Raw genomic sequence first — 226,247 nt, 5'->3', positions numbered from 1 at the left:
TTACCGTGGGGGGCGTCAGCGTGGCGCAGAACCTGCAGCCCACTTCGGTGGAGCAGGAAGTTCTGCGGGCACAGGACCTCCAGTCGACTACCTTCACCATCCCGGCGGGGGGCACCGCCGAGTTGAGCCTGTCGCGTGACGAGGACGCCGCAGTGATCACGCTCAATGAGGTGCCGGCGCCGCCAGCGGGGAAGGTCTACCAGATGTGGCAGGTACCCACCGACGGTTCCAACCCGGTATCCATCAGCACCATGACCGGCGACGACGTCGAGGACTCCCTGGTCACCACGGTTGAAGGACTCGGCTCGTCGATGGGATTCGCCATCACCGTTGAGCCGGACGGTGGATCCGAACGGCCCACCCTTCCGCTCGTCGCCGAAATTCCTTTCGAAGCCTGATCTTTCTTCCCGGGAATCAGAACCCGGCAATGGTCTGGTCGGAATTGACCGGCACCACCTGGAACACTTCAGCGCTGCGTCCGGCCGGAAGACCGCCGCGTGCAGCATTTTCCTGAAGCAGCTGACGGACCATCTGGTCCATCCGGCCGGCGTCGGGGTGCTGGCTCGTGTGAAAGTGCAGGGCACGCAGCTTGTCGTCGACCGTATCGGTGACGTCAACGAAGTGGTTCTCCAGCTGGGTGGGACCGGCGTAGAGCCACAGCCACGCCACCTTGTGGCTGGCCAGCCCTGCGGCCTCCAGTTCGGGAAAAGCAAACGGGTTCTCCGCCGCGGGATACACCGCGCGGGTCACCAGTTCCCCGCAGGCAAGGTGGTCCGGGTGGCTCTTCTGGATCCTGTCCCAGTTGCGCTCGGGATGCATTGACATGACGACGTCGGGGCGGACCCGGCGAATCACTTCCACCACCCGCCTGATCAGGTCGGAGGACACGGCAAGGAACCCGTCGCGCTCCCCGAGATAGTGGAGGTCATGAACCCCCACTATCTCGGCGGCGGCCCGCTGCTCACTGCGGCGCAGGTCCACCATCGCGTCACGCTGCGCAGCGTCAAAACCGCCCGCGTCGCCGTCGGTCATGATGCAGTAGTCCACCTGGATGCCTGCTGCAGTCCACTGCGCCACCGTCCCGGCGGCACCAAAATCGATGTCGTCGGGGTGGGCCGCGAAACACAGAACACGGGTGATCCGGTGCCTGGCGGGGTCGAAGATGCCCGGCACCGCAGTCAGGACCTCCGCTTGATGATCTCGGCGGTGGCCTGGGGCAGGACCTTGAACAGATCCCCCACGATACCGAAATCAGCGATCTCGAACACCGGCGAGTCGGCGTCCTTGTTGACGGCGATAATGACCTTCGCGGTCTGCATACCAGCCTTCTGCTGGATGGCCCCCGAGATTCCCGCCGAGATGTAAAGCTGCGGGGAGACGGTCTTGCCGGTCTGCCCCACCTGCGCGGAATGCTCGATCCAGCCAGCATCGGTCGCTGCACGGGATGCTCCGACAGCACCACCCAGAGCGTCGGCCAGGTCCTCGACGGGACCGAAATCGCCGTCGACGCCCCGCCCGCCCGCAACGATGACCCGGGCCTCGGTCAGCTCGGGCCGTCCACTGGCCGGTTTCGCCGTCCGCCCGGTGATCCGGGCGGCGTGGGCCGGGGTTACCGACTCCACGGTGACGACGGCGGGGAGGTCTCCTTCGCCCACTGGGGGAACCTCGACTGGTGTGACCTCAACGATGTTGGCTTTCACGGTGATGAGCGGCGTACCGGTGGTCACTTGTGCCTCGACGGCGTAGGAACCGGCCAGCACCGATTTGGTGACAGTCAAATCTGCACTGATGGCGACGGCGTCGGTGATGACCCCCGACGACAGCCGGATGCCGGCTCGGGCCGCGATCTCCTTGGCCTCGACACTGTTCACCAGCAGCACGGCCGCTGGCCCTGCAGCCTGCACGGCTGCGGCAAGGAAGGCGGCCTTGCCGGCAACGAGGGACTCGTCGAGATCCGGTGCCGTCGGCCGATAGACGGTGTGGACTCCGCGGGCACCAAGCTCCTGCGCAACCGCCTCCGGAAGGTCACCGATAAACGCCACGGCGGGCTCGCCGATGGTGCCGGCGATGGACAGCAGTTCCCGGTGGCTCTTATGCAGGGCTTCACCCGGGTGATCGATCAGTACAAGAACTGTAGCCATGACGCTGGCTCCTTCGCGGTAGTCGAGGACGACATGATGGTGCTTGCCTAGAGCAGCTTCTGTGCGGCGAGGAAATCAACCAGCCGGACTCCGGCGTCGCCGTCGTCGCTGATGATGGTTCCCTGGCTGCGGGGCGGGCGCGGGTCCGCGGCGTGCACGGTGGTCCAGGCCCCGGCCGATCCGACCTCGTCCGGATCCACCCCGAGGTCCTGCAGGGACAGGGTGGTCAGGGGCTTCTTCTTGGCGGCCATGATTCCCTTGAAGTTGGGGTACCGCGGCTCGTTGATTTGGTCAGTCACCGACACGACGGCGGGCAGGGTGGCCTCAACCGTTTCGGAGTACACGTCCCCGTCCCGGCGCGCGGTCAGGGTCCAGGTGCCCTCCTCCTGGAGCAGATCAAGCGAGGACGCGAACGTGACCTGGGGCAAGTCGAGGCGTTCCGCCAGTTGCGCGGGCACCAGCGAGGTCTCACCGTCGGTGGAGGCCATCCCGGTGATCACCAGGTCAACGGTGCCGAGATGGGCGACGACGGCGGCGAGCGCCCGGGACGTTCCTGCGGCGTCGGATCCGGCAAGGGCGTCGTCGCAGAGGTGCACCCCCGCATGGGCGCCGATCTGGAGTGCTTTCTTAACCGCGTTGACCGCACCGGACGGGCCCATCGTCACCGCGGTAATCCGGTGGCCCGCGGGATCGCCGCCGTGCGCCTCAACCAGTTGCAGAGCTGCCTCGAGAGCGTACTCGTCCAGTTCGGAGAGGATGCTCTCCTTTCGGTCGGTGGTCCGGTCCTGACCATTGATGTGCCGGTCGAACTGCGCGTCTGGCACATGCTTCACCAGGACCACTATGTCCAAGCCTGCGTGCGATGCGTCTTCCATTACTGCCTTCCTCGTCTTCGGATCTGCCCTAGCCCTAGCTAACCATATCGGCGGGCCCCGAGGGGCGCCCCGATCCGCAGCAGGGCGGCCTTCCCAAGGGAAAGACCGCCCTGCTCCACGTCACTGGTCCGTGGGGTTAGCCTTCGGCCTGCGCCACAGTGACATCAACTGTCTGCGCTTCGCCGTTGCGCTGGAATTCGACCGGGACAGTATCCCCCTCGGCCTGCATCCGCACCGCAGCGGTCAGACCGCGCGGGTCGCTGATCGGCCGACCGGCAACACTGGTGATGATGTCACCCGGCTGCAGCCCGGCAGCCGCGGCGGGTGATCCTTCAGTCACCTCGCCCACTTCAGCCCCGACGGAGAAGGAAGTTTCCCCGTCGCTGTTCTCGGAGGCCGACGGTGACACCGCAACACCGAGGAAACCGTGCGATGCGCTGCCGTCGGCGATGATTTCCTGCGCGACCCGCTCCGCGTAGTTGATCGGGATGGAGAACCCAACACCGATGTTTCCGGTGCTTTCGGCCGATCCGGCCGAGGCGATCGCTACGTTGACGCCGATGATGCTGCCGTCGGCGTCAACCAGCGCACCACCTGAATTGCCCTGGTTGATGGCGGCGTCGGTCTGGATCACGTTGAGGTAAATGGAACCCTGCGGCTGGGCCTGCGGGGTTTCGGTGCCCTCCGGGGGCAGGAAGTTGAACCCATCGCCCTCCTCCTCGGCCGGGGCGTCGGAGAGTTCCTCGGGCACTGCCGACGACGCAACGCTGATCGTGCGGTTCAGGGTGGAGATGATGCCGTCCGTGACGGTGCCGCTGAGGCCCAGGGGTGCACCGATGGCGATCGCGACGTCGCCGACGTTCAACGCATCGGAGTCGGCGAGGGTGGCTGGCTGCAGATCGGGGGCGTCAACCTTGATCACGGCGAGGTCGGACAGCGGGTCGGTCCCGACGATCTCTGCGGGGAACACCCTGCCATCGCTGGTCCGGATCTCCACCGCTGCGTCACTCACCTGACCGCCGAGGGTCACCACGTGGGTATTGGTGAGGATGTGGCCTTCGTCATCGAGGACGATTCCCGAACCTGAGCCGCCCGACCCGGCTCCACTCACAGCGATCGTGACGACGCTGGGAGAAGCCTTCACTGCTGCGCCGGTGACTTCGTTGACACTCTCGGTGTCGTTGACCACCACGGACTGCGGTTGGCTCGTTGAGGCCGGTGTAACGCCCTGTTCCCCGACAAAATGGTCCACTCCAGCTACGACTCCGCCGCCCAACAGACCGGCCACCAGCATCCCGCTGACCAGGGTGGCTGTTCCCACGCGCTTCTTGTCCCGTTTCTCCGGGAGGGCCGCCGGCGGCAGTGCCGACCCGTAGAAACCGCCGCTTGAGTAGGAGCCGTCGTCGTAGGCTGGAGTGCCGCTGTGCACATCATCCGGACGAGAGGAATCCTGCCAACTGTGGGATGGGGGCGTCTGGGGGCGGGGTGGGATGTTCCGCTCGAACCCGTGCGTGTTGTCTTCAGTCATCGGAAAGCCTTTCGTCTCGATGCATCGAACTATGCCAAACCATTCTGAACCTTTAACGGATGTTCGCTGAATGAATACTGTGAGCCAACCGGACGTCGTGCTCTTCAGACATTCTCCCCGGGTGTGCCGCGCCCCGCAAAACATCAGTGGCCTGATCGAGGCGTTTCGCTAGGGGCAGATGCAAGTAGGTGGACTGCCCCACTAGTGCGCCCTAGACTTCAAAATGGGCGTGTGAACGTGTTGGCCGCATTGGCTGTCGACCGTTAATCCACGTCAACGGGAATTCCGGGGAAACTTCTGAAGGGTATTGAATGCGATCGAGCACCAGGCGCCTTGCAGCAGCAGTAGGCGTCAGCGCCACACTGCTGCTGCCCGTAACCACACTTCCTGGAGCGTATGCCGCACCTCCGGTGGATTTCGGTGCCGAGAACGTGATTGACGACGCCGGTGTCCTCGACGCGGCGGGCCTGGCCGAGGTTGAGGACGCCATAGCCCAACTTGAGGAGGACGAAGGTTACCGACTCCGCGTCGCCTACGTCGATACGTTCACCGATCCGACCGACCCGGATGAGTGGACCGCCGAAACCGCGACAGTGAGCGAACTCAACGATGCCGATGTTCTCCTGACGGTCGCGGTCGAGGATGGGCAGGCCCGGTTCTTTGCCAGCGAGTCCAGCCCCGTGCGTCCCGAGACAGAACCCCGTTTCAACTCGGATATCCTGCCCGAACTCAGAGACGGCGACTGGGCGGGAGCAGGTGTTGCCGCAGCGGGAGCCGTCAGCGATATTCTCTCCGGCGAGTCGGGTGGATCCGGGGGCGGCAGTGAGAACGAATCCGCCGGCGGCGGCAGTGGCTTCGGCGCGGTCATTCTGGTGGGTGCCCTCGTTGCGCTGGCCGGGATCGGCGGTTTCTTCTTCCTGCGGTCCCGCGGAAAGAAGTCACTCACCTCTGGACCAGCCGAGTCCAAGGACTTCGGTCCCGGCCGCGGGCCGGACGGCGAGGTCCTCGACCCGCTGGCAGCCTTCAGCGTGGAGGAGCTGCGCAAGAAGGCCGGCAGCCTCCTGATCGCCGCCGACGACGCCATCAAGTCCAGCGAGCAGGAAGTCGGTTTCGCCCAGGCCCAGTACGGCGACGCAGCCGTCCAGCCCTTCGTCGACGACATCGCTGCAGCGAAACGGCACATGAGCGAATCCTTCAAGCTCCAGCAGCAGCTCGATGACCACATCCCCGATACGGAGGAACAACAGCGCACCTGGCTGGGCGACATCATTCGCCGGTGCGAGTCAGTCAACGGGTCCCTGCAGGAGCACAAGGCAGATTTTGATGCCCTCCGCGAGCTGGAACGCAACGCGCCCGCCGCCTTGGCGGCGGCTCAGGCTTCAGCCAACGGGGTTAAGACCAGCGTGGCCGACGCGGAGCGGACGTTGGTGCAGCTGCAGCAAAAGTACGCCGATTCTGCTACCTCGCAGGTGCGGGACAACGTCGAGCAAGCCAACGAGCGGCTGAAATTCGTAGACAGCGCCGCCGAGTCGGCCCAACAGCACCTGAGCGCCGGGGATACCGGATCAGCGGTGATCGCTGTCCGCGCGGCGGAGGAAAGCGTCCACCAGACCACAGTCCTCCTCGATGCAATCAGCAAGCGGGCCGCTGAACTGGATGCGGCCAAGGAGGAACTGGACCGTTCAGTAGCCGACACCAGCCAGGATCTCGCCCAGGCCCAGGCGATGCTCGCCACTGGTCAGCACCAGGACCTCGCCGGCCCGGTCGCGTCGGCTGAAGCGGCTCTCACCACCGTCAGGACTGAATCGTCCGGTGGCAGGGTTGACCCTGTGGCGCTGCTGCAACGCACCGAAGCGGCACACGCCCAGCTCGATGCCGCCCTTGGCGGCGTCAGGAACCAGACTGAGCAGACGCAGCGCGCCCGCGAGGCCCTGCAGCACGCCATCATGGCTGCCCAGTCAAGGATTTCCGGCACGTCCGACTACATCCGCGCACGTCGCGGCGGTGTGGGCAGCGAAGCACGCACCCGCCTCGCCGAAGCAGAGCGAAACCTTGAGTACGCAGTGCAGATCCAGTCTGATGACCCGGTGGCGGCGTTGTCCCACGCCCAGCAGGCAACTGCTCTTGCCGAGCAGGCGGCACAGATTGCCCAGCAGGATGTTGACGGCTTCGGTGGCGGCATGGGCGGCTTTGGCGGCGGCGGCATGTTTGGTGGCCGGGGCAACCAGGGCGGCGGTATGGGCGGCGCACTGCTCGGCGGCATCCTCCTCGGCGGCATCCTCAATGGTGGCGGCGGTGGCGGCGGTCTCTTCGGAGGTGGCGGCGACGGCGGCGGCTTCGGCGGCGGCGGGGGCGACACGTTCGGCGGCGGCGGTTTCGGCGGCTTCGGCGGCGGGGGTGGCGGTTTCGGCGACTTCGGGGGCGGCGGCGGCGACTTCTAGACCACAGCACCACAGCACCACAGCACCACCAGCACCACCAGCACCACCAGCAACTTTCTCACCCGCCACGGGTGAGAGCAGACCAAGAGCATACGCGAATCGAAAGGCAACCCCATGGTAAAACAGTCAATTTTCGGACGTATCACCCAGCTGGCCAAGGCCAACATCAACTCCCTGCTGGATCAGGCAGAGGATCCACAGAAGATGCTGGACCAGATGGTCCGTGACTACACCAACAGCATCGCTGAGGCTGAGAGCGCTGTCGCACAGACCATCGGCAACCTGCGGATGCTGCAGGAGGACTACAAGGAAGATCAGGACAACGCCCGCAACTGGGGCAACAAGGCACTCGCCGCGTCCAAGAAGGCTGATGAGTACCGCAATGCCGGGGACACCGTCGACGCCGAGAAGTTCGACAACCTGGCCAAGGTCGCGATCCAGCGGCAGATGACTTCCGAGAACGAGGCCCGCGGCGCTGAGCCCACCATCGGCTCGCAGGAAGAAATCGTTGAGAAGCTGAAGACCGGTCTTAACCAGATGAAGGGCAAGCTGAACGAGCTCACCAGCAAGCGTGATGAGCTGATTGCGCGGTCCCGGACTGCCCAGGCCCAGCAGCAGGTCCACGACGCTGTGAAGAGCATCGACTTCATGGACCCGACCAGCGAGGTCGGTCGGTTTGAGGAAAAGATCCGCCGCGAGGAAGCACGGGTGCTGGGTCAGGCCGAACTGGCCAATTCCAGCCTCGACTCGCAGTTCGAAAGCCTTGAGGACCTGGGCGAACAGACCGAGGTCGAGGCACGACTGGCAGCCTTGAAGTCCGGTGGCTCCAGCGGCCGGACCCCGTCAGCTATCGGGCAGGGAAACGACACAGACGAGTACCAGCCGGGCCAGTAACAAACCCGCATCACAGGACCGCACGCCGGCGTCACCCCCTTCGGGTGGCGCCGGTTTTGTGTAGATTGGCCTCCATGGCACCCACACTTGTATGGCTCCGCGATGACCTACGGCTCAGCGATAACCCGGCACTTTCAGCAGCGCTCGACGCCGATACCAAAGACCTCATCATCTGCTTCGTTTTCGATGAGGCAAGCGACGGCATTCGCCCGCTGGGTGGCGCAACCCGGTGGTGGCTCCATCATTCACTGACCGCCCTGTCCGGCGCCGTCGAGAAGCTCGGCGGGCAACTCGTCCTGCGCTCTGGCCCAGCTGAGGATGTCATCCGGGGTCTTGTTGCGGAAACCGGGGCGGAGCGGGTGGTGTGGAACCGTAGGTACGCGCTCCCCGAACGGACCATCGACGCCTCGGTGAAATCCTGGTGCTCCGACACCGGGGTGGAGGCGACCAGCTATCAGGCCAACCTCCTGTTCGAACCCTGGCAGGTCACGACGGGTGCTGGCGGCCCCTACAAGGTGTTCACTCCCTTCTGGCGGGCTTGCCGGGACCAGCCGGAGCCGCGGGCACCCCTGCCCGCCCCTGAACGCCTGACGGGGCCCACACTGCCGTCGGAGGACCTCAGCTCGTGGAAGCTACTGCCGACCGCCCCCGACTGGTCCGGCGGGCTACAGGACCAGTGGACTCCCGGCGAGGCGGGTGCCTGGGAACGCCTTGACGGGTTCCTCGACGGATCAGTTACCGGGTACGCCGGAAACCGTGACCTGCCGGGGGTGGAGGGCACCAGCCGGCTGTCACCCCATCTGCGGTTCGGTGAAATCAGCCCGTTCCAGATCTGGCATGCATCGAAGTCGGCAACCAACGGGTCGGTCGCCAAGGACATTCAGGTCTTTGGTTCGGAGGTCGGCTGGCGGGAGTTCTGCTGGCAGCTGCTCTATCACAACCCCGATCTGGCCACAGAGAACTACCGCCGGGACTTTGATGGGTTCGCCTGGCAGACACCGACACCGGGCGAGCTGGGAGCCTGGCAGCACGGCCGCACCGGCTATCCCCTCGTCGATGCGGGGATGCGGCAGCTGTGGGACACCGGGTGGATGCACAACCGGGTGCGGATGGCGGCCGCCTCTTTCCTCATCAAGAATCTGATGGTGGACTGGCGCGTCGGGGAACAATGGTTCTGGGACACCCTGGTGGACGCTGACTCAGCCAGCAACCCAGCCAACTGGCAGTGGGTCGCCGGTTCGGGGGCCGACGCTTCACCCTATTTCAGAATCTTCAACCCGGTCACCCAAAGCAAAAAGTTCGACAAGGAGGGTAACTACCTCAAACGCTTCGTTCCCGAGCTGAGGGGCGCCGGTAACGTCCACGAACCGTGGAAGGACGCTGAGGCCCCGGACGGGTACCCCTCCCCAGTGGTCGACCTGGCAGAAACCCGTGAACGTGCGCTCTCCGCCTATCAGGATCTGCGCGACACCTCGGCCTAACACCCCCGGGGTGAGTCAACACTTATGACACGTTTCCGGTGCAAAACCCGTCATAAGTGTTGACTCACCCCATAGGTGTGGGCGGGTGCTGCACCGGGCACAAAAAAAGATCCTGACCAGTGAATCACTGATCAGGATCTTTCTCTCGTTGCGGGGACAGGATTTGAACCTGTGACCTCTGGGTTATGAGCCCAGCGAGCTACCGAACTGCTCCACCCCGCGGCGTAGACTCAACGTTACGGCCCCGGGGTGGATAGTGCAAATCGGCGGGAATCGGGCGGCTATTCGCTGCCCTATTCTCCGGCTGGCGCGGCCCCTGACTGCCGTTCCTCGGCGTCAAGAGCACGTGCCAGCGCATCGCCCAAGCGGTCCTGAGCCTCACCGTAGGCTGCGAAGTCGCCGTCGGCGAGGGCCTCCTGGCCATCAAGGATTGCCGTGTTAGCGTCCTCAAGGGCTGCCCTGAGGTCCGCTGCCGGATCGTCGGTGCCGCCGGTCGCTGGCTCGGTGGGCGCCTCAGTCGGCGCCTCGGTGGGCTCGCCCTCGGTGGGCTCCCCCTCGACGGGCGGCGCAGCGGGATCGACGGGGGTTTCCCCGACGTTGTCACTGTCACCGGTGACCGCTCCCGAGTCGCCTCCAAAGACCTGGTCAAGCGCCTCGGCCAGGGTCGGCGCGAAACCGACCTCCTCACCAAAGCTCACCAGCACGCGCCGGAGGACCGGGAAGGAAGAGTCGCCGGACGACTGCACGTAGACCGGCTGCACATAGGCGACGCCGCCGCCAATCGGCAGGGTCAGCAGGTTACCGCTGATCACCTCGGAGGCACCCTGCCGCAGGAGGTTAAGTTCCTGCGAAACGGTGGTGTCCGAGTTGAACAGGTTGGCTGCCTGGCCCGGTCCGACCGCCGAGTCCTGACCGGACGAGTCCAGCAGCCTCAGCGTGCCGTAGGTATCAGCCTTGACGCCAGCCTCGCCGGTACCGGCGTCGCCGTCGGCGGCAAGGAAGCCATAGAGAACGTTTCGCGCTTCCTGGCCCGCAGGGACGAACGGGATGAACGGAGTGGTCAGCGAGAAGCTGGCACCCTCCTGGTCGGGCATCTGCAGTGACAGGTAGTACGGAGGCTGCGGAACGCTGATGTCGTCGCCCTCGAGCGTCGGATCGTTGGGAACGCTCCAGGCCTCGTTGTTGCTGTAGAACGGCTCGGTCTCGGTGACGTGGTACCGGGCGAGCAGTTCACGCTGCACCTTGAAGAGATCTTCCGGGTAACGGACATGCGACATCAGGTCAGCTGACATCTCACTGAATGGCTGCAGCGACGTCGGGTAGATGTTCTGCCAGGCCTTGAGGATCGGGTCTTCCTCATCCCAGGCGTACAGGTCGACCGAACCGTCATAGGCGTCAACGGTTGCCTTGACGGCATTGCGGATGTAGTTGACCTGCTCCGCGGGAAGCGGTGTGGCAAGACCCTCGGCGGTCAGGGAATCCTGGGTTGCTGACGCCAGTTCCTGCTGCGTCGAGTAGGGGTAGTCGGAGGTGGTCGTGTAGCCGTCGATGATCCACTTGACCCGCCCGTCGACAATCGCCGGGTAGCTGTTCCCATCAAGGGTCAGGTACGGGGCAACCTTCTCCACCCGATCCACCGGATCCCGGTCATAGAAGATCTGGGATTCGCTGTTGACCTGATCCGACAGCAGGAGGTCAGTGGACTGGAACTTCAGCGCGTACACCAACCGGTTGAAGATGTTCCCGACGTCGGGGCCACCGCTGCCCTGGAACGTGCTGCGCGACTGCTGATCGGATTCTTCGCTCTGCGGACGGTCGATCTCGATGGAGTTGGCTCCCTCGGGGGCTCCCACCACCGAGTACAACGGTGACGATTCGCCGAAGTAGATCCGGGGTTCGTAGGTGCTCTCGTCACCGAGGGCGCCCGTGGACGGGATCCCTGACTGGATGAAGGACGGACGACCATCGGGTTCGGTCGAGGAGCCGGCGGCGGCGACGATGCCGTAACCGTGCGTGTACAGGACGTGCTCGTTGATCCAGCCTTCCGGCACACCGGCGGTGTTCAGCTCACGGACAGCGATCACCGTGTCCTCGATTTCCCCGTCGATCTCATACCGGTCGACGTTGAGGGTCTCAGGGAACTGGTAGTACTGACGGAACTGCTGCAACTGGCTAAACGCGTCGCTCACCAGGTTCGGGTCAAGCAACCTGATGTTGGCGGTGGTCTCGCCGTCCTCGTTGAGTGCGCCGGTCTCGGGAATGTCGGTGGGGTTGTAGGGGCTCACCTCAACCTCGTCCAGCCCGTAGGCAGCACGGGTTTGATCGATGTTCCGTTCAATGAACGGCTCCTCCCTGCTGAACTCGGAGGGTACCACCTGGAAACGCTGGATCACCCAGGGGTACACGCCGCCGGCGAGGATCGCCGTGATGATGAGCATGGCGGTGCCGATGATGGGGAGCCGCCAGCGCCCGATGACCGCTGAGACGATGAACAGAACAGCGACGATGATCGCTGCGGCGGCGAGGATCGCCTTGGTGGGGATGACCGCGTTGACATCGGTGTACAGTGCTCCATCCCAGCGTCCGCCAGTGCCGGTCAGGGTGGCATACCGGTCCAACCAGTAGTTCACACCCTGGAGCAGCAGGAACAGCGCCGCGAGGACAGCGATGTGGATGCGTGCTGCCTTGGAGGTGAAGAGTCCCTTTTCCTCCAGGCGGATGCCGCCGTAGAGGTAGTGGGTCAGTACTCCGGCGATTGCGCTGATGATGACCACGCTGATCAGGAATCCGATCAGGAAGGTCAGGAACGGCATCGTGAAGACGTAGAAGGCGATGTCGAGGCCAAATTCAGGGTCGGTCTCGCCGAATGGTTCCTGGTTGAAGAACAGCAGCACGGGCTGCCACTGGGAGGCCGCGGCGGTTCCGGCGAACGCTGCCAGCACCACGGGAATCCCCAGCATCAGCAGACGGCGGATCGGCTCCAGTTGGGCCTGGTAGCGGTTCAGGTTGTCCTGGACTGCACTGTCCGGCGCGTAGATAGGGCGGGAACGGTAGGCCAGCCGCAGGCTGAAGTACACGCTGATTCCCATGATGAGGAATGCTGCGGCGAACAAGCCGATGCGTGACACGTTTTCGGTGACGAAAACTTCGAGGAACCCGAGCTGGTTGTACCAGAGGACATCCGCGTAAACCTGTGAGACGTAAACGAAAGCGATGACCAGGACGGCCAGCACCACCAACGTCGGGATCAGCGGGCTACGTCTTTTGGCGCTGGTGGAATTGGTTTGGTTCGGCCTGCTGCCGAACGGCCGGTCTGGTCCGGAAGTCACATTTACCTCATCGTTGGATCCGTTGGATCACGGAAACCGTGGCACGCACCGCCCAAATCGGCAGCACGGCACGGCAATTCCATGCATTTCCATTCTGCCCTGAACACGTCTGGGCAGCCCAATTTCGTTCCAGTCCGAGCCCTCAGACGCCAGATCGACACCAAACTGTGTCCAAAATCGACCCAGCGGTCCGCCGGGGTGCACGCGGTGTGGCTGGCTTAGCCGGCGTCGCAGGTGGGGAGGGCGGAAGCATCGTCGCCCGCACCGATCGTCTGGACAGCTTTAACCGCATCGTCGAGAGTTTCTACCCGCACTACCTGGAGGCCGTCCGGGACGTGTCCCACTACTTCGCCGCAATTGGCTGCTGGGGCGAGGAACACTTCGGCCCCCGACTCCCGGGCGCCGGCTAGTTTCTGCCGGATCCCGCCGATGGGTCCCACCTGGCCCGCCGAGTCGATGGTTCCGGTCCCGGCGAAATGTTTTCCACCGGTCAGCTCGCCCTCAGTGAGCAGATCGATGATCCCGAGGGCAAACATGGACCCCGCCGATGGCCCTCCCACGTTGTTCAGGGCGATGGTGATGTCGAAGGGGAAGGTGAAGTTGGCGACCAGCCCCACCCCGAGCTGGAAATCCCCGCCCGGCGATTCCTTGGGGGTCACCGCTTCGGTCACCTCGCCGCCGTCGCGCACCAGCCCAATATCAACCGGGTCACCGTTTGCGGCATTCAGGGAACTCCTGAGGACGCCGATGTTGGTGACGTCGGTCCCGTCGACCGAGGTGATGACGTCCCCCTCTTCGAGAATTCCCGCCGCGGCGGCGTCGTCGACCAGCCCTGCGACCGAGAGTTCCTCCTCGAAGTCGATATCCAGGTGTGCCAGCGCGGCAGCAATCGCCGATTCCTGCGAGGAGGTCATGGCAACGGCATTTTGTTCCTGGATGTCTTCCTGCGTGACATCGGGCGGATACCGCAGCTCGCGTGGCACCACCGATTCGGTTGGATTGAGCCAGGCCCTGAACACCTCGAAAATGCCGAGCTGGGTCCCCGGCCCACCCGTGACGTACACCGTGGTGAGGTCAAGGTCGCCAGACGTGGGGAAGGTTTCCCTCCCCTCCACCTCGATGAGCGGCTGGGAGTCGATCTCGCCGATCGTATTGAAAGTGGGCCCCGGGGACTCGACCACGTAGGGAGCGGGCAGCAGGACCGCCGCGGCGCCCAGCAGCAGCGCCAGGAAACCGGACACCACCATCACAGTGAAGCGGGGATCCCGTTTCGTCTTGGTGGGCGGCGTCGAAAAGTCGGCGGGCGTGGGCTGGGTCAACTGGAAACCTTCTGTTGGTCAAACACTGCGCAGGTGCTGCTGGTGCGTGGCGATGCCATGTCGTCCGCCCGGCCACGCGCCCTTGAGCTTTTCCAGCGTACTTCCTGAGGGCCCCGGAGGCACCCATCCGGGCCGCCTTTGTCGCTTTGCCCTCAGCGAACGGTTCAGCGGGTCAAGGACATCCTCACTGGACGGCGGGTACCGTGGGAGAGCCAACATAAGTTGTGTGACGGCTGTCGGCGCAGCCCACGTAGTGCGACGACAGCAGCCCATCCCAGCAGCCAATTCCAGGACCGGTGGTAGCAGTGACCTCCAACCCGTCAGATCCGTCGAACGACGACGACACCCCCAAGGACCCCCTGTCCGAGATGCTGGCGCGCCTGATGGGTGGTGGCGCGCAGGGAATGGATCCCCAGGAGCTGGCCAAAGCTGCCGGCCTCCCGTCCGACCCGCAGGCGATGGCAATGATGATGCAGCAGGTCCAGGCGATGTTCGCTTCCCAGAGCGAGGGTCCGGTGAACTGGAAACTCGCGCATGAGCACGCCCGCCGGGTGGCCGCCGCCGACGGCGACCCCTCGGTGACCCCGCAGCAGCGACGAGACGTTGATGAGGCGTTGAGGCTTGCTGAACTGTGGCTCGACCCGGTCACTGACTTTCCGTCCAGCAATACACTGGGCCGCGCCTGGTCCCGTGCTGAGTGGGTCGAGGCGACGATGGACACCTGGAAACTGCTCACCGAACCTGTGGCGGTGAGCATTGCGAAGGCGCTCTCCGATGCCATCACCGAGCAGTTGCCCGAGGAAATGAAGACCATGATGGGCGGCGCGTCGTCGATGCTGCAGAATCTCGGTGGCGCCATGTTCGGCATGCAGCTGGGGCAGGCGGTGGGTGCCCTGTCGAAGGATGTGGTGAACTCCACCGACATCGGCCTGCCGCTGGCCGAAGGACAGATGGCACTGCTCCCCGCCAACGTGACGGCGTTCGGGGAAGGCCTGGACATCCCGGAGCAGGAGGTCAGGCTGTTCCTCGCCGTGCGGGAAGCAGCCCACACGCGGCTGTTCACTCAGGTGCCCTGGCTTGCGGGTCATCTGCTGGCTGCCGTCGACAGCTACGCGCGGGGCATCCACATCGATATGTCCAAGATTGAGGAGGTGGCGCGCGACATCGACCCCTCCAACCCTGAGTCCCTGCAGGCAGCGCTCTCCGAAGGCGTGTTCATGCCCGGCCGCACCCCCCAGCAGGACGCCGCGCTGATCCGGCTGGAAACAGCACTCGCCCTCGTCGAGGGATGGGTCGACGAACTGACCGCTGCTGCCACCGCCAACCTGCCGTCGTCGGCGGCGCTGAGGGAAATGGTCCGGCGGCGGCGGGCCACCGGCGGCCCCGCCGAACACGCGTTCGCGTCCCTGGTGGGACTGGAGCTGCGGCCGCGGCGCCTCCGCGACGCCGCCGCACTGTGGTCCCATCTGGAGGCCGAACGGGGCGTCGCGGGCCGCGACGCCGTGTGGGAACACCCCGATCTGCTGCCCACCGCCGAGGACCTCGACGATCCCCAGGGGTTCAGCAAGCGTCGCCAGCTCGCCGAGTCCTCGGAGTCCGAAGTTGATGAGGCGCTGCAGCGGTTGCTCGACGGTGGGTTCGATGAGGTTCCCGACGCCGATAAGCCACCCGCTCCCCCACTGCCGGAGGACGACCAGTCCGACGGCGACACCCCCACTGACGACACCGATCCAGGAAGCAGCAAACCCCATGGCTGAACCGAGCACGTCCCAGCCCACCACCCAGCTCGGCCGGACCGGGGTTGAAGTCAGCCGTCTCTGCCTGGGCACCATGATGTTCGGCGACTGGGGCAACAAGGATCACCAGGATTCCGTCAGGATCATCCGCCGCGCCATCGACGCGGGTATCAACTTCATCGACAGCGCCGACATCTACGCGTACGGCGAGTCGGAGGAGATCCTGGGCAAGGCGATCGCCGAACACGGCCGGCGTGAGGACCTGGTGATAGCGACCAAGTTCTTCAACGGGATGAAGCAGCAACCCAACTACCGTGGTGGATCCCGCCAGTGGATCATGCGGGCCGTTGAGGACTCGCTGCGTCGTCTGGGCACTGACTACCTCGACCTGTACCAGATGCACCGCCCGGATGAGCACACTGACATCGACGAAACACTCGGAGCCCTCGATGACCTGGTCCGCCAGGGCAAGGTGCGCTACATCGGGTCATCAACCTTCCAGCCCTCGCAGGTGGTGGAGGCGCAGTGGGCTGCCCGGCAGCACCATACGGCCCGCTTCGTCACCGAGCAGCCGCCGTACTCGCTGCTCGCGCGCGGAGTCGAGGCGGATCTGCTGCCCACCACCCACCGACATGCGATGGGCACACTGGTCTGGAGTCCGCTCGCCGGCGGATGGCTGAGCGGCAAATACCGGAAGGGTCAGGATCTCCCTCGTACACGGCGCGGGTCGGACAAGGAGCCTTTTGATCTGACTGACCCGGCAACCGCAGCCAAACTTGAGGCGGCTGACCAGCTGGGTGCGCTGGCCGACGACCTGGGGGTTCCCCTGGTCCACCTGGCACTGGCTTTCGTGCTCCGTCATCCAGGGGTCACCAGCGCCATCATCGGGCCGCGCACCATGGAGCAGCTTGAATCACAGCTCGACGCTGCTTCACTGGAGTTGGACACGGCAACCCTGGACCGGATCGACGAAATTGTTCCTCCCGGCACCAACGTTGACCCCAACGACGCTGGTTTCAGCAACTACTGGCTCAGCGCGGAGCGCCGCCGCCGCTAGCTGTCCTGTCTCAGTACAGCTAGCCGGCCCTCGTCCAGCTCAGCGGCCAGCCAGACCATGGTTGGCCGCAAAGGCCACCCCGGAGAGGAACGCTTTGGCCGTCCCGGTGTGCGGGTACGACTCCAACAGCTGCCAGAAGGCCCGGTTGTGTGATGGCTCGATCAGGTGCGCCATCTCGTGCAGGATGACGTAGTCCACCACCCAGTCGGGCATGCCCTGAAGCTTGTGCGACAGCCGGATGGTCTTGCGCGATGGTGTGGCCGACGCCCAGCGGGAGTTCTGGTTGGTGACCCAGCCGATGCGCATCGGCTGGCCGCGTCCACCCAGATACTCCCGGGACAGGACGGCAGCCCGCTGCAGGAGCCCGTTTTCCGGTGCGGCGTCTCCCGGACCGTTCCCGGAGCGGGCGGGCTGCTGGTATTTCGATTGGAGTTTGGTCACCATCCGGTGGACCCAGTCCCGCTCCTGGGCTGCGGTGAAGTGGGCCGGAATGGAAACGACGACGACGCCGTCGCGCAGGTCAGCGCTAACGGTCCGACGACGTCTTGCGGAACGCCTGACCTCAACTGGCGGGTTGGCGCCGAGCAGCGTGGGGGTATTGGGTGCCTGGTCCCTCCCGGTGGGCTCGATCATTGCGGGGTTCCCTTCAGCTATTCACTGTCAGCGATGATCGCCAGGACTGATTCGCCGTACTTCTCAAGCTTCGACGGACCGATGCCCGCCAGACCGCCCAGTTTCTCGATGCTGGTGGGACGCGCCTCGGCGATCGCAACCAGGGTGGCGTCGGTGAACACGACGAACGCCGGGACGTCATTCTCGCGGGCCTGCTCCAACCGCCACGCCCGTAACGCCTCGAAGGTAGCTTCCTGATACGTCGCCGGGCAGTCGGTGCAGCGCCCGATCTTGCGTTCAGACCCGGAACCCAATACCTTCCCGCAGACCCGGCAGGTAGACGGCGCCGACACTTTACGGCTTGGCCTGGCCCTCGGGGTTCTGAACGCCTGGTCGCCGTCGGCCGCCGGGCGCAGACCGTCGAGGAAGCGGGTCGGCTTGCGGCTGGCCCGTCCCCCGGGGGTGCGCGCCGTGGACCACGACAGCGCCAGATGCTCCCGCGCCCGGGTGATGCCGACATAGAGGAGCCGGCGTTCCTCATCCACTGCCTCAGGGGTATCGGCGAACGAGATGGGCATCAGGCCTTCGCTGAGCCCCACGAGGAATACTGCATCCCACTCGAGCCCCTTGGCTGCGTGGAGTGAGGCAAGAGTGACGCCCTGCACCGTCGGCGCGTGCTGGGCTGTGGCCCGTTCCTCCAGTTCTGCCACGAAGTCCTGCAGGGTGAACCCGTCGGCTGCGCGGGAAGCGCTCAACTCATCGGCCAGCGCCACCAAAGCGGCGAGGGACTCCCACTTTTCCCGCACGGCACCTGAACTGGCGGGTGCTACCGACGTGTACCCGAGACTTGCCAGAATGTCCCGCACCAGCTGGGGGACATCGTCGGATCCGGCGGTCCGCGCCCCGGCGCGCAGTTGGAGCAGGGCATCCCTCACCTCTCGCCGGGTGAAGAACCGTTCACCGCCGCGGAGCTGGTACCCGATTCCCGCAGTGGCCAGGGCCTGCTCATAGGCCGCCGACTGCCCGTTGGTGCGGTAGAGGATGGCGATCTCGCTGGCCAGTACCCCGTTGTCCAGTAACTGGGTGATCCGTCGTGCCGCCTCAGCCGCCTCGGCTTCATCATCGCTGCACTCAGTGAATGACGGTTCCGGGCCGGTGGGGCGCTGCGCAATCAGTTCCAGCGGGGTGGACCAGCTGGTCGAGCCAGGGTGACGGCCGGTCTCCGCGGTCCGGGCGGCGAGCAGGTTATTGGCGAGCCGGACCACCTGCGGCGTTGACCGGTAGTCCCGGACCAGGCGGACCACCTGGGCGCCCTCGTAGCGCCCGGTGAAGTCCAGCAGATGCCGGGACGTGGCCCCGGTAAACGAATAGATGGTCTGGCTGGCATCACCCACGACGCACAGCTCGTTCCGATCCCCCAGCCACAGGTCCAGCAACCGCTGCTGCAGCGGTGACACATCCTGATACTCATCGACCACGAAGTGGCGGTACTGGGCCCGCACCGTCGCAGCGACTTTTTCGTCTTCCTGCAGGATCCCCACGGTGATCAGCAGGACGTCCTCGAAGTCGATGACGTTGCGGTCAAGCTTCAAATCCTCGTAGCCGGCGAAGATGCGGGCCACTGTGGTGAGATCCATTCCGGCTGGTTCGACCCGGCCCGCCGCGGCAGCCGTGTACCCCTCGGGGGTCAGCATCGACACCTTGGCCCATTCAATCTCGGCGGCGACATCCCTGATGGCCGCCCGGTCAGTCGACAGGCGCAGCCGCCGGGAAGCCTCAGCGATGAGCTGGGCTTTGTGATCCACAAGAGCCGGCAGTGGCCCGCCCACGGCTTGCGGCCAGAAGTACTGCAACTGGCGTAGCGCTGCCGCGTGGAAGGTGCGCGCCTGCACACCCTGCGCCGACAGGTCACGAAGCCGGGTGCGCATCTCGGCGGCGGCGCGGGCAGTGAACGTCACGGCAAGCACCTGCTGTGGTTTGTACACACCCGTATGCACACCGTAGGCGATCCGATGAGTGATGGCCCTGGTTTTGCCGGTTCCGGCGCCGGCCAGCACGCACAAAGGCCCGGACAGGGTTGAGGCGACGGTGCGCTGTTCATCGTCGAGGCCTGCCAGGATCCTCTCTTCGAGAGTAGTTTCCATGCCTAGGCCCGGCCCTCCGCGGGAGCCTTATCGAGTGGTCCGCCGTACCAGTGCTCAATCAGGGCCCTGGACACCGAAGCCCCCGTAGGGACCGTTATGTCGCCGTCCCGCACCGCGACCGCGAGCTCAGCCCGGGTGAACCACCTGACGTCCATGATTTCCACGCCGTCGGGCACCTGGTTGGTGTTCACCGCTGTGGCGATGAACCCGAGCATCAGGGACGCCGGGAAAGGCCACGGCTGCGATCCGAGGTACTGCGGTGAGTGGACGACGATTCCCGATTCCTCGGCGACCTCACGGATGACCGCTGCTTCCAGCGACTCGCCGGGTTCAACGAAACCGGCGAGGGTGGAGAACCGGCCCTCGGGCCACGCGGCAGCGGATCCCAGAAGGAGCCGGTCGTCGTCGTCGACCACAGCGACGATGATGGCGGGGTCGGTCCTGGGGTAGTGGTCGGATCCGTCGGCCGGGCATCTGCGCACCCAACCCCCCTCCACCACCTCGGTCAGTGTGCCGCAGCGGGGGCAATGCGTGTGCTTGTCGTGCCAGTTGGCGACGGCCGCGGCCTGGACGAAAATGCCGGCGTCCCGGCCCGACAGAGCTGTCGCCGCGTCGCGGAGCCCCAGCCAGACCCCCTCCGGGTAGCTGGCCGTGTCGACCGTCTCCAGGATGGCAAGGAAAATGTGACTCCCGGCGGGAACGCCGCCATGGTCAGGATCGTCGGCGAGCGTCTGCCCCAGGTAGATGGGTGCTGCAGGGCGATCGACCGTAGCCGCCTCCACCAGCAGCAGGGACCCGTCGATGACCGGTGACCGCCCGTGGGCGATGAACATCACATGGGTGGCGGGTGCCTCCCACAGCTCATCCAGAAGCTCTGGGTTGGAGCGCAGGGCTCCTCCCCGGTCCAGCGCCACCCGCGCCATGGGCAGCGATCCGAACGACTGAAGGGCGGGGATCCGGAGGGTTTCACTCATGGTTCTACGGTACGTTCTCCCTCCCCCAAAACACATTTCAGTACCCGGCGTTCGAGGGGCATGCGGGCAGCTTCTGACGACTCGCCGACCGGCAACAGCCCATTCCGGGAAGGACAGCCCTACCGTTGAGGATGTGAAACGGACTCCCATGGAACTCGCCGCGATTGCCAGCGCCGCCGTACCCGGGCTTACCCCTACGGGGGTGGCGGGCGTCCCTGATGATGCCGCTGACTTTGAATCGGCGCTCCTGGTCGATGATTCGGGGAAGCAGTGGCGCGTGCGGTCCCCCCGGCACCCCGACGCGTCGATGAGGCTTGAGACCGAGCTGCAGGCCCTGAAGGCGTTCACTCCGGCGATCAGGGCGGAATTGCCCTTCCTCGTGCCCCACATCGCCGGGACGCTCCGACAGGGCGAACTGTGTACTTTTGTGTACGCCCACCTTGAAGGTTCCCCCCGTGAACTGGATGACCTCGCCTCCGGCGGCGGCCGGCTGGCAACAGAACTGGGCAGGATGCTTGCCGCCATCCATGAATTACCACCACTTTTGGTCCACAACGCCGACCTGCCGAGCTATGAAGCAAACGAGTTCAGGCAGCGCAAACTGAACGAACTGGACCAGGCGGCCATTACAGGCCGGATCCCTGCGCACCTCCTGCGGCGATGGGAGCATGCGCTCGAGGATGTCACCCTCTGGCGGTTCCATCCGACGGTGGTCCACGGAGACCTCCACGAAGACAACCTGCTGGTTGCGGCTGGACGGGTCACCGCCGTGACTGGCTGGACCGACCTGCGCGTGGGTGACCCTGCCGACGACTTCGCCTGGCTGCTGGCCGCCTCCAGCCCGCGGTTTGCCGAGGACGTGCACCAGGCCTATGTTCAGGCGCGCACGGACGCCGCAGACCCGCACCTCATGCGCCGCGCAGCCCTGGCCGCCGAATTCGCCCTGGCACAGTGGCTGGTGCGGGGGGTGGCACTGGGCAACGCCGAAATGATCGCCGAAGCCGAGGACATGATGACGTCCCTGGACCGGGATCTCCAGACCGAGGAAGCAGCCCTGGCCGAGTACCGGGCCGCCCACGCCGATGCTGACGACGACGCGCACCACGCCGACCGGGGCCCAGCACCCGCGGAATCCGAAGAGTCGGCCGTCGAATCCGAAGAGTCTGCGGAATCCGCTGAGTTCGTCACTCACAGCGTCGACGAAAGCGCCGACGACGGTGATGTGAGCACAGACGACCACGGTGATGTAAGCGTTGACGACGGCGCTCCTGCTGACAACGCCGTCGATCAACCAGCGGATCAGGGGACGAAGGCCGGGGACGGCAGGACGTCCGGAGCTTCGTCGCAGCGGTTCTCGGTGTCACCGGTTCCCGACGACGATACCGAGACCTCCTCGCTGCCCATCATCAAGTCCAGCTGACCATTGGCTGGCCAGTTGGTTCGATCAGCTGTCCCGATCAGTCCCTCGCTGAAGCGGTCGCCCTTCTGATGATCTCCTCCAGTCCGGCTTCGGTAGCCAGATTGTGCGGCCGGATCACTGTGTCGGTGCTGGCGTAGTAGAACGCGGCCTGTACTGAGTCCAGTGGAACGTCCTTCAGCCGGGCCCAGGCCAGCCGGTAGACGGCCAGCTGAACAGACCGCACAGCGAGCTTGTCGCGCGACGGCGGGGTACCGGTTTTCCAGTCGACCAGTTCCCACCTGCCGTCGCCATCTGTGAAGACGGCATCGATGCGCCCGCGGACCACCAGTGGGCCCACCCTCGTTTCGATGGGTACCTCCAACTCCACTGGAACACGGTGAGCCCAGACCGACCCCTTGAACGTCTCAATCATGCTCTCGAGATCAAGGGCTTCGTCGATATGGGAGTCTGCCCCCGGGCTTTCGCCCAGATCAAGCATCCCGCTGGTGCCGTAGTATTCCTCGATCCACGAGTGGAAGGCGGTGCCACGACGTGCCGCCATGCCGGGGCGCCGCGGCACCGGCCGGCGGAGCTGGCGGGCCACGCCGTCGGGATCGTCGGAGAGCTCAACGAGGAGGGATGCCGAGATGTGGGCAGGAAGCTCCACCTCCGGGTTCCCAGCGCGCCGGGCATGCCGTGCCAGCGCGAGCCGGGTTTCCTCATCCCACCGTCCGCCCTGGGCGGCTGCCGCATCGGGTTGCGGGGCGTCGGGCCCGGTGTCGACATTCGCCGCTGCGGTGAGGACTGCTGCCGCGGCCGCCTCGATACCCGGACGGCGGGCGTGCAACGGGTCAACCGGCCAGGCAGCGCGGGCCTCGACGGCGTTGGCCGGGTTGGTGTCCCCCTCGTGCTCCTCCGGTAGCCACTGCAGGACGGTGTAGCCCGGTTGGTGCTGCTCAGCGAGCGTCCTCAGCTCGGTCAGGTAGGTTGACGCCCGTGTCGGCTTTGTTCGCCCACCGCCCCAGGCCGATGATGTGCACACCAGTACATGTTTGGCCCGGGTGAACGCGACGTAGGCAAGACGGCGCTCCTCCCGCTCAGCGTGATAGCGGGCCTCCGAGGTAAAGGTCTTCTCGCTGGCAATCCAGGAAACCTGATCCGGCTGCTCCCAGTCCCATTGGGGAAGCTCGCCGGCATCTCCGCGCAGGTTCCAGGGGATCGCCGAGTCGCCGCTGCTCCACCGGGAGTCGGACCCGCTGGGGAAGGCTCCTTCGTTGAGTCCGGGGACCGCGACAATGTCCCACTCCAGCCCTTTCGCCGCATGCACGGTCAGGAGCTGGACAGCGTCGCGGTTGGTTTCCAGCGCGGTCACCGGGAGCCCGTCCTCTTCGGCGTCAGCTGCCTCGAGCCACGCCAGGAACGCTGCAAGGTCCACCCGCTCGGCTGTGGAACTGAACCCGGCTACGGCATCCACAAACGCGTCAAGGTTCCGCCTCGCCTCATGGATGCCCACCTTTGGTTTGGCCGCCACCTCAATGTCAAGCAGGATCCTGCGCTCCACCTCGTTGATCAGCGTGGTGAGGTCATCGCCGACGAAATCCCTGAGCACCCGCAGCTCATCCCGGAGCCTCGTCAACCGGGTCCGCCCTTCATCGCTCAGGCCACGGCCGCTCCTGGACACCCAGTCCCCCGGCGGCAGCTGGTCGACTGCCTCGACCAGGCTGCCCGACTCTACCGTGTCAGGCAGGATCGCAGCCGGCGCCGCCGGTGCGGCCGGATCGGTCTCCGACGCGTGGCCTGGGGATGACGCTGACCCGGAATCCGGCCACGCTTCCCGCCCCGGTCCGGTCCCGCCGCCGGATGCCAGCCACGCCCTGCGTTGGGCCAGGTGCCGCGACCAGTCACCCAGCGCCATGATGTCCGCCGGGCCGATCCGCCACCGGGCGCCCGCGAGCAGCCGCAACAGGGAATCGGACCGGTCAGGGTCGCCGAGCACTCTCAGGACAGCAAGCAGTTCGACAATTTCGGGGGTTCTGAGCAGGCCGCCGAGACCCACGATCTGCACTGGGATGCCCCGCTGCTCAAGTTCCCTGCGGATGGGTTCAAACTGTCGCCTCCCGCGGCACAGCACTGCCACAGTCGGTTTGAGCCGCCTGCCGTCCGCGCCACGCTCGAAACCCCGCCGCCGATGCTGCTCCACCTGATCCGCCAGGATCGCTGCCTCACCCGGAACGGTGACGCCGTCTCTACTGACAGTCGATTCACTGAGGAAACGTCCAAGGTAGACCTCGCCGACCCCGGCCCGGGGTTTGGGTTCGAGCGGTGGAACGATCAGTTCGGTGGTCCGGAGCCAGCCCGGCGGCCGATTGAGCTCCCCTGCAACGATGTTGGCTGCGGCGAGGATGCTGGTGCCGTTCCGCCAGGCAATCGACAGGTTGGCGACCGGCGAGGGTCGCAGGCCTTCCGCGAGGGTGAGAGGGAACGTGGTGCGGAAAGTGCCAAGCTGCCCGGCTGATGCTCCCCGGAACCCGTAAATCGATTGGTGCGGGTCCCCCACCGCGGTGACTGCCCGGCCATCGCCGAAGAGTTTGGAGAACAGCACCATCTGGGCGAAAGAGGTGTCCTGGAATTCGTCGAGGAGGACCACCCTGTACTTCCTTCGCTCCAGTTCCACCGCTTCGGGGACATCGCTGACAATTCGTGCTGCGAGCGCAACAAGATCACCGAAGTCGAGCTGCCGGCGCGCGTGTTTGGCGTCGGCATAGTGTTCCACCAGTTCCGTGACGGTGACGCGGGTCCGTAGTTTGTCCAACAGCTTGGCCACGGCCTGCGTTGGGCGACGCGATGTCCCGGCAGCGTACTCCAGGTCGCTGACCGCTGACAGGTGCTCCCTGAGGACCGCCCGAACTTCTGCCGGGGTCACCAGGTGTTCAGCACACTCCCCCGCCATCGTCAGGACGGCCTTCACCAGGGTGGACTTCGCCGCACTGAAATGCTCCCACTCGCCTTCGTAGGCCTCAACGACCGTGCTGGAAAGCTGCCACGCCTGTGCGGCCCCCAGCAGCACCGAATCCCGTTCGACGCCGATCCGCAGCCCGTAGTCCTGCACAATGGCGTTCGCGTAGGAGTGATAGGTGGATATGCTCGGGTCCAGCCGGTCCCCGGCCTCCGCCCCGTGTCCAGCGGCCGCCAGGGCCGGGTACAGGCCGGCGAGCTGCTGCCGGATCCGGCTGGAGAGTTCCCCGGCGGCCTTCCTGGTGAAGGTCACCCCCAGAATCTGCTCCGGCCGGACCAACGCGTTGGCCACCAGCCAGACCACCCGGTCGGCCATGGTTTTGGTCTTTCCCGACCCCGCACCCGCAATCACGAGAAGCGGCTCCAGCGGAGCCTCAATGATGGTGATCTGGTCCGCGGTGGGGTATTGGACCGGGGTCGACGGGTCGCTGTGCAGAAGTTCGGCGAGTTCGCGCGCGGAGAACCGCGGAGCCGGCGAGCCATCTATCGGTAGGGCCTCTGCGGTACCGGATGCTGACGTGGTGGTCATTCGGTCACCTGCCGGCCCTCTGGGCATAACGGACAAATCTCTGGAAGCCGACACCCCGACCCGCCATGCCCGGAGCGCTTCGGATCATGGACTGTGTCGAACTGTGCTGCTGACATCAGACGGGCCGCCTCCTCAATCATGTCCCGCGCCCACCGGTCGTCGGTGGCCAGGGGTGGTTGCTGCTGGACTCCTGCTTCCTTCCGGGTGGTTCCGAGCTGCACCAGCGCTGCTCCACCCGATCCCGCGGGCTGCCCATCGGTCAGCGCCCCCTCGGCCACCGCCACCTGGTAGGACGCCAGTTGCGGATGCTGATCAAGGTCTGCCAGGGATGGCGAGGATCTTCCGGTTTTGAGGTCGACAATGACCAGCCGGCCTTCGCCGTCAATTTCCAGTCGATCGATTTGCCCGCGGAGCCGTGCCACCCGCGGGCCGTCAGACGTCGACACGTCAAGGTCCACCTCGAAATCAACCTCGGTGCCGACCAGCGACCGTCCCTCCTGCCGCATGGAAATCACGTACCCTGCCAGTTTTCGGACCATCAGCTCGGCACGCTGGAAATCAATCAGACCTTCCCAATTCTCCTTCATCCCCAACGAGGGCCAGCGCCGTTGCAGCTCCTCCACATACTGGCTTCCCGTGGCGTCGGGAAAGTCCTGGGCAATGCCATGCACGAGCGTCCCCAGGGAGCGGGCAAAGTCCGTCGTGGGTTCACCACCCACCGCTGACACAAACCAGTTCAGCGGTGACTTCAGGACCGCATCAACCTTCGACGGTGATACCGGAATGGGCTCCTCCAGAGGCACCACTGCCTCGCTGGAGGAGAGCTCCTGAAGGCCCCACCAGCCCTGTGGGTGAGCGCCCGGCACCTCGGGCGTGTGATTGGCCATGGTGCCGAGGTGCCGGGTCGCCTCGCGGGACAGTTCGGGGAACGTGGCTGCCTGCTGGGCGTATTTCCTGAGCTCAGCCACCAACGCCCGGAGTGTCAGGGGCCGCTGCACCTCGGTCCGGACGCGTTCCAGCTGACCCGGCGGCAAGGGGTCCACCAGATCGAGGAAGGGTGATGGCTGAGCCTCATCCGATGCGACGGCGCAGCAAATGAGTTCCTCGCCCGCCCGTGACACTGCGACCGAGAAACTCCTCAGTTCATCGAAGCGGATGTCCTGCATCAGGATCAGCGGGTCACGATGGCGACGGAAGTCTGCACCGTGGTCCATGAGGGCGGTGAGCTCGCTTGACCCCAGGAGCTCCCCACGGAGACGCAGGTTGGGCCAGATCCCTTCCTGGATCCCCGCCACAATGACCACCGGCCATTGGCGGCCGGAGGCACTGGCCGGGGTCATCAGGGCCACCGACTCCTGGTGCTGGGCCCGAGGCGCCAGGGTATCCATGGGCAGTTCCTGACTGGTCAGGTATTCCAGGAACCGGGCGGGCGGTGCCCCCGGGACCTGGTCGACAAACCTCTCCGCAGTCTGGAACAGGGCGACCACCGCATCAAGATCCCGGTCGGCCCGCACCGACGAAGCGCCCCCGGCGACGGCCGAGTCGGCCCATTTGGCCGACCACCCAGACGCCTCCCAAAGCGCCCACAACACCGTCTCGGGGTTGGCCCCTGGTGCGGTCACTGCCACTGCTCCTGCCGAGATCATCCGGGCTATCCGGCGTGCCGCGCTGCCGCCCTGCATTCCCGTCCCGGTCAGGGACGGGTCGGTGAGAGCCTCCACCAACAGTTCGTCGCTGGTGCGCCCGCGCCCGGCGGCCAGTTCAGTCTGCCGGAGGCTCTGCCGCAGACGGCGGAGCTCCAGCGTTCCCGCGCCCCCCATCCTCGACGACAGCAGCGACACGGCCAGCCCGGCGTCCAGGGTGACCTGGCCCAGGACGACGCCGAACAGGTCGAGCAGCGGCTTCACGGCCGGTTCATCACGGATGGCACGTTCGGCCACCGGAACATTGACGGCGATGCCCTGTCCCGTCAGGTAGCGCTGCAACTCAGCCACCTGGGCGCCGGTCCGAACGATCACCGCGACATCGGCAAGGCTGCGCCCGCCGAAAAGCTGCGCTTCGAGGATCCGCTGGGCCACGTAGCGCAACTCGTGGAATGACGAGTCCACCAGGTGCGCTGTGACGACGCCCGCCGGCGGGGCGGGATCCGGGTTGTGCTCCGGCGGCTCAAGGGCCCGGTAGACGGGGGCTAGCCCCACCACAGAAATCCGCGCTGCCACGTTCTGCCAGGCATCGGCCAGGGGACCGGATAGGCGGTAGGACGTGGTGAGGGCGACGGTCAGCAACTCCGTGGTGACCGCGAGCTCCCGCTCCAGCCTGCCCGTGAGCTCCGGCCGGGCGCCCCGGAACCCGTGAACCACGGTGTCCGGGCAGGACGCCACCAGGACGTCCCGGTCCCTGCCCAACAGGGTCAGTAGCGCGTGGACTGCCGCATTGGATTCCTGATAGTCATCCACCAGGATCAGCTGCAGACGGGACCGCTCCTGAGCCAGAAACTCTTCATCGAACTCCAGGAGGTGCCGCGCGGCGGTCAGGACCCCGGCAGGGTCGAAGGCCTCGGGCATCCGCAGATCCAGCACATCGCGGTACTCCTGGTATAGCTGTGCTCCAGCGGTCCAGTCAGGACGGTCGAAGCGCCTCCCCAGCTCAGCCAGCTCGGTGGGGTGCATTCCGTACTCGCTGACCCGGTCGAAAAGCTCCCGCACTTCCTGACGGAAACCGCGGGTTCCCAGGGCAAGCCCCAACCCCTCGGGCCAACCAAGCGGCGTAGCGCCGGGCCGGTGATGCCCGTCCAGGAGTTCCTTGATGATCAGGTCCTGTTCCGCGCCGGAGAGCAGACGGGGACTGCGGACCAGCTCGGGCATCCGCCCCTCGATCCGTGCCCTGCGGATCAGGTCGAACGCATAGGACGCCCAGGTCCGTGCCGGCGCTGCGCTGAGGCTTCGGTTCAGCCGGGTGGTCAGGGCGTCGCGGAGCCGGGCCGCGCCAAGCCGTGATGGCGCCAGTACCAGGACATTTGACGGGTCGAGGCCTTCGTGGTTGATGCGCCGCACCGCCGCCTCAATCAACACAGTGGACTTCCCGGTTCCGGGGCCGCCCAGGATCAGGACCGGTCCGCTGCCCGCCCCCAGCTCCACCACGGTCCGCTGCCCAGGGCTGAGCTTCGGTGCGGAGGGAACGGGCCGCCCGCCCTCAGGTTCAGCTGCAGTGACCAAGCGTGGTTTCAGACTCATGCCTCAAGACCATCATGGGGCTCTGACATTGTGCCCGGGAGCCACGAAACCCCGGCCAGCCGCGAACGAATCCCGTCGAGGGCCACCCGTTGCGCCGCCGTAGGATTCCAGCGCGCCGCACCCATATCGATCGTGTACCCGTCTTCCGGAAAGGTGCCATTCGGGGTGTGACCGGTGGTCCGCCGGGGTGTTTCCTCAGCATCGTAGAAGGGGGCTGCCCGGACGCTGAGACCCGCCGGTGGCAGTCCGCTGGCGCGCACCACCCGCCACCAGGGTGTTCTGTCGCCGGCGAGGGACATGGCCGCCCCAACCTGGCGCGGCCCCGACCATTCGAGGATTTCGGCAATGTCCCCGTAGGACAGGACCAGACCGCTGGGGATCAGCCCCGCCACCTCATAAACCGCCTCGGCGAAATCTTCCCGCATGAATTCCAGCCTAGCCGGACCGACCTCCCGCGAAATGTCGGAGCCACCGGATAGCGTCGATGTCATGGACAGTTGGCATCATCACCCCCGTGCAGCCTTCGACCTTGAGACCACCGGCCGGGACCCGTTGGAGGCCCGGATCGTGACCGCATCAGTCCTCCTTGTCGACGCCGATGGCACTGTCCTCGAGCAGCACGAGTGGATTGCCGACCCGGGAATCGACATCCCCGCCGAGGCCGCAGCAATCCACGGTGTCAGTACTGAACAGGCCCGCCGTGAGGGACAGCCCGTGGACCGAGTGGTGCGCGAGCTGGCCGCCGTCCTCGGCCGGCTGTTCGCAGCGGGGATTCCTGTCCTCGCGTTCAACGCGCGCTACGACTTCACCGTGCTGGCCAGCGAAGGTGCACGGCACTCGGTGCCGGTGCCTCACCCGTTCCCCGTCCTTGATCCGTACATTATGGACAAACAGGCAGACCGCTTTCGGCGCGGCAAACGGACCCTGACTGCCATGTGCGAGCACTACGACGTCGTGTTCAACAACGCCCACACCTCAGCCGCCGATGTGCTGGCCACCCTGCAGGTTGCTGCAGTTCTCGCCGAACGGTTTCCGCACCTGCAGCATCCGGCGGGGGTGCTGCACGCATCGCAGGTGGTGTGGGCGGCACGGCAAGCGGAAAGTTTCCAGGAATACCTGCGCCGTGAGGACCCGGCGGCAGTCGTGGAAGGGCGCTGGCCCGCCATCGCGTCCTGATAAGCCCTCCAGGCGGGGCAGGTCGCAGATTCTTCGATTTACTGGCCGAGAACGTCCCCGTGACACCCACGGCGTGATGCTCAGCACTAAAGTTCAGTCACTTCTTTCATGCGTGTGAAGATGGCTTGGGCGTAGGCCAGTGCGCCCGAGCCGTGATGCGTTGAACCATCCGGCCGGCTCCAGCAACCGTGAGGGACCATGATCACCGTTTCCGACCTGCGCAAAACCTATCGACAGGGCGCCCGCACCATCACTGCACTGGATGGCGTGAGCCTGACGGTCCCCCGCGGGTCGATCCATGGCATCATCGGCCACTCCGGAGCGGGAAAGTCCACGCTTGTCCGCTGCCTGACGCTGCTCGATCGCCCCAGTTCGGGATCAGTCACCATCGATGGTCGGGAGCTCACGGCTGTCAAGGATTCGGAGATTCGGACGGCACGCCGACGGATCGGCATGGTGTTCCAGCACGCCAACCTGATGGATTCCCGGACGGCCGCGCAGAATGTCGCCCACCCGCTGGAGCTGGTGAAGACAGCCAAGGCGGACATCACGACGACTGTGGCACGGCTCCTCGACCTGGTGGGCCTGGCCGGGTTCGCTGATGCGTATCCCTCCCAGCTCTCGGGCGGCCAGAAGCAGCGGGTCGGTATTGCCCGCGCCCTGGCCTCGGATCCCGATGTGCTGCTCTGTGATGAACCGACGTCGGCACTGGATCCCACCACCACCGACGACATTCTGGACCTGATCCACAATCTCACCGACACGCTGGGGCTGACCGTGCTGATCATCACCCACGAGATGAACGTGGTGAAGCGGATCTGCGATTCGGTGTCACTACTGGAGGACGGCAGGGTGGTCGAACACGGCCGGCTGGAGGACGTCGCCGCCAGGTTGGACGGCAAGCTGTCCCAGGCGTTGCTGCCGCTGCCCGCCCACATCCCCGGGCCACTGCCGGCCCTCGAGCTGCTGCTCGCGGGGGACGTCGCCTCCGGCCCGGTCCTCTCCGATCTGGGACGCCGCTTCGATCTGAGCATCAACGTCCTCGCCGGCAGCGTCGAGCACCTTGCGGATAGCCGGTTTGGACGGCTGCGCATCGAGGTCGGGGAACTGGCACCGGTTGATGACATGCTGCAGTACCTGCAGTCCCGCGGCGTAGCGGCGAAGGTGGCGTGATGGATTTCCTGGACCAGCTGTTCACCAACCCCGGCATCACCCGCGCGTTACCCGAAGAGTTTGCCGCGACCCTGCAGATGGTTGGCATCTCGGGCCTCTTCACCCTGCTGATCGGTTTGCCGCTGGGAGTGTTCCTCTCCACCAGCGCCCCGGACGGGCTGCGCCCGATGCCGGTGACCAACAAGGTGATCAGCGGCGTCGTCGTCAACATCACCCGATCCATCCCGTTCGCCATCCTGATGGTGTCCCTGATTCCCCTGGCCCGGCTCCTGACCGGCACCTCGATCGGGCCGGTTGCCGCCTCGGTATCCCTGAGCATCGGTGCGATCCCGTTCTTCGCCCGACTGGTGGAAACCTCCCTCCGCGACGTCAGCTCGGGCAAGGTTGATGCCGCCCTGGTGATGGGTTCCACCCGGTTACAGGTGGTCACCAAGGTGCTGCTCCGTGAAGCACTCCCCGGCCTGATCGCTGCCTTCACGACGACGCTGGTCACCCTGGTGGGCTACTCCGCCATGGCTGGCATCATCGGGGGCGGCGGGCTGGGCCGGCTCGCCTACAACTACGGTCTCCAGCGGTTCGACACGACGGTCATGGTGGTGGTCATCATCATCATCGTGCTCATCGTGCAGGCGATCCAGCTCGCTGGCGACTGGGCCGCCCGCCGGGTGGACCACCGGTCGGCTGCTACCGCCGGGCGGGGCCGTGGGCTCCGCCGCCGCACCACTCCCCAGGTGGTTGGCAGCTAGCCGCCCCCGCACGGCGGCCACCAGCCGGATCACATTTTTGCACCCTCCCGAAAGGAAACCTGTTCTGTTGCGCAAGCTACTTACCCTCGCCGCGACCGGTGTCGCTGCTTCCCTGGCCCTGAGCGCCTGCGGCGGTTCCACCGCCCCCGCCGTCGTCTCCTCACTGGATCCGGCAAACCCGGAGACCATCACTGTCGGAGCGAGCCCCCAGCCGCACGCGAGGATCCTCGAGTTCATCGATGAGAACCTTGCCGAACAGGCCGGGCTCGACCTGGAAATTACCGAGTTCGATGACTACACCACCCCCAACATTGCCCTCAGCGACGGTGACCTGGACGCCAACTACTTCCAGCACCTTCCGTACTTCGAGAGCCAGGTCGAAGGCCAGGGCTACGAGTTCACCCACGGCGAGGGCGTCCACATTGAACCCTATGCAGCCTTCTCCGAGCAGCACCAGGACGTCTCCGACATCCCTGAGGGCGGCCGCATCGCGATCACCAATGACCCCTCCAACCAGGCCCGCGCGCTGACCCTGCTGCAGGATTCCGGGCTTCTTGAGGACATTGCCGACGACGCATCAGTGCTAGCCCTGTCCCCGGAGCAGAACCCGATGGGACTTGAATTCATCGAGAACCAGCCAGAGCTGCTCCTCAACGACCTGCAGGATCCGAGCGTTGACCTGGCCATCATCAACGGCAACTACATCCTCGACGCGGGCCTCAGCACCACTGATGCCCTGGTCGTGGAGACCCTGGACGGCAACCCGTACGCGAATTTCCTGGCCTGGAACACCGCCTCCGACGGCGACGCCCGGATCGACAAGCTCGAGGAGCTGCTGCACTCCCCCGAGGTGGCCGCCTACATTGAGGACCAGTGGCCCAGCGGAGATGTAGCCCCCGCCTCCTAGCGCAGCCGCGTCGCACGCTGCACCACGAAAGAACCCCGCACCGGAACGGACATCGTTTCGGTGCGGGGTTCTTGTGCGTCGGGCCTCAGGTGGACGGCGTGGTGGTGGTGGTGGTGGCGGTGGCGGCGGCCGCAGCAGCTGCCGGCAGGGCGTCGTAGATCCGGTTCATGGCCGTGTCGTCGTGGGCAGAGGACAGGAACCACGCCTCAAAGACCGACGGCGGCAGGTACACCCCGGAATCCAGCATGGAGTGGAAGAACGGCGCGTAGCGGTAGGACTCCTGTGCCAGCGCGTCAGCGTAATTGCTGACCCCTGTCAACGACGTCCCAAACGCCACGCTGAACAGGTTCCCTGCCCGCTGGATCGAATGGTCGACGCCGGCGCGGTCCAGTTCGGTGGACAACGCACCTGACAGTGCCAGTGAGGTGGCGTCGATGTGCCGGTAGACGTCTGCCGTTGCGTGGGTCAGCTGCGCCACTCCCGCGGCCATCGCCAACGGGTTACCGGACAAAGTCCCTGCCTGGTAGACGGGGCCCAACGGAGCGAGATGGTTCATGACATCCTCGCGTCCGCCGAGAGCCGCAGCGGGCAGTCCGCCGCCGATCACCTTCCCAAACGTCAGCAGGTCCGGCGTCCAGGCCTCCTCGGCGCCTGCCGCTCCGCCGGTGAGGCCCCAGTACCCCCCGGGGCCCACCCGGAAGCCGGTGAGGACCTCGTCGACAATGAGCAGCGCTCCGTGGGCGGCGGTAATCCTGGCCAGTCCGGCGTTGAACCCGGGGCCGGGCGCAACCACCCCCATGTTGGCAGGTGCCGCCTCGGTGATGACCGCGGCAATGGCATCGCCGTGATCGGAGAACGCCGCTTCCACGGCGGCGAGGTCGTTGTAGGGCAGAACCAGTGTTTCAGCGGCTGTTGCAGCGGTGACCCCGGCGGAGCCTGGGAGGGCCAGCGTGGCCACCCCCGAGCCTGCGGCGGCCAGCAGGGAATCAAGGTGCCCGTGGTAGCACCCGGCGAACTTCACGATCAGGTTGCGGCCAGTGAAACCCCGGGCCAGCCGGACGGCGGTCATGGTCGCTTCGGTCCCGGTGGATACCATCCGGAGCCGTTCAACGGCGGGCACCCTGTCCTGGACCAGCTGGGCCAGATCGGCTTCGGCGGGGGTCGACGCCCCGAAGGACAGCCCCTTGTCGGCCGCGCTGTGCACAGCATCGAGCACCGCCGGGTGGCCGTGGCCCAGCAGGGCCGGCCCCCAGGAGCAGACCAGGTCAACATACTCCCGGCCGTCGGCGTCCGTGACATGGGGGCCATTGGCCGATACGAGGAAGCGGGGGGTGCCGCCCACCGAGCCAAACGCCCGGACCGGTGAGTTCACACCGCCCGGCATCAGCGTCTGTGCGCGGGCGAAAAGGTCTTCTGAAACGGTCATCGGTGTTACTCCTTCAGCCAGCCGGCAAGTTCGGCGGCCCAATAGGTCAGGATGATGTTCGCCCCGGCTCGTTTGATGCCGAGAACTGATTCTTCGATGGCCCGACGCCGGTCGATCCAACCGTTGGCTGCGGCGGCTTCGATCATGGCGTACTCCCCCGAGATCTGGTACGCACCAACCGGTACGGGTGACAGCGCTGCGACGTCGGCAAGGATGTCGAGGTAGCTCATGGCCGGTTTGACCATCACCATGTCGGCGCCTTCCTCCAGGTCCAGTTCCACCTCGAGGAGGGCTTCCCTGCGGTTCGCCGCATCCATTTGGTAGGTGCGGCGGTCGCCGGTCAGCTGGGAGTCAACGGCCTCGCGGAACGGGCCGTAGAACGCCGAAGCGTACTTCGCTGCGTAGGCGAGGACCGCTGTCTCCTGGTGTCCTGCCTCCTCCAGCGCCTGCCGGATCACCGCCACCTGGCCGTCCATCATGCCCGAGGGGCCGAGGACATGGGCTCCAGCGTTGGCCTGGGCCACCGCCATCTCGGCGTACACCGTCAGTGTCGCGTCATTGTCGACGGTGCCGTCGGCCGCCAGCACACCGCAGTGCCCGTGGTCGGTGAACTCGTCAAGACACACATCGCTCATGATCACCAGGTCGTCGCCCACCTCGGCCCTGACATCGGCGATCGCCCGGTTCAGGACACCGTCCGGGTCCAGTCCTGCGCTACCTGTGGCATCGCGGTGCGCAGGAATGCCGAACAGCATGATCCCGCCAACGCCCAACTCCACCGCCTCAGCGGCGGCGCGTTTCAGCGACCCGGTGGTGTGCTGCACCACGCCGGGCATCGAGGAAATCGGGTGCGGGCTGGTGAGGCCTTCCCTGATGAACGCTGGCAGGACCAGTTCGGCAGGACTGAGCCGGTGCTCGGCGGTCAGGCGTCGCAGTGCGGGAGTGGTCCGCAGCCGGCGGGGCCGGTGGTGGGGGAAACTCATGGATGCTCCTTTTCTCTTGCGTTTAGCCTGTCACGATCGTGGGTGGTCCCGCACCGCCGCGGCGATGGCGTCGGCGATACCCACCGGGGTGGGCTCGACCGCGACCGTCCCGCCGCGGATCCCGTACTTCGCCGCCTCATCTGCGGTGGCGGCCCCGATCATGACCGCAGCCAATCCTCCGGGCAGGGTTCCCTGCCAGGGTGCGGGTGAGCCGTCCGACAGCTGGCGCACTGTGCTCGGCGAGGTGAAAACCACCGCGTCGACGGCGCCGGCGCCGGCTGCCGCCCAGAAGCCCTCCCGATCCAGTTCGGTGCCGGTCGTGGCCCCGGCGTGGCCGGACCCCAGGGGGCCTACCCCCGACCGATCGGGTGCACTCCCGGCGGTGATCCGCCGGGCCGGATCCGCCGGGTGGGTGACGGTCTGGTACGCGGTGACCCGCAGCACATCCCAGCCCTGCCCGACCAGCGTTCGTTCGAGGGTACCGGCCGCCAGATCTGTCTGCGGTAGCAGGATCCGACCGTCTGGGGTGAGCCTGGCGAACGCAGCGGCCAACCCGGCCGCCGACCGTCCCTCGCCCGCCCTTTCGGGCACCAGATCGACGCGAATACCTTCGGCGGCCAGGGCGCCGGCCGTGGCGTCGCCGACCGCAGCGATCCGGGTGCCGGGGTGAAGAGCTCCTGCGAGGGCTCCGCCGCGTGCCTCCGAGCGCTGTTTCAGTGCGCTGACGGTGGTCGAGCTCGTCACCAGGAGCCAGGCGAATCCGCCGTCGCTCAGTAGGTCCAGGGCCGTGTCAAGGGGCCCGCCGTCCTCGGGGGTGACGAAATCGATCAGGGGCAGCAGCAGGACGTCAGCTCCCCGGGACCGCAGCTCCCTGACCATTGGTCCCGATCGGTCAACGCTGCGGAGCAGCACCACCCGGACACCTGCCAACGGCAGCGGGCGTGGGATCGGGTCTGGGGTCATCCGACGGCGAGCGGCGCAATGGCCGCAGCCCCGGCGTCGAGCAGATCCTCTGCCAGTCCCACGCCCAGGGCATCGGCGCCGTCGGCTGTCAGGTCCCGGCCGGAGCGCGCCAGCCGGAGCAGTTTCGTTCCGTCGAGGCTACAGACCACTGCCTGCAGCCCGAGGACCCCGTCGATGACTGTAGCGAGGGCGCCGATCGGGGCGCTGCAACCTGCTTCGAGCCGGCGGAGCACCGCCCGTTCAGCGGTGACCGCCAGCCGGGTGTCGGCGTCGTCGTAGTCCTGCAGGGCGGCGGCGAAGGGTGAGCCGGCGGTGTCGCCTGTCCTGCACTCGACGGCAAGCGCCCCCTGTCCGGGGGCGGGCAGCATGACGGCCGGGTCGATGAATTCGGTGATGACGTGTTCCCGGCCCAGCCGGATCAGGCCGGCCGCGGCGAGCACCACGGCGTCAAGGTCGCCCGGACCAGTATCCGTCAGGCCGGCGACCCGACCCAGCCGGGTGTCCACATTGCCCCTGATGTCGATGACCTCGAGGCCCGGCCTTGCGGCCCGGAGCTGGGCGGCACGGCGGGGGGATCCTGTACCGACGGTGGCACCGTCAGGCAGGGTGGCCAGGGTCAGACCGTCCCGGGCGCACAGTGCATCCCGCGTGTCGGCCCGCGCCGGGATGGCAGCCACCGTCAGTCCCTCGGAACGAGTGGTGGGAAGGTCCTTCAGTGAGTGGACGGCGAGGTCGCACCGGTCCTCGAGCAGGGCATCGCGGAGCGCCGCCACAAAAACGCCCGTCCCGCCGATCTGGGTCAGCGACCCCTTGTGGACGTCTCCCTCGGTGCGGATCCGGACCAGCTCGTGGGCGGCTCCACTGAGCTCACTGACCCGCTCGGCGACGGTGGTGGTCTGGGTCAGCGCCAGCACGCTGGCCCGGGTGCCTACCCGCAGCGGTGGGGTCACGACGCCGGGACCGTCCCCGGCAGACCGACGGTCGAGTCGGCTGCGGCCACAGTGGGTTTGGGGCCGCGGCGGTTGGCACAGCAGTTGGGCCGGCACACATCGAACCAGGGTCCCAACTGGGTCGCTGAGGGACGGTCGGCAATATTGTTGTCCACCGTGCGTTCGCAGACCAGGTCGATCAAACCGGAGACGAACTTTTCGTGCGTGCCCGGGGTGGGCACCCGCTCGGCAAGAATACCCAGCTCGGCGCAGGTCTCGAGGGCCTCAGTGTCTAGATCCCACTTCACTTCCATGTGGTCACTGACGAACCCCAGGGGAACGATGACGACGCCCTTGGTTCCGGCGCCCGCCAGGTCCTTGATGGCATCGTTGATGTCCGGCTCCAACCACGGCACATGCGGGGCGCCGGACCGTGACTGGTAGACCAGGGACCAGTCGACGCCCGCCGATTCCGGCACCCGGTCCAGGACGGCCTGCGCCGTGGCGAGGTGCTGCGCCACGTAGGCGCCCTCGGCGTAGGCGGGGCCGCCGTCGACCGCGCCGTCGACGCGGGGGCCCGCTGCCTCGGCGTCGCCCGTGGGAATCGAGTGGGTGGCGAACAGGATGTGGATGGGGGCATCGGCGTCGCCGCTGTCGTTCAGCTTCTGGCGCAGGGCGGACAACCCGTCGGTCACTCCCTCGACGAAGGGCTCAACGAAACCGGGGTGGTCGAAGTACTGCCTGACCTTGTCCACTTCGAGTTTTCCGTCGAGGCCGGTCTCGACAAGGGCCATGCCCAGGTCTTCCCGGTACTGGCGGCAGCTCGAGTAGCAGGAGTAGGCGCTGGTGGTGACGGTCAGGACGCGGCGGTGCCCGGCGTCGTACGCCTCCTGCAGGGTGTCGGCAATGAAAGGCGCCCAGTTACGGTTGCCCCAGTACACCGGCAGGTCGATGCCGCGGCTGGCCAGTTCAGCTTCCATGGCCGCCTTGAGCGCGCGGTTCTGAGCGTTGATGGGGCTGATCCCGCCGTTGGCGCGGTAGTGATGGGAGACCTCCTCAAGCCGCTCATCGGGGATTCCCCGGCCACGGGTGACGTTCCGCAGGAACGGAAGGACGTCTTCCTGGCCTTCGGGTCCGCCGAAGGACGCGAGCACGATGGCGTCGTAGTTCTTGGGCGCCATCCGCCCGTTGTCGTCCACACCGTCGAGCGGGTGAAATGCCTGAGCTGTCATCGGAGCACCTCTGCAATCTCGGCGGTATCAATCCGCCGTCCGGTGTAAAAGGGAATTTCGTCACGGACATGCCGCCGGGCCTCGGTCTCCCGCAGGTGGCGCATCAGGTCGACCAGGTCGACCAGCTCTGGAGCCTCCAGCGCGAGGATCCATTCCCAGTCGCCAAGGGCGAACGAGGAGACGGTGTTGGAGAGGACCTGCGGGTAGTCGCGGCCCTTCATGCCGTGGTCGTAGAGCATCTCACGGCGCTCTTCCGACGGGAGGATGTACCAGTCGTAGGAGCGCACGAACGGGTAGACGCAGACCCATTCAGCCGGCGCCACGCCGCGGGAAAAGGCGGGGCTGTGGCTCTTCGAGAACTCGGCGTCGCGGTGGACGCCCATGGCCGACCAGACGATCTCGGCGTTGGCGAACTCGGCCGTCCGCCGGATTTTCCTGACCGAGGCCTGCAGGACCTCCGGCCGGGAGCCGTGGAGCCAGACCATCACATCGGCGTCTTCGCGCATCGCTGATACGTCGTAGAAGCCGCGCAGCGTTGCGCCGTCAGTATCGAGGGAGGCCAGGACGGAGTCGAGGGATCCGGTGGCCGAGGCCTGGGCGGCAGCGCTCCGTTTGAACACTGTCCAGAGGGTGAAGAACTGCTCAGCCGCGGCGTCGCCTGCGGTGGCTGTTGAAGGATTCTGCGTGTGCTCCGTGCGGGTTTGCTCACTCATGGTACTAGTCTGCCCCTCAGGAAGGAGCAAACCGAAATTTGAGCTTCTACTGCGCGTAGAAAGTTGCGAAGATCACAAACCTGTCGGGTCGCTGGGCCGCGGAACGAGCCGGTCGGCGAGTGCCGCGGCACGCACCCGGGCGTCGTCGATCACGGCTACCAGCCCGGTTCCCGCCAGCCAGGCACCGGTGATCTCCAGGTTGCGTTCGGCCGCTGCTGCGGCCCGCACCCGTGCCACCAGGTCGCGGTGTCCCACCGAGGCATGAGGGAGGGACCCGTTCCAGCGGACCACTGTCCAACCCACCACATCGGCGTCGTCGATGGTGGTCTCCAGCAGCGTCGAGGCGTCGGCGAGCGCCGCGCTGTAGAGTCCGGCGTCGTCGGCCACCTCGTCGCCCAACTGTCCGGCGCGGCCGTAGGACAGCCGCAGTACGTGGCTGCCCGGTCCGGCCTGATCCGCCAGCCAGGCCCACTTCGCTGTGGCGTGGGTGAGCGCTTTGGCGCTGACCCCTTCAGCTCCGGCCGCGACCAGGACCCCGGTCCCCCGGGGGTGGGCGTCAAGTTCCGGGACGTCGACGACGAGCGTCACCAAGGCCACTCCCGGCACTGCCTGCGGGCGGTCGGCGACCAGACGTGGCAGGGCAGGGCCAAGGAGGTCAACCGCGCCGGGCCCGTCGACTGCCATGACCAGTGCATCGGCGGTGAGGGACCCGTTCGCTGTGGTGACGGTCCAGCCGGTTCCCGCCCTGGCGACGGAGAGCACCTCGCTGCCCTGCCTGAGGTCCGCTCCGCCGGCGCGCAGTTCGGCGGTCAGGACGCGGGTGAGTTGGGCCATGCCCCCGCTCAATCCTCCGACGGCGGAGCCGGCTGGGGCCGACGCCCGCATGGCACCCACCGCGGCGCCAAGGGATCCGTGCTTTTTCATCATGGTGCGAAGACCCGGCGCCACCGAGTCGACGTCGAGGTCGTCGGGGTCTGCTGAGAACACTCCGCCGACCACCGGCGCGACCAGGCGGGTCAGCACGTCGATGCCCATCCGGGCGCGCACCACCTCACCGAGGCTGATTCCCTCGTCCTTGTACAGGCTGCCCAGCGGGAGGACCTTGTCCAGTGATGCCCTCAGCGCCCCTGCCCTGCCAATCGCGCGCACAATGTCGGGGTCCAGGACGTCGGCGGGGATCCCGAGGATGCCGCTGCGGGGCAGCGGCATGGCACTGTGCTGGGGGTCCTTGCCGGGGAAACGGATCCAGGCGCCCACCGGGTTGGGGGTGACGAGCAGCTCACCGAGACCGAGTTCACGGGCGAGGGCCGGAACCGTATCGGAGCGGGTCGAATACGACTCTGCACCGCTGTCCAACCGGAGCCCTGCCACCTCATGGTCGGCCACGCAGCCGCCGAACGCCGTCGACCTCTCAAGGATGGTCACGGCCAGGCCGCGTTTGACCAGTTCGCGGGCTGTCATCAGCCCGGCCATGCCACCGCCGATCACGACCACCGAGGGAGCCGGCGTCGTCTTCCTGGGCGTTGGGCTGCTGCTGCGGTGCGGCATGGTTACGGTTCCACCGAGTGGATGAGGTCAACGATGCGGGTCAGCACTGCGGGGTCAGTTTCCGGCGGCACGCCGTGCCCCAGGTTGACGACGTGTCCGGGGGCGCCCGCACCAGCCTTGAGGACCTCAAGCACGTGGGCCTCGAGCACCTCCCACGGTGCGGAAAGCAGTGCCGGGTCGATGTTGCCCTGCAGCGGTACGGTGCCGCCCAGGCGGCGGTTGGCTTCGTCGAGGGGAAGCCGGTAGTCGACTCCCACCACGTCGACGCCGACGTCGTGCATCGCCACCAGCAACTCCGAGGTCCCGGTACCGAAGTGGATCAGCGGGGCTCCGAGGCCGCGTACGAAATCGAGGGCGCGGCCGGACGCCGGGGCGACATGGGCAACGTAGTCGGCCAGGCCGAGGGACCCGGCCCAGGAATCGAACAGCTGGGCGGCGCTGGCGCCGGCCTCCAGTTGGGCCCTGAGGAACTTGCCCGACGCGTCGGCGGCCCAGCGGGTCAGAGCCCCCCAGGTTTCGGGATCCGAATGCATCATGGTGCGCGGCCCGAGGTGGTCACGGGAGGGCTTGCCTTCCACCATGTAGGCGGCAAGGGTGAACGGTGCACCGGCGAAGCCGATGAGCGGGGTGCTCCCCAATTCCGCCACCGTCAGGGCTACTGCCTGCCGGATCGGTTCGAGAGCTTCGTCGGTGAGCTCGGGCAGGGCGGCGACGTCGGCGGCGGTCCGGATCGGAGAGCCCAATACGGGCCCGGTCCCGGGAACAATATCGACGTCGACCCCGGCGAGCTTGAGCGGGATGACGATGTCGGAAAAGAAGATGGCGGCGTCGACGTCGTGCCTGCGGACCGGCTGGAGGGTGATTTCGGAGGCCATCGCAGGGTCAAGGCAGGAATCCAGCATGGCCGTGCCCTGCCGCAGCTGCCGGTATTCGGGAAGGGATCGGCCGGCCTGGCGCATGAACCACACCGGGCGACGGCTGGGCCGCTCACCGCGGTAGGCCGAGATCAGCGGCGAGGAGGATGTCCGGCCGTCTACTAGGGGGTGTGTTGCACTCAAAGTCATATCTCGATTGTGCCCAAGTTCGGCCGGTTTGGGTTAACCAGCCCGGTGGCGGGCGCCACCCCGCCACCGGCTAACCGGCGGCGGGGTGGCGAATCTCACCCCTGAGCGGGAGCAGGGATCGGCCGAAAACCGGTGAACTTAGGCATACCTATTCGGGGTCAATCACCGGGTTTCGCTATGCTGATGGGGCTGTGGTTTTACTATCTCTGGTTGCAACCCATTCCGATGTGGATCTGGAAACCGTCGCCCGACTCAGCGTCGGCGCCGACCAGGTCGCATCCGCAGTGCTCGCTGACGGACCAGCCGTCTCGGGGGCCGTCACCCTCGCCACCTGCAACCGTCTCGAAATCTACTGCGACGCCGCCACCACCGACGATGTGGAGGCTGCACGCTCAGCAGTGATCACCCGGATCAGCGGGCTCTCAGGACTTCCCGAAAGCTGGGTCTCCTCAGCCTTCACCACCCGCACCGGAGAGGACGTGGCCCGTCACCTCTTCGCTGTCGGCGCCGGCCTCGATTCGGCCGTGGTCGGAGAACGCGAGATTGCCGGCCAGGTGCGGCGCGCCCTGATCGAATCCCAGGCGAATGGCACCACCAGCGGCCCCCTCGTCCGGCTGTTCCAGGAAGCCTCCCGCACCGCCAAGGATGTTGGCGCTCAGACGGCGCTGGGCAGCCAGGGCCGGTCCATCGTATCGGTGGCCCTCGAACTCGCCGCGGACCTGTCACTGACCCGCGATTTCACCGACAAGTCGGTGGTGGTGTTCGGCACGGGAGCCTACGCCGGTGCCACCATGGCGTTGCTCAAGGAAAAAGGGTGCACCGGGATTTCGGTTTTCTCCTCGTCCGGGCGGGCCGAAGCGTTCGTGTCGACCCGTGGCGGCGTCGCCCTCACCCCCGAGGACCTTCCCGCGGCGCTGGCCACCGCCGACATTGTGGTGGGCTGCAGCGGCAGCGATAACCGGGTGGAGGCCGACGACGTCGAGCGGGTCCGCGCTGGCGTGGACAAGCCGCTGATCATCGTCGACCTGGCGTTGAGCCACGACTTCGACCCGGCCGTCGGATCCCTGGCCGACGTGGAACTGATTACCCTTGAATCGGTCAGGCTCGCCGCGCCCAGCGAGCAGGCCGCGGCCCTGAGCCAGGCGAGCACCCTGGTGGCCGACGCCGCACGCACCTTCCAGGAACGGCAGGACTCGCGGGCCATGGACACGGCGATTGTTGCGCTGCGGAAGCACACCCAGCAGGTACTCGAATCGGAGATGCAGAAGGTCAGGGCCCAGCACGGCTGCACGGCCGCCGCTGAAGAGGTCGAGTTCGCGCTCCGCCGGATGGTGCGCCAGCTCCTCCACGTTCCCACGGTGCGCGCCCGCGAACTGGCCGCTGAGGGCAGGCAGCAGGACTACGCCGCGGCCCTTGAGGCGCTGTACGGCATCGACCTTGAGACGCCGGGTGAGCGCCGGGATGAGGCGACCTGCCCGGTGCGGCAGGACCCGCCGGCAACCGGCACCGCCTGAACCCCGCTGACTCATTCCGCGGCGGTCCTGGCGCGAGACCATCGTCGCGCGGTCCCTCCACCTACCGCAGCTAGGCCCGGTCCTTGCAATCAGCACTGGCTTGGGGCGCTGAAAGTAATGTGCAGCACTGGCGGGTGGCCAGGAACAATTGTGCAGCACTGGCGGGTGCGAGCCCCGCTCACTCACCACAGCTGCACACAAGATCCCGACGCCGCCGCCCGCGCCAACCCACCACAGCTGCACACAAAATCCCGACGACGCCGCGACGCTGTGGCTCAGTGGCCTAATAGACCGGCTTGTCGGGCTCGATCTGCCTGACCCACTCGAGGATTCCGCCGTCCACGTTGTACACCCGTGGATGGCCCGCCGCGCGGAGGTGTTCCACCACATCGGCTGATCTGGTCCCGGCTTTGCAGTGCACATAGACGTCACGGTCAGTGGTGACGCGTACGCCCCCGGACAGAATCGAATTCTTGGGCATCAGGGTTGCTCCCTCAATGCTGACGATCTCGTACTCGCCCGGCTCCCTGACATCGATCAGCTCAAAGTCCACGTCACCGTTCTCCCGCTGGCGCAGCAGATCCTCCAGCTCGGTCACGCTGACCGAGGGGACAGGTGGCGCAGGGCTGGCGGGCACACCGCAGAACGCCTGATAGTCGATCAGCCCGGTCACGGGTGCCGCCTCAGGATCCCGGCGGACCCTGACCTCCCGCCACGTCATCTCCAGCGCATCAAAGATCAGCACCCGTCCCAGCAGGGACACCCCCGTCCCGGTGATCAGTTTGATTGCCTCATTGACCATCACCGAGCCGATCTGCGCGCACAATACGCCCAGGACTCCTCCCTCGGCGCAGGACGGGACCGTCCCGGGAGGAGGCGCATCGGGGTAGAGGTCCCGGTAACTGGGTCCGTGCTTCGCCCAGAAGACGCTCACCTGGCCGTCGAACCTGAGGATTGAGCCCCACACGTACGGTTTCCCCAGAATTTCCGCTGCGTCGCTGACCAGATAGCGGGTGGCGAAGTTGTCGGTGCCGTCCAGGATCAGGTCGTAGTCGGCGAAAATCTCCAGCGCATTGCTGTTGTCCAGCCGCACCTCATGCCGGCGAACAGTCACCAGCGGATTCAGTTCGGCGATGCGCTGCGCCGCCGACTCGGCCTTGGACTGGCCCACGTTGGATACGCCGTGGATGATCTGCCGCTGCAGGTTGGAGAGGTCGACGACGTCGTCGTCGACAATCCCGAGGGTCCCCACCCCCGCGGCCGCCAGGTACAGCAGGGCAGGTGAGCCCAGCCCCCCGGCGCCGATCACGAGGACCCGCGCGTTTTTCAACCGCTGCTGGGCGGTGAGGCCGAACCCGGGGATGATCAGGTGGCGGGAATACCGCTCAGTCTCCTCCCGGGACAGGTCAGCATCGGGAGCAACCAGGGGGGCGAGCGGCGCTAAAGGTGAGCTCATGCATCCAATGTATGCCCGTTGAAGTCGTCGATACCAGCCGTACACCCCGCCAGGTTACCCGTGGGTAAACTGGAGGCTAACCGCCAGGGATCTCCTCCTCACCGGAGGCGGTCCATCCTGCAACCGAAGGTCAGAAGAAGCGTGAGCTCAGAAGCACCGACAGGCGGCAAAGCTACGCGCCTCCCGCGGGATGAGCGACGGCGCCAGCTGATGAGCGCCGCACACGAGGTCTTCGTCGCCAACGGGTATCACGGCGCGGCGATGGACGAGATCGCCGAAGTAGCGAAGGTCAGCAAACCGGTCCTGTACCAGCACTTTCCCGGCAAACGCGAGCTCTACCTGGCACTGCTCGAGAATCACCTGGCCGAACTGACCGCCCTCCTGGTCGACGCACTGCAATCCACCACTGATAACAAGCTTCGGGTGCACGCCACCATGCGGGCCTACTTCCAGTTCATTGCCCAGGACAGTCAGGCGTACCGGCTCGTCTTCGAATCGGACCTGTTCAACGATCCCGATGTGAGCGGCCGGCTCGAGGAATTCAACGCCCGGTTCGCCAGCGCCATCGCCGGGGTGATCGCCGAAGACACCCACCTGTCCCATCTGGAGGCCACCCTCCTGGGACACGGTCTGGCCGGCATGGCGCAGGTCAGCGCACGGTACTGGCTGGAGACAGACGGCACCATGGACATCGATGCCGCCAGCGAACTGATTTACCGTTTAGCTTGGCGCGGAATCAGTCGCTTCCCCAAGGAAATCTAGAGTAGGTTCCAATGAGGACTTCACCCACTGACCGCAACACCAGGAGGAACCGCCGTGGAAATTAAGATTGGTATCCAGAACGTCAACCGCGAGATCGTGCTCGAGTCCGAGCAGACCGCCGACGAGGTAGCTGACATTGTGGCAAAGGCCATGAATGGCGGCTCCGAGCTTCGGCTCGCCGACAGCAAGGGACGCCACGTGATCGTCCCTTCGAACGTCCTGGGTTACGTCGAGATAGGTGCCGAAGAATCACGCCGGGTAGGGTTCGGGGCGCTCTAACCCGCACGCCCGGGTAGGGGGAAGCATGCTCACGCTGCTGGCCGTCACCGTGGTGGCCCTGGTGATCGGCTGCGCTGTACAGCTCATCGACCGGACACACCAGCGGCACAGTGTGTTCCTCCTCCCCGGTGTTGCCCTTCTCACCGGCCTTCTCGGCTGGGTGGTCATGCAGTTCACGGGGTTGGGGTACCACCCTGAGTTGTTCTGGCTCAGCTGGTCCCTCCCCCTGGTGGCTACCGTCCTGGTCACCGTCGGCACCGCCTGGTGGTTGGGACGGCACCGGGAAACCGAGGATGCTGAGGCACTCCGGCGGGTGACGGACACCTGACGCCAATTGTCCTACGCGTCAGGAGCCCGCCCGCTGTACGCTCGATAGATGAGTGTGACACCCCAGCTAGCCCTCACCCTTGACAACCGTTTCGCCCGGGAGCTCAGCGAGATGGCAGTCCCGTGGCAGGCCGACGACGCTCCCCGGCCGCGCCTGCTCGTCCTCAATGAGGTCCTCGCCACGACGCTAGGCCTGGATCCTGCAATGCTGCGCAGCCCTGACGGGTTGCGGCTGTTGACCGGCACATCCCTTCCCGACGGCGCCGCCCCCGTGGCGCAAGCGTACTCAGGGCACCAGTTCGGTGGATTCTCTCCCCGGCTTGGCGACGGCCGCGCGCTGCTGCTCGGCGAGCTGACTGATCCCACCGGCCGGCTCCACGATCTTCATCTCAAGGGCTCGGGGCGCACCCCCTTCGCCCGGGGCGGCGACGGGCTGGCAGCCGTAGGCCCGATGCTCCGCGAATACCTCATCAGTGAGGCAATGCACGCCCTCGGCGTGCCCACCACCCGCGCCCTGGCGGTCGTGGCGACCGGCCGGTCGGTGCGCCGCGACACCGAGTTGCCGGGAGCCGTGCTCGCCCGGGTGGCGGACAGCCACCTGCGGGTGGGGAGCTTCCAGTACGCCCAGGCTACCGGCGACGTCGGCCTCCTCCGCCGCCTCGCCGACCACGCGGTGGCCCGCCACTACCCCGCCGCTGCCCAGTCCGAACAGCCCTATCTGGCCCTGTTCAAGGCGGTCCTGACCGCCCAGGCGTCACTGGTGGCACAGTGGATGCTCGTCGGTTTCGTTCATGGCGTGATGAATACCGACAATATGACCATCTCTGGTGAGACCATCGACTACGGGCCGTGCGCCTTCCTGGAGGGGTTCGATCCGGCGACCGTCTACAGCTCGATCGATGAAAGCGGCAGATACGCGTACGCCAACCAACCGGTGGTGGCCGAATGGAACCTGGCGCGCCTGGCCGAGGCGCTCCTCCCCCTGCTGCACGACGAGCAGGATCAGGCCGTGGCCCTGGCCACCGAGGCGCTCAGCGGGTTCCGCCAGCAGTACGGAGACGCGTGGTCGGCCGGTATGAAGACCAAGCTCGGTCTGTCCGGCCCTCAGGATGAGGCAGTGATCCTGAAGTTGATCGATGATCTCCTCACCCTCCTTGAAACGGACCGGGTCGACTACACGTCCTTCTTCCGCCTGCTGGGTGCAGCAGCAGGGGGCGACGCCGGCCCCATGCGTTCCCTCTTCGCCGACCAGCAGGGCGTGGGCGACTGGGTCGAACGGTGGCGTGCCCTCAAGCCTGACGCCGCGCTCATGGCCGGCACCAACCCTGCCTATATTCCCCGCAACCATCTGGTGGAGGAGGCGCTGAACGCCGCCACCGCCGGGAACCTCGCACCCTTCGAGCGGCTCCTGGAGGCCATCGTTTCCCCGTACCAGGAGCGGACCGGCCTGGAGCGCTACGCCGCTGCAGCGCCAGCGGACTTCGGCGTGTACCGGACGTACTGCGGCACCTGAGCAGTCAGCGGCAGCACAACGAGGGCCGCATCCGATCAGGCGGTGAGGCCAAGGAGGCTCATCCGCCGGGAATGGTTGCGGGTCAACTGCGAAAACAGCAGCAGTGTCTCCTTCTCCTGGTCTTCCTCAGCCCCGGCGAAGAGCAATGAGCCCAGGAAGGCCCGTTCAATGCCGATGCGCTGCGCCTGGGTGAGCGCTTCGCCGACCAGGCGGCGTCCCCACAAGGCCAGCCGGGACGCCAGCCGCGGATCGTCGGACAGGGCGGCCCGCAGGCGTTCCTGCAACAGGGGACCCCGTGCATCGTCGGCCTGGATCCTGCCGATCAGCTCGCGGGTGGGTTCGTCCAGCCGGCCGGCCAGGGCGGTGTAGAAATCGCCGGAAATTGCGTCGATGACGTAGGCCTTCATCAGTGACTCGTACCAGTCAGCGGGCCGCGTCCGCTCATGGAACGAATCGATGGAGGGCTGGAACGGGGTCATCGCCGTTTCCACGTCCACGCCCAGGGCGTTCAGGTGGGCACTGACCATTTCAAAGTGTTCAAACTCGATCACGGCAAGCCGTCCGAGCGCCGCCCGGTCATGCAGCGTCGGCGAGAAGCGTGCGTCGGAGGACAACCGCTCGAACCCCGACAGTTCACCGTAGGCCATTACCCCGAACAGGTCGACGATGAACCGTGCGTACCGCGGGTCAGCAGGCAGTCGGGGCTGCTCACCCACCGGGTGCTCGTCGGAGGCCTGCTCGGGGAGGGAGGACTGCATTGAACTCATGGGGTTAAGGGTACCGGTGCAGGCCGGTCGGGAACCCGGCCCCGCTCCCGGCCGATCCGGCAACCGCCCGGCCCGGTGTATTACGGTGGGTGATGTGCCGTACTCGCATCTTGATTTGTCGAACCGCAACTCGCAGCTGCAGCTGACCCGTTCCCTTCAGTCGCTGCGCGAAGAACTGGGTCTTGAGGCGACTTTCCCGCCCGAGGTGCTGGCCGAAGCCAGCCAGGCCATCAGGAACCAGCCCCGCCCGGCGACTGACCTCAGCGACCTGGGTTTCATCACCATCGACCCACCCGGGTCCACGGATCTTGACCAGGCAGTCCACCTCGAACGGAAGGGGTCCGGTTACCGGATCTGGTATGCGATCGCCGATGTGCCCGCGTTCGTGACCCCGGGCGGAGCGATCGATCGGGAGGCCCGCCGCCGCGGCCAAACCGTTTATGCGCCGGACGGCAGGATTTCCCTTCATCCTGAAACGATTTCCGAGGACGCTGCCAGCCTGCTCCCCGGCAAGATACGCCCTGCCTACGTGTGGCAGTTTGATCTTGACGCTGCCGGGGAGGTCCAGAGCACCGACCTGCGGCGCGCCCTGATCCGCAGCCGCGCCCAGCTGACCTACGACCAGGTGCAACGGGATATCGATTCGGGTGGGGCACCCGAGAACCTGATCCTGCTCCGCGAAGTGGGGTTGCTGCGCATCGAACTGGAACGGCTCCGCGGTGGGGCCAGCCTGAACCTCCCGGAACAGGAAATTGCCAACGACGGCGACAGGTACTTCATCCTCACCTCGCCACCACTACCGGCCGAGGACTGGAACGCCCAGATTTCCCTGATGACGGGGATGGCGGCCGCCCAGCTGATGATTGACGGAAAAATCGGCGTCCTGCGCACCATGCCTCCGCCGGCTCAGGAGTCAATGGACCGGTTCCGCCACCAGGCGAGGGTGCTCGGCACACCCTGGCCGGAGGGGATGGCCTATGGGGAGTTCCTGCGCAGCCTCGACACCACCGAGCCACGGCAGCTATCTCTGATGCATGCGGCAGCGTCACTGTTCCGGGGCGCCGGCTACACAGCGTTCGACGGCGACCTGCCCACCGCCATGACCCAGGCGGCGATCGCCGCACCCTATGCCCACACCACGGCGCCGCTGCGGCGGCTGGTGGACCGGTTCGTCCTGGTCATCTGCGCTGCCCTGTGCTCCAACACTGATGTCCCGGGGTGGGCACGCGACGCCCTGCCCGAACTTAACTCGCTGATGAACTCGTCCAACCAGCTCTCCTCACGGCTGGAGCGGGGGGCGCTCGACGCCGTCGAGGCTGCACTGCTCAGTAATCTGGTGGGCCAGGAGTTCGACGCCGTCGTCATCTCGGGTGCAAAACCTCCCAATGGCAACAACGGTGCCGGCCACACCCCGGTCGGCACCATCCAGCTCGCCAACCCGGCCGTCGAAGCGCGGTGCGAGGGGGAGCTGGTGGCGGGCGAGGAGGTCCGGGTCCGGCTGGTCCGGGCCGATATTGATGCGCGTGTCACCCGCTTCGAACTGGTCACCGGTCAGGCCAGTCCCGGCGTGTCGGGCACCCCCGCCGGGGCAGGGTAGAGTTTACTGCGTAGTAATGGATGCCCGGTCGTACTCATCATTTCCTGATTAGTTACCCCTGACCCGCAAGTACCTACGCGATCTTGAGTTCTTCTTAGCCGGCAGGATTCGCTCGAATCCCCGGCCTGCAGTTGTAAGCCCGCGATCGGCTTCCACTGGACGCCATGCGCCTGTTCCTCCGGGCTGACCACACGTCAGCCACCCGTCGAGATCCAGCAGCCGTACGGCCTAAATGAACGGTATTTAATTGAACACTGAAGACACCCAGGTGACCGACACCCACCATCTCCACGCTGACAACAGCGACGACGAAATCTTCGTCGAGGAGACGCTGGTAACCACCGAGGAGCCTCACAAAGAGGCGGTAGAGACCTTCGCGGATTTCAACGTCCGCCCCGACATTGTCGAGTCCCTCGCCGACGCCGGGATCATCCACCCCTTCCCCATTCAGGCCATGACCCTGTCGATCGCCCTCGGCGGCCACGACATCATCGGCCAGGCCAAGACCGGCACCGGCAAGACCCTCGGGTTCGGCATCCCCGCCCTCCAGCGCGTCGTCGCGCCCAAGGATGACGGCTACGACCGTCTTCCCGTCCCCGGCGCACCGCAGGCCCTCATCGTGGTCCCCACCCGCGAACTCGCCGTCCAGGTGGCCGGCGACCTGACCACCGCCGCCAAGAAGCGTCACGCCCGTATTGTCACCATCTACGGTGGCCGCGCCTACGAACCGCAGATTGAGGCGCTGAAGAACGGCACCGAAATCGTGGTGGGCACCCCCGGCCGGCTCATCGACCTGTACCGGCAGAAACTGCTCTCCCTGGCCAACGTCAAACTGGTGGTGCTGGACGAGGCCGACGAAATGCTCGACCTCGGGTTCCTTCCTGACGTTGAGACGCTGATCGCCGGAACCCCAGCGGTCCGCCAGACCATGCTGTTCTCTGCGACCATGCCCGGCCCGGTGGTTGCCATGGCACGCCGCTACATGACGCAGCCCACACACATCAGGGCAGCTGATCCCGAGGACGAGGGGATCACCAAAAAGGACATCCGCCAGGTCATCTACCGCGCACACAACCTCGACAAGGCAGAGGTGGTTTCCCGGATCCTGCAGTCCCGCGGCCGCGGCCGGACCATCATCTTCACCAAGACCAAGCGCACCGCCGCCAAACTGTCCGAGGAACTGATTGACCGTGGCTTTGCTGCCGGGGCCATCCACGGCGACCTGGGCCAGGGCGCCCGGGAGCAGGCGTTGCGGGCCTTCCGCGGCGACAAGATTGACGTCCTGGTGGCCACCGAGGTGGCAGCCCGGGGCATCGACGTCGAAGACATCACCCATGTGATCAACTACCAGTGCCCCGAAGATGAGAAGGCGTACCTGCACCGCGTCGGCAGGACCGGACGCGCAGGCAAGAAAGGCACCGCCGTCACGTTCGTCGACTGGGATGACATGCCACGCTGGGGGCTGATCAACAAGGCCCTGGGCCTGGATTCCGCCGAACCGGTGGAAACCTATTCCTCCTCACCGCACCTCTATGAGGAGCTCGACATTCCCGAGGGCACCAAGGGCAGGTTGCCCCGCAACAAGCGCACCCTGGCCGGCATCAATGCAGAGACCCTTGAGGATCTCGGCGAGACCGGCAAGAAGCACCGGGGCGCCTCCGAGGCGCAGGGTTCGGGGCGTTCGCGCGGCGGGGACCGCTCAGGCGGCGGCGACCGCTCGGGTGACCGCGCACGCGGCGACCGCTCAGGTGACCGGTCACGTTCCAGCGATCAGCGTGGCGGCCAGCCAGCCGGGGACGGCTCGGGCAACCGTCGTCGCCGGTCGGGCGGATCATCCGAGGGGTCGAGCCAACCACGCGAGGCAGTAGCCACCGCTCCGGCGTCGAGCTCCGACGGTGCACCAGCCGCCGACCGTCCACGCCGGAGCCGTTCACGGACCCGCAGCCGCAACGGCGAGGTAGTCAACAAGCCCGCCGCCGGCACCGAGGGCTAAGCCCGGCATGCCGGTTCCCGGTCCGGTGCCGCTGTGGCGCCCGGACGGCAGCAACCTGGTGGTGCACGCGGACAACGCCGAGTACCTCCCCACGCTGCCGGACAAGTCCTTCACCATGATCTACGTTGACCCGCCCTTCAACACGGGGCGGGCTCAGCGTCGTCAGCAAACCTCCATGGTGCGCAACCTTGATGGCACCGGCGACCGGGTCGGGTTCAAGGGGCACAGCTATTCGACGGTCAAGGGGATGCTGGCGAGCTACGACGACGCCTTCGAGGACTACTGGGACTTCCTTGCCCCACGACTCGCCGAGGCGTGGCGGCTACTGACCGACGACGGCACCCTGTACGTCCATCTGGACTACCGGGAGGTGCACTATGTCAAGGTCATGCTTGACGCCCTGTTCGGCAGGGACAGTTTCCTCAACGAAATCATTTGGGCCTATGACTATGGCGCACGGGCGAAGAGCCGGTGGCCCGCCAAACACGACAACATCCTGGTGTATGTGAAGGATCCGTCGAACTACTATTTCGACAGTGCCGGCGTGGACCGGGAACCCTACATGGCGCCGGGGCTGGTCACACCCGAGAAGGCCGCCCTGGGCAAGCTGCCCACCGACGTCTGGTGGCACACCATCGTCTCCCCCACAGGCCGGGAAAAGACAGGGTACCCCACCCAGAAACCCGAGGGTCTGCTCCGTCGGGCGGTGACCGCGAGCAGCCGTGAAGGCGACTGGGTGCTGGACTTCTTCGCGGGGTCCGGGACCATCGGTGCCGTGGCAGCGAAGCTGGGCCGGCGCTTTGTCTGCGTCGACCAGAACCCCCAGGCGATCGATGTGATGACCGCCCGGTTGGGTGCCTACTGCTGAGCCGTCCGGCTGCTGCTCAGCGTACCGAGAGCGTGCCGCTGGCCAATGCTTCGATCTGGTCCAGGACGGAGGGATCCGTGAGGTTCTCCCCCAGCCGGTTCGGTTTTCCTTCTCCGTGATAATCGCTTGACCCGGTCATCAGCAAGCCGTGCCGTGCCGCGATCCGCCGCAGTTCCTGCCGCCCCGGCTCAGGGTTGTCGCGGTGATCCACCTCAAGGCCCTGCAGACCGGCGTCGATCATCTGCCCGATGACGTCGTCGCCCACGATCCGCCCGCGCGCCGAGGCGACGGGGTGCGCGAAAACGGCCACGCCCCCGGCCGCGCGGATCAGCTCCACGGCCTGGGCAGGGTGCGGTGCGTAGTGGCCCACCCAGTAGGGCGATGCCGCTGTCAGAATGTGAGTGAACGCCTCGCTGCGGTTGGCAACAATACCCAGCGTCACCAGGGAATCGGCGATATGGGGACGTCCGACCGTCGCACCCTCGGCAATGTGCTCCTGCACGTCCGCCCAGGTGATCGGATAGTCGGCACCCAGGCGCTCCACCATCCGCTCGGCGCGTGAGAGCCGGGCATCCCGCGACCGCTGGATCTGGGCCACCAGGCCGGGATGCGACGGGTCGTGCAGGTAGGAGAGCACGTGGACGCTGATACCTGTGTCGGTCCGGCAGGAGACCTCCATGCCGGGGATCAGTGCCACCCCGTGCTTGCGGGCTGCCTCGGCTGCGTCAGCCCAGCCGGCCGTCGAGTCGTGGTCCGTCAGGGCGATCACATCCAACGCAGCGTCCCGAGCCGCTTTGATCAGGACGGCAGGACTTTCGGTGCCATCGGAGACGGTCGAATGGGTGTGCAGGTCGATTCTCACCCACCCAATCTACGCCCGCCCCACCGTTCCGGCTGACAACTGTTTGGTTGCCTCCGGTACCGGTGAGACCATGGAGGCGTGAGTACTGCAGAGAACAAGACCCTGTCCCAGACCGCCGGCGCGCCCTCCACTCCTGAGGAGCAGCCCCTCGCTGCCCGCAACGAGAACCGTTCGCAGCGCCCCGATTCGGAAGCCTTCAAGGCCTTCATGGCCCAGCAGTGGGCGCCCAGGCACACCGAACTCCCCGCTGAGACCGAGGTAGCGCCACACGCAGCGAAGCGTCGCCGGACCATCTCGGACCAGTTCCCGGGCGAACGCCTCGTCATCCCGGCCGGGCCGTTCAAGGTCCGCTCCAATGACACCGATTACCGCTTCCGGCCGCACTCCGGCTTCGCCCACCTCACCGGTCTCGGGCTGGACCACGAACCGGATGCCGTGCTGATCATGGAACCGGTTGAGGCTGGCCAGGGCGACGACGGCGGCCAGCACCACGCCACCCTGTACTTCAGGGAACTCGCCGGACATGACAACCCCGAGTTCTACGCCAACGCCCGCTACGGCGAGTTCTGGATCGGCTCCCGGTTGTCCCACGCCCAGGTCAGGGCTCTCCTCTCCATCGAGACGGCCGATCTTGCCGAGCTCGAGACGGCGGTCACCAAGGACGCTGGAGTCCCCGAGGTCGGCGGCATGCGGATCCGGCTCCTGCGTGAGGTCGACATGAACGCTGATGCGCTGGTCGACACTTCCCGGATCAACACGGGCGTGGATCTGGAGAAATCCGATGAACTGGACGGCAAACTCGCCGAGGCCCTGTCCGAGCTGCGCCTGATCAAGGATGCCTGGGAAGTGGAGCAGATGAAGATCGCCGTCGCTGCGACGGTCAACGGGTTCCACGAAGTGGTCAAGGAACTCCCCCGTGCCATCACCCACCCGCGCGGCGAGCGCGTGGTCGAAGGAGCATTCTTCGCCCGCGCCCGTGAAGAAGGCAACGACCTGGGCTACGACACGATCGCCGCCTCCGGCAACAACGCCACGGTGCTGCACTGGATCCGCAACAACGGGCAGGTGCACGCCGGGGAGCTCCTGCTCCTCGATGCCGGCGTTGAGGCCGACAGCCTCTACACCGCTGATATCACCCGCACCCTCCCGGTCAACGGCAAATACACTGACGTCCAACGGAAGATCTACCAGGCAGTCCTCGACGCCGCAGACGCCGGGTTCGCTGCCGCACAGCCGGGACGCAAGTTCAGGGACGTGCACCAGGCAGCGATCACCGTCCTCGCCGAACGCCTCGATGCGTGGGGCCTGCTCCCCGTCTCCCTCGAGGAGGCACTGTCCCCGGACGGGCAGCACCACCGCCGCTGGATGCCGCACGGCACCAGCCACCACCTCGGCATGGACGTGCACGACTGTGCCCAGGCCAAGCGTGAACTCTACCTCGATGGCATCCTCACCGAGGGCATGGTCTTCACCATCGAACCGGGCCTGTACTTCAAGGACGAAGACCTGGCCGTACCCGAGGAATTCCGTGGCATTGGGGTCCGGATCGAAGATGACATCCTGATGACCGCTGACGGCCCGGTGAATCTGAGCGCCGCGCTCCCCCGCGAGGCCGACGACGTCGAGGCGTGGATGGCAGGCATCTACAGCCCCACCGGCGAGTAGCCGATGACCGCTGCTACGCCCGCGCCGACCCCTGACCAGGTGGTGGCCCTGGCGTCGCGGCATGGTCTTGACCTCACGGTAGGAAGCCTCAGCTTCAACGAGGCCGGCCTCGACTATCGGGTGGTGTTCGCGAGCGGTCCGGACGGCTCGCGGTGGGTGCTCCGCCTACCGCGCCGGCCCGACGTCGCAGCGACGCTCGGTGAGGAAGCCAAGATCCTCGACTTCCTCAAGCCACGGCTTGACGTGGCGGTCCCGGACTGGAAAATCCAGTCCCCCGAGCTGATCGCCTACCCGTTGCTGCCCGGCAGCCCGGGGCTCACCCTGGACCGGGCCGGGCTACCGGTCTGGCATTTCGATCAGACATCGGAGCACTACGCCACGTCCCTGGGACGACTCATTGCCGCCTTGCAGACCCAGGATGCAGCGGCGGCTGCAGCCGCCGGGATTCCGGCCCGCAGCCCGGATCAGGTGCGGGAAAAGTGGCGCGCAGACATCGCTGCGGCGCACGCGAACTTCACCGTCGCCAGCACCCTTTCAACGCGCTGGGCGCAGTGGATTGACGACGACGCCCTCTGGCCCACCCGCACGGTCCTCACCCACGGTGAGCTGTACCCGGCGCATCTGCTCCTCACCCCGGATGCCGGGATCGAGGGGGTCCTGGACTGGACCACTGCGGCAGTTGCCGACCCGGCGGTCGACTTCATGTTTCAGCAGCTAAGCGCCCCGCCCGGCGCGTTCGCCCGGACCGTTGCCGCCTACCGTGAGGTCACAGGCTGGGATGAGCCGCGACTCGCCGACCGGTGTGCCGCGCTGATGGCGGCGGGACCCGTGGGCTATGCCACGTATGCAATGCAGACCGGGGAGCCGGACCACCTCACGGCGGCGGCCGCCCTGCTGGCTGGCGGCCCGCCGGGCGAGGGTGGCTAGGACTGTTTGTCGGTGGGCCGGCCCGGCTCTCCGGAGCCGTCTGCGGGGGTTCCCTCAGTGGCGGCATTAGTGTCCGGCTGGGTCACCCGGACACCGTACTGGGGACGACCATCCGGCAGGTCGGGGAACTGGCCGCGCCGTGGTCCGGACTGTTGGCCCTGGGCCGAGGCGTTGGCACCCTCTTCGGTTGCGCTGCCAGGGGCTGGGGCGGGTTCGCCGGTGCCGGGCTGTTGGGTGTCCCGGATCGGCTGGGCGAGGGGGTCCTGCCAGACCGGTGGCCGGTCGGGCTGCTGGCCTGGGTTCTGGGCCCCAGCCGGCCCTTGGGTGCCGCCGGCGGGTGGCCCGGCCGACGGTGCTGCCGGTGGCTGCCAACCCTGTGCGGGTCCGCCCGGATGCTGGGCCTGACCGTTCATCGGCAGTTGCTGGAGCATGCGCCGCGCCTCATTGACCGATTCCGGTTCGACGATGACGTCGTAGCTGGTCGCGATGACCTGGCTGGTGGACGTGAAATCCCGCTTGCCCCGCTGGAACGCGTAGGTGATGACGCCGAACAGCATCCAGAACACTGCACCCAGCGCCATGGCCGTGAAGATGGGGAGGTACGCGCCGCCGTCGCCGAACAGGGTCAGGATCAGGCCCACAAAGAATCCGAACCAGGCGCCGGTGGCAGCGCTGGCCAGAGCCACCCGTGGGTAGCTGAGCCGTCCGGTGACCCGCTCCACGGTCTTCAGGTCGCTGCCGATGATCGAGACCTTCTGCACCGGAAACTTGCTGTCGGCAAGGTAATCCACTGCCTTCTGCGCATCCAGGTAGGCACTGTACCGTCCAACCGTTTCGCCTTTGGGCAGGATGCGGCCTTCATCCCGGGACGCCGTTCGACCAAGCACGTTTGACATGGTCCTATTCTTGCCCACTTTGACCTGCCCGTGGGGCCGTATCGCTCGCAGTGAACGAGACACCGGACTCAACAGCCCGTCCGATAACACAGAACCAGCCGTTCCAAAGTAGCCTAGGCAGGTGAGCACTAACCCCACCCGCGTCTTTGTGGCGCGCCTGCTTGGCCTCGACGTCTTCGACCCCCTGGGGGACCGTCTGGGCCGGCTCCGTGATGCGGTGGTCCTCGACCTCGGGCCCACCACGGCACCCCAAGCGGTAGGCCTGGTGGTTGAGGTACCAGGCAAACGGCGGGTCTTCGTTCCGATGACCCGGGTCACCTCCATCGACTCCACCCAGATCATCTGCACCGGCCTGGTGAACCTTCGCCGCTTCGAGCGGCGCGGCGCTGAAATGCTGGTGGTCGGCGGACTGTTTGACCGCAAGGTGACCCTCCGCGACAGCAGCGGCGAAGCAGTGATTGAGGACATCGCCATCGAAATGGATCGCGCCGGTGACTGGCACGTGTCGCAGGTCTTCATCCGCCGCGGTTCGTCGTCGTCGGCCCTGCGGGGTCTCCGCCGCGGCGAACGCCTGATCGTGAACTGGCTCGACGCGTACCACGGCGATGCCGCTGAACCGCAGGGCGCGTCCCAGTTCGTCGCGCAGCATGAGGACCTCAAACCGGCCGACTTCGCCGACGCCCTGCACGAGATGAGCGACAAACGCCGAACCGAGATTGCCGGGGCGCTGCAGGACGACCGGCTCGCCGACATTCTGCAGGAACTCCCCGACGACGACCAGGTGCAGATCCTCTCCTCGCTGCACCGCGAGCGGGCCGCGGACGTGCTGGAGGAAATGGACCCGGACGATGCCGCCGACCTGCTCAATGAACTCCCCGAAGCCCAGAAGGAAGACCTGCTGGCCCTGATGGAGCCCGAAGACGCCGAGGACGTCCGCCGGCTCCTGCAATATGACGAGGATACTGCCGGCTCCATGATGACCACTGTCCCCGTCATCCTGCCGCCCGAGGCGACGGTGGCCGAGGCCCTCGCCCACGTGCGGCGCGAGGAGCTCACCCCGGCACTGGCCTCGTCGATTTTCGTGTGCCGCCCGCCGCTTGAGACACCGACCGGACGGTACCTCGGCGTCGTCCACATCCAGCAGTTGCTGCGGTTCCCACCGCCGGAGCAGCTCGGCAACATCGTGGACAAGGATCTGGAACCGGTGGGAGACCAGGCGAACATCAGCGAGGTGGCACGCATTCTCGCCACCTACAACCTCAATTCCCTCCCGGTGGTCAACGCCGAGGGACGGCTGGTCGGTGCGGTGACCGTTGACGACGTCCTCGATCATCTCCTGCCCGATGACTGGCGGGCTGCCAACGACTACCCGGGGCTGACGAAGGGAGCAACCAATGGCTGAGCGAATCAAGACCACTGCGACAGGGCTCGACACGCCCCGCGAGAGCCGCAAGCGGTGGCTGCCGCGGCTCCGGCCGAACCCCGACCGGTTTGGCAGTGCCACCGAAAACTTCGCCCGGTTTATGGGGACCCCGCAGTTCCTCTTCTACATGACCGTGTTCGTTGCCGTCTGGCTCGCGTGGAATTCGTGGGCGCCGGGCGGGCTACGTTTTGACAGCGCCGCGATAGGCTTCACCCTGCTGACCCTGATGCTGTCCCTTCAGGCCTCCTATGCGGCGCCGCTGCTGCTCCTGGCCCAGAACCGGCAGGACGACCGCGACCGGGTGTCGTTGAGGGAAGACCGGCACCGCGCCGAACGGAACCTTTCGGACACCGAGTACCTGACCCGCGAGATCGCCGAGTTACGCATCGCCATCCGCGAGGTTGCCACCCGCGACTACGTCAGGTCGGAGTTGCGCTCAGTCCTTGAGGAAATCCTTGACACCGCCGAGGAAAAGGATTCGATCCCCAGCCGGAAAGCACGCCGCAAGGGTGGCGAACCGACCGCTTCCCTTCCGAAACTCCAGCCCAACCGCCCCGACCGCCTGTGACGGTACTGGAGGACATCGACCGGGCCCTGGCCACAGTGATCGACCCCGAACTGCGGAAACCGATCACCGAGCTGGGCATGGTCGCCGGTCGGAGGATTGACGGGGGTGCCGTGACGGTCGAGGTGCTGCTGACCATCTCCGGGTGCCCACTGCGCGACACCATCACCCGTGATGTTGACGCCGCGGTGGCGGGCCTCCCCGGGGTCACCTCCGTGGCGGTGCAGCTCGGCGTGATGACCCAGGAACAGCGGGACCGGCTCAAGGAGCAGCTGAGGGGCCCTGCCGGTGCCAAAGGTATCCCCTTCAACGACGAAGGCTCACTCACTCGTGTCTACGCGGTCGCCAGCGGAAAAGGCGGCGTCGGCAAATCAAGTGTGACAGTGAATCTTGCCGTGGCCATGGCCGCCCAGGGGCTTAGGGTGGGAATCGTCGACGCTGACGTCTACGGCTTCTCGGTCCCCTCCCTGCTGGGGATCAGCCAGCCGCCCACCCGGGTCGATGAGATGATCCTCCCGCCCGTCGCCTACGACGTCAAAGTGATCTCGATCGGCATGTTCATCAGCGGCAACCAACCCGTCGCCTGGCGCGGCCCGATGCTCCACCGCGCGCTCGAGCAGTTCCTCAGCGACGTCCACTTCGGTGACCTGGACGTCCTGTTCCTTGACCTCCCACCGGGGACCGGGGACATTGCGATCTCCGTTGCCCAGCTGTTGCCCTCCTCGGAACTGCTGGTGGTGACCACCCCCCAAACGGCGGCGGCCGACGTCGCCGAACGGGCCGGTACCATCGCCAGCCAGACGGGGCAGAAGGTGTCGGGGGTCATCGAGAACATGTCCTGGCTCGAGCTGCCCGGAGGGGAGCGGATGGAACTGTTCGGCACGGGTGGCGGACCGGCCCTCGCTGGCCGTCTGACGGAGGCCATGGGCTACCCGGTTCCATTGCTGGGCAGCATTCCTCTCGAAATCGCGCTCAGGGAGGGCGGGGACAGCGGGTCGCCGATTGTGGCTGGGGCCAGCGAATCGGCTGCGGCACGGGAGCTCAGGACCATTGCACTGACCCTGGCCCGCCGTCCGCGGGGCCTGGACAACCTCCGGCTGAAGGTGACTCCGAGCTAACACTCCGGCCGTCCCGTAGGTGGGGGACTGAGTGGTCAGGTGGCTTCCAGGTCGAACGGCGCCAGTTGTCCCGCACCCAAATGCGGCGACGTGGCTACCGAGGGCAGCGGTCGGGCACGGGCTGAGGGGTCGGGCGCTGAGGCGGCAGGAGCACCCCCGCTGACCGGTTTGAACGCCTCCTGCACGTCGTCGATCAGGGCTTCCTTGATGATCCGCCGGGGGTCGTACTGGCGGGGATCGAGCTTGCGCCAATCCACATCGTCGAGTTCCGGGCCAACTTCCTCGCGCAGCTGTTCGCGGGCGCCGGTGGCCATCCGGCGGAGGTCCTTGACCAGCCTGCCCAGCTGCGCGGCATACTCGGGTAGCCGCTCAGGTCCGAGAACCATGACGGCGATCACCGCCAGCATCACGAACTCGAGCCCATTGATTCCCAACACGGAAAAAGACTACCGTTCCCCGACGGCAGGAGCTATTTGGCTCACTGGCCGGCGGCCGGCTGTGCCAGCTTGTTGAGCCCGCGGAGGATCCTGCTCACGGGGTCGTGGGCGGTTGGTTCGGTGGGGGCCAGCCGCGAATGCTCGGCGAGGACCAGCTGGCTCACAGCCTGCGGCATCTCGGCTGCCGGCAGGCTGGAGATGACCGTATAGGTCACTGACTGCGAGTCAAGGACCACCTGCCACGAGTGGCCGGGGTGTACCCAGATCTGGCGCTGCATTCCCCCGATGCGTTCAAAGCCGTCGGCGATCACGGTGTTTCCTGTGACCGCGTTGATGGGGGGCGACGCGACGGGTTCCCGGCCGTCGCCCAGTTTTCGCTGCTCGTAGATGGTGACCGAATCGGCACCGTCGTCGAGGACCATCATCAGCGCCGGCCGTCCGGCCACAGTGATGGCTTCGGCGCTCGCCACGGTGAAGCCCATCATCTCCAGATCGGGGCAGTACCACCCGTCGACCCTGAGCTCCTCCAGCTGGCTGTCGTCGAGGAGCGACGGGGTGTTGGGGGCGACCGACTGCCACCCGGCCATCAGGGCGCCGTTCTGTCCACTGCCGGCCAGGACCTCGTTTTCCGATTCAGCACCCAGAGCATACGCACCGGTCAGCGTGGCCAGGGCTACCACAGCAAGGCCGCCGGTAACGGCCATCGGCGCCCGGTGCCGTGAGGCGAACCCGGTCAGCCGGCGCTCCCGGCGATGCTGATGGTCGACGGCGTCGCTCAGGTCTGCAGGACGGGCGGGGGTCCGCCCGGAGGTAGCCATAATCCGGTTAAACAGGTCAGCGTCGGGGCGGGGAACCGCAGAATTTTGCAGCTGGCTTCGAACACGACGATGCGCCTGCACGGTATCCCGGCAGGCGGAACAACGGGCCAGGTGTCTCTCCACTGCCCGGCGGCGACCGGGGAGTAGTTCCCCGTCGACGAAATCAGCTAGCTGCCGCTTCGGATGTCGCATGGCCGCTAACGGGCACCCGCGATCCGGGGCAGTTTCATGCGGGGGCTCTTGGCCGCAGTGAGCGTGGGGTCCCGATGTGCCAGCTTCTCCCTCAGCATGGTGCGCCCGCGATGGATACGGGACCGTACCGTGCCGAGCTTGACGCCGAGCGCTTCTGCCACCTCGTTGTAGGCGAGGCCTTCCAGGTCGCACAGCACCACTGCCGCACGAAAATCGGGCGGAAGTTCTTCAAGTGCTGCCTGGACGTCGATATCAAGGTTGTTGAATTCGAAGCTGCGTTCCGGCCCAGGGTGGTTGCTGGGGAGGCGACTTTCGGCTTCGTCGGTCAGCCCGTCGAATCTGATCCGGCTCTTGCGGCGCGCCTGGTCCAGGAACAGGTTCGTGGTGATGCGGTGCAGCCAGCCGTCGAGGGTGCCCGGCTTGAAGTTGGCGAGCGAGCGGAACACCCTGACAAAGACTTCCTGGGTGAGGTCCTCGGCGTCGAACTTGTTGCCGGTCAGCCGGTAGGCGAGGCGATACACCTTCGGCGAGTGGACAACCACCACTTCTTCCCAGGACGGTGCAACCCAGGGTGCGTCAGCATCTGCTGAACCGTCAGTCACTGGTGAAGCGGCCACCGTTGTATGCGAAGTGGTCATCTTCCTCTCCTCCCACTGTGAGCCGGCTTGTGCCGTCTCCCAAGGTATTCGCGGCCGCTGACGCACCGGATGCCTGGAGCTGAAATACTGCCCTACCAAGCTGGGAGATCGCTGGAAAATCAAGGCGCCGCGGTCGGGCACGGCGGGAGGGACGGCCGCTCCGTTTCCCGGTCTGCGGCCAGTAGGGTACGGGGCCCACACCCAGTAGGCTGGGTAGGGAAACTGACGGTACGCAAGGATGCGGCAGTGCCGGCGCCAGCTTCCCGGTAGCCACACCCACCATGAACGAAAAGACTGAGCGGTATATACATGAGCGCGGACAAACAGAGCAGCTGGTCATACGCCGAGGGACTCCCCGATGAGGACGAAGTCCTCCTGCGTGCACGCGACCGGTCCTACGAGCTGGGCGTGACCCCGGTGAGCACCGGGGTGGCGGCGACGCTGACCGTCCTGGCGGCTTCGTCGAAGGCCCAGACCGTCGTCGAGATTGGTTCAGGCGCGGGCGTGTCAGGCGTGTGCATTCTGCGCGGTCTGGGTCCGCAGTCGGTTCTCACGACCATCGATTCCGACGTCGACCACCTACGTGCGGCCAGGGAAGCCTACGCGGAAGCCGGAGTGCCGGGGAACCGGACCCGGACCATTTCCGGCCGGGCCGCTGACGTGTTGCCGCGCCTGACGGACGCCGCCTATGACCTGGTCTTCATCGACGCGGACAAGGCTGGACTCCCCCTGTATGCGAATCAGGCTATTCGGTTGCTGAAGCCGGGTGGCATGCTGATGCTCAACGATGCCCTGGATCAGGACCGGGTTGCCGACCCGGCCATCCGTGAAGAGTCAACGAATATCCTGCGCCAGGTGGGCAGGATTGTCCGCGATCATGACCAGCTGGTGTCAGCGCTGCTTCCTACCGGCCAGGGCCTGCTGCTCGCCGTCAAGATGCCGCTCGCCCGCTGACATCCAGTCGGCCGGGTGCGGGCACTCCCGCGACCGCCAGTGCCCCGCCGACACCGCCGGCGGGACTGGCAAGTCAGTGTGGGCCAGCTACTCGGTGACGGTCAGGAGGCAGTCCTTGAGCTTGCCGGCTTCCTCCGCGTTAAGTTCAACCACGAGCCGCCCGCCACCATCGATGGGGACCCGCATGATCAAGCTGCGGCCCTCTTTGGTGACTTCCATCGGCCCATCGCCGGTCCGCGGTTTCATGGCAGCCATAAGGAGTATCCCTTCAAATGTGTGCGCCCAGGATCCCCGGCCGCCCGTCAACGAAAATAAATGTCAGTTGCACGACGGCATGCTGGCCCCCGCGCATTGATCCTTGTCTATTATCCCGTACAAGGGCGGACTCGGCGAATCGCGATGCGTTGTGGGTCACATCAGGTCCCGTACCCAACAGTCCCGCAGATGGTCATTGACAAACCCCGTCGCCTGCAGCATCGCGTATCCGGTGGTGGGCCCGACAAACCGGAATCCGTGCCCGCGCAGGGCCTTGGCCAGGGCCACCGACTCGGGCGCCACTGCCGGCACGTCGGTCAACTCTACCGGCGCCGGCCCGGGCGCCGGGCGATGCGATTCGAGGATGCCAGCGAGGCTCTCCCCGGCGGGAAGGCGCAGTAGTGCGCCGGCGTTGTTGATCGTCGCGAGAATCTTGGCCCGGTTGCGGACAATTCCGGCGTCCTGAAGCAGCCGCTCGACGTCGTCGTCGTCAAATCCGGCGACCACCGAGGGATTGAACTGCCTGAACGCGGCGCGGAAGGCCTCCCGCTTGCGCAGGATGGTGATCCAGCTCAGGCCGGACTGGAAGGCTTCGAGGCTGAGACGTTCGAACAACGCCGCCTCGCCGGCGACGGGGCGTCCCCATTCCTCGTCGTGGTACGCCCTGTAGTCGGCGCTTGAGTTGGCCCAGTCGCACCGTATCAACCCGTCCTCCCCCCGGACGGCACCGGCAGCGGTCACGACTGGTCCTGGCGGGTCCGGCGCAGGTCGGCGATGGTGGCGTCCCGGTCCGCGAGCGCTGCCGCCAACGCGTCGAGCACCTCGTCCACCTGGTCCATCCGGTATCCGCGGAGCGCCAGCGCAAAACGGATCTCGCCGACGTCGGCAGCTTCAGGGTCTGCGGGCAGCAGCACCGCCGGCAACGACGGGGTCGGTTCGACCAACCCGGTCAGGGTTCCCGACGCCGGCTCGTGGCGCGCCGTCAGGTCACCCGCCGGCCGCCACCCCATCACGGTGAAAGCTACGGCGCCGAGCACCGCTATTGCCACAAACACCAGGAATATACTCACCAGATTAATGGTGCCAGAGAACTGTCACGGTGACCGGTGGGATGCAGTATCCGCCAGCACCAGACGAACCGCCTCCGCCGGGTCATCCACCAGGTGCACCAGATCGAGGTCCTTGGCGGCAATCATCCCGTTGGCGAGCAGGCTGCCCCGCACCCATTCCCACAGCGGCGCCCAGAACTCGGTGCCGATCAGCACAATGGGGAAGGACGTGACCTTCTGCGTCTGCACCAGCGTCATGGCCTCGAACAGTTCGTCGAGGGTGCCGAATCCTCCCGGAAGCACAATGAACCCCTGGGCGTACTTGACGAACATGGTTTTCCGGGCGAAGAAGTACCTGAAGTTGATGCCCAGATCCACCCACTCGTTCATCCCCTGCTCGAAGGGGAGCTCGATCCCCAGCCCCACCGACACGCCGCCCGCCTCGCACGCGCCCTTGTTGGCCGCCTCCATGGCGCCTGGCCCACCGCCGGTGATCACCGCGTAGTTCGCTTCCACCAGGCGGCGGCCCACCTCTTCACCGATCGCGTAGAACGGTGAATCCCGTGGGGTGCGGGCGGAGCCGAAGACACTGATCGCCGGGCCAAGCTCGGCGAGCGTGCCGAACCCCTCGACGAACTCGCTTTGGATGCGCAGGACCCGCCAGGGGTCGGTCTTGGTGAAATGGTTCCCGCTGGCGGAGTCCAGCAGGTACCTGTCGGATTGGGGCTCCTTGGTCTGCCCGCGGCGCAACTCCACCTGCCCCCGTCGTCGGGACGGCGTATGGTGGGCGCCGCTGCGTGCTGGACCGGAAGCGAACTCATCTGTAGGCATCTTCCGAGCCTATCCGGCCTTCGCAACCCCCACGGTCTTGGTTGCTCTTGAGTCACGATTTGGTCATTCGGAGCCGCGATGTCTTGCCAGCACCGATTCGTTCGCTACATTCATGTCTATGACCAGTGATTTCGAAGCGAACTCGTCCGCGTCCGCTGCACCATCATCTGAGACGCCGCTCGTTCTGCTGAAGAACGTCAATAAGCACTTCGGCGACCTGCATGTGCTGCAAAACATCAACCTCAAGGTTGCCCGGGGCGAGGTGGTGGTCGTAATCGGCCCGTCCGGTTCCGGTAAATCAACCCTTTGCCGCGCCATCAACCGTCTGGAAACGATCGACGACGGCGAGATCCGCATCGACGGCGTCGAACTTCCCGCTGAAGGCAAGGAGCTCGCCAAACTGCGCGCCGATGTCGGGATGGTGTTCCAGTCATTCAACCTGTTTGCCCACAAATCCATCCTTGAGAACGTGACGCTGGGACCGGTCAAGGTCAAGGGAATGAAAAGCGCCGCGGCCAAAGATCTGGCCATGTCCCTGCTGAAGCGGGTGGGGGTCGATAACCAGGCCCAGAAACTGCCGGCTCAACTCTCCGGCGGTCAGCAGCAGCGGGTGGCCATCGCCCGTGCACTGGCCATGCAGCCGAAGGTGATGCTGTTCGATGAGCCCACCTCGGCACTCGACCCCGAAATGATCAACGAAGTCCTCGATGCCATGGTCACCCTGGCCAAGGAGGGCATGACCATGATCGTGGTCACCCACGAGATGGGCTTTGCCCGGAAGGCCGCGGACCGCGTGATCTTCATGGCCGACGGCCAGATCGTTGAAGAGGCCACCCCCGAGGAGTTCTTCACCAATCCCCAGAGTGCCCGCGCCAAGGACTTCCTCGGCAAGATCCTCGCGCACTAGCTCCGGGCTTCCCCTAAATTTTTCAGCAAGTTAGACGAACGCAAGGAGAAATCATGCGCAAGACCCGATACGCTACAGCCGCCATGGCCGCTGTAGCAGCACTCACGCTTTCCGCCTGTGGCGGCGGCGATGAAAGCGGCGATACCGCTTCTGAAGCAGGCTCCGACAGCATCCGCATCGGCATCAAGTTCGACCAGCCAGGTCTGGGCTTCGACGAAGGCGGCGAGTACAGCGGCTTCGACGTCGACGTGGCCAAGTATGTAGCGGCTGAGCTCGGCTACGAAGAAGACCAGATCGAATGGGTCGAGGCTCCCTCGGCCAACCGCGAGAACCTGCTGTCCACTGAAGAGGTGGACATGATTTTCGCTACCTATTCCATCACTGATGAGCGTAAAGAGACCGTCGACTTCGCCGGACCATACTTCGTTGCCGGCCAGGACCTCCTGGTACGGGCCGATGACGACGAGATCACCGGCCCCGAAGCCCTCGCCGGCAAGAACCTTTGCTCGGTTGCAGGCTCCACCTCCGCAGCACGCATCAACGAGGAATTCGGTGCTGACGCCAACCTCGTTGAGCAGCCCGGCTACGCCGAGTGTGTCTCGCTGATGGGCGGCGGTCAGATCGACGCTGTCACCACTGACGACATCATCCTCGCCGGTCTCGCCTCCCAGGAAGCCAACGCCGGCCAGTTCAAGGTTGTGGGCAACCCGTTCTCCGAGGAGAACTACGGGGTTGGCCTGACCAAGGGCAGCGACCTGTGTGAAGACATCAACGCAGCCATCGTCAAGATGATCGAGGACGGTGCCTGGGAAGACGCCATCACCGCCAACACCGAAGGCGCCGACTACACGTTCAACGCCGAGCTGAACCCACCAGAACCTGCGGCCTGCGCCTAGGCTCTCACCGTTTCATGCCTTGGTGGGGCGGCCATGCGGCCGCCCCACCAAGGCATTTCACCACCACGGAAGAGGTGAACCATGGATAATTTCCTATCGCTCTTTGAGACGTACGACGTCGTTGGAGCGTTCTGGGTCAATATCCAGCTGACGTTTTGGGCCGCTATCTGGTCATTCATCCTGGGAACCATCCTTGCGCTGATGCGCATATCGCCGATAGCGAGCCTCCAATGGTTCGGCGCCGCGTATGTGAATATCTTCCGGAACACACCGCTCACGGTCATCATTGCGTTTGGCATCCTCGGGCTCTGGGGGCAGCTGAACGTTGTCCTCGCCGAAGACTTTCAACTGAACTTCCTGCGCCTGGCCATTCTCGGGCTGAGTATCTACCACGCGGCCTTCGTCTGCGAAGCGATCCGCAGTGGTGTCAACACTGTTCCACTCGGGCAGGCGGAAGCGGCCCGCGCCATCGGCCTCAGCTTCCTGCCAGCCGCCCGCCTGATCATCCTCCCCCAGGCCCTCCGCGGTGCAGTTGCGCCGCTGGGCAACGTGCTGATCGCCCTCACCAAGAACTCGACCGTCGCATTCGCAGGCTCGGTGATTGAGTCGTCGAACCTGATGAAGGAAATGATCGAGTTCCGGGGCGACCTGGTGATCCCCATCTTCTTCGTCTTCGCCCTGGGCTTCGTCATCATTGTGGTGCCCGTCGGTCTATTGACTACATGGTTGTCTAGGAAACTGGCGGTGGCACGATGAGCGCGCAACAGGTCCTCTTCGATGCGCCGGGTCCGAAGGGCAAACGCCGCATCATGATCGGCAACATCGCCGGCGTTCTGCTGATGCTCGGCTTGCTCGGCTGGGTGGTAGCAGCCCTCGCCGGTCAGGGACAGTTCGAGCCCGCCAAGTGGACTCCGTTCCTCGAAATGCGCACCTGGGAGTTCTTCATCCTGCCGGGACTGCTCAGCACCCTAAAAGCCGCGGCCGTTGCTGTGGTCACGTCGATCCTGTTCGGCCTGCTGTTCGGCGTCGGCCGTCTGTCCCACCTGGCTCCGGTGCGCTGGTTCGCCGGTCTGGTGGTCGAGTTCCTGCGTGCGGTCCCCGTGCTGCTGATGATGATCTTCCTCTGGCTGGCGCTGGCACAGGTCGATTTCATCGAGGATCCGATCTTCGTCGCAGTTGTCACGGCTCTCACCCTCTACAACGGGTCAGTGATTGCCGAACTGGTCCGGTCGGGCGTGCACGGTCTGCCCAAGGGCCAGCGCGAAGCGGGCATGGCCATCGGCATGACACCCGGTCAGTCGCTCCGGAGTATCGAGATCCCCCAGGCGCTGGTGGCGATGCTGCCAGCCATGGTCAGCCAGTTCGTGGTGATCCTCAAGGACTCGGCCCTCGGCTACATCATCGGCTACGCGGAGCTGCTCCAGTTCTCCCGCCGGCTCGGCGTGGGCGAAGGAAACCTGCTGCAGTCCCTGCTGATCGCGGCAGTAATCTTCATCCTGATTAACTTCGCCCTGTCGTCGGCGGCCAACAAGCTCTCCACCCTGCTGAGCTTCAGGACCGGTCGCAAGGTCAAGAAGGCTGAGGACCCGGAGCTGAGCGCAGCGACCCCGGCCACCTAGCCAGGCCCGTTCCTGGCGGGGACGCCGGTGCGTGGTGACCGATCTGCTGACACAAAAGTGCGGCTACACCCGAGGGTGTAGCCGCACTTTCCATGCCAGCTGTGAGCTAGCTGAGCCAGGTCTTCAAGGCCCGCAGGCACTCACGGATCTCTCCGGCGCTGACATGCTCATTGTCGGAATGTGCCAGCAGCGGGTCACCGGGACCGAAGTTCACTGCCGGGATCCCGAGTTCGCTGAAGCGGGCGACGTCGGTCCAGCCATACTTGGGTTTCGGCTCGGCTCCCACCGCAGCGACGAAGTCGGCTGCCGCTGGGTGGTGGAGGCCGGGACGGGCTCCCGCTGCGGCGTCGGTGCGCTCGATGTCGTAACCGGCGAGCACCGCCCTGACGTAGGCCTCGGCATCCTCGGGGGACTTGTCCGGTGCAAACCGGTAGTTGACCTCGATCACGGTCCGGTCCGGAATGACATTCCCCGCCGTTCCCCCCTTGATCATCACGGCGTTGAGGCTTTCGCGGTAGGCCAGCCCGTCCACATCCACGGTGAGTGGTTCGTGGTCGCGAAGCCGGGCCAGGATGTCGGCCGCTGCGTGGATGGCGTTCTCCCCCATCCAGGCGCGCGCCGAGTGCGCTGCCCGGCCGGTGGTGGTGACGTTGAAGCGTGCGGTGCCGTTGCAGCCGCCCTCCACCGTTCCGTCAGTGGGTTCCAGCAACACCGCGAAGTCGGCGGCCAGCCAGTCCGGGAATTTGTCCACCAACCGGCCGAGGCCGCTCAGCGAGGCTTCCACTTCCTCGTGGTCGTAGAACACGTAGGTGATATCGCGGGTGGGTTCGGTGAGGGTAGCGGCCAGCGCCAACTGGACCGCCACCCCGCCCTTCATATCGGTGGCGCCGCGGCCGTAGAGCACGTCACCCTCCCAGGTGCTGGGCACGGTTCCGCGGGAGCCCGAGACCCCGGGCAGGGGTACCGTGTCCAGGTGGCCGGCCAGGATCACCCGTTCGGCGCGGCCTAGCGAGGTCCGCGCGATGATGGAATCGCCGTCGCGCACTACCTCAAGGTGGGGGAAGCTCCGCACCGCGGCTTCGACGGCGTCGGCGAGCTTCCTTTCGTTGCCCGAGACGCTCTCTATGTCGAGAAGGGATGCGGTCAGGAGTGCGACGTCGGCGGAAAGGTCAAGGCTGACGGGGAGGGTTGCGGTCATGGATCCAGCCTATCGCTCGGTAGACTTGAGGCCATGACTGAACGAGCCGCAGCCCCCACACCAGCCGATCCTGGCCCCCGCTCAGCCCACGGACTAGGTCTTGCCACAGTCGACGCCGGCGGGATCATCCTTGATGTGTGGTTCCCCCGGCCCGAACTCGGCGCCACGTCACAGGAGGATCTGAGGGGTTCCCTCGATGCTCTGACGGGCAACGACGACCTGCGTGGCACCAGCCAGAAGGTCGTCGAGGTCCACAGCGACCTCGACGCTCCCCCGGCCGACGCCGCAGATGCCTACCTGCGCCTCCACCTCCTGTCCCACCGCCTCGCAGCGCCGAATACTCTGAACCTCGATGGGGTCTTCGGGCTCCTCGCCAACGTGGTGTGGACCAACTTCGGCCCGTGCCCGGTCCAGGACTTCGAGACCACCCGGCTGCGGCTCCGCGCCCGCGGCACAGTGATTGTGTACGCGGTGGACAAGTTCCCGCGCATGGTGGACTACGTGATGCCGGCAGGTGTCCGGATTGCCGACGCCGACCGGGTGCGGCTGGGTGCCCACCTCGCCGCTGGCACCACCGTGATGCACGAAGGCTTCGTCAACTTCAACGCCGGCACACTCGGCGAGTCGATGGTGGAAGGCCGGATCTCTGCCGGCGTCGTCGTCGGGAACGGTTCTGACATCGGAGGCGGCGCTTCAATCATGGGCACCTTGTCCGGCGGCGGCAAGGAACGGGTGGCCATCGGAGAGCGGTGCCTCCTTGGGGCCCAGGCAGGAATCGGGATTTCCCTCGGCGATGACTGCGTTGTCGAAGCTGGGCTGTACATCACGGCTGGCACGAAGGTCACCCTCCCCGACGGGCGGGTGGTCAAGGCCGTTGACCTGTCCGGCGAGTCCTATCTGCTCTTCCTCCGCAACTCGGCGACCGGCGTCGTCGAGGCCCGTCCGCGCAGCGGCCACGGGATCGCCTTGAACTCAGTGCTGCACGCCAACTAGGGGTCTTATGGCGTACACGAAGGACGAGGCGCGGAAGCGCCGGCGGGTGAAAACGGCGCTCGTCCTCGTGACCCTGGTGACTGTGCTCTCCGGTGGAATCTATGTGGCCGTCAACCAGGTGACGTCCTCAGAAGTGCTGATCCGGGAACGGTGCACCGCCGTCGTCGGCAACGACACGTACGAGCTGGGTCTCGAGCAAGCGGAGAATGCGTCGCTGATTGTCGCGGTTGCCGTGGCTCGGGGCCTTCCAGCCCGGGCGGCGTCAATCGCCCTGGCCACGGCGGTCCAGGAATCGGGGCTCCGCAACCTTGACTACGGTGACCAGGCCGGCCCGGATTCCCGCGGGCTCTTCCAGCAACGTCCCTCGCAGGGGTGGGGCACCGACGAAGAGGTGCAGGATCCGCTCTACGCAGCCGGCGCGTTCTACGACGCGTTGGTGAAGGTGCCCGGCTACGAGACGCTGCCCATCACCGAAGCGGCGCAGGCGGTGCAGCGCAGCGCGTTGCCCGATGCCTACGCCGACCATGAGGCGGAGGGGCGCGCTTTCGCCTCCGCCCTCACCGGCAACTCCCCCGCGTCGCTGAACTGTGTCCTGCGCGGCGCCGATCAGATCGGCGACCCGGTATCCGTCCAGTCAGCTGCTGAGCGGGTGTTCGGGCCGCTCGGGGTACCCGTGGCCGACGCCGGGTCCCTGTCCTTTGAGGTCACCGGCACCCGTGGCTGGGCTGCCGCGCAGTGGGCGGTCGCCAACGCCAAGACCCTCCACATCGAGTCGGTGGCTTTCGGCGGGTTGCAGTGGACCAGGACAGGCCACGGCTGGGACGCCGCCGAGACCGCTACCGGACAACTGGTCATCCAGCTGGCCGGGGATCCCACGGCACCACCTGAGGCTTAGGCGAGCAGTTCCACCAGCGGGCGAACGTAGCTGGCGAAGGCCTGCTCGTCGTCGGGAAGTTCCTGGCTCATGAGTAGGGTGCCAGGCTCGACAAACCACGCCCGCGGTTCGCTCAGCGGAAGCTCGACCACCTGCAGTGTGAACGCCTGGGCGTCCCTACCCAACTCAAGCTCCCGCTCCTGGATCAGCTCCCCGAACGGATCCGGCAGACTCAACCGCCCGCGACGCCGGGCCAGCGCCGCATAGTCGGAGATCCGGGCGCTTGACCACTCCATGGCCGAGCCATAGTGCGCGTGGGCCAGGAGCTGCAGGGCAGGCAGTGACTCCAGTTCCGGGAAGCGCGGCGGCGTGACCTCCGGTGGCGGGTCGCTGCCCAGCAGCTGACGCCACCAGGTTTCCCATTCAATCCGCAGCACCGTCAGCCCACCGGCGTCGTGCACCAGCCGGCCAGGATCCATCCGGGGCACAGGCGGAACCACCGGGGACACCAGCGGGGCCCCGGCGGCGTCAGGACCGGAATCCAATCCGGCGGAATCCCGCAAATAAAGGGAGAACAACATCACCGGCGATGTGCCCACCACAATCTGCCACCCAGGGTCACCGGAGGGCATCATCCAATCGGACCTTTCCGTCGAATCCGCCCCGGGCGCGCCCCGGCGAGGGTTCGGCATACTTCTTAAGGGTAGACCGATCTGCCGCGACCTTCCAGCAGCGGGCGCCGCGAATCCGCTGACAACAAACTAGGCTTGAGCTATGAAAATTCTGGTTACTGGCGGCAGCGGTTACATCGGCTCCCACACATCGCTTGCCCTGCTCGACGCTGGCCATCAGGTGGTGGTGGTGGACAATCTGATGAACTCCTCCGAGACGGCCCTGCACCGTGTGAGGGAGCTGAGTGGGAAGGACCTGACCTTCCACCAGGTCGATCTTCTGGATGAGGCAGCGTTGACTGCGGTGTTCGACACCGAGGCGGTTGACGCCGTCATCCACTTCGCCGGGCTGAAAGCTGTGGGCGAGTCGGTGGCCCAGCCGCTGCATTACTACCACAACAACGTGGGGGGCACCCTGAACCTGCTCCGGGTAATGGATGCAGCCCAGGTGCGAACCCTGGTCTTCAGCTCCTCGGCCACGGTGTACGGGGCTTCCGAAGAGGTGCCGCTGATTGAGAAGATGCCACTCGACGCCGTCAACCCCTATGGGCGCACCAAGGAGCAGATCGAGGACATCCTGACCGATCTCGGTGCCGCCGACGGCCGCTGGAACATCGCCCTGCTCAGGTATTTCAACCCGGTGGGCGCCCACGAGTCGGGGCGGATCGGCGAGGACCCGACCGGGGTTCCCAACAACCTGCTGCCGTTCGTCGCCCAGGTGGCGGTCGGCCGCCGGGAAAAGGTGATGGTCTTCGGCAACGACTACCCCACCCCCGACGGCACCGGCATCCGCGACTACATCCATGTGGTCGATCTGGCGGCCGGGCACCTTGCCGCACTGGATTACCTCACCACCCACGCCGGGGTGCACCGCTGGAACCTGGGCACAGGCAACGGGTCCTCGGTGCTTGAGGTGCTCGCCGCGTTCTCGACGGCCGCAGGACATGAGGTTCCCTACGAATTCGCCGCCCGCCGTCCCGGCGACGCGGCGGTGAGCTACGCTGACCCGTCGGCGGCGCTGGCGGACCTTGGCTGGTCGGCGCACCGGTCGCTGCAGCAAATGTGTGAGGACCACTGGCGCTGGCAAAAGCACAACCCTGAGGGTTACGCGGGCTAGATCCCTGCCCGACGACTTCCCACCGTTAACAGCAACGGCCGGTCACCTGTTCAGGTGACCGGCCGTCGCAGTTAACGGTGCAGCGCGGGCGCTGCTAGCGCGCCGGGTAGTTGCGGGCAGCTTCGCCCGTGTACAGCTGACGGGGGCGACCGATCTTGGTCTGCGGATCCTGCATCATTTCGCGCCACTGGGCGATCCAGCCCGGCAGCCGCCCGATGGCGAACAGGACAGTGAACATCTTCTCGGGGAAGCCCATCGCCTTGTAGATCAGGCCGGTGTAGAAGTCCACGTTCGGGTACAGTTTCCGCTCGATGAAGTAGTCATCGGCGAGGGCCTTCTCTTCGAGACGCATCGCGATGTCCAGCAGTTCGTCGTTGCCGCCGAGCTTGCTCAGAATGTCGTGGGCCGTGGCCTTGACGATGGTGGCGCGGGGGTCATAGTTCTTGTAGACGCGGTGCCCGAAGCCCATGAGCTTCACGCCGTCTTCCTTGTTCTTGACCTTTTCCATGAAGTCTTCGGGCTTCATTCCCTTGCCCTGGATATCGCGGAGCATGTTCAGGACGGCTTCGTTGGCGCCGCCGTGGAGCGGTCCGAAGAGGGCATTGATGCCGGCGGAGACCGAAGCGAACATGTTGGCGTGCGAGCTGCCGACCAGGCGGACGGTCGACGTCGAGCAGTTCTGCTCGTGGTCGGCGTGCAGGATCAGCAGCAGGTCGAGCGCCTTGACCATCATCGGATCGAGGTCGTAGGGCTCGGCGGGGAGGCCGAAGGAGAGCCGGAGGAAGTTCTCGACCAGGTTCATCGAGTTGTCCGGATAGAGCATGGGCTGACCGATGGACTTTTTGTGCGCGTAGGCGGCGATGACGGGGAGCTTCGCCATGAGGCGGAAGGTGGAGAGTTCAACCTGCTCGTCGTCGAACGGGTCGAGGGAGTCCTGGTAGAACGTGGAGAGCGCCGACACGGCTGACGACAGCACCGGCATGGGGTGTGCGTCGCGGGGGAACCCGCCGAAGAAGCCCTTGAGCTCCTCGTGCAGCAGGGTGTGGCGGCGGATCCGGTCGTCGAAGGCTGCCAGTTCGGTGGGGGTCGGCAGATTCCCGTAGATCAGGAGGTAGGAAACCTCAAGGAAACTGGAGTGCTGGGCCAACTGGTCGATCGGGTACCCGCGGTAGCGCAGGATGCCCTGATCGCCGTCGATGTAGGTGATGGCCGACGTCGTGGCGGCGGTGTTCATGAAGCCGGGGTCGAAGGTGACGGCGCCAGTCTGTTTGAGCAGCTTCGACACGTCGTAACCATTGTTGCCTTCAGCGGCGTTGACCATCGGAAGGCTGAGTTTGCCTCCGTCATAGTGCAACGACGCACCGTTCTGCTCGGACATTGAACTCTCCTTCAGGAGTGGTGGCATGCATCGGCTTACGACACCGTCGCACATTCAGCTAAAACGCTACCGGTAGGGGCACCCCGAGCGCTAATCGGGTAACCGGCGCCCGCGGACCATCGACCTACCGTGCTGCGGAGAGCCGTTCGACTGCCGCATCGATGCGCTCGTCGGTCCCCGTCAACGCCACCCTGATGAAGCCACGGCCGGCGTCACCGTAAAAAGTACCCGGCCCCACAATGATTCCAAGTGCAGCGAACCGTTCAACGGTGGCCCAGGTGTCTTCCCCTGCGGTCGCCCACAGGTACAGGCCGGCCGCCGAGTCCTCGATCCGCAAACCGAAGTTCTGCAGGGCCGGGATCAGCCGTTCGCGGCGCAGCCGGTAGCGGTCCTTCTGGGTCTGCACATGCCCGTCGTCGTTCAGGGCGGCCCGCATGGCTTCCTGGACGGGGAACGGCACGATCATTCCGGCGTGTTTGCGGGAGTTGACCATGTTGGCGATCAGGTCCGGATCTCCGGCTGTGAAGGCGGCCCGGTAGCCGGCCATATTGGACTGCTTGCTCAGGGAGTAGACGGCCAGCAGGTTCGTATGGTTGCCGCCGTTGACGCGGGGATCCAGCACGCTGGGTACCGGTGCGCCGCCGCGTGCGCTGTCCCAGTCTCCCCAGCCCAGTTCGGCGTAGCATTCGTCGGAGGCAACGACGGCGCCGAGCGCGCGTGCCTCGGCGACGATGGTCGCCAGGTCGGCCGCTGCCAGCACCCGACCCGTTGGATTCGCCGGCGAGTTCACCCAGACCAGGCGCACCCGCGACCGGGTGTCCCCGTCCAGGGTGGACAGGTCATCGGCTGCTACTGCAGTGGCTCCCGCCAGCACCGCGCCGATGTCGTAGGTGGGGTAGGCAACAGTGGGGCGGACGACGACGTCGCCCTCTCCCAGCCCGAGGAGGGTGGGAAGCCAGGCGACGAGTTCCTTGGACCCGACCGTGGGCAGGACGTCCTTCGGGTCCAGGCCCGGGACGCCGCGGCGGCGGGAGAACCAGTCGCTGACCGCAGCCCTCAGCTCATCGGTGCCGTGCGTGGTGGGGTACCCCGGGGCGTCGGCGGCTGCCGTCAGCGCCTGCTGGATGACTGCCGGGGTGGGATCGATGGGTGTGCCGATGGAAAGGTTGACAGCGCCGCCGGGATGTTGGTTCGCCTGTGCCACGTACGGGGCCATCGCGTCCCACGGATAGTCCGGCAGCGCGATGCCGAACTGGCGGTCGCCGCCGTGAGCGGTCATGCGTCGTGGTTCTGTGGCGGCAGGGCGGCGATGATGGGGTGGTCCTTACCAATGTTGCCGAGCTTCGCTGCGCCGCCGGGCGACCCGAGGTCGTCGAAGAACTCGACGTTGGCTTTGTAGTACTCGGCCCACTGGTCGGGGGTGTCATCCTCGTAGTAGATGGCTTCCACCGGGCAGACGGGTTCGCACGCGCCGCAATCGACGCATTCATCCGGATGGATGTAGAGGGACCGTTCGCCTTCGTAGATGCAATCTACCGGGCATTCCTCGATGCAGGCCTTGTCCTTCAAATCCACGCACGGCTGTGCGATTACGTAGGTCACTTCCCACGCCTTTCCAGTTGGGGCTGTCGTTCCGTTTCCAGCTTAACGCAACCACCGGGTGGAGCCGCATCGGGCGGTCCGCTGGCCCTATGACCCCTGCCACTCCCTGCCCTCCCACTACGCTGGTCAGATGGACTCCCCCGCACGGCAGCTGATTGCCCTTCCCGTGGGCACCCGGGTGGTGGTGAGGTACCGCATCGACGGCGGTTTCACCGATGCGCTGGGCGATCTGGTGCACGTTGACGGGGAGAGTTGCACGGTCCGCACCCGCCGCCACGGCGACGTCGTCATCCGGCTCGATTCCGTGACGGCGGCCAAGCCCGTCCCGCCGGCACCGCCACGCAGGCCCCGCCGGTTCTAGCCCTCCCCGCCCGCGCTCCTGCCCACCCAGCCCGCTCCCTGCACGCTAGCCGCGCAATTTCCCACTGGGACCGCCCGGTCACTGGGAATGTCTAGACTTTCCCAGCGGTCGGGACTGATCGGTGGGAGCGTATGCATCGAGTGCAAGCCTCACCAGCCGCAGGAACTCGTCCGGGTGATCGACGAGCATTGAGTAGGAGGCGTGGAGTATCGGAACCCGGCCTATCATCAGAATGTTTCCGCGGCGCCGATCCTCCTCGAAATCTTCTGTCCCGCTATGGAACCGGCGGCCGTCGGCCTCAACCCCCAGCACCTTCTCTACCACCAGGTCGATCCGTCCGACCCCCTTGATGTAGACCTGCGACTGGAAGCTGTACCCGGCACGCCGAAGGTGGTACTTGGCAACCGTTTCCAGGATCGATTGGGAAAACGGGTCAATCTGGTCGATGATTTTTCGGAGAGAAACGTCCCTGCGGCCTGTTGTCCGTCGTCGAAGAGCAGGGATACTCACTGCGCCCTGCACTACGGCGGATTCGACGATGCAAAGAGCATCCAACTCGGGAAGACAGCGCATGCTCTGCACACAGATGTCCAGGACCATCAACGGCTTGGCCGAGCGGTGGACCTTGAACGTTCCGTCCAGGGCGTTCCCGTGATCCACACTGACATGAATCAGGACTGGTGGGCGGAGAATCCACAGCCCGCGCTGCTTTGCTTCGCTAATGCAGGCCAGATCAGCGCCGGCGCACAGCGCGGTCAAGAGGGCCTGGTTTGCGTTCGGGAGGCAGTAGACTCCGCGGCTTGGCTTTACCAACCGGCCAGCTGCGATTGCTGCGCTCAGCTGGTGAGCACTCACACCGTTGGACACCAGGTCTTTGCGCCGGGCAGCCCCGCCGCGGGCCGTCAAAAGGCTAAAAAGGTCCATAGGTGACATGGTGCCCGAGGAGGGGCGTCCGATATCCGTTTGCCCGGGTGGATGTGGACAATTCCACTCGCAACCTTCGACCATCCCACCAGCCGCGTCCAGCCACTGGGAGGGTCTAGACTTTCCCGCTGGGACCGTCCGGTCACTGGGATTGTGCGACGCGAGGCTACTGGGCAACCGTGTCGGGGAGCTTCTTCATTCCCAGGAATCCGCCGCCCAACACCGGAATCGATGCCACGACGGTTCCCGCGACCCCGATCCACATGGTGGGGATGACACCGATCTGCTCCCCCAGGACGCCGGCGAGGAGCCCGGCAATCGGCATGACACCCCACACCACGAACCGGATCGACGCGTTCATCCGGCCGAGCAGCCGCGGTGGGCAGACCCGCTGGCGCATGCTGACCTGCATGATGTTGTAGGCCAGCACACAGAAGGTCATCCCAGCTTCGCCGACGATCAGCAGGGCCAGGGCTGCTGGCTTCGACGGCGCGAGCGCAGCCAGTGGGACGAGCACCAGGAACGCGCTGCTGGCTAGTGACGCCAGCGGGATGATGGTGCCCTCGCCGATCCGCGCGGCAATCCAGGGGGTGGCGAGGGCGCCGAGGAAACCGCCCACGGCGGCAACCGACAGGATCAGGCCCAGCGCCGCGGCCCCCAGATCGAGGTCCCGCAGGATCAGGAGCGGCAACAGGGTGAAAACGAGCGACGCGAAGAAGTTGACCCCGGCTGTGCAGGCCGCGACCCGCCGGATCAGCTGGTGCCGCCACACGAAGGCCAGGCCCTCCCTGATCTCGACGGCGAGCGGGCGGCGGTCCGCGACAGGTGACCGCTGCTCCTGGTCCCGGGTCCAGGCAAGGAACACCGCTGACAGCAGGTAGCCCGCCGACTGGCCGATGACCAGCAGCGGCGCGCTGACAAGCTGCAGCAATCCGCCCCCGAGCGCAGGGCCGCCCAACCGGGAGATCTGGGCAGTGGATTCCAGTTTGGAGTTGGCGCTGGGTACCTGATTGCCATTCACGAGGACAGGCACGTAGCTTTGGTAGGCAACATCGAAGAACACCGTGGCAATGCCGACGACGCCAGCCACCCCACACAGGTGCCAGATGGTGAGGGCATCCATCCACCAGAGAAGGGGGATGGCAAGCATCGCCACCATCCGCACCAGGTCTGCGCCGATCATCACCCGGCGTTTGAGCAAACGGTCCACCCAGGCGCCGGCCGGTAACCCGACCAGGAGGAATGCTGCGGTGCCGCTGGCGGTGAGCACGCCGACCTCGAATTCGGACGCCCCGAGCAGCAGCACAGCAATGACTGGAAGGGCCAGATGACCCAATTGGGTCCCGAATTGGCTGATGGCCTGGCCGGCCCAGAACCGGAGAAAGTTTCCGTCGCGCAGCAGGGACGGCGGCGGGGATGCAAGCTCGGTGGTCACCGTCACAGTTTGCGGGTAGTGATTGATTACTGTCAATCACTACCCGCGTCTGACGTATCATTTAGGAATGGATACAGATGAGGATGTACAGGCGCGTGGCCGGGCGCTGAGCTCCCCTGTTCGGCTGCGAATCCTCAGGCTGTGCCTGCATAAGGGCAGAACCAATAAGGAGATCGCTGAGCTCCTTGGCCTCAACCCGGCCACCGCACTGCACCACGTGCGGACACTCCTCGCGACGGGGTTCCTGTCCGCCGAAGAGGCCCGCACTGGAAACCGTGGAGCCAAGGAAATCCCCTACCGCGCCACAGGCCTCTCCTGGCGCAGCCGGATCCCGAATGCTGCGCCGGTCCTGGTGGAGACCTTCCTGCAGGAAATCGACGGGCTGAACCCGTCGGAGATTGATGTCTGGCGCCTGGGCCTCCGCCTCAATGAGACGAACCGTACCGAAATGATGCGACGGATCCGCGAGATCCTTGAGGAATATGCGGTCCGCGACTCGGATACTGACGGAACCGCGACGTCTATCATGCTGGCCCACCATCTGGACCGCAGCGCAGACTAGCGAAGTCTAAAGAGAACGAGCGGCCCGCCGGGGACGCAACACCCACCAGGACAGCATCGACGCGAGCACTGTGACGATGGCCAGGCCGAACACCCAACTGCTTCCCGCGATCGCGACAGGCAACAGCGGGCTCATCCCGAGGTCGGTTAACACGAGGGGTTGGTCCTCGCTGGCGGCGAAGAATCCCACCACCAGGTAGGCCACACCACCCACGACGGGGCTCAGATGCACGTTGCGGGCCCATAGTGCGGCGAAAACCGCCACGCACCCCGCCAGCAGCACTGCAGCCGCGGCACCGATCGGAAGCGTGGTTCCGGGTAGCTCCCAGACCTGGCTATGAAGCGCCGTCCCCAGAATGGCAACCATCAGCCCCAAGACCACTGACACGGTCAGGGCCCACCACAAGGCAACCTTATGGTGGTGCGGCGCGCCCTGAGCAGGGTGCGCCGCGGTTGACGCCTCCCCCGGACCGCTGACGACGACGCCGGCAGGGCGCCGCGCGTCGTCGTCAGTCAGTTCCGGTGGAGTGTTCTGCACAGCTGCCGAGGGCTAGACGCGTGCCCGTGAACGCGCCGCGCGCATCCGCTCGTTGGCGTCCAGGATCAGCTTGCGGATCCTGATCGACTCAGGGGTGACCTCGACGCACTCGTCTTCGCGAGCGAATTCCAGCGACTCCTCAAGCGTGAGCTTGCGGGGAGGGGTCAGGTTCTCGAAGGTGTCCGAGGACGCTGCACGCATGTTGGTGAGCTTCTTTTCCTTGGTGATGTTCACGTCCATGTCGTCGGCGCGTGAGTTCTCGCCGACGATCATGCCCTGGTACACCTCAGAGGTTGGCTCCACGAAGAAGGAACCGCGTTCCTGCAGGTTGATCATGGCGAACGGGGTGACGACTCCGGCGCGGTCGGCGATCATCGAACCGTTGGTGCGGTACTCGATGTCCCCGGCCCAAGGCTCATAGCCCTCGGAGTAGGAGGCAGCGATACCGGCGCCGCGGGTGTCCGTGAGGAACTTGGTCCGGAAACCGATCAGGCCACGGGCGGGGACGATGAATTCCATCCGGACCCAGCCGGTGCCGTGGTTGGACATGTTGGTCATCCGGCCCTTGCGGGTCGCCAGGATCTGGGTGACTGCGCCCAGGTATTCCTCGGGTACGTCGATGGTCATGTGCTCCATCGGCTCGTGCACCTTGCCGTCGACCATGCGGGTGACAACCTGTGGCTTGCCGACCGTCAGCTCGAAGCCTTCACGGCGCATCTGCTCGACGAGGATGGCGAGAGCAAGCTCGCCACGGCCCTGTACTTCCCACGCGTCGGGGCGCTCGGTGGCGAGGACCTTCAGGGAGACGTTACCGATCAGTTCCCGGTCCAGGCGATCCTTCACCTGGCGGGCGGTGACCTTGGCGCCCTTGACACGGCCGGCAAGCGGCGACGTGTTGATACCGATGGTGACCGAGATGGCCGGGTCATCGACGGTGATCAGCGGCAGGGGCTGAGGGTTGTCGATGTCGGTCAGGGTCTCGCCGATGGTGATGTCTTCGATGCCGGCGACGGCAACGATTTCGCCTGGTCCGGCCGAATCGGTCGGCACGCGGTCGAGGGCGCGGGTGGCGAGCAGTTCGGTGATCTTGACTGACTTGAGTTCACCGTTCTGGCGGGCCCAGGCAACGGTCTGTCCCTTGCGCAGGGTGCCGTTGAAGATACGCAGCAGGGCGAGACGGCCCAGGAACGGTGAGGCGTCAAGGTTGGTCACGTGTGCCTGCAGCACGCCGTCCGGGTTGTACCGGGGCGCGGGGATGTGCTCGATGATGGTCTGGAAGAGGGGCTCAAGGTTGTCGTTCGAGGGAACGGTGCCGTCGGCGGGCTGCTCCAGCGAGGCTGCACCTTCACGGGCGGCGGCGTACACGACTGGCACGTTCAGGACCGAGTCCAGGTCAAGGTCGGGCACTTCGTCGGCGAGGTCCGAGGCGAGACCCAACAGGAGGTCCATGGATTCGCTGACCACTTCGTCGATCCGCGAGTCGGGGCGGTCGGTCTTGTTGACCAGCAGCACCACGGGGAGCTTGGCGGCCAGTGCCTTACGCAGCACGAAACGGGTCTGGGGCAGAGGGCCCTCAGAGGCGTCAACGAGCAGGACGACGCCGTCGACCATGGAGAGGCCGCGTTCCACTTCGCCACCGAAGTCGGCGTGGCCCGGGGTGTCGATCACGTTGATGGTGATGGTTTCGCCCTTGGCCGAGGGGCCGTCATAGAACACGGTGGTGTTCTTGGCGAGGATGGTGATGCCCTTTTCGCGCTCAAGGTCACCCGAGTCCATGACCCGGTCTGCCACGTCGCCGTGGGCTGCGAAGGAATTGGTCTGCCGGAGCATGGCATCAACCAGGGTGGTCTTTCCGTGGTCAACGTGGGCCACGATGGCAACGTTGCGGAGGTCGCTGCGAACAGCTGTGTTGCCTGTGGTTTCAGACATGCGTAATGACTCAATTCAGTAATCTTGAGGGGAATCTAGCGTTATGAGGACGGCGCCTGCTTGTACCAGTCTAAGCTCTCAGGAAAAAATGGCCTAACGCGGGACCCAATCCGGGTCAAGATCACAGGTTGTCGGCGTGTTTGCGGGAACGCACGACGGCGGCCCACCCCCGGGGGGTGAGCCGCCGTCGAACGGTCTGCCGCCTGTCCCGTACCGCTACGCGGCGCCGGGTGGCAGGACCAGGCCTGCACCCGGGATCGCGTCCAGCAGGGCGCGCGTGTAGGGGGTCTGCGGGTTGTCGAAGACGGCGTCAGTGGACCCCTGCTCCACCAGCTTTCCCTTTTCCATGACACAGACGTGGTCGGCGATCTGGCGCACCACCGCAAGGTCGTGGGTGATGAACAGGTAGCTCAGCCCCAACTCCGACTGCAGGTCGGCCAGCAGGTTGAGGATCTGGGCCTGGACGAGGACGTCGAGCGCCGACACCGCTTCGTCGCAGATCACCACCTCGGGGTCGAGTGCCAATGCACGGGCGATGGCCACCCGCTGCCGCTGCCCCCCGGAGAGCTCGTTGGGGAACCGCCGCATCATCGACGCCGGCAGCGCCACCTGTTCCAGCAACGCACGGACCTTCTGCTCGCGGGACTTGGCGTTCCCGATGCCGTGGACCCGCAGAGGTTCCTCGATGGTCCTGAAGATGTTGTACATCGGGTCCAGTGACCCGTACGGGTCCTGGAAGATCGGCTGGACCCGCCGGCGGAAATCGAACATCTCCTTGCGGCCCAGGGTGGTGATGTCCACCCCGTCGAAATCGATGCTCCCCTCCGTCGCCGGTTCCAGTCCGAGCACCATGCGCGCCACCGTGGACTTGCCCGAGCCGGATTCCCCGACAACGGCTGTCGTGGTGCCCCGCGCGATCGAGAAGGAGACGCCGTCGACCGCTTTGAACTCGGTCGATTTGCCCCAACTCCCCCGGATCTTGAAGACCTTGGTGAGGTCCTTGACTTCGATCACCTTGTCGGCCGCAGCGCTAACCAGCGCGGGGTCCTCGGGAGCGAGCACCTCGCTGGTTTGCAGGCCCAGCTTCTTGGCCGATTCAATCCGGCGCGAAGCCAACGATGGCGCCGAGGCCACCAGTTTCTGGGTGTAGGCATGGCGCGGGTTGGTGAGCAGTTCCATGGCTGGTCCGGCTTCGACCACCTTGCCCTTGTACATGACGATCACTTTGTGGGCCCGTTCGGCGGCTAGCCCCAGATCGTGGGTGATCAACAGCACGGCGGTACCCAGGTCGCGGGTCATGCTGTCCAGGTGATCGAGGATCTGGCGTTGCACGGTGACGTCGAGGGCCGACGTCGGCTCGTCAGCGATCAGCAGGCGTGGCCTGCAGGACAAGCCGATGGCGATCAGTGCGCGTTGACGCATGCCACCCGAGAACTCGTGCGGGTACTGGTTGGCCCGCGACTCGGCGTCGGGCAGCCCGGCCTCCGAGAGTACCTGCGCAACATCCTTCTTGCCGTGCGGCAGTCCGTTGGCCCGCAGGGTTTCCTTCACCTGGAATCCGATCTTCCAGACCGGGTTCAGGTTGGACATGGGGTCCTGCGGGACCATGCCGATGGACGAGCCACGGAGTTCAACGATCCGTTTCTCGTCCGCCTGCGTGATGTCTTCGCCGTCGAACAGGATCTGCCCGCCGGAGACGCGCCCGTTCTCGGGGAGCAGACCGATTGCCGCAAGGGCGGTGGTCGACTTGCCTGAGCCGGATTCGCCGACGATGGCAACTGTTTCGCCGGGCATGATGGTCAGCCGCGCGTTCTTGACGGCCTCCACATCACCTTGCGACGTGGTGAAGGTGATCGCGAGGTCACGCAGTTCGAGGAGCGGTTTACCGGCGTCGCCCTGTGGGCTGATGTTTTCTGGTGTCTGTGTCATCGCTTCCGGGCCTTTGGATCGAGTGCGTCCCTCAGGGCGTCGCCCAGCATGATGAAGCTGAGCACCGTCAGGGAGAGCGCGAGGGCTGGCCAGAACAACGGCATCGGGTTGGTCCGCACCGTAGGTTCCGCCGAGAAGATGTCATTGCCCCAGGACATTACGTCCGGTGGCAGCCCAATGCCCAGGAAGGACAGGGTGGACTCGGCAACGATGAACGTCCCCAGCGAGATGGTGGTGATCACGATGACCGGCGCCAAAGCGTTGGGAATCACGTGCTTCAGCAGTGCCGAGAAACGGGAAACGCCCAGCGATCGTGCGGCGGTGACGAAGTCAGCGTTCCTGACCGAGATCACCGAGGCACGGGTAATGCGGGCAATCTGCGGCCACCCGAAGGTCACCAGAATCACCACCAGCGTCCAGACGCTGCGGTTCTCCCTGAAGAAGGGCAGCTGGACGACGACGATAGCGCCGAGGATCAGCGGCAGGGCGAAGAAGATGTCGCCCAGGCGGGCCAGGATCGCGTCGATCCAGCCACCGTAGAAGCCGGCAATGGCACCAACCGCGCCACCGATCAGGAGCACGCCGAGCGTGGAGAACATTCCCACCATCAGCGAGGACTGGGTTCCGTAGACCACCCGGGACAGGACGTCGCAGCCCTGCTGGGTGAAGCCGAGCGGATGCCCGGGGGCCGGGCCCGCGCCCGAGTTGACCAGCAGGCAGTTCTCATTGGGAGGTTCGTTGGTGAAAATCCCGGGGAACAACGCAACGAAGATCACCGCGAGGATCAGGATGCCGCTGAGGATGAAGAGCGGTTGGCGGCGCAGGTTGCGCCACGCCTCACTCCATTGGCTCCGGGGAGCATCGTCAGTGGTGGCACTGTCGGTGGCGTCGACCGGAGTTTCCTCGGCGTCGGCCACGAAGTGCTCAATAGGGTGCGCGGGCCGCTTGGGCGTGACAGCGCGTTTGGGTGTGTTGTCCATATCAGGCATATCGAATCCTTGGGTCCAGCCACGCATACAGCAGATCCACCACCAGATTGGCGATGCAGAAAATCATGATCAGAACGGTGACGATTGCCACCACAACTGGGGCTTCACCGTTGAGCACAGCGCGGTAGAGCGTGTTCCCGACTCCGTTCACGTTGAAGATTCCCTCGGTGACGATGGCGCCGCCCATGAGGGCGCCCAGGTCGGCGCCGAGGAAGGTGATCACGGGGATCATCGAGTTGCGCAGGATGTGCACGGTCACCACGCGGCGCCGGGACAGTCCCTTGGCCGTGGCGGTGCGCACATAGTCCGCGTTGACGTTTTCAATAATGCTGGTCCGGGTCAGCCTGAGCACGTAGGCGAAGGAGACCAGACCGAGCACGACGGCGGGCAGGATCAGTTCGTTGAACGGAGCCGCGCCGCTGACCGTGGGGCTAGCCCACCCCAGTTTGACGCCTACCAGGAACTGCATGAGGAACCCGAGAACGAAGATGGGAACCGCAATGACTACCAGCGAGACGATCAGGATGGTTGAGTCGAAAATTTTCCCCTTGCGGAGACCTGCGATCAGACCGAACAGGATGCCGAAGACGGCCTCGAAGACGAGGGCCATGATGGCCAGCCGTGCCGTGGTGGGGAAAACCTCGGCAATGATGGTGGCGATCTCACGGCCGGCGAAGTTGACGCCCAGGTCGAAGGTCAGAACGCCCTTCAGGAAGAGGAAGTATTGCACCCAGAAAGGCTGGTCCAGGTTGTATTGCTCCCGCAGTGCGGCTTCGACGGCGGGGGTGCAGCCTCGCTCGCCGCAGATGGCGGCGGTGGGGTCGCCGGGGAGGCTGAAGACCAGGAAATAGACCAGCAGGGTGGCGCCGATAAAGACGGGGATCAGTTGAAGAACGCGCCGGATGATGTACCAGGACATCAGGCAACACCCCCGGCGGAAAGCGTCCCCACGGGACGCTGTGGAAGCTTATTCATCTGTTGTGGACCTTAGGTTTTGGAGCAAACTGATGGGGCCCCCGAAACGGGGACCCCATCAGTTGATCGGTCTTACTTGGTGGTGATGGCGTTGTACAGGGGAACGCCATTCCAGCCGAACTCGACGTTGTCGACGTTCTGGCTCCAGCCGCCCTGGGCAACCTGGTACCACAGTGGGATGGAGGGAAGATCTTCAAGGAGCATTTCCTGAGCCTTGTTCATCGCTTCGTTTCCTGCCTCAACAGAATCAGCCGCGAGGCCCTCGGAGAGTGCGTTGTCGAATTCCTCGTTGGCGTACACCGAGTCGTTGGATCCGGCGCCGGTAGCGTGGATGGGTCCAAGGAAGTTGTACAGGGACGGGTAGTCAGCCTGCCAGCCGGTGCGGATGGCACCGGTCAGCGTCTTGTCAGTGGCGTTGGTGCGCAACTCGGCGAAGGTGGAGAACGGCAGGCCGCTCACCTCGATGTCCAGGTTGTTTTTCAGTCCGTTGACAACTGCCTCAACCCAGGTGCGGTGATCGCCGGCGTCGGCGTTGTAGGCGATCGTCAGAGCCTCTGAGTCGTCGTAAGGCTCGATCGCTTCGGCCTCTTCCCACAGCTCGACGGCGCGCTCGGGGTTGAACTCGAGGTTCTCGCTGCCGGGCAGGCTGTCGTCGTAGCCCTCAAGGACCGGAGCGGTGAACTCCGTGGCCGGGGTGCGGCCGTTGTTGAAGATCACCGTGGTGATTTCTTCCCGGTCGATGGCCATGGAGATGGCCTGGCGGCGCAGCTTGCCGTCCTCGCCGTCCCAGTTCTCGAGGTAGTAAGGGATGGAGATGGTCTGGTTGCCCGCGTACGGGGACTCCAGCCACCGGTCCCCCAGGTCGTTCTTGAAGTTCTGCACATCGCTGGTCGGCACAGTCTTCAGAACGTCAAGGTTGTCCGAGATCAGGTCCTGGTAGGCGGTGCTGCCGTTCTGGTACATCTTGAAGGTCACACCAGCGTTCTGGGCTGCCTGCGGGCCGTCATAGTCCTCGTTCGGGACCAGTTCGATCTGCTGGTTGTGCTCCCAGGCACCCTCGGCGGCGAACTTGTAGGGTCCGTTGCCGATCGGGTTCTCGCCAAATGCTTCGAAGTCCTCAAAAGCGACCTCAGGCAGCGGGGAGAACGCGCTGTAGCCAAGACGCAGCGGCCAGTCCGACTCGGGCTGGTTCAGCGCGACGGTGAAGGTGAGCTCGTCGACGACGGTGAGGCCCGACATTTCGTCGGCCTCGGAACCCTCGGCGCTGACCTCGTCGTAGCCTTCGATGCTCTCGAAGAAGTAGCTCGCGAGCTGAGCGTTCTTCGCTGCCGCCCCATAGTTCCACGAATCAACGAAGGACTGGGCGGTGACTGGCTCGCCGTTGGTGAAGGTCTTGCCTTCAACCAGGGTGATCGTGTAGTTCTGGGCATCCTCGGTTTCGATGGACTCGGCCATCTCGTTCTGGGATGCGCCCTCGGCGTCGTAGCTGACCAGGCCTGAGAACAACAGATCCACTACGGCCCCGCCACCAACCTCATTGGTGCTGGTGGGGATCAGTGGGTTCTGTGGCTCCGTGCCGTCCACCACGATGGGACGATCGGTGCTCGATGCGGCGTCGTCGCCACCACCGCCACATGCGCTCAACGCCAGCGCAGCAGTCAGAGCAACGCCAACAACCTTGGAAACACGCGTTAAACGCATTCCGCCTCCTTGTGTAATTTGATAGACCGGAGCGAAGTTTCCGCCCGGGATTGAGCCGGGATCATGTTGTACATGTCGTGGCTCACAGTCGACTAGCTTAGCTCCTCTGGTTGCCTCACCAAACTGAAGGCCACCTTCGGCGCAGATCCGGGGATGCAAAAACGGCCCGCCCCCAGGGGGGCGGGCCGCAATCTTTCCTGCCTGTTAGTGAAGTGAGGCAGGCTATTTCTTCAGGGTGCTAGGACTTTTTCGAGCGGGACAGCTTCCACCGGCGTGGTGCACTGGAGCCGGCCGATGAGGCCTCTTCGAGATGGTAGTCCGCCAGCTGATCCTGGATCTGCTGGTCCACCCGATCGGACATGTGCTCGTTCACCTGGTCGGTGACCTGATCGGCAACAGCGATGCGCGCCTGGCGCCGCTGAGCCCGGAGGAACTGCTGGTGCTCCTCATGGAACGCCTTGGCCGTGGCCACGCACATGAAGATCATCACCAGGCTGAACGGCAACGCGGTCAGGATCGCGGCGGTCTGGATGGAGGCTAGCCCGTCATCGCCGACCAGGAGGAGGGCGATCGCCACGGCGGCAGCTGCCACCGCCCAGAAGGCCCGGACCCAGTGTTTGGGATCGGGGTGGCCGCCGGTAGAGATCATGCTCATCACCAGCGCACCGGAGTCCGCCGAGGTGATGAAGAAGATTGCGATCAGGATGATCGCGCCGATCAGCAGGACCGGTCCGCCAGGCAGTTCCGTGAGGAGCCCGAAGAGGGCATTGTTGGTGTCCACCGCACCGTCTTCGCCCACCAGACCACCGTTGCCGAAGAGCTCGCGGTAGAGGGCGGATCCGCCCAGGACCGAGAACCAGAGGAAGGTGAGCAGGGTGGGAACCAGCAGGACGCCTGCAACAAATTCGCGGACCGTGCGGCCCTTGGAGATGCGCGCAATGAAGATGCCAACAAACGGGGCCCAGGAAATCCACCAGCCCCAGTAGAAGGTGGTCCAGGCGGACTGCCAGGCTTCGCCGTCGGCTCCGGCGAAGGCAAGGGTATCGAAGGTCAGACCCACAACGTTCTGCAGGTAGTTACCGATTGACTGAACGAACTCGCGCAGCAGGAAAAGGGTGGGGCCGGTGAACAGGATGACCAGCAGCAGCACGCCGGCCAGCACCAGGTTGGTGTTGGACAGCCATTTCATACCTTTGCCCACACCGGAGATGACCGAGACGAGGGTCAGTGCGGTGATGCAGAGGATCAGACCGATCTGGGTGAACTTGGTTGCCTCCATGATGTTGGCAGTATCCAGGCCTGCCGACATCTGCAGCACGCCGAGTCCCAGTGAGGTAGCGACGCCGAACAGCGTGCCCACCAGGGCGATGACGTCAATAGCGTCGCCCCATTTGCCCTTGACCTTGTCGCCCAGGAGGGGTTCAAGGGTCCAGCGGATGGAGATGGGGCGGCCGCGGCGGTGCACTGCGTAGGCGATGGAAAGTCCAACCACCACATAGATGCTCCAGGCGTGGAGGCCCCAGTGCAGGAAGGTCTGGGTCAGAGCCTGCTGGGCCAGCTCAATGCCGGTCCCTTCGGTGCCCGGTGGCGGTGAGGCAAAGTGGTTCAACGGCTCGGCGACACCCCAGAAGACCAGCCCGATCCCCATGCCAGCGGCGAAGAGCAGGGCGAACCAGGACATCATCGAGAATTCGGGACGATCCTCGTCCTTGCCGAGGCGGATATCGCCAAAGCGGCTCAACCCTACCCAGAGGGAGAACACCACGAACATCGCGACAATTGCCACGTAATACCAGCCGAAGCTGCTGATGACATTGGTCTGGATGCTGCCGAAGACCTCGGCAGCCGTGGAAGGGAAAATGAGTGCGAAGCCCACGAACACCACGATGAGCGCAGCGGCCGGGATGAACACGTTCTTCGCCAGCTTGGAGGGCGCGACCGGTTTCCCTTCCGTCGGGCGGGCATCTGGCTCGCCGGGTGGACTGTCGGTTGCCGGATTTCCGGACCTGAGGGACATTCGGGTAACTCCTCAAAGATTTCGATTAACTTCAGATTTGCTATTGACACTCCGCTGAAATAGCAGTAGGCCAACTTCCAGCTTACAGAAGTGGGCCCTCAAGTCCTAAGGAGGTCCTTAAACCGCAAACGACGGCGACCCGCCCCGGTAAGGGGACGGGCCGCCGTCGTTGGCTGATCTCCGCGCTGAATTACTCGGCGGAGGCGAGCAGTTTAGCCCGCAGCTCGCGGCGCTCGCGCTGCTTCTCCGGGTTGGGGAGTGGCACTGCTGCCAGCAGCCGCTGGGTGTACGGATCCTGCGGTCGGCGGAGGATCTGATCCCGGGTGCCCTGCTCCACAATCTTGCCGCGGCGCATGACACAAATCCGGTCGGACATGAGGTCGACGACGGCGAGGTCATGGGTGACGAACAGGCAAGCGAATCCAAGTTCCAGCTGCAGGTTCTTCAGCAGCTCCAGCACAGTGGCCTGCACTGATACGTCAAGGGCCGAGGTGGGCTCATCCGCCACCAGGAGTTTGGGCTTCAGGGACAGCGCACGGGCAATGCCGACGCGCTGTTTCTGGCCGCCCGAGAGCTCATGCGGGTACCGGTTGCGGTAGGCACGCGGTAGCTCGACCTGGTCCAGCAGCGTCTCGATCCGCTTCTGCAGATCTGCTCCCTTGGCCACCTTCGCGAGGAACATCGGCTCGCCGATGCTTTCGCCCAGGGGCAGCCGCGGGTTCAGTGAGGAGGACGGGTCCTGGAAGACCATTCCCACGTTGCGACGCAGCTCAAAGAGCTCCTTGCGGGTGGCATTCGAGATCTCCTTGCCGGTGACGGTCAGTGATCCTGCGGCCACTGGAAGCAGGCCGACGGCGGCACGGCCGATCGTCGTCTTGCCCGAGCCGGATTCGCCGACCAACCCAAGGATCTCACCCGGGTAAATCGCGAGGTTCGCTCCTTCGACCGCGCGGAACGCCGGTACCCTGCCTTGCTTGGGGTATTCGATGGCGACGTCGGTGAGTTGCAGGACGGCCGCGCCCCGGCTGGTGTCGGCAGCACGTTCGGCTTCTTCCAGGCGTGCCTGATTGGCGCGTTCGCGCCGCATCAGTTCGTTCTGGTCCACTGCACGGAGCTCGGTTTGCGTCGCGGCGGCCAGCGCCGCGGTGATGTCCACCTCCTCGGCGTCGTCACCGCCCTGACCGAGATGGGGTACCGCTGCGAGCAGCTTCCGGGTGTACTCATGCTGGGGATTGTGGAAGATCTGCTCGGCCGTGCCCGCCTCCACGATCCTGCCCTTACTCATGACCACGATGTGGTCGGCGAGGTCGGCGACCACTCCCATATCGTGGGTGATCAGCACGATCGCGCTGTTGAGTTTGCTGCGCAGGTTTCGCATCAGGTCGAGGATCTCGGCCTGCACCGTGACGTCAAGCGCTGTCGTGGGTTCGTCGGCGATCAGCAGCTTCGGATCACAGGAGAGCGACTGGGCAATCATGGCGCGCTGTCGCTGCCCGCCGGAGAGCTGGTGGGGGTAGGACTTGAAGGCCTTGTCCGGGTCCGGGAGCTCGACCATGTCCAGCAGCTTCAAGGCCCGCTCTTTCGCCTCTTCCGGCGAAATCTCGTTGTGCAGGCGGATCGTTTCGACGATCTGGAACCCGATCGTGTAAACCGGGTTCATCGCGGTCATCGGTTCCTGGAAAATGACTGCTACATCGCGGCCTCGGATCTGGCGCAGCTTGCTTCCGGTCAGGCCGAGGATTTCCTTACCGTTGAGCTTGACGCTGCCGGTCGTGCGGCTATTCTCGGGCAGCAGCCCCAAGAGCGACATGGAACTGGCGCTCTTGCCGGAACCGGATTCGCCCACGATGGCCAGGACCTCGCCGGCCCTGACCTCGTAGTTGAGATCAATGGCTGCGGGTACCCAGACCTTGTCGACGCCATAGTCGACGCCCAAGCCCTTGACCTGGAGCACTGGAACATCGCTCCGTGCTGTCTGCCCTGAATCCGAATTTTCGATGACGCCGTCGGTCATGATTCTGCTTTCCTTCCGCCCCTGGCCTGCCACATTTTGGTGATTAGTGAACTGGCGCGGGATCCTGAAACTATATGGGTATGAGTAGCCCAAGCGATGCAGCCAGCCCAATCGTTTTCAAACCTCGGTTTGGCAAGTGGTTCGCGGGGCTGACCTGGGTGCTGGCCGCCATTGGCATGGTGCTGTCGGTTGTTGGTGACGGTGTTATGGGTCTGGTCTCCGCCTGGCCACTGGTCGCCCTGGCCTACTTCGGCTGGCTGCTGTTTTGGTACCCGTCCGTGGTGATCGACGACGACGCCGTCACCCTCAACAATCCAGTCCGCTCCGTTTCCGTGCCATGGGCCGCGTTGATTCACGTCGACACGAAGTTCGCGCTGACGCTGGTCACCGTTCGCGGCAGCCACACGGCCTGGGCCGCGCCCGCGCCCGGCGTGTGGGGCACTCACCGCGGGAAACCTGAGCATGTCCAGGGCCTCCCCGAATCCAGTTATGGTCCCGCCCAGTCCATCCGGCCCGGAGACCTGAAGAACACCGACTCCGGAGCCGCAGCGTTTCTGGTACGAACCCACTGGGCCGCGCTGATTGACGGCAACCTGCTGGACGTCGACGCCACCGAAACCACAGCGGTTGCGACGCGTTTCCATTGGATCGCCATCGGCTGCGCAGCTGTTCTGATTGCTGCGAACGTGATCGCTTTCTCCATGAGCTAACCGGTGAGCGCGGCGAAGTGCCCTCACTGGACCAACCCCCTGTCGTGGCACTTTAGGCCTCGGGGCGGTTGGGATCGGAAATGTCGCCGGAGTGCACTGCCTTCTTGGCGTTGAACTTCTTCTGACGTGGATCAAAAGCGTCCCGAAGCCCATCGCCGATGAAGTTGATCGACAGGCAGATCAGGATGATGAACAACCCGGGCCACCAGAACAGCCACGGCCGGGTGTTGAACGCCTGCTGGTTGTCGCTGATCAGGCTGCCCAGCGAGATATCGGGCGCCCTGACACCGAGGCCAAGGAAGGAGAGAGCGGATTCCAGCAGGATCGCTGACGCCATCACCAGGGTGGTGTTGACGATGATCACTCCTACCGCGTTGGGCAGGATGTGCTTGAAGATGATCCGGGTATCCGATGCTCCGGCGATCCGGGCTGCGTCAACGAATTCACGTTCACGCAGGGAAAGGAACTCGCCGCGCACCAGGCGGGCGAGGCCGGTCCAGATGATCAGTCCCACGAAGATCCCGAGCAGGATCACCCCGGCGCTACCGCCCAGCACATTCCGCAGGAATGTGCCGCTGCCGGTAAGGTTGTTGCCCACGCTACCCAGCACGGCGGCGAGGATGATCAGGGGGATCACGATGATGACGTCGGTGAACCGCATCAGCACTGCTTCAACCCAGCCGCGGAAGTAGCCCGATACCCCGCCAATAATGACGCCGAGGATACCGCCGAGGATACCGATAATGAACATGATCAGGAGGGAGAGCTGGGTGCCCCGCATGGTCATGGCAAAGAGGTCGCGACCGACGCGGTCCTGACCGAACGGGTGGTCACCGAAGTCGAACGGCAGCACCCAGGTGGGAGACCCGGTCGGCGTCGCCAACGACGGCGTGTCCGTGTAGCTCCACTTCCACCAGCCCGGGATTCCGGCATAGCCGATCGAACTGAACGCCAGGATGACGACCAGCACGAAGATGACCATGCTGACGAGGGCCGCTGTGTTACCGAAGAAGCGCTTCCGGACGATCTGGCCCTGGCTGAGGCCGATCGAGTCGTCCTTGGATTTCCTGGATTTTACTTCTGCTCTGCTGCTCATGCTTTTACCCTCACTCGTGGGTCAAGTACCGAGTAGGCCAGGTCAGCAACCAGGTTGAAGACCAGAGCCAGTATGCCGGTGATCAGGAAGACTCCCATGATGGGATTCGGGTCAACGCGTCCCAGAGCCCCAATGAAGAGTTGGCCCATACCGCTGAAGGCAAAGACCTGCTCAGTGATGATCGCACCACCGATCAGTCCGCCGATGTCGAACGCCACGAGGGTGGCCAGCGGGATCAGCGCGTTGCGGAAGGCGTGGCGCATGACCACGGTCCGCTCCCCCAGACCCTTGGCCCGGGCCGTGCGGATGTAGTCCTGGTTCATGATTTCGAGCATCGACGCCCTCGAGTAGCGGCTGTAACCTGCCAGCGAGATCAGCATCAAGGCAATCGTCGGCAGCAGGAGATGGGTAAACGTGTCGAGCCCTATGATCCAGAAATCGCCCTCAAGGTTGGGAGTGGACGAACCGAGGGTGGCGATGGGCCTGCCGCGGATCCTGTTGTTGTCCGAGTACAGGGGCCAGGACTGCATGAACCGGTCAAGCAGGATGGTGAAGCCCATCAGGAAGGCGGTCAGACCGGCTGCGTTCATGCTCTGCCGGCGATCGTAGCCGCCCATGAGATAACCGACAGCAACGCCGACGAGCACTGTGGCGACGGCCAGCAGGACGATCATCAGCGGTGTTGCGAGATCGAGGAGGGGCTGGACGGCGAAGTAGGCGACCACACCGATAGCCACGGTGATCAGCGCCGAGTAAAGTGCCTTGCGGTTCTTGAGGCCCGCGGTCAGCAGTGTGACCCCGTAGGCGATCCCGACGCCCGCAATGGCGATGACGATCGGTCCGAAGCCTGGCTGCAGGAACCAGCCGGTCAGGTCGAGGAAGAAGAGAATCGCTGCTGCGAAGACGAACCCGGCCGCTGCTGCGGTGAGTCGCTTCTTGAGCGGCCCCCGGGCGACCAGATACCAGATGAACGCACTCACCAGACCGGTGATGATGATCGCTGTCAACGAGATGTTGGGATCTGCGAGGAAGGTGTTGAAGCTGATCGCCCCATACTCCTTCAGCAGGACCGCAACCCAGAAGATTGGGAGCGAAAAGAAGAGGAAGGCCATGAAGGTCACACCGTAGTCGAGTCCGCTGTATTGGCGGAGCGCGGTGATGATACCCAGGGAGATGCCGATCAGGATGGCGAGGACCGTCGCGCCGGTGACCAGCAGGATGGTCTGGCCCATGGCCCGGCCCAGCAGTTGGGTTACCTCGATGCCGGCGATGCTGCTGCCGAGGTCACAGGTGGCGGCGAAGGGGATGAGGCAACTCGCTGCTCCACCTAGCCACTCGAAGTACCGGATCGGGGCGGGGACGTCCAGGCTGAGGAGGTCCGTCCGTAGTTGGATGAGTGTTTCCTTGTTGGGTACGTTGCTCTCGCGCAGATCAGCCAGGGGGTCGCCCGACACAGCTGTCAGCATGTACACGATGAAGGAAGCGCCCAACAGGATGAGCACGGCAGCAACTAAGCGCCGGACGATGTAGGTCACCATAGTTTATAAAACCTCAATGTTAAGGTTCCGGGGATCACCCGGCGTTGTGGCAAAAGTGTAATGCACCTAACAGCCAGCGGATATTTGGGAGATCCCAATCGCTTGGGCCAGAGGCGCGACGTCGAAGAGTGTCTAGGCGCTAGAAAGCGCTGGAGCCAAATAGTCCGGCCCCAGCGCTTTCGTGTCTAGCGCGTTAGGTCGTGGGTAGTCCTGAATTACTCAGTGACTGTCCATTCCCAGAAGTTCCACCAGATACCCTCTTGGGTCGGGCTGAAGCCCGGGCCTTCGATGGTGTCGGATGCAGCGTTGATGCCGATGGACTGGAAGAGAGGCAGACCGAAGCCTGTGTCGAACAGTCGGGTGTCAACGATCGTCTGAAGCTCCTGCTGCTCGGCTTCATCGGTGGTGACAATCAGTTCGTCCATGGCGGCCTGCGCTTCGTCATCGCAGAATCCGCTGTAGTTCGAGGATGAACCACAGCCGTAGAGCTGTGGGACGCCGGTCACGCCGACTCCGGTGCTGATCCAGCCGAAGATGGTTGCATCGTAGGTACCGGTACCAAGAGCTGATCCCCATTCGTTGCCGGGCAGTCCGCCGTCAACGATCTGGAAGCCTGCCTGCGTGGCGCTCTCGGCGATCAGGGTGTACGCGTCAACACGGTTGGGGTTCTCAGTGTTGTACATGATGCGTACTTCCGGGGTGGCACCGTCAAGGAGCTCCTTGGCTCCTTCGATATCAACCTCATCGTACTCAGCAGAGCCGTTCTCGGGCACTGATGCCTCGTAGCCGGGGGTGCCGACATCGAAGATGTGCGAATCCCTGTGGCTGGCTTCGGGGTCCAGTGCAGCGATGGTCGATTCGACAATTGCGTCACGTGGAATCGTCTTCATGAACGCCTTGCGGACGTTCTCGTCGGCGAAGACCCCGGCGTAGTTCAGGTCGAGGTGATCGAAGGAGAGCTCGTCGCCCTCGAAGATGTTGATTCCGTCGATTGCCTCAAGTGAGGTCAGCGTGTCTGCTGAAGCCTGCGGCTGGATGACGTCGACGTCACCGTTCTGCAGACCCTGCACCTGTGCCGTTGCGTCGCCGATGTAGCGGATGGTGATCTCATCGAGCTGGGTTTCAGGGCCCCAGGCGTAATCCTCGTTCTTGACGAGGGTCATCGACTGGTCGGGAACCATCGAGTCAACGATGTAGGGTCCGCTGGACAGGTACAGTGCGGGATCGTCAGGGAGGGTGGTCGTGTCGAAACCGGTGTTCCAGACGTCGGCTACAGCCTGAATCTCAGGGCGGTCCTGGGGATCCTCGGGATCGCCTTCCGGAGTGCTCTGGATCAGTTCGATCAGTGCGGCTTCGTCGGCCAGACCGGCTTGGGTTGCCACAACGTGGGCCGGGGTGTCGAGAATGCCGTAAGCGATCTCCCAGTCGGCGTAAGGCTCGGTGTACTCAATGGTGATGGACATGCCATCTTCGCTCAGCTCGGGGAGGAGTGAGAGATCGAGTCCAGCGGTGCTGGCTGCCGAGAAGTAGGTGGTGCCAGTGGTTTCGTCTTCCTCGCCACCTTCGACCGGTGCTTCATCGTCGAAGTAGCCGGAGCTGATTGCCCAGGAAAGCATCAGGTCGCCACCGTTGATGGGCTCGCCGTCGGACCAGGCGACACCCTCATTGACGGTGTAGGTCACCGTCAGGGGATCCTCGGCGACAATCTCGTAGGATCCGAAGTCCTCGTTCCGGATTACCTCAAGCTGGTCGTCGATGTAGTAGAAACCCGACTTGGTCAGGTAGCTGACCTTGCCGTTGATATCGACGTTGCCGGTGGCACTGTCGGAGTTGAACGAGGTAAACGGGTTTACCTCGGCTACGCTGACGATTCCGCCAGCGGCGCCTGCGTCACCGCTTGCATCCGGGTCAGTATTGCCGTCGCCACTGTCAGTGCTGGCGCAGGCGCTGAGTGCAAGTGCAGCGATTGCCGCAACTCCCACAGCTTTGGAAGTACGTCCGAAACGCATTCCGCCTCCTATTTCATGTTCTGGAAAAGTAGCTCCCTGTGGTTTTACAGAGAGCTGGCACGCCACCTTTGAGGAGTGGCGTGCCTCACATGTGTAGAAGCCTAGGGGCTAAATGTTGCGGGCACGTGTCGTAGACCTCATCGCAACCGTGTTGTTACCGAGATGCAACCAAATTTGTTTTCAGCGTCCATCCAGGGACTTCCCAGCCCGGAAGAATCAGTGGTTCTGCGCCTCATTGGCGCACCCATGACCCGCCGGCGGAGGTCAGTCGTCCGCCCGCACCCACGGGCCGTATTGCTCTGCGCCGGGGATGTCACCCCGGGTCCACCATTGCGTCCGGTACACCGAGCCCTCGAAAGTCACGCGACGCCCCTCCGTGTACACCTCGTCCTCGCGCCAGGCCACCGGTTCGGCGGCAGCGGCCTCCTCGGCAGACAGGGACCGAGCGGCCTCAGGGGCAGTTGACGCTGGTGCTTCCGACGGCGTCGTACCCGATCCGGTAGGCGTTCCGCCTGGTGCGGCCGTCGGCTTAGTGGAAGGCTCGACCGCGGGCTCGGGCATCACCCTGTCACGGGCCGGGCCTTCGGGAGCTTCGCGCATCTGATCAGACAGTACGGCGAAGAGGGTGCCGTCCCGGTTCCCGGCAAGGTCCCACCACATTCCGCCGCCGAGCCCCTTCTCCAGAATGTAGTCGCTCTTGAGGCGCACAGTTTCGGGGTTGTCGTAGCTCCACCACTGGTCGCCGTCGAACCGCCAGGCCGCCCCAAGCGTCGGGTCGGTGAACTCCTCACCAACCTCGAGTAGTTCGTCGTAGTCTTCAAGACCGGGCTCTTCGCCGCCCGGCGCGGGTCCCGTGGCCGGGCCCCAGGGCTCCGCAGAGTCAGCGCCCACCCAGCCCCTGCCGAAGGCAGCGAGGCCGAGCCCGAGCTGTGCGGGATCGATTCCGGCGTCGAGATAGGCACTCACTGTCCGGTCGACAGAGAAACTTTCGCCGGCCTCGCGTGGATCGTCCGGATCGTCGAAGAGGTTGCCCTGGTGCCCGGTGAGCCCCGGCTCCCACGTTCCCCACAGGTCGTAGCCCTGAATGTTTCCAAAGTCGAGGTACTCGAACAATGCGGGGTCGTTCCAGCCGCCAGCTTCGATCACCACCGGATTGGCGGGAAGGAAGGCGCTCAGAGAATAGGAGGCTCCGGTGCTGGCACCGTGGGCGTCGAGCTGCTCCCTGAACTCCTGCAGCAGGAGACGGAAGTTCTCGGCGTCGTTCTCGGCGTCCACACCGTTTCCCTCAAGCCCCTTGTCGGTGCCCGGCCACTCCCAGTCAATGTCGATGCCGTCGAAAATGCCGGCTGCAGCCCCGTCCCCTCCCCTGCCCTCTATTACCGGAAGGTTTCCCTTGATATACAGGTCGATGCAGGAAGCCACGAGCGCCTTGCGCGATTCGTCGGTTGCCGCGGCGCGGGAGAAGTTCTTCGACCAGGTCCACCCGCCGAGGGAGATCACCGCCCGCAGCCCCGGGTTGGCTGCCTTCAGTTGCCGAAGCTGGTTGAAAGACCCGGCAAGGGGCTGCTCCGCTGTGTCCGCGGTGCCGGCGATGGAGCCGGCGGCGTCGTAGGGCATGCCGTAATCAGCCCATGCGTCGGAGGCTCCGTCGGAGCCGTCCGGACCGCTTCCCTGGGCCTTGTTCGCCTCGAAGCAGGTAAGAGTCTCGTGGTGGATGTTGCCGAAAGCGTAATTGATATGGCTCAGGTTTCCCGCGGCACCTGAATCCTGGAGGGTCTTCATGGAGTATTGACGCCCATATACTCCCCACTGGGGGAAATAGCCGACGCTCCGGTAGCCGTTGATGCTGGCTGCAGTGGTGGCGGAGTCCCCGGAGCTGGCCTCTTCCGACGAATCCTGGCTAGCGCAGGAAGCGATTCCGCTGATTCCCAACACTGCTACCACCGCCACGACGCCGATCCGCAGTAGGCGCGGGCGCACTCGTTTCATTCTTTCCTTCGGCAGATAAGACCAACACCGGCAGGCAGCGGCCCTTCTAGGCTACGGTATGAAGCCTGCTGATCACTCCTCGATCCTGACAGGGAGCGCCTTATCACCCAGCAGCAAAGCGCTGAGCAACCGCCGCCCCTCCCGTCCGAGCCACACGTGCGCCTGACCGCGCCTCAGCACCAGATCCCCGTTCGCCGTTTTGTACCGCTTCCGGAGATCGTCCAGCTCCGCGGCTTGCAGCAGCGCGACGGTGCTTTTCTCAGCCGAGTCGATCAGGCGGACCAGCGCGGACGGTCCCGTCAGATCGGTGGCGACGACGCGCTGCCCGCTTTCGGCGAGAATCGTTTTTTGCGCTGCGCGGGTGACGATGAGCGGACGTGACGGCCCGTCCAGCAGACCGGTCAACACGTCCGCAGCAGCGCCAGGGCGACCGACGCTCCGGGCCGCCGCCTGCATCTGCTGCAAGCGGCCTGGCTCGCGCAGCAGCTCATCAATCTTCCAGCCGATCGTCGCACCGGTGTTGCAGCGGACGGCTGCACCCTGCTCCATCAGGTAGTCGCCGTTGCGAACCTCCTGCCCCGGGATGGGGTTCACCAGCACCATGGGCAGTCCTGCGGCCATGCACTCCGACGCCGTCAGCCCGCCCGGTTTGCCCACGAACAGGTCTGCCTGGCGCAGTAGCTGCGGCATATCCTCGGTGAAGCCGAGCACGCGGTAGCGATCGCCGGCAGGCGCCACCAACTCCTCCATGCGGTGTCGCAGCGCCTCGTTGCGTCCGCAGACGATTGTGGCGGTGAACGCCGAGCGCATGTGCATCGTCTGCCGCACCACCGAGACCGCATAGTCGCTGCCCGAGGCTCCCGCCGAAATCAACAGCATCGGGGGCTCGTTGGGATCGCGGCTGGGCACGACATCAAGGTGTTTGGCAATGGGGATGCCTGTGGCTGCGACGCGATCGGGCGGGAGGCCGAGCGCCATCAGCTCCACCCTTGCCTCCTCCCTGGCCACGAAAAGCGAGTGGAAGGCGCCTGGAAGCCACAGGCCCTGGAAGTCGTAGTCAGTGGTCACCACAGCGGTCTTCGCGTGGGTTACGCCCCGAAGAAGCAGCGCCGCCAGGAGCTGGGCTGGCAGGAAATGCGTGCACACGATCGCTGTCGGCCTGAATCGCTTGATCGCATTGATGACCGGCACAGCGTTCGCCCGCGTCCAGGGGTCGATTGGACCGCGGCGCCGGAATGGCGGGTCGCTCATGTCATAACCCCACTCAACCAGCCAGGGCAGGCCCTCGACCAGCACAAAGTAGCCTTTGCCCAGCAACGCCCGGTACAGCGGGCTACTTACCTCCAACACGTCTAACACCTGCACTTCGGCGATGTCAGCGCGCCCGGCGCACTCCTGTTGGACTGCCGCCGCAGCGCTGTTGTGACCCGCCCCCACCCCAGCAGACAGGATCAGGACGCGCTCCCCTCCTGCGGCGTGGGGGGCTCGTGCCGACGTCTTGCGCATGAAGAGAGGCTAACAGGCGCCGTCGCCTTGAGTCCTGGGCACACTATCGTGGGCGAATGACCAATATCCAAGGACTCAAAGACCTGCTGACTGCGCTGAACACCGGGGCGACGGTCCACGGCGGCTCACCGCTCCACTCAGTAATGCTCGCCGCGAGTCAGGAGGCGCTACGGGTCACCGCCACCCTCAACGGGCTTTACAACTCCCCCGCTGAAATACGGACCCTGATGAGTGAACTAACCGGGCGCCGGGTCCCTGAATCCTTCCAGCTCTTCCCTCCGTTCAGTGCTGACTTTGGCAAGAACATTCGTTTTGGCGAGGATGTGTTCGTCAACAGTGGCTGTCGATTCCAGGACCAAGGAGGCATCGACATCGGTGATGGATCCCTCATCGGTCACAATGCCGTGATCACGACGTTGAACCATGACATGGTGCCGAGCAAGCGGGCCGATATGCACCCGGCCCGCGTTGTCATCGGGCGGGGCGTATGGTTCGGGGGCGAATGTGACTGTTGTGCCGGGCGTGAGCATCGGCGATGGGGCAGTGGTCGGGGCGGGGGCGGTTGTCACCAAGGACGTGCCCGCTGACGCCGTGTTCGTTGGCGTGCCAGCACACCAGATGGGCACGGTGCCGACGGGCTAGTTCCGTCCTTGCACCTCGCGCAGCGCCTTACGTTCTATAGGCGGCTCGCAGCTCGACTGTAGATCTATTGCCCTGCGGTCAGTAGTGGTAGCGCGCCTGCAGGATGACTAGATCGTCGCCGTCGACAAGGTAGACCAGCCGATGCTCGTCGGTGATGCGTCTCGACCATGAACCCTGCGCGCCGTACTTGAGTTGCTCGGGTTTCCCAATGCCGGCGAATGGCTCACGGAGGGAGGCCTCGATGAGCACGTTGATCCGCTTAAGGACCCGGCGGTCCGCCGTCTGCCAGTGCTTGTAGTCCTCCCAGGCGGACGGGTCCCAAACCAGACGCACTCAGTCATCCCGGTCGAGGTCGTGCACCTCGGTCCGGCCCGCACGGGCGCGCTCGTAGGCATCGAGAAGCCGACGGGCGTTGGCGGGTGAGCGGAACATGTACGCCGTCTCCTGCCAGGCGGCGTACTCGTCGGCGGGCATAAGGACGGCGTTGCCGTTGCGGGAAACGATCTCGACAGCCTCACGGTCCTGGTTGATGCGCTCGATGAGCGGGAACAGCGTTTTACGCGCTTCGCTGGCACTTATGGACATGTTGCCAACCTTTCAAACGGATGAGTTGTACCAGATTATGGTACCACCCAGAGGGTCGACTGATCAGGCACCCCCGCCACGCGGACGTTCCCACGTTAGACCGGAACGCGACTACACAATAAAGCTAAATTCCACCACGTTCCGTAGCCGAGAAACCTCAGCTTATCCTCGTAGTCTCCTCCTCGGGATGCTCCAACTTCTCACCCTCGACGAGTGCCCGCGATCCTTCTACTGCATGGAGGTCACCCAATCATGTACGCGAATCCGCGCCCCTCCGAGGCCACAGCCTGAACGAAGTTTCTGGCTCGATGAAGGAACTGGGTTGCATAGGCGACCTCGGCCTCCAGCATCTGAGACGGGTGGAACCCGTCCAAACCCGCTTCGATGTCGTGGTCGCCTATCTTCTCCATATCACTGGCGACTAGTGCAACCTCGTCTGGTGGGAGGGCGCGCAGCCATGGACGCCAGGTGAAACCATTGTCGAGGTAGGTCACGTGTCCTTCAAACATTCGATAGGCCGGTCTGGCTCTATCGCCTGCAACGGGCGGAGCGGTGAGCCGCTGCAAACACGACCACGCCTTATCAAGGTAGAGAAGATCACGCTCCGGAAGGGATTGTCGGAAGGCTGTGAACCCATCGGTGAAGCCCCGTTCGAGACCTAGAACGTCTGCGAACGGGTCGGATCCGATCACGGTGAGTGGGTCGCTGAGCGCCCTCTCGGTCTGTTCGCTATCGAACGCGTATGCGTAGTACCTGATACCCATACGACGATTCTGAGCCCATCAAGACATTTCCGCTCGCTGGCTTTGACTATTTGTGGATAACCCCATCACTCGGCCAGTCCCTCACGGTATCGGTGCGACATTCCAACATGGAATTAGAGATCTCGATCCCCCACGCGACAATCACAGAAGAGGATGCATTTGCGGCGCTCAGCGGTCGTAGACGTCGCGACGGTGGCCGACCGTGATCACGGCAACGACAAGAACGTTGTCGTTGACGGTGTAAATGATCCGGTAGTTTCCTACCCTGACTCGAAGCCCCGGTCGGCCCTGAAGCGATTTGGCCCCTGGCGGCCGCGGTTCCTCCCCAAGAAGCGCAATCGCCCCACGAATGCGGTCGCGATCCTGATGATCGATGCGCCGCAAAGCACGAACTGCAGCAGGGCGCAGCTCGATTTGGTAGCTCACGTCCAGCCTAAATCTGCCTTCACCTGAGTCCAGGGAATACTGGGGCCTTCCTCAGCTATTGCCTCGTCGAACGCAACAACATCTTCGGCATCTTCGAGCGCATCCAGCATCCGCTCATACTGCTCGGGGCTCACGACCACTGCGGCGCGCTGACCGCGACGCTCGATAAACACAGCTTCGCTCTTCGAACGGGCAATAACGTCCGAAAGATGGTTGCGCGCATCTGCGACGCTCACAGTAGACATGCCTTTATTGTACATTTTGGTAACACTGATGTACATGAAGCAGCGAGTGGCTAGACTACGACGTCGTCTACTTAGACATTGAAGCGGAACTCCACCACGTCGCCGTCTGCCATGACGTATTCCTTGCCTTCAATCCGGACCTTGCCGCGGGACTTGGCCTCTGACATGGAACCGGCGTCGACGAGGTCGGAGAAGGAGACCACCTCGGCTTTGATGAAGCCGCGCTGGAAGTCGGTGTGGATGACCCCGGCTGCCTCCGGCGCCGTGGCACCCTTGGTGATGGTCCAGGCCCTGGTTTCCTTGGGCCCGGCTGTCAGGTAGGTCTGCAGTCCCAGGGTGTGGAAGCCGACGTGTGCCAACTGATCGAGTCCGGATTCGCTCTGCCCGTTCATCTCGAGCATTTCGCGGGCTTCCTCTTCATCGAGCTCGACGAGATCGGATTCGAGCTTGGCATCGAGGAAGATGCAATCGGCGGGGGCAACAAGGTCGCGCAGTTCGGCCTGACGTTCCTCATTACCGAGAACCGAATCATCGGCATTGAAGACGTAGATAAAGGGCTTCGCGGTGAGCAGACTCAGCTCGCGAAGATGCTCCATTTCCAGTTTGTCGCTGGCCACTGAGGCGAAAATAGTGTCGCCGCGCTCCAGCACCGACTGTGCCGCAACCATGGCGGCGAGCTGCGCCGGTTCACGCTTCTTGATCTTGACTTCCTTCTCCACCCGGGGAATGGCTTTCTCAAGGGTCTGGAGGTCGGCGAGGATCAGTTCGGTGTTGATGGTTTCCATGTCGGAGCGGGCATCGACTTTGCCGTCGACGTGGATGACATCCGGATCGTCGAAGACCCGGATAACCTGGGCGATGGCCTCAGCCTCGCGGATGTTGGCCAGGAACTGGTTGCCCAGCCCCTCCCCCTCTGAAGCACCCTTGACGATCCCCGCGATGTCCACAAAGGAAACAGTTGCCGGCAGGATCCGCTGGGACCCGAAGATCTCTGACAGCTGTCCCAGCCGGGCATCAGGCAGGCTCACCACCCCCACATTGGGTTCGATGGTCGCGAACGGATAGTTAGCCGCGAGCACGTTGTTGCGGGTGAGCGCATTGAAAAGGGTTGATTTGCCGACGTTGGGCAGTCCGACGATGCCAATAGTAAGAGCCACGGGAATAGAGTCTACCGTTTGCCCCCGCTTCCACCGCGCCGCCCGAGGTCAACCAAAATGTCGGTCGGGACTGACATGGTGGTGCCATGGACGGATTCATTGTGGTCGTGGTGGTTTTGGCAGTACTCATCGGCGGCATTCTTGGGGCTGCCGGCATGGCGTGGGCAGCCCGGTTGAGGGTGCAGCGCCTGAGTGAGGAACTGGACGACGTCGGCGGGCGGCTAGGCAGCACCAGCACCGCGTTGGCAGCAGCCGCAGCGGAAAATCGGATGCTCGCGACCCAGAACCGGGAGCTCACGACCCGCACGGCCGGTGACCAGTCGGTGTTGCGTGCCCTTGCTCCGGTCGCGGACAAGCTGAATCACCTGCAATCCCAGGTCGGGATCCTTGAACGGGACAGGGTCGAGCAGTTCGGACAGCTCGCCGAACAGCTACGCGAGGCACGGCACTCGGATGCCCAGCTACTCTCCACCACGCATTCACTCACAGCGGCCCTGCGGAGCAACAGTGCACGGGGGCAATGGGGCGAGGTGCAGTTGCGGCGGGTCGTCGAGGCGGCCGGCATGCTCCCGCGCGTCGATTTCCTTGAACAAGCGACGATCACCCTCAACGCCGGCGCCAAGGACACATCGGCCCGCCCGGACATGATCGTGCAGCTTCCGGGTGGGAAGCAGCTGGTGGTGGACGCTAAGGTGCCGCTGGCCGCCTTCCTCGACGCGCAGGAACTCCCCGAGGGGCCAGAGCAGGGGGAGGGTTCCAGCACCCAACGGGAGGCGTTACTGCAGCAGCACGCCAAAGCCCTGCGGGCCCACATCGATGCGCTGGCGAGGAAAAGGTACTGGCAGGGCGTCGAAAATACGCCCGAACTGGTGGTGTGCTTCATCCCCGTGGAGTCGGTGTTGTCCTCGGCTCTGCGCGCCGACCCTGGGCTGCTCGACTACGCCTTTACCCGCAACGTTGCGTTGGCATCGCCGGTGTCGCTGCTGACCATTCTCAAGGGAGCAGCCTACAGCTGGCGCCAGGATATTCTGACCGAGCATGCCAAGGAACTGTTCGAACTATCCCGGCAACTGTATGACCGGCTCGGCACCATGGGTGAGCACGTGACAAAGCTGGGGAACTCCCTCAAGACCTCGGTGGAGAAGTACAACTCGTTTGTCGGGACGCTCGAATCCAGGGTGCTGCCAACGGCCCGGCGGATCAACGAATTTGACTCCGCGTCCTTGGCCTCGGCCCACCCAGCCGAGAAGTCGAGCCAGCTGCGGGTGTCCCCAGTGGAATCGACTCCCCGGTTGCTCAGCGCAGCCGAGCTTCTGAACCCCAAAGACGAGGACACCGACGACGACCGGCGCAGCGCTTAGCCGGACGATCGACGTCGCGGTGGTCAACCCGGTCAGCGCTTGGGGCGGGGGCCCCGGCCTCCGACGCCGCTGGTGGAGTCTCCCATGGCCTTCAACGTGGCACGGATTTCCTTGGGGAGGGAGAAGATGATGTCTTCCTCTGCCGTGACCACTTCCTCAACGTCGCCGTACCCGTAGTCGGCGAGGAGGCGGAGCACATCCTGGACCAGATTTTCGGGGACCGATGCCCCAGACGTCACACCAACCGTTGCGACACCCTCGAACCAGCTCTCATCCACCTCGTTGGCGAAATCGACCCGGTAGGAGGCTTTGGCGCCGTATTCGAGAGCCACTTCAACCAACCGGACGGAGTTGGATGAGTTGGCCGACCCCACCACGATCACCAGATCCGAACTCGGCGAGATCTTCTTGATCGCTGCCTGCCGGTTGGACGTGGCGTAACAGATATCATCGCTCGGTGGATCCTGCAGGGTGGGAAACCGTTCCTTGAGAAGGTTGACCGTCAGCATCGTTTCGTCCACGCTGAGCGTCGTTTGCGACAGCCAGATCACCCGCTCGGGGTCACGCACTGTCACCTTGTCCACGTCCTCGGGACCGTTGACTATCTGGATATGCTCGGGCGCTTCTCCTGCGGTCCCTTCAACTTCTTCGTGGCCCTCGTGGCCGATCAGGAGAATATCGAAGTCGTCCCTGGCAAACCGGACTGCTTCCTTGTGTACCTTGGTGACCAGTGGGCAGGTAGCGTCGATGGTGCGCAGCCCGCGGTCCTCGGCGGATTGAATGACCGCAGGTGACACGCCGTGGGCTGAAAAGACCACCAGGGCACCCTCGGGCACCTCTTCGTTTTCTTCGACGAAAATTGCACCCTTTTCCTCAAGGGTGGTCACCACATGCAGGTTATGGACAATCTGCTTGCGCACATACACCGGAGCACCGTAGTGCTCGAGCGCCTTCTCGACAGCTATCACTGCCCGATCCACCCCGGCGCAATAACCGCGCGGGGCGGCGAGCAGGACCTTACGCCCTCCGAGGACGGGCTGCGCGGCGTCTATTTCCGCGGGCGAGCGCCGCCTTCGGGGAACTGAAGGCATGGGCACTGAAACTGCTGTGCTGGTCATCCTCCAATGCTAACGGCTGGAAGCCGTGCAACCCGAGGCGGTCGGCGGCGATCCGCTCAGAGCTAAGCCGCCCGCAGCCTCCGCCCGCCGCTCAACAGCCGTGCGGCGATGCCGATCACCAGCAGGATCACTCCCGCCCCCACCACCGCCACACAGAGCGGCTCGCTGACCGTAGCGGCCTGGGTGACCAGCCCGTCCTGGAACAAAGCCGAGATGGAGCCATCCGATGCCCCGCGCTCAGCGCGCATCTGTTGCAGGGCCTCAGGTGCGGCCCGAACTCCCGCCCAGTACAACGCTCCGAGGACCGCGGCCCCCAGGCCAAGGAGGGCCAGCGTCGTACTCCGTCGTCGGGCGAGTACCAGAGCGATCAGCGCAGTCACTGCGGCACCGGCCGCCATGAGCGGCCAGAGACCTGCGACAGCCGCGAGCTGCCCCAACGTACTCTGCCGCTCGGGCGCACCCACTTCAACCAGGGTCTGCTCCGGAGCTGGAACGTCAACGCCGAGGCTGTCCCCTACTTCCTGAAGGGCAAGGGCCAGCACTGGCGAGAGGTCCAGCCGCAGCGGCTGGGGAGATTCGACGCCGGAGAATACGTCGGCGTCGGCGGGAAAGCTCAGTTCGTGGGACCGCTGCAGCGTCTCATTCCAGGCTTCGGGGTAGCCGGGCAGCGCTGCAACATTTGCTGCTACGTCAGCTATCAGCGGCTCAACAATGTCCGCAACCGCCGACGGGAGTTCGGCATTAGCCGTGGTTTCCGTCGCCAATGCCGAGGTCAGCTGGGCCTGAAAGTCGGGGTCGGCTCCCAGTGGACCTGCTAGTTCGACGAAACCGTCCACCTGGACGATATTCCTGTCAATCCAGGCTCCCGGGAGGGCGATCCCGACCAGCAGCAGTGCAATCAGCGCAAAGATCGCTGAACCAAATGTCCGCATAGTTTGTCCCCGACTCGTTGTGAAAGAAGTATCGATTATGCCCTCACCCGCTGGACTATTCCTCCACACCGGGCTCTCGTGGACCAGATTGGGGGCGCAAGCTGATAAACATTAAGGGAACACAGCGGGTTCGCGACGTCGTGTTCCCACCACAAGTTGGGAGTGTCAACTGATGAATAACGACGGCGCAGCGCAGCCGCGCAACGCTTCCAACGACGTGCGCGTGGAGGAGCGGGACCCGATCGCGGGGGGTCAGCCTCAGCCCACCACGCTTCCGGCGACCGCAGCCGAAACGACGGCGGAGCGCCCGTGGCCACTTCACCTTCTCTCCGAGAAGCTGAAGGCCCATCTCGAGCGCGCGCCAGCCGCCTGGGTGGAAGGTCAGGTGATCGAGGTGAACCGTAGGTCCTCCATGTGTTTCGTGACGCTGCGCGATGTTGACGCCGAGGTGTCGCTGCCCTTGACGATCCGGGCCAATGTGCTCTCCCGCCTTGAACTTCCGCTTGAGCATGGTTCCCGGGTGGTCGCTCAGCTAAAGCCCGACTTCTGGCTCAAGACCGGACGTCTGTCCATGCAGACCTGGCAGATCCGGCAGGTGGGCCTGGGAGACCTGCTGGCGCGCATCGAGCGGCTGCGACAGTCGCTCGCCGCCGAGGGACTGTTCGCCGCGCGCCTGCGCAAACCCCTGCCGCTCCTCCCCCACCGGATCGGGTTGATCACCGGGCGCGGGTCCGACGCCATGAAGGACGTCCTCCGCAACGCCAGTCTCCGGTGGCCTGCAGTGGAGTTTGAGATCCGGGAAGTGGCGGTGCAGGGAGTGGGCTGCGTGGGACAGGTGACCGCCGCCCTCACCGAACTGGACGCATTGCCCACCGTCGACGTCATCATCATTACCCGTGGCGGCGGCTCGCTGGAGGACCTCCTGCCGTTCAGCAGCGAAGAAATGGTGCGCGCCGTAGCCTCAGCGCGCACCCCCGTGGTCAGCGCCATTGGACACGAGGCGGATAGGCCCCTGATCGATGAGGTGGCTGACCTCCGAGCGTCCACCCCCACTGATGCCGCCAAGCGGGTGGTCCCCGACGTCGCCGAGGAGTTCCAACGGATCCGGCAGTCCCGGGTACAGCTCTCGCGGGCGATCGACACCCTCGTCTCCCGGGAGACGGAGCGGTTGACCCACTTACGGTCCCGTCCCGTGCTGGCACAGCCAGAGGGAATGGTGTCGGTGCGGGTGGACGACGTCGAACGGTTGCGGGGACGCGCCCGCCTCGCCGTCACGTCGGCGGTCGCCCGCGACGTCGACCGGGTGCACCACCTGCGTACCCAGATCCGGTCCCTGTCACCCCAGAACACCCTGGACCGCGGGTATGCGGTCGTCCAGTTGAAGGATGGTTCCATCGCCCGGGATGCTGCCGAGACACCGGCCGGAGCCCACCTGAAGATCCGTCTGGCGCGCGGTGAACTCGCCGCCACGGCGCTCGCTGCCTCCCCCACCTCACACCCTAAGGAAACCTCATGAGCCAGCCCACAGGACCAACCGCCGGCGATCAGCCAGCAGAACAGGACGTCAGTGGACTGTCCTACGAACAGGCGCGGGAGCAACTGGTGTCAGTGGTCAGTCAACTCGAAGCCGGCGGCGTGACCCTTGAGCGTTCGCTGGCCCTGTGGGAACGTGGTGAGGCGCTGGCTGACCACTGCGAATCGTGGCTGGAGGGAGCCAAGAAACGTCTCGCCGCGGCGCGGGACAAAGCCGAACAGGCTGGCTAACCGGCTGTTACCGGGCGGCCGGTCAGGATTGTGCCAGCCGTGCTTTCTCTGCTGCCACGTCAAAAGTTGCCGGGGGCCAACTGAGCTGCATGTCCTGCAGCGCATCGATGATCAGCTGTTGCACAGCGATACGGGCGTACCACTTCCGGTCCGCCGGAACGACGTACCACGGCGCGTCAGGGGTGGCCGTGCGTTCGATGGCTAGCTGGTAGGCCGTCTGGTATTCGGCCCACAGCTCGCGTTCGTCGAGGTCAGCAGGGTTGTACTTCCAGTGCTTGTCTTCGTGCTCGAGCCGGTCGGCCAGCCGCTTCTTCTGCTCCTCCGGGCTGATGTGCAGCATGATCTTGACGATGCGGGTACCTGAGGCAACCAGGGCTGCTTCGAAATCCCGGATGGCGCCGTACCGTTCCTCAATCACCGCCGGCTCAGCGAACCCGCGCACCCGCTGAATGAGGACATCCTCGTAATGGGACCGGTCAAAGACACCGATCATCCCCGCCCCGGGAAGTTGCTTTTTGATTCTCCAGAGGAAGTCGTGGCGCTTCTCAGCAGCGGTGGGGGCCTTGAACGCATAGTGCTTCACGCCCTGAGGGTCGACGGCGCCGACCACGTGGCGCACTATCCCGCCCTTCCCGGCAGTATCCATGGCCTGCAGCACCACCAGCAGCGAGCTTTCGCCGCCAAACCTGCTCTCAGCAAACAGTTTCGCCTGCAGTTCCGAGAGCTGGGCGCTCTCCTCGGCCAGCTTGATCTGACCCATCTTCTTGCCGCCCGGAAACCCTGGAGTCGATTGGGCCAGGACAGACGCGAGATCCACGTCCGGCCCCGCACGCAGTGACTCGGTGGGGCTGGTCGTGAATGCTGAGGTCGACGGCATGGTGTCCTCCCGGGAGCGAGCTAGGGCTTGTAGGTACTCAGGAATTCGGCGAGCCGACCAATGGCATCCTCAAGATCGTCGACGTTCGGGAGGGTGACCATCCGGAAATGGTCGGGGTTGATCCAGTTGAACGCCCTGCCATGGGAGATCAGGATTTTCTGCTGTTTCAGCAGGTCGAGGGCAAACTGTTCGTCGTCCTTGATCGGGTACATCTCCGGGTCGAGCCGCGGAAACAGGTATAGGGCTCCCTGCGCCAGTTCGCAGCTCACCCCGGGGATCTCGTTCAACAGTTGGTAGGCCTTGTCCCGCTGCTGCTTGAGCCGGCCCCCGGGCAGAATCAGGTCGTTGATGCTCTGATGCCCGCCCAACGCCGTCTGGATCGCGTGCTGCGCAGGAACGTTGGCGCACAACCTCATGTTCGCCAGCAGGTTGATTCCCTCAATGTAGTCAGCTGCCTGGTGCTTGGGCCCGGTGATGGCCATCCAGCCACTGCGGAATCCTGCAATCCGGTAGGCCTTCGATAGCCCGCTGAACGTCAGGCACAGGACGTCTTCGCCGGTGACAGTTGCCGCGTTGATGTGGACGGCGTCGTCGTACAGAATTTTCTCGTAGATTTCGTCGGCGAAGATGATGAGCCCGTGTTCGCGGGCCAGTTTCACCATCCCATCGATGATGGACCGCGGGTAGACGGCACCCGTGGGGTTATTGGGGTTGATCAGCACAATGCCTTTGGTGCGGCTGGTGATCTTCGACGCCAGGTCCTCAAGGTCCGGCCACCAGTGGTTGTCCTCGTCGCAGAGATAATGCACCGCGGTCCCGCCAGCAAGGGACACCGAGGCGGTCCACAACGGGTAATCCGGCGTGGGCACCAGCACTTCGTCGCCGTTATTGAGCAGGGCCTGCAGGGAGAGGGTGATCAGCTCGCTGACCCCATTGCCGAGGTAGACGTCGTCGACGTCCATGTGGGTGAGGCCGCGGCTCTGGTAATACTGGACGACGGCGGTCCTGGCGGAAAAGATACCGCGCGAATCGCTGTAGCCCTGGGCCTTGGGGAGGTGGCGGATCATATCCACGAGAATGGCCTCGGGAGCTTCGAACCCGAACGGCGCGGGATTGCCGATGTTGAGCTTCAGGATCCGGTGTCCTTCCGCCTCCATGAACTTGGCGTGGTCGAGCAGCGGCCCCCTGATGTCGTAGAGAACGTTTCGGAGCTTGGTTGACTGCTTGAATTCTGCCATTTACACAGGATGCCACAGCCGGGCGGCAGGAGACGTGATTGGTGCCCGACCACGCCCGCCGCCCACTTTCGTTATGGCTGCCGGAACCGGTTGCGGTAGTCCTTGGCCATCGCCGCGTCCTTGGCTCGCTGGCGGGTGCTGCGTCCTTTTGCGCGCCCTCCGGCGCCCGCCTGGCGCCGGTGCAGGCTGGCCAATTCGCGCTCCATCACCTGATAGCTCAGCCACCGCCGCTCCGCCAGTGCACCGCTCCGGATCGCTTCCTGCACCGCGCACCCGGGTTCGGGCCCGTGGTGGCAATCGGCGAACCTGCAGGCATCGAAGAGTGCCTCGATATCGCTGAACACCTCGTCAAGACCCGCTTCCGCGTCCCAGAGCGCGAACCCGCGGAGACCTGGGGTGTCCATCAACACGGCTCCCCCAGGGATCGGGATGAGTTCCCGCGACGTGGTGGTGTGTTTCCCCCGTCCATCGGTCGCCCTGACCGCCCCGGTATTCTGGAGGGCTTTCCCCACCAAGGCGTTGGCGAGGCTGGATTTGCCGGCGCCCGACGGACCGAGCAACACCATGGTGATACCCGGGCCGAGTCGGGCAAGGAGTTCGTCAAGACCGTCGCCGGATTCGGCCGACGTGGTGATGACCTCAGCCGCACCTGCCCGATCCACGGTGTGCGCCACCACCGAGTCAAACTTGTTTCTCAGGTCCGCTTTGGTGAGGATCACGAGCGGGCGTGCACCGGAGTCCCAGGCCGCCACCAGGGTGCGCTCGAGCCGGTTGGAGGAAATCGGCCGATCGATGGGTACCACTACACCCACGATCTCCACGTTGGCGGCGAGCACCTGGGCTTCAGCGAGCGGATCGTACGCCTTCTTCCGCTGCAGTACCGACAGCCTGGGCATCACCCCGACGACGGTGGGGCGATCCCGGTCGGTGGTATCGAGGGCAAGCCAGTCTCCGGTCGCCGCCTCTGTATACCCGTCCAGGTGCATCATGCCGTGCCCGGTCGCCACCAGAATCCGGCCCCGATCCACCCGGGCCACACGGGCTGGCTCCAGTCCGGGATCAGTGAAATGGCTGGTGAAGCGAGACTTCATCCGGTCGGTGAACCCGTACTGCTGGAGTGTGTCCACTGCTGATCCTCATCGTTGATTCCCCATCACCAGGGCAATATCTACCAGTCCCACCCGGTCCAGTTCGGGCAACTCGGCGAGGTCAACCCAGGCTGCCCTGTCGGTGGATCCGTTCGCCTCATGCCGCAGGAAGCCCTCCACGGTGTGCGCCCGATAGACAACCCGCAGTGCGTGCAGCGGCCGGGTGGAGTCGCTCATCCGATCGGACGCCGGGATGTGCAGACTGTCTATCCCCAGTAGGTCATCGAGCGCGGCCGTGTAACCGGTTTCCTCGAAAATTTCCCGGACCGCCGCGGCGGGGGCATCCTCCCCGAGTTCAAGCCCGCCCCCGGGTAATGTCCAGCCGGTAGACCCCGATTCGTTCCAGTGCGCCAGCAGAATCTTGCCGTCGTTGATGATCAGCCCGTAGGCTCCGACCCTTGTGTCCCAGGCAGCAGTCATGGCGCCCAGTCTAGCCAGCAGGCCGGACGGCAGGAACCCCGGCTTGACGCGGGAGAGTAAATGTTAACTACTTAACAGTATGGATCTTCGTCAATCGACTGTCTTCAAGCTCCACCGGGCAACAACCCTGGTGAACCGGGTGTCGGACGAGTACCTCAACGCCCACCACGGAATCCGTTATGCACCCTTCCTGGTGCTGCTCGCCGTCCGCATTGCCGGCCCTTCCCCCCAACAGGCCATCGCCCGATCGCTCGATGTCAGCCGGGCCTCGGTCACTCAGCGGGTTCAGCAGTTGAGGCAGCAGGGGCTGGTGGATGTCACCATCAGCGCCCAGGATCAGCGGGTCAACGAAGTAGCCCTGACTCTCTCCGGCCGACGCCTGACCGATGCTGCCTGGCATGGACTCGAAGCAACGCTTGACGGCGTCGACGAGGGTGTCGACGACACCGGGCTCCGCCGCCAGCTCGACCGTTTGATTGCCAACTGCACCGCGGCGCTGGATGATCACGCCACCTGAGCAAAGGATCTGCTGATGTTCCCCTCTCCCCTCATCGCTGCGCCCATGGCCGGCGGGGTATCAACCATGGAACTGGTCACCGAGGTTGGACGGGCCGATGGCCTAGGCTTTCTGGCCGCCGGCTATAAATCGGCAGACGACATGCAGGCAGAGATTACCGCGGTTCGTGCCAGCAACCTACCGTTCGGGGTCAATCTTTTTGTGCCCGGACCTCCGGCCAGCAACAGGGACGCGCTGCGGGCTTACCGGGACAGTCTCGGTCCCCTCGCTGACCACTTTGGGGTGACTCTCCCCGAGCCCCGCTACGACGCCGACGCCTGGGACTCCAAGATTGAGACGTTACTCGCCGAGCCAGTGCCCTTTGTGAGCCTGACGTTCGGCCTTCCTGACCGCTCGGTGATACGGGCGCTCCAGGACCGCGGCACGGTGGTGATCGCGACCGTGACGCGCCTGCCGGAACTGCTGATCGCCCAGCACCACGGCGTGGATGCCGCCATCATCCAGCACTCCTCGGCCGGCGGTCACAGCGCCGTTTTCGATGCCGGGGCTTCGGCCGACGAATCCGCCGTCGACGTCGCCACCCTGACGGCTGACCTCATTCCTCACGCATCCGTTCCGCTCATCGCTGCGGGCGGACTGACAGGTGGATCGGATATCCGGAATGCACTGGCGGCAGGGGCGGTCGCCGTGCAGGTGGGCACACTGTTCCTGCGCACGCCTGAGAGCGGCGCCCGCCAGCCGCACAAGGACGCACTCGGGTGTCCGGCCTTCCCACGAACAGCGATGACCCGGGCGTTCAGCGGTCGTCCAGCGAGGGGCCTGGAGAACCGGTTCATGAGGGAGCATCGCGATGCCCCGTTGGGATACCCCGAGCTGCACTATGTCACCGCTCCCCTCCGGGCCGCGGCAACTGCCGCAGGCGATCCGGAGGCCATGGCGTTATGGGCAGGCACCGGGTATCGCGCCGCAGCCCCGATCGGGGCTGCGGCAGTGTGTGGCCTCCTGCTGGCCGGCCTGGACCGCTAGGGTGGAGGTCAACCGCCGTCGTTCACAAGGAAGTGGCTTGCCCATGGCCGAAGACGCCGCACCCGAATCAGCCGCCCCCGCCACGCGGGTCAAGGAGGCCCTGGTGCTCGATCCAACTGACCACCTGATCCTCAGGGAGCTTGTCGCTGATGCCAGGATAACCAATGCGCAACTCGCCGAACGGATTGGGGTAGCCCCCTCAACCGCCCTCCTCCGGACGCGCGCTCTCGTGGAGCGCGGCGTGATCAGTGGCTATCATGCGCAGCTCGACTTCGTGGCGGTTGGCCGGGCGGTGCAGGCGATGGTCTCGGTCCAGCTCAAGGGCCATAACCGCGAAGAGATCGACCGGTTCACGGCGCGGGTTCCGAATCTGCCGGAGGTGGTGTCCACCTTCCATGTCGCCGGTTCGGTTGACTATCTTCTCCATCTGGCAGTACCCAGCACCGATGTCCTCAGAGACTGGGTACTGGACCACCTAACGACTGATCCGGTGGTGGGACATACGGAGACCACCCTCGTGTTCAACCACCTGCCCGGCAATACCGGGGTGCTTCAGTAGCTGGCCAACTATTGAGGCACCCCGGTCTGCAGGGCGGAGTGGTGGAACTACGGCCTCAGTCCCGAATGATGAGCGGCGGCAAGGTCCCGCCGTCGCTCGTCGTGGGCCAGTACAGCTTCGCGATGCCGGGCGTGGTCGAGGGCTAACCGCTCACCAACGGACACCAGACGGCGGCCCACCAGGATGAGCAAAGCGTCGAGACCCGTGGGTCGGATGGACGGTGAATAGGTGGCAAAAGTGGTCATGGCCGGTTCTTTTCTACTGCTGTAGCTCGGGTGGTGTAGTCGATTTCTCATGCTGCACGGGGACGTCGAATTGTCCCTGGAGGATGGGGAAGGCGTTGAAGTGCAGTTGCACGGCGCGCGCATGGGGATCGGTAGTGCCGCTCTCGCGGTATTTGGCGAGGAGAGCTCTCGCGTGACCCAGCATCTCCTCAGTAATGTGGCTGAGTTGTTCTGCAGTCAGCCTGGCATTCATCGTGGCAATGACTGAGCCCTCAAACCAGTCCTGGGGCAGATAGTCGTACCCCTGCTCCATGAAGTCCTGCAGGAGTGCCGCCCGGTGGTGCTCGATCTCCCGGTTCACGATTTTTGAGGCGCGCAGGGCCGCCGGGTCAGATGCCAGCTCACTGGAGAAGAGGCTGAGAGCACCTGGAGGACGCTCCCACCACCGCTCCCTGGCTGATCCTTTGCCCGCCACTTCGCGCACCAGTGAGTGCTTGGCGAGCTGCCGCAGGTGGTAGCTCGTGGATCCGCTGGATTCTCCGAGCCGCGCAGCGAGGGAGCTGGCGGTCTGGGGTCCGAGTTGCGAGAGCTGTTCCAGCAGCTGAATTCTCAGCGGATGGGATAGCGCTTTGAGTCCAGCCAGATCGAGAGTGCGATCCTCGGGAGTGACGGCCGGCTCGGGTGGTGATGTCATAGCCTAAGCATACAAATGCAAAGACTTCTTTGCAACCATTTGTTTGCATAGACTTCTTTGCGGTGAGCGGTTACCGTCCGCTGATCAATCCTGCGGGTGAACTGAAGGAGCGTCGCAGGCTAACCGCTGCCAGTGCCAGGGCTGCGAGCGCTATGAGACCGGAGAACCCCATCACCGACTGTTCAAGTCCCCACACCTGCACCGCAGCCCCCAGGCCAATCACCGGGAGGGCACTCCCCAGGTAGGTCAGAACATAGAGCGTGCTGATGATCTGGGCGTGCTGCGAGGCTTCCACCCGCAGGGATACCTCGTTGAAAACCGTGCGAAACGCTACGCCCTGCCCCGCACCGGCAGCGAGGCACGCCAGTACCAGGAGCGGCACGCTGTTGAGGGCGCCAGCTAGAGGGATCAGCGCGACCGCCACACCCAGCAGCGCGAGCCCACCCCCCACGATGTGTTGGCCCCGAACCCTCATGAGCTGGCTGAGAGCCGAGGCCGCGAGCACGAGTGCTGCCAGCAGCCCAATCAACGGTCGTGAGTCGATCCCTGCGAGTGAGGCGAAGTAGGTGGGCGCAAGGCTGAGGGTAAATCCAAAGACGGCAAAACTGAGAAACCCTACCGCTGACGCGGTCCAGAAGGCCCGCCCCGCTGCCCTCGACACCACTGGACGACGTGGTCTCAACACACTCAGTCGGGACGCCTCAGTAGCTGAGTGGATGGCTGGTCGGGCTTTCAGCGTCAACAGGGGTACCAGGAGCACCAGCAGCACTACCGAATACAGGGTGAACGGTGTGCGGGTGGGATCCGGCAGGAGAGACAGCAGGCCGCCGATCACCGGTCCCGCCGCTACACCTCCGGCAGAAGCCAGCAGAGTGAACCGGGAGGCCCAATCCGGCCGATGCGGCAGCAGGTCGCGAAGCGCCGCCGAGCTGGCCCCTGTCGCCAAAGCCACGGATGCGCCCTGCAGGCAGCGCCCCAGGACGAGAGTGGGCAAGGAGGATGCACCGGCAAAAACGCTGGCCCCGGCGAACCCGATCACGATGGCGAGCACCAGAGCGGCGCGTCGGCCGACATGATCTGACCAGTGACCGACCAGGAGGAGCCCAATCACCAGTGTTACCACATACGCCGAAAAGGCCACGGTGACCTCGAAGGGCGAGATACCAAGTTCGACCTGCAACAGCGGGTACAACGGTGTCGCGAGGTTCGCGCCAATCAACAGCGTCGAAATCACCACCGCGGCAAGCATGAGTCGGCTCTTCACCGACGCATCCCAACTCCAGCGTGACTTCTCAGAAGGCTTCATCCGCAGCTCGTTGAGCACACTCACGCCGACTCCAGACAATAGAACAAACAGCACATATTCACTTTATTCTCCTGCCCGGGTAGCCCAACGGGAACATCCAGGACGGTAAACTTGATCGAAACAATCAGATTTTTACTATGAAGCTGAAGGGAAGTGCACGGAATGAGCAAATTGGACCTCGTCGACATCCGGCTCCTCCTGGAGTTGGTCCGCGATCCGCGGGCACAGATCGGGGAACTCAGCGAGCACCTCGGGGTGGCACGTAACACCGCTCAATCACGGATCCGACGGCTGCTCCGCTCCGGGACCCTCCGGTCAAGCGGCAGGGAACTCGATCTGGAGGCCCTCAACTACGACGTCGCCGCCTTCGTCACCATTGAAGTGGCCCACCGCGAACTGGACGGCGTCATAGCGGGCCTGCGCCGCCTCTATCAGGTGCTTGAGGTGCACGAGATCTCTGGTCGGGGTGATATCTGGTGCCGGGTGACCGCAACGGATACCCATCACCTGCAATCAGCGCTGCGATCGATCCTCCGCATTAAAGGAGTCATCAGGACCGAAACGGTCCTCGCCCTGCACGAGCACATCCCTTACCGCACCGAACCCCTGCTACGGTCCCTCGCCGACGAATCGTAATTTTCTCTCCGGCTCTCATGTGCGTCTCATCTATTGGGGGGATACTGGGACGATGAAGTCCTCGGTGCTCCCCGCCTGGTTGGTAGGTGCGGTGTGCGCTGGTGGTCTAATGGCTGCCGGCGCCGGGCTGATTGGCTCCCTGCACGATCCCGTTCCCGAAGACCTTGGTTCATCAGTGGTCGATATTGCTCCCACTACTCCTCCGGCTACGCCAACCACCCAGTCGCCTACCCCGTCGCCCACGGCCGGGGTAGAGGACGACGGCGTCCAGTCCGACCAGGCTCTCCCACCAACATCGGACGCGCCCGCTCCGCCGGAGGTCGTGCCGGCACCACTCCCCGTTCCCTGGAACGGCGACGATCCCGATGACCTCCTGGACGACAACGGAGGCCTCGACGACGGTGACGACGGTGGGGGTGACGACAGCGGCGGCGGGGATGATGGCGGCGACGACGACAACGGTGGCGGCGGGGATGACGGAGATGACTAGGCCGTCGCGCAGCCCGGGCACCGACGTGCTTCGACCCGCCCCCGGCCATCACCACGATCAGCTGCCACAGGCACCGGCCAGCCTACCGCACCCCGCGCCCGAGGCTCCCGGACGGACCCTCCCCCCGGAATCCGACCAACCGCCTATACCCGGGCACGGGAAGACCACGGCACCGCGTTCCGGACGGGGACGGCGCACCTGGGTGCGGGTCATCTCAACACTGCGAGGCTATTGGACAGTCAGGACCCGGGTGCTCGGAGCGGTGCTCGCGTTGTCAGCCTTGGGGCTGGTGGTGGCGGGATCCGCCGCGTATGCTCTGCAGCGGAGCGACATCAACGCCGACATGGACAACTCGCTGGAACGCGAATTTCTTGAGTTCGAATCGCTCCTCGATACTGGCATCGACCCGACGACACGTGAAGACTTCACCGAGGCCGAAGAGCTCATCTTCGTAGCCATGCAGCGCACCCTCCCCGCGCCCAACGAAGGGATGTTGGGTATGCGGGACGGTGAAGTGGTACTGCTGGCCAATCCTGCGGTGCGACTCCGGCTGGAAAATGATCAGGAGCTGGTCGACTTCGTGGCGACGCAGGCGGACCTGTCACGGGTCAGTGTCTCAAGTATTTCGACGGCGCAGACCACATACCGCACGTTGATCGTCCCCATCCAGCTGTCGGGCGACTCCTCCCCCAGCCAGTATGTCCTGGCTTTCGACGCGCGGGCCGAGCACGGGCAACTCAACCAGACCTTCGCCACTTTCGCCCTGATCAGTTTCGGCACACTGGTCTTCATCGGCGTGGTTGGCTGGCTGTTGGTCGGCAACCTTCTCTTGCCGATCAGGTTGTTGCGCGACACCGCCCAGCGCATCGGGGATTCGGACCTTTCCGAGCGGATACCCGTGTCTGGGAACGACGATCTGTCGGACCTTACCCGCACGGTCAACGCGATGCTGGAACGGCTTGAGGGGTCCTTCACCTCGCAGCGCCAACTGCTCGACGACGTCGGCCACGAGTTGCGCACACCGATCACCATTGTGCAGGGGCACCTCGAACTGCAGGACTCCGGCGATCCCACTGACGTCGCAGCGGTGCGGGGAATCGCGTTGGATGAGCTGGACCGGATGCGGTTACTCGTGGATGACCTGGTCACGCTCGCCGGTATTACCCGGCCCGGTTTTGTGCGTCAGGAAATGGTGGCTGTCGGGCGGCTCACCGACGAGGTCCTCGATAAGGCACGCCCGTTGGGGTCACGGCGCTGGACCATCGACGCGCGGGCCGAATCCTCCTCCCTGCTTGACTCCCGTCGGATTACCCAGGCGTGGTTGCAGCTTGTTGTCAACGCGGTGAAATTCTCGAATGACGGGTCGACCATTGCCGTGGGCTCCCGGCTGGACCACGACGGGTTGGCGCTCTGGGTACGGGATGAGGGAATCGGGGTCCCGGCGGAAGACCGGCAGCGGATCTTCGAACGTTTCGCCCGGGGCGCGCACAGCCGACGGACGGAAGGGTCGGGTCTCGGTTTGACGATTGTCAGCGCCATTGTGGGCGCCCACGGCGGGACGGTTCGGCTGGAGTCATCCCGCGGCCGCGGGTCAACGTTCACCATGGTGCTGCCGCTCGATCAGCGGGCGGCAGACAAATCAGAGGAAGTAAGAGATTGAGCCAGATCCTAATTGTCGAGGATGAGGACCGCATCAGCTCGTTTGTTGCCAAGGGTCTTCGGTCGGCGGGATACGCCCCGACCGTCGCCGACAACGGCAGGGACGGCTACCATCTTGCACAGACCGGGGATTTCGAGCTGATTGTGCTCGACCTGGGTTTACCTGACCAGGATGGGTTCACTGTGCTGCGGCGCCTTCGGGAGTCCAGGAACAACACTCCGGTCATCATCCTGTCGGCGAGGAGCTCCATCGACGACACCGTCGCCGGGCTGGAGGGCGGCGCTGACGACTATATGGCCAAGCCATTCCGGTTCGAGGAACTGCTCGCCCGGGTGCGCCTGCGATTACGCCAGGAGACGCCAACCGCTGACAGTTCCGTATTGACCCACCAGGACCTCCAGCTCGATCTCAGGACTCGTCGCGCAGCTGTGAGCGGGAAAGAAGTTGATCTGTCGGCCCGCGAGTTTGCCCTGGCTGAGGCATTTCTGCGGAACCCCGGCCAGGTACTGAGCCGTGAACAGCTGCTTTCCCGGGTCTGGGGCTACGACTTCGATCCGGGTTCCAACGTGGTGGATGTGTACGTCCGCTATCTTCGCAACAAACTTGGAGCGCAACGCTTCACCACTGTCCGCGGGATGGGATACCGGCTGACGACGTCGGACGAGTCCTGAGGCATCCTTAACGCCAGAGACTGGGCCCTGATTACCGAGGCATGGGTCTCCCTGGCCTGAGTCTCCGAGTGAATGAGGGTGGGGGCTCCGGAGTGCTTGGGGGAACACTCCGGAGCCCCGGCAAAGAGGGTGGGCCCACCACGGCGGACCGGCCCTGTGATCTATCTAGCCTCCGCTGGAGGCGCTGGGGGCGGACACCCCACTGGAGCCCGAGAAGTCGACGTTTCCACCGGAGGGCGGAACCGGTGCCGGAGCGGGGACCACAACTGGGGCCGGGGCGGGCGCGGGGGCTGGTGCCGGTGCGGGGGCTGGTGCCGGTGCGGGGGCTGGTGCCGGGGCAGGTGCAGGTGCCGGAGACACGGGCGGTGGGACTGATGAGGCGCTGGCAGCAGTTGGCGCCGAGGCTTCGGCGGTCCGGGGAGAGGGCGATGGAGTGGGGTCCCCGCTATCGAGGATGGTGGCGCCACTCTCGGTGTCCTTGCTGGGCCGGACATCATCGCGGGACGCAGCCTCGTCGGTGGACCCTTCTCTATCGGCCCGGTTGATCCCGGAGCCAAGGTCCAGGGGGTCATGAGTACTGTCGGCGACTGCGACTCCCAGACCGAGTGCCATCACGCTCAAGGAGCCGGTGGCGATCCAGATGTTTCGCTTGTGCACGGTGAGGTCCTTTCAAGATCCGTGATGAATGTCTATACCCACCACTGTGCACTGCGATTGTGAGACGGAAAGGAGCTGATCATGAGAGACCTCTCACAATCGGTCAGTGCCGGAGCGCCAGCGCCTGATCGGCGAGGCTCTCGGCAATGGCAAGTCGCTGCAGGGCGTCAGACTTCCAGGAGATAGGGTCCTGTGCCGTCGCCCGGTGCTTTGCCCCGGCGACGAGGGTCAGAGCCACCCCGGCGGCGCGGCCCCGAAGGGCCGCTGGCTGCACTTCCTGGTCGAAGGCCGCCAGGAAGCGCTGCAAAGCCTCGGGAATATGGCTGTAACGACGATCCACGGCGGGCAGCACCGCCAGGTGTCCGATGAAGCAGGCCAGATCGTCCACCAGATGCCCGGGGCCGAGGGCGTCGACATCGAGCAGTCCTGAGATGGTGTCGCCCGTGACGAGGAGGTTTGCCTCGTAGAAATCTCCGTGAGCGGGAACTCTGGGACCGGCGTCCACCTCGGTCACTAACCGGTGGACCGTTGCGGCGAGAGCCAGGATCCGCGGTTCCTCACTGGGCAATACTGCTATCGCTCCCCGTGCATAGTCCTTGACGCGGACTGACCACGCCGGACGGTCCGGGAGGTGCAGCGCTGCCGTGGGAAGGCTGCGCAGCAGATTCACGAGTGTGCGGGGTTGGAGGGATCGCGCGCCGTCGCTCATCAGGAGTTCCGCGAGCGGCGTCCCAGCAGCGGGAAGCATTGCCAGCACGTCCTGGGCTGGCACCTCGATCAGGGACGGCGCTGGGATGCCTGCGTTGATGAGCAACCGGTGCCGCTCGGCGAGGTGGGCGCCCTGCCCGCTGCGCAATACCTTGAGGTAGCGGCGCTCACCCGCGATGTCAGCCGTCAGGACTGCCCGTCGGAGGGGCCGGTAGCTGACGGTCGCGAGCACGGGTAGGGCGCCGGCGAAGAGCGCTGTGCCCACTGCGGCAGCGTCACAGGCCCAGGACAGTCCCGGCAGCAAGGGGTCGTTGGGGTGCTGCCATACGGTGAGGGTAGGGCCGCCGTCGGGACTGCTGAGCTGGACGGTGGCTGGGGTGTCCGTCGGCACCGTGGCCGTGCTGATGCACAGGAACTCGGCGGCGGCTGATCCGTGTTCCGCTTCGGTCTGGACCTGGTAGATGCCGGTCGCCCCGGCCCCCGGCCGGTGGTGGACCTGAACGAGCGACCAACCGGTGAGCTCTCTCCCCAACGTTGCCAGAGCGAGGCGCAGCGGTTCCGCGGCGCCGTCGCCTTCCAGCAGGCGCAGTTGCGCAGCTTCAGCCCCGGAATCAGGGTGCGTGGGATTAGGCCCGGCGACGCTGCAGGACGTCATCGAGGTTCATCCTGCCAGTGGTGGGATGCGCGGTAGGGCCGCTGACCGATGACTGGTCTGCGCCGTCGATTGCTGGTGGAGTGGCGCCCTGTTTCAGGGAGGTCTTTGCCTGGGCCTTGGGAGTCTCAGGAAGTTCGAGCGGCGCTGGAGCCTGACGTTCAGCCTTCGCTGCCGCGACGTACATCGGCTTGGGTACCTCGACCGGCTGCCAGGGTGTCCCCACTGTCTGGGGAGCCTGGTGTGCGGGCTCGGCATCCGAGGCTGGTGAGCCAACCACCGACGGGTTGGCGCCGGCGGCGACGGCGAGGGCGGCCCGCCGTAGTTCGGTGGCGGTCAGGTTCGATGCAGCGGGGACAGTCCGCGTGGCGGCTGGGGTCCCGTTGTCGACTGGGCCGGACGTCTCGGCGTCGAAAAGGTTGGTTTCGCGGCGTGGCGGCTGAATGGCGCTGGTGCGGGGGACATCCGAACGCGCTGACATCGCGTCGGCGAAGGCAGCCTCGACCATTCGTCGCCGGTCCCGGATGGCGAGGACGCGAAGCCCGGCTACGGCAAGGAGGAACACCAGGAACGCAACGCCAGGCAGGATGCCGGGAACGACCGAGAGCACCGCGAGGGGTATGCAGACGACCGCTGCCAGCAGTGCGGTTGCGCCCACGAGCGCAACCGCGGTGCGGCCACGCTTGATGCTGAACTCAGTTCCTTCGGTCGGACTGGCGCTAGGCGCTCCGGCCGCACGGGTGTGGGAGGCGTCGTTGCTGTGTCCGGACATTTCCATGATGCTCCCCTGAGAGACTCGGCTCTCGGCTGTGACGGGCGGTACTAGGGCAGAGGTGGTAACCGGATCGACCAGTAACGCTGGTCTGCGGATACGCAGAACGTAGGGGGCTACCCAGATCAGCCAGAGACCGACGATCGCGGCAAGCACCACCGAGCTGTTCATAGAGAAGTCCACGTCTAAAACGGTAGGTCGTAGACGCTACTCAGGAGGGTATTGCCGGGGGTGTGTCGTCGCCGGGTTGGCGCACACCCGGGCCGCTGCGACCCGACGACTGGCGCTCCCGCCAGCGGACCAACAGTCCTTCGGGCACCTCGTCACGGGTCAAGGCAAAGCTCCGGTGATCAGCCCATTCGCCGGCGATGTGCAGATAGCTCAGGCGCAGGCCTTCATCCCGGAATCCCAGCTTCTCGACAACCCTGAGACTCGCCGCATTCTCTGGCCGGATGTTGATTTCCATCCTGTGCAAACCCATGCTGTTGAAGCAGTAGTCGGTGACCAGGGCGACGGCGGTCGGCGCGATTCCCCGACCGGCGCGCTGGCTATCCACCCAATACCCGAGCGTCGCGTTCATCGCCGATCCCCAGACGATCGTCGATACGGTCAGTTGTCCAACGATCGCTGGCTCGCGGTGATCGGCGGTGCGTTCGGTGATCAGAAACGGCAGGCCGGTCGCGTCCCGCGCCTGCCTCCGCAGTGACCTCACCATCTCCGGGTAGCTGGGCAGGTAACCGCCCGGCGCCGGATTAGATGCCTCCCAGGGCGCCAACCACCCGGCGTTGCGCTGCCGGACGGCCGACCACTCTTTCCTGTCCCGAAGACGGACCGGCCGGAGCACCAGTTCGCCTGTCTCCAGCGTCACCGGCCAGGTGAATTGCCCGCTCATTGTCGTGGGCTAGTGGTCCAGGGTCCTGGTGAAGCTCTTCAGCCACGCCTGGAGGTCTGGCCCGAGGTCCTCGCGCTCCGAGGCGAGCGTCACCACTGCCTTGATGTAACTCAGCTTGTCGCCAGTGTCGTAGCGTCGTCCACGGAACACGACCCCGTAGACACCGGATCCTTCGCCCTCAGCGGAGGCGAGGGTCTGCAGGGCGTCGGTGAGCTGGATTTCCCCGCCACGACCCGGTCCGGTGGTTTCGAGGACGTCGAAGACTCTGGGGTGGAGCACGTACCGGCCGATGACGGCCAGGTTGGACGGAGCCTCGTCGACGGCCGGCTTCTCCACCAGCTCGCTGACCCGGACATAGTCCTCGCCGTCGATGGCGGAGATGTCAGCGCAGCCGTAGGCGCTGATCTGATCCGGATCAACTTCGATCAGGGCGATCACCGATCCACCGGTTTTCTCCTGCACTTCAATCATGGTCTGCAGCAGGACATCGCGCTCGTCGATGAGGTCATCGCCCAGCAGGACGGCGAACGGCTCGTTGCCGACGTGCAGCTTCGCCCGGAGCACAGCGTGCCCCAGACCCTTCGGATCGCCCTGGCGCAGGTAGTGGATGTCCCCGAGTTCGGAGGGGTACCGCACCGCTGCCAGCTTCTCAAGATCACCCTTGGCCTCAAGCGTCTGCTCGATGAACGGCACCCTGTCGAAGTGGTCCTCAAGCGAGCGCTTGTTTCGCCCAGTGATCATCAGGATGTCGGTCATGCCAGCATTGACTGCCTCCTCGACCACATACTGGATGGCTGGCTTGTCCACTACCGGGAGCATTTCCTTGGGCATCGCCTTGGTGGCGGGAAGAAAGCGCGTGCCAAGTCCCGCAGCGGGGATGACAGCCTTGTTCACTCGTGAGGTCATGACACCACCCTACATAACGGCAGCACCCTGATCGTGCCACCCCGCTGGGGGCGTCACCGGCGTGTGGGCCTCGGTAAAGTGTGAGCGTATGGAACCCACCACCCCTGCGGGGCTCAAGGAAGCAGCCCGGCATCGCTTCCGGGCCGAACGGCAGGCGATGTCCGACGCCGCCCGCTCGCGATCCTCTACCGGACTGCAGAAGCAGGTCATTGACTGGCTGGCACATCGGCCGGGGCCCGCCAACGGAGCTCTGGTGGCCGCTTACCTGTCGATGGACCCGGAACCCGGAACACTTGATCTCCTGGAGACGCTCACCCGGACGGGGATGGACGTCGTTGTGCCAATTTGCGAGCCGGCTTACCAGCTGTCCTGGTGCAGGTGGCACACCGGCGTCGAGCTGCGCCGCAGTCCCCGCGCACCCCTGCTCGAACCGGTCGGACAGCGATTCCACTATGCCGAGCTACTGGCTCGCCATGGCCGGTTCGCCCTCGTGCTGGTGCCCGGTCTCGCCGTCGACCGCAGCGGGACCCGGCTCGGCCAGGGCGGCGGCTACTACGACCGGTTCCTTGCCCAACTGCGGTCGGCGGTTCCGGATGTCACGGCAGCCGCCTACCTGTACGATCATGAACTGCTGCCGGAAGGATCACTGATCGCCACAGCACTGGACATGCCGCTCACCGGAGTCTTCACCCCCTCGGCGTTCCACCGGCTCGGGCCCGCCAGCACGGCGGTGTAGACTTGGCACTCGGGACCTTAGAGTGCCAGCCGGTACCGGTTTGGGTGATCAAGCCCCACATATTTAGCTCGTCCAGGAGGATTCCTTTGCCTACATACGCATACGCCTGTAGAGACTGCGATCACGCTTTCGACATCCATCAGGCCTTCTCTGATGACTCGCTGACTGTGTGCCCATCCTGCGATGGTTCGCTCCGCAAGAAGTTCAACAGCGTGGGGGTTGTCTTCAAGGGGTCAGGGTTCTACCGCAACGATTCCCGCGACAGCAAAAAGTCGATCGATGTCGGAACCAGCGGCTCAAGCGCAACCGCGTCGTCGTCTGAGACATCAACCGGCGGGTCCGACGGCGGAAGCACCACGCCCGCCAAGGAATCCGCGCCCGCGGCCAAGAAACCAACACCAACCACCAAGACCACTGCCGCCGCCAGCTAGGACTATCCCTCCACCGCGGCGGAATCGACGGCGGTTTGTCCACATAGGCCGCTCCGCTGGGCCACCAACGCCGCTGGCGTTCTAGCGTGGGTCAATGGCATCCGGAACGGTTTCCCAGCGGCAGGTATGGCCCCACCACGTCCTGCGCAGGTTCGTCTTTCGCAACCGTCGGTTACTGGCGGCACTCCTCTTGTGCCTGGCGGCAGCGGTCACCGTCGAGGCGTTGATCCCGGCCGGGCAGACACGGGTGAGCGTGGTTGCGGCGGCCGTGGACCTGCCAGTCGGCAAAGTCCTGACGGCCAGCGACTTGACTACCCTGAGCCTGCCGCCGGAGGCAGTCCCGTCCACCTCGTTCTACGATCCCGGCGCAGTGGTGGGGGAACAGCTTGCTACTCCCCTGCTCCGCGACGCAGTCCTTGCACCGACGGCCTTCGTGGGATCCGGGCTTCTCACGGGTGCCCCCGCAGGGACCGTAGCCGTACCGGTGCGTCCCGCCGAACAGTCGACAGTGCAGCTCCTGTCGGCGGGCCAGTACGTGGATGTGGTGCTCAGCTCGGGAAACGGATTCGAGGTTCCAACCACCTCAACGGTGATTGCCCGCGGGGTGCCGGTGCTGTGGACGTCAGCCTCGGCGGCGGCCAACCCAACGGGGCCCTGGCCCGGCGGCACCGATGGCGAGGGTCTGGTGGTGGTGGCGGCCGACCCATCGAACGCTGCCGCCCTGGCTGGGTCGTCCAGCAACGGCCAGGTGCATCTGGTCCTCACCAGCCCGCCCGCTGAGTCGGTGATGCCCTGACCCGCTCAGCTCAGCCGCAAAGCCAGCCGCAAACTCAGTCACAACCCAGCCGCGGCCTGGGTACCGGTGAGGCGCCCTTAGTCCCAGTGCGGCGGACGCTGGTCCTTCAACCACGCTTCGTGGGAATCGTCGGTCTCTCCCCAGGAGCGGGCCTCATCCTCCGCGGCGTGCTTGGGGAGTACCCCGTCGGATGACGGCAACCCGGCAGCCCCACCTGCCGGACCTCCATCGACCGCCGGCCGAGGTGATGCCTGACCATCCTGCGGGCTGCCGTTCATGGTCGTCCTGCTCTCTGAATGCCGGCCACTGCCTGATACCCCAGGGAGACCAAGGTAGCTCCCAATCAGGTCGGCGCAGCCGTTCGGGTCGGTGAACACTTCAATGGTCCAGAGGGGCATGTACCGCCAACCCATCCGTTCGAGGAGTTGGGGGCGGAGCCTACTGCGCTCCCTGACCGTCATGGTTCGGTACCGCTCGGTGCCGTCCGATTCGATGGCCATCGGCGGCGTCTGTGCCCCGCCGTCCGCCTCAGTGCTGGATGATCCGGCGGCTGGCGCGGCACCCGGTGCCACCGTGGCGACGATGTCGAGGACGCCGTCGTAGTGGTCGAGCACCTGAGCGCCCCGATCACGGAGACGGTTCACCAGATCGGCGACCAACGGGTCGTCGTTCACAGCCTGTGCGCCGGGAGCCGGCTGGGCCGGTGTTTCCAGGGCCGGGTCATTGGTCGGCTCGCCAAGCTCCCGCTCAAGCAATCCGTAGAAGTCCAGGGCACCGTTCTCGAGCCTGGTCGGGTCAAGATCTGTGGGCAGGAAGCAGGTCACCACGTGCAGCTGGTGGCGTGCCCGGGTCATGGCTGTGACGAATCGGCCCCGCCCATCGGGCGCGGATAGTGGGCCGAAGTTGTGTAGCGCCCTGCCGTGCGGCGTTCTGCCGAAGCCCAGGGAGAAGATCACGCAATCCCGGGTGAGGCCGGCGGCGCGTTCCACGGGTACTACCCTGAAGGATTCCCGGCCGGGAGCGAAAAAGTCGGCCGCCCACGGCAGATCCGCCATGCGCTGCCTGATGGCCTGGCCCAGGCGCCCGGCATGGCGGGCACTGGCAGTAACAACCGCCAGGGAGCTGCTGGGACGGCGGCGAATGTGTTCGAACACCAGGTCCACGACGCGGCCAACCTCGGCGGCAACGCTCTCCACCCCTGCCTGATCGGCGCTGGGCATCCCGGTGCCGTCAGGCAGATAGTCAACGGTGAGGGCCCTCCCTGCGCCGGTGACTTCGGCGCCGTGTGGTAACCGGGAAAGCCTGCTCTCGTAAAAGGTCTCGCTGAGGTACCCGGTCAGAGCCTTATCGACGCCGCGGTACACCACGCTCAACGCGACAGCCGGAAGCGTGGTGGAGAGGGCAGCATAGACGCTGGTCAGCTGGTCGGTGCCCGGCACTGATTCGGCTCCCACGCTGAAGCTCTGGGGACCGCCGAGCCGGTCGTCTCCGAAGGCAATAATCTGGCGTCCCCGGGCCAGAGCGGGAACAGCTGACTGCAGGGAGATGGATTCGGCGTCGAGGATGATCACCGCGTCGAAGGTCTTGTCCGCCGGTAAGACCATCGGCAGCATCAGTGGGCTGGCAGCCCAGACCGGCATCAACGCCGTCACCAGATCGTCGTCCTGCGCGCTGAGCCCTGCGAGGTCGAGCGTCCCGGTTCGGAGCAACTCCTTCAGCGTCTCCGCCTCAGCAGGGTGCGCGGCCAGCGCGGTGCGCCACCGTTCGGCGAGGGCAAACCGAAGCCGCCCGGGGCCGGAGGCGATGTGCGCGTTGTCGGCCAGCCGGTAATCAGCTTCCAGCCGGCGCAGGCTTCCGCCGTCGGACATTGCAAGGTAATCGTCGCCACTGATCATCGCGTCGAGTGCCGATTGCCACCATGCGAGCTCCAGTTCGGAACCCACCTGCCGCGGCCCCACCTCGCGGCGAGCCAGGTCATCGAGCAATTCGCCCAGTCCGTGCTCGCGCATCTCGTCGAGGAGGAGCGTACGTTCCGGCAGGGTGGCGAGGGTCTGCTTGTCCCGCGCCAGTTCGGCCAGGCGGTGACCGAGGTCGTCCAGCGGCATGGCAGCCAGGTCAACGTGACCGGGCGTGGTGGAGAGCACCTTGGTGAGCTCGTCCAGTTCACGCCGGATCTTGTGGTGGAAACTGTTGATTTCCGCGAGACCGGTAGGCACCGCGGGGTGCCGTTCGGTGGTGGCGTAGCGGGTCCACAGCGTCCGCTGTTGCTGGACCTCCACCAGGGACGTGTGCAGGTCAGCAATATGCACACCGGGACGCACATACTCTTTGGCCACCCGGCGCAACCGTGAGCGGGTCATCGAACTCATTTCGATGGCCCGTTCGCGGCGCCAGGACGACGACGCGGTGGCAGTGATGAGGTCGGTGACCGGGCGGTCGAAAATGTCCGGCGTGAATTTATCGAGGCTGGCCCTCACCGCGGCGAGGAGTTCCAGCTGCTCACCCCACTCGGTGAACGAACCCCCCAGGCTGATCTGGGAATGATCGGCCACGCGCAGCACTTTGTCGCGGAGCAGGGGGATGTCCCGGGCCAGGTCAACAGCCAGCTCGTGCGCGCGTTCGGTTTCCTTGCGGTTCAGCAGCTTCGCCCCGTACCAGGGGCTGTCGACGGCTGAGGCACTGAAGCTGCCGAGCTCGGCAGCCCTGCGGAGCCTGCCCGTCAATTCGGCGCGGTCAGGGATGCTGTCCATCACGCTGCGCAGCAGGCGAACAGTTGTTGCCGGGGCCGGGTTCAGAGAGGTGAGCTCAGCGAGGGACTGCATCGCCTGGTAGGGAGAGCAACCCCAACGGCTTCGCACATTGTGCAGCGACTTCACATGATCCTGCAGCTGGTGGCGGTGATCCACTAGGGTCTGATGCAGCCCGTCGAGCTCGGGCCGGGTGGCTTTCTCGTTCCGGACGATGGCGCGGATCAGCTGATCTTTCAGCTGCTGTTCGTTGATGTTGGCGTTGAGTTGGAGGACCAACGACCCGAGGTTGAGCGTGTCGAGTTCCTGCACCAGCTCGTTGAGGGTGCCGCGGCGCTCGGCTACAACCAGCACGCTCTTGCCCTGCTCAGTGAGCGCCGCAACAGCGTTGAGTGCCGTCTGGGTCTGCCCTGAGCCGGGCGGCGACGACACCACCAGGGAGTGTCCCTGGGCGATCTGGTCGAGCACCTGCTGCTGCGCGGAGTCGGCGTCCCGGATCAGCAGTTCTTCGGCGGGGTGGCGTTCGTCGATGGGGGCCCCGGGGTCGGGCGCGCTGAGGGCGGTCGGCGCCGTCTGGCCGTCCTTGGCCGCACCCATCAGGGCGGCGAGGATCGGATGGTCGGGGCGGATGGCCGGATCGTCGGCAATGTCGGCGAGGTCGGCGAAGGTGGACACGAGGAGGTGATGCTCGATCGCCATCCCCCGTACCCCCTCGGTGAGGGCGCGGAGCCGGTCGAGGACCGGCAGCGGGTCAAACCTGGCGGTGCCGTAGGCGAGTTTGGCCACGGCCTCGGCATCGAGTGCCACACCCTGGGCGGAGCGCAGGTGACGCACGAGGGCGGGGTTCAATCGTGCATGCTCGGTGAGTTGTAGCTCGTAGTCGTCCTGGGACGCGTGCACTGTCAATGACACGGCGGTGAGGAGCACTGGTGCAGTCAACGATTCTGACCTGCCGTCATCGTCGACGCTGCGCCACGCGGCGGTCCCCGCTGCCAGGTAGCCGACGTCGATCCCGCGCTCGGTGCCGAGCTCGTAGATCTTCGCCCGGAGCACCCGGGCGGCCTTCATCGCTGCCGCGTACTGGCCCGGGTCGCGAAGCAGTGTGGACAGCCGGGTGCGACGGCCAGCGAGCAGCTGGGCCAGCCCTGACGGGTGGGCATGCGTCAGATCAATACTGTTGGACGCCGCTGCCGAGAAGTGGAGCAGGGTGTCAGTGCCCGCGTGGGTGCCGAGCTGCTTGAGCCACGGCAGCAGAAAATTCCCAGCGGAACCCCCGGGATCCTGCACTGACACGGTGGTCTCCTTTTCTTCGGTTATTTTTGACGGTCTCGACCAGAGGGGCATGTCTTCCAAGCTATCCGACAAGGGGCCTGCGGACGGGGCCGCAACACCGGGAACGGGCAAATACCCGGACCCGGATCCAGCCGGCTACTCCCACTCGATGGTGCCAGGCGGCTTGCTGGTGATATCCAGCACCACCCGGTTTACTCCTTCAACCTCATTGGTGATCCGGTTTGAAATCCGGGCCAGCAGGTCGTACGGCAGGCGCGACCAGTCGGCGGTCATGGCGTCCTCACTGGAGACGGGACGCAACACGATCGGGTGGCCGTAGGTGCGGCCGTCGCCCTGCACGCCGACGCTTCGGACATCGGCCAGAAGGACCACCGGCATCTGCCAGACCTCGTCGTCCAGTCCGGCGGCGGTCAGCTCGGCCCGGGCGATGGCGTCGGCCCGCCGCAGCAGGCCCAACCGCTCCTGCGTGATGTCCCCGACAATCCTGATTCCCAGGCCCGGACCGGGGAATGGCTGACGCCCAACGATTTCAGCGGGAAGCCCCAGCTGGGCCCCGACGGCCCGGACCTCATCCTTGAACAGCGCACGGAGGGGTTCCACCAGCTCAAACTGGAGGTCCTCGGGGAGCCCACCGACGTTGTGGTGGCTTTTGATGTTCGCTGCACCTTCCCCGCCCCCGGATTCGACCACGTCAGGGTAAAGCGTTCCCTGGACCAGGAACTTGATCTTCTCGCCGTGAGCCTGCGCCTGGGCAATGATGGCCCGTTCGGCTTCCTCAAACGCGCGAATGAACTCGCGGCCGATGATCTTGCGTTTGGTCTCGGGGTCGCTGACCCCGGCGAGCGCGTCGAGGAACCTCTTCTGTTCGTTGGCCACGTACAGGTTCACACCGGTGGCTGCGACGAAGTCGCGTTCCACCTGCTCCGCTTCGCCTTCGCGAAGCAGTCCATGGTCAACGAAGACACAGGTCAGCTGGTCGCCCACGGCGCGCTGCACCAGTGCGGCGGCGACGGCGGAGTCCACGCCCCCGGACAGCCCGCAGATGACGCGGGCATCTCCGACCTGCGCCCGGATGCGTTCCACCTGTTCCTCGACGATGTTGCCGGTTGTCCAGTTGGCGTCGAGGCGTGCCCCCTTGAACAGGAAGTTCTCCAGCACTTGCTGGCCATGCGAGGAGTGCTTCACTTCGGGGTGCCATTGCACTCCGTAGAGGCGCCGATCCTCGTCGGCGAACGCGGCCACCGGGGCTCCGGCGGTGCTGGCGAGGACCTCGAAGCCCTCGGGGGCTGATTGCACGCTGTCGCCGTGGCTCATCCACGCATTCTGATGCTCGGGGATACCGTCGAGCAGTGAACCGCCGGCGCCGGTCGCGGCGACGTCGGTTGAGCCGTATTCCCGGAGCCCCGTCTTGGCGACAGAACCGCCGAGGGCTGAGGCCATCGCCTGGAAGCCGTAGCAGATGCCCAGCACGGGCACGCCTGCTGCGAACAACTCAGGATCGACCCGGGGTGCTCCCTCTGCGTAGACACTGGAGGGGCCGCCGGACAGGATGATCGCCAACGGATTCTTCGCCAGGAGTGCTGCCGTATCGAGGGTGTGGGGAACCACTTCCGAGTACACGTCGGCGTCTCGAACCCTGCGGGCGATCAACTGCGCATACTGGGCGCCGTAGTCCACCACCAGCACCGGCCGGTGGCCGGTCTCGGATTTCTCCTCGACGGAGTCAGTGGTGGAGTCGGCAACGCCTGAAATTCCGGGTCCGGGTGCGGGAATAGTCACCCGTCAACAATAGTCGCCGTCGACCCCCGACCGCACATTACGACGGCGCCGCTGGCTCCTAGTACCGAGAGGCAGCTTCGGGATGGGCGCCGAGTTCGGCGTCAACCTGACGGTGGATCCGGCGCTCAACAATAAAGGACAGCAGCGGAACCACCCCACCCAGCGCCATCAGCAGGAACTGTTTGAACGGCCAGCGCATCATCTGCCACAACCGGAAGTCGGCAATCAGGTACACCACGTACATCCACCCGTGCACGATCAGGACGGTGGTGGAAAAGTTGAATCCTGCGGCGGTATCCGAGAATTCCTTGTCGGTCAGCGAGAACAGCCCTTCTGGGCCACCGATCATGATGTGGGATTGCATCCCGTAGGCGGCAATCATCTCCACCACCACCAGAAGCAGCATGACGCCGGTGGCGTAGGCCAGGACCTTGTAGAACTTCACCGCCGAGAGGATCTGGGCGTGGGTGCCACCGAACCGCCGCGTGGTTTTCTTGGCGGTACCGGGACCGCCGCCTGCTGGTTGGTTGACGTCGGGGGTGCTCACTGTCGTACCTCATTCGTGGTTGATTCAAGCTCAAGGGCGGCCTCATCCTCTGCCGCCTCCAATGTGCGACGGTGATCGTCGGCTACCAGGCGCCACCAGAGAAAGAAGGCAAAGCCGGCGAAGACGAACCACTCGACCGCATAGAAAATGTTCAGCCAGTTCAGTGGCGTTTCCTGGGGCTGCGGGCCAACCAGAACCGCCTCCAGCGGTGACTCGGGGACCTGTTCCACACCGTTGACGGTCGTGGCTGATGACACGACGAACCCGGCGTAGATGGGCAGGTCCCAGCGGTTGGTCAGTTCCGCCGTCGCCAGCATGGGGATCTGCCCCGCCGCCGCTCGCTCAGCGACAGGGCCCTCAGCGGGCAGCAAACGCCCCACCACAACTCCGGGCCCCGCCAGATCGGGCACCTTGCTGGCCGCCGTGGCGTCCTGAACCCAGCCGTGGACCACGGGGATAACTGTTTCACCGCCGGAATTATCCGGGGAGGTGGGGGCGCCGTCGACGGCGAAGGCCGAGACCAGCCAGAATCCCTCCCGATCACCCTGGAGCCGGTTCTGGATCAGCACGGCGGTGCCGGCAACGAATTCGCCGTCCATGGAGACCATCTGGTCGGCGATCGGAGCAGTCATCGGGACACCCGGGCTGAAGACGTCCGTCAGCGGCTGCACCTGTTCTGTGGTGCTCGCTGGTGGCGGCGCGTCGCCAGTTGAGCTGGAGAATTGCCACTGGCTCAAAAGCACGAAGACCGCCGCAATCACCATGGCGAGGATCAGCGAAAGGATCCAACGGGGTTTCAGCGCGGTTTTGAGCACCCCTTAACGGTACTTCGTCACCCTGTAGAAAACCGAATGCCCGGGTAACCCAGCAGGAACACCCTCCGGCGGAACCCAGTGATTGGGAAATGTCTATCACTGGGCGCAAAAGACGCTAGGATGGTTGATCGTGCGCTCGTATCCCTATCCGGACCCCGGATCCCCAGACCTTCGATCCCCCTCCCGGTACCTGCTGTGGCTGGCATCGAAGCAGAAGGCCACCCTGTTCGCCGGGGTGCTGTTCGGCACCGTCTGGATGGTCGCCCAGGCGGTCATGCCCTATGTCCTGGGCCGGGCGATCGACGAAGGGGTGGTGGGGGGAAACGTCGACCGCCTGCTCCTCTGGGTGGGGGTCCTGATCGGTTTGACCATCCTGCAGGCAGTGGCCGGCACCCTTGAGCACCGCACTGCCATCAGCGGGTGGCTCCAGGCTGCTTTTCTCTCCATCCGGTTGATTGGGTACAAGATCACCCGCACCGGGGACGCGCTGCCGAGGAAACTTTCCACCGGCGAGGTGGTTTCGACCGCCGCATCGGATGCCACCCGGCTCGGCGAAATCTATGCAGTGTCGGCACGACTCGCCGGCTCGATCATGGCCTGGCTCGTGGTGTGTGTGCTCATCGCGCAGACATCCCTGCTGCTCGGGATCATTGTCCTCGTCGGCGTCCCCGTCTGTTGTGGCCTGCTCCTCTTCGTGGTTCGCCCCCTGCAGGCCCGCCAACGCGAGCAACGTGAGGCCTCAGGCAAGATGACCGCCGTCGGTGCCGACACCGTGGCAGGGCTGCGGGTACTGCGGGGGATCGGCGGCGAGCACATCTTCGTGAACCGCTACCGGGAACGGTCAGCCAAAACCAGGGACTCAGGAATCCGGGTTGCCTACTCGCTTGCCGATCTTGAAGCCTCCCAGGTGTTCATCGCGGGCGCCTTCAGTGTCCTGTTCACCTGGGTGGGCGCGAACCTGGCGTTGGCCGGTGAGATCGAACCGGGCCAGCTGGTGGCGCTCTATGGCTACTCGATCTTCCTGATGACGCCGATTCGCGCGGCAGCCGACAGCGTGGCCCGTTTCATCAGGGCCCATGTGGGCGCCCGGAAGATCATCGCCGTTCTCCTCGTCGACCCGGACGTAGCCGATCAGGTGACCGCCCTCCCCGGACCGCCGCCCGGGTCCCCCCTGCATGATGCGCGCACCGGCGTCGTCATCCACCCCGGACGGATGACAGCTGTCGTGTCGGTGGACACCGCGGCGTCGGCCGATCTGGCGACCAGGTTGGGCCGCTTCGAGGACGAGGTGCTTGAGCTCGCCGAGGTCCACTGGGGAGCCGAACCTCTGCACCACATCGCCTTGCAGGACATCCGCCGCCGGATCGTGGTCAGCGAGGCGAACCCACAGTTGTTCACCGGTTCCCTCCGCTCCCAACTGGATCCCCAGTCCAGGCATGACGACTCACGGATCCTCGCCGCCCTCGATGCCTCCAGCGCGCTGGACATCCTGGATGGCGTCGACGACGGCCTCGACCACGAAGTGACCGAGCGCGGCAGGGGCTTCTCCGGCGGCCAGCGCCAGCGCCTCGTCCTCACCCGGGCGCTCCTGACCGACGCCGAAACGCTGGTCCTGATCGAACCGACCAGCGCCGTCGATGCCCACACCGAGTCGCGGATTGCCGCCCGGCTCAAGGGCATCCGCGGTGGGCCTGATCAGACCACAGTGGTGGTCACCGCCAGCCCCCTCATGCTCGGCGTGATGGACCACGTGGTGTACCTCGAGGATGGGCACGTTGCCGCCGAAGGAACACACCAGGACCTGCTTTCCCGCCACCCCGCCTACCGAAACGTGGTTATCCGAAGTGAGTGAAACAGCAGTCGGCACCGACACCTCGGGAAAACTTCCTGTCGCTGAGCCCGCCCAGGTCCGCGCCGAAGCCGCGCGGCTGATCCGGCACCACCGCGGCGGCCTCTCCCGCGTCGTCGCCCTCTACGTCGGTTCCGCCATCGCCGGGCTGGTGGGCCCGGTCCTGCTCGGGCGGGTCGTTGACGCCGTCGTTGACGGAACCACCTCCGACTACATCGCCACCATCGCTCTGATTATGCTCGCGTTCCTGATTGTTCAGGCGGTCCTGCGGCGCCTCGCAGTCCGGGCCGGCATGGTCTTCGGCGAAACGGTCTTCGCCGAGCTGCGCGAGGACTTCATGGAACAGGTCACTTCGCTCCCCCTGTCGACGGTGGAAAAGGCGGGCACGGGTGATCTGGTCTCCCGTACCACCAACGACGTCGACGCCGTCTCCCACACCGTGCGCTTCGGCGTCCCGCAGGTGGTGGTGTCCATTGTCACCATCCTGCTCACCATTGGGGCAGCAGTCATCACCTCCCCGGTGTTGGCGTTGGCGCTGCTGGTGGGGCTCCCCGTGCTGTATCCGGTGACCCGGTGGTACCTCAAGCGCAGCTCGGCCGGCTATCAGAAGGAACGGGAAACCTACGCCGAGGTGAACGGGTCGATCACCGAAACCATCGAGGGCGCCCGCACCGTTGACGCCCTCGGACTCGGCGCGCTGCGCCGCGACCGCATCGACGGCGCCCTGAGTGGCAGCTACCGCGCAGAGCGGTACACCCTGTGGCTGCGCACGGTCCTCTTCCCGGCCGCGGATTTCGCCTTCTGGCTGCCCGTGGCCGGCGTGCTGCTCTGGGGCGGCTGGCTGGCGTCGCTGGACGTGGTCACTCCGGGTGTCGTGGCAACGGTCGCCCTGTTCGCGGTCCGCCTCATCGACCCGGTGGACCTGCTGATCATGTGGACCGACGAGATTCAGGTAGGTGCCGCGTCGCTGGCGCGCATCGTGGGAATCAAGGAGGTGCAGCCGGATCGGCACGCGACCGATCACGAACCACTCAACGAGGACATTCTGGTCTCCAAGGCGCGGTACGCCTACCGGCCCGGACACGATGTACTGCATGGCGTCGACCTTGAGCTTCGTCGCGGTGAGCGGCTGGTAATGGTTGGCCCCTCGGGTGCAGGCAAGTCGACCCTGGGCCGGCTAATCGCCGGAATTCACCCGCCCACCGCCGGAACGGTCACCGTCGGGGATGTGCCTCTCGTGGACCGTCCCCTCAACGCCCTGCGCCGCGAGGTGGCACTCGTCACCCAGGAGCACCACGTTTTTGTCGGCTCCCTGGCCGACAACATCAGGCTCGGCAAGGACAACGCGACGGACGCCGAGCTTGAGCAGGCGCTGGACGACGTTGGTGCGCTCGGCTGGGCCCGCGCCCTGCCGCTTGGCCTTGAGACCGAGGTGGGATCCGGTGCTCACGAACTCACGCCGGCCCAGGCGCAGGAGCTGGCGCTCGCGCGGCTGGTCCTCGCCGACCCGCACACCCTGGTGTTGGATGAGGCAACCTCGCTCATCGACCCGCAGGCGGCCCGTGACCTGGAGCGGTCGCTCAATGCCGTCCTGGAGGGCAGGACAGTCGTCGCCATCGCGCACCGGCTGCACACGGCGCACGACGCAGACCGCGTGGCGGTTGTCGAGGAGGGCAGGATCACCGAGCTGGGCTCGCACGACGAGCTGCTGGCCCTGGACGGCTCCTATGCGGCGCTGTGGATCTCCTGGCGCTCGGAATAGTTGTCAACTTAGGCTTGACGGAATAGTCCTGTAAATCTAGGCTTTACGCATGACCTTTCGATGGCGGACCCGTCTTATTCCTCTGGCCTGCCTTGCGACGGCGCTGGTTGTGGTGGCCGCGGCGGCGCCCCGCGCCCCGGCATCGTTCGACCACACCAGCGGGGACGGGAGGTTGGCCCAACTGGTGGATGGACACCGTCCGCCGCAAACCAGCCGACACGCGACCGCTGTCGTGGACCCCGATGGGCAGTCGTTTGCAGGGTTCGGCGCTGACGAAGTCTCCGAGTTTGAGATTGGGTCCATCAGCAAGATTTTCACCGGCATGCTGCTCGCCGATGCAGTGGACCGGGGCGAGGTGACGCTGGAGACCCAACTGGGCGAGATCCTGGAGCTGCGGGACGCACCTGTTGCGAAAGTGACGCTCCGGCAACTGGCAACCCACACCTCCGGGCTACCGCGCCTCCCCGCCGATCTGGGCTTCACCGTGCGGGCTGTGTTCACCAACTACACCGCCGGAAATCCCTACACCGACACCCGGGAAAACTTGCTGGAGCAGGCGCGCAACGCGGCCGTCGCCACCGGTGGCGAGTTCGGGTACTCGAATTTCGGAGCGGCACTCCTCGGTCAAGCGATTGCCGAGCGGGCAGGGCTCTCCTATGCCGATCTGCTCAGGGAGCGCATCACCGATCCTCTGGGGATGGCCAACACCTATGTCCCCTCCGGTCCAGACGAGCTCCAGCCGGAGGCGGTCCAGGGGTACGCGGCGACCGGAAAAGCGGCCGAAGCCTGGACCATGGGCGGCATGGCACCCGCCGGAGGGATCCGCTCCACCACGGCCGACCTCGCACTCCTTGCGGAGGCACTGCTGGACCGGACGGCCCCCGGCTCGGCATCCCTCGACCAGGTGAAGTCGGCGGCCGGTACCCCGATGGGCCTGGCGTGGTTTGTCGGCACGCCCGCCGATCCGGCACAGGACGCTTACCGCTCGCACAACGGGCAGACCGGCGGATTCGCCAGCATGCTGGTCCTGGACCTGGACGCCGAACGCGCCTCACTGGTGCTCAGCAACGTGTCGGGCTCCGTGGATGACCTCGGCGTCGCCCTCCTGGAAGGGAACAACTGATGCTCGACCTCTTTGCCCTCTGGTTCCCGCCGGCAATTGTCCTATGGATCAGCGGGTCGTATCTGTACTCAGTAGCGGTCAAAGGACGCCGCGAATCGGCGCTCGCCCTGGCCACCCATGCCATCGCCGTCGCCGGCTGGCTGGTTTTTGGCTCTGTCCTCACCCATTTCACCACCGTGCCGCCAGCCCTCTGGTATCTGGCCGCAGGCCTCCTGATCGCAGGGGTGGTCCTTCTGCTTACGCGCTGGCCCATTCTGCGGGACCGCTCTATCTCGGTCACCCGACGGGACTGGATGTCTTTCACCTTCGCTGTCGTGTGTACGGGCTGCATCCTGTTCGTTCGCCTAACATAATCATTGTGCCTTCCCCCAGTCCCTCACCTGATTCCTTGTCCTCCGGACAGGGCGGCGCTGCTGCGGAGGAGTCCACTCAGGCGACCAGCAAGACGCTGAGTGACGTCGAATCCCGCACCGCAATAGTGCGCGACCTGCTGGGTTATCAGCCGTTTGGGATGACCGCGCCGGACGCCCTGCGTGCCGTCGTCGATCTCAGAGCGGAAGTGGATCGGCTCCTCGCAGCGTCGGTCCAGCAGGCCAGACGGCATGGCACCACCTGGCAGGACATCGGATCCGTGTTGGGGATCAGCCGCCAGGCCGCCTTCCAGCGCTTCGGGCAGCCTGCCGGGCCCACCCCCTCGCCAGGGAAAATCCAGCGTCGCAGTATGGCAGCGCTGGTGACCCTCGCCGAACAGATCTTCGCCGAGTGCGCGGAGCAAGACTGGGCGACGGTCCGCGGTCACTTCAGCCCCCTGATGCTTGAGGCAGTCAGCGTCGAGGGCTTATCCTCGGTCTGGGCCGCGGTGGTGGATGCCGTCGGCGGCTACGAGCAGCCAGGCAGGGTGACAACGCGGAAAAACGGTGCCCTGCAGATCGTGGACCTCGAACTACTCTTCGAGGCGGGCGAGATGGCCGGCAGAATAGCGTTCGACAGCGACGGCAGGGTAGCCGGGATGCTGATCCTCGACCCGGGCATGCTGCCGGGCTAACTCACGCACCGTTTCGGTGAGCAACCCGGACCGGCGGGGTCAACCTAGGCCGGAGGGCGGGAAGTGTCGCCCTCCGATGTCCACTTTCCTCACCATCAGGGTGTGGTGGGCGACGACCGCGGCTCACCGGGCCGCGACAGCGGGCCTCCCCGGGCGGCGACGGGGCTCAGTGGTCGAAGAAGACGAGGGTCGAGTTGATCAGCTCGGCGATCACCTCGGTGTCATGGGCGCGACGGAGCGACTCCCTGAAGTTTTCCTTGAAGAGTGAGCGAGCCAGGGTGGCCAGCACCTCGAGGTGTTCGGAGAAGGATTGCGCCGGGGTGGCGATCAGCAGGATCAGCGTGGCCGGACCGTCGACGGCACCGAAATCGAGGCTATGACCGTACTTGGTGACCCCCACAGCAATACTGGTCTGGGTGACGAACTCGCTCCGCGCGTGGGGTAACCCGACCCCACCGGGCAGACCAGTGGCCATCTGGTGTTCCCGGGAATTGACCTGGGTCAGGAACCCTTCGAGCTGCGAGATCCGCCCATTTTCGAACAGCCGCGTGGCAAGCTGGGTTGCCGCCTCTTCCTTGCTGGCCGCGACCATTTCCAGGATCACCAAGTCAGGGGTGGTCAGTTTGGCGTCGTGATATTCAAGAGAACGTTCGGTCACAGTAGACCTCTCGCAGGTTGCGTTGGACAGGCGGCGCGGCGTCCGAACCGCTGTCCTAGCTTAGCGGCACAATATCTTCGACACCCATCCGGGCGCTGTCGGCCAGGATGTCATCGGGCTGCTCCTGGCTCAGCCGTTCGGCTTCCACCCGCGCGAGGTAGTGCTTGACCTCCCGGTCAACCTGCGCGTCACTCCACTCAAGGAAAGGTGCCATGAGGGCGGCGACGGCGGGCGCAGCCGATACCCCGCGGTCCCAGGATTCGATGGAAATCCTGGTGCGGCGGGTGAGCACATCATCAATATGCCGCGCGTTCTCGTGGGTGACCGCGTACACCACCTCGGCGCCGAGATAATCGTCCGCACCGGGCAGCGGCTCGCCGAGCGCGCGGTCCTCACGGATCAACGCCAGGATGTCCTCGGCGTGGCTTCCATAGCGCTGCAGGAGGTGCTCCACCCTGGCCACATGAACGCCCGAGCGTTCTGCCATTCTGGCCCGCTTGTTCCAGGCGGCCTTGTACCCCTCGGCCCCCAGCAGCGGAACGGTCTCGGTGCAGCTGGCGGGGACCCGTTCGTCGAGGGCCCGGGTGGCCTCATCGACCGCGTCCTTGGCCATGACCCGGTAGGTGGTCCACTTGCCACCAGCCACCACTACCAGGCCGGGAACGGGGTGCGCCACCACGTGCTCGCGGGAGAGTTTGGCGGTGGAGTCGCTCTCACCGGCCAGCAACGGGCGGAGACCGGCGTAGACGCCTTCGACGTCCTCCCGGGTGAGTGGGCGTCGCAGCACCTTGTTGACGTGCTCCAGGATGTAGTCGATGTCCTTGGAGGACGCTGCCGGGTGGGCCTTGTCCAGGTCCCAGTCAGTGTCGGTGGTCCCGATGATCCAGTGCCGCCCCCAGGGGATGACGAACAGAACCGACTTTTCGGTGCGCAGGATCAGGCCGACCGTGGACTGGAAGCGGTCCCGTGGCACCACCAGATGGATCCCCTTCGAGGCCCTGACCTTCATCTGGCCCCGGTCGGTCACCATCGCCTGTGTCTCGTCGGTCCAGACCCCCGTCGCGTTGATGACCTGTTTGGCACGGATATCGAACTGCTCGCCCGTTTCCTGGTCCTTCACGCGGGCGCCGACGACCCGCTCGCCCTCCCTGAGGAAGTCGACGACGGTCACCCGGTTGGCCACCTTGGCCCCGTAGTGCCCGGCGGTGCGCACCATGTTGACCACATACCGGGCGTCATCCACCAGGGCGTCGTAATAGCGGATCGAGCCCACCATGGCGTCGTCCTTCAGGCTGGGCGCTGCCCGCAGGGTGCCGCGGCGGGAGAGGTGCTTGTGCATGGGGACTCCCCGGGAATTGCCGGAGGTCATGCCCATGGTGTCGTAGAGCAGGATGCCTGCGCCGACGTACGGGCGTTCGAAGAAGCGCCGTGTCAGCGGGTAGAGGAACGGCACGGGGCGGACCAGGTGCGGGGCGATCCGCTGGATCAGGAGGCCACGTTCCTTCAACGCCTCCTGAACCAGGGCAAAGTCGAGCATCTCGAGGTACCGGAGGCCACCGTGGATCAGTTTCGAGGACCGCGACGACGTGCCTGAGGCCCAGTCCCGGGCCTCAACCATTCCCACGTCGAGTCCACGGGTCACGGCGTCGAGCGCTGACCCGGCACCGACGACGCCGCCGCCGACAATCAGGATGTCCAGTTCCTTCCCGGACTCCGAGGTGGCTTTCAACGCTGCAATCGCGTCTTCACGGTTCTTGGGGCTCAGTACACCTGATGACATGGCGGCGATCCTTCGTCGGGTTCGATACTACGTCCCCTAACCTTAGCAATCAGCCGTTGGAAAGGTAGGGGGAAAGCACTACTTCCACCCGCTGAAACTCCTTCAGATCCGAGTAGCCGGTGGTGGCCATGGCCCGGCGCAGGGCGCCGATGACGTTGGAAGTCCCGTTGGTGTGATGGGAAGGCCCCCACAGCACCTCCTTGAGCGGACCGACCGTGCCAATATTCACGCGGTCACCGCGGGGCAACTCATCGTGGTGGGCTTCCTGCCCCCAGTGCCAACCCTTGCCGGGGGCTTCCTCGGCCCGGGCGAGTGCGGAGCCAAGCATGACCGCGTCGGCACCCATGGCGATAGCCTTGACGATGTCACCGCTGGCACCCATCCCGCCGTCGGCGATCACGTGCACGTAGCGGCCGCCCGACTCATCCATGTAGTCCCGCCGGGCCGCTGCCACGTCAGAAATCGCCGAAGCCAGGGGCGAATGGATGCCCAGGGCGCGACGCGTCGTCGTCGTGGCTCCCCCACCGAACCCGACCAGCACGCCGGCTGCTCCGGTGCGCATCAGGTGCAGCGCTGGGGTGTACCCGGCGGCACCGCCAACAATCACAGGGACGTCGAGCTCATAGATGAACTGTTTGAGGTTCAGTGGCTGATCATTCTTGGAAACGTGCTCGGCCGAAACCGTGGTGCCGCGGATCACGAAAATGTCGACTCCGGCGGCGAGCACCGTTTTGTAGAACTCCTGGGTGCGCTGCGGTGTCAGGGACCCCGCCACGGTGACCCCCGCCTCCCGAATTTCAGCGAGCCTGCTGGTGATCAGGCCCTCCTGGATGGGAGCGCTGTAAATCTCCTGCATCCGGCGGGTGGCGGACGGGCTGAAGTTCTCGGTGCTCAGGCCGGCAATTTCGTCGAGGACGGGCTGAGGGTCCTCATACCGGGTCCACAAACCCTCAAGGTTGAGCACTCCGAGACCGCCGAGGCGACCCATCGCGATGACGGTCGCTGGCGACATGGCGGAATCCATCGGCGCCGCGATGACTGGCATCTCGAACTGGTAGGCATCGATCTGCCACTGCACCGATACGTCGTACGGGTCACGGGTGCGGCGGGACGGGACCACCGCCACGTCGTCGAGCGAATACGCCCTGCGTCCGCGCTTGCCTCGGCCAATTTCTATCTCGTTAGTCACTCCCCAAGGTTATCCCAGGGCGGCCTGCAAGGACTCCGCCGCGGTCTCCTCCGCCTCGGCGAGGCGCTCCAACTGCTCAGCGAGGGCAGCGAAGTGGTGGATCCGTGAGCCGACCGCGGGCCTCCGTGGCCCGGAGGTGATAAGTCTGCTTTCCTTTTCGGCGCCAAGGCGACTAGGGTTGATGGCGTCCCGGGACACAGGAGCCGGCACGGTCCTTGTCCATCGATCTCCACTACCGAAGGAAGTATCGACATGCAGGATTTGGAGCAGTGGCCCACGGGAAGGCTGTTGACCACCGCGGCGCGCCTCGTCGATCATGCCTGGAACGCGGGCCTGGTAGAGCTGGGCCTCACCCACGCTGGTTACACCGCGCTTGGCGTACTGGACGATCACGGTCCGATCAATCAGACACGGCTTGCCCAACTGATCCGTGTGCAGAACCAGACCATGGGCAAGACCATCGAGAAACTCCAGACCAACGGGTATGTCCAGCGCGTGCGCGGCGACTTGGATCAGCGGATCCAGATGGTTTCGGTCTCCGACGCCGGGAAGAGCGCACTGGCCAGCGCGCAGACCATTGAACAGTCACTGATTGTCGGCGGCGGGCTCCTGTCGGAGACGCTGCGCTCTGAGCTGCGAAACCTGATTGAAGTGCTGGGCTCGGGACGCACCGGCGCGCCCCAGACCGCCGGCTGACCACGCTGGCCTTTCAACGTAGACTGCCCTGTGCAAGGGAGTTTGAACTCAGTGGTTGAAAGGTACGGGCGATGGGCGACAAGAGCAGGCTTTCACCGGAGCAGTCATTTCCGGCAGACCTGGCACCCCTGGAGGACAGCCAGGTGGAGATTCTCAACAGCAAGGTCAACCGCCAGCTGGATCTCGAATACGTGGAGGATCAGGAAGTTGATCCTGAAACCGAGTCCCGCTTCGAGGAACTGAGGGCTGAGCTGGACTACCGGGCATCCGAGGACAGCGAGTCACCAGCTGATGGCCGGGACGCCCGTGAGTCATCGAATCAGGAGCCGAAGGACAAGACCCCGGCCTGAGTCATCAGCTCACGCCCCGGTGGCCGGGTTGGGATCGAGCCCCAACTGGCTTTCAAACATCCTGAAGTAGCGGCCCCGGAGATTCACTAACTCATCGTGAGTTCCGGACTCCGCCACCCGCCCCTCTTCGAGCATGTAGATGACGTCGGCCTTCTCGATGGTCGCGAGCCGATGGCTGATGGCAATGATGGTGTGGTCCTTGTCATCGAAGAGCCTGCTGAAAATCCTGTGTTCGGCCAGGGCATCAATTGCCGACGTCGGTTCGTCCATCACAATGAACGGAGCGCCGCGATAAAAGTTGCGGGCCATCGCCAGGCGTTGCCACTGCCCGCCGGACAGCCCGCTTCCCTTGCGCCCCCGGGGATCCTCCATCCAGTTACTGACGAAGCTTTCGAAGCCGTTCGGGAGGCTCTGGATGAAATCGTGGGCTTCAGCGTCGTGTGCCGCCCGCGCTATTCGGGCGTCGTCCCTGGGCAGAGACACATCGCCGAAGTAGATGTTGTTCGCGGCGGTTGCGAATTCATACTTGAGGAAATCCTGTGACATCACCGCCAGGTGCTGGTGCCAGGACCTGATATCGACGGTGGAGAGGTCTTTCCCGTCCACGAGCACCCGGCCAGACTCCGGTCGGTACAGCCCCGCGAGAATCCTGATGAGCGTTGACTTCCCTGCACCGTTTTCCCCCACGATGGCGATGTGCTGGCCGGCCCGAATGGTCAGGGAAACGCCCTTGAGGACTTGGGAACTCCCCCCGGTGTAGGTGTAGGTGATGTCCTCCATCCGCACCTCGGTGGGCGGCTGTGGGAGGGCTGCCCCGCCGCCGACCGCCGTCGGATACTTCATGAACTCCTCGTAGTCCTTGAGGTTCGCGAGGTCCTCATCGATGGAGCTGAGGGAGCTGACCAGAGCGTTGGCGGTGGTCAGGGCGCGGCTGACAATCTGCTGGATGTACAGAAACTGTCCCACGGGCTGGGCCCGGGCGATGATCTGCCCCACCACCCAGATGAGGGCCACCACCTCGGCACCGTACTGCAGGGCGTCGGCGAGCAGTTGTTTGGGGATATAGCGTTTCTGGAACTCAAGGCGGCGCAGTTCGTCGGCGTCGCGGAGCCGGGAACGCAGATCCATCAGGTACTTCACAATGCCGTACAGCCGCATCTCAGCGATGTGTTGCGGGCGGATCAGGTTCGTCTCGATTAGCCGGCGCTGCCGCCGTGAATCCACCTGGGTGTTCCAGTGGGCCATCTGCTCGCGGGAGAGCTTGAACTGCAGGTAGACGCTGGGAATGATCGCGATCAACACGATCAACGCCACCCACCAGCTGACCAGCAGTAGCGCTCCGATGGCCAGCACTACGGAGGCCAGTTGGGTGAAGATCGCAGCAATCCGGTCCAGGACGCGCGCATACGAATCGGAAAAACGTTTGGCGCGGTCGTAGAGGTCGACGGTGTCCTTGTCGTCATACCGCCAGAACTCAAGGGCCAGGAAGCGCTCGTACATCAGATCGCCCACCACGGCGCCCACCCGGAAACTCATCACCTGCTGGATATAGCGATCCACGCTGGTGAACGCTCCCCAGAGCAGTCCCAGGCCCGCGGTGATCAGCACATAGACCACAGCCCGCTGACCGGCGTCGGGATTCCCCGCATAGGCCTCGGCGAGGGCGGTAGTGGTCAGCGCGGCAAAGTAGGTGGTCACCAGCGGCAGGACCGCGGCGATCAGTGAGCCCAGCACCTTCATGACGACGGCGCCCGGTGAGGCTTTGAAACTCACCTTGAGGACTTGACCTACGGCCCGTGCGTAGGGCCCGAGCGAGAGCCTCGGCCGGGGACTGTGCGGAGGGCGAAGCTCACTATCGGTCATGGACTCCACCCGTCACAGGGTCCGCCCGCCATGGCGCACGAGGCCCTGGTCTACTTGGTGCCGTAGTTGGGTGCCTCAACGGTCATCTGGATGTCGTGGGGGTGGGATTCCTTCAAACCGGCGGAGGTGATGCGCACAAACTTGCCCTTCGCCTTCAACTCACCGATGGTGCGTGCACCGGTGTAGAACATGGTCTGGCGCAGCCCTCCCACCAGCTGATAGGCCACCGACGCGAGCGGGCCGCGGTAGGCAACCCGGCCTTCGACGCCCTCGGGGATCAACTTGTCGTCGCCGGTGACGTCCGCCTGGAAGTAGCGGTCCTTGGAGTAGGAAGTGTTCTTGCCCCGGGTCTGCATGGCGCCCAGCGACCCCATGCCGCGATACGTTTTGTACTGCTTGCCGTTGACGAAGATCAGTTCGCCGGGGGCCTCGGCGGAACCGGCCAGCAGGGACCCCAGCATGACGGTGTCCGCTCCGGCGACCAGAGCTTTGCCGATGTCACCTGAATACTGGAGACCGCCGTCGGCGATCACTGGTACACCGGCGGGAATCGCAGCCTTGGCCGACTCGTAGATCGCTGTCACCTGGGGTACGCCAACGCCAGCGACGACACGGGTGGTGCAGATGGAGCCTGGGCCGACCCCCACTTTAATGCCGTCCGCGCCGGCGTCAATCAGCGCCTGTGCACCCTCGCGGGTGGCAGCCTGGCCCCCGATGATGTCGACGTGGGCGAGGGACCGTTCGGCCTTGAGGCGGGCCACCATCTCAAGGACGCCCGCACTGTGGCCGTTGGCGGTATCGACGAAGAGTGCGTCGACACCTGCGTCAACCAGTGCCATGGCGCGTTCCCAGCCGTCGCCGAAGAAGCCGATCGCCGCTCCGACCCGCAGGCGTCCTTCATCGTCCTTGGTGGACAGGGGATACTGCTCGGCTTTTGTAAAGTCCTTAACAGTGATCAGTCCACGGAGAACACCGTCGGTATCGACCAGCGGGAGTTTCTCGATCTTGTTTTTGGCCAGCAGGCCAATCGCGTCTTCCCCACTGATTCCCACCTGCCCGGTGACGAGCGGCATGGGAGTCATCACGGCGCGGACCAGGCGGTGGGGCCATTCGTGTTCGGAGACGAACCGGGTGTCACGGTTCGTGACGATGCCGAGCAGCCGGCCGTCGTCGTCGACCACGGGCAGACCGGAGACCCGGTAGTGTCCGCACAGCTCGTCGAGTTCGGCCAGGGTGGCGTCGGGGCCGATGGTCACCGGGTGGGTGATCATGCCGGATTCGCTGCGCTTCACCCGGTCCACCTGCTCGGCCTGGTCCTGGATGGAGAGGTTGCGGTGGATGACCCCGAGGCCGCCCTGCCGTGCCATCGCAACGGCCATTCGCGCTTCGGTGACGGTGTCCATGGCCGAGGACAGCAAGGGAGTCTGGACGGTAATGCGCTTGGAGACGCGCGAGCTGGTGTCGGCTTCCGACGGAATCACGTCGGTGAGGCCGGGCAGGAGCAGTACGTCGTCGTACGTCAGCCCCACGAATCCGAAGGGGTCGTGGGTTTCGTCACGCTGGGACGGATGGCTCACTGCGTCGCCTCTTTCTCAGATGGTCTTTCGGTAGCAGCTGGCCGAGGGATGGTCGGACTGCCAGGCTCTAATCCTAAAACGATTGCAGGATGCACCCTATTCCGGGGGCGTGCGGTTGGACACACCTGAAGGCTAACGAAGCAGTCCGTCGATCTGTTGGGCGATCACCCGGTACAGGACGCTTGACGGTATTGGGGTCAGCTGGGTGCCCGCCTCGTCGCGTCCCAGTTGATAGTGCCCGGCGCTTCCCGCATTCACATACGTCGCCGGAACCGCTGTTTCGGGCGCGGGTTCAACGACCAGACGCCACGTGACCCAGGGCTGCTGCCACATATTGAGCAGTGGTTCATCCGCGCCGGCGGGGGGCGCCACCGTCTTGTCGAGGACCCGGGCACCCACCAGCTCGCCGTCAAGGGCCGTCATTGCCGACGCTACGTTCCAGGCCGGCGCAATCCCGATCCAGGCAGCGAGCGCCGGGTACAGGTGGTCCGCTGCCAGAAAGTCCACCTGATGCACGTCGGCGCGAGCGGACCCGCTGGTCATCGCCGCTGCTGACGGACCGGCCAACACCAGGCACCCCTCCGCACTGATCCAGACCTGAAAGTTCGAAGCCCGGCCCTGGTGTTGAGCTGACACCCGCACCGAGGCGAAGGACTCGCGCCAGGGTCCTGTCACCAGACGGCCCTGCGGCGTGAGTGTCCCCTTGCCGGTCATCAGTCCGGCCTCAACCAGCGGGGCGAGATCGGTTGACCTGCTCCCGGCGACGAGTCGGCCGAGTTTCCCCGCCTGGGATCCCGTTTCGAGCAGTTCGAGTGTTTCTGGAGTGATCAAGGGTCCCGCCGAGGCGTAGGGCTGCCGTCCGGCGATACCGGAGAGCTCCTCGAGCTGCTCCCCGGTATGGCGCGCCAGGAACTGGTCCATGCGCGGTTCTTTGTGTGGGTACTCGTTCATGATTCGCCTCGGAGGTGGAGGGTCCGTGCCACGTGGTCAAACAATGAGTCGACCGAGGTGAGCTGCGTGGTGGCGCAGGTGGCGGTGAGGTCAACCGCGTACCCCCGATGGGCGAAGGTCCACCGCTGCACGTGCAGCACCTGCTCGTTCAGCTGGTGGGTGTAGTCGATTTTCCGGCCCGGTCCGGACGGATGCTGCCAGATGTCACAGGCAATCAGGTGGGTGTGCTTCAACTCGCCCATGGCGGCAGCCATGGCGAAGGTGGACAGCTTGGCGATGCTTCCGTCATAGGCCTGACTTGTCACCACCAGAGAGGGTCTGAACAGCCCCCAGTGGGCGGGCGCCAGGACCACGAGGTCAACTCCCTCGACCTGGGAGGGCAGCCAATCCCTGGGTCGCTGGAAATCAAGGCACGCTGTCGTTTCGGGGACGAACTCGCTCATCGGGCTCCCGGTTTGGCTGGAAAAAGGTCGCTACTACCCTGTTTGGCCTTCACCCAGCGGGGGCGCATGAACGTCGGGAGCCAGGCGGTGCTCAGTAGCCACACCAAAATGCCTCCGATAGCCAGGGAGACCACGACGACGGTGAGGGGTCGGGGTGAATTGCTGTCGGCGAGCAGCACTGATAGTGGTGCGAGGCAGAACCCGATCCCGCCATAGAGCAGGCCAGGGCCCACGTAGCTGTCCACCTTGGGGATGAGGCCCGGCTGCAGCCACTTCCGCCAGCTGCCCCGGTAGGCGTTGATGCCGCACAGGATCATGATGAGGCCGGCAAGGAGACTGGCTAGTCCCACAGGGAGTTCCATACGTCCTTGATCCCTTCGCCGACCTGTTCGCCCACATTGCTGCCGATGATTCCGCCGCCGACCGCTCCTAGGATACCGCCAACGAGCGCGCCGGCCGCGGTGCCGGCCCCGGGGATCACTGAGCCGATCGCTGCGCCGAGTATCGCCCCGCCTTTGGCGCCGGCTAACGCTCCCGCCGCTCCTCCGGCGAGGGAGGCGCCGCCGACGATGACCAGGTCCTCTGTCACACTCGCCGCACGCTGGCCGTCGGTCCAGCCCGGGTGGTTAACCAGATCTTCGTTGTACTGGGAGGTGCCGTGCGACCACACGGTCATCCCGACGTCGACGACGAACAGTCCCCTCCCGGCGTTACGTGCCCAATCCGGCGGCGAGGTCACCCGGTCGGGGGTGGTCAGCTGCGGCGTGGACCGCCGGTAGTTCTCCCCGTCGATCGGTGGCCTGCCGACGTCGACTGTTGTACCCGTGCGGACCAGCACGCCTGACGGCGTCTGGGTCCACTTTTTGCCTTGGGCATCGATGTAGTCGTAGGGCATATCGTCCATGTGCAGCGGCCCGGTGGGCCGGATCGGTGGACCCAGTTCCAGGTCAAAGACCCGTGGGGAGCGGACCGTCTCGAGGGGGACCCGGACGTGGACCTGGGAGTGTTGGACCCGGTCTGCGATTTCGTTGACCGTTGAGGTGCCAATACCGAGCGTGTCAGCCCATCCCGGTGAGTACACCTGCCCGCTAGCGGCGCCCAGGGCGGCAATGCAGGTTGCTTCCGCCTCTTCGTAGTCGCGTGCCAGCTGATCCACGAGGATCTGGGTTTCCCGGTCGGCTGCGGCGGCCTCGTCACTGTCGTCCTCCGACCCAGACGTCTGTCCAGCGTCGAGCACCAGTGCGTTGTAGGTGGTTTTGAGTGTTCTGACAGTCGCAGCGAAATCGGTGAGGGCTGTCGCGATCAGCGCCGAGACGGTTTGGGTTTCCTCGGCGAACGCATCGACCGGGGTGAAGGCGGCCAGCACCTGGGCTGACTCGGGTGCGTGGTACACGGCCCCGAGTTCCGTCCACACGGTGCTGCAGTTGGCGGCAATCTCGTTGACGCGGGCTCCGGCGGTCTTGATCGACCCGGCCTCGGTGTCGAGGAGGTCAGAGTCGGCGAATGTGGGGACCCCGGCGAAGCTCACCGCGGTCATTCGGGCACCTGCGAGGCGCTGTGCTGAGAGGTGGCGGCCATCTCCAGATCGCCCTGGGCGTACCAGTTCACTGCCTGGATGGTTCCATTGCAGGCGTTGGTGGCCCGGACCGTTGCGTTGCTGATGAGCAACCCCACATACTCATCGTGCACCGACGCGAGGGCGGCGGCGATCCCGGCGCTGTTGCTGGCTGTTGCTGCCCCCTGAATAGCTGTGCTCATGTCGGCGCCCGCCACATGGAAGTCGAGCATCTCTTCGACCGTGCGGGCGACGATCCCCTGCGCCGATGCCGCGTCAATATCCCAAGCTGTCACAGCCGAATGTCCCCAATTTCGTTAGCCACGCGTTGTCCGTGCACCGTCTCGCAGCACTCCTGAAGCATGTCATGGACCTCCGCATCCCGCGATGGGGAGAACTGCCCACTCATGAACAGCACCCCCGGTCCGTGGACCGGGGGTGCTGTTGATGCCTGAATAGCCTTTTGAGGGGCTAGTGGCTGTGGCCCTCTTCATCGTCGGTCTCAGGCTTCTCGACCACCAGTGTTTCGGTGGTGAGAATCAGAGCCGCGATGGATGCCGCGTTCCGCAGGGCGGAGCGGGTGACCTTGACGGGGTCGATGATCCCGGCGTCGACCAGGTTCTCGTATTCGCCGGTGAGGGCGTTGAACCCGTGTCCTGGCTCAAGCTCCTCCACCCGGTGCACCACAACGTAGCCTTCGTGGCCAGCGTTTTCGGCGATCCAGCGCAGTGGCTGAGCCAGAGCGCGGCGGACCAGATTGATGGCAGTTGCCGCATCGCCTTCGAGGGCGAGGACCGATGCGTCGGTGTCCAGTGCCTTGGAGGCGTGGATCAGCGCAGCGCCACCGCCAGCAACGATGCCCTCGTCGAGAGCGGCACGTGTCGCTGACACGGCGTCCTCAATGCGGTGCTTCTTTTCCTTGAGCTCAACCTCAGTTGCTGCGCCGACCTTGATGACTCCGATGCCGCCGGCCAGCTTGGCCAGGCGTTCCTGAAGCTTCTCGCGGTCCCAATCGGAATCGGTGCGCTCAACCTCGGCGCGGATCTGGGCGACGCGGTCTGCAACATCGGATTCGCTGCCGATGCCGTCAACAATGGTGGTCGTGTCCTTGGTGACGGTGATCCGGCGTGCCGAACCCAACACTTCAAGACCCACCTGGTCCAGCTTGAGGCCGAGGTCAGGCGACACTACCTGGGCACCGGTCAGCGTGGCGATGTCCTGCAGCATGGCCTTGCGGCGGTCACCGAAGCCCGGCGCCTTGACGGCTACGACGTTCAGCGTGCCGCGGATCTTGTTCACCACGAGGGTGGACAGCGCTTCGCCGTCGATGTCCTCGGCGATGATGAACAGGGGCTTGCCTGCCTGCAGCGCCTTCTCCAGCAGCGGGAGGAATTCCTGCAGCGAAGAGATCTTGCCGGAGTTGATCAGGATGAGTGCGTCCTCGAGTACCGCTTCCTGGCGCTCGGCGTCAGTGATGAAGTAGGGGCTGAGGAAGCCCTTATCGAACTGCATGCCCTCGGTGAGGACCAGTTCGGTCTGCGTGCTGGAGGACTCTTCGATGGTGATGACGCCATCCTTGCCGACCTTCTCGAAAGCTTCAGCGATCAACTCGCCGACCTCTGAGCTCTGGGCTGAGATGGACGCAACGCTGGCGGTCTGCTGACCGACAACCTCGCGGGCGTTTTCCAGCAGGCGGGCGGCGACGGCCTCGATGGAGACCTCGATGCCGCGCTTGAGCTGCGACGGTGCGGCACCTGCGGCAACGTTGCGCAGGCCTTCGGTAACCAGTGCCTGCGCCAGAACGGTCGCGGTGGTGGTGCCGTCACCGGCAATGTCGTTGGTCTTGGTGGCCACTTCCTTGGCGAACTGGGCGCCAAGGTTCTCGAACGGGTCGTCCAGTTCGATTTCGCGGGCGATGGTCACGCCGTCGTTGGTGATCGTGGGGGCGCCCCACTTCTTGTCCAGCACGACGTTGCGGCCGCGGGGGCCGAGCGTCACCTTGACGGTGTCAGCCAACTTGTTGACTCCCGCTTCCAGTGCGCGGCGTGCAGCGTCATCAAACTTCAACTGCTTTGCCATGATGTGTTCCTCTTCCATTGTGCAAATCCTGCATGTGCAATACCTGGTACTGCTGGTGGTCTTGGCGCGTCTTCACGCACCGACGAGAGAACCCCGGCCTGTACGGCCGGGGTTCTCTCGGGAAAACTACTTAACGACGATCGCCAGCACGTCGCGGGCGGAGAGTACGAGGTACTCCTGACCGGCATGCTTGACTTCGGTTCCGCCGTACTTGGAGTAGATGACAATGTCGCCTTCGGCTACATCGACGGGGACGCGGTTTCCGTTATCGTCAACGCGGCCTGGGCCTACTGCCACAACTTCGCCCTCCTGGGGCTTTTCCTTGGCAGTATCCGGGATAACCAGACCCGAGGCAGTGGTCTGCTCGGCTTCCAGTGGGCGGACAACAATACGATCCTCAAGAGGCTTAATAGAGACCGGCACGCGGACCTCTCCTTCGCTTGGGTGACAAATGGAATTAAGGCCTTCGGTTGGCGTTGACCGTCGTCGCGGTGCCGGCTCACGCTTCCCTGAAGGAGTTGGCACCCTCATGGTGAGAGTGCCAAGTCTGACTTTATGCATTGGTTAGCACTCGGTCAAGGTGAGTGCCAGATTGCGCTGCGAGCGCAGGACGATTTCCGGCCCGGATGACTCAGGGATTCACATTGCGGATGATCGATGCCCTGCCTACCCCGGCGGAGATCCCGACGACGGCGGCAAGTGCCAGGACGAAATCTGCCTGCATGACCGGAGCCAGCATGAAGAACGCTCCAGCGGTGAGGCCAGCAAAGACAACGGCGAAGGCAACCACGTGGAGCAGCTGCTTGCGGACCTGACGGAGAATCAGGGCGAGGAGCAGCGCCACCGGTGATCCAACAAAGAGCGCAACAAGGAAGCTGACCATCACAATCAGGCCCCAGGCGGTCAGAGCCCAGGAGCCCGGGCTCGCAATCTCGTCGGCAACCGCCACGAGGAGGGTGACGACGGACCAGACACCGAAGGTCACTATCCATCCCTTGACGAAGGCATGCAGCCCCAGGACCACCCGGCCGCCGGCGAGTCCCGGCTTTTCCGCGCACCGGCGCTGCAGGAGGGCAGCGTTGTCGGGACGCTCATACCGGTGCTGGTCCTCCCCACTGTCCATGGTTGAACAATAGTCCTTCCGTCCTGCCCACCAGGGAGGGTGTTTCGGTGGGCATGCACGTTCATGCCCGCCGAAAGCCACCTCCCGGTGAGCAGGACGCGCTTCGACGCGGTTAGACTCCGCCCCGTAGACTGGGGAGCTGGCCATCAATGGCCCTCCCACCATCTTTCGAAAGCAGTTTCGTGACCCAGCAGGTACAGGCCTCCGCCCGGAGCCACAGCGGCATCGCCCAGGAGGCTTCCCGCCGTCGGACGTTCGCCGTCATTTCACACCCCGACGCCGGCAAGTCGACGCTGACCGAAGCGCTCGCCCTGCACGCCAGGGTGATTGGGACGGCTGGTGCCACCAACGGCAAGGAAAACCGCCGGGAAACGGTCTCCGACTGGATGCAGATGGAGAAGGACCGCGGCATTTCCATCAGTTCCACGGCCCTGCAGTTCTCCTACCGCGACACCGTCATCAACCTGTTGGACACTCCTGGCCACTCGGACTTCTCGGAGGACACCTACCGCGTGCTCGCCGCCGTCGACTGCGCGGTCATGCTCATTGACGCCGCCAAGGGCCTCGAGACGCAGACCATGAAACTCTTTGAGGTCTGCCGGCAACGCAACATCCCGATCATCACCGTCATCAACAAATGGGACCGGCCCGGGCTGGACACCCTCGCCCTGATGGATGAAATCACCGAACGCACCGGGCTGATCCCCATGCCCCTGACCTGGGCCGTCGGCATTGCCGGGGACTTCCGCGGCGTCTGGGACCTGCAGCGGGATGAGTTTGTCCGGTTCACCCGCAAGAATGCTGGCGCATCCCTCGCCATCGAGGAGCATCTCACCCCCGCCGAGGCACTGGCCCAGGAGGGCGACGCCTGGACCGACGCGCTCGATGAAGCCTCACTGGTGATCGAATCGAACCAACCGTTCGACAAGGAAAGCTTCCACGCCGGCACCGGCACCCCGGTCCTCTTTTCATCGGCTGTCCTGAACTTCGGGGTCCAGCACATCCTCGACACCCTGGTCGACCTGGCACCCGCAGCCGGACCGCGGAAGGACATCAACGGAGACGCCCGCCCGGTGGATGCTCCGTTCTCCGGCTTCGTGTTCAAGGTGCAGGCCGGCATGAACCGCGCCCACCGCGACCACGTGGCGTTCATCAGGGTGTGCTCGGGCGTCTTCGAGCGCGGCATGGTGGTCACCCACGCCAACTCCGGCAAGACTTTCGCCACCAAGTACGCCCAGCAGCTGTTCGGCCGCGAACGGGAAGTGATCGACGAGGCCTGGCCGGGCGACGTCGTCGGGCTGGTCAACGCGTCAGCCCTGCGCATGGGTGACAGCCTCTACGTCGAGGCACCGGTCGAGTTTCCCCCGATCCCGCTCTTCAGCCCCGAGCACTTCCGGGTGGCCCGCTCCAAGGACCCCAGCCGGTTCAAGCAGTTCCGGCGTGGGATCGAGCAGCTGGGCCACGAGGGCATCATCCAGGTGCTGCGCTCGGACCTCCGCGGCGATCAGGCGCCGGTTCTGGCGGCCGTGGGTCCGATGCAGTTCGAGGTGGTCGCTGACCGGATGGAACACGACTTCAGCGCACCCATGCGGATGGAACCCCTCCAGTACTCGCTGGCACGCCTCACCACCCATGACGCGCAGGCGGCGCTGAGCGCCATCCGCGGCACCGAGGTGCTGATCCGGTCCGACGGCGAGTACCTCGCCCTGTTCAATGACATCTGGGCACTCCGCCGGGTGGAGAAGAACTCGCCGGAGATCACCCTGAGCACCATCGGCACTGACGCCGGGGACGCCCGGGGCTACTGAGATGGCCGACGACGGCGCGTCCACCAGCCCTGATCCAATCGCACCCCTGCTGACGCCTACCGGCTGGGAGCTCCTTAACTCGCTGGAGCCCTACAACGAGGCAGACTCCCTCCGGCTGGGCACCGCCTTGCGGAGGGCCGGGCACGATCCGGTGGTGATCTCGGCGGCGCTCACGCAGTCCCGGCTCCGGGCCAAGGCGGAGACGAAGTTTGGGCCGTTCGCTGCCCGCATGCTGTTTACCGCTGCGGGCCTGGAACAGGCCACCCGCCTCGGAGTGGCTGCCCGCCACGCCGAACGGTATGTCACAGCTGGCCTGACGCGGGTCGCCGATCTGGGCTGCGGGATCGGTGCGGACGCTATTGCTCTGGCGAGCCTCGACCGCGAGGTGACCGCTGTGGAGATTGATGAAACCACCGCCGCCGCCGCGACCATGAACCTGATGCCCTGGCCCAATGCAACAGTGGTGGGCGGCGACGCTGAATCCTTCGACCTCACCGGGTATGACGGCGTCTGGTTGGATCCGGCCCGCCGGACCACCTCCACCTCGGGCACCACCCGGCTCTTCGACCCCGAGGCGTTCTCCCCTCCCCTGTCGTTTGTCGAGAGGCTGGCCGACAATGGCACCCCGGTCGGCGTGAAGCTTGGCCCGGGGATCCCGCACGCCGCCGTGCCGGCTGGCTGCGAGGCGCAGTGGGTGTCGGTGGACGGCGACGTCACCGAGGTGACCCTCTGGTTCAACTCCCTCAAACGACCTGACGTGCGCCGTTCCGCGCTCGTCATCAGCTCCCACGGGGCCGCCGAGCTCACCAGTGCAGCCGATTTCGACGACGAAACCCGCCCACCGATCGGCGCCCCGGAGGGGTACCTGTACGAACCCGATGGGGCGGTGATCCGCGCGGGCCTGGTGGCCGACGTCGCACACCAGGTGGGCGGGCATCTGCTGGACCCGCGGATCGCCTATATTTGCGCGCCGGACCTGCAGGACACGCCCTTCGCCCGCGCCTACAGGGTAATCCAGGTGATGCCGTACAACGTCAAGGCCCTGAAGACCTGGGTGCGCGAGAACGGGATCGGGGTGCTCGACATCAAGAAGCGGGGAACGTCGGTGACGCCGGAGGAACTGCGCCGTCAACTGCTGGCTGGGTCGGGCAAGAACCGGAAGACCTCTGCGAAGAAGAAGGCCACGCTGGTGCTGACCCGGATCGGCGAGGACCGGGTGGCGATCGTCGTCGAGCCGGTGGCCGGCTAGCACCTCCCTTTCGCCGATTGGTGGGCATGCGCTGCACTGGAACTGCCCGACGTCGGAGCCCGCCACGGGCGCTGATGGAGCGCTGGCCCGAGGAAAAGTGTCGGTGCCGGCTGGAAGAGTCAGGCCATGGAAGCGAACACTCCCCGTATCGATATCATCTTGCGAACGTTCCTCGAGGACGTCAGTATGGGCCGGAGCCACTATGTCGGCGCCCGGTACTACCGGGTGATGGCACACCTGTACCGTTATCTCGAATCGGTTGACGCCACCGAGGTGCTGGGCCCCGAATCCGGAACCCTACTCGCCGCTGAGCGTGAAATACACCCCCGCGGAGCTTTTCTTCGGCTGTTCACCGCGCATGACCTGGTCCACTGCCTGCCCGGCTTCCTCGCGAGCCGGTGGCTGATGAAAGATCCTACTGATGTGCGCACCCAGATCAGCCTCACCGACCGGCTACTGCATTGGGTTCGGCACCGCTACCCGGACGACATGTACTACTGCAAGGGCGGAATCCACGCATGCACTGTGGCGATCGAACGCGCCCGGGCCGAGCGACGCTGACGCCCGATGTCTTCCGCTAGCTCAGGCCGATCCCCGCCACATCACTGACGTCTCCAGCACTTCCGCGGGGCTTGGCAATCCTTTGATCTGGGCCAGCACCAGTTCCGCCGCCCGCTTTCCGAGGAGATCCGCCGGCTGCCTGACCGTGGACAGCTGTGGCCTGCACCGCAGCGCCCAGCTGCTGTCGTCGAACCCGACGATCCCCACGTCCTCCGGAACCTGCCGGCCACTTTCCTGCAGGGCTGTCATTGCGCCGGCGGCCACCGCGTCGGATGCAGCGAAGACGCCGTCGAGGTCGGGGCGACGCCTCAGCAGTTCCTGCATCCCCTCCAACCCGAACCCATACGTGTACAGCGGGTATTCCACCACCAGCCCGGGATCGAACAGGTCCCCCATCGCGGCCTTGAACCCGGCAAGCCGGTCCTGGCCGGAGTCACGGTCCAGCGCGCAGGCGATCATGCCTACCCGGGTGCGCCCGGTGCCCAGCAGGCGGGCAGTAATGGCCTCGGCTGCCGCCGCATTGTCGATTGCTACGTAGGGGATATCCGGGATCCCCGGTGGGTGTCCGACGAAGGCTGCCGGCACGCCGAGATTCTTGACCGCCAAGGCAATCGGGTCAGAGGCCCTCGCCGACACGATTACTGCGCCGTCCACCAGACCGCCCTGGAGATAGTCCGCAACCCGGCGGCTATCCCGTTCGGAGTCGATGATCAGGGAAACCAGCTGGTAGTCGGCCGCCGACAGCACCGCGTTGGCGCCCAACAGGATCGACCCGATGTTGGGGTCTTCGAACAACAGTGAGTGGGGTTCATGAATGATCAGCCCGATAGCCCCGGACTGCTGGCGGACCAGGTTCCTGGCCACCGAGTTACGCACGTACCCGACCCGGAGGATCGCCTCTTCCACGGCGAGTTTTGCATCGTCGGACACGTAGCGTTCCCCGTTGACCACCCGCGACACCGTCCCCCGGGACAGCCCGGCCGCTGATGCAACATCATTGATGGTTGCCCTTCGGATGCGCGTACGCGTTGACTCCATACCTGTACTTTAGCCGAGCACTTGTCTACCCCTGAGGGTCACCCCACGCCGGCTTTCCATCCGCGGGCCGATAATTCCGTTGACAAGTAAATGTGACGTGCCTTACTCTGGGAACGTTCACAGAAAATCTCGATGGCGAGCTTGTTTGCCGAGTCTGGGAGCGTTCACAGAACGCATCCGATTCACCGGCTTTCCTCGGAATGAACGTTCACGAACTACGAGGAGCCGGGTTGAATTCGAGCACTACCAGCGTCACCGACCTCTCCGGTACCGGAGAGCTGGTCTACGGCTGCGACTACAACCCCGAGCAGTGGGATCCCGCTGTCTGGCCCGAGGACATCCGGTTGATGAAGGAGGCGGGCGTCAACCTCGCCGCCATCAATATCTTCGGCTGGGCCGAGCTGGAACCGGCCGACGGCGTCGTGACGTTTGACCGGCTGGACGAGGTCATCGAGCTGCTCCACGCCAATGGCATTTCAGTGAACCTCGGCACCGGGACCTCATCCCCTCCCCCCTGGCTGACGTCCCTGCACCCGGAGATCCTCCCGCAGATGCCTGACGGCACCCGACGATGGCCTGGCGGCCGCCAGGCATGGTGCCCCAGTTCGCCGGTATTCCGCGAGCGCGCGCTCCGGCTGGTGGAGCGGGTGGCGCAACGGTACGGCAGCCACCCCGCTGTCACCGTCTGGCATGTCTCCAATGAACTGGGCTGCCACAATGCCCTGTGCTACTGCGACGCGTCAGCCGCCGCGTTCCGCACCTGGCTGCAGGCCTGCTACTCCACGGTTGAAGCTCTCAACCTGGCCTGGGGAACATCCTTCTGGAGCCAGCGCTACTCGGACTGGGCCCAGATCCTCCCCCCGAGGGCCACCATCTCGGCCCTCAACCCCACCCAGGAACTCGATTTCCAACGTTTCAGTTCCGACGCGTTGCTTGACTACTACCAGGCCGAAGCCGCAATGATCCGGCGGCACAGCCCCATCCCCATCACCACCAACTTCATGGTGACCGCCCACATCCGCAATCAGGACTACTGGACCTGGGCCCCGGAGATGGACGTCATTGCCAACGACCACTACCTCGACCACCGGCTCAACGCGCCCCTGGCCGAACTGGCGTTCGCCGCCGACACCACCCGCGGGCTCGCCCAGGGCCAGCCGTGGCTACTGATGGAACACTCCACCGGTGCCGTCAACTGGCAGCCCCGCAACATCGCCAAGGGCCCCGGCGAAATGGTCCGCAACTCGCTCAGTCATCTGGCCCGCGGCGCCGATGGCCTCTGCTTCTTCCAGTGGCGCGCGTCGCTGCAGGGCAGCGAGAAGTTCCACTCCGCGATGCTCCCCCACGCCGGCACCGATTCGCAGACCTGGCGCGACGTCGTCGGCCTCGGCGCGTCCCTGAAGAAACTGCGCGAGCTGGCCGGGACGACGGTGCAGGCTGAGGTGGCGCTGGTGTTCAGTTGGGAGGCGTGGTGGGCCCACGATCAGGAGTCACACCCGTCCGGTGACGTCAGCTATCTCGGCCAGGTCCACGCCGCCTACACGGCGCTCTGGGAAGCGGGGCTCACCGTTGACGTCGTCGCGCCGGGTGCTCCCCTCTCCCGCTACAAGTTGGTGGTGGTCCCCAACCTGTACCTGATCCGGGACGAGCATGCAGCAGTCATCAAGGACTTCGTCGACGACGGCGGATCCGCCTTCATCACCTTCTTCAGCGGGATCGTCGATGAGAACGAAAGGGTGCGCCCCGGTGGGTACCCGGGAGCGTTCAGGGACCTGCTGGGGATCCGCTCGGAAGAGTTCTTCCCCCTCGATCCGGCGCATCCGCTCACCCTCGACAACGGGTCTCCTGCCACCCTCTGGTCCGAGGCGCTCCGCCTGACCACCGCCAAGGCGATCCTGAGCTACGCCACGGGCACCCACGCGGGCACGCCAGCGGTGACCCGCAATCACTCGGGCGCCGGGGAGGCCTGGTATGCCGCAACCGTGCTGGACAGCGGGGTCCTCAAGGACCTGCTGCTGCGCGCAGCGGTGACCGCCGGCGTGGTGCTCCCCGAGGTGCAGTCGGGCCTCGAGTCGGTCACCCGGCGCGGGAACGGCCACGAGTACATCTTCCTGATCAACCACACTACCGAGGACCGCAAGCACCAGGTCAGCGGTCTGGAACTGCTGACAGCTGAGGCCGTGGCCGGTGTCGTCGTCGTTCCCGCTGGCGCAGTCCGCGTTGTGCGCACCACACCAGAAACCACCGACGCCCACGGCCCAGCTCGGGGCCGAAAGGATGCAGGCCATGACAGTCACTAGCACTCCGGCCGGGGTGCCGAAGGCCCCCCAGGTTGCGAGGAAGAACCGGTCCTCGGGGGCGCAGCGCCGCGCCGTCGCCCTGTTCATCGCACCGTTCGGGCTCCTCTTCCTCGCCTTCTACGCCATTCCAATCGTCTACGCGATTGTGCAGTCGCTGCTCACCGTGGAACGTGAGGGGACATTCGGGGCACCCCGCCAGGTCTTCGGCGGTCTCGTGCAGTACGAGCAGGTCTTCCAGGACAGCGCCTTCTGGGCTTCGGTGGGCCGGGTGATGGTGTTCGGTGCTGTGCAGGTGCCGATCATGCTGGGGCTGGCCCTGCTGTTCGCCCTGCTGCTGGACTCGCCCCTGCTGAAGGGGAAGAAGTTCTTCCGCCTGGCGTTCTTCGCCCCCTACGCCGTCCCGGGTGTCATCGCCGCCATTATGTGGGGTTTCCTCTACTCCCCGTCGCTTTCACCCTTCGGCGCGGTGACGTCCAACATCGATTTCCTGTCAGCGAACCTCGTGCTCTGGGCCATCGCCAACATCGTGACGTGGGTGTATGTCGGGTACAACATGCTGATCATCTATGCGTCCCTCCTGGCCATCCCCACGGAAATCTACGAGGCCGCGCGGCTCGACGGCGCGAGCAACATCCAAATCGCCTGGCGGATCAAAATCCCCCTGGTCATCCCGGCGATCATCCTGACGGCAGTCTTTTCGATCATCGGCACCCTGCAGCTCCTCGCTGAACCGCAAACCCTGCGTAGCTTCAGCTCGGCAATCAACAGTACGTTCACACCCAACCTCGCGGTCTACACCACCGCGTCCGTGCCGAACTACAATCTCGCCGCAGCGTTTTCGGTGGTCCTGGCACTTGCCACCTTCATCCTCTCCTTCGTCTTCCTGAAGTCGACCCAGCGGAAGGTTACCCAGTGACGGCAGCCCCAGCCACCGCCCCCAAACGCCCACGCGGCGGAGGACCCACACCGCATACCCGGGATGACAATCCGCGCGGCCCCCGCCAGAGCATCATGTCGCGCAGCGCCGCGATGCTCATCATGGGTGTCTTCACCCTCTACTTCCTGACCCCCATCTGGTGGCTCCTCACGACGTCGACGAAAACCGGCGGCGAAATCACCTCGACCGCCCCGCTGTGGTTCACTGCGAACTCGTTCGGGACGTTCTTCGACAATCTGGGCCGGCTGTTCACCTACGGCGACGGGCTGTTCGGCCGGTGGCTCCTGAACTCGGCTATCTATGCGGGGATCGGCGCCCTGATCGGCACCGTCATTGCCGCGATGTGCGGGTACGCGCTCGCCAAGTACGAGTTCAAGGGACGCGAGGCAATTTTCAACATCGTGCTCAGCGGTGTACTTGTCCCCGCGACGGCGCTGGCCCTCCCCCTTTTCCTGATCTTCAGCCAGGCCAATCTGACGAACACCATGTGGGCGGTGTTCCTGCCCAGCCTGGTCAGCCCGTTCGGCGTCTACCTGGCACGGATCTACGCGGCGGCCAGCGTCCCCGGGGAGTTGCTCGAGGCAGCGAGGCTGGACGGATCGGGCGAAATCCGCACCTTCTTCACCGTGTCCACCCGCCTGATGGCTCCCGCCCTGGTCACCATTTTCCTCTTCCAGTTCGTGGCGATCTGGAACAACTTTTTCCTCCCGCTCATCATGCTCCGCGACCAGGTTCTCTTCCCGGTCACTCTGGGCCTGTACGCGTGGAACAGCCAGATCAGCCAGATCCCCGAGCTGCGGTCCCTGGTGATCGTCGGAGCCCTCGTCTCGATCGTCCCGCTGATCATCGCGTTCCTCGCCCTGCAACGTTTCTGGAGCAGCGGCCTCGGCGCCGGGGGCGTCAAATAGCACACAGATTTTCACCATCAGCACCACCTGGTGCGGGGGCAGCCGCCCCCGCACTGCACTACCACCGATAGGAAAGACAATGCGCGTGCACTACGGAAAAGTCACCGCGGCCTTTGCCATCTCTGCGCTGGCTCTCACCGGTTGTTCATCCGGCGAAGACAGCTCGGGTGGCGGGGCCGAAGCGGCACCCTGCGAGGCCTCTGACGGGCCCGTCGAGCTGACCTTCACCACCTGGGTTCCAGGGATGGACCAGGTTGTCGAGCTGTGGAACGAGGAGAACGCCGACATTCAGGTCTCTGTTCAGACCGGCCCCAACGGCAACTCCGGCACCTACCAGAACTTCTTCAACCAGATCCAGGCCGGCAACGCACCAGACCTCGGCCAGATCGAGTACGACGCGCTGCCGAACTTCCGTGTCCAGGACGGGCTTGAGAATATCGCCGAGTGCGCGGGCGTCACGGAGGCCGCCGACCAGTTCGTTGACTGGACCTGGGGGCAGACCACCTTCGGCGAGGAGGGTTCCGTCTACGCCATCCCCCAGGACAGCGGCCCGATGGCCATGTACTACCGCGCCGACCTCTTCGAGGAAGCCGGCATTGAGGTTCCCACCACCTGGGAGGAATATGCTGCCGCCGCCGAGCAGATCAAGGCGGAGGGCTCCTACATCACCAACTTCCCCAAGACAGACGTCAACTGGTTCGCCGGTATGGTCTGGCAGAACGGTGGCCAGTGGTTTGCCAACGACGGCGAGAGCTGGGACGTCAATCTGACCGGCCCGGAGTCCGAGGAAGTTGCGACCTACTGGCAGGACCTGCTGTCCGAGGATCTCGTGTCCACCCTCCCGTCCTTCTCTGACGAGTGGAACGCCTCGTTCAACGAGGGGCAGCAGTGGACCTGGGTCTCGGCCGTCTGGGGCGCCACCACCCTGTCCGACGGAGCACCCGACACCGCCGGCAAATGGGCTGTCGCCCCCATGCCGCAGTGGGAAGCAGGCGGAGAGACCGCCGGCAACTGGGGTGGCTCGTCCACCGCTGTGCTGAAGGGATCGGAGCACCCGGCCGAGGCTGCGGAGTTCGCGTTGTGGCTGAACACCGACCCTGAGGCGCTGGCCCTCGCCAACGAGCTGGGTGGACTGTACCCGGCGGCGAAGTCGGCGACCGAGCTGGAAGCCTTCGCGGGCGGCGTCGAATTCTACGACGGGCAGCAGATCTACGACGTCTTCGCTGAAGCCTCAGCGAATGTTGACCCCAACTTCACCTGGGGCCCAACTATGACCCAGACCTACACCGACGTCTCGGACGGCTTCGGTGCGGCGATTGGCGGCTCCGGCACGCTGATGGAGGCACTCGCGGAGGGGCAGCAGCAGACCATCGACGCGCTGAAAGCCCAGTCCATACCCGTCGCGGAGTAGGAGGTACCTCGCCTCCTGACCACTGATCCTGGACAGTCGTGGAGGGACATGGGCGCTCATGTCCCTCCACGATTCTCGTTCAGCTGGCCACACCAGCGGCGTCGAGGAATTCTGCAGTCACCCGGGCGAGGCTCCGCAGGGCGTCGTCGTCGGAAATAGTCGGGTCACCATCGCCGAAGATTGACCGGTAGGCACCAAACTGGCTATGCTCCATCCCCTCGATTTCGACGACGTCGGCACCACCCGCCGACGCCGCAAGCCGGTCCCGCACCAGCGGGGTGGGCACAATTTCATCCTGGCTCCCCGTCACGGCCAGCACCTCGAGCCCCGGTACATCCGCCAGGACAACCTCTTCTTCGGGGAAGGCCGCCCAGAGCAGCAGCCCATCGAAACCGGGGTGGGCGTCGGCATAACGGGCGGCGGTGATCCCGCCCAGTGAGTGACCGCCGATCGACCAGGAGTCCACTGCCGGTTCCGCAGCGATGATGTCCCGCGCGGCATCGTCCCGGAGCGAGGCGAACCCGTACGGCATCTCGGCCAGATACACTGCTATCCCCGTGGCTTCAACGATCGGCGCCCAGGAGGGCAGGTACGCCTCGGCGACGGTGCGCGCGCCAGGGTAAAAGATCATCCCGGTCTTTGCCGGGCCATCGGCCGGAAGCAGCGCGATGTAGCCTTCCCGGTCAATCACCTGGACGGCGGGGTTGGCGCGGACCGCCGCCACCTCGGCTTCCTCGACGGGCGACGGCGTGAGCAGGACAGCTGCTGCAGTGCCGAGTACGACGACGAGCCCCAGCAGGATGGTCAGCAGCACGCGGCGGAGCCGTCTGCGTTTCGACCGGCGGGCTGGGGTGGACATGCGTCAAGACTACGCGTGGGGCTTTGCCTGGCGCGGCGTCAGCACCCGGTCCCGGCAGCGAATCCGGCAGCCTCGACTGGAAGGCGTCCCGGCGCCGTCGCATCACCGGTCAGAACGTCGAGCACGGCGGCGAAGGCTCCCGGCGTGTTTCCGTAGGCAGCCACCTTGACGGGTGCGTCAACAGCCTCCAACCACCACGGTGCATCAAGGGCAACGGCGATCTCCGCCGGTGCCGCTCCGCCGCCGGCGCCGACCAGGGACACCGTTGTCCCTCCCGGTCCGACGGTGACGCCCCGTTCACCGGCCTCGTCGGTAAAGCGCTGCCGGTCGGTCTCCGTCCCGCCCACCAATGAAGCGGTGCCCTTCAACAGATCCCCTTCGCACTGTGCGGTGAGGACGGTAACCGCCGCCGCGGACGCCGCAGCGCTGGCCCCGGTCTGCTCCCCCGGCGCAGCGGTGACCGCGTCGGTGGCCAGGTCGGCCTGCCACAGCATCAGGGTGACTACCCGGGTGGCGGCCTCGATCAACCGTTCATCGGGAAGGCTGCCGTCCTCAACGGCCGCAACGATTCCCGCATGGGCGGCATAGGCGTCGGTGGGCATCAGCAACAGGTCGGCACCGGCGGCGAGGGCGCGCGGGGCAGCCTGCCCGCCGGGGTAGAGCTGCTCCACGGCCGCCATGTTCAGCGCATCGGTGACCACCACGCCGTCGAAGCCGAGCCCGCGCAGCGCCTCATAGTTGGGGGCCGACACCGACGACGGCACCCCCGGATCCAGCGCTTCCACCGCTAGATGGCCCATCATCATGACGGGCACCCCTGCGTCGACCGCTGCCTTGAACGGCGCCCAGTCACGGGTCTGAAGCTCTTCGAGGGTTGCGGTCTGCACGGGCAGTTCAAGGTGGGAGTCAGCCGGCACCGAACCGTGTCCGGGGAAATGTTTCACGCTGGGCAGCACCCCCGCTTCCAGCATCCCGGTCACGGCGGCGGGTGCCAGCTCGCCGACCAGGGCCGGATCGTCCGAGTAGGCCCGCGCACCGATCGTCGGATCGTTCGCGCCGGTAGTAACGTCCACCGACGGCGCGTGGTTCATGGTGAACCCGAGTCCTGCGAGCTCGGAGTTCATCGCTGCCATGGACGTCTCGACGAGTGCGGGGTCCCCCGCAGCACCGTAGGTCATCGGCGTCGGCCAGGCTGTCAGGGGTGCCCCGAGGCGGGCGACCTGCCCGCCCTCCTGGTCCACGGAGATGACCGCCGGCCAGGTCCTGCCATCCTCCGCAACGGCCGCAGCCAGTCCCCCGGTCACGGCTGCCATTGCCACGGGATCCGCTGCTCCGTTGGCAGAGAGTGGCACGTTGTCGCCCATGACGATGCTGCCAGCCAGGTGCAGGTCCCTGATCGCCTGCTCCTGGCCAGCGGGGTCGGTGCCCGCGTAGAACCCCACGATCACCTGCCCGGCCCGTTCCTCCGCGCTCATGGCGGTGACGGCGGCGACGGCGTCGTCATAATTCTGGGTGCTGGGCCCCCAGGGCAACGCGTCACCCGCCGTGGGGGTCGCTGACGGTTCAGCTGACGGTTCAGCTGACGGTTCAGCTGACGACGACGCCGTCGGGCCGGTCTCAGAGGTGGGGGTGCCACCACCGTTTCCGGCGGGGGTGCAGGCCGTCACGAGCAGGAGAGTGAGGACCGCCAATCCTGGCTGGCGTAAGCCCCGACGGCGTGCCTGATTACCAGTGTTCGCCCGGTGGGCTGCGCTTTTCACTGTATCGATGCTACTCCTGCTCTAATATTGGGACAGTTCTCTTCCGCGGATGACGTGATATCGAGGCAGAATTTTCCAGCAGTCCGGTACCGGTCAGGAGCCAGCCCATGAAGATCGAATTCGCACAGTCAGCACAGTCCACGCTCGGCGTGGAGTGGGAGCTGGCCCTGGTGGACCGCTACAACGGTGAACTGGTGTCGGTAGCCAATCAGGTCCTGCGTGGGGTGGCGGCCAATCACCCCGAGCTGCAGGAGGACGAGGAGCATCCGCATATCAAGCAGGAGTTGCTCTTGAACACGGTGGAGCTGGTGACGGGGATCTGCCACACGGTGGCTGACGCGAAAGCGGATCTGTCCCGTTCCCTGGCGGCCGTGCGCGAGGTCACGGACCCGATGGGTGTTGAGCTCTTCTCCGCCGGATCGCACCCGTTCAGCGTCCCCCGGTCCCAGCCCGTGACCGACAGGGAGCGCTACTACAAACTGATCGACCGCACCCAGTGGTGGGGCCAGCAGATGGTCATCTACGGGGTGCACGTCCATGTGGGGCTGGACCACCGGGACAAGGCGATGCCGGTCCTGGATGGTCTGGTGAACTATGTGCCACATTTCCAGGCCCTGTCGGCGTCGTCGCCGTTCTGGGGTGGCGACGACACGGGCTACGCCTCGCAGCGCTCCCTGATGTTCCAGCAGCTGCCCACCGCCGGGCTTCCCTTCCAGTTCCCCTCCTGGGCCGAGTACGAGTCCTATGTGCAGGACATGTTCACCACCGGTGTGATCGACGCCGTGAACGAGATCCGGTGGGATATCCGTCCGGTGGGGAACCTCGGGACCATCGAGATGCGGGTGTGCGACGGGTTGTCCACCCTGGAGGATGTCGGAGCGATTGCCGCGCTGACCCAGTGCCTGGTCGACGAATTCTCCACCACCCTCGATAACGGTGGCACCATCCCCACCATGCCGCCCTGGCATGTGCAGGAAAACAAGTGGCGTGCCGCGCGGTACGGGATGGAAGCCATCATCATTCTCGACGCGCAGGGCAACGAGCAGCTCGTCACCGATCATCTGGTCGAGGTGCTCGACCGGCTGCAGCCGGTGGCGAAGAAGCTGGGCTGCGTCGAGGAGCTCGGTGACGTGGAGAAAATTCTCACCCGCGGCGCCGGCTATCAGCGGCAGCGCCGGATTGCCGCCGAGCACGACGGCGACCTCAGCGCCGTCGTCCTTGACATGGTCGCGCAGCTCCGGCAGTAGCGTTCTTGAGCCTCACCCCATCCCCGGACCGGTCAGGCGAACACGCTGGTGACGGGGAGCGAGGAGTCGGTGGCGAAGCGCAGCCCGGTGGGCTCCCCGCCGTTCATCACGATCTGCGCCCCCAGCGCCGCGACCATCGCACCGTTGTCGGTGCACAGCGACAGCGGCGGGACGGTCAGGGTGATCCCCGCCGACGCACACCGCTGGGCGGTCAGGGTCCGCAGCCGCGAGTTGGCTGCCACCCCGCCGCCCAGCAGCAGGTTGGTGATCCCGTGCTCGCGGCACGCCAGCACCGCCTTGGAGGTAATCACGTCGACGACTGCCTCCTGGAAGGACGCGGCAATGTCGGCAACCGGGAGGTCGACGCCGTCGGCCTCGTATTGCTCCACGCAGCGGGCGACGGCGGTTTTCAGGCCGCTGAACGAAAAGTCGTACCGGTGCGGGCCGGGCTGTTCGGCCGTTCCCAGGTATTTGGGCTGGGTGAGCCCCCGGGGGAAGCGGATCGCTTTCGGATTGCCCTCCGCGGCAAGGCGGTCGATCGCCGGGCCGCCCGGGTACCCGAGGCCCAGGATGCGGGCTACCTTGTCATAGGCCTCACCGGCGGCGTCGTCGATGGTGCACCCCAGCAGCTCGACGTCGGAGGCGAGATTGTTGACCCGGAGGATTTCCGTGTGACCACCCGAGACCAGCAGGGCACCGAGATTCGAGGGAAGTCCGTCGGGAAACGCCGAGTCGAGCACTCCCACGCCCACATGTGCCACCAGATGATTCACAGCGTAGAGCGGCTTCCCGGTGGCAAGCGCCAGCGCCTTCGCCCCGGAAACGCCCACCATCAGCGCGCCGGACAGCCCCGGGCCGGAGGTCACCGCGATGGCATCGATCTCCCCCAGCGTGACGCCGGCGTCGGTGAGGGCCTGCCGGAGGGTCGGCACAAACGCGTCGAGGTGCGCCCGGGAGGCGATCTCCGGGATCACTCCCCCAAACCGGACATGTTCGTCCATCGACGACGACACGGTGTTGGTGAGCAGGTGCGTCCCGCGGACAATGCCGACACCGGTCTCGTCGCAGGATGATTCGATCCCGAGGACCAGCGGGTTCTCACGGTTCACAGGATCAGCCTCATCACCCAGGCGTCGACGCCGTCGCGGTAGTACTTGCGCCGGGTGTGGATGTGCTCAAATCCGGTCAGGGTATACAGTTTCTGCGCCCGCGGGTTATCGGCCCGGACCTCCAGCAATACCTCGGTGGCGCCGCGGTGGCGGGCTTCGGCCAGCAGTTCGGTCAGCATCGCGGTCCCGATGCCCTTCCCCTCGCACTCGGGAAGGACGCCGATGGTCTGGATGTCGGCTGTCGTGTCAATGCACATCACTCCCGCGTAGCCGACGAGCCGCCCCCCGCTTTCCGCGAGGAGGTAGCGGCGTGTTTCGGTCTGGGACACCTCGTCGAGAAACATTTCCAACGGCCAGGCGTCGATGGGAAACAGCTCCAGCTCAAGCCGTGCGACGGCGGGGACATCCGCGAGCAGCAGGTCGCGCAGGGAGAAGCTCATGCCGTGGCCCGTTTCCGGGGTCCGGGGACCCGCGCGTCGGACTCCCGCAGGTAGAGCGGTGTCGTGTCCAGCAGCTCCAGGCCGGCGGTGAGCCTGCGGTACGCCGCGCGTCCCAACGCTGCCGCCGACGGGTGAACGTCGGTGAACCCCTCCACCCCGGCCAGCGCCTCAGGGTACAGCCCGGCACCCTTGCCATAGGCGGGCAGGGCAGGGAGCGACGTCGGCGCTCCCACCTGCGGACCGGCCACCAGTTCGGGGACACCCCCGTCGGCGCGGTAGCGTGCCCAGTAGACCTCTTTCCGCCGGGCGTCGGTGGCGACGAGGAACTCTCCGGATCCGGCGTGAGCACCGGCATCCTCGGCGATCGAGTCGAGGCTCATCACGCCGTGCAGCGGGACGTCCCAGACGTAGGCGAGGGTCCTGGCCGTGGCCAGCCCGGCCCGCAACCCGGTAAAGGGGCCCGGTCCTACGCCCACCACGATGGCGTCGAGATCGGCTCCGGAGATTCCCTGGTCGGCCAGCAGAGCGGCGACAGCGGGAGCCAGCACCTCCGCGTGGGTCCTGGTGTCCTCGGTGGCGAACCGCCCAATGACGACGCCGTCCAGCAGGAGGGCGGCGCTCGCCGCGGCGGAAGTATCGAGGGACAAGATCAGCATCCTGCCAGCCTAATCCAGCGCGGTGACGGCCGGCGGCGTATTCGCCCACCGCTGACCGAAGCCGGTGATGAGAACCCTGCGAGGCTCATCGTCCTCGTCCGATTCGGCGGAGGCACCCGCCATCGCTGGCCGCTCCAGACGGATCTCCAGACGGCTCTCCGCGAGGTGCTCCACCCGCCCGGCACCCCATTCCACCACGGTGACGCTTGAATCCATGCTGGATTCCAGGTCGAGGTCATCAATGTCGGCGGGAGACTCGAGCCGGTAGGCGTCTGCGTGGACCAGGGCGGGACCGCCGGTGAGGGACGGGTGCACTCGAACCAGCACAAAGGTGGGCGAAATGACCCCGGGCCGGACACCGAGGCCCTGCCCCAGCCCCTGGGTGAAGGTGGTTTTCCCCGCGCCGAGGCTTCCGGAGAGGATCAGCAGGTCGCCGGTGGTGAGGTCGGCCGCGAGCGCAGCGGCGAACCGCTGCAGCTCAGCCGCCGACTGGACGGTGAAGGTGCGCGTCCAGTGCTGAACGTCGGCGCTGTTACTGGTTTGCACTGGGGAGTGTCCCGTTCAGGTAGGTGCGCGGGACCCGCCCGCTGATCCGCGTCACAATCTCGTAGTTGATCGACCGGCTGGCATCGGCCCAGTCATCGGCACTGGGATCGGCCGGGTACCCCCCGAACAGAACTGCGGGATGACCCAGCAGGCTCCGGTCGGTGCCCACTATCCCGGTGGTCTGGAGGTCAATCACCAGCTGATCCATCGCGATCCGGCCGACCACCGGATACCGGCGACCTCCCACCAGCACCGGCGCGCCGGTGGCGACCCGGGGGACGCCGTCGGCGTAGCCCACGGGAATCAGGGCCAGGGTGGTGGGCTGGGTGGTCCGGTAGGTCAGGCCGTAGGAGACTCCCTGACCGGCGGGGACCTCCTTGCAACTGGCTACCGAGGTCACAAACCTCATCGCCGGGCGCAGGCCCAGACTTGCCGAACTTTGGCCATGGAAGGGTGACAGCCCGTAGATGCCGAGGCCCACCCGTACCAGGTCGAAATGGGTGTCGGGGCGGGACAGGGCCCCGGGGGTGTTGGCGAGGTGCCGAAGTTCGACGTCGACGCCGGCGTCCTCTGCCACGGCTACCGCTTCACGGAAGCGGCGGATCTGCTCGTCGGTTTCGTGGCGCTCCGGTTCATCGGCCACGGCCAGGTGGGAGAATATCCCGACTACCCGGAGCAGCCCCGCCTCCTGCTGCTCCAACGCCCGGCCGATCAGCGTGTCCCACTCTTCAGGGGGGCAGCCGTTGCGCCCCAGCCCGGTGTCGATCTTCAGCTGCACCCGCGCTGGCCGTTCCTGCAGCCGGGCCGCCGCCACCACGTACTCCAGTTCCCACCCGGACACGCCGATGTCGATGCCGTTCCGGATTGCCGCACCGAAATCTGACTCGACCGTGTGCAGCCAGGCCAGGATGGGTGCTTCGATGCCTGCCGCGCGGAGGTCGAGGGCCTCCGAGATGTGGGCGACCCCCAGCCAGGAGGCCCCCGATTCCAGCGCGGCCCGGGCCACCTGCCGCGCGCCATGACCATAACCGTCAGCCTTGACCACTGCCATCAGCCGGGCCGGGCTGACGACGTCGGCGATGTGCCTGACGTTGTGGCGCACTGCGTCGAGGTCAATCTCCACCCGCCGTTCGACGGCCGGGGGATCAGTTAAGAAACTCACTGCTCTATTCTGTCATTTCCCCACATCAGGATTCTCCCAGCGGGCGGTTCGCGGCGAACCACCACGGAACCATCCGGGCGGATCATGCGTCGGACTGGCGGGCGATGGTCGCCGAGGCCCGGCGCACCGCTTCCAACGGAACTCCCGACACCAGGTGCTCGAGAAACTCGTACCGCCTCAGCCACTGCTTGCGGACCTTGTCGCGGGATGCGCTCATCCGGTGCCACCAGTCGGCAATGTCGCCCCAGCCCGGTGCGGCGAGGGACCCGCCGACCTCCTGCACTGACAGGGCGGCGCACAGGTTGGCGAACCGCAGCCGGTCAGCCAGGGAGAAGCCGGCCAGGTCCCCCATCACAAACGCCGCACCGAAGCAGTCGCCCGCCCCGGTGGGGTCGTAGGCTTTCACCGGCAGAGCAGGTACCCACTCCTCCTCGCCCGTCAGGGAGTCGATGGCGATGGCTCCCTGTTGCCCGACGGTGACTACCGCTACCGGCACCCGGTCGGCGAGCGCGTACAGGGCGGCCCAGGGGTCGTCGGTGCGGGTGTAGGCCATCGCCTCGGTGTCGTTGGGCATGAATGCGTGAAAATATTGCAGGGTGTCCAAAGCACTCCCCGACCATTGCCCGGTCGGGTCCCAGCCCACATCGCCGAACAACCGGGTTCCGTTGGCCCGGGCGGCGAGGGCCCACGGCTCCAGCTCAGGTTCAACGCTGACGACGGCGGCACGGCAGCCCGGGAGCGGGTCACCCACCAGCTCGGTGGCGGAGGCCGGCGACGGGTGGCCGTGAGTGACCATCGATCGGTCACGCTGCACGGACAGGGACACCGTGACAGGTGAATGCCAGTTCTCGAAGGTCCTGGACCGGGACAGGTCAACGTGCTCCTGGTCGCGCAGGATGCCCTTGTTGTAGTCGCCGTAGCCGTCGTCTCCGAACGCGGCGGAGAGTGTGGTGCGCAACCCGAGCCGACTAGCAGCAATCGCCTGGTTGGCCACACCGCCGGGACACGATCCCATCCCGTCGGCCCACACTTCGGTGCCCGGTGTCGGCAGCTGCTCGAGGCCGGTGAAGACAATGTCGAGGAAGACCGAGCCGCTGAGCAGCAGGTCGAACTCCGGGTCGGACGCGGAGCGGCTGGCAGCCAGAGGATCAAAACGATGCGCGGTACCCATGTACGGCACAATACTCTTAGGCTCCCGGCACGCAGCATCCCTGTGACGCCGGGAGCACCGCGGCGGCCGTGTGAGGCCGGCGCAGCACTCACCGACACCGTGGAGGGTTCATGAAACTGGTCATCGTGGGCGGCGGCGGCTTCCGGGTCCCCCTCGTGTACCGGGCCCTGTCGGCGGGGCAGTTCGCCGGGGTGATCGACCAGGTGGTGCTGCACGATTCGGATCCGGGCCGGTTGAAGGCCATCTCCCGGGTATTACAGACCATGCCGCTGCCCGCCGGCTCGGCCCGGCCCCACCTTGCAGCGGAAGCCGACCTCGACGCCGCCCTGGTGGGGGCCAACGTCGTCTTCGCCGCTATCCGGAGCGGCGGCGCCGCGGGGCGGGTGCTCGACGAACGGGTTGCCCTGGACGAGGGGCTGCTGGGTCAGGAGACGGTGGGCGCCGGCGGAATCTCCTATGCGCTGCGGTCGGTACCGCAGATGCTGGCGGTCGCCGAATCCATGCGGCGTGTCTGCCCCGACGCCTGGCTGATCAATTTCACCAATCCGGCCGGCATGGTGACGGGGGCGGTTCAGACCATTCTGGGCGACCGCGCGATCGGGATCTGCGACTCGGCATCAGGGCTCGTGTCACGGTCCGCGGCCGCCGCGGGAGTGCCCCTCGTGGAGGGTTCGCTCAGCGGCGTCGACTATGTGGGACTGAACCATCTCGGCTGGCTGCGTGGTCTGACGTACGACGGCGTCGACCGGCTCCCCGCGCTGCTGGCCGACCCGCGTCGCCTCGCCTCGTTCGAGGAGGGCAGGGTCTTTGGTCCGGACCTGCCACGGCTGGTGCAGGCGGTACCCAACGAGTACCTGTTCTACTACTACTACCACCGGGAAGCGGTGCGGGCTTTGGCCGGCGCAGCCGAAACCCGCGGCGTGTTTCTCCACCGCCAGCAGGAGCAGCTGTACGCCGAGTTGTTGACCACACCCGAGCCGTTCGCCGTCTGGGAGGGGGCACGGTTGGCCCGCGAGGAAGGCTACCTCGCGGAGGCCCGCCCGGAGGCGGAGGAACGCGACGAATCCGATCTGGCCGGCGGCGGGTACGAGCGGATCGCCCTCGCGGCGATGCGGGCCCTGCTCACCGATCAGCCCACTGAGCTGATCGTCAACGTACGCAATAGGGGTGTGCTTCCTGCGTTGCCGGCAGACGCCGTCGTCGAACTTCCCGCCCGCCTGGACTGGACCGGGGCGACACCGCTCCCTACCGGGGCCCTGACCCCGCACCAGCTGGGCCTGATGGCGCAGGTGCTCTCCGTGGAGGAAGCAGTGGTGCATGCTGCGGTACACGCCGACCGCGACTCAGCCATGCGGGCGTTCCTGCTGCATCCACTAATCGACTCGGCCCATGCTGCCGCGCGGCTACTCGCCGGGTATGAACGTGCCTTCCCCGCCCTCGCTGCCTACTGGAAGTAGCCACCCAGCGACGCGAGGGTGGCTACAGGTCCCTGAACATGACGTGCAGCCCCACAAAGCCCTCCCTGGGGTGCCTGAACGCCCCGGGGATGGTGGCGAGAACACGGAAGCCCAGGGATTCCCACAATCGGACCGCCCGGGTGTTCGTCTCCACCACGGCGTTGAATTGCATCGCCCGGTAACCCTGTTCCCGCGCCTGCGCCAGGACGTGCCGCGCCAGCAAACGGCCCACGCCCCGGCCGGCGGCCTCGCCCGCCACCATAAAACTCGCGTTAGCCACGTGTGATCCACCGCCTGCCCGGTTCGCATGCAGCTGAGCCGTCCCGACGACGACGGCCCCGGCACCACCTCCGGCACCACCTTCACCGGTGGCGGAGCCGGTCGCCTCAGCGACGTAGACGTGCATCGAGGGATCGGCGGGGGCCAGCCACTCGGCCCGGGCCTGCGCCTCGGACATGCCGGTGTCCCAGCAGTAGGTCTCGCCGGCACGGACCACCGGTGCCATGATGGCCCAGAGGGCAGGCCAGTCGGCGTCGGTGGCCAGCCGCACCCCCAGCCCTTCGGCGTCGAACATCGGGTTAGGCGTCGAGGGCCTTGGCCCACAGGTTGATGTCCGATTCGACGGCGAATTCGTCGATGGCCGTCAACTCGTCCTGGCTGAAGTCGAGGTTCTTCACGGCGGCGAGGCTGTTCTCCAGCTGCGAGACGCTGGAGGCGCCGATCAGCGCCGACGTGATCGCGCTGCCCTTGGACTGTTCCCGCAGGATCCAGGCGATCGCCATCTGGGCGAGCGACTGCCCGCGGCCCTGCGCAATGGTGTTGAGCCCCCGCACCCGGCGGAGGTTGTCCTCCGACAGGTGCGCCTCGGAGAGCGACTTGTCCGACGCCGCCCGCGACCCTTCGGGGATACCGTCGAGGTAGCGGTCGGTCAGCAGACCCTGGGCGAGGGGCGAGAACGCGATCGACCCGACTCCCTCCTGTTCCAGCACCTCGGGAAGGTTGGGGGTGCCGTTCTCCACCCAGCGGTTGAGCATCGAGTAGGAAGGCTGGTGGATCAGCAGCGGCGTGCCGAGATCCCGCAGGATGGCAGCCGCCTCCACCGTCTTCTCCGGTGAGTAGGAGGAGATGCCCGCGTACAGGGCCCGGCCCGAGCGCACAGCAGTGTCCAGGGCTCCCATGGTCTCTTCCAGCGGGGTGTTGGGGTCCGGCCGGTGGCTGTAGAAGATGTCCACGTAATCCAGGCCCATCCGGTTCAGCGACTGGTCGAGGCTGGCCAGCAGGTATTTGCGGGATCCCCATTCGCCGTACGGACCGGGCCACATGTCGTAGCCGGCCTTACTGGAGATGACCAGCTCGTCACGGAACGGCGCGAAATCGTCCTTCAGGTGGCGCCCGAAGTTGGTTTCGGCGCTGCCGGCCGGTGGCCCATAGTTGTTCGCCAGGTCAAAGTGGGTCACGCCCAGGTCGAAGGCACGGCGCAGGATGTCGCGCTGCGTCGCAAACGGCTTGTCGTCGCCGAAGTTGTGCCACAGGCCAAGGGACACCGCGGGCAACTGCAGGCCGCTGCGGCCCACCCTGCGGTAGGGCATCGAGTCGTAACGGTCATCTGCTGGGTGGAAGGTCATGGTCTCTCCTAGGTCTCGGGGCGGGGCGATGCGTCGTTGCTGTCGGGCTCAGCTGAGGATGGCTGACCCGCGCGGTGGCAGGGTCAGGCGTCCGGCCGCCAGGTTCTCGCCCTGAACGCTCGACAGCAGGACCCGCGTCGCGTCCACGGTGATGGTGCGTTCGTCGTCGGCCAGGTTGACGACGACGAGGGTCCCCCCGCGGCGGATGGCCAACCACTTCTCGGGTACGCTGAAGTCCACCGACACGGCGGTGAAGTCGGGGTTCAACAGATCCGGGGTCTCGCGGCGGAGCCGGATCAGGTGCCGGTACAGGTCGAGGAGACGGGCGTGGTCACCCGTTTCCACCTCGGCCCAGTCCAGTTTCGCCGAAGCGAACGTTTCCGGGTCCTGCGGGTTGGGCACCGTATCGGCGTCCCAGCCCATCCGCTCGAACTCCCGGAGGCGCCCTTCGGCGGTGGCCTTGCCCAGTTCCGGTTCGGGGTGGGAGGTGAAGAACGGCCACGGCGTGGAGGCACCGTACTCCTCACCCATGAACAACATGGGGGTGAAGGGTCCGGCGAGGTTCAGCACGGCAGCCTGGGCCAGCTGCGCATAGGTCACTGTTGCGCCCATCCGGTCGCCGGCTGCCCGGTTGCCGATCTGGTCGTGGTTCTGGGTGCAGACCACCAGTTGGTGGGCGGAAACCAGGGCCGGGTCGATGGGTCGCCCGTGGCCGCGTTCCCTGAAGGACGAGTAGGTTCCGTTGTGGAAGAACCCGTGTTCCATTACCTTGGCCAGGGCTGCCACGGAGTCGAAGTCCTCGTAATACCCGGTGGTTTCCCCGGTGACGTTGACGTGCACGGCGTGGTGGAAGTCGTCGCTCCACTGCCCGGCGAGCCCGTAGCCGCCGGAGGTCCGCGCCGTGATGTGCCGCGGATTGTTGAGGTCGGATTCGGCGATCAGGAACAGGGGCTTGCCCAGGTCCGTGGCACACTTGTCGGTTTCCTCGGCGAATTCCTCGAGGATATGCGTGGCCCGCTCGTCGTGCAGGGCATGCACCGCGTCCAGGCGGAGACCGTCAACGTGATAGTCGCGGAACCACATGAGGATGTTGTCCAGGAGGTAACGCCTGACCTCATCGGAAAGTGGCCCATCAAGGTTCAGGGAATCACCCCAGGTGTTTGCTTTGCCCTCCGTCAGGTAGGGGGCGAACTGGCCGAGGTAGTTGCCGCTGGGGCCGAGGTGGTTGTGCACCACGTCCTGGATCACACCGAGGCCCCGCTGGTGGGCAGCGTCAACGAACCGCTGGTAGCCGGCGGGTCCGCCGTAGGTTTCCTGCACGGCGAACCAGAGGACGCCGTCGTAGCCCCAGTTGTGGGTGCCGTTGAACGCGTTGACCGGGAGCAGCTCCACATGCTGCACGCCGAGGTCCACCAGGTAGTCAAGCTTCCCGATCGCCGCGTCGAAGGTCCCCTCGGGGGTGAACGTCCCGATGTGCAGTTCGTAGATCACTCCCCCGTTGAGCCCGGGCGAGACCCAGGAGCCGTCCTGCCACGCGTGGGCGCCCGGGTCGAAGGTCTGGGAGAGCCCGTGCACGCCGTCGGGCTGACGGCGTGATCGCGGATCGGGGATCGGCGTGGTGGCGCCGTCCACCAGGTACCCGTAATCGGTGCCGGCTGGGAGGGGGGCCGCGCCCGCTGTCCACCAGCCGCCGTCGGCCCGGCTCATGGGTGTGGTGGTCCCGCCCGCGGTCAGCGAGAGGCTAGTGGCTTTGGGTGCCCAGACGTCGAACTGGTTCCTCATGATGCGTCCTCCCTGACCAGCAGTGCCACTGGGTAGGTCTCGAAGATGGTTCCGGCCGGGACGGGCCCGCCGGAGAACGATGCCCCGGTGATGGCGCAGCTGTACTTGCCCTCCGGCAGGATGACGGCGGTGTCCTGCCAGCCGCCACGGCGTTCCAGGCCCAGCGGCAGCCGGGTGAGAAGGGTAAGCGCCCCGCCGCGGTCGAAGGCGAAGATGTGCTCCGCTGCCTCACCGGTGGTGGTGACGGCGGTGTACCCGGCGAACAATTCGGGACGGTCGCGGCGCAGCTTCAGCGCCCGCGACACGACCAGGAGCTTCGCCACCGCTGACTCGTCGATGGCGGGGAGGGCTCCGAAGGCCAGGTTGACCAGTGCCTGCTTCCGTTCCTCAAAGTCCACCGGCCGGCGGTTGTCCGGGTCCACCAGTGAGTCTTCCCAGAATTCCGAGCCCTGATACACATCGGGCACGCCCGGCATGGTCAGCTGCAGCAGTTTGGCGCTCAGCGAGTTCGACCAGCCGTAGCCCTTGATTTTTTCCACCAGGGTGGTGACCAGCGTGGTGACCGCCGGGGTATCGAAGGCGGCGTCGACCGCGGAGTGCATCCGGTCCTCGAAGGCTTCGTTGGGCGCGGTCCAGTGGGTGCTGGAGTCGGCTTCGCGGGAGGCCTTTTCCACGTAGGCGTGGGCCCGGTCGCGGCTCAGCGGCCAGGCACCGATCATCGCCTGCCAGAGCAGCGAGGAGAACGCCGGGTCGCCCAGCGGCGCCGCGCCGTCGAGCTGGCCGAGCACTGTGGCCCAGTCGTCGGCCATCTCGGAGAGCACGCTGATCCGGGCGCGGGTATCTTCGCTGCGTTTGGTGTCGTGGGTACTGAGCGCTGTCATGGACAGCGGGTTATCGCGCTGGCGCCGCAGCAGCCGGTTGTGCATGTCCACCCGGTTGATCGAGAAGATCGACGGGTCGGCGCCCACCTCGTTGAGCGAGGTCAGCCGGTTGTACCGATAGAACGCGGTGTCCTCGACGCCCTTGGCCATCACCATGCCCGAGGTCTGCTGGAACCGGGTGGCCAGCTCGGTGAGGGTCGCGTCAGGATCGGCCAGGTACGGGTTCAGCAGCCCGTGCAGTGTGGTGAGCGTGGCGGCCAGGTCGGGGCGGTGCACCTGGGCTGCGACGACGGCGTCGTCGAGGTACCCGGCACCGCCGGGAAGGTAACTCCGGTAGACCGGGAAACACGCCAGTAGTTCGGCGATCGCGTCAGCAGCGTCCTCGGGATCAAGGCCCGCGTCGGCTGGAACCAACCGGGTCAGCCGCAGCACCTCCGACCGGAGGATCCCGTCGGCGATCCCCCGCTTGGTGCCGTGGATCATCGAATGGAAATCCTCGGCCGGGGCAACCCGTTCGAGCGTGGCCTGCCCGGCCGGGTCAACAAACAAGCGGTCAATATCGGCGAGCGCGTCATACCCGGTGGTCCCCTCGGTGGCCCAGCCGGCGGGCAGGGTCTCCCCCGGCTCGAGGATCTTTTCCACCAGGACGTACGCCCCGCCGGTCAGTTCACGCAGCCGGTCCAGGTACCCGGCAGGGTCGGCGAGTCCGTCCGGATGATCGATCCGGAGCCCGTCCACCAGGGACTCCTCGAACCAGCTGCGAATCTCGCTGTGGGACTCATCAAACACCCGGGGTACTTCGACGCGGAGGCCCGCCAGGGTGTTCACGCCGAAGAACCGCCGGTAGTTCAGCTCGCTGTCCGCGCGGCGCCAGTTCACCAGTTCGTAGTGCTGGCGGGCGTGCACAGCCTGAGCTGTGTCGCCGGTTTCGTAGCTGCCGTCGGCGATCGGGAAACGGTGGTCGTAGTACCGCAGCTCCCCGCCGTCGAGCTCCAGGGCAGCCAGCTCGTCATCGCCGTCGCCCAGGACCGGGAGGCGGATCTTCCCGCCGGCCGCGTCCCAGTCGACGTCGAACGCTTCGGCGTAGGGCGAATCCTGGCCGCCCTTGAGCAGCGCAGACCACCAGGGGTTCTGCCCGGGTGTCTGCACCCCCAGGTGGTTTGGCACAATGTCCACCAGCACCCCGAGCCCCGCCGCGTGCGCGGCGTCCGAGAGTGCCACGAAGGCGTCCCGTCCGCCGCGCTCGGGGTCAACGGCCGTGGGGTCGGTGACGTCATACCCGTGGCCCGACCCCTGTTCAGCGGTCAGCACCGGTGACAGGTACACCCAGTCCACACCGAGGTCCCGCAGGTAAGGCACCACCGCCGCGGCAGCCCTGAGGTCAAACTCGGATCGAATCTGCAACCGGTAGGTCGACTTCGGGGTCCTCATGCATGTACTCCTGAACTGGTGCTGGTGGGTCGTGCCTGCTGGTGCGGTGCCGGTGGGTGTTAGGCGTTACCGGGCTGGTGCGAGTTCGCCAGTGCGGCCAGGGACGCTGCCACCGAGTGATCAAGATCTTCGGTTTCGGCGTGAGCCCGCAACACCACCATTGACTTGGCTTCCAGCGTGATGGTGGCTTCAGCCGGAATGGCGTCCGAATCGGCGAACTTGCCGGCAGTATCAATGACCTCATCCCAGGCCGGAGCGTACTCCTGCTGCGGAAGGGTGAAGTCAACCGGCTCGTCGCTGGCGTTGAAGAGCAGCAGGAAGTTCTGGTCGGTGATCCGCTGCCCGCGGGCGTCGCGGCCCGAGATGCCCTGCCCATTGAGGAACACCCCGATGGAACGGCCGAACCCGGTGTCCCAGTCCTCGGGCGCCATCACGGTGCCGTCGGTGCCCAGCCAGACGATGTCCGGCAGCGCCTCGCCCTCGCCGCGTCGGACCGGTCGTCCGTCAAAGAAGCGGCGACGGCGGAAGGTGGGGTGCTCCGACCGCAGCCGGTTCACGGCGGCAGTGAATTCGAGCAGCGGCTGGTCCACCTGGTCCCAGTGAATCCAGCTCAGTTCGGAGTCCTGGGCGTAGGTGTTGTTGTTGCCCTGCTGGGTGCGTCCCACCTCGTCGCCGTGCAGCAGCATCGGGACCCCCTGCGACAGCAGGAGGGTCGCGATGAAGTTCCGCTGCTGACGGACCCTGAGGGTGTTGACCTCGGGGTCGTCGGTGGGGCCTTCCTCGCCGCAGTTCCAGGACCGGTTGTGCGTTTCACCGTCGTTGTTGTCTTCACCGTTGGCGTCGTTGTGCTTCTCGTTGTAGGACACGAGGTCGCGGATGGTGAAGCCGTCGTGGGCGGTGACGAAGTTGATCGACGCGACCGGGCGGCGCGCTGACTGCTCGTAGAGGTCGGCCGAGCCGGTCAGGCGTGAAGCGAACTCGCCGAGGGTCGACGGCTCTCCGCGCCAGAAGTCGCGCACCGTGTCGCGGTACTTACCGTTCCATTCGGTCCACTGCGGTGGGAAGTTGCCCACCTGGTAGCCGCCGGGTCCAACGTCCCACGGCTCGGCGATGAGCTTGACCTGCGACACCACGGGGTCCTGTTGCACCAGTTCGAAGAACGCTGACAGGCGGTCGACGTCGTAGAACTCGCGGGCCAGGGTGGACGCCAGGTCGAAGCGGAAACCGTCGACGTGCATTTCGGTGACCCAGTAGCGCAGCGAATCCATGAGCAGCTGCAGGGAGTGGGGGTTGCCCACGTTGAGGGAGTTACCGGTGCCGGTGTAATCCATGTAGTACTTTTTGTCGTCTTCGACGAGCCGGTAGTACGCGGAGTTGTCGATGCCGCGCATCGACAGGGTGGGGCCCATGTGGTTGCCCTCGGCGGTGTGGTTGTAGACGACGTCGAGGATTACTTCGATGCCCGCCAGGTGCAGTTCACGCACCATGGCCTTGAATTCCTGGACCTGTTCGCCGGTGTCACCGGCGGACCCGTAGGTGTTGTGCGGCGCGAAGAACCCGATCGTGTTGTAGCCCCAGTAGTTGGTGAGGCCCTTTTCCTGCAGGGTGCTGTCGTTGACAAACTGGTGCACCGGCATCAGTTCGATGGCGGTGATGCCCAGCTTCTGCAGGTGGGAGATCACGGCCGGGTGCGCAACACCGGCGTAGGTGCCGCGCTGGTCCTCGGGAACCTCGGGGTGAAGCTGGGTGAGGCCCTTGACGTGGGCTTCGTAGATGACCGACTGGTGGTAGGGGATACGCGGTTTCCGGTCGCCGTCCCAGTCGAAGAACGGGTTGACGACGACGCCGAGCATCATGTGGGGCGCCGAGTCGTCGTTGTTGATGGAGTTCTCGTCGCCGAAGTTATAGCCGAAGAGCGCCGGATCCCAGTCCATCTGGCCGTGGACGGCCTTGGCGTACGGGTCCAGGAGCAGCTTGTTCGGGTTGCAGCGGTGACCCTCTTCGGGGGCGTTGGGGCCGTGGACCCGGTAGCCGTACTTCTGGCCGGGGACAATGTGTGGCAGGTACCCATGCCAGACGTAACCGTCCACCTCGTGCAGTTCAACGCGTTCCTCGACGCCATCATCGTCGAGCAGGCAGAGCTCCACCTTGTCAGCGATCTCGCTGTACAACGCAAAGTTGGTGCCGGTGCCGTCATAGGTGGCACCCAAGGGGTACGCTTCGCCGGGCCAAAGTTCCATGTGTTCTCCTGATGTGGGTGTTTCGTAAGGTTGAAAAGTGAACGGTCCAGCTACCTTCATAGCGCAACCGGATGACTATTGGGTGAATTATGTCCTGGGCGGGGGGCCGCTGAGCAGGTCCGCGAGGACCGCTCCCACGTATCGCGGCAACTCCGAGACCACTACCGGTCCGAAGCCGGCCGCCCGGCTGCCCGCCATGCCGTGCAGGAGCGCTGCCGCCGCGGCCACGGCCGCCCACTTGTCCTGCGCCGGGACCCCGATCCGCTGGACGGCAGCGTCGCCGTCGTCGTCGTCAAGCGTTGCCACGAGGGCACCGAGGATGCCGGAGAGCGTGTCCCCCGACCCCGCGGTGGCGAGCCAGGGCGTCCCATTGGCCTGGCTGAATAGCGTTCCCGACGGCGAGGCCACCACGGTGACTGTGCCCTTCAGCAGCACGGTGGCACCGGTGAGTTGAGCGGCCTTGCGGGCGTGGTCGGCCGGGGCTGCCTCGATGTCTCGCCGGGTTGCCTTGATCCGGTGGCTGGCCAGCACCGTCTGCAGTTCGCCAGCGTGGGGGGTCAGGATCACCTGGGGTCCCAGCCTGCGGGGCAGCAGGGGCAGCGCGCCAGCGTCAACCACCGTCGGCAGCCCGGAGGACATGGCGTCGCGTGCGCGCTTCCGCTGGTCGGGGTCTTCCTCGGCGCCAGGGCCCACCAGCCACGCCTGCACATGGGACGCCTTGACCGTGTCCTGCGCGCAGACGGCTTCCGGGTGGGTCCTGTTGATCAGGTCCGCGACCGACCGCGGGCCCAGGTACCGAACCATGCCCACCCCGGTGGCCAGAGCGGCGCCGGTGGCAAGCACAGCAGCGCCGGGATACTTGACTGACCCGGCGGCGATGCCGAGCACCCCGCGGGTGTACTTGTGGTCTGTGGGGCGGGGCCGCCGGTACAGGACGGCGACGTCGGCGGGCTCCAGCCGGAACACCCCGGGATTCGGCAGGGTCGCGTCCAGTCCGATGTCGACGACGCTGACCCGCCCGGCGGCCTGCGCCCCGGGCCCCGTGAGCAGACCGGACTTGAGCGCCCCGAAAGTCACGGTCCGATCGGCGGACAGCACCGGTTCGTTGACAACGCCGGTGTCGGCGTCGAGGCCGCTGGGGAGATCGCAGGCGATCACTGAGCCGGTGGCCGCCGACGCAAGCCCGCGGACAAGGCTGGCGGCGGGTTCACGAAGGGCGCCGGTTCCACCGATTCCCAGGATGCCGTCGATGATCAGGTCGGCCCCGGCTGTGGCGGCCACGAGGCTGTCGACCGACGCGGCGGTGAGCTGTTCACTCCGCCCGCCGGCGCGGTGAAAGGCGTCGAGAGACTCCGGGTGGGTGGACCCGGACGTCAGGATTGCTGTGGTCCTGACGCCCCGAGCTGCCAGCCGGGCCGCCGCGAACAGCGCATCCCCGGCGTTGTTGCCGCTACCGGCCAGAACCACAGCGGTCCGCCCGTAGCAGCCGCCGGTACTGCCGATCAGGTCGGCCACGGCAGCCGAGTACAGGCCGTAAGCGGCCCGCTGCATCAGGGCGTCGCTGTGCCCGGCAGCAAGGAGGGGGGCTTCAGCCGAACGGATCGCACTGCCCGAATAGGCGCTAAGCATACTTAGGAGTCTATCCCGGTGGACGGAGGCGCAGGTGCCACATGCGCGGCCTCGGCGACCACCATCGCCGTCGCGACCCCTCCATCGTGGCTAAGTGACAGGTGCCAGCGGTGGACGCCCTTCAGCTCCGCGACCGCTGCGACAGTGCCCTTGACCTCAACCGAAGGGCTACCGGCGGCGTCGAGCCCAATCCAGCAGTCCTGCCAGTTCATCCCGGCCGGGGCGCCCAGCGCCTTGGCCACCGCCTCCTTGGCAGCAAACCGTGCGGCGAGCGAGCGCAGATTCAGCGCCCGCTCCGCCGGCACGAACAACCGTTCACGCAGTCCAGGCGTCCGCTCCAGCTGCCTGCCGAACCGGTCGACGTCCACTACGTCAACGCCGATGCCCACGATCATCGGCAGCTACTCAACCGTGACTGACTTGGCCAGGTTGCGGGGCTGATCAACGTCGTAACCCTTGGCGGAGGCCAGCTCGCAGGCGAAAATCTGCAACGGCACAGTGGTCAGCAGTGGCGCCAGCAGGGTGGGAGTCTTCGGCACGTAGAACACGTGTTCCGCGTACGCCTCCACCGACGCGTCGCCTTCCTCGGCGATCACAATGGTGACGGCGCCGCGGGCGCGGATCTCCTGGATGTTCGAGACCACCTTGGCGTGCAGGGAATCCCGGCCGTTCGGTGAGGGAACGACGACGACGACGGGCTGGCCGTCCTCGATCAGCGCGATGGGACCGTGCTTGAGCTCACCGGCGGCGAACCCTTCGGCGTGGATGTAGGCGAGTTCCTTGAGCTTCAACGCACCTTCCATCGCCACCGGGAACCCTACGTGGCGGCCCAGGAACAGCACCGACTTGGCGTCGGCCATATCGCGGGCCAGCTTCTTGACCTTGTCGGCGTTGTCCAAGATCTGCTGGATCTTGGCGGGCATTTCCGCCAGGTCGGCCAGGACGTCGGCAATCTCGTCGCCGAATTTGTTGCCCCGCAGCTGCGCCAGGTACAGGCCCAGCAGGTAGGCGGCGGTGATCTGGGCCAGGAAGGCCTTCGTGGAGGCGACGGCAATCTCGGGGCCGGCGTGGGTGTAGAGCACGGCGTCGGATTCGCGGGGAATGGTCGATCCGTTGGTGTTGCAGATCGCCACCACCTTGGCGCCCTGTTCCCTGGCGTACCGCACAGCCATCAGGGTGTCCATGGTCTCGCCGGACTGGGAGATGGCCACCACGAGGGTCTTCTCGTTGACGATCGGGTCCCGGTAGCGGAACTCGTGGGAGAGCTCCACCTCGGTGGGGATCCGGCACCAGTGCTCGATGGCGTACTTGGCAACCTGACCGGCGTAGGCAGAGGTACCGCAGGCGAGGACAACAATTTTGTCCACTGAGCGCAGGATGGTCTCGTCGATGCGCAGTTCGTCGAGGATGAGCTTGCCGGCCGCGTCGGAACGGCCGAGCAGGGTCTGGGCGACGGCGTCGGGCTGGTCGTTGATTTCCTTCTCCATGAAGGAGGGGTAGCCGCCCTTTTCCGCTGCTGCGGCGTCCCAGTCGACGTGGAATTCCTTGCCGGTGGCGGGGGCACCGTGGAAGTCGGTGATGATGACCTCGTCAGGGGTGATGGTGACCACCTGGTCCTGGCCCAGTTCAACGGCGCGGCGGGTGAAGTCGATGAAGCCGGAGACGTCGGAGCCGAGGAAGTTCTCGCCGTCGCCGAGCCCGACGACGAGCGGTGAGTTCCGGCGGGCGGCGACAACGACGCCGGGTGAGTCCTGGTGCACGGCGAGCAGGGTGAAAGCACCCTCGAGCCGCTGGCTGGCCAGGCGCATGGCATGGGTGAGTGGGTTGGGGTCCCCTGCGGAGGCGACTTCGCGGTAGATGCTGCCCAGCAGTGCGGCGGCCACTTCGGTGTCCGTCTCGGAGAGGAAGGTTTCGCCCTGCTCCAGCAGCGCTGCCTTGAGCTCGGCGAAGTTCTCGATGATGCCGTTGTGGATGACGGCCAGCCGCCCGTCGTCAGCGAGGTGCGGGTGGGCATTGAGGTCATTCGGCGCGCCGTGGGTGGCCCAGCGGGTGTGGCCGATCCCGGTCATCGACGCGGGCAGCGGGCTGGCTTCAAGCTCGGCCACCAGGTTGCTCAGCTTGCCTGACTTCTTCCGGGACTCGACCCCGTTGGGGGTCAGGACGGCCACACCGGCGGAATCATAACCGCGGTACTCAAGGCGCCGGAGCCCCTCCATGACAACGTCCAGCGCGCCGTGCGTCGCTGTTGTTCCGTCTGATGACACTGTTGCTCGGCCTACGTAGCCTACGATTCCACACATGGGCTTAAGAGTACCGTCAGCCCGGGGCATCGGGTGCAGCGCACCCCCGAATCCGGGCGCCGCGCCCGGCCAAGTTTCGCATCTGGGGCCGCCAACGGGCACAATTCAGACGGTGAGTGAAACAAATCCCGGGGTGACCGCGGGCAATGGTGCGGAGAGCAACTTCACACCCTTCGTCGAACTGGACCGCCAGACCTGGGCCCGGCTGTCCAACGAGATCTCCTCCCCACTGGACCTTGAGGACATTCTCCGGTTGCGGGGGCTGGGCGACGAGCTCAACCTGGATGAGGTGCGCGAGGTGTACCTTCCCCTCTCCCGGCTCCTATCCCTGTACGTTGCGGCCGCCGGTGAACTGCACGCCGCCACCACTACTTTCCTGGGCGAGCAGCGCACCCGCACCCCCTTCGTCATCGGTGTGGCCGGTTCGGTGGCCGTCGGGAAGTCCACCACAGCCCGGGTGCTCCGTGAACTGTTGAGCCGCTGGCCGGACACCCCCAATGTGGAACTGGTGACCACCGACGGCTTCCTGTACCCGAATGACGAGCTGGAACGTCGCGGCCTCATGCAGCGCAAGGGGTTCCCCGAATCGTACGACCGGCGGCGGCTGCTCAGATTTGTCAGCGAGGTCAAGAGCGGCGCCGAAGAGGTGCGCGCCCCCTGGTATTCCCACCTGACCTACAACATTGTTCCGGACCGTGAGGTGGTGGTCCGTCGCCCCGACGTCCTGATCGTGGAGGGCCTGAACGTGCTGGCCCCCGCCCGGACCCGCGCCGACGGCCGGTCCGGCCTCGCGTTGAGCGACTTCTTCGACTTCTCCATCTATGTGGATGCCAAAACCTCCTTCATTGAGCAGTGGTATGTCCAGCGTTTCCAGTCGCTGCGGACCGGGGCGTTCGCCAACCCGCAGTCCTATTTCCACCGGTACGCGTCGCTGACCGACGACGAGGCCCGCGAGACAGCCCTCGGCATCTGGCGGCGGATCAACGAGCCCAACCTGATGGCCAACGTGTTGCCCACCCGGGGGCGGGCCCAGTTGGTGCTGACCAAGGAAGCCGATCATTCAGTGCGGCGAATGCTGCTCCGCAAAACATGACGTGCTTTGGTCGCCGGTCTGTTCGCCCGCTGTTGGTGACAACGGTGGCCCTCGCCACTGCGCTGACCGGCGTTGCTGCGCTCTCCGGCTGCGCAGCGCCGGCCGCGGAGTCCGCTCCAGCCGCCGAGTCCGCTCCTGCAATGGACACCGCGCCCGGCGTCGCAAGCCTCAGCAGTGGCGAAGTTCCGGCACCGGCCCAGCGGTCGCCGTCGCCGGCCAGGACAGTTGCGGCGGACGACTACGCGGACCCGTCCACGGCGACAGTCGTCGTCAATAAGCGCCGCCCGCTCGACCCGGTCGACTATGCCCCGCCGGAGCTCGTGTTGCCGGCGGTTCCCCTCGCCACGGACCGCGCCAATGCCATGCTGCGCCCCGATGCGGCCGAAGCCCTGGAGGGGATGTTCGCTGCGGCGTCCGACGACAACGTCGCGCTCACCCTGGTCAGTGGGTACCGCTCCTACACCGTCCAGGCGGATACGTACGATTACTGGGTGAGCACAAATGGCAGCGCCGAGGACGCCGACGACTATTCGGCACGGCCCGGCTTTTCGGAGCACCAGACGGGGCTTGCGTTCGATATCGGCCAGGATGACGGAGCCTGCACCCTCAGGTCCTGTTTTGGGGAGACTGCGGCCGGGATCTGGGCCGCCGACAATGCCCATGTGTTCGGTTTCATCCTCAGATATCCGGCGGGCCGCCAGGAGACAACAGGGTTTCTTGAGGAATCCTGGCACTACCGCTTTGTGGGGACGGAAACCGCTTCGTCCATGCGGGACGGGAAGGTGGAGACGCTTGAGGAGTTCGCCGGCCTGCCCGATGCGCCCGACTACGGCTAGGCAGATATCCTAGGCGGATGCTCAACGGATTCAAGACCTTCATCATGAAGGGCAATGTGGTGGACCTCGCGGTCGCCCTCGTCATCGGCGCCGCCTTCACCTCAGTTGTCCAGGCTCTCGTCAACAATGTGCTGATGCCGCTGGTCGCCCTCATCTTCGGAGTGCAGAACTTCGATCATTTCCTGGCGTTCGGCGACGTGCGATTCGGGGTGCTTCTCACCGCCGTCGTGAATTTCCTGCTGGTCGCCGCTGCCATCTACTTTGTGATCGTGCTGCCCATGAACAAGATGATCGAGCACCGGAACCGCCGTCTGGGCATCGTCGAGGAGGAAGCCGCCGTGGATCCACAGATTGCGCTGCTGACCGAGATCAGGGACAGTCTTGCGACCCGCCCCTAGCCTGCCCCACCAAGCAGGGCAGGCGGGGCGACCGCTGGTCTAGGCCTGGGCGGAGCTGAGAGCCAGCCGAAGCTGAACCGTCTCGGCGAGCCGGTCGGCGGTGAGCTGAGCGGTTTCCATGTCGGCAGCCTCCACCATCACCCGCACCACCGGTTCGGTGCCGGACGGCCGAAGCAGGACACGGCCGGTCTCCCCCAGCGTCTCCTGAGCCTCGAGCACGGCCTGTTGTACGTGTTCGTTGGTGGTGACTGCTCCCTTATCGACGCCCTTGACGTTGATCAGTACCTGCGGCAGCTTGTTCATGATCTGGGACAGCTCTTTCAGCGTCCGTCCGGTGCGGGCCACCTGGGCTGCGAGCTGCAGGCCGGTCAGGACGCCGTCGCCGGTGGTGGCGTACTTCGCGAAGATGACGTGACCCGACTGTTCGCCGCCGAGGCTGTAACCGCCGTCGCGCATCCCTTCGAGCACGTACCTGTCGCCGACACCGGTTTCCCGGAGACTGATTCCTGCTTCCCGGAGCGCAAGCTTCAGGCCAAGGTTGCTCATAACGGTGGCCACGAGTGTGCTGTCCTTCAGGGTGCCTGCAGCATTCATCGCGACGGCCATGATCGCCATGATCTGGTCGCCGTCAACGATGTTTCCTTCATGGTCGACGGCGAGGCAGCGGTCGGCGTCGCCGTCGTGGGCTATGCCAAGATCGGCGCCATGCTCGAGCACCGCGGCCTGGAGGGGGCCCAGATGGGTGGACCCGCAGCCGTCGTTGATGTTGATTCCGTCGGGGTCGGCGCCGATGACGACGATTTCCGCTCCGGCATCGGCGAACACCTGGGGCGAGCAGCCGCTGGCCGCACCGTGGGCGCAGTCCAGCACCACTTTGACGCCGTCGAGGCGGTTCGGGAGGGTCTGCAGGAGGTGCACCACGTAACGGTCTTCGGCGTCGGCGAAACGCTTGATCCGGCCAACGTCGCCACCAATGGGCCGGAGCGCTGGCCGGGTGAGTTCCAGCTCAATCGCATCTTCGATCCGGTCATCGAGCTTCTTCCCGCCACGGGCGAGGAACTTGATGCCGTTATCCGGCGCAGCGTTGTGCGATGCGGAGATCATGACACCGAAGTCGGCGTCCAGGTCAGCCACCAGGAATGCTGCGGCTGGGGTGGGGAGGACCCCGGCGTCGAACACGTCAACACCAGCTCCAGCCAGGCCAGCCTCGACAGCTGCGGCGATGAAGTCGCCGCTGATGCGGGGGTCCCGGGCAATCACTGCTGTCGGCCGTCTGCCGTCGGTGGTGTTGTGGCCCAGGACCACAGCCGCCGCCTGGGCGAGGCGCATGGCCAGCTCGGGCGTGATCAGGTCGTTTGCCAGTCCGCGGACCCCGTCGGTCCCAAATAATCTACTCATCGATGTACATCCTAATTCAGAGGGGATCGATCCCGATCTTAAACACCTAACGCCCGTCCGGTAACCGGACGGGCGTTAGGACCACTGAAGGCCGGGCATCCGAAAGAGGAAGCGCGCCGGTCCACGTGGTTGGTTAGCGCTTGGAGTACTGAGGTGCCTTGCGAGCCTTCTTCAGACCAGCCTTCTTACGCTCGATCACTCGTGCGTCGCGGGTCAGGAAGCCAGCCTTCTTGAGGATGGCGCGGTTGTTCTCGCGGTCAATCTCGTTCAGGGTACGGGCGACGCCGAGGCGCAGCGCGCCGGCCTGGCCGGATGGGCCACCACCGTGGATGCGGGCTACGACGTCGTAGGAACCGAGGAGATCAAGGATCTTGAACGGATCGTTGACTTCCTGCTGGTGCAGCTTGTTCGGGAAGTAATCGGCCAGTTCGCGGCCGTTGACAATCCACTTGCCGGTTCCCGGTGTGAGCCGGACGCGGGCAACTGCTTCCTTGCGACGGCCAACGGCTCCGCCGCCGACGGTCAGGGCGGGACGTTCCTTGGCAGCTGCCTCGGTGGTCTCGCCGGTTTCTGAGGTGTAGCTCGTAAGCTCCTCAGTTGGTTCATTCAGCTCTTCAGTGTTCTGAGCCACGGTTCTCCTTGAATTAATTTCTTAGTGTGTGGTGGCCAGGACTACTGGGCGACCTGGGTAATTTCGAAGGTCTTTGGCTGCTGTGCAGCGTGAGGGTGCTCGGCACCGCGGTAGACCTTCAGTTTCCCGATCTGCTGAGCAGCCAGGGAAGTCTTGGGAAGCATGCCTCGGATGGCCTTCTCCACAGCGCGGACTGGGTTCTGCTCCAGCAGCTCTGCGTAGTTGACCGATGAGAGGCCACCCGGGAAACCGGAGTGGCGGTATGCACGCTTCTGCTCGAGCTTGGCTCCGGTGAGGGCAACCTTCTCGGCGTTGATGATGATGACGAAATCGCCCATATCCATATGGGGTGCAAAGGTCGGCTTGTGCTTTCCGCGCAGCAGTGTTGCGGTCTGGCTGGCAAGTCGGCCTAGGACAACGTCGGTGGCGTCAATGACGTGCCACTGGCGGTTGATGTCGCCTGGCTTCGGGGTGTACGTACGCACGGTTTTTGCCTTCGTTTCTTGTTCGGTGACGCCTTCACAACCGGGACATAGTCCCCGCGCGAAAGCTCAGCTTATGCATGCGCTACCGGAACTTCAGGTGAGGGCTGAAAGCCAGTGATCCCGGTTATCTCGGCCATTCCCGCGGGCCAGGTGACTCTGCAACCGAGTCGCCACGCGGGCATGGACGTATCGAGGTGGGATACGCACAACGACTACCAAGATTAGCGCGAAGTAGCTCCCCAGGTCAAAACCATCAGGGGCCGGGTGGGTCCGCGGGCCTCGCTGCTCCGGGCAGGGGTGGTGCGGTGGAATCATAAAAGTGGCCGGTGGGGGTGGTGATGCGGAGCGAGTGTCTACGTCCGGGGCGCGGCTGGGCTGTCCACCCGCTGACTTCTTTCGTGTGGTTACAGGCTTCGCAAAGTCCGGCCCCGTTGCTGATAGTGGTTGGTCCGCGCCGGTGCCAGGGGGTGATGTGATCGACGTGGCGGATGGGTGCGTCGCAGTAGGGCATCCGGCAGGTGTCATCCCGGGCGACGATGAACCGCCTCTGAGCTTTGGTGAAGAGCCGGGCCTTCGAATCCATAGCCACCAAGTCGCCGCTGGCCGGTGCGGTGTAGAGGCGTCGCAGCCACACATCATAGGCGTGGCGTTCGGTGGCCGGTTCTGGGTTCTCGGATGGGTCAGGGCGGAGGAGATCCCGTGCCCAGGCGGAGGGGACGATGCCGTAGCCCGGGATCCGTGCCGGTTCGCTGTCGCCTTCAAACAAGACCCGGTCAGTCATGATGACCTGCAACTCGACCTTGGTGATGCCTCCGCGGACACCGGTGGTGCGTTCGACTAATGTGTCGGCCATGAGTTGGCCTTCGGACCGGGTGTCCCCGGAGGCCCGTGCGCCGTCGGCAATCCTGGTGAGTGCTGCGTAGGCGGCGACGGCGTCCTTCACCGGCAGCAAGGCGGTCAGATAGGCCATGGTGTCCGGTGCCGGACGGATACTCACGAATCGTTCACTGGCCGCATGAGCAGCCCGGTTCACCACCGACCGCGGATCCCGCCGGTACGCGGCAGCCTTCGCCGCGGCGACGATCGCTTTGTCCCCGCAGCCAGCGAATTTCCCGGAATCGGCGGAAAGCTCCTCATCGACGGCGGTCCGGTCGGCGGTGGACAGGCACGCAGTTTCCTTCACCAACAACGTGGCCCGCCATTCGTTGAGCTGACCGTTATGTAAAGCCGCCAGGGTATGAGGCATTTCCGTGGTCAGCGCCCGCGCCAACCCCAGCAGCCGGCTTCCACGTGCCGGAGATTCCCGCCGAGCCAACGCCACCTGGGCACCCACGCCTTTACCTTGTTCAGCAGCGGGGATCCCGGTCCGGGCCTGGTCCTGGCGTTCCAACAGGTCAACAGCGACAGTGAGCTGGGCTTGCACTCCAGCGATCGCCGACTTCACATCCTCCAAGGCACGCAACTGATCAATCAGGCCGGCGGAAGTTTCGGTTGGCTTCACCGCCTTCAGGGCATCGGCCACAGCCCGCGTACCGGCATCCGGGACAGCACCGAATCTTGAGGCGAATGCTCCGCGTGGAGCAACCGACCGGAAAGGTGATGTCTTCCGGATCAACGATGGAGCTGTGATGCCGTCCATACAAACATTGTTTCAGGCCCCTCTGACATTTTTAGGAACCAAAGGATGGCGGACATACCGGACAACTGCTCTATCGAACCCCGCTGACGAGCTGCGAACCGCCCGCTGTTCTGGCGCAGTTTTAAGCCAGTGATGGGTCCATTTTCCGAAGGGTTTGCGCACCAAGGACAGACTCAGCGCAGCCTTTACACAGGATAGGGAAATCGGACGTTTTGGGGGGTTTGCTAATGCTACTTTCTATCCAGCGCAGGTAAGGATCCGGCGCATCCGTCTCTCGCATCTCCCCAGGAGCAATACATGGTCTCTCTCATCGCTACCCTCCACGTGCTCGGCATCAAAGCGACCGAGCGCCTCCGCCGCGAGCAAACCGGCGCTACTGCCGTTGAATATGCGCTCATGGTCGGTCTGATAGCAGTGATCCTCATCGGCGGACTCACTATTTTCGGGCCACGGCTGTCAACTTTCTTCACGAACCTGGGCCCACGCATCGGTATCTAGTACCGAGTCGGCGACCGCATCTCGAATTGAGACACGACCTTAGTCGCGCCCGGAACAGGAACTCGGCTCCGGGCCAGCAATTTACCAAGGGGCGGCAGCGTATGGAGCGTTGTTGCCCCTTGACCATTTCGGAAGAAGTTAATGAAAAGATTGCGCTCGGAGTCAGGTGCCGCCGCGGTGGAATTCGCTCTCGTAGTGCCTTTGCTTCTTGTCCTTCTACTCGGAATCATCGAGTTTGGTCGCGTATACAACGCGCAGATACAAGTCACTACTGCTGCGCGTGAAGCAGTACGGGTGATGGCCATCGAAAACAAGTCGAATCTTGCAGTAGCTGCGGCAATCTCATCCACTCCCGGGCTCAGCCCCAGCCTAACTTCAGGGCAAATCGCCGTCGGGTCGTGTACCTCTGGTACGAAGACGACCACAGTTACCGTTACATATTCTGTGGACCTCCTGTCTGGCTTGTTTGCCGACGCGGTTTCCCTGACCGGACGGAGTGCCATGCGATGCGGAGGCTAGGTCATAAGGAAGATGGCGCTATTGCAGTGATGACCGCCCTGTTGATGGTCATTCTTCTAGGCATGACAGCGATAGTGATTGATATTGGGATGGTCTACGCGGAACGAGCACAGCTACAAAGTGGAGCGGATGCGGCGGCTCTTGCCATAGCCCAGGATTGCGCCCAGGGTATCAATTGCGACATCGCGTCCGCTACGTCAACAGCGATCGTCCTTGCTGGCGCGAACGCCAATGACAATTCGGCCGCTGCGAAGGTCACTCGGGAAGGCACCACGTTTACAGTTCAGACGAGTACATTGACAGCTGGAAACCAAAAAGCCGTTCAACATTGGTTTGCTCCTATTCTGGGCATCAACTCAACGCAAGTTGGCGCAACTGCGAAAGCATCATGGGGAAGCCCCATGGCCGGATTCGCGCCGTTCCCTATGACTTTCTCAACATGCGAGGTTAAGCGAGGCAGCGGCCTCCAGATGGTTCAATTCCACAAGAAAAACTCTAGTACACCTGGCTGTGCAGGGGGGCCGCCCGGCGGTTTCGGCAAGCTGGATCAAGATCCCGGGGTGTGTGGGGCCACAATTGATGCGGCTAAGGGAACAGCTGGGAGTGACACTGGAAACGACGTGCCGTCCAACTGTGACTCGCTCCTGGAGGGCTGGGCGGCTTCGATAGAAAGTGGAACCTATCCAGTCGGCATCTTCCCCATCTACGACTCAGTCAGCGGAAACGGGAGCAATGCCACCTATGGGTTATCAGGTTTCGCCGCATTTGAGGTTCACGGCTGGAAATGGAAGCAAGGCGGAAGCAAGAAAGACCAATTCCGCGCGGACTATTATCCCGGGATGGACTGTGGCAACGACATATGTCTTATTGGGAAATTCGTCAAGAAGGTAATGCTGGACGATGGCTACACCCTTGGCCCTCCAAACGACCTCGGCATCACCATTGTTAAATTGACAGGGTAGGCAGGCACAAGTGAAGACCCGTATTATTGGGGCGATTATCGCCGTACTGCTGGCCACCGTCGGCGCTGTATTTCTGGTTTCATACGTTCAAAATTCTGAAGAGCGCGCCTTTGCCGGCACCGAAACCGCTCAGGTTCTCATCGTCCGAGATGGAGTGTCCATCCCAGAAGGCACCCCGGCGGAGGACCTACTGCAGTTAGTGAGCCAGGAAGCCATACCAGCCAAAGTAGTCTCACCGGGTGCGATTGCGAGTCTCGATGAAATTGCAGGAAGGGTGACCAGCATTGAATTGGTGCCAGGCGAACAGCTTCTGAGTACCCGCTTCATCAATCCAGACGAGGTTGTGCAGGATCAGCTAGTGGTCGTACCGGAGGGAATGCAGGAAGTCACTATACAGCTGGAACTTCAACGGGTAGCTGGCGGGCGTGTCGCCCCGGGAGACACGGTCGGAGTGCTTGTATCGCAGGAGGGTGATCCGACAGAAGACCGCCCCTCAATTACACACCTCACCATGCATAAAGTGCTGGTGACAAATGTACAGGGATCAAATCCGGTTGAACCGGATGCCGTGGACGGTTCCAGCCCTGCTCCCGTCCCGGAGGGCAGCATCTTGGTCACCCTCGCTCGCACAAGTCCTGACGTCGAAGAGATTGTTTTTGCCCAAGAATTTGGGCGAATCTGGCTGACCCGAGAACCTGCAACGGCCTCAGAGGACGGCGCTCGTCCGGTTACAAGCGCTGAACTGTTTCAATGAGCCGCTACGCAGTAGTGACTACCGTTCCTGAATTCCATGAGCGCCTGGTTTCCGCAGCGGCTGGCCCTCTCGAAGGCGAAATTCACAATTGGCATGGCGATAATTTCCCTTCTGGCGCCCAGGCTCTCATGCAACAGATGCCAGATCCGCGCATGCTCGACGTCCTAATCCTTGGCCCTGGGGCCCCGCTCGAGGACGCTCTGACGCTGGCAGGTGAGTTCGAGGTCCAGCATCCCGAGGTAAGTGTCCTCCTCGTTGCCCAGCCCAGCCCTTCATTACTGCTTAGCGCAATGAGAGCAGGCATCCGAGACATCGTCGAGCCAAGTGCCGACGTGGCTAGCCTCAGCGTGCTGCTCCATAGAGCTGTGCGAAGTGCAGCAATCCGACGTCGTGGCCTTAATTCTGCCTCAACTAGTGAAGGATCCGGTGGCGCAAATGGGAGAGTTATAGCGGTTATCTCTCCAAAGGGCGGCGCAGGGAAGACCACAATTGCCAGCAACCTAGCGATAGGTCTGGCTGCGACAGCTCCACACGCCACTGTTCTCCTGGACCTCGACCTTCAGTTTGGTGACGTTGCAAGCGCTCTATCGATCACGCCTGACCACTCTGTCACGGACGCGGTGCATGGACCAGCCCGACGCGACACTATGGTCCTGAAATCGTTCCTGAGCGCCCACCCAACCGGATTATTCGCGCTTTGTGCTCCAGACCTACCTGGTACAGCCGACCAAGTCTCTGGCGACGACGTGTCCCATCTTCTTGATCAGTTGGCCAGCCAATACCGGTATGTCATTGTTGACACTTCACCCGGTCTGTCCGAACACACATTGGCTGCCCTAGACAAGTCAACGGATTTTGTCTTTGTTAGCGGCATGGACGTGCCGAGTGTCCGCGGACTGCGCAAAGAGCTTGATGTCCTTCGGGAGCTCGGGCTTACGCCCGTCTCACGTCACATCGTCCTCAACTGCGCGGATCAACGGGATGGCCTCAGTCTGGCAGACGTGGAGACGACGCTGGGCACGAAGGTTGACCTTGTGATTCCACCGTCGCGATCGGTGCGTCTATCCACCAACCAGGGTGCGCCACTTCTGCTGTCCAAGCGCCGCGATCCTGCAACAAAAGCGTTGCGAAGGTTGCTGTCTAGGTTCGCAGCGCCGACCGCTCCAGTCGCCAGCGGCAGAGCCCGCCACAGAGGTGGAAAGCGATGAACCTTGCACAGCGGCTGGAAGCTGCCCGACGCTCACCATCGTCAACGTCCGCTCCCGGCCCGTCGGCCGTTTCCGGCCCAGAACTCTCCGATCCCCCAGCGACTTCATCAGCCAACCCGCCGGTTCGGCCACCGCGCCCGAAACCTGCAGCGGCCACCCCCCCGCCCGCACGGGATGCTTTGGCCAAGCTCAAGGACAGGGCCGGCACCATACTGTTCGAACGGCTTGGTAACAGGCTGCTCGACTCTGCCCTCACGGAAGAACAACTCCATGCGCTGGTCCAGGAGGAACTCACTCAGGTAGTCGAAGAAGAGGAAGTTCCCCTATCCAAGGACGAACGCCAACGGCTGATCCGTGGTGTCAGCGACGATGTGCTCGGCTACGGGCCATTACAGCACCTACTCGACGACGAGAGCATCACCGAGATCATGGTGAATGGGCCAAACATGATCTACGTGGAACACAATGGAAAGCTGACCCGCAGTGGTGTGAGATTCGCTTCGGAAGAGCACCTTCGAAAAGTGATTGAACGCATCGTCTCCCGCGTAGGGCGGCGAATCGATGAATCATCGCCGCTGGTGGATGCCAGGCTTGCCGACGGCTCTAGGGTGAATGCTGTGATTCCGCCGCTAGCGGTCAACGGATCGTCCCTGACCATCAGGAAATTCGCTACCGACCCATTTCAGGTCCATGACCTCATCGGGTTCGGCACGCTGTCTCCGAACATGGCCGAGCTCCTCGATGCATGTGTCAAGGCGCGTTTGAATATCATTGTTTCCGGAGGAACCGGCACCGGCAAGACCACGCTCCTGAACGTGCTGTCGTCATTCATTCCTGAAGGAGAACGGATAGTCACCATCGAGGACGCCGTGGAACTGCAATTGCAACAGGATCACGTCGTCCGGTTGGAAAGCCGCCCTACCAATATCGAAGGCAAAGGCGAGATCACCATCCGCGATCTGGTTCGCAACTCCCTGCGGATGCGACCCGACCGCATTGTGGTTGGAGAGGTGCGCGGGGGAGAAACACTGGACATGCTTCAGGCCATGAACACCGGCCACGACGGATCCCTGTCTACTGTGCACTCCAACTCTCCGCGAGATGCGATCGCCCGGTTGGAAACGCTGGTACTGATGGCGGGAATGGACCTTCCGCTGCGAGCCGTCCGCGAACAGATCGCCGCGGCCGTCGATGTCATAGTCCAGCTCACACGACTGCGGGACGGTACTCGCCGCGTCACCCATGTCACCGAGGTACAGGGGATGGAGGGGGAAATAGTCACGCTTCAGGATGCTTTTGTCTTTGACTACAGCGCGGGCGTAGACGCCAATGGTAGGTTCCTGGGCGCCCCGATGCCCACCGGAGTGCGACCCAAGTTCACAGATCGCTTCCGTGACCTTGGCATCGAGCTCTCACCAAGCGTTTTTGGGACCCCGCACAACCCGAGGAATGACCGGTGATCCCCGAGCCCCCGATAGTACAGCTCATCCTGGGAATGACTACGTGCTTTGCAGCATTGAGTATTACAATTTTTCTCTTTGTAATTCCCCGACCACCTCGAAATTTGCTGAATCGTCGGAAAGCCACAGGAACTAAGTCGTCAGTTCAGCTGACTCAATTGACAGCGCTGACCACAGGGTTGGTGGACCGCCTGCTCAAGAAACGCAATCTGATGGCGGGAATTGCTGGGAAGCTGGAGGATGCGGGCTTGAAGCTCATGCCCGCTGAATTCGTCGTGGTCAGCAGCGCCGGCACCCTGCTTGCCGTTTGCATTGGCTTGATTCTTTCAGGACCGCTCTCGGCCGCCATGCTGGGGTTAAGCGTCCCGCTGTTGGTGAAACTCGGTCTGGGATTGCTGGTAACCCGCCGTCGTAAGCAGTTTGCTGATCAGTTGGACGATACGTTGCAACTACTTGCGGGAGGCTTGCGGGCGGGCCACAGCCTCTTGCGCGCCATCGATGCCGTTGCTACTGACTCAGAGGCTCCTACGTCAGTCGAATTCACAAGAATCATCAATGAGACTCGGCTCGGTAGGGACCTCGGTGAATCTCTCGACGATGCGGCCGCCCGCATGCAATCTGAGGATTTCTCGTGGGTCGCACAGGCAATCGCCATCCATAGGGAAGTTGGAGGCAATCTAGCCACCGTACTCGATCAGGTGGGGCAAACCATCCGCGAGCGCAATCAGATCAGGCGTCAGGTTCAAGCCCTCAGCGCAGAAGGAAAACTCTCAGCGTATATTCTGATGGCCCTCCCGTTTGCTCTCGGTGGTGTCCTCCTCGTCATTAGCCCCGGATATATGAATCCGCTATTCCAACACCCAATCGGATACATACTTATGAGCGTTTCAGTCGTGCTTCTCGTCGTTGGCGGACTTTGGCTGCGCAAAGTGATCACCTTCAAATTTTGAGACCGAACCAAGCGAAAGGACCGATTAGATGCCGCCCGTGATAGTAGTAGCAATATTGGCGATCGTTGCCTCGGTACCTCTGTTTGCGTGGTCAGTCATCGGGGATCGTGCACCTGGGCGACAGACAATCCGAGAAAATCTCACACGCGGCTTCACCAACGAGAAAAAGGTAAAGAAACGGCAGGGCGGCAGACTAGACCTGGTTGCCAGCCGATTCACGCCTGACCGCTTCGTCGCCAAGCTCGACCGGCAACTGGCGCTCGCAGGACGCCCCATCGCCTGGCCCCTCAGACGCCTCGTGGCGGCCAAAATAGTCCTTGCATCAGGTGCAGGCCTGCTCGGCGTGTTGTACGTGGGAGGGGCGCCGGGAGGCAGGAACGCCTTTTTAGCGGCTTCTGTAACAATGATCGCGTATTTCGTCCCGGATCTCCTCGTTTACAGTAAGGGGACAGAACGCCAGACCGCCATCGCACAGGAGCTGCCTGACACGCTGGACCAGATGACCATTGCCGTTGAGGCGGGCCTGGGGTTCGACTCGGCAATGGCGCGAGCGGGCCAGAACGGGAAGGGACCACTCGCGGCCGAACTCGTACGCACCTTGCAGGACATGCAGCTGGGAATGGGTCGACGCGACGCCTATTTGGCCCTCCTCGCCAGGACCAAAGCTCCAGACCTGCGGCGCTTCGTCAACGCAATAGTTCAGGCAGACCGGTATGGCATTTCGATCTCGGGAGTACTACGCGTACAGGCGAGCGAGATGCGCCTCAAGCGACGGCAGCGGGCAGAGGAGAAGGCAATGCAGATCCCCGTCAAGGTGCTGTTCCCCCTTATGGTCTGCATCCTGCCGGTACTTTTCATCGTCTTGTTAGGCCCCGCGGCCATCAATGTCATCCAAACTCTGAACTGAAAACCCGCGCCCGGTGCTTCGCAAACCAATCCGGAACCCGATCCGCCGGCAAAGCGGGCGACCATAGGTACCCCTGAGCAAACTGCACCTGCATCCGGGACAGTTCACTCAGCTGCTCGGAGGTCTCCACCCCTTCGGCAACCACCCGCAGACCTAGCGCCCGTCCCATAGCGGCAATAGCCTCCACAATAGGTCCAGCGTGCACATCGCTGCCGCCGAGGCCCTCGGTGAAGGACCGGTCGATCTTGAGCGAGGTGACAGGGAACCGCTTGAGGTAGCTCAGCGATGAGTACCCGGTGCCGAAGTCATCAACCGCTATCCCGATCCCCAGACTGCGAAGCCTCGTCAACGTCTTCAACGACTGATCCGCATCGTCCATCAGCACGGACTCGGTAATTTCCAGCACCAACGCGACAGGTTCGATCCCGGCAGTCGTGATGGCATCGGCCACGGCCGCGTGTAGCCCCGGGTCCTGGAGTTGGCGCGCCGACAGATTCACCGAGATGCGCCAGTTTTCGGCACCGGCAACGTCAGCCTTCCACTGCTGCATCTGCTCGATTGCCTGATTCAGCACCCACAGCCCGATGGGCACAATCTGACCGGTTTCCTCAGCGACAGGAATGAACGAGTCAGGACCAATCAAACCGTGCTCCGGATGCAGCCACCTGAGCAGCGCCTCGAATCCAATCGGCTCGCCGGTGGCCACGTCCATGACCGGCTGATAGTGGACCCGGAGTTGATCCCGTTCAATAGCTCGAGGAAGCTCCGACTCCACCACCAGACGGAGTTCCGCCCTCCGGTGCATCGCCCCGTCAAAGACAATGGCCTTGTTTCGGCCACTCACCTTCGCCCGATACATGGCGGCGTCAGAGTTATGCAGCAGCGATTCGGGGGTATCGACGTCGGACGAAATTGCAATACCGATACTGACATCGACAAAAACCTCCCGTTCCAGCAATACGAACGGAGCTTGCACACCTGCCCGTATCCGGCCGGCCAGCTTCTGCGCCGTATCCTCCGACATGTCGGCACAGACAATGACGAACTCGTCACCGGCGAACCGCGCCAGGGTGTCTTCCGGCCGCACCGTTTCCAATAACCGCGACGCCAGCTGGACCAGCAGGCTATCCCCAGCGGCGTGGCCCAGCCCATCGTTGATGACCTTGAAACGGTCGACGTCGAGGAACAGCACACCCACCCGGGTCCCCCGTTCCCCGCACTCGGCGATAGCCTGTTCAATGCTTTCGGCGAGTAGGGCACGATTGGCCAGACCTGTCAGCGGGTCACGGTATGCCAACCGTTCAAGTGCCTCCTCGCCGAGCTTCCGTTCGGTGATGTCCAGGGCAGTCCCCAGCATCTTGAGGGGATCGCCGTCGCCGTTCCGCTCAAGCGTTGCCCGGGCGTAGACCCACCGGATGCCGCCATCCGGCACTTCCACCCGGTAGGTGAAATCCACCGACGTGCCATGGGCCATCAGCTCGTTCCAAATCTCGACAACCCGCTCCCGGTCATCGGGATGTACCGCACTCAACAGCGGCCCCCGCAGCCCCTCAGCAGTCACCGACAGCCCGTGAATCCGGCAATACTCGTCGGACCGCCACACCCGGTCATCCAGAGCGTCCCACTCCACCGAGCCAACATGCGCCATTTCCTGTGCGGCGGCGAGCCGGTCACGCTCCATTTCGGAGATGGCCCTCAGCCGGTTGATCTCGGAAACATCGCGCGCCACGGCTGAGGACCCGACCAACCGCCCCACCTCGTCATACATCGGGGACAACGTCAACGAGATGTCGAGCAACGACCCGTCCTTGCGCATGCCCTTGACGAGCTGCCCGATGACCGGCTCGCCGCGGCGGAGGTGGTCGCGCAGCTCCTCGTCCGCACCCGATCGCTCCTCCGGCGAGAGCATCAGCACGCTTTGACCGATGGCCTCCTTGGCCGAGTAGCCGTAGATCCGCTCGGCACCGGAGTTCCAGCTGGTGATAGTTCCGTCCAGGGTGGCACCGTTGATCGCATCGTTAGAGAACTCCACGAGGGAGGACAACCGCCTCATTTCCGCCTGGGCCCGGCGGGTCTCCGTTGTATCAGTGGATACGTCGATGACGGCGACTACCCGCCCGTCCTTGTCATACAGCGGAGTAATCGTCGAATAGACCGACAGGCGACGACCGGTGCGGTGTTTGGTCCAGTGCTCCCCGGCCCACGGTTCGCCCCCTGAAACCTGAGCAATGATCGTCGAGGCTCTGGACCCGCTGTCGAACAACGCCAAGTCGGCGAAATGCCGCCCGATCGCGTCGCCGGCACTCCAACCGAGCATCCGCTCGGACGCATCATTCCAGTAGGTGATCCTGCCCTGCAGGTCGATCGAAATGATCGATTGTCCGACGGCGTCGAGCAGCGACGCCTGAAAGGAGACTCGTTCCTGCGTCAGCCGTTGCGGTGTGATGTCGACATGAGTGATGACCAGCCCACCGCTGTCACTCCTACAGATCCGCGTGCGGATCCACCGCTCTCCGGCCTCCGACGGATACTCCAGAGTAAGGTTCTGCTGCTCGCCGTCGAGCACCAGGTGGAGACCATCCGAAACTTTCAGCGCCGCCGCGTCGCCGCGTTCAGCTGCCCGTTCACACCCCGCGAGGAAGGACACGCCCGTCTCCTGCGGATCCAGTACCTCAGCGAAGGGCTGAATGAACCGCTCCCACTCCCGGTTGACGGCACAGATCACGCCGTTGACGCTCAGCAGCGCCACCGCCACCGGCAGCGCGTCGAGCGTTTCACGCAATTCTGCCCGCACGTGGTCCGCCGGATTAGCGTCGGCCGGGACCGGAGTGCGATGGGTGGTCATAATGACAGCCTATGCCAACGCCCCAGAGGCAATACCACGAAGACACGCCCCATAGGAATGACGCAGCTTTTACGCAGGGTCCCGCCAACTATCGCCCACAACTACGCCGTTGGAAGTATCCTCAGGGAATGAACCCTGGAAACTGCGCCGTGCGTGAGGCGGTGACAACGGTAATCACGGTGGCGGACTGCTCCGCTCCTCTCGCACAGTGTTACCCGTGATCGATCCGCCGAGGAGGCGGGTCCCCCTCGTCGATCAGGACACCCTCCGGGCGCTAGGCGACCAGCTTGAGAACCCGTCGGCTGTGAAGACGTTCGTCGCGGACTTCATTCAGGTCTGGGATGAAAGGTACCTGAAACTGGCCGACACCGTGGAACGCCGGGACCGGGACGCAGCCCTGGAAGCAGTGCTCAGCGTCAGGACCACGTCAACTATGGTCGGCGCCGCGAGGCTGGCCAATCTGGCGGCCAATCTCGAGGAACTGATTCGCCTCGGCGACATGGACGAAGCCGTCGACGCGCTGCCGTTTGTTCAGGCCTGCGGTCTCCAGACGATCCGCGAACTGATTCTCTGTTCTGAGTCCGCTGGCGAGTAGCCTGAGGCTGCCCGAGGTGAGCTAGTCCCGCTTGGGTGCCAGACGGTACCCCACCCCGCGCACCGTCAACAACCACTTCGGCTCCCGTGAATCCTCCCCCAGTTTGCGGCGAAGGTTTCCCATGTGGACTTCCACAGCGCGCTCGTCGGCATCGCTGATGTAGGCGTCCTCCCGGTAGTGGTGGCCCCTGACTACCCGTACGAGATTTGCCTTGGTGCGCACTGATCCAGCGCTGCGCAGCAGATCGTGAAGAAGATCGAACTCGCTGCGGGTCAGGCTGAGTTTGGCGCCCGTCAGGGTTGCGGTGCGGGTTTCGTGGTTCAGCGCCAGACCATTGTGCTGCAGCACGCCCGGTTCGCTGTCGTCGGGAGCAGTCTGAGGAGACTGGGCAGCTGATCCTCCATCCTCGGTCCTGGGCCGGCGAAGCATCGCGGCAACCCGTGCCCTCAGTTCCCGCGGACGAAAAGGCTTGGTGATGAAATCATCGGCGCCCGACTGCAACGCAGTGAGGGTATCCAGTTCGTCAGTGCGGGCGGTCAGCATAAGAACGTAGCAGTTACTCGTCTGTCGGATCCTCCGGAGCACCTCGTACCCGTCAATATCCGGCAGTCCTACATCCAGGGTGACGATCGCCGCGCTGTACTTGCCAACCAACTCAACACCTTCGCGGCCTGAGCCCGCCGAATGGACCTCGAACCCAGATTGAGTGAGGACGGCGTCAACCAGGTTGCGCACGTCAGCATCGTCTTCGATTACTACTGCTACTCCGGGATCGCTCATATCTCATTCCCCATGTATAGCGAGTCCGGCCCTGGGGCCATGGCGCTGTTTAAGGATCCATCCCCCGTATTTCACCATACGTTTGTACGCTTCCCCAGCATACTCGTTGATCCGGCCCGGTATTTTGCGCCCCGCAGTTCCAATGTCGACTTCGCATCAATTGGTCAGAATGTGGTCGGGGAGGTAGGCAATATTCCTGAGCAGGAGATAATGGGCCCATGCATCTCTCGCGGCATGGGGAAGCCGACAATCAAATACTCTCGCAATGGTTCCGAAAGGTTGACTGTGCCTGAGCGGTTCCCGCTGCCCGGAACCGTTAGGTTCGAGCGCCGGTTTGGGTTGCGCGGTCGGGCGGCAATGTACCAGTTGCCGCTGACGGTTGCTGTGGCCTTTATCGCCGGGACCGCACCACTGTTGAATCCGGATCTGCTGCAGAGCCCCCTCTTTATTGCCGGGATACTGATGCACCTGGTCCTGTTCGCGGCGTTCCTGGTCATTCCGTGGCAAAGCTTGCCGAAAGGCGCACTCCTCGCTATCCCGATTCTGGACTTCGTCGCTATTGGCCTGTGCCGGAACGGTGCCGTCGACATCCTTCCCGGATTGGGCGCCTTGGCGGCTTTCCCGGTGATCTGGCTCGCCGCCTCGGGACTAATGCCGGTGATCAGCGGAATCCTGAGCTTTGTTGGCCCCTTCCTCATTGTGGTGTTTCCGCAACTGCTGGACTTCACCACCACCTACTCACTCCTGGTCGAGACACTTCTGCTGCCCACCATGGCTCTTTCCCTCTTCCTGATCATGCGGGTTTTCGGATTGCAGGTGCGCATGCAGCGGCTGGAGCTGGACCGCAAGGCGGCGGAGGTCCTCGCACTCGAGGCTGAAGTCAGCGGCCGTGAACGGCTGCTGACCGCCATCCTGGACACAGTCGACGTCGGCGTCCTCGCCATCGACACCGAGGGTAGAAAGCTGCTGACCAACCGGCAGCAGCAGCTCTTCCAACAAACCGCTGCATCACCCGAGGACGGCGATGAGCTCAGGTTCTCCGGCAGCAAGGGCTCCACCCCGCTCCCCGAGGCACTGCACCCGATCCGCCGGGCGATCGATGGTCAGTCCTTCTCGAATAACCTGCTGTGGCTCGGCGACATCCGTTCCCAGCGCGCCGTCTCCACTGCAGCCCGGCCCATGACCAATCCCGCCGGGGAATTCACCGGGTCAGTGATTGTCTTCAATGACGTCACAGATCTGGTGAAGGCTCTGACGGTCAAGGAGGACTTTGTCTCCAATGTGACCCACGAGTTCAGCACCCCACTCACCTCCATTCTCGGCCACCTCGATCTCGTTCTTGAGTCCATGGTGACCCTCACCCCCGCCACACGGGAGTCCCTGACCGTGGTGAGGCGGAACGCCGAGCGGCTTTCGATTCTGGTCTCCGACCTTCTCTCGGCGGCGTCTGCGTCAATGAATCTGCATGCCAAACCAACCGAGCTCGCGGGGCTGCTCACAGCCCGGCTGCGATCTGCCCGGACCCACGCCGAGAACGCCGGAATCACCCTGGTGTCCGAGGTTCCGGACCGGCTCTGGGCTATCGCCGATCCCTTGCGCATGGGTCAGGTGGTGGACAACCTGCTCTCCAACGCGATCAAATACTCGCCCGACGGCGGGGACGTCACCATCCGTGCCCGCGCAGCCAAGGACTGCATTCAGCTGGAGGTCGAAGACTCGGGAATCGGCATGACCCAGGATGAGACCGACCTGATCTATGGCAGGTTCTTCCGCGCCAACAGCGCCCGCGAATCCGCTATCCCCGGGGTGGGCCTGGGCCTGGCCATCACCAAAGCGATTGTCGAGGGCCACGGTGGCACCATCCGCTGCGCCAGCTCGCCGGGGGCAGGCACCACGTTTACCGTCACCCTCCCCACGTCCGTTTCTCGTGCTCCCGCCTCCGCGAGCTGATGAGCGGGTCATGACACAAGCCACCGTCAGGTCCCTCCCCGCCCGCGTCAGGACGTTGACCGCCGTGCTGGCTGCCCTGCTCTCCGGGGCGGTCCTATGGCGCTTCGGGTGGGCGCCGGAGACCCCCGCGCTGCTGCTCCTGACGGCCTTCGGGGTGGTGCTGGCGGTGATCGATCTGCGAACGCGCCTGTTGCCGAATGCAATACTGCTTCCCTTTGCCATCGCTGCGTTAATGCTGCTGACCGTCGCCTGCGCTGTGCCCGGGGACTGGAGCCGGCTGGGTGGGGCGGTTATCGGCGGCGCGGCCATGTTTGGCCTCTACCTCGTGTTGGCCCTGGTGTCCCCCGGAAGCCTCGGCATGGGGGACGTGAAACTTGCTGCTGTGCTAGGCCTCTACGGCGGGTACGCCGGGATGACAGCGTGGCTGGCGACAGTGCTGGGCGGCTTTGTCCTCGGAGGCATCATCAGTGTGGTGCTGCTGCTCGTGACCAAGGCGTCGGCGAATTCGGTCTTCCCGTTCGGCCCGCCGATGATCGCTGCCTGCTTCGCCGCCCTGATGCTCTTCGGCTAGAGCCGCTGTTCCCGGACGCTGCCATCGCGTCGGGCCCGGGTTTCCTCAGCGCGCGACCCAATTTCATGGTCATCGGGGTAGCGGACTTCTTCGAGGACCAGCGGGTGCGGGGCGGCGAGCACCGAACGGGCCTCCTTGGTGCGGGCGCGCAACCTTTCCAGCAGCCAGGCCGGTTCCTTCTCCCCCAGCCCCACCCGCAGGGTGGAACCGATCAACCCGCGCACCATGTTGTGGCAAAACGCATCGGCTTGCACGGTGGCTGTGATTACGCCGCCATCAACCCGCTCGAAGTCGAACCGTTGGAGTTCCCGAACTGTCGTGGCCCCGGGCCGCGGCTTCGCGAAGGACCGGAAGTCCTGCAGTCCCAGGAGCCGGCGGGCGCCGTCATTCATCAGGTCAACCTGCAGCTTGTCGGGGTGCCACAGGGTGACGCCCCGGGTCAACGGGTCCCGCAGCTCCGGCAAGTCGGCAATCCGGTAGCTGTACCGGCGCCACAGCGCCGAGAATCGCGCGTCAAACCCGGGTGGAGCCAACGCAACCTTGAGCACGACGACGGCGGGAACCTGGTGCCGCTGCCGATCGGCCTTGTCGAGTTCCCGGCTGATGGTGGCGCCTAATCTGCGGAGCATCGCCGTTTCGGGTGACAGCTCCCTGCCGCGGCGCAAGCCCTCCCACTCCTCCGGTGTGACGTCGACGTGGGCAACCTGACCACGTGCGTGCACCCCGGCATCGGTCCGTCCGGCGACGGTCAGCCTGGCCGGGCGTCTGAACAAGGTCTCAAGCCCGGCTTCGATCACCCCCTGAACGGTAGGCAACCCGGGCTGCACCGCCCACCCAGAGAACGGTCCGCCGTCGTACGCGAGATCCAGCCGGACACGCAAAAGCCCGCTGTCCTCACGAAGGACAGCGGGCTTTTGCTCAGTCATAGTGCTCAGGAGTGGCGGAAGAATTACTTCTTGCCGTCGTCCTCGGTGGTTCCTTCTTCAACGACAACAACCTCGTCAGCGCCGGCCTCGGCACTGACGTTGGTGTCCTCAGCCGCAACCTCATCGGCTGAAGGAGCTGACTCTGCTGAACCGACCGAGTCAGCTGACTCAGGCGAATCGGCTGATTCTGGCGAGTCTGCTACAACCGGCGCTGCGTTGGCCTTGGACTGCTCGGCCTCGGCGACAACCGACTGCTTCGCCGACATTGGCTCGAGAACCAGTTCGATGACTGCCATCGGGGCGTTGTCGCCCTTACGGTTGCCGATCTTGGTGATCCGGGTGTAACCGCCTTCGCGGTTCGCAACGGCAGGAGCAATGTCGGTGAACAGCTCGTGGACGATGCTCTTGCTGCTGATGACGCCAAGAACACGGCGTCGTGAGGCGAGATCGCCCTTCTTTGCGAAGGTGATCAGGCGCTCTGCGTACGGGCGGAGCCGCTTCGCTTTGGTCACCGTGGTGGTGATGCGCTTGTGCTCGAACAGTGAGGCGGCCAAGTTGGCGAGCATCAGGCGTTCGTGCGCCGGACCGCCTCCGAGACGTGGGCCCTTTGTTGGTGTGGGCATGATTGTTTCTCCTCTAAGTGGTCCTGTCCGCCACTTCCCAGTGGCGAACAGGTCTTTCTAACGTTGTTAGAGCTCGTCGTCGCTGTAAGCGGCGTCGTCTTCTTCAATGGCTGCTGCACGGGCGGCAAGATCGAACCCTGGAGGGGAATCCTTCAGGGACAGACCCAGCTCAACCAGCTTGGCCTTGACCTCATCGATGGACTTCGCTCCGAAGTTACGGATGTCCATGAGATCGGCCTCGGAGCGTGCGACGAGTTCACCCACGGTGTGGATGCCCTCACGCTTGAGGCAGTTGTACGAACGAACGGTCAGCTCAAGATCTTCAATGGGCAGCGCCATGTCGGCTGCCAGGGCAGCGTCGGTGGGCGATGGGCCAATCTCGATACCCTCGGCTGCGGTGTTCAGCTCGCGGGCGAGCCCGAACAGTTCCACCAGGGTGGTACCGGCCGAAGCGACTGCATCGCGGGGGGCGATAGCGTCCTTGGTTTCGACGTCAACGATCAGACGGTCGAAGTCGGTGCGCTGCTCAACACGGGTTGCTTCGACCCGGAAGGTGACCTTCAGGACCGGCGAGTAGATCGAGTCGATCGGAATACGGCCAATCTCGGAGTCACCGGACTTGTTCTGTGAGGCCGACACGTAGCCGCGCCCACGCTCGATGGTGAGTTCGAGCTCGAACTTACCCTTCGAGTTGAGGGTGGCGATGTGAAGATCCGGGTTGTGGAACTCGACACCGGCTGGCGGTGCAATGTCCGCCGCGGTGACGACGCCGGGGCCCTGCTTGCGCAGGTAGGCGACGACTGGTTCGTCATGCTCGGAAGACACGGCAAGGTTTTTGATGTTAAGGATGATCTCGGTGACATCTTCCTTGACACCTGGCACCGTGGTGAATTCGTGCAGCACTCCATCGATACGGATGCTGGTAACAGCTGCACCCGGAATCGATGAGAGCAGGGTGCGGCGAAGCGAATTTCCGAGGGTGTAGCCGAAACCGGGCTCAAGCGGCTCGATGACGAACCGTGAACGGTTGTCGGCGACGACTTCTTCAGTCAGGGTGGGGCGCTGTGCAATAAGCACTTACATTTCCTTTCAGGGAGCATCCGCTATATGACGCAACACAAATGGTGGAAAGGGACAGCTAGCAAGCAACGCTTATTAGCTTGAGGGTCGGTGTCGAACGCCGCCCTGCGTTAGCCCAGATGCTGGGATCCAACGCAGGACGGCATTCGCACCGGGAAAGCTAATTAGACGCGGCGACGCTTCGGTGGGCGGCAACCGTTGTGGGCGCTCGGGGTGACATCCTGAATGGAGCCAACCTCAAGGCCGGTAGCCTGCAGCGAGCGGATAGCCGTTTCGCGTCCTGAGCCTGGGCCCTTGACGAAAACGTCGACCTTCTTGACGCCGTGTTCCTGCGCGCGCTTCGCGGCGGCTTCAGCAGCCATCTGCGCGGCGAACGGGGTTGACTTACGAGAGCCCTTGAATCCAACTTCACCAGCGGAGGCCCACGAGATTACTGCGCCTGAGGGGTCCGTGATGGACACGATGGTGTTGTTGAACGTGCTCTTGATGTGCGCCTGTCCAAGCGCGATATTCTTCTTATCCTTGCGACGCGGCTTACGTACCGCTCCACGAGTCTTGGGGGGCATTGCTTCTCCTACGAAAGGTGATGGGTGAGGTGCCGGGACCGATGAGGGTCCGATGGCGAAGTTGCTTGATGCGACGAGCTCTAGCCAGTCACTTCAAGGGTCAGCCAGAGTTAACGCGCGGCCTTCTTCTTGCCGGCGACGGTCCGCTTTGGACCCTTACGGGTACGCGCGTTGGTTTTCGTGCGCTGTCCGCGCACAGGAAGACCACGGCGGTGGCGGATGCCTTCGTAGCTTCCGATCTCCACCTTCCGGCGGATATCGGCGGCTACCTCACGGCGGAGGTCACCTTCGACCTTGTAGTTGACTTCAATGTAGTCACGCAGCTGCAGCAGCTCCGCGTCAGTGAGGTCCTTGACGCGGGTGTCCGGGCTGATGCCCGTTTCTGCCAACGTTTTGTCTGCACGGGTCTTGCCCACGCCATAGATATAGGTAAGCGCTATCACTACCCGCTTTTCGCGGGGAATGTCTACGCCAGCGAGACGTGCCATAGTGGCGGTTCTCCTTTGGTGTTACTGGAGGTCTGAAACAGAGCGGCCTGCTGAGAAACTCAGCTCCCCGGCCTCCGTGCCCGGGGGTGTGCTCCCTCTCAACGAGGGAACTGCTCTGCTTGTATGGATGTACTGCTGCTGCGTGTGGGCTGTGCTCCTCAGGAAGAGAAGTACGTTAGCCCTGACGCTGCTTGTGGCGCGGGTTTTCGCAGATTACGAGTACGTTGCCCTTGCGGCGAACCACCTGGCACTTATCGCAGATCCGCTTGACGCTCGGCTGGACCTTCATGGTTTTCCTTTGCGTTGTTTGCAGATTGTGCTGTAACTACACTCCCTACCCTGAGTCAGGATGGGAGAATTCCTTATTTGTAGCGGTAGACGATGCGGCCTCGGGTGAGGTCGTAAGGGCTAAGCTCCACTACCACCCGGTCCTCGGGAAGGATCCGGATATAGTGCTGACGCATTTTTCCCGAGATGTGGGCAAGGACAATGTGTCCGTTGGCCAGCTCAACGCGGAACATCGCGTTGGGCAGAGCCTCGTTCACAGTGCCTTCAATCTCAATGACACCGTCTTTCTTGGCCATATCCTCCGCTAACGTCGATGCCCACCACTTTCGCGGCAGACGATTGGGTTGTGATCGTTGGCCTACTTCCACCGCAGCAGCAGATCCGGGTTACCGGACCGTGCACACGTGGGCGCCCTAAATGGGCACAGGAGTAGAGACAACCAACAGGCAACTCTACGCTATGGGCACCGAATAGTTAAATCTCGCAGCCAGCTCAGTCAGGACAGTGCGACGGGCGTGACGCCGAGCGGTTCAAGCCTCGATGCACCGCCGTCTTCGGCGCTGAGCACCCAGATGCCGCCGTCGTGAACAGCGACCGTGTGCTCCCACTGACAGGACCGCCGACCGTCGGTGGTGACTACCGTCCAGTCATCGTCGAGCAACGTCGTCTCCAGTCCCCCGAGAACCAGCATCGGCTCGATCGCAAGACACAGTCCTGGCCGGATTTTAGGACCCCGGTGGCCACTCCGGTAGTTGAGCACATCGGGCGGCTGATGCATTGCCGTGCCGATGCCATGCCCCACGTAATCCTGCAGGATCCCGAGAGGTTCGCCGTCGAGCCCTGACACATAGTCGTCGATGGCGTTGCCGATATCCCCCACATGCCGGCCGCCGGCAAGAGCGGCAATTCCATGCCACATGGCGGCTTCAGTCGCGTCGGACAGCCGCTGGTCTTCTGGCCTGGCCTGTCCCACAATGACTGAGCGCGCTGAGTCGGAGTGCCAGCCATCCACGATGGCACCGCCGTCGATCGACAGGATGTCACCGTCCTGGAGCACATAGTCTCCCGGAATGCCGTGCACCACTTCATGGTTCACCGAGGCACAGATGGATGCCGGGAACCCGTGGTAACCCAGGAAGTTGGACGTTGCACCGGATGCTTTCAGGACCCCCGCAAACACTCCATCGAGCTCGCGGGTCGTCACACCAACAGCCGCCGCCGCAACTGCTTCGTCAAGCGCCGCCGAAAGTACCAGGCCAGCCTTCCGCATCGTGCGGATCTGCTGGTTGTTCTTGTATTCGACTTTCGACTGGCGAAACATCTGACCTACCGTGAACCGTTCAGGGCGGTGACCACGCGCTCGGTCACCGTGTCGATGGCACCGATGCCGTCGACCCGCTTCACAATGCCGCGACCCTCGTACTGGGAGACAACACCCTCGGTCTGCTCGTGGTAAAGGTCCAGGCGGTGCCGGATGACCTTCTCGTTGTCGTCGCTGCGTCCATCGAGCTCTGCCCGGCCGGTCAACCGGCGCACCAGTTCCTCATCGGGCGCCGTGAGCTGCAATACCGCATCGAGGGCAAGCTCGTTGTGAGCCAGGATGTCATCCAATTCGGTCACCTGGGCCGCGGTGCGGGGGTAACCGTCGAGGAGGAAGCCCTCGCGGACGTCGTCCTCCTTGAGACGGTCCCTCACCATGGAGTTGGTGACGCTGTCAGGGACGAAATCCCCTGCGTCCATGTACTTCTTGGCTTCCAGCCCCAGTGGGGTCTCACGCTTGACGTTGTCGCGGAAGATATCCCCGGTGGAGATCGCTACGACGCCGAGCCGCTCAGAGATACGTGCGGCCTGTGTGCCTTTACCTGATCCGGGAGGACCGATTATGAGCATCCGTGTCATCGCAACAACCCTTCGTAATGACGCTGCTGAAGCTGAGCGTCGATCTGCTTCACCGTCTCGAGTCCAACGCCCACCATGATGAGGATTGAAACACCGCCGAAGGGGAAGTTCTGGTTTGCGTTGATCAGCACAAGAGCGATCAACGGGATCAGTGCGACCAGGCCCAGATAGATGGCGCCAGGCAGGGTGATGCGGGACAGCACGTACTGCAGGTACTCAGCCGTGGGCCTGCCGGCGCGGATGCCCGGGATGAAGCCGCCGTACTTCTTCATGTTCTCGGACACCTCGTCCGGGTTGAACGTGATCGCCACATAGAAGTACGTGAAGAAGACGATCATTGCGAAGTACAGGGCCATGTAGAGCGGGTGATCACCGTTAGCGAGGTACGTGGTGATGAAGTTGACCCATTCCGGCGGCGGAGTCTGGCCATCGGTCGGAGTGTTGAACTGGGCGATCAGGGTGGGCAGGTACAGCATGGAGGACGCGAAGATCACGGGGATCACGCCGGCCATGTTGACCTTGATCGGGATGTAGGTGCTGCTTCCACCAAGGGTGCGGCGGCCAACCATGCGCTTGGCGTACTGCACGGGAATACGCCGCTGGGACTGTTCGACGAAGATTACCAGGGCAACAACCACCAGACCGATGGCGATCACGGCGACGAAGACCGTCCAGCCCTGGGTCCGGAGGATTTCACCGAGGGAGGTGGGGAAGCCCGCAGCAATAGCTGTGAAGATCAGCAGCGACATGCCGTTGCCGACGCCACGTTCGGTGATGAGCTCGCCCATCCACATGATCAGGCCAGTACCGGCGGTCAGGGTGATGATGAGCAGCAGAACAGTGATGATGCTGTCGTCGGGGATGATCGGCACCGGGCAATCGCCGAGCAGCGCACCGGATCGTGCTAGGGACACAAGTGTGGTGGCGTTCAACAGGCCCAGGGCGATGGTCAGGTAACGCGTGTATTGGGTCAGGGTCGACTGACCCTGCGCGCCTTCCTGGTGCAGTTCCTGGAAACGAGGGATGACCACCCGGAGGAGTTGGGTGATGATGCTCGCCGTGATGTAGGGCATGATGCCCAGAGCGAAGATAGACACTTGCAGGAGTGCGCCACCACTGAAGAGGTTCACAAACTCGTAGAGGCCCCCCTCCGTGTTGCCGAGCTGCAAACATTGCTGGACATTGCCGTAATCCACTCCCGGTGCGGGGATGAAAGCACCCATACGGAAGATCGTGATGATTCCAAGCGTGAACAACAGCTTGCGCCGCAAGTCTGGCGTCCGGAAAGCCCGGCCAATAGCGCTAAGCAAGCGTCCTCCTGAGGGTCTTGGTGTCCATGATGGACAGATACACAACAACCGAGTCTAACGGTTGAAACCCGGTGCGTCGGACCCGGGGGTGGCTAGGTGAGCCTATGTGGCCATAAAAAACTCTTGGTGGGCCGGAATGTTCCGGCCCACCAAGAGTCTAGTTGCTAGATCGGGTAGATCACAGCGGATCTGCCTAGAGTCCGGTAACCGAACCGCCAGCTGCAGTGATCTTCTCTGCAGCACTGGCCGAGTAGGCGTGGACCGTGACATCAACCTTGACGGTGATGTCGCCGGTGCCCAGTACCTTCACGGGCTGGTTCTTGCGAACCGCACCGTTGGCTACCAGGCTGTCGACTGACACCTCGCCACCGTTGGGGTACAACTCCGAGATCTTGTCCAGGTTGACTACCTGGAACTCGACCCGGAACGGGTTCTTGAAGCCGCGCAGCTTGGGAAGGCGCATGTGCAGGGGAAGCTGTCCACCTGCGAAGCCTGCCTTGACCTGGTAACGGGCTTTGGTTCCCTTCATACCGCGTCCTGCAGTCTTACCCTTAGAGCCTTCGCCACGGCCCACGCGGGTCTTGGCGGTCTTGGCTCCCGGAGCGGGACGCAGGTGGTGGACCTTGAGCGCGTGAACGCGCTCGGTGTCCGTTGCTGTGGCTGCTGCCACTTTCTTCTCTGCCATTAGTTGGCCTCCTCAACCTTCACGAGGTGCGGAACCGTGTTGACCATGCCAACGGTAACGGCGTCAGCGGTACGGACAACAGTGTGTCCGATGCGCTTGAGACCGAGTGACCGCAGCGTGTCGCGCTGGTTCTGCTTGCCGCCAATGACGGACTTGGTTTGGGTGATTTCAAGCTTCGCTGAGCTTACTAACACGCGCTTGGGAGTTGCCATTACGCACCTGCCTTTTGTTCCTGCATTGCGCGCAGCATTGACGAGGAAGCAACCTGGTCCAGTGGCAACCCACGACGGGCGGCTACTGCCTGAGGCTCTTCCAGCCGCTTCAGCGCGTCAACGGTTGCGTGAACAATGTTGATGGCGTTTGAGGAGCCGAGTGATTTGGACAGGACGTCGTGGATGCCGACGCATTCCAGTACAGCGCGCACCGGGCCACCGGCGATAACGCCGGTACCTGGGGAGGCTGGGCGGAGCAGGACTACGCCTGCGGCCGCTTCACCCTGTACCAGGTGAGGAACGGTGCCACCGATGCGGGGAACCTTGAAGAAGGACTTCTTGGCCTCTTCAACGCCCTTCGCGATTGCTGACGGAACTTCCTTGGCCTTGCCGTAACCGACACCAACCATGCCGTTACCGTCGCCGACGACGACCAGGGCTGTGAAGCTGAAGCGCCGTCCACCCTTGACCACCTTTGACACACGGTTGATAGCAACCACGCGCTCGACAAACTTGTCCTTGTCGTCGCGTCCGCCATCGCGGCCACCACGGCCACCGTCGCGGCCGCCACGGCCACCGTCACGGCCGCCGGCGCCGCTGTTGCGGCCACCGCGTTCACCGCGAGCACCACCCTTGCGGTCGTCGGCTGCTGCCGTTGCGGGTGCTTCTGCAGCCGAAGCTGCAGCAGCAGGCTGTTCAGTACCTGTACTCAATTCAGGTTCCTTTGCATTGTTTTCCTCGGTCACAGTGCCAACCCACCTTCGCGGGCGCCATCTGCGATGGCGGCAATGCGGCCGTGGTACTTGTTGCCGCCGCGGTCGAAGACAACAGCTTCGATTCCAGCAGCCTTGGCACGCTCAGCAACGAGGTTGCCCACGCGCTTGGCCTTGGCAGTCTTGTCGCCATCGAATGCCCGCAGATCGGCTTCCAACGTGGAGGCCGAGGCAACAGTGACACCGAGTGCGTCGTCGACAACCTGAACGAACATGTGGCGTGCAGACCGGTTGACTACCAGCCGCGGGCGAACCGCGGTTCCGGTGATGCGCTTGCGCACACGGAGGTGGCGACGTCCACGCTGGGCGGACTTGCTCTTGGAGCTTCGCTTCTTATTAATGCTGATAGCCATGATTATTTACCAGACTTTCCGACTTTACGGCGAACAACTTCGCCTGCGTAGCGCACGCCCTTGCCCTTATAGGGGTCCGGCTTCCGCAGCTTGCGGATGTTAGCGGCGACTTCGCCGACCTGCTGCTTGCTGATGCCGGAGACGGAAACCTTGGTGGGTCCCTCAACGGTCAGAGTGATGCCTTCCGGTGCCTTGACGGCTACCGGGTGGCTGAAGCCCAGTGCGAACTCCAGATCGGAACCCTTGGCCTGCACACGGTAACCGGTGCCGACAATTTCGAGGTTCTTCTTGTATCCGTCGGTCACACCGATGATCATGTTGGAGATCAGGGTGCGGGTCAGGCCGTGCAGCGAACGCGATTCGCGCTCGTCGTTCGGCCGGGAGACGGTCAGTGTGCTCTCATCAAGTTCGACCAGGATCGGGCTGGGCACAGTGTGGCTCAGCTCGCCCTTGGCTCCCTTGACGGACACCAGGTTACCGGCGACTTTTACCTCAACACCCGCGGGAACGGAGATGGGGAGACGTCCAATACGTGACATGTGTTTACTCCTTCTCTGTTCCGGCTACCAGACGTAGGCGAGGACTTCCCCACCCACGCCCTTCTTGGATGCCTGGCGGTCTGTCAGCAGCCCTGAGGATGTGGACAGAATGGCGATACCGAGTCCACCCAAAACGTGGGGCAGGTTGGTGGACTTCGCGTAAACGCGCAGTCCCGGCTTGGAGATGCGGCGGATGCCGGCGATTGAACGCTGGCGCTCAGGACCGAACTTGAGGTCGATGGTCAGCTTCTTGCCAACCTCCGCTTCCTCTTCCTTCCAGCCCGCGATGTAGCCTTCAGCCTTCAGGATGTCGGCTACGCGAGCTTTGAGCTTGCTGTATGGCATGCTCACGGTGTCGTGGTATGCGGAGTTTGCGTTGCGCAGACGTGTCAGCATGTCTGCCACAGGATCTGTCATTGTCATGTGGGCTCTTGCCCTTCCTCGTAACGGTTTCCGGGGCCCGGTTTAGGGTGTTCGGCTTGCGCCCTGCCCTGCCCGGTACGGACCTGGAACGTAGTTAGATTAATCTTCGGATTTGAACGGGAAGCCGAGCGCTTTGAGCAGTGCGCGGCCTTCGTCGTCGGTCTTTGCTGTGGTGACAACGGTGATGTCCATGCCACGTACGCGGTCGATCTTGTCCTGGTCGATCTCGTGGAACATTGACTGTTCCGTGAGGCCGAAGGTGTAGTTGCCGTTTCCGTCGAACTGGCGGCCGCTGAGGCCACGGAAGTCGCGGATACGGGGCAGTGCAAGCGAGACCAGACGGTCTACGAATTCCCACATGCGGTCGCCACGAAGAGTTGCGTGGCAGCCAATGGGCATTCCCTCGCGCAGCTTGAACTGTGCGATGGACTTGCGGGCCTTGGTGACCTGAGGCTTCTGACCGGTGATCTGGGTCATGTCGCGCACAGCACCATCAATGAGCTTGGAGTCCTTGGCGGCATCTCCAACACCCATGTTCACAACAACCTTAACCAGGCGTGGAACCTGGTTGACGTTGGTGTAACCGAATTCTTCCTGCAGACCGGACTTGATTTCAGCGGCGTAGCGCGTCTTCAGGCGCGGGGAGATCTTTGTCTCTACGGCTTCGGTAGTCATTAGAGATCCTTCCCTGATGCCTTGGCGACGCGGATCCGGACCGTACGCTCTTTACCGTCTTTCTCGACGGTATCGATGCGGTAACCGACGCGGGTCGGCTTGTTGGTCTCAGGGTCAACCACTGCAACGTTGCTGATATGGATGGGGGCTTCAATGACCTCGATGCCACCGGTCTTGGAGCCGCGCTGCGACTGGCCAACCTTGGTGTGGCGCGTGACGCGGTTGATTCCCTCGACAAGTACGCGGTTGTTTTCGCGGAATACGCGAAGAACCTTGCCCTGCTTGCCACGGTCTCCGCCGCGTTCCTGCTTGGCACCGCTGATGACCTGAACCAGGTCACCCTTCTTGATCTTGAATTTCACTGTCTTGTTCGCTCCCATGGGTTAGAGCACCTCCGGCGCTAGCGAGATGATCTTCATGAAGCGCTTGTCGCGGAGTTCGCGACCAACGGGACCGAAGATACGCGTACCGCGTGGGTCGCCGTCTGTCTTCAAGATCACCGCAGCGTTCTCGTCAAACTTGATGTAGGAACCATCCGCACGGCGGCGTTCCTTCTTGGTGCGGACGATGACCGCCTTGACGACGTCGCCCTTCTTGACGTTGCCGCCGGGAATTGCGTCCTTGACGGTGGCCACGATGACGTCACCGATGCCTGCGTAGCGGCGTCCGGATCCACCGAGAACGCGAATGGTCAAGATTTCCTTGGCACCCGTGTTGTCGGCGACCTTTAGCCGCGACTCCTGCTGAATCACTTATTACTCCTGTCGTCGCGCTGGTTCTCTCAACGAGCCTTGCGGAACGGATATGGGTTGGCCCCGTAATACTGGTCCTCAGCCTGCGCGGGCGCGAACACGCCAACGCAAAGAATGCTGAACAAGATTATCGGGCTTTTGTCTCAATCGCCGGTGTGGAAGCACGTACCTCTAACCCACCGGACAGACAAGATTTTCATCTTATCGCGAAAGCGCCCCGGACGCGAAATCGCTGGTGCGATAACTCGTCCGGGGCGCAGTCGTGAACTGCAGAATCCCTGAAGGGACCTACTTGGCGCGCTCGATAACCTCGACCAGGCGCCACCGCTTGGTAGCGGACAGCGGGCGGGTCTCGCTGATGAGAACGTGATCGCCGATGCCGGCGGTGTTCTCTTCGTCGTGGACCTTGACCTTGGTGCTGCGGCGAAGAACCTTGCCGTATAGCGCGTGCTTCACACGGTCTTCAACCTGCACCGTGATCGTCTTTTCCATCTTGTCCGAAACTACGTAGCCACGACGGGTCTTACGGTAGCCGCGGGCGAGATCGTCCGACGTCGTTGCTTCACTCTTCTGTTCACTCACTTGGCGTCCTCCTGAGAAGCCTCGGTGCCTGCAGCAGGTGTGCCTGCGTCCGGCGTGCCCGCATCCGGGGCGTCTTTGGTGGAGGCCTTCTTGGACTTCTTGGCCTTTTCAGGCTTTGCTTCCTCAACGGGAGCAACATAGTCAGGCCGAATGCCGAGCTCACGCTCACGCATCACCGTGTACAGGCGTGCGATGTCGCGCTTTACCGAGCGGAGACGCCCGTGGTTTTCCAACTGTCCGGTTGCGGACTGGAAGCGCAGGTTGAACAGCTCTTCCTTGCCCTTCCGGAGTTCCTCGACCAGGCGATCACGATCGAAGCCGTCCAGCTGCTCGGATGTCAGTTCCTTTGAACCAATAGCCATATCTACTCACCACCTTCACGACGCACAATGCGTGCCTTCAACGGCAGCTTGTGGATTGCTAGGCGCAGGGCTTCGCGGGCTACCTCTTCTGATACACCGGAAAGTTCAAAAAGAACCCGACCCGGCTTGACGTTCGATACCCACCACTCAGGGGAGCCCTTACCGGAACCCATACGGGTTTCAGCAGGCTTCTTGGTTAGTGGGCGGTCAGGATAAATGTTGATCCAGACCTTGCCGCCACGCTTGATGTGGCGGGTCATGGCAATACGTGCAGCTTCAATCTGACGGTTGGTGACGTATGCCGGGCTCAGAGCCTGGATACCCCATTCACCGAAGCTGACCTGCGTGCCACCGGTAGCAGCGCCGGAACGACCCGGGTGGTGCTGCTTACGGAACTTGACTCGACGTGGGATAAGCATTTAAGCCTGTCCTCCTTCCGCTGCTGCCGGAGCTGCAGCTTCAGCCGGTGCGGCAGTTGCCTGCGCCTCGGTGGGAGCGGAACCGGCAGGGTTACGTCGACGACGGTCAGCGCCGCGGTCTCCGCCACGGTCAGCTCCCGCTGGGCCACGGCTCGGACGATCGCTTCCGCCGCCACGTCCACGGGACGGTGCAGCTGCAGCCTGGGCTGCGAGCTCCTTGGCGGTGATGTCGCCCTTGTAGATCCAGACCTTCACGCCGATACGGCCGAAGGTGGTCTTGGCTTCGAAGAACCCGTAGTCGATATTCGCCCGAAGGGTGTGCAGGGGCACACGGCCTTCACGGTAGAACTCGGAACGGCTCATTTCGGCGCCACCCAGACGACCGGAGCACTGGACACGGATGCCCTTGGCGCCGGCGCGCTGCGCTGACTGCATAGCCTTCTTCATCGCACGGCGGAACGCCACGCGTGAGGAGAGCTGCTCTGCAACGCCCTGGGCTACAAGCTGAGCTTCCATCTCGGGGTTCTTGACCTCGAGGATGTTGAGCTGAACCTGCTTGCCGGTCAGTTTCTCCAGCTCGCCGCGGATGCGGTCTGCTTCGGCGCCGCGGCGACCGATAACGATACCGGGACGGGCAGTGTGGATATCCACACGGACACGATCACGGGTGCGCTCGATCTCAACCTTGGCGATACCGGCACGGTCCATGCCTGTGGCCATCAGCTGACGGATCTTGATGTCCTCGCGGACATAATCCTTGTACCGCTGACCGGGCTTGTTGCTGTCGGCAAACCAGTGCGAACGGTGGTCCGTGGTGATACCGAGCCTGAACCCATGCGGGTTTACTTTCTGTCCCACTAGCGGACCTGCGCTTTCTCAGGGGTGGCTACTACAACTGTGATGTGGCTAGTCCGCTTCAAAATGCGGAATGCACGGCCCTGGGCGCGCGGCCGGAACCGCTTCATCGTGGGGCCCTCATCAACAAATGCCTCGCTGATGAACAGGTTATCCTCGTCGAATGCGACGCCATCCCGGTCCGCGAGGACTCGGGCGTTGGCGACGGCCGACTGTACTACCTTGAATACCGGCTCTGAAGCTGCCTGTGGGGCGAACTTCAGTATTGCCAGAGCCTCATTCGTCTGCTTGCCACGAACCAGGTTGACGACGCGCCGGGCCTTCATAGGCGTGACACGCGAAAAACGCGCAACTGCCTTGGCTTCCATTGCTTTCCTTCTCTCGTCTTCTGCCGCTCGAGCAGCGCCTAGCGGCGCTTGCCCTTGCGGTCGTCCTTTACATGGCCGCGGAAGGTCCGCGTCGCAGCGAATTCGCCGAGCTTGTGCCCGACCATTGACTCTGTGACAAACACCGGGATGTGCTTGCGCCCGTCGTGCACGGCGATCGTGTGCCCCAGCATGTCGGGGATGATCATTGAGCGGCGGGACCACGTCTTGATGACGTTCTTGGTGCCCTTGTCGTTTTCACGAGCGACCTTCACAAAAAGGTGCTGATCGACGAAGGGGCCTTTCTTCAGGCTGCGTGGCATGTCTCCAGGCTCCTATCGCTTGTTCTTGCCGGAACGACGGCGACGCACAATCAGTGAGTCGCTCTCTTTGTTTTTGCGGCGGGTACGGCCTTCGGCCTTACCGTTCGGGTTCACCGGGTGACGGCCACCAGAGGTCTTACCTTCACCACCACCATGTGGGTGATCAACCGGGTTCATGGCAACGCCACGAACGGTTGGGCGGACGCCCTTCCAGCGCATACGGCCGGCCTTGCCCCAGTTGATGTTGGACTGTTCTGCGTTTCCAACTTCACCGATGGTGGCCCGGCAGCGAACATCCACATTGCGGATTTCACCGGAGGGGAGGCGGAGCTGCGCGAAGCGGCCCTCTTTGGCAACCAGCTGGACCGACGCACCTGCCGAGCGAGCCATCTTGGCCCCGCCGCCTGGACGCAGTTCCACAGCGTGGATCACGGTACCAACCGGGATGTTACGCAGTGGCAGGTTGTTGCCTGGCTTGATGTCAGCGCCGGCTCCGGCTTCCACCGTGTCGCCCTGCTTCAGGCGGTTCGGTGCAACGATGTAGCGCTTGGTGCCGTCAACGTAGTGGAGAAGCGCAATGCGAGCCGTGCGGTTGGGATCGTATTCGATCTCAGCAACACGTGCGTTGACGCCGTCCTTGTCGTGGCGACGGAAGTCAATCAGGCGGTACTGGCGCTTGTGGCCACCGCCCTTGTGACGGGTCGTGATCCGACCGGTGTTGTTACGACCACCCTTTTTAGGGAGGGGACGCACCAGGGATTTTTCCGGGGTGGACCGAGTGATTTCTGCGAAGTCAGCAACGCTCGAGCCGCGACGGCCGGGGGTTGTTGGCTTGTACTTAAGAATAGCCATGTGTCATTTCCTCGTTAAAGTGGTCTCCGCCCTAAGAGAGCGGACCGCCGAAGATGTCGATCGTTCCTTCTTTGAGGGTCACGATGGCACGCTTGGTAGCCTTCCGCTGACCCCAGCCGAAGCGGGTGCGCTTGCGCTTACCCGAACGATTGAGAGTGTTGATCGAGTCGACCTTGACGGAGAAAATCTTCTCCACGGCCAGCTTGATCTCTGTCTTGTTTGAGCGCGGGTCGACCAGGAAGGTGTACTTACCCTCGTCGATCAGGCCGTAGCTCTTTTCCGAGACGACCGGCGCAAGGACGACGTCGCGGGGATCTTTGGAGATGGTCGCGCTCACTTGGCGTCCTCCGTAGCTGTTGTGCTCTCGTCAGCATCTACGGTCGTGCCGGTGGAACCGACGAACGTGTCGTAAGCGGCCTTCGTGAAGATCACGTCATCGGAAACCAGCACGTCATAGGTGTTGAGCTGGTCAACATAGAGGACGTGTACTTCCGGGACGTTCCGCACGGACAGTGCCGTGAGATCGTTGGCGCGCTCAATAACGATGAGCAGGTGTGGACGCTCCGAGATGCTGCGAAGCGCGTCGATTGCACCCTTGGTGGACGGCTTCTCGCCGGATACCAGGGATTCAAGAACGTGGATACGACCGTTGCGTGCCCGATCAGAAAGTGCACCGCGCAGGGCGGCTGCCTTCATCTTCTTGGGGGTGCGCTGGCTGTAGTCGCGTGGGGTGGGTCCGTGAACAACGCCGCCACCGGTCATGTGAGGGGCGCGGATCGAACCCTGACGGGCGCGACCTGTTCCCTTCTGCTTGAACGGCTTGCGGCCTGCGCCGGATACCTCTGCACGGGTCTTCGTCTTGTGCGTACCCTGGCGGGCAGCTGCAAGCTGAGCCACGACGACCTGGTGCAGCAAGGGCACGTTGGTCTGCGTGTCGAAGATCTCTGCGGGGAGATCGACCTTTACAGTGTTGACAACTGAGTTGGTGACCATGTTGGTCATGCTCCCTTCACGGCGGTGCGTACGAGGACGACCTGGCCGCGGGCGCCGGGGACGGCACCCTTGATGAGCAGCAGCGACTTCTCGGCATCCACACCGTGAACCGTGAGGTTCAGAGTGGTCTGACGAACGGCACCCATACGGCCTGCCATTTTCATGCCCTTGAAGACGCGGCTGGGGGTGGACGCGCCACCGATCGAGCCGGGCTTGCGGTGGTTCTTGTGGGCACCGTGGGATGCGCCGACGCCGTGGAAGCCGTGACGCTTCATAACACCGGCGAAGCCCTTGCCCTTGGTGGTGCCGATGACGTCGACCTTCTGGCCGGCTTCGAAGATCTCCACGGAGAGCTCCTGGCCCAGCGAGTAGGTGTCAGCATCGGAGGTACGCAGCTCAACGACGTGGCGGCGCGGCGTGACGCCGGCCTTTTCGAAGTGACCTGCCAGAGGCTTGGTCACCTTGCGGGGGTCGATCTGGCCGAACCCGATCTGGACGGCGGTGTAGCCATCCTGGTCCGCTGAACGGAGCTGGGTAATGACGTTGGAGTCAGCCTGGACGACGGTAACCGGCACGAGCAGGTTGTTTTCATCCCAGACCTGGGTCATGCCGAGCTTGGTGCCCAGAAGACCCTTGACCTGACGCGTAAGTGAAGTAGACATTATGATCCGCTCTCCCTTACAGCTTGATTTCGATGTTCACGTCCGCAGGCAGGTCGAGACGCATCAGCGAATCAACGGCCTTGGGCGTGGGGTCAATGATGTCGATCAGACGCTTGTGTGTACGCATTTCGAAGTGCTCGCGGCTGTCCTTGTACTTGTGCGGTGAGCGGATAACGCAGTACACGTTCTTCTCCGTCGGCAGTGGCACTGGGCCAACAACCGTAGCGCCTGCGCGCGTCACCGTCTCAACGATCTTCCGTGCTGATACGTCGATGACCTCGTGGTCATACGACTTCAGCCGGATGCGGATTTTTTGTCCCGCCATGGCGTCTCGACTCTCTCTCTCAAGAATTCTTGAATATCTGTCAGTTCCTGCACGTGCTGCGCCCGTTGCACTGGCGCTCCTCCCACAGACTGAATCCGGAAGTTTCCGGGTTCCTCACCCTGTGGAGGTACCGACCCCCGCGCTCGGGCGTGTCGTGGATTCTTCGCAAACTGCTCCTCAGAATGCATCCACGTTTCCAGCCCAGCTGAATTGGGGGTGGTTATATTTGGGCTAACCGCCCGGTGAACACTGACCCTGCATCAGGCATTATCCTGACCGGGACGGTATCTCAAACCGCGCGCGCAAGCGCTTGAACAACTTGTCCAGTTTGCCAGATATCAGTGCAGAAGGCGAATCAGGGTTCCGACACGCCGCCAGCTGTGCTCCGACCGTGGATGACGCCAGCCCAAAAGCGGCAAACGAGCCACATATAGAAGGGGCGCTTGCGGATTTCTGCTGCGTTAGTCCGATTCAACACCGCCGGCCGCGGGACTTACGGCCTTCCCGTGACCGGACGGCCAGCTTCCAGTCCCTTGGAGACGAGCAAAGAGAGCAGCCGCTCCGGCTTGTAGACGTCCTCCCAGATCCAACGCGCCACAGTGAACCCCAGCGCGCGCAGCCGATCCTCGCGGATCTTCTCGTCGACCACCCGCTGGCTGGCACTACGGCCACCCATGTACTCGGGCTTCTGGTACTTCACCAGGCCATCGAATTCGCCGATAAGTCTCCGCTCCCGCCAGTAGAAGTCGGTCTGGGCGACGAAGCCATGTGCATCGGTGAACGTTGCTTGAAGCTCCGGCGACTCTATACCCAAGAGCGCCATCTGCGTCAGGCTGGCAGACTCACCGGGTGAGTGTCAAGGGCCAGTTAAAGGTGCCCACGGGTGGCCAGCATTACTGCCCGCTGGTGGCCATGAAAACTGCCCGGTCATGGCCATCGGATCTGCCC

General features: G+C 64.7%; 222 protein-coding genes, 1 tRNA gene and 2 pseudogenes (1 of these 225 running past the window's edge). 79 read left to right on the top strand and 146 right to left on the bottom strand.

Annotated features, from left to right (window positions below; genetic code table 11):
* Positions 1-398 carry the 3' end of an anti-sigma factor gene (locus tag IWX62_RS05465; RefSeq protein ID WP_196840356.1) on the top strand. Its footprint begins 427 nt before the window's first position, so only the last 398 of its 825 coding nucleotides appear in the window; its start codon lies off the left edge, out of view; it ends in the stop codon at positions 396-398.
* A 16-nt stretch (positions 399-414) separates the two neighbouring features.
* Here the strand turns inward: IWX62_RS05465 and IWX62_RS05460 are convergent, their stop codons facing one another.
* The 4 genes from IWX62_RS05460 to IWX62_RS05445 all read right to left on the bottom strand — a co-directional run bounded on the left by IWX62_RS05460 (position 415) and on the right by IWX62_RS05445 (position 4,544).
* Positions 415-1,173, bottom strand: coding sequence for a PIG-L deacetylase family protein (locus tag IWX62_RS05460; RefSeq protein WP_196840355.1), 759 nt, complete (start codon positions 1,171-1,173; stop codon positions 415-417).
* A gap of 5 nt (positions 1,174-1,178) precedes the next feature.
* A complete protein-coding gene (locus tag IWX62_RS05455) occupies positions 1,179-2,141 on the bottom strand; it encodes an electron transfer flavoprotein subunit alpha/FixB family protein (protein WP_196840354.1) in 963 nt (320 codons plus the stop codon).
* 47 nt (positions 2,142-2,188) lie between these two features.
* Positions 2,189-3,016 carry an electron transfer flavoprotein subunit beta/FixA family protein gene (locus tag IWX62_RS05450; protein ID WP_196840353.1) on the bottom strand — a complete coding sequence of 276 codons (828 nt, stop codon included), beginning with the start codon at positions 3,014-3,016 and terminating at the stop codon, positions 2,189-2,191.
* Positions 3,017-3,152: 136 nt separating this feature from the next.
* Positions 3,153-4,544 (bottom strand): S1C family serine protease, encoded by a 1,392-nt coding sequence (locus tag IWX62_RS05445; protein ID WP_196840352.1) that lies wholly within the window; start codon positions 4,542-4,544, stop codon positions 3,153-3,155.
* Between the two features lie 311 nt (positions 4,545-4,855).
* On the opposite strand from IWX62_RS05445, the gene IWX62_RS05440 reads away from it, so the two are divergent.
* The 3 genes from IWX62_RS05440 to IWX62_RS05430 all read left to right on the top strand — a co-directional run bounded on the left by IWX62_RS05440 (position 4,856) and on the right by IWX62_RS05430 (position 9,360).
* The gene (locus IWX62_RS05440) at positions 4,856-6,985 is read left to right on the top strand and encodes a TPM domain-containing protein (RefSeq protein ID WP_196840351.1); all 2,130 of its coding nucleotides are present in this window, start codon (positions 4,856-4,858) and stop codon (positions 6,983-6,985) included.
* 114 nt (positions 6,986-7,099) lie between these two features.
* Positions 7,100-7,879, top strand: a complete 780-nt coding sequence (locus IWX62_RS05435) for a PspA/IM30 family protein (protein WP_196840350.1) — start codon at positions 7,100-7,102, stop codon at positions 7,877-7,879.
* Positions 7,880-7,953: 74 nt separating this feature from the next.
* A complete protein-coding gene (locus IWX62_RS05430) occupies positions 7,954-9,360 on the top strand; it encodes a cryptochrome/photolyase family protein (RefSeq protein ID WP_196840349.1) in 1,407 nt (468 codons plus the stop codon).
* A gap of 148 nt (positions 9,361-9,508) precedes the next feature.
* Here IWX62_RS05430 and IWX62_RS05425 read toward each other — a convergent pair.
* The 3 genes from IWX62_RS05425 to IWX62_RS05415 all read right to left on the bottom strand — a co-directional run bounded on the left by IWX62_RS05425 (position 9,509) and on the right by IWX62_RS05415 (position 14,008).
* Positions 9,509-9,582: transfer RNA gene (locus IWX62_RS05425), tRNA-Met, on the bottom strand.
* Between the two features lie 71 nt (positions 9,583-9,653).
* Positions 9,654-12,689: a UPF0182 family membrane protein gene (locus IWX62_RS05420; protein WP_442859239.1), complete on the bottom strand. Its 3,036-nt coding sequence runs from the start codon at positions 12,687-12,689 to the stop codon at positions 9,654-9,656.
* 218 nt (positions 12,690-12,907) lie between these two features.
* Positions 12,908-14,008: a YlbL family protein gene (locus IWX62_RS05415; protein ID WP_196840348.1), complete on the bottom strand. Its 1,101-nt coding sequence runs from the start codon at positions 14,006-14,008 to the stop codon at positions 12,908-12,910.
* Positions 14,009-14,313: 305 nt separating this feature from the next.
* On the opposite strand from IWX62_RS05415, the gene IWX62_RS05410 reads away from it, so the two are divergent.
* Together IWX62_RS05410 and IWX62_RS05405 are read left to right on the top strand one after the other, a co-directional pair.
* On the top strand, positions 14,314-15,765 hold the full coding sequence (locus tag IWX62_RS05410) for a zinc-dependent metalloprotease (protein ID WP_196840439.1): 1,452 nt from the start codon (positions 14,314-14,316) through the stop codon (positions 15,763-15,765).
* Entirely contained in the window at positions 15,758-16,801 is a 1,044-nt protein-coding gene (locus IWX62_RS05405) for an aldo/keto reductase (RefSeq protein ID WP_196840347.1), read from the top strand. Before IWX62_RS05410 ends, IWX62_RS05405 begins: the two co-directional genes overlap by 8 nt.
* 39 nt (positions 16,802-16,840) lie before the next feature.
* Here IWX62_RS05405 and IWX62_RS05400 read toward each other — a convergent pair whose 3' ends face one another.
* From IWX62_RS05400 to nudC, 3 genes are read right to left on the bottom strand one after another with little or no spacing between them, the layout of a single operon-like run.
* On the bottom strand, positions 16,841-17,434 hold the full coding sequence (locus IWX62_RS05400; RefSeq protein WP_196840346.1) for a M48 metallopeptidase family protein: 594 nt from the start codon (positions 17,432-17,434) through the stop codon (positions 16,841-16,843).
* A gap of 17 nt (positions 17,435-17,451) precedes the next feature.
* The gene (locus IWX62_RS05395) at positions 17,452-19,557 is read right to left on the bottom strand and encodes an ATP-dependent DNA helicase UvrD2 (protein WP_196840345.1); all 2,106 of its coding nucleotides are present in this window, start codon (positions 19,555-19,557) and stop codon (positions 17,452-17,454) included.
* A gap of 2 nt (positions 19,558-19,559) precedes the next feature.
* On the bottom strand, positions 19,560-20,531 hold the full coding sequence (nudC, locus tag IWX62_RS05390) for an NAD(+) diphosphatase (RefSeq protein ID WP_196840344.1): 972 nt from the start codon (positions 20,529-20,531) through the stop codon (positions 19,560-19,562).
* Between the two features lie 133 nt (positions 20,532-20,664).
* Between nudC and IWX62_RS05385 the strand changes: the two genes are divergently transcribed.
* A complete protein-coding gene (locus IWX62_RS05385; protein ID WP_196840343.1) occupies positions 20,665-21,951 on the top strand; it encodes a macrolide 2'-phosphotransferase in 1,287 nt (428 codons plus the stop codon).
* A 37-nt stretch (positions 21,952-21,988) separates the two neighbouring features.
* Here IWX62_RS05385 and IWX62_RS05380 read toward each other — a convergent pair whose 3' ends face one another.
* Genes IWX62_RS05380 through IWX62_RS05370 form a run of 3 tightly spaced genes read right to left on the bottom strand, consistent with a single transcriptional unit; the run spans position 21,989 to position 29,132 of the window.
* On the bottom strand, positions 21,989-25,474 hold the full coding sequence (locus IWX62_RS05380; RefSeq protein ID WP_196840342.1) for an ATP-dependent helicase: 3,486 nt from the start codon (positions 25,472-25,474) through the stop codon (positions 21,989-21,991).
* Positions 25,471-28,707 carry an ATP-dependent helicase gene (locus IWX62_RS05375; protein WP_196840341.1) on the bottom strand — a complete coding sequence of 1,079 codons (3,237 nt, stop codon included), beginning with the start codon at positions 28,705-28,707 and terminating at the stop codon, positions 25,471-25,473. The genes IWX62_RS05380 and IWX62_RS05375 overlap by 4 nt, the downstream gene beginning before the upstream one ends.
* Positions 28,704-29,132 carry an MGMT family protein gene (locus tag IWX62_RS05370; protein ID WP_196840340.1) on the bottom strand — a complete coding sequence of 143 codons (429 nt, stop codon included), beginning with the start codon at positions 29,130-29,132 and terminating at the stop codon, positions 28,704-28,706. Before IWX62_RS05370 ends, IWX62_RS05375 begins: the two co-directional genes overlap by 4 nt.
* 64 nt (positions 29,133-29,196) lie before the next feature.
* Between IWX62_RS05370 and IWX62_RS05365 the strand changes: the two genes are divergently transcribed.
* The 4 genes from IWX62_RS05365 to IWX62_RS05350 all read left to right on the top strand — a co-directional run bounded on the left by IWX62_RS05365 (position 29,197) and on the right by IWX62_RS05350 (position 32,709).
* The gene (locus IWX62_RS05365) at positions 29,197-29,883 is read left to right on the top strand and encodes a 3'-5' exonuclease (RefSeq protein WP_196840438.1); all 687 of its coding nucleotides are present in this window, start codon (positions 29,197-29,199) and stop codon (positions 29,881-29,883) included.
* 198 nt (positions 29,884-30,081) lie between these two features.
* Positions 30,082-31,056, top strand: a complete 975-nt coding sequence (locus IWX62_RS05360) for a methionine ABC transporter ATP-binding protein (RefSeq protein ID WP_196840339.1) — start codon at positions 30,082-30,084, stop codon at positions 31,054-31,056.
* Entirely contained in the window at positions 31,056-31,802 is a 747-nt protein-coding gene (locus IWX62_RS05355; protein WP_196840338.1) for a methionine ABC transporter permease, read from the top strand. The genes IWX62_RS05360 and IWX62_RS05355 overlap by 1 nt, the downstream gene beginning before the upstream one ends.
* A gap of 67 nt (positions 31,803-31,869) precedes the next feature.
* Positions 31,870-32,709 carry a MetQ/NlpA family ABC transporter substrate-binding protein gene (locus tag IWX62_RS05350; RefSeq protein WP_196840337.1) on the top strand — a complete coding sequence of 280 codons (840 nt, stop codon included), beginning with the start codon at positions 31,870-31,872 and terminating at the stop codon, positions 32,707-32,709.
* Positions 32,710-32,794: 85 nt separating this feature from the next.
* Here IWX62_RS05350 and hemL read toward each other — a convergent pair whose 3' ends face one another.
* From hemL to hemE, 8 genes are all read right to left on the bottom strand, one after another.
* Complete coding sequence (gene hemL / locus IWX62_RS05345) at positions 32,795-34,135, bottom strand: glutamate-1-semialdehyde 2,1-aminomutase (protein ID WP_196840336.1); 1,341 nt, start codon at positions 34,133-34,135, stop codon at positions 32,795-32,797.
* 5 nt (positions 34,136-34,140) lie between these two features.
* On the bottom strand, positions 34,141-35,118 hold the full coding sequence (gene hemB, locus IWX62_RS05340; RefSeq protein WP_196840335.1) for a porphobilinogen synthase: 978 nt from the start codon (positions 35,116-35,118) through the stop codon (positions 34,141-34,143).
* A 30-nt stretch (positions 35,119-35,148) separates the two neighbouring features.
* Positions 35,149-36,081, bottom strand: a complete 933-nt coding sequence (locus tag IWX62_RS05335; RefSeq protein WP_196840334.1) for a uroporphyrinogen-III synthase — start codon at positions 36,079-36,081, stop codon at positions 35,149-35,151.
* Positions 36,078-37,031 (bottom strand): hydroxymethylbilane synthase, encoded by a 954-nt coding sequence (gene hemC, locus IWX62_RS05330; protein WP_196840333.1) that lies wholly within the window; start codon positions 37,029-37,031, stop codon positions 36,078-36,080. Before hemC ends, IWX62_RS05335 begins: the two co-directional genes overlap by 4 nt.
* A complete protein-coding gene (locus tag IWX62_RS05325; protein WP_196840332.1) occupies positions 37,028-38,242 on the bottom strand; it encodes a ferrochelatase in 1,215 nt (404 codons plus the stop codon). Before IWX62_RS05325 ends, hemC begins: the two co-directional genes overlap by 4 nt.
* A complete protein-coding gene (gene hemQ / locus IWX62_RS05320) occupies positions 38,239-38,955 on the bottom strand; it encodes a hydrogen peroxide-dependent heme synthase (protein ID WP_196840331.1) in 717 nt (238 codons plus the stop codon). The genes IWX62_RS05325 and hemQ overlap by 4 nt, the downstream gene beginning before the upstream one ends.
* A gap of 72 nt (positions 38,956-39,027) precedes the next feature.
* Positions 39,028-40,503 (bottom strand): protoporphyrinogen oxidase, encoded by a 1,476-nt coding sequence (hemG, locus tag IWX62_RS05315; protein WP_196840330.1) that lies wholly within the window; start codon positions 40,501-40,503, stop codon positions 39,028-39,030.
* A gap of 2 nt (positions 40,504-40,505) precedes the next feature.
* Positions 40,506-41,567 carry a uroporphyrinogen decarboxylase gene (gene hemE, locus IWX62_RS05310; protein ID WP_196840329.1) on the bottom strand — a complete coding sequence of 354 codons (1,062 nt, stop codon included), beginning with the start codon at positions 41,565-41,567 and terminating at the stop codon, positions 40,506-40,508.
* A gap of 191 nt (positions 41,568-41,758) precedes the next feature.
* Between hemE and IWX62_RS05305 the strand changes: the two genes are divergently transcribed.
* Positions 41,759-43,081, top strand: a complete 1,323-nt coding sequence (locus tag IWX62_RS05305; RefSeq protein WP_196840328.1) for a glutamyl-tRNA reductase — start codon at positions 41,759-41,761, stop codon at positions 43,079-43,081.
* 283 nt (positions 43,082-43,364) lie between these two features.
* Here the strand turns inward: IWX62_RS05305 and moeB are convergent, their stop codons facing one another.
* Entirely contained in the window at positions 43,365-44,537 is a 1,173-nt protein-coding gene (moeB, locus tag IWX62_RS05300) for a molybdopterin-synthase adenylyltransferase MoeB (RefSeq protein WP_196840327.1), read from the bottom strand.
* A 141-nt stretch (positions 44,538-44,678) separates the two neighbouring features.
* Here moeB and IWX62_RS05295 point away from each other — a divergent pair, with 141 nt between their 5' ends.
* Genes IWX62_RS05295 through IWX62_RS05280 form a run of 4 tightly spaced genes read left to right on the top strand, consistent with a single transcriptional unit; the run spans position 44,679 to position 47,418 of the window.
* Positions 44,679-45,299 carry a TetR/AcrR family transcriptional regulator gene (locus IWX62_RS05295; RefSeq protein WP_333483226.1) on the top strand — a complete coding sequence of 207 codons (621 nt, stop codon included), beginning with the start codon at positions 44,679-44,681 and terminating at the stop codon, positions 45,297-45,299.
* A 54-nt stretch (positions 45,300-45,353) separates the two neighbouring features.
* Positions 45,354-45,578: a DUF3107 domain-containing protein gene (locus IWX62_RS05290; protein ID WP_196840326.1), complete on the top strand. Its 225-nt coding sequence runs from the start codon at positions 45,354-45,356 to the stop codon at positions 45,576-45,578.
* A gap of 25 nt (positions 45,579-45,603) precedes the next feature.
* Positions 45,604-45,906 carry a hypothetical protein gene (locus IWX62_RS05285; RefSeq protein ID WP_196840325.1) on the top strand — a complete coding sequence of 101 codons (303 nt, stop codon included), beginning with the start codon at positions 45,604-45,606 and terminating at the stop codon, positions 45,904-45,906.
* 48 nt (positions 45,907-45,954) lie between these two features.
* A complete protein-coding gene (locus IWX62_RS05280) occupies positions 45,955-47,418 on the top strand; it encodes a protein adenylyltransferase SelO (RefSeq protein ID WP_196840324.1) in 1,464 nt (487 codons plus the stop codon).
* A 35-nt stretch (positions 47,419-47,453) separates the two neighbouring features.
* On the opposite strand, the gene IWX62_RS05275 is transcribed toward IWX62_RS05280, so the two are convergent.
* Positions 47,454-48,185, bottom strand: a complete 732-nt coding sequence (locus IWX62_RS05275; RefSeq protein ID WP_196840323.1) for a ferritin-like fold-containing protein — start codon at positions 48,183-48,185, stop codon at positions 47,454-47,456.
* Between the two features lie 94 nt (positions 48,186-48,279).
* Between IWX62_RS05275 and IWX62_RS05270 the strand changes: the two genes are divergently transcribed.
* From IWX62_RS05270 to IWX62_RS05260, 3 genes are all read left to right on the top strand, one after another.
* The gene (locus IWX62_RS05270) at positions 48,280-49,782 is read left to right on the top strand and encodes an RNB domain-containing ribonuclease (protein WP_196840322.1); all 1,503 of its coding nucleotides are present in this window, start codon (positions 48,280-48,282) and stop codon (positions 49,780-49,782) included.
* A gap of 247 nt (positions 49,783-50,029) precedes the next feature.
* Positions 50,030-51,775, top strand: coding sequence for a DEAD/DEAH box helicase (locus IWX62_RS05265; RefSeq protein ID WP_442859238.1), 1,746 nt, complete (start codon positions 50,030-50,032; stop codon positions 51,773-51,775).
* Positions 51,776-51,782: 7 nt separating this feature from the next.
* The gene (locus IWX62_RS05260; RefSeq protein WP_196840321.1) at positions 51,783-52,643 is read left to right on the top strand and encodes a DNA-methyltransferase; all 861 of its coding nucleotides are present in this window, start codon (positions 51,783-51,785) and stop codon (positions 52,641-52,643) included.
* Positions 52,644-52,659: 16 nt separating this feature from the next.
* Here IWX62_RS05260 and IWX62_RS05255 read toward each other — a convergent pair whose 3' ends face one another.
* The gene (locus tag IWX62_RS05255) at positions 52,660-53,505 is read right to left on the bottom strand and encodes a PHP domain-containing protein (RefSeq protein WP_196840320.1); all 846 of its coding nucleotides are present in this window, start codon (positions 53,503-53,505) and stop codon (positions 52,660-52,662) included.
* A 102-nt stretch (positions 53,506-53,607) separates the two neighbouring features.
* Between IWX62_RS05255 and IWX62_RS05250 the strand changes: the two genes are divergently transcribed.
* Both IWX62_RS05250 and IWX62_RS05245 read left to right on the top strand, forming a co-directional pair.
* Entirely contained in the window at positions 53,608-55,170 is a 1,563-nt protein-coding gene (locus IWX62_RS05250; RefSeq protein ID WP_196840435.1) for an aminopeptidase P family protein, read from the top strand.
* Positions 55,171-55,173: 3 nt separating this feature from the next.
* Positions 55,174-56,097, top strand: a complete 924-nt coding sequence (locus tag IWX62_RS05245; RefSeq protein WP_196840319.1) for a macrolide 2'-phosphotransferase — start codon at positions 55,174-55,176, stop codon at positions 56,095-56,097.
* On the opposite strand, the gene IWX62_RS05240 is transcribed toward IWX62_RS05245, so the two are convergent.
* Positions 56,094-56,993 carry a general stress protein gene (locus IWX62_RS05240; protein ID WP_196840318.1) on the bottom strand — a complete coding sequence of 300 codons (900 nt, stop codon included), beginning with the start codon at positions 56,991-56,993 and terminating at the stop codon, positions 56,094-56,096. The two genes, IWX62_RS05245 and IWX62_RS05240, sit on opposite strands and share 4 nt — an antisense overlap.
* A 121-nt stretch (positions 56,994-57,114) precedes the next feature.
* On the opposite strand from IWX62_RS05240, the gene IWX62_RS05235 reads away from it, so the two are divergent.
* Genes IWX62_RS05235 through IWX62_RS05225 form a run of 3 tightly spaced genes read left to right on the top strand, consistent with a single transcriptional unit; the run spans position 57,115 to position 60,099 of the window.
* Positions 57,115-58,395, top strand: a complete 1,281-nt coding sequence (locus IWX62_RS05235) for a magnesium transporter MgtE N-terminal domain-containing protein (protein ID WP_196840317.1) — start codon at positions 57,115-57,117, stop codon at positions 58,393-58,395.
* The gene (locus IWX62_RS05230; protein ID WP_196840316.1) at positions 58,388-58,984 is read left to right on the top strand and encodes a DUF1003 domain-containing protein; all 597 of its coding nucleotides are present in this window, start codon (positions 58,388-58,390) and stop codon (positions 58,982-58,984) included. Before IWX62_RS05235 ends, IWX62_RS05230 begins: the two co-directional genes overlap by 8 nt.
* The gene (locus tag IWX62_RS05225) at positions 58,981-60,099 is read left to right on the top strand and encodes an Mrp/NBP35 family ATP-binding protein (protein WP_333483225.1); all 1,119 of its coding nucleotides are present in this window, start codon (positions 58,981-58,983) and stop codon (positions 60,097-60,099) included. Before IWX62_RS05230 ends, IWX62_RS05225 begins: the two co-directional genes overlap by 4 nt.
* A 35-nt stretch (positions 60,100-60,134) precedes the next feature.
* On the opposite strand, the gene IWX62_RS05220 is transcribed toward IWX62_RS05225, so the two are convergent.
* From IWX62_RS05220 to sigE, 4 genes and pseudogenes are all read right to left on the bottom strand, one after another.
* Positions 60,135-60,536 carry a sec-independent translocase gene (locus tag IWX62_RS05220; protein WP_196840315.1) on the bottom strand — a complete coding sequence of 134 codons (402 nt, stop codon included), beginning with the start codon at positions 60,534-60,536 and terminating at the stop codon, positions 60,135-60,137.
* A gap of 41 nt (positions 60,537-60,577) precedes the next feature.
* Positions 60,578-61,354 (bottom strand): hypothetical protein, encoded by a 777-nt coding sequence (locus IWX62_RS05215; RefSeq protein WP_333483224.1) that lies wholly within the window; start codon positions 61,352-61,354, stop codon positions 60,578-60,580.
* A gap of 99 nt (positions 61,355-61,453) precedes the next feature.
* Positions 61,454-61,546 (bottom strand): annotated as a pseudogene (locus IWX62_RS16440) (zf-HC2 domain-containing protein); the annotation flags it as partial.
* 5 nt (positions 61,547-61,551) lie between these two features.
* Positions 61,552-62,184 carry an RNA polymerase sigma factor SigE gene (sigE, locus tag IWX62_RS05210; protein ID WP_196840313.1) on the bottom strand — a complete coding sequence of 211 codons (633 nt, stop codon included), beginning with the start codon at positions 62,182-62,184 and terminating at the stop codon, positions 61,552-61,554.
* Between the two features lie 309 nt (positions 62,185-62,493).
* On the opposite strand from sigE, the gene IWX62_RS05205 reads away from it, so the two are divergent.
* Positions 62,494-63,138, top strand: a complete 645-nt coding sequence (locus IWX62_RS05205) for an O-methyltransferase (RefSeq protein ID WP_196840312.1) — start codon at positions 62,494-62,496, stop codon at positions 63,136-63,138.
* 87 nt (positions 63,139-63,225) lie between these two features.
* On the opposite strand, the gene IWX62_RS05200 is transcribed toward IWX62_RS05205, so the two are convergent.
* From IWX62_RS05200 to IWX62_RS05185, 4 genes are all read right to left on the bottom strand, one after another.
* Complete coding sequence (locus IWX62_RS05200) at positions 63,226-63,393, bottom strand: DUF3117 domain-containing protein (protein ID WP_167993928.1); 168 nt, start codon at positions 63,391-63,393, stop codon at positions 63,226-63,228.
* Between the two features lie 156 nt (positions 63,394-63,549).
* Positions 63,550-64,134, bottom strand: coding sequence for a DNA-3-methyladenine glycosylase I (locus IWX62_RS05195; protein ID WP_333483223.1), 585 nt, complete (start codon positions 64,132-64,134; stop codon positions 63,550-63,552).
* On the bottom strand, positions 64,131-64,463 hold the full coding sequence (locus IWX62_RS05190) for a DivIVA domain-containing protein (protein ID WP_196840311.1): 333 nt from the start codon (positions 64,461-64,463) through the stop codon (positions 64,131-64,133). The genes IWX62_RS05195 and IWX62_RS05190 overlap by 4 nt, the downstream gene beginning before the upstream one ends.
* Before the next feature lie 24 nt (positions 64,464-64,487).
* Positions 64,488-65,273, bottom strand: a complete 786-nt coding sequence (locus tag IWX62_RS05185; protein ID WP_196840310.1) for a TIGR00730 family Rossman fold protein — start codon at positions 65,271-65,273, stop codon at positions 64,488-64,490.
* A gap of 118 nt (positions 65,274-65,391) precedes the next feature.
* On the opposite strand from IWX62_RS05185, the gene IWX62_RS05180 reads away from it, so the two are divergent.
* The 4 genes from IWX62_RS05180 to IWX62_RS05165 all read left to right on the top strand — a co-directional run bounded on the left by IWX62_RS05180 (position 65,392) and on the right by IWX62_RS05165 (position 68,695).
* Positions 65,392-66,180 carry an amino acid ABC transporter ATP-binding protein gene (locus tag IWX62_RS05180; RefSeq protein ID WP_196840309.1) on the top strand — a complete coding sequence of 263 codons (789 nt, stop codon included), beginning with the start codon at positions 65,392-65,394 and terminating at the stop codon, positions 66,178-66,180.
* Between the two features lie 53 nt (positions 66,181-66,233).
* Positions 66,234-67,076, top strand: a complete 843-nt coding sequence (locus tag IWX62_RS05175; protein WP_196840308.1) for a glutamate ABC transporter substrate-binding protein — start codon at positions 66,234-66,236, stop codon at positions 67,074-67,076.
* Positions 67,077-67,157: 81 nt separating this feature from the next.
* Positions 67,158-67,832, top strand: coding sequence for an amino acid ABC transporter permease (locus tag IWX62_RS05170; RefSeq protein WP_196840307.1), 675 nt, complete (start codon positions 67,158-67,160; stop codon positions 67,830-67,832).
* A complete protein-coding gene (locus IWX62_RS05165) occupies positions 67,829-68,695 on the top strand; it encodes an amino acid ABC transporter permease (RefSeq protein WP_196840306.1) in 867 nt (288 codons plus the stop codon). Before IWX62_RS05170 ends, IWX62_RS05165 begins: the two co-directional genes overlap by 4 nt.
* Before the next feature lie 106 nt (positions 68,696-68,801).
* Here IWX62_RS05165 and dapE read toward each other — a convergent pair whose 3' ends face one another.
* Entirely contained in the window at positions 68,802-69,893 is a 1,092-nt protein-coding gene (gene dapE, locus IWX62_RS05160; protein ID WP_196840305.1) for a succinyl-diaminopimelate desuccinylase, read from the bottom strand.
* Between the two features lie 33 nt (positions 69,894-69,926).
* Between dapE and dapD the strand changes: the two genes are divergently transcribed.
* The gene (gene dapD, locus IWX62_RS05155) at positions 69,927-70,886 is read left to right on the top strand and encodes a 2,3,4,5-tetrahydropyridine-2,6-dicarboxylate N-succinyltransferase (RefSeq protein ID WP_196840304.1); all 960 of its coding nucleotides are present in this window, start codon (positions 69,927-69,929) and stop codon (positions 70,884-70,886) included.
* A 7-nt stretch (positions 70,887-70,893) separates the two neighbouring features.
* Positions 70,894-71,781 carry a hypothetical protein gene (locus IWX62_RS05150; RefSeq protein ID WP_333483222.1) on the top strand — a complete coding sequence of 296 codons (888 nt, stop codon included), beginning with the start codon at positions 70,894-70,896 and terminating at the stop codon, positions 71,779-71,781.
* Here the strand turns inward: IWX62_RS05150 and IWX62_RS05145 are convergent.
* Positions 71,778-72,395, bottom strand: coding sequence for a hypothetical protein (locus IWX62_RS05145; protein WP_196840303.1), 618 nt, complete (start codon positions 72,393-72,395; stop codon positions 71,778-71,780). The two genes, IWX62_RS05150 and IWX62_RS05145, sit on opposite strands and share 4 nt — an antisense overlap.
* Positions 72,396-72,534: 139 nt before the next feature.
* On the opposite strand from IWX62_RS05145, the gene galE reads away from it, so the two are divergent.
* Complete coding sequence (galE, locus tag IWX62_RS05140; protein ID WP_196840302.1) at positions 72,535-73,548, top strand: UDP-glucose 4-epimerase GalE; 1,014 nt, start codon at positions 72,535-72,537, stop codon at positions 73,546-73,548.
* A gap of 94 nt (positions 73,549-73,642) precedes the next feature.
* Here the strand turns inward: galE and IWX62_RS05135 are convergent, their stop codons facing one another.
* The 3 genes from IWX62_RS05135 to fdxA all read right to left on the bottom strand — a co-directional run bounded on the left by IWX62_RS05135 (position 73,643) and on the right by fdxA (position 76,528).
* Positions 73,643-74,926 carry a citrate synthase gene (locus IWX62_RS05135; RefSeq protein ID WP_196840301.1) on the bottom strand — a complete coding sequence of 428 codons (1,284 nt, stop codon included), beginning with the start codon at positions 74,924-74,926 and terminating at the stop codon, positions 73,643-73,645.
* Between the two features lie 124 nt (positions 74,927-75,050).
* On the bottom strand, positions 75,051-76,205 hold the full coding sequence (gene dapC / locus IWX62_RS05130; protein WP_196840300.1) for a succinyldiaminopimelate transaminase: 1,155 nt from the start codon (positions 76,203-76,205) through the stop codon (positions 75,051-75,053).
* Positions 76,202-76,528, bottom strand: a complete 327-nt coding sequence (fdxA, locus tag IWX62_RS05125; protein ID WP_196840299.1) for a ferredoxin — start codon at positions 76,526-76,528, stop codon at positions 76,202-76,204. The genes dapC and fdxA overlap by 4 nt, the downstream gene beginning before the upstream one ends.
* Positions 76,529-76,658: 130 nt before the next feature.
* Between fdxA and IWX62_RS05120 the strand changes: the two genes are divergently transcribed.
* Complete coding sequence (locus IWX62_RS05120; RefSeq protein WP_196840298.1) at positions 76,659-76,889, top strand: putative acetyltransferase; 231 nt, start codon at positions 76,659-76,661, stop codon at positions 76,887-76,889.
* Between the two features lie 78 nt (positions 76,890-76,967).
* On the opposite strand, the gene IWX62_RS05115 is transcribed toward IWX62_RS05120, so the two are convergent.
* Together IWX62_RS05115 and IWX62_RS05110 are read right to left on the bottom strand one after the other, a co-directional pair.
* A complete protein-coding gene (locus IWX62_RS05115; protein WP_196840297.1) occupies positions 76,968-77,813 on the bottom strand; it encodes a type IV toxin-antitoxin system AbiEi family antitoxin domain-containing protein in 846 nt (281 codons plus the stop codon).
* A 166-nt stretch (positions 77,814-77,979) separates the two neighbouring features.
* Positions 77,980-79,248, bottom strand: a complete 1,269-nt coding sequence (locus IWX62_RS05110) for an MFS transporter (protein WP_333483221.1) — start codon at positions 79,246-79,248, stop codon at positions 77,980-77,982.
* A 67-nt stretch (positions 79,249-79,315) separates the two neighbouring features.
* On the opposite strand from IWX62_RS05110, the gene IWX62_RS05105 reads away from it, so the two are divergent.
* Positions 79,316-79,810, top strand: a complete 495-nt coding sequence (locus IWX62_RS05105; RefSeq protein WP_196840295.1) for an ArsR/SmtB family transcription factor — start codon at positions 79,316-79,318, stop codon at positions 79,808-79,810.
* 6 nt (positions 79,811-79,816) lie between these two features.
* Here the strand turns inward: IWX62_RS05105 and IWX62_RS05100 are convergent, their stop codons facing one another.
* From IWX62_RS05100 to IWX62_RS05065, 8 genes are all read right to left on the bottom strand, one after another.
* A complete protein-coding gene (locus tag IWX62_RS05100) occupies positions 79,817-80,347 on the bottom strand; it encodes a hypothetical protein (protein ID WP_196840294.1) in 531 nt (176 codons plus the stop codon).
* 12 nt (positions 80,348-80,359) lie between these two features.
* On the bottom strand, positions 80,360-82,276 hold the full coding sequence (typA, locus tag IWX62_RS05095; RefSeq protein ID WP_196840293.1) for a translational GTPase TypA: 1,917 nt from the start codon (positions 82,274-82,276) through the stop codon (positions 80,360-80,362).
* 216 nt (positions 82,277-82,492) lie between these two features.
* Complete coding sequence (locus IWX62_RS05090; RefSeq protein WP_196840292.1) at positions 82,493-84,205, bottom strand: ABC transporter ATP-binding protein; 1,713 nt, start codon at positions 84,203-84,205, stop codon at positions 82,493-82,495.
* Complete coding sequence (locus IWX62_RS05085; RefSeq protein WP_196840431.1) at positions 84,202-85,185, bottom strand: ABC transporter permease; 984 nt, start codon at positions 85,183-85,185, stop codon at positions 84,202-84,204. The genes IWX62_RS05090 and IWX62_RS05085 overlap by 4 nt, the downstream gene beginning before the upstream one ends.
* A 1-nt stretch (position 85,186) precedes the next feature.
* Entirely contained in the window at positions 85,187-86,113 is a 927-nt protein-coding gene (locus IWX62_RS05080; protein WP_196840291.1) for an ABC transporter permease, read from the bottom strand.
* 128 nt (positions 86,114-86,241) lie between these two features.
* Complete coding sequence (locus IWX62_RS05075; RefSeq protein WP_196840290.1) at positions 86,242-87,870, bottom strand: peptide ABC transporter substrate-binding protein; 1,629 nt, start codon at positions 87,868-87,870, stop codon at positions 86,242-86,244.
* Between the two features lie 238 nt (positions 87,871-88,108).
* A complete protein-coding gene (locus IWX62_RS05070) occupies positions 88,109-89,887 on the bottom strand; it encodes a BCCT family transporter (protein ID WP_196840289.1) in 1,779 nt (592 codons plus the stop codon).
* 190 nt (positions 89,888-90,077) lie between these two features.
* Positions 90,078-91,901 carry a dipeptide ABC transporter ATP-binding protein gene (locus tag IWX62_RS05065; protein WP_196840288.1) on the bottom strand — a complete coding sequence of 608 codons (1,824 nt, stop codon included), beginning with the start codon at positions 91,899-91,901 and terminating at the stop codon, positions 90,078-90,080.
* 80 nt (positions 91,902-91,981) lie between these two features.
* On the opposite strand from IWX62_RS05065, the gene IWX62_RS05060 reads away from it, so the two are divergent.
* A complete protein-coding gene (locus IWX62_RS05060) occupies positions 91,982-92,611 on the top strand; it encodes a PH domain-containing protein (protein WP_196840287.1) in 630 nt (209 codons plus the stop codon).
* A 52-nt stretch (positions 92,612-92,663) separates the two neighbouring features.
* Here IWX62_RS05060 and IWX62_RS05055 read toward each other — a convergent pair whose 3' ends face one another.
* From IWX62_RS05055 to IWX62_RS05030, 6 genes are all read right to left on the bottom strand, one after another.
* The gene (locus IWX62_RS05055) at positions 92,664-93,707 is read right to left on the bottom strand and encodes an ABC transporter permease (RefSeq protein ID WP_196840286.1); all 1,044 of its coding nucleotides are present in this window, start codon (positions 93,705-93,707) and stop codon (positions 92,664-92,666) included.
* A complete protein-coding gene (locus IWX62_RS05050; RefSeq protein ID WP_196840285.1) occupies positions 93,704-95,245 on the bottom strand; it encodes an ABC transporter permease in 1,542 nt (513 codons plus the stop codon). The genes IWX62_RS05055 and IWX62_RS05050 overlap by 4 nt, the downstream gene beginning before the upstream one ends.
* Before the next feature lie 215 nt (positions 95,246-95,460).
* Positions 95,461-97,254: an ABC transporter family substrate-binding protein gene (locus IWX62_RS05045; protein WP_196840284.1), complete on the bottom strand. Its 1,794-nt coding sequence runs from the start codon at positions 97,252-97,254 to the stop codon at positions 95,461-95,463.
* A gap of 264 nt (positions 97,255-97,518) precedes the next feature.
* Positions 97,519-99,243, bottom strand: a complete 1,725-nt coding sequence (locus IWX62_RS05040; RefSeq protein WP_196840283.1) for a glycosyl hydrolase family 18 protein — start codon at positions 99,241-99,243, stop codon at positions 97,519-97,521.
* 72 nt (positions 99,244-99,315) lie between these two features.
* Positions 99,316-100,749: an MGDG synthase family glycosyltransferase gene (locus tag IWX62_RS05035; RefSeq protein WP_196840282.1), complete on the bottom strand. Its 1,434-nt coding sequence runs from the start codon at positions 100,747-100,749 to the stop codon at positions 99,316-99,318.
* Positions 100,750-100,985: 236 nt separating this feature from the next.
* Positions 100,986-101,174, bottom strand: a complete 189-nt coding sequence (locus IWX62_RS05030; protein ID WP_196840281.1) for a hypothetical protein — start codon at positions 101,172-101,174, stop codon at positions 100,986-100,988.
* A gap of 97 nt (positions 101,175-101,271) precedes the next feature.
* Here IWX62_RS05030 and IWX62_RS16230 point away from each other — a divergent pair.
* Positions 101,272-101,361, top strand: a pseudogene (locus IWX62_RS16230) (sugar O-acetyltransferase); the annotation flags it as partial.
* A 108-nt stretch (positions 101,362-101,469) separates the two neighbouring features.
* Here IWX62_RS16230 and IWX62_RS05020 read toward each other — a convergent pair.
* The 6 genes from IWX62_RS05020 to ychF all read right to left on the bottom strand — a co-directional run bounded on the left by IWX62_RS05020 (position 101,470) and on the right by ychF (position 104,568).
* The gene (locus tag IWX62_RS05020) at positions 101,470-101,724 is read right to left on the bottom strand and encodes a Txe/YoeB family addiction module toxin (RefSeq protein WP_196840279.1); all 255 of its coding nucleotides are present in this window, start codon (positions 101,722-101,724) and stop codon (positions 101,470-101,472) included.
* The gene (locus tag IWX62_RS05015; RefSeq protein ID WP_196840278.1) at positions 101,725-101,976 is read right to left on the bottom strand and encodes a type II toxin-antitoxin system Phd/YefM family antitoxin; all 252 of its coding nucleotides are present in this window, start codon (positions 101,974-101,976) and stop codon (positions 101,725-101,727) included.
* Positions 101,977-102,218: 242 nt separating this feature from the next.
* Complete coding sequence (locus IWX62_RS05010) at positions 102,219-102,740, bottom strand: hypothetical protein (protein ID WP_196840277.1); 522 nt, start codon at positions 102,738-102,740, stop codon at positions 102,219-102,221.
* 168 nt (positions 102,741-102,908) lie between these two features.
* Complete coding sequence (locus IWX62_RS05005) at positions 102,909-103,166, bottom strand: type II toxin-antitoxin system RelE family toxin (protein ID WP_196840276.1); 258 nt, start codon at positions 103,164-103,166, stop codon at positions 102,909-102,911.
* Positions 103,163-103,411 carry a type II toxin-antitoxin system Phd/YefM family antitoxin gene (locus IWX62_RS05000; protein ID WP_196840275.1) on the bottom strand — a complete coding sequence of 83 codons (249 nt, stop codon included), beginning with the start codon at positions 103,409-103,411 and terminating at the stop codon, positions 103,163-103,165. Before IWX62_RS05000 ends, IWX62_RS05005 begins: the two co-directional genes overlap by 4 nt.
* 71 nt (positions 103,412-103,482) lie before the next feature.
* Entirely contained in the window at positions 103,483-104,568 is a 1,086-nt protein-coding gene (gene ychF, locus IWX62_RS04995) for a redox-regulated ATPase YchF (RefSeq protein WP_196840274.1), read from the bottom strand.
* 86 nt (positions 104,569-104,654) lie between these two features.
* Here ychF and IWX62_RS04990 point away from each other — a divergent pair, with 86 nt between their 5' ends.
* A complete protein-coding gene (locus IWX62_RS04990; protein WP_196840273.1) occupies positions 104,655-105,929 on the top strand; it encodes a DNA recombination protein RmuC in 1,275 nt (424 codons plus the stop codon).
* A gap of 32 nt (positions 105,930-105,961) precedes the next feature.
* Here the strand turns inward: IWX62_RS04990 and IWX62_RS04985 are convergent, their stop codons facing one another.
* Together IWX62_RS04985 and IWX62_RS04980 are read right to left on the bottom strand one after the other, a co-directional pair.
* Complete coding sequence (locus tag IWX62_RS04985) at positions 105,962-107,047, bottom strand: 4-hydroxy-3-methylbut-2-enyl diphosphate reductase (protein WP_196840272.1); 1,086 nt, start codon at positions 107,045-107,047, stop codon at positions 105,962-105,964.
* Positions 107,048-107,109: 62 nt separating this feature from the next.
* The gene (locus IWX62_RS04980) at positions 107,110-107,979 is read right to left on the bottom strand and encodes a hypothetical protein (RefSeq protein WP_196840271.1); all 870 of its coding nucleotides are present in this window, start codon (positions 107,977-107,979) and stop codon (positions 107,110-107,112) included.
* Positions 107,980-108,151: 172 nt separating this feature from the next.
* Between IWX62_RS04980 and xseA the strand changes: the two genes are divergently transcribed.
* Together xseA and IWX62_RS04970 are read left to right on the top strand one after the other, a co-directional pair.
* The gene (gene xseA, locus IWX62_RS04975; RefSeq protein ID WP_333483219.1) at positions 108,152-109,495 is read left to right on the top strand and encodes an exodeoxyribonuclease VII large subunit; all 1,344 of its coding nucleotides are present in this window, start codon (positions 108,152-108,154) and stop codon (positions 109,493-109,495) included.
* Positions 109,492-109,743, top strand: a complete 252-nt coding sequence (locus IWX62_RS04970) for an exodeoxyribonuclease VII small subunit (RefSeq protein WP_196840270.1) — start codon at positions 109,492-109,494, stop codon at positions 109,741-109,743. The genes xseA and IWX62_RS04970 overlap by 4 nt, the downstream gene beginning before the upstream one ends.
* A 22-nt stretch (positions 109,744-109,765) precedes the next feature.
* Here the strand turns inward: IWX62_RS04970 and IWX62_RS04965 are convergent, their stop codons facing one another.
* The 4 genes from IWX62_RS04965 to IWX62_RS04950 form a co-directional block, all read right to left on the bottom strand.
* Positions 109,766-110,620 carry a PPK2 family polyphosphate kinase gene (locus tag IWX62_RS04965; RefSeq protein WP_196840269.1) on the bottom strand — a complete coding sequence of 285 codons (855 nt, stop codon included), beginning with the start codon at positions 110,618-110,620 and terminating at the stop codon, positions 109,766-109,768.
* 20 nt (positions 110,621-110,640) lie between these two features.
* A complete protein-coding gene (locus tag IWX62_RS04960) occupies positions 110,641-111,858 on the bottom strand; it encodes a pyridoxal phosphate-dependent aminotransferase (protein ID WP_196840268.1) in 1,218 nt (405 codons plus the stop codon).
* A gap of 71 nt (positions 111,859-111,929) precedes the next feature.
* Entirely contained in the window at positions 111,930-112,985 is a 1,056-nt protein-coding gene (gene rsgA / locus IWX62_RS04955) for a ribosome small subunit-dependent GTPase A (protein WP_333483218.1), read from the bottom strand.
* 9 nt (positions 112,986-112,994) lie between these two features.
* Positions 112,995-113,426 (bottom strand): NUDIX hydrolase, encoded by a 432-nt coding sequence (locus IWX62_RS04950; protein ID WP_196840267.1) that lies wholly within the window; start codon positions 113,424-113,426, stop codon positions 112,995-112,997.
* Between the two features lie 79 nt (positions 113,427-113,505).
* Between IWX62_RS04950 and IWX62_RS04945 the strand changes: the two genes are divergently transcribed.
* Genes IWX62_RS04945 through IWX62_RS04935 form a run of 3 tightly spaced genes read left to right on the top strand, consistent with a single transcriptional unit; the run spans position 113,506 to position 115,528 of the window.
* Positions 113,506-113,943, top strand: a complete 438-nt coding sequence (locus tag IWX62_RS04945) for a MarR family winged helix-turn-helix transcriptional regulator (RefSeq protein WP_196840266.1) — start codon at positions 113,506-113,508, stop codon at positions 113,941-113,943.
* Between the two features lie 15 nt (positions 113,944-113,958).
* Positions 113,959-114,969 carry a nitronate monooxygenase gene (locus IWX62_RS04940; protein WP_196840265.1) on the top strand — a complete coding sequence of 337 codons (1,011 nt, stop codon included), beginning with the start codon at positions 113,959-113,961 and terminating at the stop codon, positions 114,967-114,969.
* Positions 114,970-115,012: 43 nt separating this feature from the next.
* On the top strand, positions 115,013-115,528 hold the full coding sequence (locus IWX62_RS04935; RefSeq protein ID WP_196840264.1) for an Lrp/AsnC family transcriptional regulator: 516 nt from the start codon (positions 115,013-115,015) through the stop codon (positions 115,526-115,528).
* A 47-nt stretch (positions 115,529-115,575) separates the two neighbouring features.
* On the opposite strand, the gene IWX62_RS04930 is transcribed toward IWX62_RS04935, so the two are convergent.
* The 3 genes from IWX62_RS04930 to IWX62_RS04920 form a co-directional block, all read right to left on the bottom strand.
* Entirely contained in the window at positions 115,576-115,773 is a 198-nt protein-coding gene (locus tag IWX62_RS04930; RefSeq protein ID WP_196840263.1) for a hypothetical protein, read from the bottom strand.
* A 13-nt stretch (positions 115,774-115,786) separates the two neighbouring features.
* Complete coding sequence (locus IWX62_RS04925) at positions 115,787-116,446, bottom strand: helix-turn-helix domain-containing protein (protein WP_196840262.1); 660 nt, start codon at positions 116,444-116,446, stop codon at positions 115,787-115,789.
* A 70-nt stretch (positions 116,447-116,516) separates the two neighbouring features.
* On the bottom strand, positions 116,517-117,776 hold the full coding sequence (locus tag IWX62_RS04920) for an MFS transporter (RefSeq protein WP_196840261.1): 1,260 nt from the start codon (positions 117,774-117,776) through the stop codon (positions 116,517-116,519).
* A gap of 138 nt (positions 117,777-117,914) precedes the next feature.
* Here IWX62_RS04920 and IWX62_RS04915 point away from each other — a divergent pair, with 138 nt between their 5' ends.
* From IWX62_RS04915 to IWX62_RS04900, 4 genes are all read left to right on the top strand, one after another.
* Positions 117,915-118,388 (top strand): Lrp/AsnC family transcriptional regulator, encoded by a 474-nt coding sequence (locus IWX62_RS04915; RefSeq protein ID WP_196840260.1) that lies wholly within the window; start codon positions 117,915-117,917, stop codon positions 118,386-118,388.
* A gap of 109 nt (positions 118,389-118,497) precedes the next feature.
* Positions 118,498-118,878: a hypothetical protein gene (locus IWX62_RS04910; protein WP_333483217.1), complete on the top strand. Its 381-nt coding sequence runs from the start codon at positions 118,498-118,500 to the stop codon at positions 118,876-118,878.
* Positions 118,871-120,538 (top strand): ATP-binding protein, encoded by a 1,668-nt coding sequence (locus tag IWX62_RS04905; protein ID WP_196840258.1) that lies wholly within the window; start codon positions 118,871-118,873, stop codon positions 120,536-120,538. The genes IWX62_RS04910 and IWX62_RS04905 overlap by 8 nt, the downstream gene beginning before the upstream one ends.
* Complete coding sequence (locus IWX62_RS04900) at positions 120,535-121,209, top strand: response regulator transcription factor (RefSeq protein ID WP_196840257.1); 675 nt, start codon at positions 120,535-120,537, stop codon at positions 121,207-121,209. Before IWX62_RS04905 ends, IWX62_RS04900 begins: the two co-directional genes overlap by 4 nt.
* A 165-nt stretch (positions 121,210-121,374) precedes the next feature.
* Here IWX62_RS04900 and IWX62_RS04895 read toward each other — a convergent pair whose 3' ends face one another.
* From IWX62_RS04895 to galU, 5 genes are all read right to left on the bottom strand, one after another.
* Entirely contained in the window at positions 121,375-121,866 is a 492-nt protein-coding gene (locus IWX62_RS04895; RefSeq protein WP_196840447.1) for a hypothetical protein, read from the bottom strand.
* Positions 121,867-121,969: 103 nt separating this feature from the next.
* Complete coding sequence (locus IWX62_RS04890) at positions 121,970-123,229, bottom strand: phosphotransferase (protein WP_196840256.1); 1,260 nt, start codon at positions 123,227-123,229, stop codon at positions 121,970-121,972.
* Complete coding sequence (locus IWX62_RS04885; RefSeq protein WP_196840255.1) at positions 123,201-124,181, bottom strand: hypothetical protein; 981 nt, start codon at positions 124,179-124,181, stop codon at positions 123,201-123,203. The genes IWX62_RS04890 and IWX62_RS04885 overlap by 29 nt, the downstream gene beginning before the upstream one ends.
* A 28-nt stretch (positions 124,182-124,209) precedes the next feature.
* Positions 124,210-124,890: a GNAT family N-acetyltransferase gene (locus IWX62_RS04880; RefSeq protein ID WP_196840254.1), complete on the bottom strand. Its 681-nt coding sequence runs from the start codon at positions 124,888-124,890 to the stop codon at positions 124,210-124,212.
* Positions 124,891-124,899: 9 nt separating this feature from the next.
* Complete coding sequence (galU, locus tag IWX62_RS04875) at positions 124,900-125,796, bottom strand: UTP--glucose-1-phosphate uridylyltransferase GalU (protein WP_196840253.1); 897 nt, start codon at positions 125,794-125,796, stop codon at positions 124,900-124,902.
* A gap of 88 nt (positions 125,797-125,884) precedes the next feature.
* On the opposite strand from galU, the gene IWX62_RS04870 reads away from it, so the two are divergent.
* The 3 genes from IWX62_RS04870 (at position 125,885) to IWX62_RS04860 (ending at position 127,759) form a co-directional block, all read left to right on the top strand.
* Positions 125,885-126,532 carry a 5-formyltetrahydrofolate cyclo-ligase gene (locus IWX62_RS04870; protein ID WP_196840252.1) on the top strand — a complete coding sequence of 216 codons (648 nt, stop codon included), beginning with the start codon at positions 125,885-125,887 and terminating at the stop codon, positions 126,530-126,532.
* 86 nt (positions 126,533-126,618) lie between these two features.
* The gene (locus tag IWX62_RS04865) at positions 126,619-126,963 is read left to right on the top strand and encodes an FmdB family zinc ribbon protein (protein WP_196840251.1); all 345 of its coding nucleotides are present in this window, start codon (positions 126,619-126,621) and stop codon (positions 126,961-126,963) included.
* A 94-nt stretch (positions 126,964-127,057) separates the two neighbouring features.
* Positions 127,058-127,759, top strand: coding sequence for an RcpC/CpaB family pilus assembly protein (locus IWX62_RS04860; protein WP_196840250.1), 702 nt, complete (start codon positions 127,058-127,060; stop codon positions 127,757-127,759).
* Between the two features lie 77 nt (positions 127,760-127,836).
* Here the strand turns inward: IWX62_RS04860 and IWX62_RS04855 are convergent, their stop codons facing one another.
* The 4 genes from IWX62_RS04855 to IWX62_RS04840 form a co-directional block, all read right to left on the bottom strand.
* Positions 127,837-131,850, bottom strand: a complete 4,014-nt coding sequence (locus tag IWX62_RS04855) for a DUF4011 domain-containing protein (RefSeq protein ID WP_196840249.1) — start codon at positions 131,848-131,850, stop codon at positions 127,837-127,839.
* A gap of 84 nt (positions 131,851-131,934) precedes the next feature.
* Positions 131,935-133,485 carry a glutamine-hydrolyzing GMP synthase gene (guaA, locus tag IWX62_RS04850; RefSeq protein WP_196840428.1) on the bottom strand — a complete coding sequence of 517 codons (1,551 nt, stop codon included), beginning with the start codon at positions 133,483-133,485 and terminating at the stop codon, positions 131,935-131,937.
* A 151-nt stretch (positions 133,486-133,636) separates the two neighbouring features.
* Entirely contained in the window at positions 133,637-134,125 is a 489-nt protein-coding gene (locus IWX62_RS04845) for a DUF3817 domain-containing protein (RefSeq protein WP_196840248.1), read from the bottom strand.
* Positions 134,122-134,940: an SURF1 family protein gene (locus IWX62_RS04840; RefSeq protein ID WP_196840247.1), complete on the bottom strand. Its 819-nt coding sequence runs from the start codon at positions 134,938-134,940 to the stop codon at positions 134,122-134,124. The genes IWX62_RS04845 and IWX62_RS04840 overlap by 4 nt, the downstream gene beginning before the upstream one ends.
* A gap of 130 nt (positions 134,941-135,070) precedes the next feature.
* Here IWX62_RS04840 and IWX62_RS04835 point away from each other — a divergent pair, with 130 nt between their 5' ends.
* From IWX62_RS04835 to IWX62_RS04815, 5 genes are read left to right on the top strand one after another with little or no spacing between them, the layout of a single operon-like run.
* Complete coding sequence (locus IWX62_RS04835; RefSeq protein ID WP_196840246.1) at positions 135,071-136,792, top strand: ABC transporter ATP-binding protein; 1,722 nt, start codon at positions 135,071-135,073, stop codon at positions 136,790-136,792.
* Positions 136,707-138,551, top strand: a complete 1,845-nt coding sequence (locus IWX62_RS04830; RefSeq protein WP_442859237.1) for an ABC transporter ATP-binding protein — start codon at positions 136,707-136,709, stop codon at positions 138,549-138,551. The genes IWX62_RS04835 and IWX62_RS04830 overlap by 86 nt, the downstream gene beginning before the upstream one ends.
* A 49-nt stretch (positions 138,552-138,600) precedes the next feature.
* Complete coding sequence (locus tag IWX62_RS04825; RefSeq protein ID WP_196840244.1) at positions 138,601-139,674, top strand: serine hydrolase domain-containing protein; 1,074 nt, start codon at positions 138,601-138,603, stop codon at positions 139,672-139,674.
* A complete protein-coding gene (locus IWX62_RS04820; RefSeq protein ID WP_196840243.1) occupies positions 139,674-140,027 on the top strand; it encodes a hypothetical protein in 354 nt (117 codons plus the stop codon). The genes IWX62_RS04825 and IWX62_RS04820 overlap by 1 nt, the downstream gene beginning before the upstream one ends.
* 5 nt (positions 140,028-140,032) lie before the next feature.
* On the top strand, positions 140,033-140,719 hold the full coding sequence (locus tag IWX62_RS04815; protein ID WP_196840242.1) for a DUF3887 domain-containing protein: 687 nt from the start codon (positions 140,033-140,035) through the stop codon (positions 140,717-140,719).
* 166 nt (positions 140,720-140,885) lie between these two features.
* On the opposite strand, the gene IWX62_RS04810 is transcribed toward IWX62_RS04815, so the two are convergent.
* The 4 genes from IWX62_RS04810 to IWX62_RS04795 are packed head-to-tail and all read right to left on the bottom strand — an operon-like array spanning position 140,886 to position 144,556.
* Positions 140,886-141,377, bottom strand: coding sequence for a PTS sugar transporter subunit IIA (locus IWX62_RS04810; protein ID WP_196840241.1), 492 nt, complete (start codon positions 141,375-141,377; stop codon positions 140,886-140,888).
* A 55-nt stretch (positions 141,378-141,432) separates the two neighbouring features.
* Complete coding sequence (locus IWX62_RS04805; protein ID WP_196840240.1) at positions 141,433-143,157, bottom strand: glycerol-3-phosphate dehydrogenase/oxidase; 1,725 nt, start codon at positions 143,155-143,157, stop codon at positions 141,433-141,435.
* Between the two features lie 49 nt (positions 143,158-143,206).
* Positions 143,207-144,346 carry a GuaB3 family IMP dehydrogenase-related protein gene (locus tag IWX62_RS04800; protein WP_196840239.1) on the bottom strand — a complete coding sequence of 380 codons (1,140 nt, stop codon included), beginning with the start codon at positions 144,344-144,346 and terminating at the stop codon, positions 143,207-143,209.
* A 9-nt stretch (positions 144,347-144,355) separates the two neighbouring features.
* Entirely contained in the window at positions 144,356-144,556 is a 201-nt protein-coding gene (locus tag IWX62_RS04795) for a hypothetical protein (protein ID WP_196840238.1), read from the bottom strand.
* Between the two features lie 42 nt (positions 144,557-144,598).
* On the opposite strand from IWX62_RS04795, the gene IWX62_RS04790 reads away from it, so the two are divergent.
* Together IWX62_RS04790 and IWX62_RS04785 are read left to right on the top strand one after the other, a co-directional pair.
* A complete protein-coding gene (locus IWX62_RS04790; RefSeq protein WP_196840237.1) occupies positions 144,599-145,042 on the top strand; it encodes a MarR family winged helix-turn-helix transcriptional regulator in 444 nt (147 codons plus the stop codon).
* Between the two features lie 71 nt (positions 145,043-145,113).
* Entirely contained in the window at positions 145,114-145,392 is a 279-nt protein-coding gene (locus IWX62_RS04785; protein ID WP_196840236.1) for a hypothetical protein, read from the top strand.
* A 9-nt stretch (positions 145,393-145,401) separates the two neighbouring features.
* Here IWX62_RS04785 and IWX62_RS04780 read toward each other — a convergent pair whose 3' ends face one another.
* From IWX62_RS04780 to IWX62_RS04735, 10 genes are all read right to left on the bottom strand, one after another.
* On the bottom strand, positions 145,402-147,255 hold the full coding sequence (locus IWX62_RS04780; protein ID WP_196840235.1) for an ABC transporter ATP-binding protein: 1,854 nt from the start codon (positions 147,253-147,255) through the stop codon (positions 145,402-145,404).
* Between the two features lie 50 nt (positions 147,256-147,305).
* Positions 147,306-148,832, bottom strand: coding sequence for an IMP dehydrogenase (gene guaB / locus IWX62_RS04775; protein ID WP_196840234.1), 1,527 nt, complete (start codon positions 148,830-148,832; stop codon positions 147,306-147,308).
* Positions 148,833-148,964: 132 nt separating this feature from the next.
* A complete protein-coding gene (locus tag IWX62_RS04770; protein WP_196840233.1) occupies positions 148,965-149,783 on the bottom strand; it encodes a hypothetical protein in 819 nt (272 codons plus the stop codon).
* Positions 149,780-150,226, bottom strand: a complete 447-nt coding sequence (locus tag IWX62_RS04765; RefSeq protein ID WP_196840232.1) for a hypothetical protein — start codon at positions 150,224-150,226, stop codon at positions 149,780-149,782. The genes IWX62_RS04770 and IWX62_RS04765 overlap by 4 nt, the downstream gene beginning before the upstream one ends.
* A complete protein-coding gene (locus tag IWX62_RS04760) occupies positions 150,223-150,588 on the bottom strand; it encodes a hypothetical protein (RefSeq protein ID WP_196840231.1) in 366 nt (121 codons plus the stop codon). Before IWX62_RS04760 ends, IWX62_RS04765 begins: the two co-directional genes overlap by 4 nt.
* The gene (locus IWX62_RS04755) at positions 150,567-151,763 is read right to left on the bottom strand and encodes a hypothetical protein (protein WP_196840230.1); all 1,197 of its coding nucleotides are present in this window, start codon (positions 151,761-151,763) and stop codon (positions 150,567-150,569) included. The genes IWX62_RS04760 and IWX62_RS04755 overlap by 22 nt, the downstream gene beginning before the upstream one ends.
* Positions 151,760-152,077, bottom strand: coding sequence for a DUF6507 family protein (locus IWX62_RS04750; protein WP_196840229.1), 318 nt, complete (start codon positions 152,075-152,077; stop codon positions 151,760-151,762). Before IWX62_RS04750 ends, IWX62_RS04755 begins: the two co-directional genes overlap by 4 nt.
* Positions 152,078-152,252: 175 nt before the next feature.
* Complete coding sequence (gene groL / locus IWX62_RS04745) at positions 152,253-153,860, bottom strand: chaperonin GroEL (RefSeq protein ID WP_196840228.1); 1,608 nt, start codon at positions 153,858-153,860, stop codon at positions 152,253-152,255.
* Between the two features lie 126 nt (positions 153,861-153,986).
* The gene (gene groES / locus IWX62_RS04740) at positions 153,987-154,283 is read right to left on the bottom strand and encodes a co-chaperone GroES (protein ID WP_196840227.1); all 297 of its coding nucleotides are present in this window, start codon (positions 154,281-154,283) and stop codon (positions 153,987-153,989) included.
* A gap of 208 nt (positions 154,284-154,491) precedes the next feature.
* Entirely contained in the window at positions 154,492-154,983 is a 492-nt protein-coding gene (locus IWX62_RS04735) for a hypothetical protein (RefSeq protein ID WP_196840226.1), read from the bottom strand.
* A gap of 149 nt (positions 154,984-155,132) precedes the next feature.
* Between IWX62_RS04735 and IWX62_RS04730 the strand changes: the two genes are divergently transcribed.
* The 3 genes from IWX62_RS04730 to IWX62_RS04720 all read left to right on the top strand — a co-directional run bounded on the left by IWX62_RS04730 (position 155,133) and on the right by IWX62_RS04720 (position 158,601).
* Positions 155,133-156,791 carry a peptide chain release factor 3 gene (locus IWX62_RS04730; protein WP_442859236.1) on the top strand — a complete coding sequence of 553 codons (1,659 nt, stop codon included), beginning with the start codon at positions 155,133-155,135 and terminating at the stop codon, positions 156,789-156,791.
* 1 nt (position 156,792) lies between these two features.
* Positions 156,793-158,040, top strand: coding sequence for a class I SAM-dependent methyltransferase (locus tag IWX62_RS04725; protein WP_196840224.1), 1,248 nt, complete (start codon positions 156,793-156,795; stop codon positions 158,038-158,040).
* A 126-nt stretch (positions 158,041-158,166) separates the two neighbouring features.
* Positions 158,167-158,601, top strand: a complete 435-nt coding sequence (locus IWX62_RS04720; protein ID WP_196840223.1) for a hypothetical protein — start codon at positions 158,167-158,169, stop codon at positions 158,599-158,601.
* 21 nt (positions 158,602-158,622) lie between these two features.
* On the opposite strand, the gene IWX62_RS04715 is transcribed toward IWX62_RS04720, so the two are convergent.
* Positions 158,623-159,639 carry a LacI family DNA-binding transcriptional regulator gene (locus IWX62_RS04715; RefSeq protein ID WP_196840222.1) on the bottom strand — a complete coding sequence of 339 codons (1,017 nt, stop codon included), beginning with the start codon at positions 159,637-159,639 and terminating at the stop codon, positions 158,623-158,625.
* A 230-nt stretch (positions 159,640-159,869) separates the two neighbouring features.
* Between IWX62_RS04715 and IWX62_RS04710 the strand changes: the two genes are divergently transcribed.
* From IWX62_RS04710 to IWX62_RS04695, 4 genes are all read left to right on the top strand, one after another.
* Complete coding sequence (locus IWX62_RS04710) at positions 159,870-161,939, top strand: beta-galactosidase (RefSeq protein ID WP_196840221.1); 2,070 nt, start codon at positions 159,870-159,872, stop codon at positions 161,937-161,939.
* On the top strand, positions 161,926-162,855 hold the full coding sequence (locus IWX62_RS04705) for a carbohydrate ABC transporter permease (protein WP_442859235.1): 930 nt from the start codon (positions 161,926-161,928) through the stop codon (positions 162,853-162,855). The genes IWX62_RS04710 and IWX62_RS04705 overlap by 14 nt, the downstream gene beginning before the upstream one ends.
* A gap of 95 nt (positions 162,856-162,950) precedes the next feature.
* Positions 162,951-163,784, top strand: a complete 834-nt coding sequence (locus tag IWX62_RS04700) for a carbohydrate ABC transporter permease (RefSeq protein ID WP_196840427.1) — start codon at positions 162,951-162,953, stop codon at positions 163,782-163,784.
* Positions 163,785-163,863: 79 nt separating this feature from the next.
* The gene (locus IWX62_RS04695) at positions 163,864-165,195 is read left to right on the top strand and encodes an ABC transporter substrate-binding protein (RefSeq protein ID WP_196840219.1); all 1,332 of its coding nucleotides are present in this window, start codon (positions 163,864-163,866) and stop codon (positions 165,193-165,195) included.
* A 79-nt stretch (positions 165,196-165,274) separates the two neighbouring features.
* On the opposite strand, the gene IWX62_RS04690 is transcribed toward IWX62_RS04695, so the two are convergent.
* Both IWX62_RS04690 and IWX62_RS04685 read right to left on the bottom strand, forming a co-directional pair.
* The gene (locus IWX62_RS04690; RefSeq protein WP_196840218.1) at positions 165,275-166,054 is read right to left on the bottom strand and encodes an alpha/beta hydrolase; all 780 of its coding nucleotides are present in this window, start codon (positions 166,052-166,054) and stop codon (positions 165,275-165,277) included.
* A 38-nt stretch (positions 166,055-166,092) separates the two neighbouring features.
* On the bottom strand, positions 166,093-167,814 hold the full coding sequence (locus IWX62_RS04685; RefSeq protein WP_333483215.1) for a glycoside hydrolase family 3 N-terminal domain-containing protein: 1,722 nt from the start codon (positions 167,812-167,814) through the stop codon (positions 166,093-166,095).
* Between the two features lie 107 nt (positions 167,815-167,921).
* On the opposite strand from IWX62_RS04685, the gene IWX62_RS04680 reads away from it, so the two are divergent.
* Positions 167,922-169,061, top strand: a complete 1,140-nt coding sequence (locus tag IWX62_RS04680) for a glutamate--cysteine ligase (protein WP_196840217.1) — start codon at positions 167,922-167,924, stop codon at positions 169,059-169,061.
* Positions 169,062-169,093: 32 nt separating this feature from the next.
* Here IWX62_RS04680 and tsaD read toward each other — a convergent pair whose 3' ends face one another.
* From tsaD to IWX62_RS04650, 6 genes are all read right to left on the bottom strand, one after another.
* Complete coding sequence (tsaD, locus tag IWX62_RS04675) at positions 169,094-170,170, bottom strand: tRNA (adenosine(37)-N6)-threonylcarbamoyltransferase complex transferase subunit TsaD (protein ID WP_196840216.1); 1,077 nt, start codon at positions 170,168-170,170, stop codon at positions 169,094-169,096.
* A complete protein-coding gene (gene rimI / locus IWX62_RS04670) occupies positions 170,167-170,610 on the bottom strand; it encodes a ribosomal protein S18-alanine N-acetyltransferase (protein ID WP_196840215.1) in 444 nt (147 codons plus the stop codon). Before rimI ends, tsaD begins: the two co-directional genes overlap by 4 nt.
* The gene (tsaB, locus tag IWX62_RS04665) at positions 170,607-171,266 is read right to left on the bottom strand and encodes a tRNA (adenosine(37)-N6)-threonylcarbamoyltransferase complex dimerization subunit type 1 TsaB (RefSeq protein ID WP_196840214.1); all 660 of its coding nucleotides are present in this window, start codon (positions 171,264-171,266) and stop codon (positions 170,607-170,609) included. Before tsaB ends, rimI begins: the two co-directional genes overlap by 4 nt.
* 9 nt (positions 171,267-171,275) lie before the next feature.
* Positions 171,276-171,812 (bottom strand): tRNA (adenosine(37)-N6)-threonylcarbamoyltransferase complex ATPase subunit type 1 TsaE, encoded by a 537-nt coding sequence (gene tsaE / locus IWX62_RS04660; protein WP_196840213.1) that lies wholly within the window; start codon positions 171,810-171,812, stop codon positions 171,276-171,278.
* Positions 171,799-172,974: an alanine racemase gene (gene alr / locus IWX62_RS04655; protein ID WP_196840212.1), complete on the bottom strand. Its 1,176-nt coding sequence runs from the start codon at positions 172,972-172,974 to the stop codon at positions 171,799-171,801. Before alr ends, tsaE begins: the two co-directional genes overlap by 14 nt.
* An 82-nt stretch (positions 172,975-173,056) precedes the next feature.
* Positions 173,057-174,145, bottom strand: a complete 1,089-nt coding sequence (locus tag IWX62_RS04650; protein WP_196840211.1) for a carbohydrate kinase family protein — start codon at positions 174,143-174,145, stop codon at positions 173,057-173,059.
* A gap of 110 nt (positions 174,146-174,255) precedes the next feature.
* Between IWX62_RS04650 and IWX62_RS04645 the strand changes: the two genes are divergently transcribed.
* Complete coding sequence (locus IWX62_RS04645; protein ID WP_196840210.1) at positions 174,256-175,602, top strand: family 4 glycosyl hydrolase; 1,347 nt, start codon at positions 174,256-174,258, stop codon at positions 175,600-175,602.
* Positions 175,603-175,624: 22 nt separating this feature from the next.
* Here IWX62_RS04645 and IWX62_RS04640 read toward each other — a convergent pair whose 3' ends face one another.
* The 8 genes from IWX62_RS04640 to glmS form a co-directional block, all read right to left on the bottom strand.
* Positions 175,625-176,176 carry a GNAT family N-acetyltransferase gene (locus tag IWX62_RS04640; RefSeq protein WP_196840209.1) on the bottom strand — a complete coding sequence of 184 codons (552 nt, stop codon included), beginning with the start codon at positions 176,174-176,176 and terminating at the stop codon, positions 175,625-175,627.
* Positions 176,177-176,180: 4 nt separating this feature from the next.
* Positions 176,181-177,227, bottom strand: coding sequence for an L-glyceraldehyde 3-phosphate reductase (gene mgrA, locus IWX62_RS04635; protein ID WP_196840208.1), 1,047 nt, complete (start codon positions 177,225-177,227; stop codon positions 176,181-176,183).
* 48 nt (positions 177,228-177,275) lie between these two features.
* On the bottom strand, positions 177,276-179,009 hold the full coding sequence (gene treZ / locus IWX62_RS04630) for a malto-oligosyltrehalose trehalohydrolase (protein WP_196840207.1): 1,734 nt from the start codon (positions 179,007-179,009) through the stop codon (positions 177,276-177,278).
* Entirely contained in the window at positions 179,006-181,321 is a 2,316-nt protein-coding gene (treY, locus tag IWX62_RS04625) for a malto-oligosyltrehalose synthase (protein WP_196840206.1), read from the bottom strand. Before treY ends, treZ begins: the two co-directional genes overlap by 4 nt.
* Positions 181,322-181,380: 59 nt before the next feature.
* Positions 181,381-183,561 carry a glycogen debranching protein GlgX gene (gene glgX, locus IWX62_RS04620; protein ID WP_196840205.1) on the bottom strand — a complete coding sequence of 727 codons (2,181 nt, stop codon included), beginning with the start codon at positions 183,559-183,561 and terminating at the stop codon, positions 181,381-181,383.
* A gap of 87 nt (positions 183,562-183,648) precedes the next feature.
* Entirely contained in the window at positions 183,649-185,190 is a 1,542-nt protein-coding gene (locus IWX62_RS04615; RefSeq protein ID WP_196840204.1) for an NAD(P)H-hydrate epimerase, read from the bottom strand.
* A 2-nt stretch (positions 185,191-185,192) separates the two neighbouring features.
* The gene (locus IWX62_RS04610; protein ID WP_196840203.1) at positions 185,193-185,585 is read right to left on the bottom strand and encodes a holo-ACP synthase; all 393 of its coding nucleotides are present in this window, start codon (positions 185,583-185,585) and stop codon (positions 185,193-185,195) included.
* Positions 185,586-185,591: 6 nt separating this feature from the next.
* A complete protein-coding gene (glmS, locus tag IWX62_RS04605; protein ID WP_196840202.1) occupies positions 185,592-187,490 on the bottom strand; it encodes a glutamine--fructose-6-phosphate transaminase (isomerizing) in 1,899 nt (632 codons plus the stop codon).
* 112 nt (positions 187,491-187,602) lie between these two features.
* Here glmS and coaA point away from each other — a divergent pair, with 112 nt between their 5' ends.
* From coaA to mscL, 3 genes are read left to right on the top strand one after another with little or no spacing between them, the layout of a single operon-like run.
* Positions 187,603-188,583 carry a type I pantothenate kinase gene (gene coaA / locus IWX62_RS04600; RefSeq protein WP_196840201.1) on the top strand — a complete coding sequence of 327 codons (981 nt, stop codon included), beginning with the start codon at positions 187,603-187,605 and terminating at the stop codon, positions 188,581-188,583.
* 44 nt (positions 188,584-188,627) lie between these two features.
* The gene (locus IWX62_RS04595; protein WP_196840200.1) at positions 188,628-189,419 is read left to right on the top strand and encodes a M15 family metallopeptidase; all 792 of its coding nucleotides are present in this window, start codon (positions 188,628-188,630) and stop codon (positions 189,417-189,419) included.
* Between the two features lie 17 nt (positions 189,420-189,436).
* Entirely contained in the window at positions 189,437-189,817 is a 381-nt protein-coding gene (mscL, locus tag IWX62_RS04590) for a large conductance mechanosensitive channel protein MscL (protein WP_196840199.1), read from the top strand.
* Between the two features lie 39 nt (positions 189,818-189,856).
* On the opposite strand, the gene glmM is transcribed toward mscL, so the two are convergent.
* From glmM to IWX62_RS04570, 4 genes are all read right to left on the bottom strand, one after another.
* On the bottom strand, positions 189,857-191,215 hold the full coding sequence (gene glmM, locus IWX62_RS04585; protein ID WP_196840198.1) for a phosphoglucosamine mutase: 1,359 nt from the start codon (positions 191,213-191,215) through the stop codon (positions 189,857-189,859).
* 133 nt (positions 191,216-191,348) lie between these two features.
* Positions 191,349-191,846 carry a 30S ribosomal protein S9 gene (gene rpsI, locus IWX62_RS04580; protein WP_196840197.1) on the bottom strand — a complete coding sequence of 166 codons (498 nt, stop codon included), beginning with the start codon at positions 191,844-191,846 and terminating at the stop codon, positions 191,349-191,351.
* 41 nt (positions 191,847-191,887) lie between these two features.
* Entirely contained in the window at positions 191,888-192,331 is a 444-nt protein-coding gene (gene rplM / locus IWX62_RS04575; RefSeq protein WP_019481538.1) for a 50S ribosomal protein L13, read from the bottom strand.
* Between the two features lie 253 nt (positions 192,332-192,584).
* Positions 192,585-193,970 carry an HNH endonuclease gene (locus IWX62_RS04570; protein ID WP_196840196.1) on the bottom strand — a complete coding sequence of 462 codons (1,386 nt, stop codon included), beginning with the start codon at positions 193,968-193,970 and terminating at the stop codon, positions 192,585-192,587.
* Between the two features lie 297 nt (positions 193,971-194,267).
* Here IWX62_RS04570 and IWX62_RS04565 point away from each other — a divergent pair, with 297 nt between their 5' ends.
* From IWX62_RS04565 to IWX62_RS04530, 8 genes are all read left to right on the top strand, one after another.
* Positions 194,268-194,468 (top strand): Flp family type IVb pilin, encoded by a 201-nt coding sequence (locus IWX62_RS04565; RefSeq protein WP_196840195.1) that lies wholly within the window; start codon positions 194,268-194,270, stop codon positions 194,466-194,468.
* Positions 194,469-194,609: 141 nt separating this feature from the next.
* A complete protein-coding gene (locus IWX62_RS04560; RefSeq protein ID WP_196840194.1) occupies positions 194,610-194,987 on the top strand; it encodes a TadE/TadG family type IV pilus assembly protein in 378 nt (125 codons plus the stop codon).
* Between the two features lie 26 nt (positions 194,988-195,013).
* Positions 195,014-195,949, top strand: a complete 936-nt coding sequence (locus IWX62_RS04555; RefSeq protein WP_196840193.1) for a pilus assembly protein TadG-related protein — start codon at positions 195,014-195,016, stop codon at positions 195,947-195,949.
* A gap of 10 nt (positions 195,950-195,959) precedes the next feature.
* Complete coding sequence (gene cpaB / locus IWX62_RS04550; protein WP_196840192.1) at positions 195,960-196,703, top strand: Flp pilus assembly protein CpaB; 744 nt, start codon at positions 195,960-195,962, stop codon at positions 196,701-196,703.
* On the top strand, positions 196,700-197,911 hold the full coding sequence (locus IWX62_RS04545; protein ID WP_196840191.1) for an AAA family ATPase: 1,212 nt from the start codon (positions 196,700-196,702) through the stop codon (positions 197,909-197,911). The genes cpaB and IWX62_RS04545 overlap by 4 nt, the downstream gene beginning before the upstream one ends.
* Positions 197,908-199,371 carry a CpaF family protein gene (locus IWX62_RS04540; RefSeq protein WP_196840190.1) on the top strand — a complete coding sequence of 488 codons (1,464 nt, stop codon included), beginning with the start codon at positions 197,908-197,910 and terminating at the stop codon, positions 199,369-199,371. Before IWX62_RS04545 ends, IWX62_RS04540 begins: the two co-directional genes overlap by 4 nt.
* Positions 199,372-199,529: 158 nt before the next feature.
* Entirely contained in the window at positions 199,530-200,321 is a 792-nt protein-coding gene (locus IWX62_RS04535) for a type II secretion system F family protein (RefSeq protein WP_333483214.1), read from the top strand.
* Between the two features lie 28 nt (positions 200,322-200,349).
* The gene (locus IWX62_RS04530) at positions 200,350-201,228 is read left to right on the top strand and encodes a type II secretion system F family protein (RefSeq protein ID WP_196840189.1); all 879 of its coding nucleotides are present in this window, start codon (positions 200,350-200,352) and stop codon (positions 201,226-201,228) included.
* Here the strand turns inward: IWX62_RS04530 and IWX62_RS04525 are convergent.
* On the bottom strand, positions 201,209-204,073 hold the full coding sequence (locus IWX62_RS04525) for a sensor domain-containing protein (RefSeq protein ID WP_196840188.1): 2,865 nt from the start codon (positions 204,071-204,073) through the stop codon (positions 201,209-201,211). The genes IWX62_RS04530 and IWX62_RS04525 overlap by 20 nt on opposite strands.
* A gap of 217 nt (positions 204,074-204,290) precedes the next feature.
* Between IWX62_RS04525 and IWX62_RS04520 the strand changes: the two genes are divergently transcribed.
* Entirely contained in the window at positions 204,291-204,668 is a 378-nt protein-coding gene (locus IWX62_RS04520) for an Hpt domain-containing protein (RefSeq protein ID WP_196840187.1), read from the top strand.
* Between the two features lie 21 nt (positions 204,669-204,689).
* Here IWX62_RS04520 and IWX62_RS04515 read toward each other — a convergent pair whose 3' ends face one another.
* A complete protein-coding gene (locus tag IWX62_RS04515; protein WP_196840186.1) occupies positions 204,690-205,448 on the bottom strand; it encodes a response regulator transcription factor in 759 nt (252 codons plus the stop codon).
* Between the two features lie 285 nt (positions 205,449-205,733).
* Between IWX62_RS04515 and IWX62_RS04510 the strand changes: the two genes are divergently transcribed.
* Positions 205,734-207,398 carry a sensor histidine kinase gene (locus IWX62_RS04510; RefSeq protein WP_333483213.1) on the top strand — a complete coding sequence of 555 codons (1,665 nt, stop codon included), beginning with the start codon at positions 205,734-205,736 and terminating at the stop codon, positions 207,396-207,398.
* A gap of 10 nt (positions 207,399-207,408) precedes the next feature.
* Entirely contained in the window at positions 207,409-207,969 is a 561-nt protein-coding gene (locus IWX62_RS04505; RefSeq protein WP_196840185.1) for a prepilin peptidase, read from the top strand.
* Here IWX62_RS04505 and IWX62_RS04500 read toward each other — a convergent pair.
* The 31 genes from IWX62_RS04500 to IWX62_RS04350 all read right to left on the bottom strand — a co-directional run bounded on the left by IWX62_RS04500 (position 207,966) and on the right by IWX62_RS04350 (position 226,122).
* Positions 207,966-208,895 (bottom strand): tRNA pseudouridine synthase A, encoded by a 930-nt coding sequence (locus IWX62_RS04500; protein ID WP_196840184.1) that lies wholly within the window; start codon positions 208,893-208,895, stop codon positions 207,966-207,968. The two genes, IWX62_RS04505 and IWX62_RS04500, sit on opposite strands and share 4 nt — an antisense overlap.
* 23 nt (positions 208,896-208,918) lie before the next feature.
* Positions 208,919-209,518 (bottom strand): 50S ribosomal protein L17, encoded by a 600-nt coding sequence (rplQ, locus tag IWX62_RS04495; protein WP_196840183.1) that lies wholly within the window; start codon positions 209,516-209,518, stop codon positions 208,919-208,921.
* A gap of 66 nt (positions 209,519-209,584) precedes the next feature.
* Entirely contained in the window at positions 209,585-210,595 is a 1,011-nt protein-coding gene (locus tag IWX62_RS04490; protein WP_196840182.1) for a DNA-directed RNA polymerase subunit alpha, read from the bottom strand.
* A gap of 167 nt (positions 210,596-210,762) precedes the next feature.
* A complete protein-coding gene (gene rpsK / locus IWX62_RS04485; RefSeq protein ID WP_019481517.1) occupies positions 210,763-211,164 on the bottom strand; it encodes a 30S ribosomal protein S11 in 402 nt (133 codons plus the stop codon).
* Positions 211,165-211,274: 110 nt separating this feature from the next.
* A complete protein-coding gene (gene rpsM / locus IWX62_RS04480; protein ID WP_196840181.1) occupies positions 211,275-211,652 on the bottom strand; it encodes a 30S ribosomal protein S13 in 378 nt (125 codons plus the stop codon).
* A 175-nt stretch (positions 211,653-211,827) separates the two neighbouring features.
* Entirely contained in the window at positions 211,828-211,941 is a 114-nt protein-coding gene (rpmJ, locus tag IWX62_RS04475) for a 50S ribosomal protein L36 (protein WP_024475611.1), read from the bottom strand.
* Between the two features lie 73 nt (positions 211,942-212,014).
* A complete protein-coding gene (gene infA / locus IWX62_RS04470) occupies positions 212,015-212,236 on the bottom strand; it encodes a translation initiation factor IF-1 (RefSeq protein ID WP_019481515.1) in 222 nt (73 codons plus the stop codon).
* A gap of 200 nt (positions 212,237-212,436) precedes the next feature.
* Complete coding sequence (map, locus tag IWX62_RS04465) at positions 212,437-213,261, bottom strand: type I methionyl aminopeptidase (protein WP_196840180.1); 825 nt, start codon at positions 213,259-213,261, stop codon at positions 212,437-212,439.
* A gap of 5 nt (positions 213,262-213,266) precedes the next feature.
* Complete coding sequence (locus tag IWX62_RS04460; RefSeq protein ID WP_196840179.1) at positions 213,267-213,839, bottom strand: adenylate kinase; 573 nt, start codon at positions 213,837-213,839, stop codon at positions 213,267-213,269.
* Complete coding sequence (gene secY / locus IWX62_RS04455; RefSeq protein WP_196840178.1) at positions 213,836-215,149, bottom strand: preprotein translocase subunit SecY; 1,314 nt, start codon at positions 215,147-215,149, stop codon at positions 213,836-213,838. The genes IWX62_RS04460 and secY overlap by 4 nt, the downstream gene beginning before the upstream one ends.
* A gap of 193 nt (positions 215,150-215,342) precedes the next feature.
* Complete coding sequence (gene rplO, locus IWX62_RS04450) at positions 215,343-215,834, bottom strand: 50S ribosomal protein L15 (protein WP_196840177.1); 492 nt, start codon at positions 215,832-215,834, stop codon at positions 215,343-215,345.
* Entirely contained in the window at positions 215,834-216,046 is a 213-nt protein-coding gene (gene rpmD, locus IWX62_RS04445; RefSeq protein ID WP_196840176.1) for a 50S ribosomal protein L30, read from the bottom strand. Before rpmD ends, rplO begins: the two co-directional genes overlap by 1 nt.
* Positions 216,046-216,759 carry a 30S ribosomal protein S5 gene (gene rpsE, locus IWX62_RS04440; protein WP_196840175.1) on the bottom strand — a complete coding sequence of 238 codons (714 nt, stop codon included), beginning with the start codon at positions 216,757-216,759 and terminating at the stop codon, positions 216,046-216,048. Before rpsE ends, rpmD begins: the two co-directional genes overlap by 1 nt.
* 29 nt (positions 216,760-216,788) lie before the next feature.
* Positions 216,789-217,172 carry a 50S ribosomal protein L18 gene (gene rplR, locus IWX62_RS04435; protein ID WP_196840174.1) on the bottom strand — a complete coding sequence of 128 codons (384 nt, stop codon included), beginning with the start codon at positions 217,170-217,172 and terminating at the stop codon, positions 216,789-216,791.
* 2 nt (positions 217,173-217,174) lie between these two features.
* Positions 217,175-217,711: a 50S ribosomal protein L6 gene (rplF, locus tag IWX62_RS04430; protein WP_196840173.1), complete on the bottom strand. Its 537-nt coding sequence runs from the start codon at positions 217,709-217,711 to the stop codon at positions 217,175-217,177.
* 24 nt (positions 217,712-217,735) lie between these two features.
* A complete protein-coding gene (rpsH, locus tag IWX62_RS04425; protein WP_019481506.1) occupies positions 217,736-218,134 on the bottom strand; it encodes a 30S ribosomal protein S8 in 399 nt (132 codons plus the stop codon).
* Positions 218,135-218,233: 99 nt separating this feature from the next.
* Positions 218,234-218,809: a 50S ribosomal protein L5 gene (gene rplE / locus IWX62_RS04420; RefSeq protein ID WP_019481505.1), complete on the bottom strand. Its 576-nt coding sequence runs from the start codon at positions 218,807-218,809 to the stop codon at positions 218,234-218,236.
* On the bottom strand, positions 218,809-219,189 hold the full coding sequence (gene rplX / locus IWX62_RS04415; protein ID WP_196840172.1) for a 50S ribosomal protein L24: 381 nt from the start codon (positions 219,187-219,189) through the stop codon (positions 218,809-218,811). Before rplX ends, rplE begins: the two co-directional genes overlap by 1 nt.
* Positions 219,190-219,192: 3 nt before the next feature.
* Positions 219,193-219,561: a 50S ribosomal protein L14 gene (gene rplN, locus IWX62_RS04410; protein WP_019481503.1), complete on the bottom strand. Its 369-nt coding sequence runs from the start codon at positions 219,559-219,561 to the stop codon at positions 219,193-219,195.
* 288 nt (positions 219,562-219,849) lie between these two features.
* On the bottom strand, positions 219,850-220,143 hold the full coding sequence (gene rpsQ / locus IWX62_RS04405; RefSeq protein WP_019481502.1) for a 30S ribosomal protein S17: 294 nt from the start codon (positions 220,141-220,143) through the stop codon (positions 219,850-219,852).
* On the bottom strand, positions 220,140-220,505 hold the full coding sequence (gene rpmC / locus IWX62_RS04400) for a 50S ribosomal protein L29 (RefSeq protein ID WP_196840171.1): 366 nt from the start codon (positions 220,503-220,505) through the stop codon (positions 220,140-220,142). Before rpmC ends, rpsQ begins: the two co-directional genes overlap by 4 nt.
* A 2-nt stretch (positions 220,506-220,507) precedes the next feature.
* Positions 220,508-220,924, bottom strand: coding sequence for a 50S ribosomal protein L16 (gene rplP / locus IWX62_RS04395; RefSeq protein ID WP_196840170.1), 417 nt, complete (start codon positions 220,922-220,924; stop codon positions 220,508-220,510).
* Entirely contained in the window at positions 220,925-221,782 is an 858-nt protein-coding gene (rpsC, locus tag IWX62_RS04390) for a 30S ribosomal protein S3 (RefSeq protein WP_019481499.1), read from the bottom strand. It lies immediately after the preceding gene.
* Positions 221,782-222,147: a 50S ribosomal protein L22 gene (gene rplV, locus IWX62_RS04385; RefSeq protein WP_026553530.1), complete on the bottom strand. Its 366-nt coding sequence runs from the start codon at positions 222,145-222,147 to the stop codon at positions 221,782-221,784. Before rplV ends, rpsC begins: the two co-directional genes overlap by 1 nt.
* A 38-nt stretch (positions 222,148-222,185) precedes the next feature.
* Entirely contained in the window at positions 222,186-222,467 is a 282-nt protein-coding gene (gene rpsS / locus IWX62_RS04380; RefSeq protein ID WP_019481497.1) for a 30S ribosomal protein S19, read from the bottom strand.
* Between the two features lie 12 nt (positions 222,468-222,479).
* A complete protein-coding gene (gene rplB / locus IWX62_RS04375; protein WP_196840169.1) occupies positions 222,480-223,319 on the bottom strand; it encodes a 50S ribosomal protein L2 in 840 nt (279 codons plus the stop codon).
* Positions 223,320-223,350: 31 nt separating this feature from the next.
* Positions 223,351-223,656, bottom strand: coding sequence for a 50S ribosomal protein L23 (gene rplW / locus IWX62_RS04370; RefSeq protein WP_196840168.1), 306 nt, complete (start codon positions 223,654-223,656; stop codon positions 223,351-223,353).
* A complete protein-coding gene (gene rplD / locus IWX62_RS04365) occupies positions 223,653-224,321 on the bottom strand; it encodes a 50S ribosomal protein L4 (protein WP_196840167.1) in 669 nt (222 codons plus the stop codon). The genes rplW and rplD overlap by 4 nt, the downstream gene beginning before the upstream one ends.
* Positions 224,318-224,974 (bottom strand): 50S ribosomal protein L3, encoded by a 657-nt coding sequence (rplC, locus tag IWX62_RS04360; RefSeq protein ID WP_196840166.1) that lies wholly within the window; start codon positions 224,972-224,974, stop codon positions 224,318-224,320. The genes rplD and rplC overlap by 4 nt, the downstream gene beginning before the upstream one ends.
* A gap of 16 nt (positions 224,975-224,990) precedes the next feature.
* On the bottom strand, positions 224,991-225,299 hold the full coding sequence (rpsJ, locus tag IWX62_RS04355) for a 30S ribosomal protein S10 (protein ID WP_003803825.1): 309 nt from the start codon (positions 225,297-225,299) through the stop codon (positions 224,991-224,993).
* A 493-nt stretch (positions 225,300-225,792) separates the two neighbouring features.
* Entirely contained in the window at positions 225,793-226,122 is a 330-nt protein-coding gene (locus IWX62_RS04350; RefSeq protein ID WP_196840165.1) for a hypothetical protein, read from the bottom strand.
* Positions 226,123-226,247 lie beyond the last annotated feature (125 nt).

The sequence above is a fragment of the Arthrobacter sp. CAN_A1 genome, assembly GCF_015751665.1.
GTDB lineage: Bacteria > Actinomycetota > Actinomycetes > Actinomycetales > Micrococcaceae > Arthrobacter_D.
Note: the sequence above shows the minus strand (reverse complement) of the source record. Positions and strands in the feature narration are given on the sequence as shown.

Excerpts from the sequence above, each read along its gene's own strand:
- IWX62_RS04560 (WP_196840194.1), top strand. The coding sequence starts at position 194,610 with ATGAAAAGATTGCGCTCGGAGTCAGGTGCCGCCGCGGTGGAATTCGCT.
- rplB (WP_196840169.1), bottom strand. The coding sequence starts at position 223,319 with ATGGCTATTCTTAAGTACAAGCCAACAACCCCCGGCCGTCGCGGCTCG.
- IWX62_RS05230 (WP_196840316.1), top strand. The coding sequence starts at position 58,388 with ATGGCTGAGCGAATCAAGACCACTGCGACAGGGCTCGACACGCCCCGC.
- IWX62_RS04715 (WP_196840222.1), bottom strand. The coding sequence starts at position 159,639 with ATGGAGTCAACGCGTACGCGCATCCGAAGGGCAACCATCAATGATGTT.
- IWX62_RS05400 (WP_196840346.1), bottom strand. The coding sequence starts at position 17,434 with ATGATCGAGCCCACCGGGAGGGACCAGGCACCCAATACCCCCACGCTG.
- IWX62_RS04725 (WP_196840224.1), top strand. The coding sequence starts at position 156,793 with ATGGCCGACGACGGCGCGTCCACCAGCCCTGATCCAATCGCACCCCTG.
- infA (WP_019481515.1), bottom strand. The coding sequence starts at position 212,236 with ATGGCCAAGAAAGACGGTGTCATTGAGATTGAAGGCACTGTGAACGAG.
- IWX62_RS05375 (WP_196840341.1), bottom strand. The coding sequence starts at position 28,707 with ATGAGTCTGAAACCACGCTTGGTCACTGCAGCTGAACCTGAGGGCGGG.
- rplF (WP_196840173.1), bottom strand. The coding sequence starts at position 217,711 with ATGTCACGTATTGGACGTCTCCCCATCTCCGTTCCCGCGGGTGTTGAG.
- IWX62_RS04805 (WP_196840240.1), bottom strand. The coding sequence starts at position 143,157 with ATGTCATCAGGTGTACTGAGCCCCAAGAACCGTGAAGACGCGATTGCA.
- IWX62_RS05070 (WP_196840289.1), bottom strand. The coding sequence starts at position 89,887 with ATGTCCCTCAGGTCCGGAAATCCGGCAACCGACAGTCCACCCGGCGAG.
- IWX62_RS04790 (WP_196840237.1), top strand. The coding sequence starts at position 144,599 with ATGCAGGATTTGGAGCAGTGGCCCACGGGAAGGCTGTTGACCACCGCG.
- IWX62_RS04935 (WP_196840264.1), top strand. The coding sequence starts at position 115,013 with ATGGCCGAAGACGCCGCACCCGAATCAGCCGCCCCCGCCACGCGGGTC.
- rimI (WP_196840215.1), bottom strand. The coding sequence starts at position 170,610 with ATGAGCTTCTCCCTGCGCGACCTGCTGCTCGCGGATGTCCCCGCCGTC.
- IWX62_RS05080 (WP_196840291.1), bottom strand. The coding sequence starts at position 86,113 with ATGTCCTGGTACATCATCCGGCGCGTTCTTCAACTGATCCCCGTCTTT.
- IWX62_RS05120 (WP_196840298.1), top strand. The coding sequence starts at position 76,659 with ATGGACTCCCCCGCACGGCAGCTGATTGCCCTTCCCGTGGGCACCCGG.
- rpsS (WP_019481497.1), bottom strand. The coding sequence starts at position 222,467 with ATGCCACGCAGCCTGAAGAAAGGCCCCTTCGTCGATCAGCACCTTTTT.
- IWX62_RS04890 (WP_196840256.1), bottom strand. The coding sequence starts at position 123,229 with ATGACGTCCTGCAGCGTCGCCGGGCCTAATCCCACGCACCCTGATTCC.
- dapC (WP_196840300.1), bottom strand. The coding sequence starts at position 76,205 with ATGACCGCTCACGGCGGCGACCGCCAGTTCGGCATCGCGCTGCCGGAC.
- rplV (WP_026553530.1), bottom strand. The coding sequence starts at position 222,147 with ATGGAAGCCAAGGCAGTTGCGCGTTTTTCGCGTGTCACGCCTATGAAG.
- IWX62_RS05175 (WP_196840308.1), top strand. The coding sequence starts at position 66,234 with ATGCGCAAGACCCGATACGCTACAGCCGCCATGGCCGCTGTAGCAGCA.
- IWX62_RS05105 (WP_196840295.1), top strand. The coding sequence starts at position 79,316 with ATGGATACAGATGAGGATGTACAGGCGCGTGGCCGGGCGCTGAGCTCC.
- IWX62_RS05205 (WP_196840312.1), top strand. The coding sequence starts at position 62,494 with ATGAGCGCGGACAAACAGAGCAGCTGGTCATACGCCGAGGGACTCCCC.
- IWX62_RS04860 (WP_196840250.1), top strand. The coding sequence starts at position 127,058 with ATGGCATCCGGAACGGTTTCCCAGCGGCAGGTATGGCCCCACCACGTC.
- IWX62_RS05285 (WP_196840325.1), top strand. The coding sequence starts at position 45,604 with ATGCTCACGCTGCTGGCCGTCACCGTGGTGGCCCTGGTGATCGGCTGC.
- IWX62_RS04780 (WP_196840235.1), bottom strand. The coding sequence starts at position 147,255 with ATGACCGATAGTGAGCTTCGCCCTCCGCACAGTCCCCGGCCGAGGCTC.
- groL (WP_196840228.1), bottom strand. The coding sequence starts at position 153,860 with ATGGCAAAGCAGTTGAAGTTTGATGACGCTGCACGCCGCGCACTGGAA.
- IWX62_RS05455 (WP_196840354.1), bottom strand. The coding sequence starts at position 2,141 with ATGGCTACAGTTCTTGTACTGATCGATCACCCGGGTGAAGCCCTGCAT.
- rplX (WP_196840172.1), bottom strand. The coding sequence starts at position 219,189 with ATGGGAGCGAACAAGACAGTGAAATTCAAGATCAAGAAGGGTGACCTG.
- IWX62_RS04645 (WP_196840210.1), top strand. The coding sequence starts at position 174,256 with ATGAAACTGGTCATCGTGGGCGGCGGCGGCTTCCGGGTCCCCCTCGTG.
- IWX62_RS04980 (WP_196840271.1), bottom strand. The coding sequence starts at position 107,979 with ATGCGGACATTTGGTTCAGCGATCTTTGCGCTGATTGCACTGCTGCTG.
- IWX62_RS05165 (WP_196840306.1), top strand. The coding sequence starts at position 67,829 with ATGAGCGCGCAACAGGTCCTCTTCGATGCGCCGGGTCCGAAGGGCAAA.
- IWX62_RS04870 (WP_196840252.1), top strand. The coding sequence starts at position 125,885 with ATGGAACCCACCACCCCTGCGGGGCTCAAGGAAGCAGCCCGGCATCGC.
- IWX62_RS05355 (WP_196840338.1), top strand. The coding sequence starts at position 31,056 with ATGGATTTCCTGGACCAGCTGTTCACCAACCCCGGCATCACCCGCGCG.
- IWX62_RS05325 (WP_196840332.1), bottom strand. The coding sequence starts at position 38,242 with ATGACAGCTCAGGCATTTCACCCGCTCGACGGTGTGGACGACAACGGG.
- hemE (WP_196840329.1), bottom strand. The coding sequence starts at position 41,567 with ATGACTTTGAGTGCAACACACCCCCTAGTAGACGGCCGGACATCCTCC.
- rplO (WP_196840177.1), bottom strand. The coding sequence starts at position 215,834 with ATGGCAGAGAAGAAAGTGGCAGCAGCCACAGCAACGGACACCGAGCGC.
- IWX62_RS05180 (WP_196840309.1), top strand. The coding sequence starts at position 65,392 with ATGACCAGTGATTTCGAAGCGAACTCGTCCGCGTCCGCTGCACCATCA.
- IWX62_RS04965 (WP_196840269.1), bottom strand. The coding sequence starts at position 110,620 with ATGCCGTCGACCTCAGCATTCACGACCAGCCCCACCGAGTCACTGCGT.
- IWX62_RS04650 (WP_196840211.1), bottom strand. The coding sequence starts at position 174,145 with ATGGGTACCGCGCATCGTTTTGATCCTCTGGCTGCCAGCCGCTCCGCG.
- IWX62_RS04525 (WP_196840188.1), bottom strand. The coding sequence starts at position 204,073 with ATGACCACCCATCGCACTCCGGTCCCGGCCGACGCTAATCCGGCGGAC.
- IWX62_RS04705 (WP_442859235.1), top strand. The coding sequence starts at position 161,926 with ATGACAGTCACTAGCACTCCGGCCGGGGTGCCGAAGGCCCCCCAGGTT.
- IWX62_RS04880 (WP_196840254.1), bottom strand. The coding sequence starts at position 124,890 with ATGAGCGGGCAATTCACCTGGCCGGTGACGCTGGAGACAGGCGAACTG.
- IWX62_RS05405 (WP_196840347.1), top strand. The coding sequence starts at position 15,758 with ATGGCTGAACCGAGCACGTCCCAGCCCACCACCCAGCTCGGCCGGACC.
- IWX62_RS04690 (WP_196840218.1), bottom strand. The coding sequence starts at position 166,054 with ATGTCCACCCCAGCCCGCCGGTCGAAACGCAGACGGCTCCGCCGCGTG.
- rpmJ (WP_024475611.1), bottom strand. The coding sequence starts at position 211,941 with ATGAAGGTCCAGCCGAGCGTCAAGCGGATCTGCGATAAGTGCCAGGTG.
- IWX62_RS05200 (WP_167993928.1), bottom strand. The coding sequence starts at position 63,393 with ATGGCTGCCATGAAACCGCGGACCGGCGATGGGCCGATGGAAGTCACC.
- rpsM (WP_196840181.1), bottom strand. The coding sequence starts at position 211,652 with ATGGCACGTCTCGCTGGCGTAGACATTCCCCGCGAAAAGCGGGTAGTG.
- rpsK (WP_019481517.1), bottom strand. The coding sequence starts at position 211,164 with ATGCCCCCCAAGACTCGTGGAGCGGTACGTAAGCCGCGTCGCAAGGAT.
- IWX62_RS04960 (WP_196840268.1), bottom strand. The coding sequence starts at position 111,858 with ATGGCAGAATTCAAGCAGTCAACCAAGCTCCGAAACGTTCTCTACGAC.
- IWX62_RS05185 (WP_196840310.1), bottom strand. The coding sequence starts at position 65,273 with ATGCCTACAGATGAGTTCGCTTCCGGTCCAGCACGCAGCGGCGCCCAC.
- IWX62_RS04930 (WP_196840263.1), bottom strand. The coding sequence starts at position 115,773 with ATGACCACTTTTGCCACCTATTCACCGTCCATCCGACCCACGGGTCTC.
- IWX62_RS04720 (WP_196840223.1), top strand. The coding sequence starts at position 158,167 with ATGGAAGCGAACACTCCCCGTATCGATATCATCTTGCGAACGTTCCTC.
- IWX62_RS05450 (WP_196840353.1), bottom strand. The coding sequence starts at position 3,016 with ATGGAAGACGCATCGCACGCAGGCTTGGACATAGTGGTCCTGGTGAAG.
- IWX62_RS05040 (WP_196840283.1), bottom strand. The coding sequence starts at position 99,243 with ATGAAACGAGTGCGCCCGCGCCTACTGCGGATCGGCGTCGTGGCGGTG.
- IWX62_RS05065 (WP_196840288.1), bottom strand. The coding sequence starts at position 91,901 with ATGACCGACGGCGTCATCGAAAATTCGGATTCAGGGCAGACAGCACGG.
- IWX62_RS05170 (WP_196840307.1), top strand. The coding sequence starts at position 67,158 with ATGGATAATTTCCTATCGCTCTTTGAGACGTACGACGTCGTTGGAGCG.
- IWX62_RS04765 (WP_196840232.1), bottom strand. The coding sequence starts at position 150,226 with ATGAGCGAGTTCGTCCCCGAAACGACAGCGTGCCTTGATTTCCAGCGA.
- IWX62_RS05145 (WP_196840303.1), bottom strand. The coding sequence starts at position 72,395 with ATGATGCCCTCCGGTGACCCTGGGTGGCAGATTGTGGTGGGCACATCG.
- rplC (WP_196840166.1), bottom strand. The coding sequence starts at position 224,974 with ATGTCTACTTCACTTACGCGTCAGGTCAAGGGTCTTCTGGGCACCAAG.
- hemQ (WP_196840331.1), bottom strand. The coding sequence starts at position 38,955 with ATGAGTGAGCAAACCCGCACGGAGCACACGCAGAATCCTTCAACAGCC.
- IWX62_RS04915 (WP_196840260.1), top strand. The coding sequence starts at position 117,915 with ATGAGCAAATTGGACCTCGTCGACATCCGGCTCCTCCTGGAGTTGGTC.
- hemB (WP_196840335.1), bottom strand. The coding sequence starts at position 35,118 with ATGAGTTTCCCCCACCACCGGCCCCGCCGGCTGCGGACCACTCCCGCA.
- tsaB (WP_196840214.1), bottom strand. The coding sequence starts at position 171,266 with ATGCTGATCTTGTCCCTCGATACTTCCGCCGCGGCGAGCGCCGCCCTC.
- IWX62_RS04680 (WP_196840217.1), top strand. The coding sequence starts at position 167,922 with ATGAAGATCGAATTCGCACAGTCAGCACAGTCCACGCTCGGCGTGGAG.
- rpsJ (WP_003803825.1), bottom strand. The coding sequence starts at position 225,299 with ATGGCGGGACAAAAAATCCGCATCCGGCTGAAGTCGTATGACCACGAG.
- IWX62_RS04530 (WP_196840189.1), top strand. The coding sequence starts at position 200,350 with ATGCCGCCCGTGATAGTAGTAGCAATATTGGCGATCGTTGCCTCGGTA.
- xseA (WP_333483219.1), top strand. The coding sequence starts at position 108,152 with ATGAATAACGACGGCGCAGCGCAGCCGCGCAACGCTTCCAACGACGTG.
- IWX62_RS05035 (WP_196840282.1), bottom strand. The coding sequence starts at position 100,749 with ATGCGCAAGACGTCGGCACGAGCCCCCCACGCCGCAGGAGGGGAGCGC.
- IWX62_RS04570 (WP_196840196.1), bottom strand. The coding sequence starts at position 193,970 with ATGGACGGCATCACAGCTCCATCGTTGATCCGGAAGACATCACCTTTC.
- glmM (WP_196840198.1), bottom strand. The coding sequence starts at position 191,215 with ATGAGTAGATTATTTGGGACCGACGGGGTCCGCGGACTGGCAAACGAC.
- dapE (WP_196840305.1), bottom strand. The coding sequence starts at position 69,893 with ATGACCGCAACCCTCCCCGTCAGCCTTGACCTTTCCGCCGACGTCGCA.
- IWX62_RS04925 (WP_196840262.1), bottom strand. The coding sequence starts at position 116,446 with ATGACATCACCACCCGAGCCGGCCGTCACTCCCGAGGATCGCACTCTC.
- rplE (WP_019481505.1), bottom strand. The coding sequence starts at position 218,809 with ATGACTACCGAAGCCGTAGAGACAAAGATCTCCCCGCGCCTGAAGACG.
- IWX62_RS05115 (WP_196840297.1), bottom strand. The coding sequence starts at position 77,813 with ATGGACCTTTTTAGCCTTTTGACGGCCCGCGGCGGGGCTGCCCGGCGC.
- IWX62_RS05395 (WP_196840345.1), bottom strand. The coding sequence starts at position 19,557 with ATGGAAACTACTCTCGAAGAGAGGATCCTGGCAGGCCTCGACGATGAA.
- rplR (WP_196840174.1), bottom strand. The coding sequence starts at position 217,172 with ATGGCTATCAGCATTAATAAGAAGCGAAGCTCCAAGAGCAAGTCCGCC.
- IWX62_RS05360 (WP_196840339.1), top strand. The coding sequence starts at position 30,082 with ATGATCACCGTTTCCGACCTGCGCAAAACCTATCGACAGGGCGCCCGC.
- map (WP_196840180.1), bottom strand. The coding sequence starts at position 213,261 with ATGTTTCGCCAGTCGAAAGTCGAATACAAGAACAACCAGCAGATCCGC.
- IWX62_RS04565 (WP_196840195.1), top strand. The coding sequence starts at position 194,268 with ATGGTCTCTCTCATCGCTACCCTCCACGTGCTCGGCATCAAAGCGACC.
- IWX62_RS05435 (WP_196840350.1), top strand. The coding sequence starts at position 7,100 with ATGGTAAAACAGTCAATTTTCGGACGTATCACCCAGCTGGCCAAGGCC.
- hemG (WP_196840330.1), bottom strand. The coding sequence starts at position 40,503 with ATGCCGCACCGCAGCAGCAGCCCAACGCCCAGGAAGACGACGCCGGCT.
- treZ (WP_196840207.1), bottom strand. The coding sequence starts at position 179,009 with ATGAGGAACCAGTTCGACGTCTGGGCACCCAAAGCCACTAGCCTCTCG.
- IWX62_RS05055 (WP_196840286.1), bottom strand. The coding sequence starts at position 93,707 with ATGAGCAGCAGAGCAGAAGTAAAATCCAGGAAATCCAAGGACGACTCG.
- rplD (WP_196840167.1), bottom strand. The coding sequence starts at position 224,321 with ATGACCAACATGGTCACCAACTCAGTTGTCAACACTGTAAAGGTCGAT.
- typA (WP_196840293.1), bottom strand. The coding sequence starts at position 82,276 with ATGTCTGAAACCACAGGCAACACAGCTGTTCGCAGCGACCTCCGCAAC.
- IWX62_RS05445 (WP_196840352.1), bottom strand. The coding sequence starts at position 4,544 with ATGACTGAAGACAACACGCACGGGTTCGAGCGGAACATCCCACCCCGC.
- glmS (WP_196840202.1), bottom strand. The coding sequence starts at position 187,490 with ATGTGTGGAATCGTAGGCTACGTAGGCCGAGCAACAGTGTCATCAGAC.
- IWX62_RS04540 (WP_196840190.1), top strand. The coding sequence starts at position 197,908 with ATGAACCTTGCACAGCGGCTGGAAGCTGCCCGACGCTCACCATCGTCA.
- rpsH (WP_019481506.1), bottom strand. The coding sequence starts at position 218,134 with ATGACAATGACAGATCCTGTGGCAGACATGCTGACACGTCTGCGCAAC.
- IWX62_RS04640 (WP_196840209.1), bottom strand. The coding sequence starts at position 176,176 with ATGTTCGACGCCGAAGGGCTGGGGGTGCGGCTGGCCACCGACGCCGAC.
- hemL (WP_196840336.1), bottom strand. The coding sequence starts at position 34,135 with ATGACCGTTTCAGAAGACCTTTTCGCCCGCGCACAGACGCTGATGCCG.
- IWX62_RS05240 (WP_196840318.1), bottom strand. The coding sequence starts at position 56,993 with ATGTCAAACGTGCTTGGTCGAACGGCGTCCCGGGATGAAGGCCGCATC.
- IWX62_RS04515 (WP_196840186.1), bottom strand. The coding sequence starts at position 205,448 with ATGAGCGATCCCGGAGTAGCAGTAGTAATCGAAGACGATGCTGACGTG.
- sigE (WP_196840313.1), bottom strand. The coding sequence starts at position 62,184 with ATGACCACTTCGCATACAACGGTGGCCGCTTCACCAGTGACTGACGGT.
- IWX62_RS05060 (WP_196840287.1), top strand. The coding sequence starts at position 91,982 with ATGAGTAGCCCAAGCGATGCAGCCAGCCCAATCGTTTTCAAACCTCGG.
- IWX62_RS05260 (WP_196840321.1), top strand. The coding sequence starts at position 51,783 with ATGCCGGTTCCCGGTCCGGTGCCGCTGTGGCGCCCGGACGGCAGCAAC.
- IWX62_RS05150 (WP_333483222.1), top strand. The coding sequence starts at position 70,894 with ATGGCGTACACGAAGGACGAGGCGCGGAAGCGCCGGCGGGTGAAAACG.
- IWX62_RS05430 (WP_196840349.1), top strand. The coding sequence starts at position 7,954 with ATGGCACCCACACTTGTATGGCTCCGCGATGACCTACGGCTCAGCGAT.
- moeB (WP_196840327.1), bottom strand. The coding sequence starts at position 44,537 with ATGAGCTCACCTTTAGCGCCGCTCGCCCCCCTGGTTGCTCCCGATGCT.
- IWX62_RS04945 (WP_196840266.1), top strand. The coding sequence starts at position 113,506 with ATGGATCTTCGTCAATCGACTGTCTTCAAGCTCCACCGGGCAACAACC.
- IWX62_RS05280 (WP_196840324.1), top strand. The coding sequence starts at position 45,955 with ATGAGTGTGACACCCCAGCTAGCCCTCACCCTTGACAACCGTTTCGCC.
- IWX62_RS05275 (WP_196840323.1), bottom strand. The coding sequence starts at position 48,185 with ATGAGTTCAATGCAGTCCTCCCTCCCCGAGCAGGCCTCCGACGAGCAC.
- IWX62_RS04940 (WP_196840265.1), top strand. The coding sequence starts at position 113,959 with ATGTTCCCCTCTCCCCTCATCGCTGCGCCCATGGCCGGCGGGGTATCA.
- IWX62_RS04825 (WP_196840244.1), top strand. The coding sequence starts at position 138,601 with ATGACCTTTCGATGGCGGACCCGTCTTATTCCTCTGGCCTGCCTTGCG.
- IWX62_RS05215 (WP_333483224.1), bottom strand. The coding sequence starts at position 61,354 with ATGGCTACCTCCGGGCGGACCCCCGCCCGTCCTGCAGACCTGAGCGAC.
- IWX62_RS04985 (WP_196840272.1), bottom strand. The coding sequence starts at position 107,047 with ATGACCAGCACAGCAGTTTCAGTGCCCATGCCTTCAGTTCCCCGAAGG.
- IWX62_RS05015 (WP_196840278.1), bottom strand. The coding sequence starts at position 101,976 with ATGTCCATAAGTGCCAGCGAAGCGCGTAAAACGCTGTTCCCGCTCATC.
- IWX62_RS04500 (WP_196840184.1), bottom strand. The coding sequence starts at position 208,895 with ATGACTGAGCAAAAGCCCGCTGTCCTTCGTGAGGACAGCGGGCTTTTG.
- IWX62_RS05440 (WP_196840351.1), top strand. The coding sequence starts at position 4,856 with ATGCGATCGAGCACCAGGCGCCTTGCAGCAGCAGTAGGCGTCAGCGCC.
- IWX62_RS05090 (WP_196840292.1), bottom strand. The coding sequence starts at position 84,205 with ATGACACAGACACCAGAAAACATCAGCCCACAGGGCGACGCCGGTAAA.
- IWX62_RS04460 (WP_196840179.1), bottom strand. The coding sequence starts at position 213,839 with ATGACACGGATGCTCATAATCGGTCCTCCCGGATCAGGTAAAGGCACA.
- IWX62_RS04855 (WP_196840249.1), bottom strand. The coding sequence starts at position 131,850 with ATGCCCCTCTGGTCGAGACCGTCAAAAATAACCGAAGAAAAGGAGACC.
- mscL (WP_196840199.1), top strand. The coding sequence starts at position 189,437 with ATGCTCAACGGATTCAAGACCTTCATCATGAAGGGCAATGTGGTGGAC.
- IWX62_RS04700 (WP_196840427.1), top strand. The coding sequence starts at position 162,951 with ATGTCGCGCAGCGCCGCGATGCTCATCATGGGTGTCTTCACCCTCTAC.
- nudC (WP_196840344.1), bottom strand. The coding sequence starts at position 20,531 with ATGAGTGAAACCCTCCGGATCCCCGCCCTTCAGTCGTTCGGATCGCTG.
- IWX62_RS05370 (WP_196840340.1), bottom strand. The coding sequence starts at position 29,132 with ATGCGGGAAGATTTCGCCGAGGCGGTTTATGAGGTGGCGGGGCTGATC.
- mgrA (WP_196840208.1), bottom strand. The coding sequence starts at position 177,227 with ATGACCTTCCACCCAGCAGATGACCGTTACGACTCGATGCCCTACCGC.
- IWX62_RS05050 (WP_196840285.1), bottom strand. The coding sequence starts at position 95,245 with ATGGTGACCTACATCGTCCGGCGCTTAGTTGCTGCCGTGCTCATCCTG.
- IWX62_RS05335 (WP_196840334.1), bottom strand. The coding sequence starts at position 36,081 with ATGACCCCAGACCCGATCCCACGCCCGCTGCCGTTGGCAGGTGTCCGG.
- IWX62_RS04695 (WP_196840219.1), top strand. The coding sequence starts at position 163,864 with ATGCGCGTGCACTACGGAAAAGTCACCGCGGCCTTTGCCATCTCTGCG.
- IWX62_RS05380 (WP_196840342.1), bottom strand. The coding sequence starts at position 25,474 with ATGACCACCACGTCAGCATCCGGTACCGCAGAGGCCCTACCGATAGAT.
- IWX62_RS05010 (WP_196840277.1), bottom strand. The coding sequence starts at position 102,740 with ATGGGTATCAGGTACTACGCATACGCGTTCGATAGCGAACAGACCGAG.
- IWX62_RS04905 (WP_196840258.1), top strand. The coding sequence starts at position 118,871 with ATGACTAGGCCGTCGCGCAGCCCGGGCACCGACGTGCTTCGACCCGCC.
- IWX62_RS04970 (WP_196840270.1), top strand. The coding sequence starts at position 109,492 with ATGAGCCAGCCCACAGGACCAACCGCCGGCGATCAGCCAGCAGAACAG.
- IWX62_RS05030 (WP_196840281.1), bottom strand. The coding sequence starts at position 101,174 with ATGGTTCAACGTCGTGATCACGGCATTGTGACCGATGAGGGATCCATC.
- IWX62_RS04770 (WP_196840233.1), bottom strand. The coding sequence starts at position 149,783 with ATGAACGAGTACCCACACAAAGAACCGCGCATGGACCAGTTCCTGGCG.
- IWX62_RS04990 (WP_196840273.1), top strand. The coding sequence starts at position 104,655 with ATGGACGGATTCATTGTGGTCGTGGTGGTTTTGGCAGTACTCATCGGC.
- IWX62_RS05135 (WP_196840301.1), bottom strand. The coding sequence starts at position 74,926 with ATGTCCGAGCAGAACGGTGCGTCGTTGCACTATGACGGAGGCAAACTC.
- IWX62_RS05085 (WP_196840431.1), bottom strand. The coding sequence starts at position 85,185 with ATGGACAACACACCCAAACGCGCTGTCACGCCCAAGCGGCCCGCGCAC.
- IWX62_RS04820 (WP_196840243.1), top strand. The coding sequence starts at position 139,674 with ATGCTCGACCTCTTTGCCCTCTGGTTCCCGCCGGCAATTGTCCTATGG.
- IWX62_RS05045 (WP_196840284.1), bottom strand. The coding sequence starts at position 97,254 with ATGCGTTTCGGACGTACTTCCAAAGCTGTGGGAGTTGCGGCAATCGCT.
- IWX62_RS04735 (WP_196840226.1), bottom strand. The coding sequence starts at position 154,983 with ATGGACAGTGGGGAGGACCAGCACCGGTATGAGCGTCCCGACAACGCT.
- IWX62_RS05000 (WP_196840275.1), bottom strand. The coding sequence starts at position 103,411 with ATGTCTACTGTGAGCGTCGCAGATGCGCGCAACCATCTTTCGGACGTT.
- IWX62_RS04615 (WP_196840204.1), bottom strand. The coding sequence starts at position 185,190 with ATGCTTAGCGCCTATTCGGGCAGTGCGATCCGTTCGGCTGAAGCCCCC.
- glgX (WP_196840205.1), bottom strand. The coding sequence starts at position 183,561 with ATGGAACTTTGGCCCGGCGAAGCGTACCCCTTGGGTGCCACCTATGAC.
- rpmC (WP_196840171.1), bottom strand. The coding sequence starts at position 220,505 with ATGGCTATTGGTTCAAAGGAACTGACATCCGAGCAGCTGGACGGCTTC.
- rplQ (WP_196840183.1), bottom strand. The coding sequence starts at position 209,518 with ATGCCCACACCAACAAAGGGCCCACGTCTCGGAGGCGGTCCGGCGCAC.
- IWX62_RS05245 (WP_196840319.1), top strand. The coding sequence starts at position 55,174 with ATGACCGCTGCTACGCCCGCGCCGACCCCTGACCAGGTGGTGGCCCTG.
- IWX62_RS04755 (WP_196840230.1), bottom strand. The coding sequence starts at position 151,763 with ATGACCGCGGTGAGCTTCGCCGGGGTCCCCACATTCGCCGACTCTGAC.
- dapD (WP_196840304.1), top strand. The coding sequence starts at position 69,927 with ATGACTGAACGAGCCGCAGCCCCCACACCAGCCGATCCTGGCCCCCGC.
- rplP (WP_196840170.1), bottom strand. The coding sequence starts at position 220,924 with ATGCTTATCCCACGTCGAGTCAAGTTCCGTAAGCAGCACCACCCGGGT.
- IWX62_RS04830 (WP_442859237.1), top strand. The coding sequence starts at position 136,707 with ATGGGCACGTTGCCGCCGAAGGAACACACCAGGACCTGCTTTCCCGCC.
- IWX62_RS04950 (WP_196840267.1), bottom strand. The coding sequence starts at position 113,426 with ATGACTGCTGCCTGGGACACAAGGGTCGGAGCCTACGGGCTGATCATC.
- galU (WP_196840253.1), bottom strand. The coding sequence starts at position 125,796 with ATGACCTCACGAGTGAACAAGGCTGTCATCCCCGCTGCGGGACTTGGC.
- IWX62_RS04545 (WP_196840191.1), top strand. The coding sequence starts at position 196,700 with ATGAGCCGCTACGCAGTAGTGACTACCGTTCCTGAATTCCATGAGCGC.
- IWX62_RS04610 (WP_196840203.1), bottom strand. The coding sequence starts at position 185,585 with ATGATCGTGGGCATCGGCGTTGACGTAGTGGACGTCGACCGGTTCGGC.
- galE (WP_196840302.1), top strand. The coding sequence starts at position 72,535 with ATGAAAATTCTGGTTACTGGCGGCAGCGGTTACATCGGCTCCCACACA.
- IWX62_RS04730 (WP_442859236.1), top strand. The coding sequence starts at position 155,133 with ATGGCCCTCCCACCATCTTTCGAAAGCAGTTTCGTGACCCAGCAGGTA.
- IWX62_RS05365 (WP_196840438.1), top strand. The coding sequence starts at position 29,197 with ATGGACAGTTGGCATCATCACCCCCGTGCAGCCTTCGACCTTGAGACC.
- IWX62_RS04760 (WP_196840231.1), bottom strand. The coding sequence starts at position 150,588 with ATGGAACTCCCTGTGGGACTAGCCAGTCTCCTTGCCGGCCTCATCATG.
- IWX62_RS04785 (WP_196840236.1), top strand. The coding sequence starts at position 145,114 with ATGGGCGACAAGAGCAGGCTTTCACCGGAGCAGTCATTTCCGGCAGAC.
- treY (WP_196840206.1), bottom strand. The coding sequence starts at position 181,321 with ATGAGGACCCCGAAGTCGACCTACCGGTTGCAGATTCGATCCGAGTTT.
- IWX62_RS05075 (WP_196840290.1), bottom strand. The coding sequence starts at position 87,870 with ATGCGTTTAACGCGTGTTTCCAAGGTTGTTGGCGTTGCTCTGACTGCT.
- IWX62_RS04505 (WP_196840185.1), top strand. The coding sequence starts at position 207,409 with ATGACACAAGCCACCGTCAGGTCCCTCCCCGCCCGCGTCAGGACGTTG.
- IWX62_RS04350 (WP_196840165.1), bottom strand. The coding sequence starts at position 226,122 with ATGGCGCTCTTGGGTATAGAGTCGCCGGAGCTTCAAGCAACGTTCACC.
- rpmD (WP_196840176.1), bottom strand. The coding sequence starts at position 216,046 with ATGGCAACTCCCAAGCGCGTGTTAGTAAGCTCAGCGAAGCTTGAAATC.
- IWX62_RS04910 (WP_333483217.1), top strand. The coding sequence starts at position 118,498 with ATGGCTGCCGGCGCCGGGCTGATTGGCTCCCTGCACGATCCCGTTCCC.